This window comes from Bacillus sp. FSL K6-0255 (assembly GCF_045040725.1).
Classification (GTDB): Bacteria; Bacillota; Bacilli; order Bacillales; family Bacillaceae; genus Bacillus; species Bacillus subtilis.
In genome coordinates this window covers 3,172,843-3,403,528 of the sequence record NZ_CP150278.1, presented here as the reverse complement: position 1 = coordinate 3,403,528, position 230,686 = coordinate 3,172,843, and the positions used below count along the sequence as shown (strand labels likewise).

Genomic DNA, 230,686 nt, shown 5'->3' with positions numbered 1-230,686 from the left:
TATTTCTCGGCATGACATTTTTATATCAAAAATTTATTTCTGTGTTTGTCGTTGTACTTGAAAACAGCTCATACAGCCATTATGAAAAATGGCTCATGACGAACACAAATGGAATGAATGTGATCAAAATCGCTGTTTTGGTTCTGCCGCTGTTCCTTGCATTTTGCTATAAAGAACGATTGCGGAGTCTGTGGCCGCAAATCGATATTGTCGTTAATTTGTGCCTGCTTGGTTTTTTGTTCGGCCTTTTGGCCACAAAGGACGTGATTTTTGCCAGATTCAATATTTATTTCGGTCTGTATCAAATGATCCTAGTCCCTTATTTCGTCAGGATATTTGATGAAAAATCGAACGCCCTTATCTATATCGCTATCGTTGTTTGTTATTTTCTTTACAGTTATTTGCTTATGCCGGTTGATTCATCGGTTCTGCCTTACAGAACGATTTTTTCCCGGTAATTTATGCACGAGGAGCCGGTCATTATGGAAACACCTGCGGTTAGTCTGTTAGTCGCTGTTTATAACACAGAAACATATATCAGAACGTGTCTCGAATCACTGCGGAACCAGACAGTGGACAATATTGAAATCATCATTGTCAATGACGGTTCAGCTGACGCCAGCCCGGATATCGCAGAAGAATACGCCAAAATGGACAACAGGTTCAAGGTGATTCATCAGGAAAACCAGGGACTCGGTGCGGTTCGGAATAAAGGCATTGAAGCGGCACGCGGCGAATTTATCGCGTTTATCGATTCAGACGATTGGATCGAACCTGATTATTGCGAGCAGATGCTCCGGGCAGCAGGCGATGAAACTGATCTGGTCATTTGCAATTACGCCGCAGAGTTTGAGGACACTGGCAAAACCATGGACTCAGACATTGCCCAAACCTATCAGGATCAGCCGAAGGAGCACTATATCAAGGCATTATTCGAAGGGAAGGTCAGAGGGTTTTCATGGAACAAACTGTACAGAAGAAGCATGATTGAAGCCCATCGGCTGTCGTTTCCGCTCCGAGGCGAGCTGGAGCATGTCGAGGATCAGTTTTTCAGCTTCAGGGCTCATTTTTTCGCCCGCTCAGTATCCTACGTAAAAACGCCGCTCTATCATTACCGAATTCACCTTTCCTCCATTGTGCAGCGCTATCAGAAAAAATTGTTTGAATCAGGACTTGCGCTGTATGAGGCGAATGCGGCGTTTTTACAGGAGAACAACAAACTGGAGGAGTATCGCAAGGAGCTTGATACCTTTATCGTTCTTCACAGCAGCATCTGCATGCTGAATGAATGGAAAACGAGCGGCAGCCGCCGACTGTTTGAAAAGCTTAGAAATGTTGGCGTGATATGCGCGGACCCGGTGTTTCAAGAAAGTCTTTCAAAAACGGGTACCGCTCCTTTTGACGCAAAACGGTCATGCCTGCTTCTGATGGCGAAATACAGAATGATTCCGTTCGTCGCTATGGCATCGGCTATGTATCAGCGGGTGATCGAGTACAAAATGAGAAACAGAGGGTGAGGACATGTCGTTACAATCGTTGAAAATCAATTTTGCAGAATGGCTGCTGCTAAAGGTCAAATACCCGTCCCAATATTGGCTGGGAGCGGCAGATCAACCGGTAAAGGCCGCAGCACATCAGAAAAAAATCATACTGACCCTGCTGCCGTCCCATGACAATTTGGGAGATCACGCAATTGCTTATGCCAGCAAGGCATTTCTTGAGCAAGAATACCCGGACTTTGACATCGTCGAGGTCGATATGAAGGACATTTACAAATCAGCAAAAAACCTGATCCGCTCGCGCCATCCGGAGGATATGGTCTTTATCATCGGCGGCGGAAATATGGGGGATTTATACCGTTATGAGGAGTGGACGCGCCGCTTCATCATTAAAACATTCCATGACTATCGGGTTGTCCAGCTTCCGGCAACGGCTCATTTTTCTGACACGAAAAAAGGGCGCAAAGAGCTGAAACGGGCACAGAAAATTTATAATGCGCACCCCGGCCTGTTGCTGATGGCGCGGGATGAAACAACGTATCAATTTATGAAACAGCATTTTCAAGAAAAAACAATTTTGAAGCAGCCGGACATGGTGCTGTATTTAGATAGAAGCAAGACCCCCGCAGAACGCGAAGGGGTTTATATGTGTTTGCGCGAGGATCAGGAAAGCGTGCTTCAGGAGGACCAGAGGAACCGGGTCAAGGCTGCGCTATGTGAGGAATTCGGCGAGATCAAATCCTTTACGACAACGATCGGCCGCCGGGTCAGCCGCGATACACGCGAACAAGAACTTGAAGCACTGTGGTCTAAGCTGCAAAGCGCAGAAGCCGTCGTCACTGACAGGCTTCATGGCATGATTTTTTGCGCGCTGACAGGAACGCCGTGTGTTGTCATTCGCTCCTTTGACCATAAGGTGATGGAGGGCTATCAATGGCTTAAAGACATCCCGTTCATGAAGCTGATAGAACATCCGGAGCCAGAGCGCGTAACAGCCGCAGTCAATGAGCTTTTAACAAAAGAAACATCCCGTGCAGGCTTTCCGAGAGATGTGTATTTTAAAGGTCTGCGTGACAAAATCAGCGGTGAAGCGCAATGACCCCGCTCGTCAGCATTATTGTCCCGATGTATAATGTTGAACCATTTATAGGGGAGTGCATTGATTCTTTGCTTCGTCAAACGCTTTCTGATATTGAAATCATCCTCGTGAATGACGGAACACCGGATCGTTCAGGCAAAATTGCAGAGGATTATGCAAAACGGGATGCGAGAATCCGGGTCATTCATCAGGCAAACGGCGGGCTTAGTTCAGCGCGAAATACGGGAATAAAGGCCGCGCGGGGCACTTACATCGGCTTTGTAGACGGAGACGATTATGTATTTTCCGCCATGTTCCAGAGGCTGGCTGAAGAAGCGGAGGAAAATCGGCTCGACATCGTCGGATGCGGTTTTTACAAACAGTCATCGGACAGGCGGACATATGTGCCGCCGCAGCTTGAGGCAAACCGCGTGCTGACAAAACGAGAAATGACTGAACAGCTTAAACATGCTCACGAAACGAGATTTATCTGGTATGTATGGCGTTATCTTTACCGCCGTGAGCTTTTTGATAGGGCGAATCTGCTGTTTGCTGAAGACATCCGTTTTGCTGAAGACTCTCCCTTCAATTTGTCCGCTTTTTGCGAAGCGGAGCGGGTGAAAATGCTTGATGAAGGATTGTACATTTATCGTGAAAACCCGAACAGCCTGACAGAAATCCCTTATAAGCCGGCGATGGATGAACATCTTCAAAAACAATATCAAGCTAAAATCGCATTCTACAATCACTATGGCTTAGCAGGCGCATGCCAAGAAGATTTGAATGTGTACATTTGCAGGCACCAGCTTCCGATGCTTTTGGCAAATGCCTGTGCTTCTCCGAATTCGCCGAAAGACATCAAAAAGAAGATCAGACAGATTTTATCCTATGACATGGTGCGGCAGGCTGTCAGACATACACCGTTTCAGCATGAGAAATTATTAAGAGGAGAGCGCTTGGTATTAGCACTGTGTAAATGGCGGCTCACTTTTCTCATCAAGCTGTTTTTCGAGCATCGGGGGATAATGAAAGGCAGTGCGAAGCAAGCATGAAATTCACAATAAACTTCAGCGCTAATCTCACGGCTTTTCTCTTGTCCGTTTTCCTATCGGTTTGGATGACGCCTTTTATTGTCAAAACGCTCGGTGTGGAAGCGTTTGGCTTTGTTCACTTGACACAAAATGTGATTAATTACTTTTCGATTATTACCGTGGCGCTCAGCTCGGTTGTCGTTCGATTCTTTTCTGTTGCTGCCCACAGGGGAGAGCGGGAGAAAGCAAATGCGTATATCAGCAATTATTTAGCGGCCTCTGTTTTGATTTCATTGCTGCTCTTGCTGCCGCTTGCGGGTTCGGCTTTTTTTATTGACCGCGTCATGAATGTGCCGCAAGCGCTTTTGGCTGATGTGCGTTTGTCGATTTTAATCGGCAGTTTGCTGTTTATTTTAACGTTTCTGATGGCGGGCTTCGGCGCTGCACCATTTTATGCCAACCGCCTTTATATCACCAGTTCCATTCAGGCGGTGCAAATGCTTATACGGGTGCTGTCTGTGCTGCTCCTGTTTGCATGCTTTGCGCCGAAAATCTGGCAGATCCAGCTTGCAGCTTTAGCTGGTGCTGTTATTGCGTCTGTGCTGTCTTTCTATTTCTTCAAAAAGCTGATTCCGTGGTTTTCGTTTCGTATGAAGGATCTTTCATTCCGTACAAGCAAGGAGCTGTTTCAAGCGGGCGCATGGAGCTCCGTCAATCAAATCGGCGTCCTGCTTTTTTTGCAGATTGATCTGTTAACCGCCAATTTGATGCTGGGGGCGTCTGCATCCGGGAAATACGCGGCGATTATCCAGTTTCCGCTGCTTTTGCGCAGCTTGGCCGGAACGGTCGCATCCCTGTTTGCGCCCATCATGACTTCATATTATTCAAAAGGCGATATGGAAGGATTGATGAATTACGCCAATAAGGCAGTAAGGCTCAATGGTCTTTTGCTTGCACTTCCTGCTGCCTTATTGGGCGGATTGGCGGGACCTTTTCTGACAATCTGGCTCGGACCGTCCTTTTCAACGATAGCACCGCTTTTATTTATTCATGCCGGATACTTGGTTGTCAGCCTCGCCTTTATGCCGCTGTTTTATATATGGACCGCTTTTAATCAACAAAAAACACCGGCGATTGTTACCCTGCTGTTAGGTGCGGTGAATGTGGTGCTGGCGGTCACGCTGAGCGGGCCGGCTCATCTCGGTCTGTACGGCATAACATTGGCAGGGGCCATTTCTCTTATTTTAAAAAATGCCATCTTTACGCCGCTTTACGTATCCCGCATTACAGGCTACAAAAAGCACGTGTTCTTTAAAGGCATAATCGGGCCTCTTTCAGCCGCTGTATTTGCCTGGACGGTCTGTAAGGCAATTCAGTTCATTGTGAAGATTGACAGCTGGCCGTCATTGATAGCGACGGGAGTGACAGTCAGCTTTTTCTACGCTGTTTTCGCTTTTATGCTCGTTTGTACAAAAGAGGAAAGACAGCTGGTATTAAAACGGTTTCGAAAAACGAAAGGAGCTGTGAATCTTTGATCCTGAAACGACTTTTTGATCTGACGGCCGCCATTTTTTTGTTGTGCTGTACGAGTGTGATCATTCTGTTCACCATCGCCGTTGTCAGGCTGAAAATAGGATCACCTGTCTTCTTTAAGCAAGTAAGGCCAGGCCTGCACGGCAAACCGTTCACCCTATATAAGTTCCGGACAATGACGGATGAACGGGACAGTGAGGGAAATCTGCTGCCAGATGAAGTCCGGCTGACGAAAACGGGCAGGCTGATCAGAAAGCTGAGCATTGATGAGCTTCCGCAGCTCCTGAATGTCCTGAAGGGCGATCTTAGCCTTGTCGGGCCACGGCCGCTTTTGATGGACTATCTGCCTCTTTATACAGAAAAACAGGCACGGCGCCATGAGGTGAAGCCGGGTATCACAGGCTGGGCGCAAATCAATGGCAGAAACGCGATTTCCTGGGAAAAGAAATTTGAATTAGATGTATGGTACGTTGACAACCGGTCATTTTTTCTCGATTTGAAAATTTTATGTTTGACGGTGCGAAAGGTCCTTGTTTCAGAAGGGATTCAGCAAACCAATCATGTGACCGCAGAACGGTTTACCGGAAGCGGAGATGTGTCCTCATGAAAAACGTGGCCATTGTGGGTGACGGCGGACACGGAAAGGTGATCAGAGAGCTGATAAACGCCCGCTCAGATACGCGCTTAGCCGCGGTGCTGGATGATAAATTCAAAACGTTCGAAGGCGGAAAAGAATGGTACACAGGACCGCCGGAAGCCGTTACTGAACTGCGCAGGCTCATTCCTGATGTGCTGTTTCTGATTGCTGTTGGGAAGAACAGTGTCAGAAAACAGCTGGCGGAGCGACTGGGACTGAGGAAAGATGATTTTATTACATTGATTCACCCGTCAGCCATCGTCAGCAAGTCGGCTGTCATCGGGGAAGGGACAGTGATTATGGCGGGCGCGATCATTCAGGCGGATGCGCGCATCGGCGCTCATTGCATCATCAATACGGGTGCAGTGGCAGAGCACGACAATCAAATCAGCGATTACGTTCATCTGTCCCCGCGTGCCACGCTGTCAGGAGCGGTTTCCGTTCAGGAAGGCGCTCACGTCGGAACTGGTGCATCCGTCATACCGCAGATCACAATCGGGGCTTGGAGCATTGTCGGCGCCGGCTCCGCGGTGATCCATCCCATACCGGACAGGGTAACGGCGGCCGGTGCTCCGGCACGCATCATTTCTTCCATTCAAACATCAAACAAAGGATGATTCTATGCATAAAAAAATCTACTTATCTCCCCCTCATATGAGCGGCAGGGAGCAGCACTATATTTCAGAAGCCTTTCGCTCAAACTGGATCGCGCCGCTTGGGCCGCTCGTGAATTCATTTGAAGAACAGCTGGCAGAACGAGTCGGTGTAAAAGCAGCAGCTGCGGTCGGCTCAGGAACGGCGGCGATTCATCTCGCCCTGCGTTTGCTTGAGGTAAAAGAAGGTGACAGCGTGTTTTGCCAGTCCTTCACATTTGTAGCAACCGCCAATCCGATTTTATATGAAAAAGCGGTGCCCGTTTTTATTGATTCTGAGCCTGATACGTGGAATATGTCGCCGACAGCCCTTGAAAGAGCATTGGAGGAAGCGAAAAGAAATGGAACACTGCCAAAAGCGGTTATTGCCGTCAATCTATATGGGCAGAGCGCGAAAATGGATGAAATCGTAAGCCTGTGCGATGCATACGGAGTTCCTGTCATTGAGGACGCAGCCGAATCTCTCGGAACAGTCTATAAAGGGAAGCAAAGCGGAACATTCGGGCGCTTCGGCATTTTTTCATTTAACGGGAACAAAATCATTACCACATCAGGGGGAGGGATGCTCGTTTCAAATGATGAAGCCGCAATTGAAAAAGCAAGATTTCTCGCTTCGCAGGCACGAGAGCCGGCTGTTCATTATCAGCACAGTCAAATTGGACATAATTACAGGCTGAGCAATATCTTAGCCGGCGTCGGCATTGCCCAGCTTGAGGTGCTGGATGAGCGAGTGGAGAAAAGAAGGACCATTTTCACGAGATACAAAAATGCGCTCGGTCACTTAGACGGCGTCCGCTTTATGCCAGAGTACGCAGCAGGCGTATCCAATCGCTGGCTCACCACGCTCACACTTGATAACGGGCTCAGCCCATATGACATAGTTCAACGTCTTGCTGAAGAAAACATTGAAGCCCGTCCGCTGTGGAAGCCGCTCCATACCCAGCCGCTGTTCAATCCGGCTTTATTTTATTCTCATGAAGATACAGGAAGCGTATGCGAAGATTTGTTCAAGCGAGGAATCTGTCTCCCATCGGGGTCCAATATGACAGAAGATGAGCAAGGCCGGGTCATTGAAGTGCTACTGCACTTATTCCAAACTGCCGAGGTGAAGAAATGGACAGCAAGCATTCGATGATCAGCCTGAAACAGAAACTGTCCGGGCTGCTCGACGTCATTCCGAAACAATCAGAGATTATATATGCTGACTATCCTCTATATGGGAATGTAGGGGATTTATTTATTATGAAAGGAACAGAAGCCTTCTTTAAAGAACACGGGATTCGGGTCAGAAAACGCTGGAATCCTGACAATTTCCCAATCGGGCGAAAGCTTGATCCGAATCTCATCATCGTCTGCCAGGGAGGCGGAAACTTCGGGGATCTGTATCCGTACTATCAAGGCTTTAGAGAGAAAATCGTTCAAACCTATCCGAACCACAAAATTGTGATCCTGCCGCAATCGATTTATTTTCAAAACAAAGACAACCTCAAACGGACGGCAGAGATATTTTCTAAGCATGCGAACCTTCACATCATGACAAGGGAAAAAGCCTCCTATGCTACGGCACAGGCCTATTTTACAACAAATCACATTCAGCTTCTGCCTGATATGGCTCATCAGCTGTTTCCCGTCATTCCCACGCAGCAGCCGTCCAATCAAAAGCTGAGATTTATCCGAACAGATCATGAAGCAAACCAGGCGCTTCAGGAACACACAGAAGCGGAAAGCTACGACTGGCGCACGGTGCTGTCAGCTTCAGACCGCCGGACGATTGCTTTTCTGCAAACGCTGAACTTCCTGAATAAAAAAGCAGGCAACCCTTTGCCCATTGCGTATATATGGGGAAAATACTCGGATTATATCGTCCAAAAAGCGATTCGGTTTTTCAGCCGTTACGAATCGGTGGAAACGTCAAGGCTGCACGGCCACATCCTGTCTTCTCTTCTTCAAAAAGAAAACACGGTCATTGATAATTCCTACGGGAAAAACGCCAATTACTTTCATACCTGGATGGAAGGCGTGCCAAGCACCCGTCTCATCCAGCACGCCTCAAAGAAGGAAAACCTTCCTGCTCACATGTGAGCGGAAGGTTTATTTTGATTCTCCACGTTTGACTTTGTTGTATGCTTCATCTAAATGCTGAATCCGTTTCAGGACAACTGCGTTTTTCGTCAGCTGGTCCTGCACTAGTGTTGAGACGACGGAACGGTAGTAGCTGTTCATCGCGTGGATTTTATCCTCAGACTGATTCATTTCAATATGCTGTTTTAAATTCTCAATAAAATAAGGGACGGAAAAAAGTTCAGACATTTCTTTGGCAGCTCCTTTTTCATAAATGTATACGGTGTGATCTCAATCATGTACAATGAAGAAAGGGGAGTGAGCAAGATGGATATGAAACTTCAGCAAGTACAAGTATTAAAGCCTCAACTGACACAGGAGCTCAGGCAGGCCATCACACTGCTTGGCTATCATTCGGCAGAACTCGCCGAGTACATTGATGAGCTCTCACTGGAAAACCCTCTTATTGAACGAAAGGAAACAGACACACCGCCACTATCTTACCATAAAACAAACAAAAACAGGATGAATGCACAGGAAGCGGGCCTTCAATTAAGTGATCCGCAAAAAACATTGCAGGATGCGTTAAAACAGCAGTCACTCGATATGAATCTGACCAACACTGAAAAAAAGATTTTTAATTATCTGATTCATTCGCTTGATTCAAACGGGTACTTGGAAGAAGATGTGGAGGAGGCAGCACGGCGCCTATCTGTATCGGCTAAGGAAACGGAGGCTGTTTTGGCAAAACTCCAGTCATTAGAACCGGCTGGAATCGGTGCGAGATCTTTGCAGGAATGCATCCTTCTTCAATTACAGCGGCTGCCGAACAGAAATGAACAAGCGGAAATGCTGATTTCAGCTCATTTTGATGCTTTTGCGCAAAAAAAATGGAAAGCGCTTTCAGTAGAGACGGGAATTCCGCTTCATACCATTCAAGATATCTCAGATGATATCGCGGCTCTTCATCCTAGACCTGGCCTTCTGTTTGCCCGGCCAGAGCAAGATGTGTATATTGAGCCTGACATTTTTATCACCGTAAAAAACGGGCACATTGCAGCGGAACTGAATACCCGCTCGTTTCCCGAGATCGATCTGCATCCGCAGTACAGAACGCTTTTATCATCCGGCTCCTGTCAGGATACTGTCTCCTATTTATCTGCGAAATATCAGGAGTGGCGCTGGCTGAGCCGCGCGCTGCGGCAGCGAAAACAGACAATCACGAGAATTATCAATGAACTGATCACACGCCAAAAGGATTTCTTTCTGAAAGGGCGAAGCGCAATGAAGCCGCTGACTCTCAGAGAGGTGGCGGACTGTCTAAGCCTTCATGAATCAACTGTGAGCCGGGCCATTAAAGGGAAAACAATACAAACGCCTTACGGGCTGTTTGAGATGAAACTCTTTTTCTCAGCAAAAGCCGAGGCTTCAGGAGAGGGAGATGCGTCGAATTATGCAGTCAAAATGCATCTTGAAGACCTGATCAATCAAGAGGACAAAACAAAACCGCTTTCAGATCAAAAGCTTGTCGATTTGCTGTATGAACAACACGGCATCCAAATCTCGAGACGCACCGTGGCAAAATATCGCGATCAAATGAATATTCCTTCATCGGCAGCGAGAAAGCGATATAAATAAAATCCTCCCTAGACGGGAGGATTTTTTTAAGGAATCATCCAGCTGAATACGTGATGCTGCAAAAAGGTGATGATACAAACGAGCAGCAGCAAAAACAGACTGTGTTTAATGGTAAAGCGGAAAAGATCTGACTCCTTTCCGGCGAGTCCTACCGCGGCGCACGCCACCGCTATCGACTGCGGCGAAATCATTTTTCCTGTGACACCGCCTGAAGAGTTGGCGGCGACAGACAGAACAGGGTCCATACCGACCGATAACGCGGTGACTTTCTGCAGGTTGCCGAACAGCAGGTTGGCGGAAGTATCCGAGCCGGTAATGAAGACGCCGAGCCAGCCGAGGACGGGCGAAAAGAAGGTAAACATCGAACCTGTCAGCGCGAGTGTCATCCCGAGTGTCGTGCTCATTCCCGAGGAGTTGGTGACATAGGCAAAACCAACGACAGAAGCAATGGTCAAAATCGGAAGCTTCAATTCTTGGACTGTTTCTTTAAAAACGGTTCCCCAGTCTTTCCACGAAATCGCCGTGATGAACTTTGACAGCACTGCGGCAATCAATATCGCGGTGCCGGCTGAACCAAGCACCTCAAGCTTGTAAACCGCCTCAATCGGCGTACCGTCAGCATTGACAATCTGATTGTTCAAAAAAGGCACCCCGGGGGCAAAAGTCAGTTTTTCTCCAACTGCATTGAGCCACTTCAAGAACACCGCAGAGCCTTCATAATGCCCGGTCAGTGCAGATTTGACAGATGGAATGCCCCATACGGAAATCATCGCTGTCAGCAGCAGAAATGGCGACCAAGCCTTAAAAATCTGTCCGCCACTGTATGCAGGCGCCGCCGGATTTGTGCGCGCCGTTTCAATTGAGGCGGCCGACTCTTGTTCACCGGCAAACCGGAATGTTGTTTTCGGCTTCCACCATTTCAAAAACACAGCAAGTGCAGCCATTGAAACAAGAGCTGACAAAACATCGGGCAGCTCAGGTCCTAAAAAATTGGAACTGAGATATTGAACAACGGCAAAGGAAACACCGGATACGAGAATCGCCGGCCAGACCTCCAAGGCTTTCCTGAAACCGCTCATGATGATGATTAAATAAAGAGGAATAAATACGGATAAAAACGGCAGCTGCCGCCCGACCATTTGCGAAATCTCCATCGCCGGAATCCCTGTCGGCCCTTCTACGGCTGTAATTGGAATCCCAATCGCCCCAAAGGCAACCGGCGCCGTATTGGCGATCAAACAGATCCCCGCAGCATAAAGAGGATTAAAGCCGAGACCGACCAGCAGCGCGGCAGAAATGGCGACCGGCGCTCCGAAGCCTGCTGCCCCTTCTAAAAAAGCCCCGAATGAAAAAGCGATCAAGAGAGCTTGAAGCCGTCGGTCATCAGTAATCGAGAGAACAGAGCTGCGAATGATATCAAACTGTCCCGTTTTCACAGTGATTTTATACAAAAAAACAGACGTCACAATGATCCAGCCGATCGGCAACAATCCGTATACGGCTCCTTGTGTCGCGGACATCAGCGCTTTTTCCGCCGGCATACGATAAACCAATACAGCAATGATAAGGGCGATCCCCAATGTGGCCAAGCCTGCTGTATACCCCTTCATCCGTTTAATCGCGAGTGCCCAAAAAAAGAAAATAATCGGTACAAGTGCGGCAAGCGCTGATAATAGCAAATTTCCCCCTATAGGCGTATATGCCTGTGTCCATTGCATCCCAAACCCCTCCTTGAAACATAAACTGGCGCTATATGTAAGCGGTTTCTATAGATGATATGATCATCTGATGACTGGGTAATAAGACCAGTTACCTAGCATTATATTTTGAAAAAAATCAAAGTACAAGACTTTTTGACAAAATAGTCAAAATCTTTTGGCGGCCCACAAAACAGAGTATAATAGATCGTAAACAGCCAGACCTACAAGTTACGGGGTGAATTGCATTGAAATATAAACAGATTAAAACAAAAAAAATATATGAAGAAGTAGCGGATGCCCTATTAGATATGATCAAAAACGGCGAATTGAAGCCGGGGGATAAACTGGACTCTGTTCAGGCGCTTGCTGAGAGCTTTCAAGTCAGCCGTTCAGCGGTTCGCGAAGCACTTTCTGCGCTAAAAGCGATGGGGCTTGTCGAAATGAAACAGGGAGAAGGCACGTATCTGAAGGAATTTGAGCTCAATCAAATTTCTCAGCCGCTCTCAGCCGCCCTTCTGATGAAAAAAGAGGACGTCAAGCAGCTGCTCGAGGTCAGAAAACTGCTTGAAATCGGCGTAGCTTCACTAGCGGCTGAAAAAAGGACAGAAGCAGATCTCGAAAGAATTCATGATGCACTAAAGGAAATGGGCAGCATTGAAGCGGACGGGGAGCTGGGAGAGAAAGCAGACTTTGCATTTCATCTTGCGCTTGCGGACGCTTCTCAAAATGAACTTCTTAAACACTTGATGAATCACGTGTCATCATTGCTGCTGGAAACAATGAGGGAAACGAGGAAAATCTGGCTGTTTTCCAAGAAGACCTCCGTTCAGCGGCTGTATGAGGAGCACGAACGGATTTACAATGCTGTGGCTGCCGGGAACGGTGCAGAGGCGGAAGCCGCCATGCTGGCGCATTTGACGAATGTGGAAGATGTGCTTTCGGGATATTTCGAGGAAAATGTGCAATAACCAACTCATTTCCCGGGCAATTCCGCGGTTCCGAATGATACGAACAACTGAGACTGAGCCGCAAATGGTTCAGTCTTTTTACATGAGGCAGCCAGAGGGCTTTGTGCACTTGACATTTGCGAAAAAGAAAGTAAAATATTTTACTAAAACAATGCGAGCTGAATAATGGAGGCAGATGCAATGGCGACAATTAAAGATATCGCGCAGGAAGCGGGATTTTCAATCTCAACCGTTTCCCGCGTTTTAAATAACGATGAAAGCCTTTCTGTTCCTGATGAAACACGGGAGAAAATCTATGAAGCGGCGGAAAAGCTTAATTACCGCAAAAAAACAGTAAGGCCGCTGGTGAAACATATTGCGTTTTTATATTGGCTGACAGATAAAGAAGAATTAGAAGATGTCTATTTTAAAACGATGAGATTAGAAGTAGAGAAACTGGCGAAAGCATTCAATGTCGATATGACCACTTATAAAATAGCGGATGGAATCGAGAGCATTCCTGAACATACGGAAGGATTTATTGCCGTCGGCACATTTTCAGATGAAGAGCTGGCTTTCCTCAGAAATCTCACTGAAAACGGCGTGTTCATCGATTCAACTCCTGATCCCGATCATTTTGACTCGGTAAGGCCCGATTTGGCACAAATGACAAGGAAGACGGTAAACATCCTGACTGAGAAGGGGCATAAGAGCATCGGTTTTATCGGCGGCACATACAAAAATCCGAATACCAATCAGGATGAAATGGACATCCGTGAACAAACCTTCAGATCCTATATGAGGGAAAAAGCCATGCTGGACGAGCGCTATATTTTCTGTCATCGCGGATTCTCTGTAGAAAACGGCTACCGCCTGATGTCAGCAGCGATCGATACATTAGGCGATCAGCTTCCGACTGCTTTTATGATTGCAGCGGACCCGATTGCAGTGGGCTGTCTGCAAGCCCTGAACGAAAAAGGAATTGCCATACCAAACAGGGTAAGCATTGTAAGTATCAACAACATCAGCTTCGCGAAGTATGTCTCGCCTCCTCTGACGACGTTTCATATTGATATACATGAATTATGTAAAAATGCTGTTCAATTACTGCTTGAACAAGTGCAGGACAAGAGAAGAACGGTAAAAACATTATATGTGGGCGCAGAATTAATCGTCAGGAAGAGTATGAATTAAGGATGACTTAGGACACTAAGTCATTTTTTATTTAGGTAAAAAAATTTACTCTATGAAGTAAATAGTTTGTTTACACATTTTCTCAGGCATGCTATATTATCTTTAAAGCGCTTTCATTCCTACCGAAAGGGTGACAATCAATGAAAATGGCAAAAAAGTGTTCCGTATTCATGCTCTGCGCAGCTGTCAGTTTATCCTTGGCGGCTTGCGGCCCAAAGGAAAGCAGCAGCGCCAAATCGAGTTCAAAAGGGTCAGAGCTTGTTGTATGGGAGGATAAAGAAAAGAGCAACGGCATTAAAGACGCTGTGGCTGCATTTGAAAAAGAGCATGATGTGAAGGTCAAAGTCGTTGAAAAACCGTATGCCAAGCAGATTGAAGATTTGCGAATGGATGGACCGGCCGGCACAGGCCCTGACGTGTTAACAATGCCAGGGGACCAAATCGGAACCGCTGTCACGGAAGGATTACTCAAGGAATTACATGTCAAAAAAGACGTTCAATCACTTTATACTGACGCTTCCATTCAGTCTCAAATGGTAGATCAAAAGCTTTATGGACTGCCAAAAGCGGTCGAAACGACTGTGCTTTTTTACAACAAAGATCTCATCACAGAAAAGGAATTGCCCAAAACGCTGGAAGAGTGGTACGACTATTCCAAAAAGACTGCTGACGGCAGCAAATTTGGCTTTTTAGCCCTATTCGATCAAATTTATTATGCAGAAAGTGTGATGAGCGGATATGGCGGATACATTTTTGGAAAGGCCAAAGATGGGAGCTATAACCCGTCAGACATTGGAATCAATAATGAAGGAGCTGTCAAAGGTGCGGCGCTGATTCAGAAGTTTTACAAAGATGGCCTGTTCCCGGCTGGCATTATTGGAGAACAAGGGATTAACGTGTTGGAATCGCTGTTCACAGAAGGAAAAGCCGCCGCAATTATTTCTGGTCCATGGAATGTAGAAGCCTTTTCGAATGCAGGAATCAATTATGGCATTACGAAACTGCCGAAGCTGGAAAATGGGAAAAACATGAGCTCCTTTATCGGCGTCAAAAGCTACAACGTCAGTGCATTTTCAAAGAATGCAGAGCTGGCGCAAGAATTAGCCGTTTTCCTGGCAAATGAAAAAAATTCTAAAACACGATATGAAGAGACGAAAGAAGTTCCTGCTGTGAAATCCCTAGCCAATGACCCGGCTATTATGAAAAGCGAGGCGGCACGGGCAGTTACTGAACAATCCCGTTTCTCAGAGCCAACACCAAATATTCCGGAAATGAATGAAATATGGACGCCGGCTGATTCAGCATTACAGACGGTTGCCACAGGGAAGGCGGATCCGAAACAAGCATTGGATCAAGCCGCTGAAACCGCCAAAGGACAAATTAAGGCAAAGCACAGCGGAAAATAAAGAGAAAGCTAGATTTGTATTGTAAGAGAGGTGAAAACGGTGCAGCATCGTCAAGTCGCTTTGTTGCTTTCTATCATTCCGGGACTCGGGCAATTTTATAACAAGCAATGGATAAAAGGTATTGTCTTTCTTTTCTTAGGCGCATCGTTTTTTGCGGTCTTTGGGAATTTGCTCAATATGGGGTTTTGGGGAATCTTTACACTGGGAACAGAAGTGCCGCGGGATAATTCCGTTTTTCTGCTGGCGGAAGGAATTATTGCTGTCATCGTGACCTGCTTTGGCCTTGCGGTGTATTATGTGAATCTTCGCGATGCGTTCCAAAGCGGAAAACAGCGTGATGAAAATAAGCCATTAAGTTCCTTAAAGGAACAATACCAACATATCATTTCTGAGGGCTATCCTTATGTCGTCAGCGGCCCATCTTTGTTTATTTTAATTTTCGCCGTGATCTTTCCTATCTTATTCAGCTTTGCATTAGCGTTTACAAACTATGATTTGTATCATTCTCCTCCTGCAAAATTAATTGATTGGGTCGGTTTTCAAACGTTCGCAAATATTTTCACAGTTGATATTTGGAGGTCGACTTTTTTTGATGTACTGGCTTGGACGGTGGTTTGGACACTTGCTGCATCCACACTGCAAGTCAGCTTGGGGATTTTTCTCGCGATCATTGTTAACCAGAAAGACCTTCGGTTTAAACGTTTTTTTCGGACCATTCTGATTTTGCCATGGGCCGTTCCCGGTTTTGTGACGATTTTAATTTTTGCGGGACTGTTTAATGATAGCTTCGGTGCGATGAATCACGATATCTTGGCTTTCTTCGGGATAGATCCGCTTCCGTGGATGACAGATGCCAATTGGTCGAGGCTTGCGTTGATTCTCATGCAGGGCTGGCTTGGATTTCCGTACATCTTTCTCGTCTCAACAGGCGTATTGCAATCCATCCCGGACGATCTGTATGAAGCAGCTACGATTGATGGCGCTTCTGTCTTTTCAAAGTTGAGATACATCACGCTTCCAATGGTGTTCATTGCAATGGCTCCGATTATCATTACCCAGTTTACGTTTAATTTTAATAACTTTAATATTATCTATCTATTCAATGGCGGAGGTCCGGCTGTAACCGGATCAACAGCCGGCGGGACAGATATCCTCGTTTCATGGATTTATAAATTGACAATGCAGTCCAGTCAATATTCTCTTGCTGCGGCTTTAACCATTTTATTATCTGTATTTGTTATCTCCATCGCATTGTGGCAATTCAGACAGACAAAGTCTTTTAAAGAGGGGGCATAAGGTATGCTGGCAGATATGAAAGTCAGAAAATATATCCGTCTCCTTTTCTCTTACTTGTTGCTAGCCTTTATGGCGGTCATCATTGTTTATCCTCTCCTTTGGACGGCAGGCGCAAGCTTTAATCCCGGCAACAGCTTAATCAGTACATCCATCATTCCGAAGCATCCGACATTCGACCATTACAAGGAATTATTTGCGGGCAAAGAAAGCCTTCAATATGTGCAGTGGTATGTCAACTCAATGAAGATCAGCCTGTTTACAATGGCAGGGTCTTTGCTCTGTGTGACATTTACAGCCTATGCGTTTTCGCGTTTTCGCTTCAAAGGCAGGAAATACGCTTTAACGCTCTTTTTATTGCTGCAGATGATTCCTCAGTTTTCAGCTTTAATTGCCTTGTTTGTGCTGGCGCAAATCTTGGGAATGATCAATAGCCATTGGCTGCTAATCTTGCTTTATATCGGCGGCCTGATCCCGATGAATACGTATTTGATGAAAGGGTACATGGATTCCATTCCGATGGATTTAGACGAAAGCGCCAAGATTGACGGAGCCAGCAGCACCAGAATTTTCTTCCAGATCATTCTGCCATTATCAAAACCGATGGCGGCAGTCGTGGCCATGAACGGCTTTACCGGTCCGCTCGGAGATTTTGTGCTGTCCTCAACCATATTGAGAACGCCTGAATCATATACATTGCCCGTCGGTCTATTCAATTTAGTGAATGATGTCATGGGGGCCAGCTATACGACATTTGCGGCCGGAGCCCTGCTTATCAGCATACCGGTGGCCATCATCTTTATCATGCTGCAAAAGAATTTTGTGTCCGGACTAACCGCAGGCGGAACGAAGGGCTAAGAGAAAAAGGAGGAGAATGTGATGTCAAAGCTTGAAAAAACGCACGTAACAAAAGCGAAATTTATGCTCCATGGGGGAGACTACAACCCCGATCAGTGGCTGGATCGGCCCGATATTTTAGCTGACGATATCAAACTGATGAAGCTTTCTCATACGAATACGTTTTCTGTCGGTATTTTTGCATGGAGCGCACTTGAGCCGGAGGAGGGCGTATATCAATTTGAATGGCTGGATGATATTTTTGAGCGGATTCACAGTATAGGCGGCCGGGTCATATTAGCAACGCCGAGCGGAGCCCGTCCGGCCTGGCTGTCGCAAACCTATCCGGAAGTTTTGCGCGTCAATGCCTCCCGCGTCAAACAGCTGCACGGCGGAAGGCACAACCACTGCCTCACATCTAAAGTCTACCGAGAAAAGACACGGCACATCAACCGCTTATTAGCAGAACGATACGGAAATCACCCGGGGCTGTTAATGTGGCACATTTCAAACGAATACGGGGGAGATTGCCACTGTGATCTATGCCAGCATGCTTTTCGGGAGTGGCTGAAATCGAAATATGACAACAGCCTCAAGGCATTGAACCAGGCGTGGTGGACCCCTTTTTGGAGCCATACGTTCAATGACTGGTCACAAATTGAAAGCCCTTCGCCGATCGGTGAAAATGGCTTGCATGGCCTGAATTTAGATTGGCGCCGGTTCGTCACCGATCAAACGATTTCGTTTTATAAAAATGAAATCATTCCGCTGAAAGAATTGACGCCTGATATCCCTATCACAACGAATTTTATGGCTGACACACCGGATTTGATCCCGTATCAGGGCCTCGACTACAGCAAATTTGCAAAGCATGTCGATGTCATCAGCTGGGACGCTTATCCTGTCTGGCACAATGACTGGGAAAGCACAGCTGATTTGGCGATGAAGGTCGGTTTTATCAACGATCTGTACCGAAGCTTGAAGCAGCAGTCTTTCTTATTAATGGAGTGTACGCCAAGCGCGGTCAATTGGCATAACGTCAACAAGGCAAAGCGCCCGGGCATGAATCTGCTGTCATCCATGCAAATGATTGCCCACGGCTCGGACAGCGTACTCTATTTCCAATACCGCAAATCACGGGGGTCATCAGAAAAATTACACGGAGCGGTTGTGGATCATGACAATAGCCCAAAGAACCGCGTCTTTCAAGAAGTGGCCAAGGTAGGCGAGACATTGGAACGGCTGTCCGAAGTTGTCGGAACGAAGAGGCCGGCTCAAACCGCGATTTTATATGACTGGGAAAATCATTGGGCGTTCGAGGATGCTCAGGGGTTTGCGAAGGCGACAAAACGTTATCCGCAAACGCTTCAGCAGCATTACCGCACATTCTGGGAACACGATATCCCTGTCGACGTCATTACGAAAGAACAAGACTTTTCACCATATAAACTGCTGATCGTCCCGATGCTGTATTTAATCAGCGAGGACACCATTTCCCGTTTAAAAGCGTTTACGGCTGACGGCGGCACCTTAGTCATGACGTATATCAGCGGGGTTGTGAATGAGCATGACTTAACATACACAGGCGGATGGCATCCGGACCTTCAAGCTATATTTGGAGTTGAGCCTCTTGAAACGGACACCCTGTATCCGAAGGATCGAAACGCTGTCAGCTATCGCAGCCAAATATATGAAATGAAGGATTATGCAACCGTGATTGATGTAAAGACAGCTTCAGTGGAAGCAGTGTATCAAGAAGATTTTTATGCGCGCACGCCAGCGGTCACAAGCCATGAGTATCAGCAGGGCAAGGCGTATTTTATCGGCGCGCGTTTGGAGGATCAATTTCAGCGTGATTTCTATGAGGGTCTGATCACAGACCTGTCTCTTTCTCCAGTTTTTCCGGTTCGGCACGGAAAAGGCGTCTCCGTACAAGCGAGGCAGGATCAGGACAATGATTATATTTTTGTCATGAATTTCACGGAAGAAAAACAGCTGGTCACGTTTGACCAGAGTGTGAAGGACATGATGACAGGAGACATATTGTCAGGCGACCTGACGATGGAAAAGTATGAAGTGAGAATTATCGTAAACACACATTAGGCTGATGCTCCGCTCGATATGGGCGGATTCTTTTTTCTATAGAATGAAACCGCTTACTAAGTCTTTGGGGGATGAAATCATGAAAAGCAAAGTGAAAATGTTCTTTGCGGCTGCCATCGTGTGGATTGCATGTAGTTCAACAGGATATGCCGCTGCCATTGAGAAGGAGAAGCACGTGTCAGAGCTTCGGGCAGAGGATCTTTTTGTTAAAAAAGTAGAGGGGATGAACAAGGATTTTATCAAAGGGGCAGATGTATCCAGCGTTATTGCTTTGGAAAACAGCGGTGTCATCTTTTATAATACAAGCGGAAAACGCCAGGACATCTTTACAACCTTAAAACAGGCTGGCGTCAACTATGTTCGCGTCCGCATCTGGAATCACCCGTATGATTCAAATGGCAATGGGTATGGCGGGGGAAACAATGATGTTCAAAAAGCCATCGAAATCGGAAAAAGAGCGACAGCGAACGGAATGAAGGTGCTGGCCGACTTTCACTACTCTGATTTCTGGGCCGATCCAGCGAAACAAAAGGTGCCCAAAGCCTGGGTGAATCTCAGCTTTGAAGCAAAAAAAGCAAAGCTCTATGAGTATACGAAACAAAGCCTGCAAAAGATGATCAAGGAAGGCGTTGACATCGGCATGGTCCAGGTCGGAAATGAAACAACAGGAGGATTTGCCGGTGAGACTGATTGGACGAAGATGTGCCAATTATTTAATGAAGGAAGCCGAGCGGTCAGGGAGACAAATTCAAATATTTTGGTCGCCCTGCATTTTACCAATCCTGAAACGGCTGGAAGGTATTCATTTATTGCGGAAACACTCAGCAAAAACAAAGTGGATTATGATGTGTTTGCGAGCTCCTATTATCCTTTCTGGCATGGCACATTACAAAATTTGACCTCCGTGCTGAAGGCTGTTGCCAATACGTACGGTAAAAAAGTCATGGTGGCGGAGACATCGTACACCTATACCGCTGAGGATGGAGATGGGCATGGAAATACAGCACCAAAAAGCGGGCAGACGCTGCCATATCCAATTTCTGTTCAAGGCCAGGCAACTGCAGTAAGAGATGTAATGGAGGCAGTGGCGAATACGGGCAAAGCAGGACTTGGTGTTTTCTACTGGGAGCCGGCGTGGATTCCAGTCGGACCGAAGACACAGATAGAGAAAAACAAAGTGTTATGGGAAACATACGGGTCAGGGTGGGCGTCCAGCTATGCTGCTGAATACGACCCTGAAGACGCCGGGAAGTGGTATGGGGGAAGTGCTGTAGATAATCAAGCTTTATTTGATTTTAATGGACACCCGCTGCCTTCTTTGCAGGTGTTTCAATATGCGGAGTCAGGACATATTCCAAAGAAACGCTGAAACAAAAAAATCCATGAGATGTAACAAATCATTGTTATGTCTCATGGATCATTTTATTTTACATCAACTAATATAAAACATTCGTCATCACTCTTATGATGAGCTTCCTTTTGATGCTGCAGTGATGTAAGGATTTTCTCCTTCAGGTCAGCGATTGGCGAATCAGGATGATCCTTTAGTAAATCAAATAAAAAACATGAAGCCGTAGGATCCATCACGCCATCCGTATACAGAAGCAATCTTCCATCCTCCGTGTATGAAAGGCTGCTTGACTGAAACTCTAAGTCTTCAAACATCCCGATCGGAGGCGAGGTCGCGTGAAGCAGATGTTGAGTTCCGCTATCGTCCTGCCAAAGTGCCGGCGGATGCCCTGCGTTGACATAATCAATTCTTTGCCGTGCTATATCAATCTCGAGATAAATAGCAGTGCAATAATGTCTTGCTTCCTCATCATTTTGAAACAAGCTGTGAAGGTGCCGGTCCAATTCCTTCATAACTTTAACGGGGCTGAGACCTTGCGTGATCTGGCGCTGGAACAAAGGATGAAGAGACATCGTAATCAATGCAGATGAAATTCCGTGCCCCATCACATCAAGGATAATAATGCCGTAACGGTGTTCATCGATTTGATAATATCCGTAAAGATCACCTGACAATTCACTCGATGCGTTGTAATAAGAGTCAATCTGAACCTGATCGTTTACAATCGGTTCAGTCAACGAGTTTTTCTGGATCTTTCTGGCGAGTTCAAGCTCTCTTTTGGTGTTTAATTTAAATTGTTGATTTTGTTTATTGATCTCAAGAAGTTCTTCTTGTTTTGCTTTAAGCATTTCCAAGGCAATTTTTAACTCCGCATTGGCTTTCTGTTTGGCAAGCAAAGCTTCCTGAGCCTCATTTCTGGCTATCAGCAGCTCATTTTCATATTCATTTCGCTTTCGCATTGGAATAAGAACACAATCAAAGACAGAAGCCTCGCTATCGTGTCTCGCAATAGCATTGATAAGGACGGGAATTTCTTCTCCATCTCTTGCTTTCAAGGAAATGTATATTTCTTCGATGTGATGCTCCAATTTCAAAAGCGGAAAAAAATAAAGCTGGCAGAAAAGCTGTGCGGGAATGGTCAACATCATATTCATGTGCTGGCCGATAACCTGCTCCGGTTCATAATCCAGAATCTTGATAAGGGTGCGGTTGGCAGCTATGATCGACCCCTCTTCTGACAAAGCGAGGAAACCGCATGGTGCATCATTCAATTGTTTGTCCATCTAAGAGGGTCACCTCTATCCCTTTCGTTCCTATATCACACGTGTACTTTTAAATAATCGCCGATCAGCTGTATCGTCTCATCTGGATGGCTCATATGAGGGCAATGTCCGCGAGCCTCCATTTGTTTCAGACTGCTATAAGGAAGATGCTGATGCATATACTTACCTACTGTTGCAGGTGCGATGATATCATCTGCACATTGGAGAATAAGAGAGGGAACCGTTACCTTCGAAAGATCCTCTCGGTGATCAGAAAAAAACGCCGCTTTCGCGAATTGGCGGGCAATGACAGGATCAGTAGAACAAAAACGGCTTTCAAGCTCTTCCTTAATTTCAGGCCGATCTGGCTGATTCAGAACGGTTGCCGCAAATACAGTTGCCCAGCCGATATAATTTTTCTCCATCATCTCCAGCAAGCCAAGGAGCTGCTCCTCTTCAAATCCTCCGTAATACTCAGGCGGATCATTCAAATAGCAAGGAGAAGGCCCCACCATCACCAGATGGGAAAAAAGCTCCGGGCGGCGGATGGATGCAAGCATCCCAATCAAGGCCCCGACGGAGTGACCCACAAACACGGTTTCCTTCAGATCTAAAGCTTCACAAACATCAAGAACATCCTGGGCATAGCCGTCAAGTGTCTGGTAACGATTCAGGTCATATGCGCGCAAATCTGAATGTCCCGAACCGACGTAATCAAATAAAATCACCCGATGATCTTCTTCAAAGGCAGGTGCCACGGCATTCCACACGCTTTGATCGCATCCAAAACCAGGTGCGAACATGATAGATGCTTTGCCGCTGCCTTTCACCTTCACATGATTTCTAGACAAAATCGCTTCGTTCATGATTGGCTCCTTTCAGCCGGAAAGTAATATAAAGTTCAATATTTCTATCATAACACTCGGATGGTTTGAAGAGTGTATCTTTCTATGAATGTCACAGCAGTTTAAAAGAAAGAGGACATGGGAGATAGAAAAGATGGATGAATTGGAAGATGCAGGAGGAGGATTGCCTAGACACCGGGGTGAGAAAAAAATGACATTTGTCACTCCATCATCATGACACCCCATACTAACATCGTCTTCTCCGTCATTTTACAATCAATGTAAACGATCAGGAGGTGCTCATGTGATGAAAGAAGCAGTAACAGTAAGCAACGTGACAAAACATTTCCAGCGAAAAACCGCTGTAAACCACATCAGCTTCAGTATTGAAAAAGGAGAAATTGCAGCCATTCTCGGGCCAAATGGGGCAGGGAAGACGACCGTCGTCTCGATGATATTAGGATTGCTGAAACCGAGTGAGGGAGAAATCAAACTATTTAACCGGGTTCCCGATGATCAACAGGTTCGTGAAAAAATAGGTGTAATGCTTCAGGAAGTAAGTGTCATGCCGGGCCTTAAGGTGGATGAAATCCTTGAACTCTTCCGGAGCTATTATCCGAATCCGTTGTCCATGAAAGAACTCGTTTCGTTAACAGCACTCACCAAAGAAGATTTGAAAACAAGAGCAGAAAAATTATCCGGCGGACAAAAACGCCGTTTGAGCTTTGCTTTGGCTCTTGCCGGGAACCCGGAGCTGCTTATACTTGATGAACCGACAGTCGGCATGGACACTTCATCAAGACACCGATTCTGGCAGACCATTCACGGACTGTCGGACCAAGGAAAAACGATTATTTTTTCAACTCATTATTTACAGGAAGCAGATGATGCCGCACAGCGAATCCTATTTTTTACTGAAGGACAGCTTGTTGCAGACGGCTCACCAATGCAAATCCGCTCAAGAATTCAAAAACAGTCTGTTTCCTTTACGCTTCATTCAAGTGAATCATTGGAAAGGCTGTCTTGTCACCCGGAAGTCGAGAGAGTGATCCACGAGCATGAGAGAACCATCATCCAGACATCAAATACAGACAAAGTGTTGGCGCTGATCTTTCAAGAAAACATACATGCACGGGATATTCGAATTGAGCAAGCAACGCTCGATGAGGCATTTCGCCAGCTGGCTGACGGCAACAGGGAGGCGATGTGAGTGAACATGCTGCAAAAGCAAAGCATCGCTGAAATGAAAAGGGTGCTTAGGAACAAGTACTTTGTGCTTTGGTCTCTGATCATGCCGATTGCCTTTTATTATTTCTTTACAAATGTAGTGAATACCAACGTCCCTGATCAACGTGCATGGGAAGTCCATTACCTGATGTCGATGACAGTCTTCAGCGTGATGGGTTCCTCTATCATGACGCTTGGCATCCGAATGGTACAAGAACGGTCACAAGGCTGGGCCGCCTTTATCCGCCTAACGCCTCTTCAGGATCATATCTATTTATCAGCTCAGATGATCGGCCAGAGTGTCATTCACGTTTTATCGATTACCGTCATATTTCTGTTCGGCGCAATCATCAATGATATTGCCTTGTCACCGTTTGAATGGATGATGAGCGGACTGTGGATTTTGTTTGGCGCATTGCCTTTTTTAGCATTAGGCACACTAATCGGCCTCATGAGAAAAGTAGAAACAGCGGCCGGAATCAGTAATGTGCTTTATATGCTGCTGGCTTTAGGCGGAGGGATGTGGATGCCGTTTGAGGTCATGCCTGACATGATGCAGAGCATTGGCCAGTGGCTTCCGTCTTATCATTTCGGGAGCGGAGCGTGGGAACTTGTCCGGGGTGGGAGTCCGACTTGGAAAAATATTCTGATATTAATCGCTTATATGATGCTCTTCATGCTACTATCTAAATATATAAGAAGAAAACAAGAAGCGGTGTAATACATGAAAAAGGCAATATCTATTTTCCCGAAGGAATTCGGGTTTTTCCCTTATATCTTTCTGGTGTATACGATTATGCCGTTCCTCTCTTTATTAAAAGAATCAGGTGTCAAACAGGGGATCGGATATGGCATGCTGCTCCTTTTTGTAGCGGCATATCGCCAGTTATTCTGCAGCGTGGGCAAAGCTTCGTTTACATATTGGCTTATCGTGCAAATGGCGGTTATTTTGATATATAGTGTGTTTTACAATATCACCTATATATACTTAGGTTTTTTCCCGGCAAACTTTGTTGGTTATTACAAAGAGAAAACGAATTTTAACCGTGCGTTCTGCGCTTTAATCTTTATACTGCTTTTTCCATGCCTATACCAATTTAGCGCGAATTCGGTCTCGCTCCGGGAGCTTTTTTCTGTTCTCCCGTTTCTCGTCATTATGCTCATTTCTCCATTCGGCATTCGTTCTATGTTTCGGAGGATTGAGCTTGAAAATAAGCTTGCACAAGCCAACGAACAGATAAAAGAACTCTCTAAAAGAGAGGAGCGTGTTCGAATCGCCCGTGATCTTCACGATACTCTTGGCCACACCCTGTCGCTGCTTACATTAAAAAGCCAGCTCATTCAGCGGCTGGCTGCATCTGATCCAGAACGGACCAAGCTTGAGGCAAAAGAAATGGAAACCAGTTCACGCTCCGCACTCAAGCAAGTTCGAGAGCTGGTTTCTGATATGAGAACGGTCACGATAACAGAGGAGCTCGTAAACATGCAGCACATATTAAGAGCGGGGAACATTACCTTTCAATACGAAGGAGCCGACGACTTTTCAGCGATATCTCCCGTCACTCAAAATATTATCAGTATGTGTATGCGGGAAGCCGTGACTAACATTATCAAGCACAGCAAAGCAACCCACTGTGCCATCACCATTTCTCAATTTGCTGACAAAATGAGGATCGTAATACGGGATGACGGAAAGGGAGCGCCGAAGGAGAAAATGTTTGGGAATGGCCTGTGGGGAATGGAAGAACGGCTCATGCTCATTGAAGGGGGATTAACGGTTTCAGACCATAACGGAACGGTTGTGGCACTGACGATTCCGCTTATTAAAAAAGCAGAATGATTGGAGGACGAAAAGAATGATTCGTCTGTTTATTGCTGAGGACCAGCGAATGCTTTTAGGCGCTTTGGGATCTTTGCTTGATTTAGAAGAGGATATGACAGTCATCGGACAAGCATTAAACGGGGAAGAGGCGCTACATGCTATTTTGAAGCTGGAGCCGGATGTATGCATTATGGACATTGAAATGCCGGTTCGAAGCGGGCTGAATGTGGCAGAGGAATTAATGAAAAAAGGCTGCGTCAGCAAGGTCATTATTTTAACCACCTTTGCCCGCCCCGGATATTTTGAACGCGCCGTAAAGGCCGGTGCACATGGCTATCTGCTGAAAGACGGTGAAATTGACGATCTGGCCGATGCCATTCGAAAATGTGTAAAGGGAAAACGTGTCTTCAGCCCTGAGCTGACGTTTAATATGATGCGAGACGAAAATCCGCTAACCGTTAGAGAGCAAGAAATTCTGAGGCTTGCGGCTTTAGGCAAGACAACAAAAGACATTACGCTGGAGCTCTATTTATCTCAAGGCACAGTTCGAAACTATATCTCAGAAATCATCCAAAAGCTTAATGCGAAAAATCGGACAGAAGCCGCCAGCATCGCTGAGGAAAAGGGCTGGATCTAACCATATACTGCACTCCTGGGAGATCGGGAGTGTTTTTGATATGCCACAAATGAAAATATCCCTAGAAAACTCTTTCCTTCCATTGTCAGAATAGTGTACGATATTCATATAGTTATTTTAACTCAGGTCATCAGATGACCTGATCATATATTGGGGATGAGAGAGGGGTTCATCATGAAAGTCTCACTTTTTGTCACTTGTCTTGTTGATATGTTTCAAACAAATGTCGGAAAAGCAACGGTTGAGCTGCTGGAGCGGCTTGGGTGCGAGGTTGATTTTCCAGAAGGGCAGATTTGCTGCGGACAGCCGGCTTACAACAGCGGCTATGTACATGACGCCAAAAAAGCAATGAAACGGATGATCGAAACGTTTCAGGATTCCGAATATGTTGTCAGTCCTTCGGGTTCCTGCACAACGATGTTCCGGGAGTATCCGCACCTGTTTCAGGATGATCCGAAATGGGCCGATAAAGCGAAAAAGCTGGCGGATAAAACGTATGAACTGACAGATTTTATTGTGAACGTCCTTGGGGTAGAGGATGTCGGCGCGACCCTTCATACAAAAGCGACCTTACATACGTCGTGCCATATGACTAGGCTGCTGGGTGTTCGGAAGGAGCCGATGAAGCTGTTGAGCCATGTGAAGGGCCTGCAGTTTACAGAGCTTCCGGGCAAACATAACTGCTGCGGATTCGGAGGAACGTTCTCAGTCAAGATGGCGCAGATTTCTGAGCAGATGGTCGATGAAAAAGTCGAATGTGTGGAGGAAACGGGAGCAGAGGTGCTGATCGGTGCTGACTGCGGCTGTTTGATGAATATCGGGGGACGGCTTGGCCGAAAAGATAAGAATGTCAAAGTGATGCACATCGCCGAAGTGCTCAACAGCAGATAAAACTGGATTCAGAGGGGGAAAGGATCATGGCGATGAAAATCGGTACTGACGCTTTTAAAGAGCGGGTATCACAGGGGATTGATAATGAATTTATGAGAGGCGCTGTTTCAGGTGCACAGGAGCGTCTGCGGACGCGGCGCCTAGAGGCAGCAGAAGAACTGGGAAACTGGGAGGAGTGGCGCTCATTATCAGAGGAAATCAGGCAGCATGTCCTTGAAAACCTTGATTTCTATCTCGGACAGCTTGCCGAAAATGTGGCGAAAAGAGGCGGACATGTCTATTTCGCGAAAACAGCGGAAGAGGCGTCTTCCTATATTCGGGATGTCATTCAAAAGAAGAACGGGAAGAAAATTGTGAAATCTAAATCAATGGTCACAGAGGAAATCAATCTGAATGAGGTGCTGGAGAAGGAAGGCTGTGAAGTCGTAGAAACCGATCTCGGCGAGTATATTTTGCAGATTGATGATCACGATCCGCCGTCACATATCGTAGCGCCCGCTCTTCATAAAAATAAAGAGCAGATACGCGATGTGTTTAAAGAAAGACTGGACTATCAACATACAGAAAAACCGGAAGAGCTGGTGATGCATGCGCGCGCCATTCTCCGGAAAAAGTTTCTGGAAGCGGATATCGGCATTACCGGCTGTAACTTCGCCATCGCTGACACGGGTTCCGTCAGCCTTGTGACCAATGAAGGAAATGGACGGCTTGTGAGCACCTTGCCGAAAACACAAATTACCGTCATGGGAATGGAGCGGATTGTCCCGTCATTTTCTGAATTTGAAGTGCTAGTCAGCATGCTGACTAGAAGTGCTGTCGGACAGCGGCTGACAAGCTATATTACAGCTTTGACGGGTCCGAAGCTGGAAGGTGAAGTGGACGGTCCGGAAGAATTCCATCTTGTCATCGTTGATAATGGACGATCCAATATCCTTGGAACGGAATTCCAGTCTGTGCTGCAATGTATCCGCTGTGCCGCCTGTATCAATGTCTGTCCTGTGTACCGCCATGTCGGCGGACATTCATACGGCTCAATCTACTCGGGGCCGATCGGAGCTGTTTTATCACCGTTGCTCGGCGGTTATGACGATTATAAGGAGCTGCCGTACGCATCTTCACTGTGCGCTGCTTGTTCAGAAGCCTGCCCGGTCAAAATCCCGCTTCATGAGCTGCTACTCAAGCATCGTCAGAATATCGTCGAAAAAGAAGGCAGGGCGCCGATCAGTGAAAAGCTTGCAATGAAAGCATTCGGACTTGGCGCATCCTCCTTATCGCTTTACAAAATGGGCTCAAAATGGGCGCCGGCCGCCATGACGCCTTTTACAGAGGACGAAAAAATTTCGAAAGGGCCCGGCCCGCTTAAAAATTGGACCCAGATTCGCGACTTCCCGGCACCGCATAAATCGAGATTCAGAGACTGGTTTGCGGACAGAGAAACAAGTGAACGCACGAAGGAGGAGCAGTGATGACGAAGGGAACCATTCAGAATCAAGAGAGCTTTTTAAACCGAATCGCATCCAGCCTGGGCCGTGAACGAAGAACAGGAGGCGTGGCAGTCCCTGAATGGGCGCATCAGCCGCAATATAAAACACTTGAAGGTTATTCAGCGGATGACTTAGTCACAGTGCTCAAAAACCATTGTGTCAAAATCCATACAGAGCTGATTGAAACGGATTCAACCGGCCTTTACGATGCCCTGCGCGAGCAAGTCAGCCGCTTTTCTGGAGGCCCTGTCATCATTCCGAAGGACCCCCGCTTTGAAGAATACGGACTGAAAAGCCTGCTCACCAAGGACTGGCCGAGTGAAGGAACGCCGGTCTGGGAGTGGGATGCTGACAAAGGCGAGGAAAATATTAAAAAAGCGGAGCAAGCCAATGTAGGGATTACATTCAGCGAAATTACATTGGCTGAGTCGGGGACGGTTGTCCTCTTCTCCTCAAAAGACATCGGCCGCTCTGTCAGCCTTTTGCCAACGACTTATATTGCGATCGTGCCGAAATCAAGCATTGTACCGAGAATGACACAAGCCAGTGATATCATCCGCCAAAACATTGCGAACGGTGTCACTGTTCCTTCATGTATCAACTACATTACCGGACCGAGTAACTCAGCCGACATTGAAATGGATTTAGTTGTGGGGGTGCATGGACCAGTAAAGGCAGCATATATTCTCGTCTCTGACCGCTGAACTCAGGAAGCCCGGCAGGCATATGCCGGGCTTTTTGCTTGAAAAAACTTCAACTTCCAATTTTTTGGCCGATGAGAAGAGTATGACTTGAAATAGGAGGAAATGCGATGAAAAAATGGCTGATCATAGCGGTTTCACTGGCGATTGCGATTGTTCTGTTTATGTATACAAAAACAGAAGCGAAGGCAGCCGGTATGACAGTAGGCTACACGACTGGGGATACGGCTTCATACAATTCTCTTACGAAATATCATACATACATGAATGCCATCGCAACCGATACATTTGCGTTTGAAAAAAACGGACAAATCATTGGCGATGCCCCAACTAAGCAGCTGACATATGCGAAAAAGAAAAAAATCAAGACATGGGCTGTCATTTCAAACTATAATGATGCCATTTATGATTTTGACGGAGATTTAGCGAGTCGAGTCATGAGCAATAAAACAGCGAAAAAACGATTCACAGATCAGTTAATTACACTGGCCAAAAAGCACTCATATTACGGAATCAATATCGATTTTGAAGCAGTAAATCCAGAAGACCGCGCTGCGTACTCGAACTTCATTCAATATGTATCACAGGCTTTGAATAAGAAACATATTAAAACAATGGTATCCGTTCCGGCCAAAAGCGCCGATGATAAAAATGATGACTGGAGCTGGCCGTATGATTATGTGAAAATCGGCAAATATGCCGACTTCGTACAAGTCATGACCTACGATGAACACGGCATTTGGGGTGAGCCGGGGTCAGTGGCAAGCACAAACTGGATTAAAAGCTCTCTGCAGTTTTCAGTCAAAAAGATCAAAGCCAATAAAGTCATCATGGGAATCCCTGCGTACGGCTATGACTGGGATGTAAAAGACGGAAGTGCCAGCACAATAAGGGAATGGAATGAGCTCAAATCCCTCATCAAAAAACAAAAAGCAAAGCCGGCATTCAACAAAAAATCAGGCTCGATGACGTTTTCTTATGTTGACAAAAAGAAGCATAAACATGTCGTGTGGTATGAAAACGAAAAAACCGTTCAAACGAAAAGCCATCTGGCAAAGCAATATAAAATAGCAGGTGTTTCAGTTTACGCATTAGGAAACGAGTCAGAATCCTTTTGGAAAGCCATTCGAAAAGGGACAAAATAACAGTTTCTTTTTTCTCTGAAGTTATTGACAGTTAAAAGAGAAGCACGTATATTATGTTAATATATTCAGATCATAAAATTTGAGTTTTTCAGAAAACTAAAACACATAGATTGGGAGCAGTAAAAGAAAGTGATCAGAACAGAGAGCTGCGGGGTGGTGCGACGCAGCCTGATTCTTCTTTGAACTCGCCCGGGAGTGGTAAGACGGAACGGAATAGATTGAATATTCCCTATGTTTTAACGGCTAACCTTCGTTACAGGTCAAAAGCAGGATTCTTCATGAAGAATCAACAAGAGTGGTACCGCGGTCAGCCGAAGGCTCGTCGTCTCTTTATCTATTAGATTAGGTAGGAGACGGCGGGCTTTTTTGTTTTTGAAAACGAGAAGGAGAGGTAGAAGAGGATGAAAAACGACAATCAAACGTTAAAACGCACGATGACGTCCCGCCATATTATGATGATGGCGCTGGGCGGAGCAATCGGCGCAGGTTTATTTAAGGGGAGCAGCTCAGCGATCGATGTGGCAGGGCCATCTGTCATTATCGCATATCTGCTCGGCGGGATTATTTTGCTGTTTATTATGCAGGGGCTGGCGGAAATGGCTGTTCGAAACCGTAACGCCAGAACCTTCCGTGATCTTGTCCAGCAGGTATTGGGAAATTACGCCGCTTACTTTTTGGACTGGATCTACTGGAAAATGTGGGTGCTTAACATTGCGGCTGAAGCTGTTGTAGCTGCGATTTTCATTCAATATTGGCTGCCGGGCTGCCCGATCTGGGTGTTGGCATTAGGAATTTCTCTTATCGTCACGATTGTAAACTTGCTTTCTGTTAAAATCTTCGCCGAAACTGAATATTGGCTGGCAATGATCAAGATTACCGTTATTATTATCTTTATTATTCTGGGATTGCTGCTCTTATTTGTATCATTCGGTGATCATACAGCATCCGGATTTTCCAACCTGACAGACCACGGCGGATTTTTCCCGCACGGCGGCACAGGGCTGATCACGGCGATGCTTGTCGTCATCTACTCTTACGGCGGTACAGAAATTATCGGTGTAACGCTTGCAGAGACAAAAAATCCGGAAAAGGTTGTCCCGAAAGCTGTCCGCAGCACACTGACACGGATTGTCGCGTTTTACCTGCTGCCGTTTTTCATCATCGTCAGCCTGATTCCATGGAACCAAGTCAATTCCGTTCCGGAAAGTCCTTTCGTGATGGTCTTTAAAATGGTAGGCATTCCGGGCGCGGATCATATCATGAATGCAGTCATCCTGCTGGCGATCATTTCTTCTATGAATTCAGGTTTATACGGATCATCACGCATTTTGTATACACAGGCAAGTGACGGAAGGCTTCCAAAGGTCTTCTCGAAGCTTTCATCGAAAAACGTACCGATGTTTGCGATTCTGATGTGCACTTCTTCTCTCTATATTGGCGTATTGATTTCTCTGTTCGCAGGAAGCCAAACATTTAATTATTTAATGGGATCATTGGGATATACCGTTTTATTCATTTGGCTGATCATCGGATTCGCTCATTTAAAATCGAGAAAACAGCAAACGGAAGCACCGGCCTATTATGTAAAATGGTTCCCGTACACGACATGGTTTGCGATTGTGGCATTACTCGCCATTCTGATCGGGGTCATCATGACAACGTCAATTGTCATTACTGGCATTACTGCGGCGATCTACCTTTTGATTACAGTTGCATATTTGGTCAAAGAACGCAAGCATCAGTAAATAAGAAACCCTCTTGCCGCATCCGGCAAGAGGGTTTTTATTATTGTGCAGCTTTCTCGTTTATACCAATCGCCGCAGCTTTCTGCGCTTTTGATTTTGTATTCACGAGACAGATGCTCGTGACAATCAGCAGCAGCCCTGCCAAGAGGCTAAGGGTGAGCGGTTCATGCAGGAAAATGGAGCTGGCCACGATTGATATGAGCGGAATCAAAAAAGTATAAGATGCGACCTTGCTTGCTTCTCCTGAACCGACAAGCGTAAAAAAGACAAGCCAGCCGAGCGCGATAACGAATACGGAGATGAACAGCAGGCTCGTGATAAACGGAGCTGTCCATTGGATCGCCGAAAAGCTTTCTGTCCAAAAGCCGGATATAAGCAGAAACACGCTTCCGATCGTCAGCTGCAGAGCGACCATCCAGATGGAATCGACGCGGCTGCCTGTTTTTTTCATATATACCGTCCCGAGCGCCCAGCTGACTGCGGAGCCGAGAGCCAGCAGAACCCCAATGACAGAAATATGCCGGCCAAAGCCCGCAGCACTAATGACGGCTACTCCCGCAAAACCGAGGATGAGGCCGATCACTTTCATTACAAACATGGATTCGCCGAGCCACAGCCAAGAAAATACACCCATCAGAACAGGCTGGAAGAAGACGATTGCAGAAAACAGGCCGGCCGGAAGATAATTCAGCCCGATCGTTTGCAGGCCGTAGAATAACGTAATATTTAAAAGAGCAGAAACAAGATAAATCGGCCACGTTTCTTTTAAGCGTAATTTATGAATACGCGGCAGTGCGACAATGACTAATAAAAGCCCGCCGATCAGCGTTCGGATGCCCGCAAACAATAATGGCGGAGAATAGGCGAGCGCGGCTTTGGACAGCGGCCAATTGACGCCCCACATGATGACGAGAAATGCGAGCAGGAGAGCTGTCCGCGTTTTTGAGAGCTGCTTCATTGTTCATTCACTCCTTGTAGAACTTTTCCATCATATGATACGGTAGAACATAAGATAAATAAAATGAATCTTTTTTATAAGGAGCATAAGTAAATTGTTATGACCATTACACAATTAAAGGTTTTTGTAAAAATAGCTGAAACGGGAAGCTTTACAAAAGCAGGTCAGGCGCTAAACATGACACAGCCGGCTGTCAGCCATGCGATTTCTGCGATCGAAGCTGAGCTTGATGTAAAGCTGATCATTCGTGACCGCCGCAATGGCCTGATGCTGACGGATACGGGAAAACAGATCTTAGTACACATTAGAGAAGTCTTAAAAGGCATTGAAAAAGTTGAGCAGGTAGCAGCAGCGGAAAAAGGGCTTGAACTGGGAACGATTCATATCGGCACATTCTCAACTGCCTCGGCTTATTTTATGCCGAAGCTGATCAGTGAATTTAAACAAAAATATCCGAAACTTGAGCTCGTGCTGCACGAGGGAACTGTAAATGAAGTCAAGGAGTGGCTTCATACGCGGATGATAGATGTCGGCATTCTTCTGTATCCAACAGAGGAGATGGAGTACATTCATTTGAAAAAAGACAAAATGGCTGTCGTGCTCAGGGACGATCACCCGCTTGCCAGTCATTCGGCCATTACGCTGAAAGATCTTGACCATGAACCGATGATCGTCTGTGACGGAGGCTATGAATCACCATTTGTCGATATGTTCAGGCAGGCGGGCGCTACGCTGCACCCAGCTTTCACGGTCTATAACATCAACACCTCGATCAGTATGATCAGAGAAGGCCTGGGTCTCGCGATTTTATCAGAAATGTCCATGTCGGGGATGCCGCTGCCGGAGCATGTGGTGACCCGGGAATTGGACCCGCAGGTATACCGTGATGTGCAGCTTGCTGTTCCGTCGCTAAAGGAGGCTTCTCTGGCGGCTAAGCTCTTTATTGAGATGGCTAAGGAGCTGTTTGGAGCAGAATAATGTTCCAAGCCGTTCGTTTTTTATTGTTCGAATTTCATCGAATCAAATTCTTTTATTCCTGAATGCAGTTGTGTTATGGTGTGATAGAAGTTCTTTCAATCATGACCTGACAGCTTTGGGCTGTTTACTGATAACACATTTGCAAAGGAGAACAATATGTCTAACAACCAACGCAAAGATACCTTGCTTTCTGTCTTGAATTTATCTCCGGTTGTTCAGGGAGGAACGATTGCAGAATCATTCCGAAACAGCATGGACTTGGCGCGCCGGGCAGAGGAATGGGGCTATCACCGTTACTGGCTTGCTGAACATCATAATATAGAAGGTGTTGCAAGCTCTGCCACCGCAGTTTTGATTGGCCATATTGCCGGAGGCACGAAGAAAATCCGCGTCGGTTCCGGCGGCATTATGCTCCCGAACCACTCTTCATTAGTCATTGCTGAACAATTCGGCACACTGGAAACACTGTATCCCGGGCGGATTGATCTGGGGCTTGGACGTGCGCCGGGAACAGACCAGTTGACAGCCAGAGCACTCCGCAGAAACATCAACAGCGGGGAGGATTTTCCAGAACAATTAGAGGAACTGCGCAATTATTTTAAACCGTCAGGAAATGTGCGCAATCAAGTTCGCGCCATTCCCGGAGAGGGCATAGACGTGCCGATTTGGCTGCTGGGCTCAAGCGGCTTCAGCGCCCGTCTGGCTGGCGAACTTGGTCTTCCGTTTGCGTTCGCGGCTCATTTCTCACCGGCGAATACGGTTCCCGCTTTGGAGCTGTACCGCAATTCCTTCACGCCGTCAGACGTGCTCGACGAACCGTATGCGATGGTCGGTGTCACCATTATCGCGGCAGATACAAACGAGAAAGCGCAGCACCTTGCGACTTCGCATTATCAAAGGTTTCTTGATCTTGTCCGCGGTACGCCGAACCAGCTTAAACCGCCTGTTGAGGATATGGACCAAATCTGGAGCCCGTATGAAAAAGCGATGGTCAATGAGCAGCTGAGCTCCACGATTGTCGGAGGTCCGGAAGAAGTGAAGGCGAAGCTTGAAGATTTCGTCAAAACGACACAGGCTGACGAAATTATGGTTAACTCAGAAACCTTTGAACACGCAGACAGAATGCGTTCGTTTGAAATCATCGCTGACGTTTGGAAAAACAGATAACAACTATAAAAAAAGCAATGTAGCGGGGAGACCCATACATTGCTTTTTTTATTCATTCAGTTTTCGTGCGGACTGGCGAATGATCAACTCAGGCTCAAATATGACATCCTCTTGCTTCGGCTTTTTATGCTCTAAGCAGTCAATGACATATTTGGCGGCTGCTTTTCCAAGCACTGATTTCGGATGTTTGACAGAGGTTAGTTTCACTTCTGAGATTTGGGCGAAATGTGAATCATCGTACCCGACGATAGACATATCTTCCGGCACTTTAAGATCCATCTCCCTCAGCATATCAATCACCTTCAGCGCAATTTCATCGTTATAACAAAGAATGGCTGTCGGCATGTGCTTGCTGTTTTTCTCCAGTGTGGCTTTTACTTTCTCCAGAAGTTTTGATTCTTTTTCTTCCGTTGTAAATGTCACGATCATATCCGGAGAAGGAAACAACTCACGCTCCCGGTGCGCCTGTATAAATCCGTTCATCCGTTTCACGCCTTGTGTGTCATCAGCTTTAAAAATACCCATCATATGCGTGTGGCCGAGAGAAAGCAAATGCTCCGCCGCCATCATCCCGCCTTTCACATCATCCAAGGTAAAACTCGGCGCGGCAAGCTCGGCATATGACGCGTTAATCATCGCAAAAGGAATGCCGTTTTTCTCCAAGTTCAGATAATAGCCGATGTTTGGGGTTTGAAGGGCGCTTTTTGTCGGTTCTACGATGAGTCCGTCAATATGCTGGGACAGCAGGTTTTCTAAGCCTCTTCTTTCGTTGTCCGGGTTGTTGTTTGTGCTTGTCAAAAGCATAGAATACCCCTGCTCGCTTAAATAGGACTCGATTCCTCTGATGATGCTCGGGAAAATATAGTCTGATATGTAGGTTGTCAAAACACCGATCGTTTTATTGGAATGCAGCGCTGACTTAGCAGAGCGTGAAGCGACAAAGGTGCCTCCGCCTTGCACGCTGTACAGCAGACCTTGTGATACGAGGTCTCCGATCGCTTTGCGGATGGTATGCCGGCTGACGCCGAATTGCTGCATTAATTCGTTTTCGGTAGGGATTTTTTGATCGGGCAGTATTTTGCCTTGATTAATCCAAGAACTGATTTCTTCTTTTACTTGCGCGTATTTTGGTAACATATCCATTCCTCCAAAATGTATACGGACAAATTTCAGTATATCACAGCGTTCTTTGTAAGAAAACATTGACAGAAAATGCAAACAAGATTATTCTATATTTGTACGTACTAATTAAATGTAATTTTCGTTAAATTTTAATATAAGTACGTACAATTGAAAAGTATAATGTAAACGCTTTACTCAACATTCGGGAGGGCAGGGAAATGAAGAATACTCCAACTCAATTAGAACCAAATGTTCCTGTAACACGAAGCCATTCTATGGGATTTGTCATTTTGATCTCATGTGCGGCGGGGCTTGGCGGCTTATTGTATGGCTATGACACGGCAGTGATTTCTGGCGCCATCGGTTTTCTGAAAGATTTATACAGCCTGAGTCCGTTTATGGAGGGACTTGTCATTTCAAGCATTATGATTGGAGGAGTTGTGGGCGTCGGGATATCCGGATTTTTAAGTGACAGATTCGGCCGGAGAAAAATTTTAATGACAGCCGCTTTGTTATTTGCGATATCAGCAATCGTTTCAGCGCTTTCTCAAGATGTGTCCACCTTAATCATTGCAAGGATTATCGGGGGGCTGGGAATCGGGATGGGCTCATCGCTCTCTGTTACGTATATTACAGAAGCGGCACCGCCCGCCATACGCGGAAGTTTATCTTCGTTATATCAGCTCTTTACGATACTGGGTATTTCCGCTACCTACTTTATTAATCTAGCTGTGCAGCGTTCTGGAACATATGAATGGGGCGTGCACACCGGCTGGAGATGGATGCTTGCTTACGGAATGGTGCCGTCCGTCATCTTTTTCCTTGTCCTGCTCGTCGTCCCGGAAAGCCCGAGATGGCTGGCGAAAGCGGGCAAAACAAATGAAGCTTTAAAGATCCTGACACGTATTAATGGAGAAACTGTTGCAAAAGAAGAATTAAAGAACATTGAGAACTCTTTAAAAATAGAACAAATGGGGTCGCTCTCCCAGCTGTTTAAGCCGGGTCTCAGAAAGGCGCTTGTCATTGGAATCCTGCTGGCGCTGTTTAACCAAGTCATCGGCATGAACGCGATTACTTACTACGGGCCGGAAATCTTTAAAATGATGGGATTCGGGCAAAACGCCGGATTTGTGACGACTTGTATCGTCGGGGTTGTAGAAGTTATTTTTACCGTTATTGCGGTGTTGCTGATTGATAAAGTCGGACGAAAAAAACTGATGTCCATCGGTTCTGCTTTTATGGCTATTTTTATGATTTTAATCGGGACGTCGTTTTATTTTGAGTTAACAAGCGGGATCATGATGATCGTCCTTATATTAGGTTTTGTCGCTGCTTTCTGTGTCTCGGTCGGACCGATCACATGGATTATGATTTCTGAAATCTTCCCGAACCATCTGCGTGCGCGGGCCGCGGGCATTGCGACCATCTTTTTATGGGGAGCAAACTGGGCGATCGGACAGTTTGTGCCAATGATGATCGATTCTTTCGGGCTCGCCTATACATTTTGGATCTTTGCGGTGATTAACATCCTTTGTTTCCTGTTTGTCGTTACGATCTGTCCGGAAACGAAGAACAAATCGCTCGAGGAAATTGAAAAGCTTTGGATAAAATGAAAACGCTTTAATGAAACAGCTCTTTCTACGGGAAGGGCTGTTTATATTGGGATGCACCATTTGGCGCTTTCTGTATAAGATAAAGATATATAGGATAAAATATTGCTGGATAAAACGACGCGGCATGAAAACTCTGCGAATATTGTCGATGAATTGGCTCTTAACAGTTGAATAAACAATTCCACCCTGTTAAAATAATTAAAGAAAGCAGAAATGATTTTTTTTGGCTATGACGGGACGTTTTTTGTCATAGCGGGACATATGATGTCCAGCAAAAAAGGAAGGAACGTTTGAGTCATGAACCAGTTAATACAAGCTCAAAAAAAATTATTGCCTGATCTTCTGCTCGTTATGCAAAAGAGGTTTGAAATCTTGCAGTATATCAGGCTGACAGAACCCATCGGGCGAAGAAGCCTGTCTGCCAGTCTCGGAATCAGCGAGCGTGTGCTGAGGGGCGAGGTTCAGTTTTTAAAGGAACAGAACCTGGTCGATATTAAGACAAACGGCATGACATTGACAGAAGAGGGCTATGAACTGCTTTCTGTTTTGGAAGATACGATGAAAGATGTTTTAGGTTTGACTCTTTTGGAAAAGACATTAAAAGAACGTTTAAATCTAAAGGATGCCATTATCGTATCCGGAGACAGCGATCAATCCCCATGGGTCAAAAAAGAAATGGGAAGAGCGGCTGTCGCATGTATGAAAAAAAGATTTTCAGGCCAAAATATCGTCGCTGTAACTGGCGGTACGACAATTGAAGCTGTCGCCGAAATGATGACGCCGGATTCTAAAAACCGCGAGCTTTTGTTTGTGCCTGCAAGAGGCGGTTTAGGCGAAGACGTGAAAAACCAGGCGAACACCATATGCGCGCATATGGCGGAGAAGGCTTCAGGCACTTACCGGCTTTTGTTTGTTCCGGGGCAGCTGTCACAAGGCGCCTATTCATCTATTATTGAAGAGCCTTCAGTCAAAGAGGTGCTGAACACCATTAAATCAGCGAGTATGCTGGTTCACGGAATCGGCGAAGCTAAAACTATGGCTCAGCGCAGAAACACGCCTTTAGAAGACTTAAAGAAAATAGATGATAACGACGCGGTGACAGAAGCGTTCGGCTACTATTTTAACGCGGACGGCGAAGTGGTTCACAAAGTGCATTCTGTCGGAATGCAGCTGGATGACATAGACGCCATTCCCGATATTATTGCGGTAGCGGGCGGATCATCAAAAGCCGAAGCGATCGAGGCTTACTTTAAAAAGCCACGCAACACGGTTCTCGTCACAGACGAAGGAGCCGCAAAGAAGTTATTAAGGGATGAATAATCCCTCAATATAAATATCTCTCACTTATTTAAAGGAGGAAACAATCATGGCAGTAAAAGTCGGTATTAACGGTTTTGGTCGTATTGGACGTAACGTATTCCGCGCAGCATTAAACAATCCTGAAGTTGAGGTAGTAGCGGTTAACGATTTAACAGATGCTAACATGCTGGCTCACCTTTTACAATATGATTCTGTACACGGAAAATTAGACGCTGAAGTTTCAGTTGACGGTAACAACCTTGTTGTTAACGGCAAAACAATTGAAGTTTCTGCAGAACGCGATCCTGCTAAACTTAGCTGGGGCAAACAAGGCGTTGAAATCGTAGTTGAATCTACTGGTTTCTTCACAAAACGCGCAGACGCTGCGAAACACTTAGAAGCTGGCGCGAAAAAAGTAATCATCTCTGCTCCTGCTAACGAAGAAGATATCACAATCGTTATGGGTGTTAACGAAGATAAATACGATGCGGCTAACCACGATGTTATCTCTAACGCATCTTGCACAACAAACTGCCTTGCGCCGTTTGCAAAAGTACTTAACGATAAATTCGGCATCAAACGCGGTATGATGACAACTGTTCACTCTTACACAAACGATCAGCAAATCCTTGATCTTCCGCACAAAGACTACCGTCGTGCGCGTGCAGCAGCTGAAAACATCATCCCAACATCAACTGGTGCTGCTAAAGCAGTTTCTCTAGTTCTTCCTGAACTAAAAGGCAAACTGAACGGTGGAGCAATGCGTGTTCCAACTCCAAACGTTTCTCTAGTTGACTTGGTTGCTGAACTGAACCAAGAAGTAACAGCTGAAGAAGTAAACGCAGCTCTTAAAGAAGCGGCTGAAGGCGACCTTAAAGGAATCCTTGGCTACAGCGAAGAGCCATTAGTTTCTGGCGACTACAACGGAAACAAAAACTCTTCTACAATCGATGCTCTTTCTACAATGGTTATGGAAGGCAGCATGGTAAAAGTAATCTCTTGGTACGATAACGAAAGCGGCTACTCTAACCGCGTTGTTGACCTTGCAGCTTACATCGCAAAAAAAGGTCTTTAATTTATAGCTGAAAAAGGACCTGACTTGGTTCTTTCGAATAGAAGCGCTATAATGAAAGCGGACAAGGGAAGGGGACGGACTCCCTTTCCCTTTTTCCATGAAGACCGGCTTTCAGAAAACGCTCTGTGATAGAGAAACGACCGCGTTTTAAGCAGCCTTGCCGGCGCTTTCGCCTAAGGCCGCTGCCCTGGCTTTTAGACGAACTGCCCTGTGCCGAAAAAGACTGCGATCTGCCCTAGCGGCGTTATCGCTTGAACAGACGGTTTCACGTTTTTCGTGCTGTATGCAAACCATTTTGAAGGAGGATCTCCTAGGCATGAATAAGAAAACTCTCAAAGACATCGACGTAAAAGGCAAAGTTGTATTCTGCCGCGTCGACTTTAACGTTCCAATGAAAGACGGGGAAGTAACAGACGATACACGTATCCGTGCTGCGCTTCCAACAATCAAACACCTTGCAGACCAAGGCGCGAAAGTCCTTCTTGCGAGCCACTTAGGCCGCCCGAAAGGCGAAGTGGTTGAGGAGCTTCGTTTAACTCCTGTCGCTGCACATCTCGGCGAACTGCTTGGAAAAGAAGTGAAAAAATCGGATGAAGCATACGGCGATGCTGTAAAAGCACAAATTTCCGAGATGAAGGACGGAGACGTTCTTGTATTGGAAAACGTACGTTTCTATCCTGGTGAAGAGAAAAATGACCCTGAGCTTGCAAAAGCATTTGCTGAGCTTGCAGATGTATATGTAAATGACGCATTCGGTGCTGCCCACCGTGCTCACGCATCTACAGCTGGAATTGCCGAGCATCTGCCAGCAGTTGCAGGTTTCTTAATGGAAAAAGAGCTTGATGTACTTGGAAAAGCGGTTTCCAATCCTGACCGCCCGTTCACAGCGATCATCGGCGGAGCGAAAGTAAAAGACAAAATCGGTGTAATCGAAAGTCTTCTTGATAAAGTAGACAACCTGATCATCGGCGGAGGTCTTGCTTATACTTTCGTAAAAGCGCTTGGCTATGAAGTCGGTAAATCTCTTCTTGAAGAGGATAAAATCGAGCTTGCGAAATCATTTATGGACCGCGCTAAAGAAAAAGGCGTTAACTTCTACATGCCTGAAGATGTACTCGTTGCAGATGATTTCTCTAACGATGCAAACGTGAAAATTGTGCCGATCTCTGAAATCCCTAGTGATTTAGAAGCAATCGACATTGGTACGAAAACACGCGAAACGTATGCTGACGTCATCAAAAACAGCAAACTTGTCGTGTGGAACGGACCAATGGGCGTATTCGAAATCGACTTGTTCGCTCAAGGAACAAAAGCGGTTGCGGAAGCATTGGCAGAGGCGAAAGATACATACTCTGTCATCGGCGGAGGAGACTCTGCGGCAGCGGTTGAAAAATTCGGCCTTGCTGACAAAATGAGCCACATCTCAACAGGCGGCGGCGCATCCCTTGAGTTTATGGAAGGCAAAGAGCTTCCAGGGGTAGCTGCACTGAACGATAAATAATCTCAAAACTGCTATAAGGAAGTGGAACAGATGAGAAAACCAATTATCGCCGGTAACTGGAAAATGAACAAAACACTCGGCGAAGCTGTCAGCTTCGTTGAAGAAGTGAAATCTTCCATTCCAGCAGCAGACAAAGCTGAAGCTGTTGTTTGCGCGCCAGCGCTTTTCTTAGAAAAGCTTGCTTCTGCTGTTAAAGGCACTGACCTAAAAGTCGGCGCTCAAAACATGCACTTCGAAGAAAGCGGCGCGTTCACAGGTGAAATCAGCCCGGTTGCTCTGAAAGACCTTGGCGTTGACTACTGCGTCATCGGCCACTCTGAGCGCCGTGAAATGTTCGCTGAAACTGATGAAACAGTTAACAAAAAAGCACACGCAGCTTTCAAACACGGCATTGTGCCGATCATCTGTGTAGGTGAAACGCTTGAAGAGCGTGAAGCCGGCAAAACAAATGATCTTGTTGCTGACCAAGTGAAAAAAGGCCTTGCTGGTCTTTCTGAAGAACAAGTTGCTGCTTCTGTTATTGCGTATGAGCCAATCTGGGCAATCGGAACAGGCAAATCTTCTACAGCGAAAGATGCGAATGACGTGTGTGCGCATATCCGTAAAACCGTCGCTGAAAGCTTCAGCCAAGAAGCTGCAGACAAGCTTCGCATCCAATATGGCGGAAGCGTAAAGCCTGCAAACATTAAAGAATATATGGCAGAGTCCGATATTGACGGTGCTTTGGTCGGCGGCGCGAGCCTTGAGCCACAGTCATTCGTTCAATTATTGGAGGAAGGTCAATATGAGTAAAAAACCAGCTGCACTCATCATTCTTGATGGGTTCGGATTACGTAACGAAACAGTAGGGAACGCAGTCGCTTTAGCGAAAAAACCGAATTTTGACCGCTATTGGAACCAGTATCCTCATCAAACATTGACTGCTTCAGGCGAGGCTGTAGGTCTTCCTGAAGGGCAAATGGGGAACTCCGAAGTAGGTCACTTAAATATCGGTGCGGGACGAATTGTGTACCAAAGCTTAACACGCGTAAATGTTGCCATTCGCGAAGGAGAGTTCGAACGCAATCAAACATTCCTTGACGCGATCAGCAACGCGAAAGAAAACAACAAAGCCTTGCACCTGTTCGGTCTTTTATCTGACGGAGGCGTGCACAGCCATATCAACCATTTATTCGCACTGTTAAAGCTTGCGAAAAAAGAAGGGCTGACAAAGGTTTATATCCATGGCTTCCTTGACGGCCGTGATGTAGGTCCGCAGACAGCGAAAACGTACATCAACCAGTTGAACGATCAAATCAAGGAAATCGGTGTAGGTGAAATCGCCAGCATTTCCGGACGTTACTACTCTATGGACCGCGACAAACGCTGGGACCGTGTAGAAAAAGCGTACCGCGCAATGGCGTACGGCGAAGGCCCATCTTACCGCAGCGCCCTGGATGTTGTTGATGATTCATATGCAAATGGTATCTACGATGAATTCGTGATTCCATCTGTCATCACAAAAGAAAACGGTGAGCCTGTTGCGAAAATCCAAGACGGCGATTCTGTGATTTTCTATAATTTCAGACCGGACCGCGCCATCCAGATTTCCAACACGTTCACAAACAAAGACTTCCGTGACTTCGACCGCGGCGAGAATTATCCAAAGAACCTGTATTTCGTCTGCCTGACTCACTTCAGTGAAACAGTTGACGGCTATGTAGCGTTTAAACCGATAAATCTTGATAACACAGTCGGAGAAGTATTATCTCAGCACGGGTTAAAACAGCTTCGAATTGCAGAAACTGAAAAGTATCCGCACGTCACGTTCTTTATGAGCGGCGGCCGTGAAGCTGAATTCCCGGGTGAAGAGCGTATTCTCATCAACTCGCCTAAAGTTGCAACGTATGACTTGAAGCCTGAGATGAGTGCGTATGAAGTGAAGGACGCGCTTGTCAAAGAAATTGAAGCTGACAAGCATGACGCGATCATTCTTAACTTCGCAAACCCTGATATGGTCGGCCACTCCGGAATGGTTGAACCAACAATTAAAGCAATTGAAGCAGTGGACGAATGCTTGGGCGAAGTCGTTGACGCGATCCTTGCTAAAGGCGGACACGCTATCATTACCGCTGATCACGGTAATGCTGACATTCTGATTACAGAATCAGGCGAACCGCACACTGCGCATACAACAAACCCAGTCCCTGTGATTGTAACGAAAGAAGGCATTACGCTGCGTGAAGGCGGAATCCTAGGCGACCTTGCACCAACGTTATTAGACCTTCTTGGTGTTGAAAAACCGAAAGAAATGACAGGAACATCTTTAATTCAAAAATAATTTGAAAATCAAAAGGAGAGACAAAACTCATGCCATACATTGTTGATGTTTATGCACGCGAAGTATTAGACTCCCGCGGCAACCCAACAGTTGAAGTTGAAGTATATACAGAAACAGGAGCTTTCGGCCGCGCATTAGTGCCAAGCGGAGCTTCTACAGGTGAATACGAAGCGGTTGAGCTTCGTGACGGCGACAAAGACCGTTACCTTGGAAAAGGCGTGTTAACAGCTGTTAACAACGTAAACGAAATCATTGCTCCAGAGCTTCTTGGCTTTGATGTAACTGAACAAAACGCAATCGATCAGCTTTTAATCGAGCTTGACGGTACTGAAAACAAAGGCAAACTTGGTGCGAACGCAATCCTTGGCGTATCTATGGCTTGTGCGCGTGCTGCTGCTGATTTCTTACAGATTCCTCTTTACCAATACCTTGGAGGATTCAACTCAAAAACGCTTCCTGTACCGATGATGAACATCGTAAACGGCGGAGAGCATGCTGATAACAACGTGGATATTCAAGAATTCATGATCATGCCTGTAGGTGCTCCTAACTTCCGTGAAGCACTTCGCATGGGCGCTCAAATCTTCCACAGCCTGAAATCAGTATTAAGCGCAAAAGGCTTAAACACTGCTGTAGGTGACGAAGGCGGATTCGCTCCAAACCTTGGTTCTAACGAAGAAGCGCTTCAAACAATCGTTGAAGCAATCGAAAAAGCCGGTTTCAAACCTGGCGAAGAAGTTAAACTTGCTATGGATGCTGCATCTTCTGAGTTCTACAACAAAGAAGACGGCAAATACCATCTGTCTGGCGAAGGCGTTGTGAAAACATCTGCTGAAATGGTTGACTGGTATGAAGAGCTTGTTTCTAAATACCCAATCATCTCTATCGAAGACGGACTTGACGAAAACGACTGGGAAGGCCACAAGCTTCTTACTGAGCGTCTTGGCAAAAAAGTTCAGCTTGTTGGTGACGACCTCTTCGTTACAAACACGAAAAAACTTTCTGAAGGTATTAAAAACGGCGTAGGCAACTCTATCCTGATCAAAGTAAACCAAATCGGTACATTGACTGAAACATTCGATGCGATCGAAATGGCGAAACGCGCAGGCTACACAGCTGTTATCTCTCACCGTTCTGGTGAAACTGAAGACAGCACAATCGCTGACATCGCTGTGGCAACAAACGCAGGACAAATCAAAACAGGTGCTCCGTCTCGTACGGACCGTGTTGCGAAATACAACCAGCTTCTTCGCATCGAAGATCAGTTGGCTGAAACTGCTCAATACCACGGTATCAACTCTTTCTACAACTTAAACAAGTAATAAAAAGACCGCCGGGATTTTCTCTCGGCGGCTTTTTTATGCTTTCAGAGATCCAAATAAAGCCTTACCATATCGCGGCATTGAATCCCGTTTTCAAAAATGTCCTCATCATAATGTCTGAGAAAGAAATCGTGGTCGATCGCCTGAATGCGGAATCCGCATTTTTGATAGAGGGAAAGCTGATGAATGCTCGAATTCCCCGTTCCGATTTCAATCGTGTCCGCCCCCAGCTTCTTCGCTTTTTCGATGGCGTCAAGTACAAGCTGTTTGCCAAAGCCTTTCTTCTGAAGAGATTCTTTTACCGCAATATTTACAATTTCAACTGTTTGCGGCCTTGTTTTTAGCAATACATAAACCCCTGCAAGCTCATCACCGGCCCAAGCTGTGTAACATTCTCCCCTCTCAAGATATTCATCTACAATGTCTTTCGATGGATCGGCGAGCAGCAATAGATCATATAATTCGTCATTTGTTTCTTCTCCTAATTCAATCCTGAGCTTTTGCATATTCATTCCACCTTTTTAGTCTGATAGACATTTAATTTTTTCATTCGTTCCCAATTTCATTCTGTTTTATTATAAAATATGAAAAGCAGTAAATGTTATCAAATTAGTAGAATAGGAGGAAAGTCATGTTATTTTGTAAGAATTGCGGCTCCCAGAATAATGAAGGAGCCAAGTTTTGTAAACAATGCGGCACCCCGATCGGAGGGGGCAGCAAACAGGCAAATCAAGAAACAGCTAGCACTGCAGAAACGAGGCAGGCTCCGCGAAAACCGATCCCTAAGAAAACCATCATTTTATGGAGCAGCATTGCCGCGGCGTGCGTTATATTATTCGCCGCATATAAAACCGGAGCGTATTTTACTTCAAAGGATAGGTTAGTAGACAAGTTTGAACAGGCCGTAAATGATGGGGATCAGGACCAAATCGCGACTCTGCTTACACCGGTAAATGACAATCTTAAACTCACTAAAAATAATGTAAAACCGTTTCTTACATATTTGAAGGATCATCCAGACAAAAAAGATGAACTTTTTGCATCGCTGCGTGATGAAACAGCCCAGAAGGATATCGTATATGCGGAAAAAGACGGGAAAAGCCTGCTGGTATTTGACCATTATGACTTAAAGGTAGCACCTGTTTATTTTGAAGTGAGCAGCAATTATAAAAATACCGATCTATATGTCAATAAAGAGGAAGCCGGATCTGTAAAGAAAGCAGATCAAGCACAAACCCTTGGTCCGTACATTCCCGGCGAATATACAGTCTCAGCCAAACTGAAAAACGATGTCGTTGACCTTGTGAAAAAGGAAGACATTCAGGCGATTGGCGATAGCAGCTTTCGTGTTGATCTCTCATTGGAAGCAGACGATGTGACATTCAGCTTAGCGAATGACATCAAGAGCGGGAAGGGAGATTTGCTGATTAACGGTAAATCAATTCATAAAGATCCGTTCAAATCCGTAACATATGGTCCGCTGCTGACAGATGGATCAATGACAGCTTCAGTCGAGGCAGAATTTCCGTGGGGAAAAACAAAAACTGCCGGCGTTCCGATCGATGATAAAGAAATGGAGTTAACGTTAATTCCTGATCAAGATACACAGGAACAGATTATGAACACAATTGTCAAAACAACAAAACAATACTCCAAAGCTCTATCTGATGGGAATACAGCCCAGATGACAGAGGCAAGTGCCAATTGGAAGGCGGAGACGAAGGACACCGTCGATTCTATGAAAAGCGCGGATTCATACTTAAAAGATAGATACTTGGAAACTGATTTTGACCTGGACACATTTGCCCTCTCTCAGAAAAACGACGGAACGTGGCAGGTATCGGTAACAGGAAAAGAACTTCACCAGTCTTCTTCGTATAACGACTATACAAAGTCTGAAATGACTGACGACAGTCCGAGTTATGAATATCTTCTTTCATATGATAAAAAACAGAAAAAGTGGATTTTCGAAGATGCAGAATCAACATTCGAATCTGCAGGCACAAATATAAAGAAAATCAAAAATGATAAACCAGAGACATACACTTCCGCCTGGGCTGGCTCGAAAAACAAAGGCAGTGAAAGCTCTGCAAGCGGCGATGTTACAGATGAACAAGTGACATTATTTATGGGCAGTTATCTGCAAAGTCAGGCAGATGCCGTGAATCAAAATAATTTCTCACTGATGGAAGACAGCCTTGAAAAAGGCAGTTCCCTTTATTCCGACCAGCAGCATCTCGTGTCGAAATTAAATAAAGAGGGGACAACAGAAGACTTTAATAACTATGAAGTGAAAAGCTGGAGCCAAAATGGGTCGGCTATCACGATTAAGACGTATGAAGAATTCTATATCACAAAATCAGGCGGCAGTCCAAAGCTCAGAACATATAACTGGACCTACACCGGCGTAGTGAAGAACGGAAGAATTTACTTAACGTCTATTCAATAAAACAACCCCATCACCAGCAGGTGATGGGGTTGTTTTTAAAAGAGCATATAACGGAAAATTTCTTTGACATAGTGTTCGATAATAAGCTGACATGTAACGCAGATGATCAGATAAATCACAATCGTTGAGTAAATGAAATCAACCTTCCCTTTATATGAATGCTGGTAACTGCTCAGCATCGCAGGAGGAATGGCGAAGAATGCACCGATTAAACCAACGGCTAATATGGTAAAGCAAATGTCTGTATGTAATAAAAAGAAGAAAAGGGCAAGAATCAAAATAGCCGTAAAAGGAATAAGAAATGCTCCGAATCTTGAGAATGAATCCTTGAAAGACACTTGGTTTCCCGCGATTTTCAGGGCGAAAAAGATGCATGCATGCAGGCCAAATAGAAATAAAATAAAATAAATGGTTGGCTCTAAGAAGATTGCTGTAAAGCTTACGCTTCCGGGACCGTCTGAAAAAAGAATATAAAACATCAAAGGGGTCAGCAAACTGAAAAGAACCATCGTAATGATTGCGCTGATCAGCTGTTCTCCGCCTGTTGCTTTACATTCCTGATAAGGGCGTTTCAGGACGGATAAGACAAATGAACCGAACTGTTTTGCTGCTTGCTTTGCAGCGGCTCCAGTTTGAGCTGCATGCTGGTGGCCTGATTGACCGGGGAGCGGTGATCCGCATTTCTCACAAAAATTTCCGCCATCTGTTTGATGGCCGCATTGAGGACAATACATAAAATAACTCCTTTATCTGTAATATAGGGAAAATAGACTAATAGTTTTATTATAAAAGAAAAAAGTTGTAAAGTAATCAATATTCATACAAAAAAAGACACGAGCACGATAGCAGCTGTGTCTTTTTTTATCTAGTTATTAATATATTTCTCAAATACATCCCCAAAATCCTTAATATGATACTGCGAGCGAACGGATGTCAGCCAAGTGAATCCGAATTCGGTCAGCTCTTTGTATTGCGTTTCAATATTGACGTGCTCAGGGCGGGTATGGTGAAGAATCGTCACTGCTTTATCTAAGCTTTGCTCCGCTTGATTGATTAAAATGTCATTTTCATAGGTTGTTTCAGCGATGCGAAGCAGTGCTTTATAAAGGTCTTTTAACTTTTCAATCTGGTCTTTGTGGACATCAATGTCGAATTGTTCACCGCCCAGCTTGAACTTAATTTCAACATCCAAATCCACTTTTCCGGCAGTTTCAAGAAAAACGTCAGAGATTTTATATTGCGAATAAGGATAGCGTTTCAACGTTCGTTTTGAGGAAGTGGCGCGTTCGCCGTCCACATGGATCAGGGCCAGGTTCGTAAAGCAATACTCGTCTGCTTTTGTTTTAATCAAGAAATAAATTTTCTCATTATCTTCATGCATGACATAGTCATCTGCGTCTGTTTTGTCATAGTCCTGAGGTTCGATAATTTTTCCGATATCAGATAAGCCCAAGGCATCTGCCGCAATTTTTTTGAACATCTGTATACGTCCTTCCTATTCAATTTGTCACTTCATTGTAGCATGGCGCGTTTCTGACAGGCTATAAAGGTTTACCGGGAAATCGCCTCCGGGTAAAAGGGTGGAGAATCATTCTATTTCCTGTGCAGAGACTATCAACAAGGAGGTATATGATGTTCTCATTTATCGTTCACGTCTTCATTTCTTTATTCGCAGTATCGAATCCGATCGGAAACGTACCGATATTTCTGACGCTGACAGAAGGCTATACTGCAGCGGAAAGAAAAGCGATTGCCCGGAAGGCAGCTATTTTATCCTTTTTTATTCTCGCAGCTTTTTTGGTTTTCGGTCATCTTATCTTTAAACTGTTTGATATCAACATTCACGCGCTCCGAGTGGCGGGCGGCATATTCATTTTCGGCATTGCCTATAATCTATTGAATGCGAAAGAATCGCACGTGCAATCTCTTCACCATGATGAACATAAGGAAAGCAAGGAAAAAGCGGATATATCAGTCACACCTTTATCCATTCCGATCATTGCTGGGCCCGGAACGATTGCAACAGTGATGAGCCTTTCCGCCGGACATAGCGGCATTGGTCATTATGCGGCTGTCATGATCGGCATAGCCGCCGTTATTGCCCTGACCTTTCTCTTTTTCCACTATTCTGCTTTTATCAGCAGCAAACTCGGAAAAACCGAGATGAATGTGATTACCAGACTGATGGGATTAATCTTAGCCGTGGTTGCGGTCGGGATGATTGGTGCCGGGCTGAAAGGCATGTTTCCGGTCTTAACTTCATGATGCAAAAAGCAGCTCTCTTATTTTAGAGAGCTGCATTCTTTTGTTTTCGGCACATACCGAAAGACTTCCTCACTCTCAAAAAATTCAATCAACCTGCTCAGCCAATCATAGTAATGAAGCCATTCTTTTAATTCATTCAGCAGCTGATTGACTTTCTCTTCCGCTTCCGGGGTAAGCCCGTCCCTTTGTAAAAGATCACTCAGCTCCCGGTTTAATTTTTTATACAGCACTTTGTTTTTGCTCACGACCTTTGTCCAATTCGCCGCAAATAAAGAAATGAAGGTTTGATAATAATCCTGCTCGACGTCATAAAGGTCTTTTCGTACGCCTTTTTCAAACACCTTTTCGGCGATATTGGCATCGATCATTTCCCGGACAACCTGGCTCATCCGTGTTTTGCTCATGCCCGTTGCCTCAGAGAGCTCGCTTAAGGTCATTGGTTTTCGATTCATATAAATAATTCCGAGCACACGTCCGACAGTTGAAGGCATTCCAAACGTATGCATATTTTCGGCAATCTTCTCAATGAGATGCTCTTCAGCATGTTCAATGATGTCGAGAGCGGTTTTTTTCACAGCTGATCATCCCTTCAAATGGCAATTGATGGTGTCAATATATCATATTTCTTCCTGGTGTTGAAAATAGCTGAATGCAGAGGAAGTGGGAGGTATCCGGAGTAATTGTAAGAACACCCTTTCCGTCTCGGTCATAACAATAAATAATCTATAAATAACATATAATTTCAACACATTGTAAACTTTTTATTTTACAAAGTTCAAACTATAATAAGGATTATACTTTTCAGAAAATTTAAAGGAAACCTGCGGAGGTGCACGGATTGCTGAAATTGGAACAAGTGTCAAAAGTATATAAAGGCGGCAAAAAAGCTGTGAACAGCATTGATTTAGATATTGCAAAAGGTGAATTTATCTGTTTTATCGGCCCGAGCGGCTGCGGAAAAACGACGACGATGAAGATGATCAACAGACTGATAGAACCATCGTCTGGAAGGATCTTTATCGACGGAGAAAATATTATGGAACAGGACCCGGTTGAGCTGAGGAGAAAAATCGGCTATGTGATACAGCAGATTGGTTTGTTCCCCCATATGACCATCCAGCAGAACATCTCACTCGTACCAAAGCTGCTGAAATGGCCTGAGGAAAAACGGAAAGAACGGGCGCGCGAGCTGTTAAAGCTTGTGGATATGGGCCCAGAGTATTTAGACCGTTATCCGCATGAGCTCAGCGGCGGACAGCAGCAGAGAATCGGCGTGCTGCGCGCCCTGGCAGCGGAACCCCCTCTCATTTTAATGGATGAACCGTTCGGAGCGCTTGATCCGATTACGCGTGATTCCCTTCAGGAAGAATTCAAAAAACTGCAGAGAACCTTAAACAAAACGATTGTGTTTGTAACCCACGATATGGATGAAGCGATTAAGCTTGCTGACAGGATTGTGATATTAAAAGCGGGAGAAATCGTTCAAGTCGGCACACCTGATGAGATTCTTCGAAACCCGGCAAATGAGTTTGTTGAAGAATTTATCGGGAAAGAGCGCCTGATTCAGTCAAGACCGGATATCGAGCGGGTAGAGCAAATGATGAACAGAACGCCGGTGACGGTATCTGCGGACAAAACGCTTTCTCAGGCGATTCAGCTGATGAGAGAAAAACGTGTTGACTCGCTGCTCGTTGTGGACCGGCAAAACGTGCTGAAGGGCTATGTTGATGTGGAAATGATTGATCAAAACCGCAAAAAAGCGAGCATCGTTGGCGATGTATACCGTTCAGATATATATACCGTTCAAAAAGGGGCGCTTCTTCGCGATACAGTCCGAAAAATTTTGAAGCAGGGGATCAAGTATGTTCCGGTGGTCGATGAACAGAACCATTTAGCAGGGATTGTGACAAGAGCGAGCCTCGTTGATATCGTATACGATTCCATTTGGGGCGACGAGGAAAACCAGCTCATGACGATCTGACCAGGGGAGGAGCTCTTTTAAGATGAATCAAATGATGACTTTTTTGCAAACGAACGGCGGAGAGCTGCTGTATAAAACAGGAGAGCATTTATATATTTCACTCATAGCCGTTGTATTGGGCATTATCGTTGCAGTGCCGCTCGGCGTTGCTCTTACCAGAATGAAAAAAGGCGCAGGTGCGGTTATCGGTTTCGTAAACATTGTGCAAACCCTGCCGAGTCTGGCGATTTTAGCCTTTTTTATTCCGCTTCTCGGCGTAGGAAAAGTGCCTGCGATTGTCGCTTTATTTTTCTATTCGGTACTGCCGATCCTGCGCAATACGTATACCGGCATTAAAGGTGTAAATAAAAACCTCCTGGAATCGGGGAAAGGAATTGGCATGACCGGCTGGGAGCAGATTCGGCTCGTTGAAATCCCGCTGGCGATTCCCATCATCATGGCGGGGATCCGCACATCAACGATCTACCTAATTGGCTGGGCGACACTTGCGTCGTTTATCGGGGGAGGCGGCCTCGGGGACTATATTTTTATCGGACTGAACCTATACCAGCCTGAATATATCATTGGCGGTGCCGTGCCTGTCACAATTCTGGCAATTATTATTGATTATGTTCTGGCTGTGACAGAACGAAAGGTGACGCCGAAAGGCTTGCAAGGGATGAAGGAAGTATCGTAAGGAGTTGGCACTGTTGAAAATGACAAAAATCAAATGGCTTGGCGCGTTTGCTCTCGTCTTTGTCATGCTGCTAGGCGGCTGCTCTCTGCCGGGTCTAGGCGGCGCTTCTGACGATACGATCAAAATCGGGGCGCAGAGCATGACAGAATCAGAAATTGTAGCGAATATGATCGCGCAGCTTATTGAACATGATACAGATTTGAATACTGCTTTAGTGAAAAACCTCGGCTCAAACTATGTTCAGCACCAAGCGATGCTGGGCGGTGACATTGATATTTCAGCCACGCGCTATTCCGGAACAGATTTAACAAGCACCCTCGGCAAGGAAGCGGAGAAAGATCCGAAAAAAGCGCTGAACATTGTGCAGAACGAGTTTCAAAAGCGCTTTTCTTATAAATGGTTTGATTCCTACGGCTTTGATAACACATATGCCTTCACCGTAACAAAAAAGTTTGCGGAAAAGGAGCATATTAACACCGTGTCTGACCTGAAGAAAAATGCTTCCCAATATAAATTAGGCGTCGACAATGCTTGGCTGAAACGAAAAGGCGACGGGTATAAAGGCTTTGTCAGCACATATGGCTTTGAGTTCGGCACAACTTATCCAATGCAGATCGGGCTAGTCTATGACGCAGTCAAAAACGGGAAAATGGATGCGGTTTTGGCTTATTCAACGGATGGACGGATTAAAGCATATGATCTGAAAATCTTAAAAGACGATAAGCGTTTCTTTCCGCCGTATGACTGTTCACCGGTGATTCCGGAAAAGGTGCTTAAGGAGCATCCGGAACTTGAAGGTGTGATCAATAAGCTGATTGGGCAAATCGACACGGAAACGATGCAGGAACTTAATTATGAGGTGGATGGCAAGCTGAAGGAGCCGTCTGTCGTAGCAAAGGAATTTTTAGAGAAACATCATTATTTTGACTAAGAAAAGAGGTGGATCATATGGAAGTACTACAGCAGCTTGGCACATACTATTCGCAAAACGGCGGTTACGTGCTGCAGGAATTTTACCGCCATTTTCTGATGTCGGTGTATGGCGTTTTATTTGCCGCCATTGTTGGAATTCCGCTCGGCATCCTGATAGCCAGATACAGAAGATTAAGCGGATGGGTTTTTGCGGTCACGAATGTCATTCAGACCATCCCGGCTCTCGCCATGCTCGCCGTGCTGATGCTTGTCATGGGGCTGGGCGCTAATACGGTGATATTGTCATTATTTCTGTATTCTCTTCTGCCGATTATCAGAAATACGTATACAGGGATTATCAGTATTGAGCACGCCTATCTTGAATCGGGAAAAGCAATGGGGATGACAAAATTTCAAGTGCTGCGGATGGTCGAGCTTCCGCTTGCGCTTTCTGTCATAATGGCCGGCCTGCGCACCGCGCTTGTCATTGCGATCGGCATTACGGCCATCGGGACATTTGTCGGTGCTGGCGGTCTCGGGGACATCATCGTCAGAGGATCAAACGCCACAAACGGAACCGCGATTATATTAGCGGGAGCGATCCCCACAGCTCTGATGGCGGTGATTGCCGATTTGGTCATGGGCTGGCTTGAACGAGCATTAAGCCCGATTAAAAAGAAAAAAGGAAATTTTATTATAGCTGATAGAAAAACCACCTCTATTTAAATACAACAGAGGTGGTTTTTTTAAATAAACAACATGTGTTAGTATCTGTTAAACATATTTTCCAGCGTTGGGATTATCCGAGTATTTGAAAAAATACAAAAATCAGATATTATAACCAATTTGAGGGTTGTTTTTAAAAAAATTCAAGTTATAATGAAAATAATACATTTATACAAATATCTAAATGTCTAAATGTTTTTTTGTAAAGGAGAAAACGCTATGAATAATGTTTTCAAAGCTATATCAGATCCAACAAGGAGAAAAATTTTGGATTTGTTAAAAGGAGGGGATATGACTGCGGGAGATATTGCTGAGCATTTTAATATCAGCAAACCGAGTATTTCGCACCACTTGAATATTTTAAAGCAAGCGGAAGTCATAAGTGACCATCGCAAAGGACAATTTATTTATTACTCTCTAAATACAACAGTACTTCAAGACTCAATAAATTGGATGCTTAACTTTATAAATAAAGGGGATAACGATTTATGAAGAAAAATATAATTTCCATAATTATTGTATGTTTGAGTTTCTTGACTTCAATTATATTATATCAATACCTTCCAGAAGAAATACCGATACAATGGTCAGGAAATAAACCGGCTGCAATTGTATCTAAACCTTTAACAATATTTATTATACCTGTTGTTATGCTTATTTATTATCTTACTTTTTATATGTTAACTATTAAGTCTACACAAAAAAATAAAGCATTGCTTTTCCTAGCTTCTAATAATATGTTAATCCTTTTATATATTTTACAACTCTCAACTCTATTGATAAGTTTAGGATACGAAGTGAATATTGATTTAATAATAGGGCTTGGTGTTGGTATCTTTTTAATTATTGGTGGAAATTCTATGCAGCTAGCAGAACAAAACCATCTTATTGGATTGAGGACACCTTGGACATTAAAAGATGAGACTGTTTGGAAACTGGGAAATCGCTTTGCCTCTAAAGTACTTGTAGTGTGTGGTTTTATAATAGCTGTTCTTTCATTTTTTACAGGAGAATATATAATTCTTATTATGATTGTGCTAGTTCTTCTAGCATTAGTTATTTCAACACTAGCTTCATATCATTATTACAAAAAATTAAACGGTTCACGTTGAAAAAGTGTCTTGCGGAGCAATCCGCAAGACACTCAATTATAATGGATTATTGATGAATCAATTTTAGGGTTTTTGCAGCAGCCGCTTCTAAATCAGAATTATTAGAAGCTGAAGAGGAATATTTGGCAACGTATTTCCACACTGCAGTTGTTACTGCGGCAGCCGTTTGTAATGCAACTGCGTTAACGCCCACAACATATAAATATCCAGCTGCTACACAGACGGCATAAAGCCCACAAGATGGAGTAACTTTATTAGAAGAGTATTTTACGTTTTCATTTTTCTTAGCATATTTTTGGATAAGTTGGTCTGCTTTGGTCATATTTTCAATGAGTTTTTTAGGGTCTTTGCTGTCAATCGATTGTTTCAATTCATCCATATATTGTGGTTGATCTTTTTTTATAAATTTGACTACATCATTTACTAACTTTTTACCTTCTGTACTATTTGCCTCTTTTACGAGTTTAGGGTCCAAATCGTTTGAAATTAATTTACCAACTTCCCCTTGTCCAAATAAAAGTCCTCTAAAGTAATCTTCTCCAGAAAATGTATGGTTTTCTTTAGCAGATGTACTTGACTCCTTAGAGAGTCCTACTAATGAAAAAACCAATATCGTTACCATGGAAACAATCAATAGCCTAAGTAATTTACTTTTCAAATTATTATACCTCCATTAAGTTATTTCTCCATTATCTAAATGTTAGCTATGAAACAATTTTGTAAGAAACTTGACTGATTCACCTCCTATTCTTTTGAAATTTCTCTTTCCTTTTACATATATATATTTAAATAAAGGAGAACACCAATTCATAGTGATATTTTGTTGTACAGGATGCAGATATATAATTAATGCTGATATCATGATCAAGCCAAAACTTACAATACCAATGCTGAATATTATCCCAATATGAAATAATATTCCCAAAACAAGGGCAATTCTCTTTATTCTGATATTTGAAATTATGCTTGCTGCTAAGAACAACTCAAAAATAGTTACTAACCAAGTGATGACAACAATAAAATTGCTTTCAAGTAGTGGATTCATTAAGTTAAGTTGATATTCAGGTAATCCAAACACCGGATCAGAAAAGAAATAGTAAATTGCTGTTCCTTCTGCCCACTCTTTATTTTTCAATCGCTCTAAAGCTGCGTTTAAATAAATGATAAAAACTTGAATTTTAATTATTGTCATTATATAAAACAATACTGTCTTCTTTGTGAAAGATTCATTATTGTTTTTCTTTATATTCCAATGATTTCGCCTTGAATCTAATAATGTAACAGGTAATATAAGAAAAGAAAGAACAGTTGCAATTTGCTCTCCACCATCGATAGTTAAAGCTGAAGTTTGAATACTATAGCAAATATACCAGTGAAATAAACCGGTAAATCTAGGTCTCCACCCTATAACCACTAAGGTTAATATAAAAATCATTAAGTATCTTATAATCTCAAAATTGATACTATATTCTTTAGCAAAACAAAAAGCGGTAGGGATATAGACATTTTCACATGTGACATTATTTGCACTATAACTAAATAAAATATCAGTACTATTGAATAATAGTACTAGTAATGTTGAGAAACCAAGTAAACTTCTAAAAAGTGCATATGTATTTTTCCATGGATTATAGGTGTCAATATAACCTTCTAAACTATTTAATATCTTCATACTATTTTTATTTTTAGCACCTTTCTTTCAAAAGAGGTAGTTTGCTTAAAGTCTATCCAATACCATGAGAGTGGTTTTTGGCGATATATTAGGTATTCTCCTTTGCTAAGATGTATATAATCTTCATTTTTTATAACCTTAATAGGCTTTATTTGTTTCTCTAAATTTGTGCAGGAGTTGTTGTTTTCACAAGTTTTCCAATTCTTTGGATCGATATTCTCTACAATTTTGCCTAATTCTATTGCCTGAACTCTTCCTTCTCTTTTTATCCCAAAAAAATTATTGGGAAGTGCATTAGGTAACTTTAAATTTTCTTTTGTGTGAAATGAAATGTTTTCTTCTGTAGGGCTTTTACTATAAAAGCCAAAGCCTTGGGGAGACAATTGTTGCAAAAAATTTTTTTTGAACAGTGGATTCTGAGGTGAAATATTGCTAAAGTAATAAGAAGAAAATAATAGGAAACATATAGTCATTACAGTAATAATTCCCTTTTTTTTGATGTAGATTACCTCCTCTAAGCTAATATAATCATTTCAAAAAGATTATATAATAGCTAGTCAGAATAATCAACAAAAAATGGATAATTAATAAATTAATGTAAATTATGCATTATTTTGTTTGTTTTCTTGAAGTTTGATATTCAACCATTTGGATTGGACTTAAAAAAGTTCCCAGAATTGAATTTGGGAACTTTTTACGGCTTCGGCACATATTTAAAAATGTCTTCGCTCTCAAAAAACTCAATCAAACGGCTGAGCCAATTATAATAATCGAGCCATTCCTTTAATTCCTTCAGCAGCTCATTCACTTTTTCTTCCGCTTCAGGAGTAAGCTCTTCATCCAACACGCTAAGCAGCTCCCGATTGAGTTTTTTATGCATCATTTTGTTTTTGCTGACGACTTTGCTCCAGGTGGCTGAAAACAGCGTGATAAATGTTTGATAGTAGTCCTGCTCAACCTCATATAAATCTTTTCGCACGCCTTTTTCGAATACCTTCTCGGCAATGTTGGCATCAAGCATTTCCCGCACTACCTGGCTCATACGTGTTTTACTCATGCCGGTGGCCTCAGATAATTCCGTAAGCGTCATCGGTTTTCGATTCATATAAATAATGCCCAGCACTCGTCCGACGGTAGAGGGCATTCCAAATGCATGCATGTTTTCCGCGATTCTTTCTATAAAATGGTCCTCGGCTTGTTCAATGATCGTTAACGGATCTTTCTCCAACGGTTTCATCCTTTCAGCTAACAATTCCGATGTCAATATACCACATTTTTGATACGGCGAAAATGCTGTCAAAAGAGAATTTGGCAGGAAATTGGAGCAATAAGGAGATCAACACACGTCAATGCGGGTAAATCAGCGTTTACACATACTTTATAAATAATATGAACAAATTGTAAACTTTTTATTTTATAAACTTTATTCTATAATGGGAAGCATTCAATTGTCTGAAAAATTAAATTTAAACTGAACAAATTGAATAAACTTAATTTTGGAGGTGCGATGTTTGCTGACATTAGAAAATGTCTCGAAAACATACAAGGGCGGCAAAAAAGCCGTGAACAACGTAAATCTTAAGATTGCAAAAGGCGAATTTATCTGCTTTATCGGGCCGAGCGGCTGCGGAAAAACGACAACAATGAAAATGATTAACCGATTAATTGAGCCTTCCGCCGGGAAGATTTTCATTGACGGCGAAAACATCATGGACCAGGATCCTGTAGAGCTCAGGCGCAAAATTGGCTATGTGATTCAGCAGATCGGCCTGTTTCCCCATATGACCATTCAGCAGAATATCTCACTCGTCCCAAAACTGCTGAAATGGCCGGAGCAGCAGCGGAAAGAGCGGGCGCGTGAGCTTTTAAAATTGGTCGATATGGGGCCAGAATATGTAGACCGTTACCCTCATGAATTAAGCGGGGGGCAGCAGCAGCGAATTGGTGTATTACGGGCACTTGCCGCGGAGCCGCCGCTTATCTTAATGGATGAACCGTTTGGGGCACTCGACCCGATTACGAGGGATTCCCTCCAGGAAGAATTTAAAAAACTGCAAAAAACCTTACATAAAACCATCGTATTTGTTACCCACGATATGGATGAAGCGATTAAGCTGGCAGACCGGATTGTGATTTTAAAAGCGGGAGAAATCGTTCAAGTTGGAACGCCCGATGACATTTTAAGAAATCCGGCAGACGAATTTGTTGAGGAATTTATCGGCAAGGAGCGGCTGATTCAGTCATCCAGCCCGGATGTTGAACGGGTTGACCAGATTATGAACACACAGCCTGTAACGATCACCGCGGATAAAACGCTTTCTGAGGCCATTCAGCTGATGAGGCAGGAACGGGTCGATTCATTGCTGGTCGTCAATGACGAGCGCGTTCTGCAAGGCTATGTCGATGTTGAAATCATTGATCAATGCCGGAAAAAGGCCAATCTCGTCAGTGAAGTTTTACATGAAGATATATACACAGTACTGGGCGGCACACTGCTGCGCGACACGGTCCGCAAAATTTTAAAACGGGGTGTCAAATATGTTCCCGTTGTGGATGAAGACCGACGCCTGATCGGAATTGTGACGAGGGCAAGTCTGGTCGACATCGTGTATGACTCCCTCTGGGGAGAAGAAAAGCAGCTCGCAGCATTGTCATAGGGAGGGGCGATAAGTCATGCATCATATTGTTCAATTTTTGCAAACCAATGGGGGAGAGCTTCTTTATAAAACATACGAGCATATTACGATATCGCTCATTGCTGTGATCTTAGGTGTGCTGGTTGCCGTCCCCCTCGGGGTTGTGCTTACCAGAATGAAAAAAGGAGCCGGCACCATTATCGGCATTGTCAATATCATTCAGACGCTGCCGAGTCTGGCCATCCTCGCTTTTTTTATCCCGCTCCTTGGTGTAGGGAAGGTTCCGGCCATTGTGGCTTTGTTTTTCTATTCCGTATTGCCGATTCTTCGCAACACGTATACCGGCATTCGCGGCGTCAACAAAAATCTGCTCGAGTCTGGTAAAGGAATAGGAATGACGCCGGCTGAACAAGTCCGCTTGGTGGAGCTGCCGCTTGCCGCACCAGTGATCATGGCGGGAATCAGAACATCGACGATTTACTTAATCGGCTGGGCCACGCTTGCTTCCTTTATCGGAGGCGGCGGATTGGGTGATTACATTTTTATCGGACTGAATTTATATCAGCCGGAATATATCATCGGGGGCGCGGTACCTGTCACGATATTGGCAATTGTGATTGATTATGTGCTGGCAGTTGCTGAACGAAAACTGACACCTGCCGGCATGCAGAGATTGAAGGAATTGTCATAAGGAGGCGGCTCATGAAAAGAAAATATCTCAAATTAATGATAGGTTTAGCACTTGCGGCAACGCTGACGCTGAGCGGCTGTTCGCTTCCTGGTCTCAGCGCTGCTGCAGACCAGACCATTAAAATCGGCGCGCAAAGCATGAGCGAATCAGAAATCATCGCCAGCATGCTTGGCCAGTTGATCGAACACCATACTGATCTCAAAACAACAACGATTAAAAATCTTGGCTCCAACGCGGTGCAGCAGCAGGCTTTAATGAACGGGGAAATTGACATTGCGGCCACAAGATATACGGGAGACGCGCTGACAGGCACGCTGAGAATGCAACCGGAAAAAGACCCGGACAAAGCGCTGGCGCTTACTCAGCGGGAGTTTAAAAAAAGATATGATTTAAAGTGGTATGACTCCTACGGGTTTGATAATACATATGCCTTTACAGTCAGCAAGGAGCTGGCCGACCAATACCATTTAGAGACCGTATCAGACGTTAAAAAATGGGCGCCGCAATTAAAGCTGGGCGTTGATAACTATTGGATGAAGCTCAAAGGAAACGGCTATCAGGATTTTACGAAAACCTACGGCATGACATTCGGCGGCACGTATCCGATGCAGATCGGCCTTGTGTACGACGCGGTGAAAAGCGGAAAAATGGACATTGTGCTTGCGTATTCAACCGATGGAAGAATCAAGTCCTATGGTCTCAAAATGCTAAAGGATGACAAACAATTTTTCCCGCCGTACGACTGTTCTCCGGTTGTTCCGGAAAAGGTGCTCAAAGAACATCCTGAGCTTGAAGGCATCATCAAGAAAATGCTCGGAAAAATCGACACAGCCATGATGCAGGAGCTTAACTATGAAGTCGACGGCAATCTCAAAGAACCGTCTGTCGTTGCCAAGGAATATTTAGAAAAACATCACTACTTCGAATCGTGAAAGGGGGAAGAGGTCAATGAACGTGCTTGAACAGTTAATGACGTATTACGCGCAGAATGGCAGTTACGTCATGGATGAATTCAGCCGCCACTTTCTCATGTCGGCTTACGGCGTATTGTTTGCCGCTGTCGTCGGGGTTCCGGTCGGAATCCTCATCGCGCATTTTCGCCGTTTGTCAGCCTGGGTGTTTGCCGTAACAAACGTTATTCAAACAATCCCGGCGCTCGCTATGCTGGCCGTCTTAATGCTTGTTATGGGGCTCGGCGCAAATACCGTGATTCTATCATTATTTCTGTATTCCCTGCTGCCGATTATTCGAAACACGTACTCAGGCATTATCAGTATTGAGCATGCCTACTTAGAATCGGGAAAAGCAATGGGCATGACGAAATTCCAAGTGCTCAGAATGGTTGAGCTCCCGCTCGCACTTTCTGTCATTATGGCGGGCCTTCGCACGGCTCTCGTCATTGCCATCGGAATTACAGCGATCGGCACATTTGTCGGTGCCGGAGGCCTTGGGGACATGATCGTACGCGGCTCAAACGCAACAAACGGAACTGCAATTATTCTAGCCGGAGCGATACCAACTGCGGTGATGGCGGTAGGGGCGGATTTGCTCATGGCTTGGCTGGAGCGGGCATTAAGTCCGGTGAAGAAAAAAAGAACCGGGGCGAAACATGTTCAATCAGCTGCATAGAATAGAAAAAGAGGCTGGAGTCCAGCCTCTTTTTTCTATTTAAATCGTAAACTGACCCATCTTCTCATTAAGCTCCTTCGCAAGCTGCTCAAGCTCTTCAGCATTTTGAAGCACTTGATCCATCGAATGGGCGGATTGCTCGGTTATTGAAAATGTTTCTTCAATGCCGGCGGCCGACTCTTCGGATACAGAAGCGATATTTTCAATCGATTGATTGATGGTAATCGATTGGTTTGTTAACTGTTTCAGGCCATCCGTTACTTCCTTAATGCTGTCTGCAACATGGGTGACGGATTGCTTGATATGCCGCATAGCCTGTCCGGTGTCTGTCAGGTTTTCCGTTCCTTTTTCGACTTCTGTAAAGCTGCTTTCCAAGTACGTAATGACAGTGTGGATCTCTTGCTGTGTCCCGCCTACAATCCGGGTAATATCCTGCACGGAATCAGAAACGCCGTCAGCCAGCTTTCTGACCTCCTCTGCCACAACGGCGAAGCCTTTGCCGCTTTCTCCTGCGCGGGCAGCTTCAATTGCGGCGTTAAGGGACAGCAAATTCGTTTGCTCGGCAATTCCGTTGATGACTTGAACGAGCTTGTTAATATCCTGAGAATGCTGTTCAAGTGATCTCACTTTATGCACGGCTTCTTCAACAATATGATGGATGGTTTTCATTTGCTGTAATGACGTATCCATATTTTCGTTTCCGCTTACCGCGAGTTCGAGAACGTTTTGAGACGTATCGCTGATGGTGATGCCGTGATTATAGGCTTTATCAATGCTTTCGGTAAACTCATTCATCGATTCGGCAATCGTCACCGCGTCTTGGGCCTGCTGTTCAGAGCCCTCAGCCATTTCGTTCATCGTCTCGGTAATATGTTTGCTGCCGGATCTTGTTTCATTCGTTGCGGTTGCAAGCACCTGTGAAGAAGAAAGAACCCGGCTTGATATGTCTTTAGAATATCCGACAATATCTCTCAGATTCCCTACCATTTTTTGCAGCGCTTCATTCAGATCACCCAGCTCGTCTTTTGAGTTGAGCGGCTCCATATCGTTCGACAAATCGCCTTCGGCAATATGATTGGCAGATTCCTTCATGCGAATGATAGGCTTTACAATGTTTCGCGTGATATAAAGCCAGATGAAAATGCTGATGAGGATCGAAGCTGCCACAAGCAAAGCAGTGTAAATGAGCCCTTTATGATAGACGGCCTTCGTTTCTTTTACCGCTGTGTTGCTGCCTTCTTGATTTAAGTCAACAAGCTGAGTGATTGTTTTTTTCATATCCTCAAAGCTGGCCTCAGTCTGAACCAATAAACCTCTTGCTTTGTCCATGTCATTCGTGCGGCCGCTTTCGATAATTTGCGCATGAATATCCATATAGGTATTCACTTCAGTTTGAAGCTGCTCGAACAGTTTCTGCTCTTTATCAGTAGAGATCGTTTTTTCGTAGTTATCGAGCTTTTGGTTAATGTCTTCCATGATTTGATTCATTTCTTGATCAAGTGTATCCATTTTGCTTTTGTCTGTATAAATCAGAAAGTCCTTTTCTTTAGAAGACAGGTGCTCGGTTACATAATTAATTGAAGTGATTCCTTTGATGCCGTCAATCCATTTTGTGTTGATTTCATCTGTTTTTTGAATGATATGCTGCATATTAAGAACGCCTATTCCGCCTACAAGTAAATTGATCAGGATCAGTGTCAAAAATACCAGGCTGAATTTGCGGGAAATCGTCAGTCGCATATAGTGGTCTCCTTTAAAAACGTAATGTGTGGATGTACTATATATCGGCTGAGAAATCGTTTTTTTACCTGGGAAAAAATAAAAAACGGCTCTTTTCTCGTCTTTGAGATCAGAACCGTTTTAGCAATTAGTCAAGAAAGGAAGGGTCAATCCATTCAGTCGCCCATTTAGAAATCTCACCTAATATGGGTGCTAGTGCCTTTCCTTTATCAGTCAATGAATATTCGATGCGAACCGGAGTTTCAGGGATGACATCCCGCTTCACTACTCCTTCAAGCTCAAGTTCTTTCAGCCGTTCTGACAGAACTCTGCCGCTTAGATTTGGAAGTGCTGCTTCAATTTCGCTAAATCGCTGAGACCCGTTCAAGAGCTGAAATACGATTAAAGCGACCCAGCGTTTACTTAAGATGTCGACTGCTTTTTCAAATCTAGGACACATTTCTGATTGGTTCATACTTTTCACCTCGTCTGTCACTATTATAACGCAAATAACGAGGGAAGGCATGCAAGCGTGATTGATAAAATATAGAAAGAGAACCAGGAGATTATGAGGAAGAGGCGCGTTTTTTTGCTTCTGAAGACAAAAAATCGAAGTATTTGCTGAGATTTTCAATATCCTGCTTTGAGAGATGTTCCCATTTTTGACTATTGAAAATCGGGAGGTGCTCCGCTCCGCGAGTGACAGCCGTCTGGTAAATTTCATAAACGGATTGATAGCTTTCAGATGCTTCGCGGATTTCTTCAGGAAAGGCTTGAATATGGCCTGCGGCGGCCATTAGGTTTTCGTACGGCACTTTCAGGACGGCTGCCAGTTTTTTAATCGTGGCTGGTTTTGGCGTCCCGCGTTTGCCGTTTTCAATTTTTGAAATGGTGGCCGAGCTGATGCCTGAGTACACCGCAAGCTGATTCACTGTCAGTTTGCGGGCGCGGCGCAGCTCCCGTAATTGCTGTCCGAACGGTGACATGGTCTATCGCCTCACATTTCTATCAAGAGTCAGTCATCAGCAGACCGTTTTTTGGCTTCGTCTGAAATAAACGAAAAATAATGATCCAGCATGAGCAAATCTTCTTTATTGAGATATTGCCACTTTTCGTTCTCAAGAAGCGCAAGGTTTTTCAGGTCATAGGCCTCCGCTTTTTCAAGCAGCTTGCACTTCGTTTCATAAGGGGCCCTGGCTTCATGCACTTCTTCGATGTAACCAGCCTTGTACATAAGCCCCTCATAAGGAATTTTTAAGGCCTCTGCCAGTTTTTTGATGGTGGCAGGTTTGGGAACGCCCCGTTTTCCGTTTTCGATTCTGGAGATGCCGGCCGCGCTTACGCCTGAATAAGTCGCCAGCTGGTTGACTGTTAACTTTCTCTCTTCACGCAATGCCCGTAATTGTTCGCCAAAGCTTTCCATATATCTCACCCCGTCCCTCACTGTTACTCATATTTTAGTATGTTTATTGACTAAAGGGAATAGGTAGACTGGAAATGTATTGACAAAAGTTAACATAAGCCGTAATGTAAAAGTATAGAAAAAAGTTTTTCAGGAATGGAAGGTGAGGAAAGTGCCAGTAGAAAAGATACAGATTAGACGTGATTATGTCTTGCAGTATATGGTTAATAACGATTATTCCCTTAATCAGCTTGCGCTGGAAATCGGAGTCTCACCCGCCACACTGAGCCGCGTGCTGAATGGAGAAAGACGGCCGGGGCAGCTTGTGATCGGTAAAATGCTTCACTATTTTAATTTGAAATTTGAGGATCTTTTTTACTATGATTTTGTTGACAAAAGTCAATAAAATATAGAAAACGCAAGGAGATCCAAGCGTTTTCTATATTGAATGATGTGTCAGCACAAACCCTGTCACCAGCTCATGGCACGTTTTCCATTGTTTTGTCGGCAATTGATGTCCCTGATATTCCAATCTGAAAAATTCGGCATGTCTGCACGATCTTCGGTAATAGCCTGCGTTTGTAAAGGTCCAGTCCCGCAGGCCGCCATACATAAACAGCATTGGCATTTCTAGGCGGGGCAGCTGTTCAATGCAGTTGTAGCCAAGCGAATCCAGATAATACTGATGCCAATGGGCCAGGTCTGCTTTTTTCATATGGTCTGTTAATATGCTGCGAAGCTGTCTGTCTTTTGTGTGGCTGCCAGCGAGTATTTTCATGAGCAAACCGGGGTTTTTTTCAAGCAGATACATTCCCAGTTTGTGCAGCTTCTGGCCGATTACGTTATGAACAGCGGGGTAGGCGCCGGACAGAATAAGGTGTGACACTTTGTCGGGGCGAGTGAAGCCGGTATGCTGCGCGATTAAGCCTCCGGCAGAATACCCGAATAACACAGCTTTATCAATGTGCAAAGCGTCCATGAATTGCGCGATCTCGTTTGCGTAATAGGAAATAGACGCTGGCTGATCGATGTGATCACTATCACCGTGGACTTAAATCCGGAAAAATCACCCTGAAATGCTTGGATAGAAGGCGCTGATAATAAAAAACCTTTCGTCCCATGCCCGGCGGGTGGATAAAAATGATAGGGATTCCCTGTCCATATTCTTCATAAAAAAGATGTTTCCTGCTGTCTATGCTGATAAGCGGCATCGCTTTTCTCCTTTGACCTTTTCATATGAATAGGGTAACCAAGATAAAACGTCTTATCCGGCCTTTTGGCGTCTGATACAGCGTGACATGCCAACCCTTTTCATGTAAAATAGAAGTAATGTAGCCAGTGAGTCTGGAGGTGTATGGGATGCACGCAGTTTTGATTACCTTATTGGTTATCGTCAGCATTGCACTTATTATTGTCGTTTTGCTTCAATCCAGTAAAAGTGCCGGATTATCTGGTGCGATTTCAGGCGGAGCGGAGCAGCTCTTCGGGAAACAAAAAGCAAGAGGTCTTGATTTAATTTTGCACCGCATTACGGTAGTGCTGGCAGTCTTGTTTTTCGTGTTAACGATTGCGCTTGCTTATATCCTATAGGGCAATGTTTGTATAAGGTCTGATGTGAAGTCAGGCCTTTTTCACGTTTCTGGATGATATTCAAAACGTTTTTTTCTGATTAAACTGTGGAAAACTAAAATGATCGTGCAGATAGAAAGGGAGACATGAGCATGAAAGTTGTGACACCAAAACCATTTACATTTAAAGGCGGAGACAAAGCGGTGCTTTTGCTGCATGGCTTTACAGGAAATACAGCGGATGTAAGGATGCTGGGACGATATTTGAATGAACGCGGCTATACGTGCCACGCGCCTCAATATGAAGGACATGGCGTCCCGCCTGAAGAACTTGTACATACGGGGCCCGAAGACTGGTGGAAAAACGTAATGGATGGCTATGAATATTTAAAATCTGAAGGTTATGAGAGCATTGCTGCCTGCGGACTGTCGCTTGGCGGGGTTTTTTCGCTGAAATTGGGTTACACTGTACCCATAAAGGGAATTGTCCCAATGTGCGCACCGATGCATATTAAGAGTGAAGAGGTCATGTATCAAGGCGTTCTTTCATACGCTCGCAATTACAAAAAGTTTGAGGGGAAAAGCCCGGAGCAAATTGAAGAGGAAATGAAAGAATTCGAAAAAACGCCGATGAATACCCTCAAGGCGCTGCAAGACTTAATTGCTGATGTGCGGAATAATGTCGATATGATTTATTCACCGACATTTGTGGTGCAGGCCCGTCATGACCACATGATTAATACCGAAAGCGCCAATATTATTTACAACGAAGTGGAAACTGATGATAAACAGCTGAAATGGTACGAGGAATCAGGGCATGTCATTACACTCGACAAAGAACGTGACCTCGTCCATCAGGATGTGTATGAATTTTTAGAGAAGCTCGATTGGTAATCAACAGGAGGTCGGATAATGGAAAAAGAAGCATTTATGGAAAAGCTTCTCTCGTTTATGAAGGAAGAGGCGTACAAACCTCTGACCGTTCAGGAACTTGAGGAGATGTTAAATATTACGGAAGCCGAGGAGTTTAAAGAGCTCGTCAAAGCGTTAGTCGCCTTGGAAGAAAAAGGGCTTATCGTACGGACGAGAAGCGACCGCTACGGCATTCCGGAGAAGATGAATTTAATAAAAGGAAAGATTTCAGCCCATGCGAAAGGATTCGCCTTTTTGCTGCCTGAGGATACGTCGTTAAGTGATGTGTTTATTCCGCCTAATGAGCTAAATACGGCAATGAACGGCGATATCGTCATGGTGCGTCTGAACTCACAATCAAGCGGCTCCAGGCAGGAAGGAACCGTCATACGGATTTTAGAAAGAGCGATTCAGCGGGTTGTCGGCACGTATACAGAAACGAGAAACTTCGGCTTTGTCATTCCGGACGACAAAAAAATCACGAGTGACATCTTCATTCCGAAAAATGGGAAAAATGGAGCTGCGGAAGGGCATAAGGTTGTTGTCAAGCTGACGAGCTATCCTGAAGGCCGCATGAACGCAGAGGGTGAGGTTGAAACCATTCTCGGCCACAAAAACGACCCGGGCATTGATATTTTATCGGTCATTCATAAGCACGGCCTGCCGGGAGAATTTCCAGCTGACGCGATGGAACAGGCATCAAGTACGCCTGACACGATTGATGAAAAAGATCTGAAAGACCGCCGTGATCTCCGTGACCAGGTGATTGTCACCATTGATGGTGCGGATGCGAAGGATTTGGATGATGCAGTTACCGTGACGAAGCTTGATGATGGAAGCTACAAGCTTGGCGTTCACATAGCTGATGTCAGCCATTACGTAACCGAAAACTCGCCGATTGACAAAGAAGCGCTTGAAAGAGGGACAAGTGTGTATCTGGTTGACCGTGTCATCCCGATGATTCCGCACAGATTGTCAAACGGCATCTGCTCCTTAAATCCAAAGGTTGACCGCCTGACGCTTTCTTGTGAAATGACAATTAACAGTCAGGGACAGGTGACAGAGCACGAGATCTTCCAAAGTGTCATCAAAACAACGGAAAGAATGACATATTCAGATGTGAATAAAATTCTTGTTGATGATGATGAAGAGCTGAAACAAAAATACGAGCCTCTTGTTCCGATGTTCAAAGACATGGAGCGTCTGGCTCAAATTCTGCGCGATAAGCGGATGGACCGCGGCGCCGTTGACTTTGATTTCAAAGAAGCAAAGGTGCTTGTTGATGACGAAGGAGCGGTTAAAGACGTTGTGATCAGAGAACGCTCTGTCGCCGAGAAGCTGATTGAAGAATTTATGCTTGTAGCAAACGAAACAGTTGCGGAGCATTTCCATTGGATGAATGTCCCGTTTATATACCGGATTCACGAAGAGCCGAATGCTGAAAAGCTGCAAAAGTTTTTAGAATTTGTGACGACATTTGGCTATGTGGTGAAAGGAACGGCGGGGAATATTCATCCGCGCGCGCTGCAAAGCATTCTGGACGCTGTGCGTGACAGACCAGAGGAAACGGTTATATCTACTGTTATGCTCCGTTCGATGAAACAGGCGAAATACGACCCGCAAAGCTTGGGGCACTTCGGTCTGTCAACGGAATTCTATACGCATTTCACATCACCGATCCGCCGTTACCCGGACTTAATCGTTCACCGTCTGATCCGAACGTATTTGATCAACGGCAAGGTCGATGAAGCGACACAGGAAAAGTGGGCTGAACGCCTGCCGGATATCGCCGAACATACATCATCTATGGAGCGCCGTGCAGTTGACGCCGAGCGTGAGACGGATGATCTGAAAAAAGCGGAATACATGCTTGATAAAATCGGTGAAGAGTTTGACGGCATGATCAGCTCTGTGACAAACTTCGGAATGTTCGTCGAGCTGCCGAATACAATCGAAGGGCTCGTCCACGTCAGCTTTATGACAGATGACTACTACCGCTTTGACGAACAGCATTTCGCAATGATCGGCGAGCGGACAGGCAACGTCTTCCGCATCGGGGATGAAATCACAGTCAAGGTTGTCGATGTCAATAAAGATGAGCGCAATATCGACTTTGAAATCGTCGGCATGAAGGGCACTCCGCGGCGTCCGAGAGAATTGGACAGCAGCCGGAGCAGAAAACGCGGAAAGCCTGCCAGAAAACGTGTTCAAAGCACCAATACACCTGTTTCTCCAGCCCCGTCTGAGGAAAAAGGGGAATGGTTCACTAAGCCGAAGAAGAAAAAGAAAAAACGCGGCTTCCAGAACGCGCCGAAACAGAAACGGAAAAAGAAGAAATAGCAGCTCAACCAGCAAATAGGGCCGCAGCGCTCTATTTGCTTTCTTTCGGAAACAGCTTTTCATTGTAGCGGTACGTGACATTTGGTAAAATAGAGCGTATCGCAAAAGGTGGACAGTTTTTCCTTAGAGAGAGGAGGTTCTGGCATGCCAAAAGGGTCAGGAAAAGTATTATCTCAAAATAAGAAAGCCAACCACGATTATTTTATAGAAGAAACCTATGAAACAGGCATCGTTCTGCAAGGAACCGAAATCAAATCGATTCGCGCCGGCCGCGTAAACCTTAAGGATTCCTTCGCCAAAATCGAACGGGGAGAAGTGTTTCTCCACAATATGCACGTCAGCCCATATGAGCAGGGAAACCGCTATAACCACGATCCGCTCCGGACAAGAAAGCTGTTAATGCACCGCAAGGAGATTAATAAGCTGATCGGGTTAACAAAGGAAAAAGGCTATTCTCTCGTTCCGCTGAAGCTGTATTTAAAAAACGGCTTTGCCAAAGTGCTTCTAGGCCTTGGAAAAGGGAAGAAGAACTATGACAAACGGGAAGACCTGAAGCGTAAGGACGCGAAGCGGGAAATCGAAAGAGCGTTCAGAGACAGTCAAAAAGGCTTCTAAAGGCATAGTGCTTGATTCGAAAATCAGGCCTGTGCTATACTGTGTTCACGATCAGATCACGTCGCCATTCATTTGAAGGATTTGACAATTGAAAAGAGCCGTGATCATGTTATAATAAGACTATAGCCAGTTTGAGTGAGAGCTTGATATTTTCTCCCGTATTTCCCTTATACCAAGGGGACGTTACGGATTCGACAGGGATGGATCGAGCTTGAGCTGCGAGCCGAGAGGCGATCTCGTAAACACGCACTTAAATATAACTGGCAAAACTAACAGTTTTAACCAAAACGTAGCATTAGCTGCCTAATAAGCGCAGCGAGCTCTTCCTGACATTGCCTATGTGTCTGTGAAGAGCACATCTAAGTAGGCTACGCTTGCGTTCCCGTCTGAGAACGTAAGAAGAGATGAACAGACTAGCTCTCGGAAGGCCAGCCCGCAGGCAAGAAGATGAGTGAAATCCTAAATATGCAGGCTACGCTCGTAGACGCTTAAGTAATCGATGTTTCTGGACGTGGGTTCGACTCCCACCGTCTCCATACATACTGACAATAAAGCAGAACCTCTTAAGAGGTTCTGCTTTATTTTTTCTCCAAACCACAGGCACCAAAAAGTGCGTACTTCCATTTCAATCCCAGCTGTTTCATACTGATTGCAGAGCAGATGTTTCACCAATCAGATTTCTGTCAATAAATAAGAGGAATCAAAAACGGAGGGATGAATAATGAAGCTGAATTTACAAGGAAAAACCGCACTGGTGACCGGTTCGACATCAGGGATCGGAAAAGCTATTGCCTCTTCGTTAGCTGAAGAAGGTGCGGCAGTGATCATTAACGGACGCCGGGAAGAGAAAGTGAATCAAACGATAGATGAACTGAAAACACAACATGCTGAAGCGGTTCTTTATCCGGCTGCATTTGATTTGGGAACAGAAGAAGGCTGCAATGAGCTGTTTCAGGCATATCCAGAGGTTGATATTTTGGTCAACAATTTAGGGATTTTTGAACCGGCGGAGTACTTTGATATTCCCGACGATGAATGGTTTCGTTTTTTTGAAGTGAATATTATGAGCGGTGTAAGGCTGACACGCAGGTATTTGCATAACATGATAGAGAAAAAAGAAGGGCGTGTGATTTTCATTGCCAGTGAAGCAGCGATTATGCCATCACAGGAAATGGCCCATTACAGTGCGACAAAAACGATGCAGCTGTCCATTTCCCGCAGTTTGGCGGAGCTGGCAACCGGCACGAATGTCACAGTCAACACCGTCATGCCGGGCTCTACCTTAACAGAGGGTGTGGAAACCATGCTGAACTCGCTGTATCCTGGTGAAAACCTGACTGTTCAAGAAGCTGAGGCACGTTTTATGAAAGAAAACCGGCCGACATCTATTATTCAAAGACTGATCCGTCCGGAAGAAATCGCCCACTTCGTTACATTTTTAAGCAGCCCGCTTTCCTCTGCGATCAATGGTGCGGCACTTCGGGCGGACGGCGGTTTGGTCCGCAGTGTCTTTTAAACCTCTCCCAACAGGAGAGGTTTTTTATATATTGTTGATTTCCATAAATTTCTGCCGTATAATATTGGTACCGAAATAGTTTTCTTGGTACCGAAAGCGGGGGATTAATATGGATAAAAGAATTCTGGCGGAAACTTTCCGGCTGATCAAGCAAAAAGGATTTTCATTTACGATGAATGATTTGGCTGCAGCGCTGGGAACGAGCAAACGGACGCTCTATGCATATTATTCATCTAAAGATCAGCTTGTTGAGGCGGTTGTCGAACAATTTTTAGCCGAAATGAAGCAAATGGAAAGAGACATCTATGAAAATGAAAGTTTAAATGTGCTTGAAAAGGTGAAAAAAATGCTGATCAGCCTTCCGCAGGGGATGGAACTGCTGAACATGGGATTATTAAATGAACTAAAGAAATACCATTACGATGCGTGGCTTACATTAGACACGTTTATTAAGGCAGAATGGGCCATTGTCCTAGAATTATTAAACGAGTGCAAGCAGCAAAAGAGAATCAGAAACATCAATCCGGACCTGTTTATTCACATGTATATAGGGAGCATCAATCAAGTGTATGACCCTGAATATCCGCTGAAACATCAGTTCACGACAGGAGAGGTGCTTGAATCAATTGTAGATGTTTTGTTTAACGGTATAACAGCTGATGAGGAGGCTGATGCGACGTGAATTGGGTGTTTCTATGCTTGGCGATTTTGTTTGAGGTTGCGGGAACTGTCAGCATGAAGCTATCGTCTGGTTTTACAAAGCTTATTCCCAGTTTGCTGTTGATTTTCTTTTATGGAGGGAGTCTTTTCTTTCTGACGCTTACGCTTAAATCCATTGATGTATCAGTTGCTTATGCTGTATGGTCAGGGATGGGAATTGTCCTGATTACAGTCGTTGGTTTTTTGTTTTTTCAAGAACATTTTAGTGTCATGAAAGTCATTTCAATTGGATTGATTATTGCCGGTGTTGTGTCTTTAAACCTGATCGAGCATGCTGCGGTGTCTGAGCCGGTACATAAAAGCGGGCAGTACAAATGAGATATATGAAGCTGTTTTTTCTCGTGACTGATATCGGTTTTATCTTGTACTGGCTGTCAGCCGGGTTTTCGCTCATACCGGAAAGCTGGGCTTTTAAACATCATGACCATCCGTTTATGATCGCTTGGAACTGGTCTTTTTTTCCGCTGGATATCCTGATTTCTGTCACAGGGTTGTACAGCTTGTACCTACAGCGGGTGAATCGTGCTGACTGGAAGCTGATGGCGCTGATTTCTCTTGTGCTGACCTGTTGTTCAGGTCTGCAGGCGCTATCATTCTGGACATTCAGCAGTGACTTTGATCTTGTGTGGTGGCTGTTTAATGGGTATCTATTGATTTATCCTTTATTTTTTATTCACCTGCTCTTAAAGGAAGGCAGAAGGACAAAACAGTCCTGACAGGTGCCGCTTTTATGATAATAAACTGATGTAATAAAGCAGAGACGGTATAAGTCTCTGTTTTTTTATCGGGCGCACCAATTGAGAAGCTAACCGCGTTTTTGGGCATACTAAAGCGAAGAAACGGGAAAAGTTCTACACATTCATTGAAAAGGATTTTGTCAAATGAACAAAACTGCTGCGAACAATCAAAGAATCATGCCTATCGTGAAGGATGCCTTTCGCATTCATGCAAATCCATTTCCTTGGAAAAAGGCTATCGGATCAGGTTTCGCTTCAGGGTTTCCTGTGCTGGTCGGAGCATTGGCAGGTCACACGGATTACGGATTAACTGCAAGTATCGGAGGCTTTGTTTATTTATATGCGGGCGGTGAATCATACAAAAAGCGCGCCTTGAAGCTGCTCTTGGTTTCCATTGGGATCGCCCTCTCATTTGGCTTAGGGACGCTTTTGTCCGGGATGCTTTGGATGATGGCGGCTGTTTTGGGGCTGATCGGTGCAGCGGCGATGTTTATTTTTAGCGCGCTCGGCATTCAAGGCCCTGCGCCGATGTTTTTTGTCCTTGCCTTTTTAGTCAGTTCCGGGCTGCCGGCCGATCCTTCACAAGCGCTGTTCAGAGCGGGACTGACGTTTCTCGGCGGCATCTTCGCCATGGGTATCGCTTTAATCGGCTGGTTATCGAACAAACATGGACCGGAGGGAGCGGTGCTGCAAAAAACATATCATCAGCTGGCTGCATGTCTTTCAGCCGTCGGAACGCCAGGTTTTCATAACGCACAGCATCAGACGGTGCTCATGCTTAGAACAGCCCGCCAAACGGTTCTTGGGAAAGGGAACAGACGGAAAAAATCGCGGCATGATGAACGATTTTTTCGCCTCCTTGAGAAAGCTGACGACATATTTATTGCCATTATTCATTTTTCAGCTGAAACGCCGGACAGAGAGACCGCGCAGATTGAAAAGGCACTTCGCCAAACCGGAGATATGCTTGCGAATGCACGGGTTTTCAATACGTTTCAGATTAATGAAAATGAATCTGAGCCTAGGCGGAAGCTGTTTGAAGAAATCAATGAGGTTTTGAATATCGCTTCAGGACGTTTTGATAAGCAGCTTGACGGGGAACCAAGCCGCCTGCCATCCTCTTTTTACTTTTTGAGAAATGCTTTTGACTGGAAGTCTCCAGTTTTAATTAGAGCGTTAAAGTACGGAATTGTTCTGTTTGCCGCCGATATGTTTGCCCTCGTATTCGGCTTTGCACGTTCCTATTGGATTCCGCTTTCGGCAGCAGCGGTCATGCTTGGCACTACTGTTGTTTTTACGCTTCACAGGGCTATTCAGCGTTCGGCCGGAACGGTGATCGGTGTTATACTGGCAGGCGCAATCCTGTTTTTTAAGCCGGGCGGTGTTTATATTGCGTTTTGTATTGCAGCGCTGCAATGTCTTCTTGAGATGCTGATCGTCCGCAATTATGCGCTGGCTGTTCCCTTTTTAACCGCAAATGCGCTTGTTATCACAGAAAGTATGCATGGCGGCGCGGGCGCCGGTTATTTTATGATAGCGAGGCTGACTGATGTAGCTGTCGGCAGCGTGATCGGGCTGTTGGGGACAATACTTTTGTGGCGGCGGTTTTCAACGAAGCGACTGCCTGAACTGATGGGGAACGTCATCCGGCTGGAAGGGCAGTTTATGGAGAAACTGTTAACCGGGCAGAATGCCGACGAACACAAGTTAAGGGTGAGTCTTGTCAGGCTTCGGGATGCGTATGACAAGGCCCTTGGAGAGTTTCCTCATGCGAATGCGGAGGCGCTCTGGCCTGCCATTTCCGGTGCTCAGCACTTAGGGTACTATTTGCTCTCGGCGCAAGCTCACCGCCGTCCGCCTGCTCCGTTTTCTGATGAAGAGATCAACCAGCTGCGGGCGTTTTTTGAACAGGCTGAGCAATCCTTTATCATGAAAAGGATGCCTGCGGATATTCAAGTGCCGCATGTTCCTCATTATCCTCGGATCAGTAAAGAATTGTCCGCGCTGTATTCCGGCTTGAGAACAGCTTTTGAAAAGTAAGCTGTTTGGGAAAGTTAAATAATCTTTAATTCGAGATGTTTTACTTGAAAGTAAATTTCTTTGTCTCTATAATAAAGTCTAAGAGAGACAGAATAATCATTATGCATCTGTATGATAATAATTGATGTGTGATTTTTAAAAACGAAAGGGCTGGTAAAAATGGCAAAAGTATTATATATCACTGCTCATCCGCATGACGAAGCAACTTCGTACAGTATGGCAACAGGTAAAGCATTTATCGAATCTTACAAAGAAGCGAATCCAAATGATGAAGTTGTACATATCGATTTGTACAAAGAAAACATTCCGCACATTGACGCAGATGTATTTAGCGGATGGGGAAAGCTTCAGTCAGGTACAGGCTTTGAAGAGCTTTCTGAAAGCGAAAAAGCGAAAGTAGGCCGTTTGGGAGAGCTTAGCGATCAATTTGCATCAGCTGATAAGTACGTATTTGTTACTCCTTTATGGAACTTCTCATTCCCGCCAGTGATGAAAGCGTATCTCGATTCTGTTGCTGTTGCAGGAAAATCATTCAAATACACAGAACAAGGCCCTATTGGCTTGTTGACTGATAAAAAAGCAATTCATATCCAAGCGCGCGGCGGCTACTATTCAGAAGGCCCTGCGGCTGAGATGGAAATGGGGCACCGCTACATCGGCATCATGATGAACTTCTTCGGCGTACCATCATTCGATGGCATTTTCGTAGAGGGACATAATGCGGAGCCTGATAAAGCACAGCAAATCAAAGAAGACGCGATTGCGCGTGCGAAAGAAGCAGGAAAAACATTCTAATGAAAAAGCCTCCCCTTACTTGGGGAGGCTTTTGTTTTATTGCTCCAGCATAATGGTTCGTTTCTCTTTACTGCTTTTCATCGCGGCTTCAATGATGCGGATGACATTAATACCTTCCTCAGCAGTGACTGGCAGCGCAGCACCTTCCCGTATGCTTTCCGCTATTTTGCGGTAATAAGTAAGGTAGGAGCCATTTACTGATGGGATCGTTTCTGTTTTTTTGTCGGAGCCACGAATGGTTGTAAGCTGTCCGTAAAACTCCGGATCATCCGCACCCCAGCTGTCATCCTCTGGTTTTCTTCCCGCTCTGAGTGCGTCTTCCTGTCCGTCAATTCCATATTTGATAAAGCTGGAATCTTTTCCATGGATTTGATAACGAGGTCCGTTTGCCGGAACGATTGATCCTCCGTATAGAATGGCTTGAAGCTTGCCATAGTCCAGGGTTAAATGAAAATAGTCAACCGTTTCAGCATTTTCCCGCTGGGCCATCACGTTTGCAGTCACGGCTTTAGGCATCCCAAACAAATGCAGGGTTTGGTCTATGATGTGGGAGCCGAGATCATACAGCGTACCAGTGGCAGTGCCTTCTTTTTCCCGCCACCGCGCTTGAACTTCAGGTCTGTAGCGGTCATAGGAAACTTGATATGTATTGATATCTTCAAGGGATCCTTCAGAGATCAGCTTTTTAATCGTTAAAAAATCGTTATCCCAGCGTCGGTTATGATATACGCTTAATAATACGCCTTTTTCATCGGCAGCCCTTTTTAATGTTTCCCCCTCTTCGGCCGTTGCTGTCATTGGTTTTTCCATCACAACATGTTTTCCGGCCTGTATGCATGCCATAGCATGCTCGTAATGAAGGCCGCTCGGGGTGGTGACAATGACAAGCTCAATGGCAGGGTCATTTGTGATTTCCTCAAGCTCATGTACAACCTCAGCATCTGGAAAATCCCGTTTCACTTCTTCTGTCCGAGATGTCATGATTTTGCTGATTTGATATTCATCCAGAACATCCAGCAGCGGCCCGTGAAAAACAGAACCGGACAATCCGTATCCTAATATCCCAACCTTGATCGTATCCACTTTTCTTCTCCCCTTTAAAAGCGTTATCAACAGAAGTATATACCCTCCTGATCAAATGGTAAAACCAAACTGATTCATTTTTTGCGTCGGCATGCTTAGACAACCGTTTGGACAATCAGTATAATGGGAATTAATATCATTAAACAGAGGTGTGCGCATGGAAAAGCATAACGAACATAAAACATTAAACCATAAAAGCTCGAAAGAAAAAGATCAGATTACAAACCGGCTTAAGCGGATTGAGGGTCAAGTCAGAGGCATTCAAAACATGGTGGAAAACGACAGATATTGTGTAGATATTCTTGTGCAAATTTCAGCTGTTCAGGCGGCAATGAAAAATGTGGCGCTTCATTTGCTTGAGGATCATGCCCATCATTGTGTAGCAGATGCCATCAAAAGCGGAGACGGGGAACAGGCCATTTCTGAGCTTTTGGACGTATTTAAAAAGTTCACAAAATCATAAAGCGTTTTTTTATTGTAATACCCTACGGGGGTATGGTAGGATAAAAATACAAAGAATAAACAGGAGGAATTAATATGGAACAAAAAACATTGCAAGTTGAAGGAATGTCCTGTCAGCACTGCGTCAAAGCAGTAGAAACGAGCGTAGGAGAACTGGACGGCGTCAGTGCCGTTCATGTCAATCTGGAAGCGGGTAAAGTCGATGTTTCGTTTGATGCTGACAAAGTATCAGTCAAAGATATTGCGGATGCGATAGAAGATCAGGGCTATGACGTAGCTGAGTGATTCAAGGTATCGCGCCTTTAGGGAGGCGCGATATTTCTTTCATTTTTATATACCCCCCAGGTGTATATAAAGGAGTGAGTATGTTGAGTGAACAAAAGGAAATCGCGATGCAGGTCTCTGGTATGACCTGTGCGGCATGTGCTGCCAGAATTGAAAAAGGCCTGAAGCGGATGCCCGGTGTCACGGATGCAAATGTTAATCTGGCAACGGAAACATCAAATGTAATCTACGATCCTGCTGAAACAGGGACTGCAGCGATTCAGGAAAAAATAGAGAAGCTGGGCTATCACGTCGTTACAGAAAAAGCTGAATTCGATATTGAGGGCATGACCTGTGCGGCTTGCGCCAATCGGATTGAAAAACGGCTTAACAAAATAGAAGGCGTCGCAAATGCTCCAGTAAACTTCGCTTTAGAAACAGTTACGGTCGAATACAATCCGAAAGAAGCGTCTGTCAGCGATTTGAAAGAAGCGGTAAATAAGCTTGGATATAAGCTAAAGTTGAAGGGTGAACAGGACAGTGAGGCTGCTGCTGCTAAAAAGAAAGAAGAACTGAAGCAAACGGCGAGACTGATTTTTTCAGCTGTCCTGTCGTTTCCATTGCTTTGGGCGATGGTGAGCCATTTTACATTTACATCATTCATTTGGGTACCGGATATATTTCTCAATCCGTGGATGCAATTTGCGCTGGCGACACCAGTCCAGTTTCTGATCGGCTGGCCGTTTTATGTGGGTGCCTATAAGGCGCTCAGAAATAAAAGCGCCAATATGGATGTATTGGTCGCCCTCGGTACGACGGCTGCTTACGCTTATAGTCTTTATCTTACTTTTCAAAGCCTTGGCTCTCACGGGCATACAGACGGCCTTTACTATGAAACAAGCGCGATTTTGCTGACGCTGATTTTATTAGGCAAGTTGTTTGAAACAAAAGCAAAAGGCCGTTCCTCGGATGCGATTAAAAAGCTGATGAAGCTTCAAGCGAAAACAGCGACTGTTGTAAGAGACGGACAGGAGCAAATTATCCCGATCGACGAAGTGCTTGTTAATGACATTGTTTACGTCAAACCTGGCGAACGAATTCCTGTCGACGGAGAAGTGGTTGAAGGCCGCTCAGCAGTTGACGAATCGATGATTACAGGAGAAAGTCTTCCTGTTGACAAAAATCCTGGTGACAGCGTGACAGGTTCAACCGTTAACGCAAACGGTTTCCTGAAAATTAAAGCTGTCAACGTCGGAAAGGATACTGCGCTTTCTCATATCATCAAAATTGTTGAGGAAGCACAAGGGTCAAAAGCGCCGATCCAGCGTCTCGCTGACCAGATTTCAGGCATTTTTGTACCCATTGTATTGGGGATTGCGGTTCTCACTTTTCTCATTTGGTATCTTTGGGCGGCTCCTGGCGATTTTGCCGAAGCGATCAGCAAGTTCATTGCGGTTCTTGTCATTGCCTGTCCTTGCGCCCTCGGTCTTGCCACTCCGACGAGCATAATGGCTGGATCTGGACGCGCTGCTGAATTCGGGATTTTATTTAAAGGCGGCGAGCATTTAGAAAAAACACATCGTCTCGATACAATTGTTCTTGATAAAACCGGAACCGTGACAAACGGGAAGCCGCGTCTGACGGATGCCATTCCATTCGGCCGTTTTGAAGAAAAAGATTTGCTTCAATTTGCAGCGGCAGCGGAAACGGGATCAGAGCATCCGCTTGGCGAAGCGATTATTGCTGGCGTGAAAGATAAAGGGCTTGAGATACCGAAACTTACCCGCTTTGAAGCAAAAGTCGGCGCAGGCATTTTGGCTGAAGCCGGAGGAAAAAGCATTCTCGTCGGCACAAGAAAATTAATGGAAAGCGAACAGGTTGAGCATGGGACTCTTCTCGCCAAAATGGAAGAGCTAGAGGCAGAAGGAAAAACCGTTATGCTTGTTTCCATTGATGGAGAAGCAGCTGGGCTAGTAGCGGTTGCAGATACGATTAAGGACACGTCACGGAAGGCTGTTGCCCGTCTGAAAGAGTTGGGCCTTGATGTCATCATGATGACAGGAGACAATCGCAGAACTGCAGAAGCCATTGCGAAGGAAGCGGGAATTACGAATATCATTGCGGAAGTCCTTCCTGAACAAAAGGCAGCAGAAATCGCCCGCCTACAAAAAGAAGGCCGCCAGACGGCAATGGTAGGCGACGGAATTAACGATGCGCCGGCGCTTGCCACAGCTGACATCGGCATGGCGATTGGAACTGGAACGGACATTGCCATGGAAACAGCAGACATTACACTGATTCGCGGCGATCTGAACAGCATTGCCGACGCAATCCGCATGAGCAGATTGACAATGAAAAACATTAAACAAAACTTATTCTGGGCGCTTGGCTATAACAGCCTCGGCATCCCAATCGCAGCACTTGGATTTTTAGCACCGTGGATAGCAGGAGCAGCAATGGCATTCAGCTCCGTTTCCGTTGTTCTGAATGCTCTTCGTCTGCAAAAAGTAAAATGAAAAACCGGCTATATGCCGGTTTTTGTTTTTCATTGACACTTTCTTGGAAAACAACATATAATAGGTGTAACTTATATATGAGTATATGCTCATATATATAAAATAAATACAATACTCATTGATACACTTTGAAGAGGGAACCCTAAATCGGAAGGTAAGGTGAGACTAGTGAAACAGGAATACGTTCTGGACGGTTTGGATTGCAGCAATTGTGCCCAAAAAATCGAAAATGGAGTCAAAGGCATAAAAGGCATTGACGGATGCGCGGTAAATTTTGCGGCAAGCACCTTAACTGTCTCAGCCGATGGGAAAGAAGAGCAATGGGTCACGAATAAAGTAGAGAAAAAAGTGAAATCAATTGATCCGCATGTAACGGTTCGCCAAAAGCATATAAAGAAATCAGCTGATGATGGCTATCGTAATCGAATGGTCAATATGCTGATGAGAATGGCGGCGGCTGTCATTCTCGGCGCAGCGGCATATTTGGTTCATTCGGGAACCATTGAACTTTTCCTTTTTCTCGCTGCTTATTTGATCATCGGCGGTGATATTATGATCCGTGCAGTCAAAAACATCATCCGAGGTCAGGTGTTTGATGAGCATTTCTTAATGGCTCTTGCTACAATCGGCGCCTTTCTGATTCAGCAATACCCTGAGGGCGTCGCCGTTATGCTGTTTTATCAAATCGGTGAGCTTTTTCAAGGTGCCGCGGTCAGCCGTTCCAGAAAATCAATTAGTGCGTTAATGGACATACGGCCTGATTACGCCAATCTCAAAACAAAGAACGGCATCGAACAGGTTTCCCCGGAGGACGTTCAGACAGGAGACATCATTGTGGTTAATCCGGGAGAAAGCATACCCCTGGACGGTAAGGTCGTGCAAGGGTCAGCGATGGTTGATACATCTGCTTTAACAGGTGAGTCCGTTCCGAGAAAAGCTGCGGAAGGACAAGATGTAATGTCAGGCTTTATCAATCAAAACGGCGTTCTGCATATTGAAGTCACAAAGGGCTATCAGGAATCAGCAGTATCAAAAATATTAGACTTGGTTCAGAATGCGAGCAGCCGTAAAGCCCGGACAGAAAACTTTATCACGAAGTTTGCCAAGTATTATACACCTGCTGTTGTGATCATCGCGGTATTGCTGGCCTTTGTTCCGCCGCTTGTTCTTTCTGGCGCCGCGCTTTCCGATTGGGTGTACCGCGCGCTTATCTTTTTAGTGATTTCTTGTCCTTGTGCGCTTGTTGTCTCCATTCCGCTCGGTTTCTTCGGCGGAATCGGAGCGGCCTCAAAGGCCGGAGTGCTTGTAAAGGGAAGCAATTATTTAGAAGCTTTGAATCAAGTCAAATACGCGGTGTTTGATAAAACGGGAACACTAACAAAAGGAAGCTTTGAAGTGACAGAAATCAAACCCGCGGAAGGTTTTACAAAGGATAGATTACTTGAAGCGGCGGCATACGCTGAGCTTCATTCACAGCATCCGATTGCTGAATCTGTGCGTAAAGCTTACGGGAAAATGCTTTCCTCCGATGAGATTGAGTCATACGAAGAAATCTCCGGTCACGGCATTTTTGCAAAGGTAAATGGAACTGAGATCCTTGCTGGGAATAAAAAGCTCATGGAAAGAGAACAAATTGAGGATGTCCCGGATGAAAATGCTGGAACAATCGTACACGTTGCTGTTGATCAACGCTATGCCGGAGCAATCATCATAGCGGATGAGATAAAGGAAGACGCAGCACAAGCGGTTGCTGATCTGAAGTCGCTTGGGATCAAACAGACAGCTATGCTGACGGGTGATTCGAAACAAACGGGAGAAGCCGTCGGAAAACAGCTTGGGATTGGTGAGGTATATGCAGAGCTGCTGCCGCAAGATAAAGTCGCGCAGGTCGAAGCATTGGAAGCTAAGCTTTCACCTAATGAAAAACTCATTTTTGTCGGTGACGGCATCAATGATACGCCGGTGCTTGCCCGCGCAGATATAGGGATCGCGATGGGAGGCCTTGGCTCAGACGCCGCAGTAGAAGCCGCAGACATCGTGCTGATGACAGATCAGCCGTCAAAAATAGCGGAAGCGATTCGGATTGCGAAACGGACACGGCGAATCGTGTGGCAAAACATCGGCTTTGCTTTAGGTGTGAAAGCGATCTTTCTCATTCTTGGTGCATTTGGAATTGCGACCATGTGGGAAGCGGTTTTCTCAGATGTCGGCGTTACACTGCTTGCTGTGGCGAACGCCATGCGCGTCATGCGTCTCAAAAACAAATAAATTGTCGGAGAGAATTCATTTTTTCGGGGTTTTCTTATCAGCGCTTGTCTTGTTAAAATAAAGAAGTGGGTCAATTGCGATCCGCTTCTTTTTTAATTTTAAAACGATGAGGTGTCGGAGTGAAAAAGAAACAGCAGTCTTCTGCGAAATTCGCGGTCATCCTTACGGTTGTGGTTGTTGTATTGCTAGCAGCCATTGTCATCATTAATAACAAAACGGAACAAGGTAATGATGCGGTGTCCGGGCAGCCGTCTATCAAAGGGCAGCCTGTGCTTGGCAAGGACGATGCACCGGTAACTGTAGTAGAATTCGGAGATTACAAATGTCCGTCTTGCAAGGTGTTTAACAGTGACATCTTTCCAAAAATACAAAAAGACTTTATTGATAAGGGCGATGTGAAATTTTCTTTCGTGAACGTCATGTTCCATGGAAAAGGTTCAAGGTTAGCGGCTCTTGCATCTGAAGAAGTATGGAAGGAAGACCCTGACTCTTTCTGGGATTTCCATGAAAAGCTGTTCGAAAAACAGCCGGATACGGAACAGGAATGGGTAACCCCAGGCCTCCTTGGTGATCTTGCAAAAAGCACCACAAAGATAAAACCTGAGACGCTCAAGGAAAATCTTGATAAGGAAACATTCGCTTCTCAAGTGGAAAAGGATTCTGACCTTAATCAAAAAATGAACATACAGGCAACACCGACGATTTACGTCAATGATAAAGTGATCAAAAATTTTGCGGATTATGATGAAATCAAAGAGACAATAGAAAAAGAGCTGAAAGGGAAGTAACGATATGAAAAATAGAATCGTATTTTTATATGCTTCTTGGGTTGTGGCTCTTATCGCTATGCTGGGCAGCCTGTATTTCAGTGAAATCAGAAAGTTTATTCCATGTGAACTGTGCTGGTACCAGCGTATCCTCATGTATCCGCTCGTCCTGATTTTAGGCATCGCCACCTTTCAAGGGGACACACGAGTGAAAAAATATGTGCTCCCGATGGCGATTATAGGGGCATTCATTTCGATCATGCATTACTTAGAGCAAAAAGTGCCCGGCTTTAGCGGCATTAAGCCATGTGTCAGCGGCGTGCCGTGCTCGGGCCAATATATTAACTGGTTTGGTTTTATTACGATTCCATTCCTGGCCCTGATTGCTTTTATCCTGATTATCATTTTTATGTGCCTGCTGAAAGGCGAAAAATCTGAATAACAAAAAAAGCGCCCGCGTATGCCGGGCGCTTTTTTAATTTCGCAAACTCATGCCATTCATCAATGCGGCATTCCCTCTAAATTTATCTTTTTTTCTCATAAAAATGTTATTGATTTTACGCTTGAGCGATTATAAAATCTAGAGGTCGTCAGAAAATTTAACAAACATAAAAGGGAGTCATCAGAATGGCTTGGGAGCTGCTCAGTGTGATTGGCATCATTGCGTTTGCAGTCAGCGGCGCAATTGTTGCGATGGAAGAGGAATATGATATTTTAGGAGTTTATATATTAGGGATTGTCACCGCTTTTGGAGGAGGAGCGATCCGCAATTTGCTGATCGGTGTTCCGGTGTCAGCGCTATGGGAGCAGGGAGCGTACTTTCAAATCGCGCTTTTATCTATTACAATTGTGTTTCTGTTTCCGAAGCTGCTGCTGAAGCATTGGAATAAGTGGGGCAATTTATCAGATGCGATCGGCCTCGCTGCCTTTGCTATCCAAGGCGCACTGTATGCTGTCAAAATGGGCCATCCGCTTAGTGCCGTGATCGTGGCTGCGGTGCTGACGGGAAGCGGGGGCGGAATCATCCGCGACCTTCTTGCCGGGCGCAAACCGCTTGTGCTGAAGGCAGAAATTTATGCAGTCTGGGCGGCTCTCGGCGGTTTAATCGTCGGCTTGGGCTGGCTGGGAAACTCGTTCGGCTTATACGTTCTGTTTTTCGTGCTCGTTGTTTGCCGGATTTGTTCCTATATGTTTAATTGGAAGCTGCCAAACCGTTCTTTTCGCTTAGATAGTCAGTAAAATAAAAGAAACCTCTCCGTCATGGAGAGGTTTCTTTTATGGTAGCCTGCCGGGATCAAATAAAAAGTCCTTTTCGAATGCTGACCGCGCAGAGCAAAGCTATTTGAAATTAATAGGTAGCCCAAAAGGTATAGCTGATGGTTTTTTTAGTTCCTGTGTTAGTGAATTTGAATCTGTATTTTGTTTTGTAGCTTTTAGAAGCTTGTTTGTAACTTAAATTTGTAGAGCCTTTTTTCGTTGCATAAAAAGTTTTAACATTTTTCCAGCCTTTATTTGTCTTTTGTTGCAGAGTTGCTGTGATTTTCCCGCTGCCTGATCCGTTTGCTGTCATGTTGGCCCAAGTTCCTCGTCCCGGATAATAAATCTGAAATGTTGGCGAGTAAGTATAGTTTTTAAATGAGCCCGAATGGTAATGAGTACTCCATATTTGCCCTTTTTTAACCCAATCTTTAGCTTCCGCTTTGTTGTTTACTAGGTCAATAGCAGTAAAACTTGTTACGGCTACGACGAATGCCAGCAACATCATAGATAGCTTTTTCTTCACTGAGTATTTCCTCCTAACTAATTCTGATTCTTTCTTCATGTTTATATCATAAACTGAGAGAAATAATGTAACATCGTCCTATTCTCCCAAATGAAAAACTTCAATTTGTTGAAATATGTCGAAATTGGATGAAAAATGACTATTTTACTGCGACTATAGATACGATAGCAAGGATGTAGTTGCTTTATGGAAGATGACAATAACAGCCAGTTTAGTCATTCTTCACGTTAGATGAACAGACAAACACGGTAAAGCTCTGCGGTGTTTTTAAAATGAAAAAGAAATATTATATCGAAGATTGAATGGAATAAGGAATCGATACTGATGAAAGAGAAGATTCGCAACCTAAGAAAAGCACCTCCAACAGTGATCAATGTGAAATCATAAGAGAAAAAACCGATTTCGAGTTGAAATCGGTTTTTTCTGCATATAAATAACCCAAACCTTGATTGGTATTGGGTGAATGTGCTAAGATAAATTGTATTTGCCAGTTTCGTCATACATTCGATATATGTATCCAATTATATTTTACAGTATTTCATCTATGTTTGTCAACTATTTTCTGGAGGTGCCGTTCATGAATCAGCAGGATAAGGAATGGAAGGAAGAGCAGTCGAGAATAGATGAGGTGCTGCAGGAGCTCGAAAAAAAAGAGCGGTTTCTGGAAACGTCTGCGGGCGGGTTGAAGCATGATATCATCGGATTAAGAAAAAGCTTTTGGGAGGATGTTAAGGTTAATTTTGATGATGCCCATGAAGCGATTGAAACGATGGCAAGCATTAAGCAGCAGGCAGAGCTGCTGTCTGATCGGGAACAGAATCATCGGCGCATGGATCAGCAGCTCAAACGAATTCATCGATTGAAAAAATCGCCTTATTTCGGCCGGATTGATTTTATTGAAAACGGCGAGGCGGAGGCAGAGCGAATTTATATCGGTTTAGCTTCCTGTTTGGATGAGAAGGAGGAACACTTTCTAATCTATGACTGGAGGGCGCCGATATCAAGTTTGTACTACAATTATTCCCCAGGAAAAGCGGAGTACGAGGTGCCCGGTGAAACGATAGAAGGGGAAATGGTGCTGAAACGCCAGTTTATGATCAAAAACGGCGATCTCAAGGCGATGTTTAATACCGATATGACGATTGGTGATGAAATGCTGCAAGAGGTATTAAGCCATCACTCCGATACCCAAATGAAAAACATCGTGTCTACGATTCAGAAAGAACAAAATCAGATTATCCGTAATGAAAAAAGCAAGGTCCTGATCGTGCAGGGAGCGGCTGGCAGCGGGAAAACATCGGCTGCGCTTCAGCGTGTCGCTTATTTGTTATACAGGCACCGCGGTGTCATTGATGCCGGACAAATCGTTTTGTTTTCTCCTAACTTCTTATTTAACAGCTATGTCTCCTCTGTTTTGCCGGAGTTAGGAGAAGAGAATATGGAGCAGGCGACGTTTCAGGAATATATCGAGCATCGTCTTGGCCGCAAGTTCAAATGTGAAAGCCCCTTTGATCAGCTCGAATATTGCCTGACCGAAACAAAGGGAGGCGATTTTCCAACAAGGCTTGCGGGAATCACATGGAAGGCGGGTTTATCCTTTCAGCAATTCATTAATGAATACGTCACACGGCTTTCCTCTGAAGGGATGATTTTTAAAAATATTATATTCCGCGGACAAAAGCTGATCACAAAGGAGCAAATTCAATCCTATTTTTACTCATTGGATCAAAATCACTCCATTCCGAATCGGATGGAGCAAACCGCGAAGTGGCTGCTGAGTGAGCTTAACAAGCTTGAGAAAAAGGAACGGCGAAAGGATTGGGTTGTTCATGAAGCTGAGCTGCTTGACAAAGAGGACTACCTGGACGTGTACAAAAAACTGCAGGAAAGGAAACGGTTCAGCGAGAGTACGTTTAACGATTATCAAAGAGAGCAGCAGCTGCTTGCCGCCATCATTGTGAAAAAAGCTTTCAAACCGCTCAAGCAGGCAGTCAGGCTCCTTGCATTTCTTGATGTTTCACAGCTGTATTTGCAATTGTTTTCTGGCTGGGGAGGGAAATTTCAGCATGAGAAGATGGCCGTGATAGGTGAGCTGACCCGTTCGGCATTTACGGATAATAAATTGCTCTATGAGGACGCGGCACCGTTTCTTTATATGCAGGATCTGATTGAGGGCAGAAAGAAAAATACGAAGATCAAACATCTATTTATTGACGAAGCCCAGGACTATTCACCGTTTCAGATGGCTTACATGAGAAGTATTTTTCCGGCTGCCAGCATGACAGTGCTCGGTGATATCAATCAGTCCATCTACGCGCATACCATACACGGGGATCAGCGTATGGATGCGTGCTTTGAGGATGATCCTGCTGAGTATGTTCGTTTAAAGAGAACATACAGATCAACAAGGCAGATTGTCGAGTTTACCAAAGCGATGCTTCAAGATGGAGCGGATATTGAGCCGTTTAATAGAAGCGGGGAAATGCCGCTCGTTGTCAAAACTGAAGGACATGAGAGCCTTTGCCAAAAGCTCGCGCAAGAAATTGGCCGGCTCAAGAAAAAAGGGCGCGAAACAATAGCCGTCATCTGCAAGACTGCGCAGCAATGCATACAGGCGCACGCCCACATGAGTGAATATACAGATGTTCGCCTGATTCATAAAGAAAATCAACCATTTCAAAAGGGTGTTTGCGTGATTCCGGTGTATTTAGCGAAGGGAATTGAATTTGACGCAGTGCTTGTCTATGATGCATCTGAAGAACACTATCATACAGAGCACGACCGCAGGCTTTTATATACTGCGTGCACCCGTGCGATGCACATGCTGGCAGTATTTTATACAGGTGAAGCCAGTCCGTTTGTAACCGCTGTGCCGCCTCACTTATATCAGATGGCTGAATGAAGAGAAGGGAGTCCTTCTCTTTTTTCTATTTACATGAAGCATAGCCGTTTTATCATTAGGATTCTTAATAGTTATCATCATGTAAATATATTTTACTTAAGCCTAGTATTCCGGTAAAGTTCAATTAGATGCAATTTTCGATCAGTTTATAACTTTGTGAGGTGGATACGTTGCAACTTCAGGTAATGAACAGTCCGTTTAATCAGGAGCAGGCAGAGCTCCTTAACCGCCTTCTGCCGACCTTGACCGAATCCCAGAAAATATGGCTGAGCGGATATTTATCCGCTCAATCTGTTTCCGCCCAAGAATCTGCGGGTGCGCCGGCGGCAGCTGTGTCTGCGGAAGCGGCGGCATCAGCCGTTTCAAAAGAAGTGACCGTTCTTTATGGTTCACAGACGGGAAACGCACAGGGGCTTGCAGAAAATGCCGGCAAGCAGCTTGAACAGAGCGGTTTTCAAGTGACCGTCTCATCCATGAGCGATTTTAAGCCGAATCAGCTGAAGAAGGTAACCAATCTTTTAATCGTCGTCAGTACGCATGGAGAAGGTGAGCCGCCTGATAACGCGCTGTCGTTTCATGAATTTCTGCACGGAAGACGGGCGCCTAAGCTTGAAGACCTGCGCTTTTCCGTTTTGGCGCTTGGTGACAGTTCGTACGAATTTTTCTGCCAGACAGGGAAAGAATTTGATCAGCGCTTAGAAGAACTCGGCGGAAAACGGATTTCTCCGCGCGTTGATTGCGATCTTGACTATGATGAACCGGCAGCCGAATGGCTTGAGGGTGTATTGAAAGGATTAAATGAAGCTGGGGGCGGAAACGCCGCGCCTGCGTCGGCGGCTGCGTCACAAACCGGTGAGTCTTCGTATTCCAGAACAAACCCGTTTCGGGCTGAAGTGTTAGAAAATTTAAATTTAAACGGCAGAGGATCAAATAAAGAAACACGTCATGTGGAGCTGTCTCTTGAAGGATCTGGCCTGACTTACGAGCCTGGTGACAGCCTCGGCGTCTATCCGGAAAACGATCCGGAACTTGTCGAGCTGCTCCTTAAGGAAATGAATTGGGACCCGGAAGAAATTGTGACGCTTAATAAGCAAGGTGATGTCCGTCCGCTGAAAGAAGCGCTGATTTCTCACTATGAGATTACCGTTCTCACAAAACCGCTTCTTGAACAGGCAGCCCAGCTGACAGGGAACGATGAGCTTAGAGAGCTTTTAGCCCCGGGAAATGAGGAGAATGTAAAAGCCTATATTGAAGGGCGCGATTTGCTTGATCTCGTCCGTGACTATGGCCCATTTAGTGTATCTGCGCAGGAGTTTGTCTCGATTTTGCGAAAAATGCCTGCCCGCCTTTATTCGATTGCAAGCAGTTTATCCGCAAATCCGGATGAAGTGCATTTAACAATCGGCGCAGTCCGCTACGATGCGCACGGCCGTGAACGAAAAGGCGTCTGCTCGATTTTGTGCGCGGAACGTCTGCAGCCGGGTGACACACTGCCGGTTTATGTACAGCACAATCAAAACTTTAAGCTTCCGAAAGACCCTGAAACACCGATTATCATGGTGGGCCCTGGGACAGGCGTCGCACCTTTCCGTTCCTTTATGCAGGAGCGTGAGGAGACGGGAGCGGAAGGAAAGGCATGGATGTTCTTTGGCGATCAGCACTTTGTCACGGATTTCCTTTACCAGACAGAGTGGCAGAATTGGCTCAAAGACGGTGTGCTGACAAAAATGGATGTGGCGTTCTCACGTGATACGGAAGAAAAAGTATATGTGCAGCACCGCATGCTCGAACACAGCGCAGAATTGTTTGAATGGCTTCAAGAAGGAGCGGCTGTTTACATTTGCGGAGATGAAAAGCACATGGCGCATGACGTCCATCACACATTACTTGAAATTATCGAAAAAGAAGGCAATATGAGCCGCGAAGAAGCGGAGGCTTATCTTGCCGATATGCAGCAGCAAAAACGCTATCAGCGTGATGTATATTGATTTGACTTGAAAGGAGTTTTTCAACATGGTGACCAAAATTCTAAAAGCACCGGACGGCTCTCCTAGTGATGTTGAACGCATTAAAAAAGAAAGTGATTATTTGCGCGGCACGCTGAAAGAAGTGATGCTCGATCGAATCAGTGCCGGAATTCCGGATGATGACAACCGCCTGATGAAACACCACGGCAGTTATTTGCAGGATGACCGTGACCTCCGAAATGAACGCCAAAAGCAGAAGCTTGAGCCCGCATATCAGTTCATGCTGCGCGTGCGTATGCCAGGGGGCGTCTCGACGCCTGAACAATGGCTTGTCATGGATGACCTGTCCCAGAAATACGGGAACGGCACATTAAAATTGACGACACGTGAAACATTCCAAATGCACGGAATTCTGAAATGGAACATGAAGAAAACCATTCAGACGATCCACTCAGCACTTTTGGATACGATCGCAGCCTGCGGAGACGTAAACCGTAACGTCATGTGTGCATCAAACCCTTATCAATCTGAAATCCACTCAGAGGTATACGAGTGGTCTAAAAAGTTAAGTGATGATCTGCTGCCGCGGACGAGAGCCTATCATGAAATTTGGCTTGATGAGGAAAGAGTTGCCGGCACGCCGGAGGAAGAAGTCGAGCCAATGTACGGACCGCTCTATCTGCCGCGGAAGTTTAAAATCGGTATTGCCGTTCCGCCGTCTAATGATATTGACGTCTTTTCTCAAGATCTAGGATTCATTGCGATTGTCGAGGATGGCAAGCTGATCGGTTTTAACGTGGCGATCGGCGGCGGTATGGGAATGACGCATGGCGATACTGCGACATATCCGCAATTAGCCAAGGTGATCGGATTCTGCCGGCCTGAGCAAATGTATGACGTTGCTGAAAAAACGATTACGATTCAGCGTGATTACGGCAACCGTTCTGTCCGTAAAAATGCGCGGTTCAAATACACAGTTGACCGCCTCGGTTTAGAAAACGTAAAAGAAGAATTGGAAAACCGTCTCGGCTGGAGCCTGGAAGAAGCGAAGCCGTATCATTTCGATCATAACGGCGACCGTTACGGCTGGGTGGAAGGCATTGAGGATAAATGGCATTTTACGCTGTTTGTCGAAGGCGGCCGTGTAACAGATTACGATGACTATAAACTGATGACAGGCTTGCGGGAAATCGCCAAAGTTCATACAGGCGAGTTCCGGCTGACGGCCAATCAGAACTTAATGATTGCGAACGTTTCAAGCGATAAAAAAGAAGAAATCAGTGCTTTAATTGAACAATACGGATTAACTGACGGCAAGCATTATTCAGCGCTTCGCCGCAGCTCGATGGCATGCGTCGCTCTTCCGACCTGCGGATTGGCAATGGCCGAAGCAGAACGTTATTTGCCGACCCTGTTAGATAAGATTGAAGAGATTATTGACGAAAACGGCCTTCGTGATCAGGAAATCACCATTCGTATGACAGGGTGTCCGAACGGCTGTGCACGTCATGCACTCGGTGAGATCGGATTTATCGGAAAGGCGCCGGGCAAATATAATATGTATCTTGGCGCTGCGTTTGACGGAAGCCGTTTAAGCAAAATGTACCGTGAAAACATCGGTGAAGCAGACATTTTAAGCGAGCTGCGTGTCCTTCTTTCCCGCTATGCGAAAGAACGCGAGGAAGGCGAGCATTTCGGTGACTTTGTCATCCGTGCGGGCATTATTAAAGCAACAACTGACGGTACGAATTTTCATGATTGAGAAAACTAAGAAGAGAGACAGGGAATAGCTTCCTGTCTCTTTTTTCTGTAATTTGCTCTGCTGCAAAAAAGTTCACTGTGAGCATATCATGAGAAAAAATACCCTAAAAAGGGTACTATAAAAGAAGACAAGTGTGGAGAGAACTCCTGCGAAACCACATAGCGTATGCAAGGCCACCCTAGCTCAAGGGCTTTTAGACAAACAGATTTTTTGGCTCATCATGCCGACACACAACAGACGAAGGAGGTCATGCATTTGGACATATTTTTAGTTGTGCTCGTATTATTAACGATTATTGCGATTTCTAATATCATGAACCGGTTTATTCCGTTTATTCCGGTGCCGCTGATTCAAGTGGCTCTTGGGATTCTTGCCGCCTCATTTCCACAGGGTCTTCATTTTGAATTAAACACCGAATTGTTTTTTGTTCTTTTTATCGCGCCTCTGCTATTTAATGATGGAAAGAGGACACCGCGGGCAGAGCTTTGGAATTTAAGGGCTCCGATTTTATTGCTTGCACTCGGCCTTGTATTTGCGACTGTGATTGTAGGCGGCTACACGATTCACTGGATGATTCCTGCTATTCCGCTGGCAGCGGCCTTTGGACTTGCGGCCATTCTTTCACCGACTGATGTCGTCGCTGTCAGCGCATTATCAGGAAGAGTGAAAATGCCAAAAGGGATTCTTCGCCTGCTGGAAGGTGAGGGGCTGATGAATGACGCATCAGGTCTGGTGGCCTTTAAGTTTGCGATTGCAGCGGCAGTGACTGGCGCATTTTCATTAGCACAAGCGGCTGTCAGCTTTGTCTTTATTTCTCTCGGAGGCTTGCTGTGCGGGGTTGTCATTTCATTTTTGATTATTCGTTTTCGCCTATTTCTGCGCCGCCTTGGCATGCAGGATGTCACGATGCATATGCTGATTCAAATTCTGACGCCGTTTGTGATTTATTTGGCAGCTGAAGAAATCGGCGTTTCCGGCATTTTAGCTGTTGTGGCTGGCGGTATTACCCATGCGGTTGAACAGGATCGTCTGGAATCTACGATGATCAAGCTGCAAATCGTCTCCTCAAGTACGTGGAACATTATTTTATTTATTTTGAACGGCCTGGTCTTCGTTATTCTCGGCACGCAAATCCCTGATGTTATTTCTGTTATCTTTAACGACACTGCCATCAGCAACATGAAGGTGATCGGCTATATCCTAGTCATCACATTTACGTTAATGCTCCTGAGATTCCTGTGGGTGCTGTTCTTCTGGAACGGCAAATGGTTCTTTAATAAAGATCAGAACATCTATAAACCGGGTCTTCGTTCGACGCTGTTAATTTCGATTTCTGGTGTGCGTGGAGCAGTAACGCTTGCAGGTTCTTTTTCCATTCCGTATTTCCTGGAGGACGGCACGCCGTTTCCGGAAAGAAATCTGATTCTCTTTTTAGCAGCCGGCGTCATTTTATGCACGCTTGTCATTGCTACCGTTGTGCTGCCGATTCTGACTGAAAAAGAAGAAGAGGACGAGGAACGAAACAAGAAGCTCCTGACGGCGAGACGCAAATTGATCAAAACAGCCCTTCAAACGATTAAAGAGGACATGAATGAGACAAACAAAACGGCCTCTCTTGCGGTGATAGCTGAATACAATGAGAAAATGAAAAATCTTCGTTTTCAGCAATATACATCGTCTAATCGCATCAAAAAGCACGAGCGTAAAGTCCGTGCCCAAGGGGTTAAGGCAGAGCAAGAGGCGCTGATGAAGATGCTGGAGCGGGGAGACATCCCGGAAGAAACAGCAAATGTGCTGCAAGAACGATTTAACGAGTTGGAAATTTTGTATGCGAACCCGTTTAAAGTCGGATTATCAAAAACAAGGCTCAAGAGGCTGATGTATTGGATTTTCTTCGGTGAACATAAAAAGCCGGAGATGTCGATTTTAAATGAAGCGGGATTGATACGGGCAACAAGAGTGAAAACGGCAAAAGCAGCGATAGAATATCTGGAAAAACACAAGACGGAAGAGCATAAAGAAGTGTTTTTATCTGTCATTACATTCTATAAACAGTTAATTTTCAGGCTGGAGCACAGCCATCATGAGCTGAAATCAAGCGCCCATTTTGAAAATCAGAAGCTGGAAGTGAAGCTGAAGGCTGTACAGGCGATCAGAAATGAAATTCAAACACTTTTCGAGGAAAGAGAAATTTCCCGGGACATCTCCCATGAGCTTCGCCAATACATTAATGATGTCGAAGCCGCCATGCTTGAAGGCGGCGAATAAATGCAGCAAAAAAGCTGGCGTTAGAGCGCCAGCTTTTTTTATATTAAGGGCGATGAAATGCGACAGTGCTGCCATCCCGGTCGAACCAGCCTCTGAAGGCCCAGTTGATCCAGCCGCCATCGCCTTTGTTTGTAAAGGTTCCGTCTTCAAATACCCAAATGCCATACGTAATGCCGTCGTAAACGGCTGAGCCGTAAAATTGCACACCGTTCAAATGATCTTCATATTCCTGGCTTAAATTAAAGACCATGACATTATATTTTTGGCCGGACGCGTAGAAGGAAGACTCCATGAGGTTTTTCACAAAGCCATCCCTATTCTGTGCGGATTTGATGGCATCAGCGATCTGGTTGGCAATTCCAAGTACATCCAGGTTGACGTTTAAACCTACATCAGCGGCAGTTGTTCCAGCAGTAGTTGTCTGCGACATCTTCGGAGCAGGATTTTCTTCAGCGGAAGCAAAGGACAAAGGGGCAATTGTCAAAGCGGCACCAAGAGCAAGTGTCATTGGGATACGAATACGTTTCAAGTTGTTTCCTCCTTTGTTTTCATTTGGTTACACTACACGCATACCCTGCTCAATGTATTTGTAATCTCAATATTGTTAAAATAGGAAAAAAATAGCGTTTGAATTTGCCTGTGCTGTGAAAAAAGAAGCAAAAAGAGGGTCTTAAGCGTATTATTGGTATCGGCTGAGAGGAATGTGAGATAATATAGACGCTTACATTTCAGTGAAAGGGTGGATGTTCAAGTGCCAACAAGTTTAAAAGATACTGTAAAGTTACATAACGGAGTTGAAATGCCTTGGTTCGGTCTGGGTGTTTTTAAAGTAGAAAATGGTAATGAAGCGACTGAATCAGTGAAAGCGGCAATTAAAAATGGTTATCGCAGTATTGATACAGCAGCGATCTACAAAAATGAAGAAGGCGTTGGCATCGGGATTAAAGAATCCGGTGTGGCAAGAGAAGAGCTCTTCATCACATCAAAAGTGTGGAATGAAGATCAAGGCTACGAAACAACGCTTGCTGCCTTTGAAAAAAGCCTGGAAAGATTACAGCTTGATTACTTAGATTTATATTTGATCCATTGGCCTGGCAAAGATAAATATAAAGATACATGGCGCGCGCTTGAAAAGCTGTACAAAGATGGCAAAATTCGCGCGATCGGCGTCAGCAACTTCCAAGTTCATCATTTAGAAGAGCTGTTGAAAGATGCTGAAATCAAACCGATGGTGAACCAAGTTGAATTTCACCCTCGTTTGACGCAAAAAGAATTAAGAGATTACTGCAAAGCGCAAGGCATTCAGCTGGAAGCGTGGTCTCCGCTCATGCAGGGACAGCTTTTGGATAACGAAGTGCTGACACAGATTGCTGAAAAACACAATAAATCTGTGGCTCAAGTGATTTTGCGCTGGGATCTGCAGCATGAAGTTGTAACCATTCCAAAATCCATTAAAGAACACCGTATCATCGAAAACGCTGATATTTTTGATTTCGAATTGTCTCAAGAAGACATGGACAAAATTGACGCATTAAATAAAGATGAGCGTGTCGGCCCAAATCCTGATGAGCTTCTGTTTTAATCAAAAAACTCCCCGTTATGGGGAGTTTTTTTAGTGCGTTTTTTTCTGTTGAATGAAAAACAGCATCAAAAAGGAAATGACAACAATACAGACGACCCACGCCCAAGCAAGGGTATTGTTGCCGGAATCCAATGCGACATATATCGCCGTCGGCAGTGTTTGCGTAACACCGGGGATGTTTCCTGCAAACATGAGTGTTGCGCCAAATTCTCCGAGCGCCCGTGCAAGGCTGAGGATGCTTCCGGTCAGTAACGAAGGATAGGCAAGCGGGACGGAGATATGGATAAACACTTTCCATCTGCTAGCGCCGTCTACCATTGCCGCACCTTGTATATCGGGATCAATGTCAGCAAATCCGGTTTTGGCTGATTGATACATAAGCGGAAAGGCTACAACAGCCGAGGCGATCACAGCGGCCCACCAGGTGAAAATGACAGGCTGCTGGAAAATCCACTCGATGGCTTGTCCGATGAAGCTGTGCTTTCCGAAAATGACGATCAAAATAAAACCGACAACAGTAGGCGGAAGAACGAGCGGAAGCATAAAACATGTTTCGAGTGCCGTTTTTCCGAAAAATGATGCCCGTGACATCCATGCTCCAGCAAGTGTTCCGAGAATAATGACAACAATTCCGGCAACTGCCGCCACCTGAAAGGAAAGCGCAACGGGTGTGAAAAATTCTGAAGCGCTTATGCTAATCGGCAGTAAAGCCATATTTCTCAAATACTTTCATTGCTTCATCAGATTGCAGGTATTCGTAAAATTCCTTCGCTTCCTTACGGTGTTTTGTATCTTTTACGATTCCTAACGGATAGACAATTGGGCTGTGTGTATCTGCTTTTGCCTCGTCAATAATGTTGACCTTTTTCGAGACCAGGGCATCTGTTTTATAAACAATACCTGCGTCTACATTGCCGGTTTCAACATAAGAAAGAACTTGGCGAACGTCTTTTCCATACACAATTTTATCCTTCACTTTGTCCCATAAAGACAGCTTTGTCAGTGATTCTTTCCCATAAGCTCCTGCCGGTACGGATTCCGGAGTGCCAAGGGCGATTTTTTCTGATTCAGCCAGATTGCTGAAGCTTGTCACAGGTGAATCTCCGTTTTTCGGTACGACCAGCACAATTTCATTACCGACCAAATCAGTGCTGTCTTTTTTTGCGATATCTCCATCATCCACCAGCTTTTTAAATTTATCCTCAGCAGCTGAGAAGAACAGATCTGCTCCTGCTCCTTGAGAAATCTGTTTTTGCAAGGCGCCGGATGAGCCATAGTTATCTTGGATGGTAATATTTTGATGCTCTTTTTCATAATTTTTTTGGATTTCCTCAAGTGCATCCTGCGCGCTGGCGGCAGCTGAGATGGTTAACGTTACTTTTTTCTCGCTGTCCGTTGAAGACTGGTTTGAAGAACAGCCTGCTGCAAGGAGAAAGGCAGTTAAGGCTGCGATGAAAATAGAATACTTCTTAAACATGATTGCACCCCTTATCATTAGATATAACTAATTATAACTGATTATGTTTGGTTTATGTGGGTTTTTTACATTCGGCGAAAAGGTATAATAAAATAGGAGAGTGATGATGATGAATGAAACCTCTTCCTATACGATAGAAGAAGTTGCAGGTCTGCTGAAGGTATCAAAGCTGACCGTTTATGATTTGATTAAAAAAGGCGTGCTGCCTGCTTATCGTGTCGGAAGGCAGATGCGTGTGGATGAAGAAGATTTAAAGCAATATAAAACGAATATGAGAATGTCTCAGCCCATCGCTGCAACAGAAGCGCCGAAACAGGTGCAGGAGGCTGAGCCGGACGGCAGACCAAATGTCATGATCAGCGGACAGGACATTTCGATGGATCTTCTCAGCAAGCATTTGGAGAATGCCATTCAGGAGACGCCGCTCCGTAAATACAAAGGAAGCTTAAACAGCCTGATTGATATGTATCAAGGCAAGTGTGACATTGTCAGCCTCCATTTGTACGATGCTGAAACGGGCCAGTATAACGCTCCTTATGTAAAACGGATTTTGACAGGTGAACCGTTTTGTCTCATCAATGTCGTTCTCCGCAAAGCAGGACTGTATGTGAAAAAAGGGAATCCGAAAAACATTCAAGGCTGGAAAGACTTGAAAAGAGCCGATATCCGGATCATCAACAGGGAAAAGGGTTCTGGCGCAAGGGTGCTCCTTGATGAACAGCTTGGCTTGCTTGGTGTGAATCCAGCTGATGTAGTGGGATATAGCGATATCGTGACTGATCATTACGCTGCCGCTTCACAAGTTTCAAGCGGACAGGCTGACGCGGGAATCGGGGCGCAGCACGCGGCACATATGGGCAGTGTTGATTTTATCCCGCTCATCGACGAACAATATGATATCGTTGTTTTGAAAAAACATGAGCAGCTGCTGAAAGCCGTGAAGGAGATTTTGAATTCTGAGGAATACAAGGCGAATTTGTCTCATTTAAACGGCTATGAAACGAAGCTGACTGGCAAGGTGATGTTGGAAACGTAAAAAATCCCTCTTGATAGAGGGATTTTTTTATTCGGAAAACCTGAGCAGGTCACCATTTAAAATTTTATCAGAGAGAGAAAGTTCTTCGTTTGCTTTCTCCTTGTAATGGAGGCACGCATCCTGATCTTCCAGCACTTTACCTGTTTTTTGGCTATAGCACGTGTTCTTTGTGTATATATAATCGTTCGTAATAAAGCTGCCGTTTCGCAGAACGGCGAATGGGGTGCGGTCGCTGGACAGCAAATCATTGCCGAATTGGATATCGCCTTTTGTCTCAACGCCGAGCAAATGCATCAGCGTCGGCCTGACGTCGACCTGTCCCCCGGCATCAGGGATGGTTTCCGGCTTTTGATCGGTGATTCCCGGGATATGTATGATAAACGGCACCCGCTGGAGCTGAACGTTGTCATACGGTGTGATTTCGTCTTTCCCTAAAAACTCAGCCATTGCCTCGTTATGGGCTTCAGAAATGCCGTAATGATCTCCCATAAATACGATCATCGAATTTTCGTATAAGCCTTCGTCCTTCAGTTTTTTGATAAAATGCTTCAATGCCTCATCCTCATAGCGAACCGTGGTCACATAGCGGTTTAACAGATCACTGCTTGAATCGAATTCATCTATCAGCTGATCCTTTTCATCAATCTCAAACGGAAAATGATTCGTTAACGTGATAAAACTGCTGTAGAACGGCTGCGGCAGGCTTTTCAGCTTTTCGGCGGACTGCTCTAAAAATTCTTTGTCTTTTAAACCCCAGCTTGTCGATGTCCCGGGAGTGACATGAAAATCATCAACATCAAAAAAGCGGTCAATGCCAAATGTATCGTACATGACATCTCTGTTCCAAAATGTTTTATGGTTAGCATGAAAGACGGCTGAATAATAATCGTGCTGCTTCAGCGATTTATACATCGTATGAAATTGATGGTCGCTTTTCGTGAAAAAGACGGCGCCGCTAAGGGAAGGATACAGTGAGTTAGCGACGATAAATTCTGAATCTGATGTTTTGCCTTGTTCTGTTTGCTGATAGAAATGATCAAAGGAATAGCTTTTTTTAATGAGATCATTCATAAATGGGGTAATTTCTTTTCCATTTACTTTTTCATTCAGAACAAAGCTTTGGGTCGATTCAAGTGTTACAAAGATGACATTGCGCCCCTTTGCAAGACCGAATTTGCTTTGATCAGGCTTGCTGTAATCAGCCTCTGTGTAGTTTTTAATGGCAGTTATACTGTCTTCATCGGCAAAAGCTTTCGCGCTGATATTAACAGTCTGAGAAATTGTATCGTAAATATGGAACTGAAACAGACCGATGCTTTTGACTAGCATTTCCCGGTCAAAAGAATGTGCCAAAAGCTTCGGCTGCTGTACTTCTGCAAGTGCCAGTGTGCATAAAAGCATGCCGCAGGAAGCTGCATAGTACCGTTTGATCGTGCGGGGAGCGGCTTTTGTCTGCGGCTGTTTCGTTTTTCTGGCGAGCAGCAGCAGACAAACCAAATCCGCAAACAGGGCGATAAACAGAGGATGGAACAGTTCTTTTACACTGCTGCCCATATCGCTCATGTTGCTGGCCTGAAATAAAACCGGGATGGTAATAAAATCGATATAAAAGCCGTAAAAAATCGTATTAGAGATCAAGATAACAGTCAGAACCAAATTGGCAATCAGCAAAAAAGCCCGCTGCTTGTTTCCTTTTAGAAGCAGGCCGATCCCGAATAAAGGAAGAATAAAGCTGAGCGGGTTGACCAGCAGCATTAGCTCCTCCAACAGAGTATCGATTTGCAAATCAAAGCCGAGTTTATATATCACATACGTTTTGATCCACATAAATAAGATCGAAAAACATAAAAACCGCTGATTGTGAAAAAAGGTTCCTTTCATCAATATGACTCCTCACGTTTTCTTGATCATCTGCATGAAATGCTTCTTAAGTAAAACCTACTAAAAACAGCCGGTTCAGACAAGTCTCAGCACTCACGTTTAAAACATGCGCCCATGAAACAGCATATAAAAGTAGTAACATGAAGCAAGGGTCAGGCCGGCTAGCACGAGCTGCTCAGAAAAACTGCCTGTCTTCATATATAATGGAAGCCGAACGCGGATCGTTGAAGGGAATAATAATTTGATTCCGTTCACCGTCCAAGCGTCAAGAATCAAGTGGCTCGCCATTCCGATCATCAGGCCGGCTGATATGTTTTTATCTGGAATGTATGTAGAAGTGATAAAAAACATGATGAGCATAAACAGCAAGCTGTGTGTAAATGTACGATGGCCAAAAACGGAGCTGACCACTTTCGATAAAATAGGAAATTTTCTCCCGATTTTGCTTTGTGTGTGGCAGATATCGGGTATTAATGCTCCAACCGCGCCTGATGCAGCCATAAGCACTGGATCAAATCCATAATAATAAGCCGCTGCCGTACAAGAAGCGATGCCTCCCATGATGTGTGTTTTTCCTGTCATTTGCCGCTTCTCCTTTTATCTTTTGCAAAAAATCTCTGAATTACAAATATATCAAGAGAATGTATGTTTGATCAACAGGACTTTGGACGATAAAAAATATCCCGCATAATTTTTCAGGAAAGAGGTATCTTAAACATGTACCTATTTTTTAAAAGAGGTGATACGAATGGGTTTCTTTAATAAAGATAAAGGAAAACGTTCCGAAAAAGAAAAAAACGTAATCCAAGGAGCTCTTGAAGATGCTGGTTCAGCTCTAAAAGATGATCCGCTTCAAGAAGCTGTGCAAAAAAAGAAAAATAATCGATAACCACATGCGGATAGAGCTTGGCTCTATCCGTATTTTCCATCTGTTCCCTTTGACAGATCATCCTTTCTTTGATAACCTTCTGGGAGTAACTGAATAATTAAATCCTCACTCTTTCTCAGTGAGGTAGAGGTTGCGCGGATGATAAGTCACACATGCCAGGCTGACAGGGGCTGTTAAACATGTGTAAAAGGCATCAGCGCCGAAGTGTGGAGAAAGCCGATCCTTCTCTATGCTGGGACTGTATCTGAATAAGTGCAGGACTGCCGCGTGCTTTTTCGCGGAGGGCTATCCGGAGATCAAGGGTGTGTGTTTCTTTAAGCATGGACTTTTGTTCAGGCTTTTTTTGCGTTTATATGATCTCGGGGTCTGGTCCGTACAAAGAATCATGGAGGTACTGGAATGGAACAGACAAAAAAATGGGGTTTTTGGTTATTAACGGCGTTTGTCGTTGGAAATATGGTTGGATCAGGAATTTTCTCCTTGCCGAGCTCGCTTGCTTCAATTGCGAGTCCGTTTGGAGCTACGTCCGCCTGGCTTTTGACAGGTGCCGGCGTGCTGATGATTGCACTTGTGTTCGGACACTTGTCCATTCGCAAGCCTGAACTGACAGCGGGACCGCAAAGTTATGCAAGAGCGCTGTTTTCTGACCCGAAAAAAGGCAACGCTGCCGGTTTCACAATGGTGTGGGGCTACTGGGTGGCGAGCTGGATCAGTAACGTGGCGATCATCACAAGTCTCGCCGGTTACTTGACTTCGTTCTTCCCGATCTTGGTTGATAAACGTGAGATGTTTTCGATCGGCGGGCAAGAGGTGACACTCGGCCAATTACTGACGTTTGCCGTATGTACGATCTTGTTATGGGGAACGCACGCGATTCTTGTTGCCAGCATTAACGGCGCAAGTAAATTAAACTTTGTCACAACGCTTTCTAAAGTATTAGGTTTTGTCTTCTTTATCGTTGCCGGTTTATTTGTGTTTCAAACGGCATTATTCGGTCATTTTTATTTCCCGGTTCAAGGGGAAAACGGCACAAGCATTGGAATTGGCGGCCAGGTTCATAACGCCGCGATTTCTACACTATGGGCGTTTGTCGGGATTGAATCCGCGGTGATCCTGTCCGGCCGTGCGCGCTCTCAGCGTGATGTGAAACGTGCGACAATTACCGGCTTGTTGATTGCCTTGAGCATATATATTATTGTGACTTTAATTACGATGGGTGTTCTGCCGCATGATAAGCTTGTCGGCTCTGAAAAACCATTTGTTGATGTACTCTATGCGATTGTTGGAAACGCGGGAAGCGTGATTATGGCGCTTTTGGCTATCCTTTGTTTATTCGGAACGATGCTCGGCTGGATTTTGCTCGGCTCTGAGGTGCCATACCAAGCCGCTAAAGCAGGAGATTTTCCGGCATTTTTTGCAAAAACAAATAAAAAGGGAAGTCCGGTCATTGCACTCATTATTACAAACGTCATGTCACAGGTCTTCATTTTCTCGGTTATTTCCCGGACAATAAGTGACGCATTTACATTTTTAACGACAGCGGCTACACTCGCATATTTAATTCCGTATCTGGTATCTGCAATCTACAGCTTGAAGGTAGTCATCAAAGGTGAAACGTATGACCAGCTGAAAGGCTCCCGTGTAAGAGACGGATTGATCGCGATACTGGCGTGTGCATACTCCGTGTTTGTTATCGTAACAGGCACAGCAGATTTAACGACATTTATCCTCGGCATCGGTTTATTCTTTGTCGGCTTAATCGTTTATCCATTTGTGAGTAAAAAGTTCCAGAAAGAAAAACAAGCATAATGAAAAGACACCTGATTTGCTCAGGTGTCTTTTTTATAAAATCACAATTTCTCCTGTTAGGAATCCGTTCGTTAAATATGCAAAAAACGTTTTTCAGTCTCTCCAGCATAAAAAAACTGATCGTGATGAGGATGCAGCTTAATATGAATGGCTCAAAGAAAATATCCGATATGATTCAAATTGAGCCGTTCCTTATAAATAAGCAAAAGAGCCGCGGGCGGCTCTTTTGTTTATTTAGTCAAGCTTTCCGTAATATACTCCAGTTGTCCTTCTAATGAAATCGGGTCTGTGAAATAGAAGCCAATCGGATCAATCTTGTATACATGGCCATTTTTAACGGCATTCAGGTTCTTCCAAATGGAGCTGTCAAATACGCCGCCATCATCACCGCCTGATTGCCATGGGCCCGCGAAAATGTAATCTCCGGCGAAATCAGGGAGCTTCTCTAATGAAATACTTGTATAACCTGGCCCCTGGTCAATGGCTTTTTCTTTTGTCAGCTTTGTAGCCTGCAGGCCGAGGTCTTTGTAAATGATGCTTCCGCCTCTTCCAAAGTCTTTACCGAATACGTAAATGTCTTTTCCGTTCGTTTGCATAATGGAAATGGTTTTGTCACCGACCGCTTTTTTGATTTTTGTTTTAGCGGCCGCAACTTTTTTATCCCACTTGGCCAGCCATTTTTCAGCTTTATCTTCAGTTCCCGTCATTTTTGCAAATTCTTTCAGTTGTTCAATGTTGTCGAGCTTATCGTATTTTACTGCGACAGTTGGCGCAATTTTTTCAAGCTTTTTAATATCAGCGCCCTGTGTTGTCCAGACGATAATCAGGTCAGGGTTCAAATCAATTACCTTTTCAACCGAAGTGCCGTCTCCGATGTTTTCAACGCCGTCGGTTTTTCCTTTGTAGTAAGGGTTTTTAAATACATTCTCAGGCGCACCGACAACGTTGATGCCGAGTGTTTTGAAGTAGCCGTAATAGCCGTCTGCCATGACAACCACCCGTTTAGGATGCTTCGGGATTTTTACATTTCCGTTTTCAGCCTTGTATGTAAAGGTTTCTGCGCCTTTTGAATCAGAGGCAGAACCTTTGCTTTCTGAGTTATTCCCGCAGGCTGCCAGCGCTGCAATCAATAACAGGGCAAAAAACGCGGCTCCGAGTTTCTTGTATATATGGGTCATATCTCATACCTTCTTTCTAAAAAAATAGATGAAAAAGAGAATCATTATCATCTGTGATTATACCACTGCAAGTGCCGGTTGACACGATATTTTTGCAAATGCATTTTCATTTTTGTTCAAAACACTCTATTAAATCAGCTGAAAAAAGTGATATACTGAAACAGCAATTGATAATCATTATCAGTAACAGAAAGGAAGTACGGCAGTTGAGTCAACATAAAAATATACGGACTGCATCAGAAAAAATCCAATGGACGTCAAGGACATATGGCGCGATTATCGTCCTTATTGCAGGTCTATGCCTGCTTTGCCTTGGCGCATTTTTATCCATATCCCTCGGTGCAGCGGATATTCATTTGCGCACTGTATGGGACGCCATTTTTCATTATCAGCCGACAAAGACATCTCACCAAATTATACATGATCTTCGGCTTCCGAGAACGGCGGCTGCCGCGCTTGTAGGCGCATTGTTGGCAGTGTCGGGAGCAATCATGCAGGGGATGACGAGAAACCCTTTGGCAGAGCCTTCGATTATGGGTGTGACATCAGGCTCTGCGTTTGCGGTTTCGATTGCGTTTGCCTTTTTTCCCGGGCTTTCTGCAATGGGGCTTGTGCTATGGTCCTTTGCGGGAGCGGGGCTGGGGGCATCGACGGTAATGGGCATAGGCATGTTTTCAAGGGGCGGACTTACGCCTGTAAAGCTTGCTCTGGCGGGTACGGCAGTTACTTATTTCTTTACCGGCATTTCAACTGCCATTGCAATCCGCTTTGATGTCGCTCAGGATATCAGCTTTTGGTACGCTGGCGGGGTAGCGGGTGTGAAATGGTCGGGGGTCCAGCTTTTGCTTATTGCAGGGGCTGTCGGTTTAACGCTCGCGTTTTTTATCGCCCGGTCTGTGACAGTGTTAAGTCTCGGTGACGATCTGGCAAAAGGGCTTGGACAATATACATCAGCAGTGAAACTGGTTGGCATGCTTATTGTAGTAATTCTGACCGGAGCTGCGGTTTCCATTGCCGGCACCATTGCATTTATCGGGCTGATCATTCCGCATATTACCCGTTTTTTGGTCGGTGTGGATTATCGGTGGATCATTCCTTGCTCGGCGGTGCTCGGTGCTGTTTTGCTTGTTTTTGCTGACATAGCGGCCAGACTCGTAAATGCGCCCTTTGAAACGCCTGTCGGCGCGCTGACTTCTTTGATCGGCGTTCCCTTTTTCTTTTATTTGGCACGTCGTGAAAGGAGAGGGCTGTAATGAAAACAAAAACAAACAAACCGCTCGTTGTAATGGCTGTGACCTTTTTGCTTATCGTGGTGGTCTTTTTTATCAGTCTCAATTTGGGCGTTATCAAAATTGCACCGCTTAAAACGCTTCAGGTCTTTTTCGGCCAAGGAACGGCGCGTGATGAACTTGTCTTATTTGAGTTCAGGCTGCCCCGGATCATCCTTTCTTTGCTTGTTGGAGCAGGGATCTCCGTAGCTGGAGCCATTTTGCAAAGCGTGTCTCAAAATGAACTTGCCGAGCCTGGTATTCTCGGAATTAACGCCGGCGGTTCACTTGCTGTAGTGCTTTTTATATACTTTTTTCAAGGGTCAGCTTCAGATCTCAGCTTTTTCGGAACATTTATGCTGCCGTTCAGTGCTTTGGCAGGAGCAATCCTCGCTGCGTTTCTCATTTATATTCTGGCATGGAAAAAAGGCGTGACACCGATTCGGCTGATTTTAGTCGGCATAGGGGTGAATGCCGGATTCAATGCCCTGTTGCTGATTTTTCAGCTTAAGATGGACCCTCATGATTTTATGCAAGCCGCGGTTTGGATATCCGGCTCAATATGGGGGGCGAACTGGAATATGATCTGGGCGATTCTCCCTTGGATTGTGATCTTGCTTCTGTTTACTTTATATAAGGCACGCTATTTGAACATTATGCAGCTCGGAGACCAATTGGCGACCGGGCTGGGCACCGCTGTTGAAAAGGAAAGACGGATTCTTCTTCTGGCAGCGGTCACTCTTGCCGCTTCATGCGTGGCAGCTGCGGGGGGCATTGCGTTTCTCGGATTGATCGCGCCGCATGTGGCTAGAAGGCTGACCGGTCCACGTCACCAGACGCTGATACCGGTCTCCGCCTTCATCGGCTCATTCCTGTTTTTGCTTGCTGATACGCTGGCGAGAAATGTATTGGCACCATCAGAAATTCCGGTCGGACTTGTCATTTCCGTGCTAGGTGCGCCTTACTTTATTTATTTATTGATGAAAGCGAATTAGAGGAGGGGGCCGAATATGAATTCATTATCAACGGAACAGCTTGGTATCGGTTATGGCGACAGGGTGATTGTAGAGGATTTAAATATATCGATTCCTAAAGGGAAAATTACCACCTTAATTGGCCCGAACGGCTGCGGGAAATCAACGATTTTAAAAACAATGTCCAGAATTATGCGTTCACATGCAGGTGCCGTCTATTTAAACGGCAAAGCGATTCATAAAATGTCTACAAAGGACATTGCAAAAGATATGGCGATTCTTCCACAGACACCTGAAGCGCCGAGCGGCCTAACAGTGCACGAATTGGTGTCGTACGGCAGGTTTCCGCATCAATCAGGATTCGGCAGATTAAATGACGAAGACCGCCGGATTATCAAATGGGCGCTTAAAGAAACAGGCATGGCTGAATATGCTGAACGGCCGATTGAGGCATTGTCAGGCGGACAGCGTCAACGCGTGTGGATTGCCATGGCGCTTGCGCAAGGGACGGAACTGCTTCTGCTGGATGAACCTACAACGTATCTTGATCTTGCACATCAGCTTGAAATTCTGCAGCTGCTTGACAGACTCAACAAAGAGCAAGGGCGGACGATTTTAATGGTCATTCATGATCTTAACCATGCAGCTCGTTTTTCTCATTATATGATCGCGCTCAAAAAAGGCACGGTCATCAAGGAAGGAACTGCTCTGGAGGTCATGACACCAGACATTTTGAAGCAGGTATTTCAGATTGATGCAGAAATCGTGACTGATCCCCGTACAAATAAACCTGTATGCTTGACATATGACTTGATTAAAAGTGAAAAAGAGCTAGTTACTGTATGAAAAAATCCCGGTTTGAAGCCGGGATTTTTTTTATTCGGCTTTGAAAATACAATTTTTCTATTTGATTCCGTCATTTCAATAAAAGGATTGCAAGTCTTTTTGAATTAATAGATAATATTGGTTAGAATGTTTCGAAAATATTACATAGTTTACAGAAAGAGGAGATCGTTGTGTCCAAGAAGAAAAAATGGCTTATTGGCGGTGCGATATGTGCCGGTGTGCTTGTATTGGCTGGGATCAGCGCTGGCGGTTTTTACTTTTTTACCCACATGAACCAAGTTGCCGTATCATCAGAGCCCTATGCTGAATCGGTCGCGGTATACATGGGAGGAGATTCAGAATCAGGCCAAACGTTTTCTGGAAAGGTTGAACCTGAGAAACAGCAGAAAGTATACATAGATTCAGAAAAAGGCAGCATTAAAAAAACATACGTCAAAGAAGGCGATCAGGTTAAAAAGGGCGATAAACTTTTTGAGTATGAGGGCGAGGATCATTCTGATGAAGTGGAGCAAGCCAATTTGCAAATTGAAATGACAAATCTGCAAATCAACCGTTTGCAAAAATCAATAACGGAAACGGAAAAAAAGCTGAAAGTTGCAGGAAAAGAAGAGAAAAACCAGCTTCAAGATGAACTTGATCAAGCCAATTTCGATTTGAAAACAAGCCAGCTTGAACTGAAGCAGCATCAAAAAGAACTGGCTGGCCTGACGAAAAACAAAGGTTCCAATGTCATTACAAGCAAGCATGACGGAATCGTTCAAAGCGTCAATCAGGATATCGCTGACGGTGCAACAGGTGACCAGGCAACGGGCCCGTATATCCAGATTGTTTCGACGGGCAAATATCTGGTCAAAAGCCAAATCAATGAGCTGTTAATGGACACGATCAAAAAAGGCAGCAAAGTCAGGGTCACGCTGAAAACAGGCGGTGAGGGCGAGTGGAAAGGAAAGGTCACCTCGATCGGCAAGCTTCCAGCGGGAGCAGGCGAGGGTGAAGAATCAGAAAGCTTTGCTGATGAAGAAATGAATCCCCAGTCCTCTAACTATCCTTTCACCATTTTATTAGACAGCCATAAAGGTCTTGAAGTCGGCTATCATGTCAATATCGAAGTGATGAGTGATAATGCTGATGCGGATACGATCAAGCTGCCGTCCGACATGGTCATTCAGGATGACGGCGAACCGTATGTGTGGAAAGCTGATGAGAATCAGAAAGCGGTTAAGCAGCCTGTTGAAATCGGAGAGACTGATGAAAATGACATGGTGGAAATTAAGAGCGGCCTGACGCCGGAAGATTATGTGATCTATCCTGATCCCGCGGTCAAGGAAGGAAAGCAGGTTACAGTCAATGCTGACACTGAATAATATTTCGAAGTCGTACAAGCTGGGAAAAGAAGAAGTTCCAATCTTGAAACATATCAATCTGACTGTTCAGGCGGGGGAGTTTTTAGCTATTATGGGGCCTTCCGGTTCTGGAAAGTCAACGCTAATGAATATTATCGGCTGTTTGGACAGGCCAACCTCAGGAACCTATACGCTTGACCAGATCGATATATTGAAAGGGAAAGACGGGGCTTTAGCCGAAATTCGCAATGAATCAATCGGGTTTGTGTTTCAAACTTTCCATTTGCTGCCGCGTCTCACCGCGCTGCAAAATGTCGAGCTGCCGATGATCTACAATAAAGTGAAGAAAAAAGAGAGAAGGCAACGGGCATATGAAGCGCTGGAAAAGGTCGGATTAAAAGACAGGGTCTCCTACAAACCGCCTAAGCTGTCCGGCGGCCAAAAGCAGCGGGTGGCGATAGCGAGGGCCCTTGTCAATCAGCCGAGGTTTATTTTAGCTGATGAACCGACCGGGGCGCTTGATACCAAATCAAGTGAACAAATTTTGTCACTGTTTTCTGAACTGCATCGGGAAGGCAAGACCATTATTATGATAACCCACGACCCGGACGTCGCCAAAAAAGCTGACAGAACCGTTTTTATCAGAGACGGAGAGCTGGTATTAGATGAGAGAGGGGATATCAGCCATGCTTGAACATATTCGAATCTCCTTTCAATCCATTTTTTCTCATAAATTAAGATCGATTCTGACAATGCTCGGCGTGATTATCGGCATAGCGGCAATCATCGCGATTGTTTCAATGCTGAAGGGCCAAAGTGAGCAATTAAAGCAAAGTATGATCGGCATGGGAAACAACGCGATCAACGTTGTCTACCAGCCGTCTGGCGGAGAAGAGGAGAGCGGCGGCCCTCAGGTGTCGTATGCGTCCGCGCCGCCTGTAGCGGAAGAAACAGTAAAGGCGATCAAATCAGATCCGATGGTCAAAGGATTATCCTTATATTACTTGTCAGAAGGCGCGAGCGTTTTTCATTTAACAAACGTTTCGTATCCCCAAGTGTATGGAGTGGACGATGATTACTTCGACATGTTTCCAATCCGAATAACCGAAGGGAGAAAGCTGACGGAAAACGATTTAAACAGCACACACCAAGTAGTGATGATCAATGAAGCTGTCAGAGATGAACTGTTTCCAGACGGAGAAGCTCTGCATAAAAACATTGAGATGAATGGTGTGCCGTTTAAGGTCGTCGGTGTTTTTAAAGAAAAAAATCAACAGGAAAGCATGTTTGAAGGCGACTACGCGAACCCGGTTTTGTACGTGCCGAAAAAAGTGTGGCCGCTTATTGAAGGGTTTGACGCGCCAACGCAGATTGCCGTGCAGGCTGATTCTTCTGAGCATATCCAAGAAGCGGGTGTAATGGCTGCAGATCTTTTAAATCAGGGACTGTCAGAAGCTGAGCTGGAAAAAGCAGAGTACAGTGTAATGGATCTTCAGGAGATCGCGCAGGAAGTGGAGTCCTTTAATCAGTCATTTGCTTTGCTGCTTGGCGGAATCGCCAGTATTTCACTTTTGGTGGGCGGTATCGGCGTCATGAACATTATGCTCGTTTCCGTAACGGAGCGCACGAGGGAAATCGGGATTAAGAAAGCGCTCGGTGCTAAGCGGCGTGTGATTTTATTTCAATTTTTAACCGAGGCTGTCGTGCTGACAAGCATTGGCGGAATACTCGGTGTGCTGGCGGGCTTCGGCATCGCCAAGCTGCTGACGGTCATTTTTCCTATGCCTTTTATCGTCTCCATTCCAGCTGTTGTCGGAGCACTCATCTTTTCAATGGCAGTCGGCATTATCTTCGGCTTGCTTCCGTCTATCAAGGCTTCGAAGCTTCAGCCTGTAGACGCGCTTCGCTATGAATAAAAAGAACGCATCCAATTGGAATGCGTTCTTTTTTTTAGCTGGGAAGAGCCGAGTTGCATTTGTCTAAAATCAAAAAAACGGCTGCGACAACCATTTCTTCTGTGGTGGACAGCCAGATGTCGCTGATCAATTGGTCTGTTGTATGAGCAGTCATCCACAAAAACAGCAGCTGTACGATGCCGGCAAGGAGAATGAATAAACGTTTTCCTGTCTTGAAAAATGTAAAGCTATGTATCATCAGCCGTTCAAATGGTTCAAAGCATAATCCGAGAACAAGGAATACCACGGCAAAAAGCAGGACATGAGCTGCTGAGCGGTAGCTCGTTCCCGCTAAAGAAAACAATATATAGATGACAGCAAAATAGGTCAACACCACTGCTGCTGCGGCCAGCAAGTACTTTATGGAGAGCCACAATAAGCGTTTTGAAGGGTTTTGATGTTTCACTGGTTCAGCTCCTTATGAAGGCTTGCAGAGAACAAGTGCTCTCTGCAAGCCGCAAGTCTTTTATTTACTGCATTTCTTTTTCACTACTGGGTGCTTTTCTTTTGAAAGCACATCAGTAAAGTCTTTGCCCAAGTCAAGGTGCGCTTGAACAAATGTTTCAGGAAGCATGGCAAGCCATTGGTTTAAAGATACATCAGCATAATGGTCGTCTTTGAAGATTTCTAAAAAGACAAGCGGTTCATCCCCGATGTTTTCAACGTAATGACCCATTGCAAATGGTACATACCCGACATCACCAGCTTGGTAATTAAATGTTCTGGCATGGCCGTCAGATGCAAAAACGGTCATTCTAGCTTTACCGGAGATGTAGTATTGCCATTCGTGGGTATTCGGATGCCAGTGCAGTTCTCTCATGGCGCCGGGTTCTACTGTTACGAGCGCTGATGCGATGGTTTTAGACACTTTGAAGTTTGTCGAATCTGCAATGTATACTTTTCCTCCCTCAGATTCGATCGGCTCTTGTTCAAGAAGGCGGTAAGTAAATGGATAAGGCACTTCGCCATTTGGCCCTTCCTCAATATCATCTTTTAAACTGCCAGGAAGTTGGTTTTCAAATATATATTTTTCTTTGCCAGGTAAATTGGCAATCTCTTCTTTTGTCACGCCGAAGTTCGCAGCAATGACTTCTTTTGGAGTGTGGGCAAGCCAATCTGTCAGCTGGAACGTGCTGTTTTCAGAGAATGATCCATCGTCAAACACGAGCAGGAACTCAGCTCCCTCATCCAGAGCTTGGATGGAGTGCGGCAGGCCTGACGGGAAGTACCAAAGGTCTCCTTCACCTACATCGTCAATAAAGCTGCGCCCTTTTTCATCTACAATTGTGACTCTTGCACTTCCGTAAATCATATAAGCCCATTCAGCTTCTTTATGCCAGTGAAGCTCGCGAATCGCGCCTGGCTTCAGCCGCATATTTACGGATGCAAGGTTTTCTGAAATCGGCAATTCACGTACTGTCACTTCCCGGGCATATCCGCCTTTTTCTAATCGGTTATGAGTATCAGAGAATGAAAACTTCATATTGCTGACGGTGCCATGATCGGTTTCAGGCGGAACGAGCATATCAGGGTTTTGCCGGTCTCTTTCAATATTGCGCGGGATTTTTACCGTTGCTCCTTTGTCTCCTCTAATTGGCTGCGGAATGTCATTTTGTTTTTTCATGAAATGTTTCCTCCTTACATTTAAATGTGATAGCAGAAAGAGAAGGTGAAAGGCCTTTCGTTTTCCCTTCTGTTTTGTTAAGTGAAAAAAACCAGTGAAAAGTCAACTTCGATTGAAAAATTATTTTTTTGCATGATCTTTCAGTTCTGTCATTAGTTCTATTAGTTGATCAAACTTCTTTTCGAATCGGGTCAGCAGATACATTGCAATCAGCGCGGGAAACCCCAAATTGCCGATCTGTTTTACGACTTCCTCTATAAAAACCTGATCCATAGGAAAATACCTCCCTTCTTTTTCTGCAGTCATGTATGTAAGTGAGGAAAACCGATAAAACGTAAACTGCTGCAAAGTATTTTGGAAGACACTAGGCGGAAAGTAGTAGTTTACTTTTTTTTGCTTTCCTTCATTTAATTTAGTAGGGAGGCGGTTTGATGGACTATCAAAGTCTTTTACGGTCAAAATGTAAGGAGATAATGAAGCATCCCATCGTGAAGCATTTTTTGAGCAATCCTCAGCATTACCGTTTGTTCAAAAACGTAATGGAAAGCCCTAACGAAAAAGATGCAAGATCATTGGACGAGCTATTTAAGCAATTTTATAAAGAAATCCGCATCGTCAAGTATATGAATTCAATGATTCGCATCTTTTCTATTGATTTTGATAAGCGGGTTCGCAAAAACCAAAAACGGTATCCACTGACGGTTGATCATCCGGAGGCGGGAGACCGGCTTCCTTCCGAAACAGGTAGCGATGCATTTGAAGAATTTTTAGACAGGCAGGATGATTTGAGCCAGCATGTACAGGATTACCAGCTCTACCAAGCGATCCAGAAGCTGACTGACAAACAAAAAAGTGTGCTGACGAAAGTCTATCTTCACGGTGCCACGATGCAGGAGATTGCAGATTCATTAGGGGAGTCCCGACAAAACATCTCCAACATTCATAAAAAGGGGCTGGAGAATATCAGAAAGCAGTTAGCGGCGCAAAAAAAGGGGGAAAAGTAAGCTGTGGACGGCCAGTTTGAACAAAAAAAGAAACAAAAAGACGAGACTTATGACATTGAGCACCTGATTGCATGCTTTTCACCGATGATCAGAAAAAAACTCAGCAATACGTCCTATCAAGAAAGAGAAGATTTAGAGCAAGAGCTGAAGATCAAAATGTTTGAAAAGGCTGATATGCTTTTATGTCAGGATGTACCGGGGTTTTGGGAGTTTATTTTGTACATGGTAGATGAGAACTCATAATATTTTCATATGAAAAAACATCAAAAGGGAGCGCTTGTTTGCTCCTTTTTTGCTGTTTTGATTTGCCAAGGCTCCAATGTATTCAAAAATGTACCATAAATAAACGATATAATGATAAGATGAAAAAAACAGTGACAGAAAGGAACATAAAAGTGGAAAATGCGTCAATTTTAATCGTAGACGATGAGAAAGCGATTGTGGACATGATCAAACGCGTTCTCGAAAAAGAAGGTTATCGAAATATACTGGATGCGGCAAGCGCAGAAGAAGCGATTCCCGTTGTGAAGGCCAATAAGGTTGACTTGATTGTGCTGGATGTCATGATGGGCGGAATGTCCGGTTTTGAAGCCTGCACATTGATCAGAGAGTATTCAGACGCTCCGATTTTTTTCCTGACGGCAAGATCATCCGACGCGGACAAATTATCGGGCTTTGCGGTTGGAGCTGATGACTATATCACAAAACCATTTAATCCGCTGGAATTAGCGGCGCGGATCAGAGCGCATCTCAAGCGTACATATCAATCGAAAGAAACGAGTTCAAATCAAACCTACACATATGATTACTTTACTTTTTCTCCGCAAAATGCCGAGTTGATCGTAGGCGGGGAAGCCGTTGCCTGTTCAGCCCAGCTTCTGCAGCTTTTGCAGTATTTTTGTGAACACCCTAACGTGGTGCTTTCCAAAGATCAAATATATGAAAAAGTATGGGGCTATCCTTCCTACGGTGACAACAACACCGTCATGGTTCATATTCGCAAGCTTAGGGAGAAGATTGAGCGCGATCCGAGCAATCCGGAGTATATTGTAACCGTTCGAGGTCTCGGCTATCGTTTTATCCCAAATCCTGAAGGCAAGCGGTCATGAGGTTAAGATGGAAGTTTTTGTTTCACTTTTTCGGCCAGATGCTGATTGTGATCCTGCTGCTTACGGTTATGCTTGTTGCATCGTTTTTCTATTTAGACGCCCGTTTTAGCGATGCGGAATCCAATTCAGGGCTGACGAAAGCAACGACCGACACACTTGAGGCATATCTCGATGTAAACGAAGACGGGACATGGGAAGTGGATAATTTCCTGAAGAAATCTGTTGATAAACAGCACGGCTGGATGCAAATCATTGATTCGGAAGGAAACACTGATTATTCCTACGGCGTGCCAAAAGACGTGCCGGGCACCTATACCAAGAAAGAGCTTTTGTCTATTTATAAAACCAAAAAGCTTCATAACTATAAACTGAATTATTGGGCCATCAATATTGAAGATAAGTCGTATCTTCTATTGTCCGGCTGGAAATCAAAAAGTGAACAGCTCCTGACTTCCGTTGAAAAGCGTGAACAAAAGATAGACTCGCTAGCGCACTATAAGTCTAGTACCATCGACTATATTAAACGGAAAAAAGGCGCCATTTACCTGTTAGACAGCAATGGAAAGATTCTCGACAGCATCAACAGCACAAAAAGCGAGAGAAAAACGATGAACCAGCTGGAGCTGCTTAAATACAGCTCTAAGCCTTGGAACTATAAGCGGGAAATTTCCGTTAAGATCCTCAATAAAGACAGATGGATGGTCGCTACGGTGCCGAACCCAGTCTATGTAACCGATCAGGAGTTTAACAAATCATTCCTGAAGGTTGTATTAAAAGCGATGTTTCTCGTGATGGCCGTTTTGTTCATGTATATCATTTGGATGACCGTTTGGTATATGTTCCGATTCGGGCTGCCGATTTTTCACACGATTAGATGGCTGGTCAATCTGTCAAAAGGGAAGCTTGAGGAGCCCAGAAACCGGGAAGGCCGTCCTGTCAGCAAAAATAAAAAGGGAAAAATCAAACAGCCGTACCGTTTCTTCGGTGAGATATTTGAATCAATGGATCAGCTGACTGAAACGCTGAGAAGGGATAAAAGAAACAGAGAAAAAATCCAGGCGACAAGGGAAGAATGGATTGCCGGTTTGTCACATGACTTAAAAACACCGCTCAGCAGTATTTACGGCTACAGCATGATGCTCGAGTCGAAGCAGTATGACTGGTCGCCGGAAGAAGTGAAAGAAATGGGGCAGGTTGTCAGAGAAAAATCTGAATACATGTCCAAGCTGATTGAAGACTTAAATTTAACGTATCGGCTGAAAAATGATGCTCTTCCTATTGAGAGAAAGCTCACTAGCCTTATCCCGTTTTTTAAAAATGTCATTGAGGATTTTAAGAAAAATCCGTTTTCTGAAGGCTATGATATCTCGTTTGTATCCAAAGAAGAGCATATTGAATTTGCCCTTGATGAAGCGTGGTTCAGGCGCATATTAGAAAACCTCCTTGGGAATGCCGTGAAACACAACGGCAAAGGAACAGAGATTCAAGTCATTCTGGAACAAACAAAAAATCATATTTCTTTAAAGGTGAAGGACAATGGGAAAGGAATGGATGAAGAAACGATCACCCATTTGTTTAACCGTTACTACAGAGGGACGAACACAAAAGATTCAACTGCCGGAACGGGTCTCGGGCTCGCGATTGCCAAGGAGCTTGTCCATCTGCATAACGGAACGATACATGTGAACAGCAGAATGGACATTGGGACGGTCATTACCATCCTTTTTAAAAAACAATAAACATCATGTGGTTTGGACACCTCTTTGCCGGGAATAACAATATATAGACTGAAGCTAAAGAGGTGTAACACATGGATGCAGTATTGGAAGCAGACACTCGGGCAGTGATTGGAGAAGGCCCGTTATGGGATGAAGAAAACGGCCGCTTATATTGGGTTGATATCCTGGGAAGCGAGCTTCACATCTTTGACCCTGAAGAAAAAATCAACCGATCAATCAAATTCAAATCCTTTGTGACGGCGCTTGCGAAATATTCAAAGGATGAACTGATTATGACGATGAAGGACGGGTTTTACCTGTATCATCTTCGGGATGACAGCTTGGAAAAAATTAAACAGCCGAAGGACATGCATGAGAGCCTGAGATTTAATGATGCTAAATGTGACCCTTACGGAAGGCTTTGGGCGGGGACGACGAGCATGGAAGGCGAGCAAAAACAGGCGTCGCTGTACCGTTTGAATCTAGACGGCAGTCTTGTCAAAATCAAGGATCAAGTCTCCACCTCAAACGGTTTGGATTGGGACCGCGAGCGGAATTTGATGTATTACATCGACACGCCGACGCAGGAGATTGTGCGTTACAGCTATGATCCTCAAAGCGGAGATGTTTCGAATCCAGAACCTGTCTATCGTTTTGATCAGTCAGACGGATTGCCGGACGGCATGACAATTGACCAAAATGGCATGCTGTGGGTGGCGCTGTTTGGCGGCAGCCGCGTTGTTCACATTGACCCGTTTCAGAAAAAAGAAATCAATTCAATCAGCGTGCCGGCTAAATATGTCACGTGCTGCGCGTTCGGCGGCAGAGACTTAAAAACCCTTTACATTACAACGGCAACAGAACAAATGACAGAAAAAGAGAGATACGAGCAGCCTCACGCTGGAGGGTTGTTTTCAGCACAACTGGAAACAGGCGGATATCAGCCGGTACCATTTGCTGGAGACGTATAAAAAAACGCATCCGAAACACGGATGCGTTTTTTTATACTACAGAGAACGGATAATGCCGCCTTCCACACGCTGTGCCGTGCCGTTAATGGCGGATGCGGCGTCAGACGCGAGGAATACGATTGTGTTAGCGACTTCTTCTGCTGTCGCGTAACGCTGAATAAGTGAGGTTGGCTCATTGACCTTGAAATAGTCTTTGATAAATGTATCTGTATCCTGGCCGGCTGCTTGTGCGGCGCCTTCCATATAGGATGCCACGCCCTCTGTCCAAGTAGGTCCCGGGAGCACTGAGTTGACCGTCACATTTGTGCCTTTTGTCATTTCAGCCATTCCTCTTGAAAGGCTGATCAGCGCCGTTTTTGTCATTGAGTATGGAATCATCGTTGGCAGCGGTTTGACGCCTGCTTCACTTGCAATATTTAAAATGCGGCCGCTGTTTTTGGCAAGCATTTTTGGAAGGAAGTGACGGCTTGTCCGAACGGCGCTCATCACGTTCACTTCGAAATATTGATTCCACTCTTCATCTGTCACATCGGCGAAGTCTTTTACCTCGAAGAAACCAAGGTTGTTGACAAGGATATCGATATCACCGATTTCATTTACTTTTTCGATAAAAGCCGCTGCTTCATCTGTTTTTGACAAATCGGCAGCAGCACCGTGCACTGTTCCATAGCCAGAAAGCTCTTCAATGGTGCGATCGACAGTCTCCTGTTTGCGTCCGTTGACAATGACTGCCGCACCCTCTTGCAGAAAGCTTTTTGCGGCGGCTTTCCCGATACCGGACGTCGAGCCGGTGATTAAGACGAGTTTGTCTTTTAGCTGTAAATCCATAAGAATCATTCCTTTTGATTGATGATGGTATTAAGTATACAAGATCAAATTTAGTGTTTACGAGGATTTTGCTCCCATACACAATATGGGGAAAAGTCATTCAGGACACATATACAAGCCTGTCAGTCATATAGTATAATTACTCCGAAAAAAGGATACGAATGTCAAATAGGTGCCGGTCCGTTAACAACAGTCGGCTTAAAAGGGAAACCGGTAAAAGCCGGTGCGGTCCCGCCACTGTAATTGGCCAAGCGCCAAGAGCCAGGATACCTGCCTGTTTGATCAGCACGAATTCTGCGAGGACAGATGATGTGTAAACAATAGGCTTTTTTGTGTTGTTTACAGCATCTTTACCGTCGTAGAGATGCTTTTTTAGTTCGTTTAGGAGGAAAAGATTATGAAAAAACGAGCCGGGATATGGACTGCGCTCCTGTTGGCTGTTGTTATGCTGGCAGGCTGCGGCAATCCTGCGGATCAGAAGGATTCAAAGGCAAAACCAAAAACAGAAGCGTTTCCTGTCACCATTGATGATGCGTCAAATCAAGATGTAACCATCAAAAAAGAGCCAAAAAAGATTGTTTCATTAATGCCGAGCAACACAGAAATTACATACGCACTCGGCCTTGGTGACAAAGTGGTCGGTGTCACCACAAACGATACCTATCCAAAGGAAGTCAAAAAGGTTGAGAAAGTCGGAGATATGAATGTAAACGTTGAAAAAGTCATTTCTCTAAAACCAGATCTCGTTCTGGCCCATGAGTCTTCCATGTCAGCATCAGCAGATGCCATCAAACAGCTGAAGGACGCGGGCATTACAGTGCTGACTGTCAATGATGCACAATCATTCTCCGAGGTGTACAAATCAATCGAAATGATCGGAGAAGCTGGCGGGGCGGAGAAAAAAGCCGATCAGCTAGTGAAAAGCATGAAATCAGATCTAAAGGATATTCAAGAAAAAGCGAAAACCATTTCAAAAGACGAGGAGAAAAGCGTATTTATCGAGGTTTCTCCTGATCCTGACATTTATACAACCGGAAAAGATACGTTTATGAATGAAATGCTGAATGTCATCCATGCTAAAAACGCAGCTGCGGATCAGACAGGATGGGTGCAAATGACAGACGAGGCGATCGTAAAACTCAATCCTGATGCAATTGTTACAACGGACGGTGTGAAAGCGAAAGCTGTGGAAAAACGCGATGGCTGGAGCGAAATCAATGCTGTGAAACATCATCGTGTATATGATGTGGACCCTGATCTTGTGACACGTTCCGGTCCCCGTCTGATCGAAGGGGTCGAAGAACTTGCGGAAAGCATTTACCCGGATACGTTTAAGGAATAATCGTTATGCCGCATATATCATTGGTTTCTCATTTTTAGCCGTGAGCATCATCTTAGGAATTTCTTGCGGCAGCCTGCATATTCCTATTCCCGCTGTTTTTCGTGTCTTTTGGCATCAAGGTTTCGGCGGCTCTATCGGTTCTGATGATCCGATGTACACTAATATTATGATGAATATCAGACTGCCGAGAGTTGTGCTGGCCGCCCTTGTGGGGGCGGCTCTTTCTATTGCAGGGGCCGCTTTTCAAGGATTGTTGAAAAATCCACTTGCTGATCCCTATACGCTAGGTGTGTCATCCGGTGCTTCAGTCGGAGCTGTTGTGACTCTGTTCTTAGGTCTGCACCTTCCTGTCATCGGAGAGTTTACACTCCCGGTTGTGAGTGTAGCCGCGGCACTTGCCACGATGGCGGCAGTCCTTTTCTTCAGCCGCCTCGTTCATGCTTCGATGTCTGTTTCCACCCTCATTTTGACCGGTGTCATCACCAACTCTTTTTTGGGCGCATTTATTTCTCTTATCATCGCCTTGACAGGAGACAACCTGCTTCCGATTGTGCATTGGCTGCTTGGCAGCGTCTCAATGAGGGGCTGGAGCTATGTTATTTTGTTTCTCCCGTTTTTTCTTTTGGGAACCATTTTATTGATTATAAACGGAAGGGAACTGAACGTGATGACATATGGAGAAGATAAAGCAAAGCTTCTTGGAGTCAGCGTTCAGCAGAGGAAGATGCTGATTCTAATAGCCGGATCTCTTTTGACGGGAAGCGCTGTGGCAGTATCGGGTACGATTGGCTTTGTCGGCCTTGTGATTCCGCATATCACAAGGCTTTTGTGGGGAACGGACCATCGGCATTTACTGCCGCTGTCCGCCTTGCTCGGGGCAGGATTTCTCGTTTTAGCCGACCTGCTTTCCAGAACCATCATTGAGCCGATTGAACTGCCGATCGGGATCATTACGTCCTTGGCGGGAGCGCCTGTGTTCGCTCTTATTTTAATTCGGCAGCACCGCGGGGGGAGAAGCTTATGATGAAGGCAGAAGGGCTGTCGGGAGGATACGGCGACAGCCGCCTAATTAACAATATCAGCTTAACCGTGGAGAAGGGAGAATTTCTCGGAATTCTTGGCCCTAATGGAAGCGGAAAAACCACGCTTTTGCACTTGCTGACAGGTACGCTGCCGGCCAAGGAAGGCAGCGTTTATCTGGCCGGAAAACTGCTGGCGGACTATAAACCGAAGGAACTGGCGCAAATCATGGCCGTCCTGCCGCAAAAAACGGATCAAGCCTTCACCTTTACCGTCGAAGAAACTGTAGCCTTTGGCAGATATCCATTCCAAACGGGACTGTTCAGACAGCAGACTGAAAAGGATGAAGCCATTGTACAGGAAGCAATGGAGCAAACAGGAGTGGCCAATTTTGCGCAAAGGCCGATTCGCGAACTAAGCGGAGGGGAACAGCAGCGGGTGTATTTGGCACAAGCTTTGGCGCAGCAGCCGCGTATTTTATTTTTGGACGAGCCGACTAATTTTCTCGATCTGGCTTATCAAAAAGACCTGCTTGATATGATCAAATGCCTGACGAGAGAAAGCGGATTGGCAGCTGTCAGCGTTTTTCATGATCTGAACACCGCAAGCCTGTACTGTGATGAGCTCATGTTTATGAAAAACGGTGCCGCTGGTTCTAAGCAAAAACCGGAATATGCTGTCACAGAACAAAGCATAAAGGCGGTGTACGATACAGATGTCACCGCCTTGGTACATCAAAGCTCACCTAAACCGATGATTGTGATTCAGCCTGAAAAAGATAGCGCGAAGCGGCAGTCTATCCCATTTGAAGCATTGCTCCAAGCGGGGCGTGATAACATTCTTCTGCAAACGGAAATCCCGCTTCGAACATTGTCCTCGACGCCTATCGGTGCAGGGTTTTCGTGGAGCAGGACGCTGATCCATAAACGGCTGCCAGATCAGCCAGATCCGATAGAAGGACTTACGGCCTGTCTTTCAGAAAGCGGTTTTCAACTGCAGGAGACGTGTGCGATGGCTTCTTCAGAAAGACTTGACCGTTTCGTGTATCGAACGTATGAAGACAGAGAGTTATCCGTTTTCATATGCGTTCAGACCGGCTTTTCGATTTGGATTTTGATAAACGGCTATGCGGCAGATCAATTCTTCATCAAAGCTCTTATGGCTGCCGAAGCAGAACGGACGAAAGTGCTGGGAGACGGAGGAGGCACAGGTGATATTCTCATCGCCGCGACTCAAACTCAGCAATCCGAAAACATAGAACAGCGGCTGAATCAATTGATAAAGAAAGGGACAGCTGAATGTATAAAAGAGGCTGCTGAGTTGTTTGAATAAGTCTGTAAAGGAGATTCAGGGTATGAAACTATACACAAAAACAGGCGATAAGGGACAAACGGGCTTAGTCGGGGGCAGAACGGACAAGGACAGCCTACGCGTCGAAAGCTACGGCACGATTGACGAGCTTAACAGCTTTATCGGGCTTGCTTTGGCAGAGCTTTCCGGGCAGCCCGGCTTTGAAGATCTGACAGCCGAGCTGCTGACCATCCAGCATGAGCTGTTTGACTGCGGAGGCGATCTGGCAATCGTCACAGAAAGAAAAGACTACAAACTAACGGAAGAATCTGTTTCCTTTTTAGAAACGCGCATTGATGCCTATACAGCAGAAGCGCCGGAACTGAAGAAATTTATTCTTCCAGGCGGATCAAAGTGTGCTTCGCTTCTCCATATCGCACGCACCATTACAAGGCGGGCAGAACGAAGAGTGGTGGCGCTGATGAAATCGGAGGGGATTCATGAAACAGTGCTGCGTTATCTCAATCGTCTGTCCGATTATTTCTTTGCCGCCGCACGGGTTGTGAATGCAAGAAACGGTATTGGCGATGTAGAATATGAAAGAAGTGCCATTGTGTTTCGGGACCGAGACAGCAGTGAATCATAAAAAGTGAAAACGAAAGCCGGCGTGTTCAAATACATGCCGGCTTTTTTTGTTTTTCACTCTGTCAATTTCCCATTTTACGACAAAAAATGAACCTTATGAATTATTGACTGAAAAATGGAAAAATGAGATATTGTAATAAATAGATGTAAAAAATAGGCAGTGGGGGGCTCTGATGGATGGTGAATTTAATTGAAAGTGATAGCATCTGGAAGAGAAATTTCAATTATCTGTTTTTCTCAAGAATAGTCAAGATATCCGGCGATATGTTCGCATTTAATTCAATATTATGGTTTTTAATTTATGACGGCAAAGGTGCGATCGGCACTGCTTTATTGATTGCTGTCACGTTTTTGCCGGAAGCCGTTCTGGCGCCTGTGACGGGGCCTTTTATGAAACAGACCACGCTGAAATTTTGGATGTACTTTTCAGATCTGACAAGGGCGGCGATTGTTTTGATTATCCCTCTATGTCATTTTGCGGGCTTCTCTCCGCTGTGGTTTGTCATGACGCTTATGATTGTGCATTCAGCTACTGGAGCTGCCTACAATCCCGCCTCTATCGCTTTGATTCCTCAAATCGTCAATGAACAGGGCATTCAAAAAGCAAACGCTGTGCTGCAATCCTCCGCTCAAATTGTCCGGCTTGGGGCTGTCACATTATGCGGCGCTTTTCTTACATTTATCAGTCCTTCTTATACCATGCTTATCGCACTTGTGCTCTATTTGGTGTCAGGTTTTCTCGTTCTTTTTATTAAGTACACTGCGGTTGAATCTCAATCAGAGTCTGCGGTTGTTACACAGAGAGGCACATATATCGGAAGACTGAAACGCGGCTTTAGGCTCGTCAGAAAACACCAGATTTTATATCCGCTCGCCATTTACTGTATCTTTATGAATTTCGCGGCTGCCCCATGGGAAGCGCTCTCTGCCGTATACGTTGCGGAAGATTTAAATGGCCAGCCGATCGTATACTCGCTTTTAAAGGCCACCACCGCCGCGGGCGCGTTTTTATTAGGGTTTGTGCTGGCGAAAGTCAAGGTAAACAGGTACGGCTTGTTATTCGTCACTGCCGGTATTATTGAAGGATTTGCTTTCTTTATTACCGGGATGAATACCTTTTTGCCGCTCGTCTTTTTCGCTGCTTTTACCTTTGGCGCCGCAGTCAGTGCTGTTAATGTTCCTGAGTACACGATTATCCAGACGTCTGTGGATAGTGAGGATCAGCCGCAGGTTTACGCCGTTATACATATGATCTCCAATATTTCGATCCCTGCCGGAGCTGTCATTTGCGGGTATGCCGCTAATGCTTTCGGCTCAGGAACAGTGATTGCTGCCGGCGGGATTGTCGAAATTATTGCGGGTATCGGAATTTTGCTGTTTACAAAACTGGCCAAAGCAGAAAGGTCCGACCTGATTAAAGAAAGGGAAGCAAGTGTTCATCTGTAAAGGGTTTTAAAACGCCATGCCTCGTGCATGGCGTTTTTTTGTGCCGATGGGTCCGGTGCGAGATACGACTCCGGTCTTATATAAAAATCAATCTCTGATTCGTTTTGCATATCTTCCAACTTGTATAAGATGAAGACAAGGAAAACGAAAGGAGGATCTGCATGAAGATAAACAAGAAAACAATAGGCGGATTCTTATTAATTGTATTTGGGATCTCTGTCTTTTTTGGAGGAGGAAGCTTCGGCTTTATCATCCCGCTCGCCATCGGGAGCTTGATGACATACGCAGGAATCAAAAGGTTTGCCGCGGGAAAAACCATCACGGGAATCATCGTGGGCGGTATCGGGGCCATTATGCTCATCTGCTCACTTCCGTTTGTCGTCGGAATCGCATTGGCGGCCGCTATGGTGTATTACGGCTGGAAGCTGATGAAAAACGGATCAGCTGATAGCGGTGTATCATCTTTTGATCCTGAACCGGCTTCTGCTGCCTACCAATCTCACTTTGATGACGAATGGGAAGAATTTTTGAAGAAAAAATAATATCAATATATTAGGAGGAATTAGGTATGGTATTAAAAAGAATCAGAGATATGTTTGTTGCGTCAGTTCATGAAGGACTTGATAAAATGGAGAATCCAAAGGTGATGCTGAATCAATATGTACGCGATATGGAAAGCGACATCGCAAAAGCAAAGCAAACAATTGTGAAACAGGACACGATTGCCTATCAATTTAAGAAAAAATATGAAGAAGCCGCTGAAGTGGCTGGCAAACGGAAAAATCAGGCACAGCTCGCATTTGACGCAGGTGAAGAAGAACTGGCGAAAAAGGCGCTGACTGAAATGAAGTATTTAGAAGGGAAGGCGGCTGAGCATAAAGCTTCCTATGAACAGGCAAACAGTCAGCTGGCTGATCTGAAAGAGCAGCTGGCTGCACTTGAAACAAAGCTTCAGGACGTAAAGGATAAAAAACAGGCGCTGATTGCGCGGGCAAATGCGGCGAAAGCTAAAGAGCATATGAATACGACATTTGACAAAATTGACAGTGAAAGCGCGTATCGTGAATTTTTGCGTATTGAAAATCGTATTGAAGAAATGGAAATCCGCGCGAATTATTCAAAGTCAGCGGAAGCCGGCGCAGAACTTACACGTAAAGAATTCGCAGACGATGTAGAAGCAGAGATTGAAAAAATGCGGACACTTTCACTGCAAAAATCAGACCAGACACAAGCGGCAAATGAATAAGCGGAACGGGGAAGGATTTGCGGTCAAGTCCTTCCCTTCCGCACGTATCAATTCGCAAACTTTTCCTTTATAATAGAATGAATGAGAAGGATGAAACCGAATGAAAAAAATGCTTGGCAAACTGTTGATTACTGCCGGTATTCTTGTCTTTTTCGCCGTCGTCGTAAAAGATGTGTTTGCTGCAGGCCTGGGTTTCATAAATGGCACAGAAGCCGATTCAGCCAGCGCATCGCCGCGGGACATTGACAGCATGGTCATTGAGTCGGATAGCAAGGATGTCCGGATTATAGCGGAAGAACGAAGTGACATATCGGCAGGCATTTCAGGAGACTCAGGAAAGTTATTTGTTACTGAAAACAATAGAAAACTGGAGCTGACCGTAAAGGAAAAAGAATTTCAATTTTTGAATGGGTTTAACCGTTCAACTCTTATCGTCAGGCTTCCGTATGATTATAAAGGTGATCTGGCAGTACGAACCTCAAGCGGGGACGTGTCTGTGGCCGGAAATGACCATCTTGCGCTTTCCGGGCTGAACACAGTATCTGCGAGCGGAAATGCGAGCGTGACGGACGTCCGCATTCAAGATCTGAAAGTGAAGGCATCATCGGGGGATGTTTCCATTTCAAATACCATCTCCAAAACAGCCGGCATTGATTTAGCTTCAGGGGACGCAAATCTGGTTCATGTATCAGGCTCTCTTGATGTGAAAATGACTTCAGGAGATTTTAATGCTGTATTGAAAAAGGTAACCGGCCCCGTATCTGTCACGCTGACAAGCGGTGATGCTAATGTAAGCCTTCCCCAAAACGGCAGCTTTGCAGTCAATGCTTTATCAGCAAGCGGTGACGTCAGTTCGCCGTATTCATTTGCTGATAAAGCACATAAAGAACAGCATCACATCACAGGCACGCAAGGAAGCGGCCAGCATCCAATCGACATCAAAACGGACAGCGGGGATCTAGCGATACGGTAGCACTAGGCAGAAGAAAGGAGGCGGACACCAGGAATGACAAAAAAACAGCTTCTCGGATTGATCATTGCTTTATTCGGCATCAGCATGTTTTTGCAAATTATCGGAATAGGCGATCTGCTGTTTTGGCCGCTCTTTTTTCTGATTGCCGGCTATTTCCTTAAAAAATATTCCCGTGATTGGCTTGGCTCCGTCATGTATATCTTTGCCGCGTTTCTATTTTTGAAAAACCTCTTCAGCATCACCTTTAATTTATTCGGCTATGCGTTTGCCGCATTTCTAATTTACGCCGGCTACAGGCTTGTCAAAGGGAAGCCGATATTTGAACCGAATGAGAAACAGGTCAATCTCAATAAAAAAGAACATCATGAGACGCCAAAAGATGTAAAACATCCCGACATGCGCAGCTTTTTTATCGGTGAGCTGCAAATGATGAAGCAGCCGTTTGACCTGAATGATTTAAATGTCTCTGGTTTTATCGGTGATATCAAAATCGATTTATCTAAAGCGATGATTCCCGAGGGAGAAAGTACAATCGTCATTAGCGGAGTCATTGGTAACGTTGATATTTATGTACCATCGGACCTTGAAGTGGCTGTCAGCTCGGCTGTTTTTATAGGAGACATTAATCTGATCGGCTCGAAGAAAAGCGGATTAAGCACGAAGGTATATGCCGCGTCAACTGATTTTAGCGAGTCAAAGCGCCGGGTAAAAGTGTCCGTTTCCTTATTTATCGGTGATGTGGATGTGAAGTACGTATGAGAAAAAAAATGCTTGCCAGCCTCCAATGGCGCGCCATCCGCATGACAACGGGAATCAGCCTGCTCCTTTTTGTTTGCCTGATTTCCTTTATGATGTTTTACTATCGGCTCGATCCGCTTGTTTTGCTGTCATCAAGCTGGTTCGGAATTCCGTTTATCCTGATTTTGCTTCTGATCAGCGTGACCGTCGGTTTCGCCTCAGGGTATATGTACGGCAACCGGTTGAAGACAAGGATTGATACATTAATTGAATCCATTTTAACCTTTGAAAACGGCAATTTCGCTTATCGGATACCGCCGCTCGGTGATGATGAAATCGGCCTGGCTGCTGATCAGCTGAACGAAATGGCGAAGCGCGTGGAGCTTCAAGTCGCATCCCTCCAGAAACTTTCCAATGAACGTGCGGAATGGCAGGCTCAAATGAAGAAGTCGGTTATCTCAGAAGAACGCCAGCGATTGGCCAGAGATCTTCATGATGCGGTCAGCCAGCAGCTCTTTGCCATATCGATGATGACATCAGCCGTGCTGGAACATGTCAAGGATGCTGATGACAAAACAGTCAAGCGGATCAGGATGGTCGAGCATATGGCAGGCGAAGCCCAAAATGAGATGAGGGCGCTGCTGCTCCATTTACGGCCTGTTACCCTTGAAGGAAAAGGGCTGAAGGAGGGCCTTACGGAGCTTTTGGACGAGTTCCGAAAAAAGCAGCCGATTGATATTGAGTGGGATATACAGGACACAGCGATATCCAAGGGTGTTGAAGACCACTTGTTCAGAATCGTGCAGGAGGCCCTTTCAAACGTATTTAGACATTCAAAAGCGTCAAAAGTAACCGTGATTCTGGGCATAAAGAACAGCCAGCTCCGTCTGAAGGTGATTGATAATGGAAAAGGCTTTAAAATGGACCAGGTGAAAGCCTCCTCATACGGCTTGAATTCTATGAAAGAACGTGCAAGTGAAATCGGCGGTGTCGCCGAAGTGATTTCAGTAGAAGGAAAAGGCACTCAAATCGAAGTGAAGGTCCCGATTTTTCCGGAAGAAAAAGGAGAGAACGAACGTGATTCGAGTATTATTGATTGATGATCATGAAATGGTCAGAATGGGGCTCGCGGCTTTTTTGGAGGCGCAGCCCGATATTGAAGTCATCGGCGAAGCATCGGACGGCAGCGAAGGTGTTCGGCTTGCTGTGGAACTGTCGCCTGATGTCATTTTAATGGACCTTGTCATGGAGGGCATGGATGGCATTGAAGCTACAAAGCAAATTTGCCGGGAGCTTTCCGACCCGAAAATTATTGTGCTCACTAGCTTCATTGATGATGACAAAGTGTACCCGGTTATTGAAGCTGGCGCGCTCAGCTATCTGTTGAAAACCTCAAAAGCGGCAGAAATCGCCGATGCCATCCGCGCCGCAAGCAAGGGAGAGCCGAAGCTGGAGTCAAAAGTGGCGGGAAAAGTATTATCCAGGCTGCGCCACTCAGGTGAAAACGCGCTCCCGCATGAATCGCTTACAAAACGGGAGCTCGAAATACTCTGCCTGATCGCAGAAGGAAAGACAAACAAAGAAATAGGCGAGGAACTGTTTATTACGATTAAAACAGTCAAAACACATATTACGAATATTTTATCAAAGCTGGATGTCAGTGACCGGACGCAGGCGGCGGTGTACGCACACCGAAATCATCTCGTGAATTAGGCGGCTGCTATTTGTTTGCGCCTTTCGTTCCGAAGTCTCTGACAATCACATTGACCCGGTAGTCTATTTCCGCATTGCTGAAATAATCATCATCCCATTTTCTTGAAATCTTTTTCCACTTTTGAGGATAATGAATTCTGACCTCGTTTCCCAGCCCGGTTACGTCCGCTTTGATCTCTTTCTGCAGCTTCTCTGTAATAAATGACGTTACTGTTTCGTGTACTCGTTTTTCGACTGTCTTTTCAATACTTTTAATATATGAATCCTTAAACGAGTCTTCATTGGGATTCCAGTCCTCAGATAGACGACCTTCAATATTGCGGGTAACGGTGAATTTGAACTTTCCGTCCTTGTATGCCGTCTTGATCTTCCGATTGCTTGAATATACTTCATAAGAAAAGAGATGGCCATCGCGCTTCAAGTCAATGACGCCTCCCTCGACAGTGCCTGAAAATAAGCTGATATTTTGAACCTCAATCGGGGTGAGGTCCCGGTGCCATAATTTATTTTTTATGATAGAGGCTCCGTTTATCGCGAGCTTGCCGTTTTCCTTACCGACATGAGGGATGAGGAATGAATCGTCAGAGGTTAAGTGTTCTGAGATCTCCCCCAATGTAACTGGCTCCATCGTTCTGATCGTCACCTTATTATTCTCTGTCAGATCATATATCACGTTGGATGCGGGTTCGCCTTCATCATTCATGTTAAATATATCCTTAGTTCGGCCGTTGGTGATAAAGACGTAGGAACTCCTCCTTGTTCCGTTGTCTCTGACAAACTGGTTAATAATGGCGTCCATTCCAATTTGATCCGCAATCACGCTTTTGGAAAGCAGAATGAGACGCAAATGCTGTGAAAACGTAGGCTTATGCTTTAATGCAGAGGTTCTCATCATTTGATGGACAGTTTTACCCTTTGTGATAGAAAGCTGTGTCGGATCAGATGAAGAGCCCTCCTTGGCGCTGATTATTTTCGGCACGAGAATTTGCTGTGTCAGCTCTAAATTTTCATCGTCAGGCTTGTCTAGCCCTACTCCGATCACTAAGCTTAATTCCTCGATATTCTCACTGTCCCAGCATCCGGACAGCAATAGGGTGCATATAAACATACATAAAATCCGGATTTTCATTTTGTTGTAATCCTCCTCTTGAGAGCTACAATGAAAAAGAGAATGAACGGAAGCAGAAACAGGGAGACAAAAATATAGCCAAGATAATCGCTATACATCATGACTTGATTGGCGTCATCCGGCCAGAGAGAAAAATAAAAGACCGTTATGCCGATAATCACCATGCTTGTTTTAGTCGATAATCCAAATGTCTTCTTTAGCCCGTTAGCGGCAAAGTATCCGTAAATGACAAATGTGGTGAAAAACTGGATAATCCAGACCACCAGTAAAAAGGATTCAAACCGTTCAATAAATATGCCTTTAAGCTCAAAGGACTGAAAGAGAGAAATAGTCGGCCAAATCAGCGTTTTCACCTCGGGAGCGGTCAAAGCTCCGACAACGATAATATACGTAAGGATATATAAGATAATCGGAATCAGAAATCCTAGAGACGCATATCTGAACGTGTATTTCTTTTTCTTCATATGTTCAGGAAGAAACAGCATCACTTCCATTCCTAAAAAAGAGATGGAAACGACGGTAAGGGAGTTTGCAATGGGTCCAAGGCCTTCGCCTAAAACAGGACGCAAATTATTGATATCAAAAATTTTAAAACTGATCCCGAACACAATCAGCAAAATAATAATGGTTACCGTTAAATAAAAGGGAAACAGCCGCGACACATCGCTTAAGCCCCCAACCATTAAATAAATGCCGCAGCAAATAAACGTTAAAATAATGACTTGAATTGGGGTTCTCTCCAGCAGGAAAAACTTCACCATTTCAGCCATTGCCCGTGTCTCGAAGCTGGCTACGCCGAGGAAATAGCCGCAGATCAAAAGGCCGATGATGCTGCCGATCCATTTCCCAAGCCCTTCCTTCAAATATTCAAAGAGTGAAGGGTATTGATGTTTTTTCTGAATGAGCGTGTTTAAATAAATGAAGAAAATAAAAATGAAACCTTCTAATATCAGCGTGATCCAGCCGTCAGGCGTATTAGCCTTAGTGGTCAGCGCTCGCGGCAATGTTAAAAGTCCGGCCCCAAGCATTGTATTTGCAACAATAGAAATACCTTGAAAGGTATTAAGTTTCAGTGGAGTCTGTTTTTGGCTCATTTGGATTATTCACCTCTTTTGGTTTGTTTTTAATTGGGAGACGGATAATGGAGTCATCCGTATTTTTCAGGCTAAAGAATCCGTTTGGCGAAAAATACGGAGACCCAAAGCTCGTTTGTCTCGTTAAGTGCGTATAAACGACAAGCATAAATAAAATAATGCCGTACAGCCCTAAAATAGCGGCGGAAAACATCGAAATAAAACGCAGCACCCGGAAAGACAGACCCATTCCGTATTGAGGAACGGTAAAGGATGCCAGGGCAATGACACTGACGACAATGACCATAATCGAACTGACGAGATTCGCTTCTACAGCAGCCTGTCCGATGACTACGCCCCCAACGAGGCCGATCGTCTGTCCGAGCGGATTGGGGAGTCGCAGTCCGGCTTCCCTTAGCAGCTCGATGGTTACTTCCATCAGCAGGGCTTCAAATATCGGAGGGAACGGCACGTTTTCCCTGTTCGCCGAAATCGTGACGGCGAGTGCGGTCGGCAGCAGCCCCTGATGGAAGGAAACAAGTGCTATATAAATCGATGACAAAAACAAGGTGATAAAGATAGAAGCAAAGCGCAGCGACCGGATAAGAGATGCTGAAATCCAGCGTTCATAGTAGTCATCCGGGGATTGCATCAGGATGCCGAGAGAAACCGGCACCAGCAGCACAAATGGTGAACTGTCGACCAAAATTGCCACACGGCCGTTAAACAGGGCTGAAGATACTTTGTCAGGTCTTTCCGTATTTTGAATCTGCGGAAATGGTGAATATTTATTATCTTCAATGAGCTCCTCGAGCGTTCCGCTGTCCTGGATATCTTCCAGCTGGATATTTTTAAGCCGCGCCTTCACTTCTTTTATGACGGACTTTTTTGCTTTGCCTTCAATGTACATAATGGCTGCAGGCTTCAGCTTGTTTTCGCCGATCATGATTTTTTTGGTGATCAATTTCGGATGAGAGGTTCTTTGTCTGATCAGAGCGAGATTTGTATCAATATCCTCTACAAACGCTACTTTTGGGCCGCGAACCACTTTTTCAGTTGTCGGCTCTGTCAGGCTTCTTGTTTTTTTCTTTCCTGTGGTCAGAATATAGGCTTTATCCAATCCGTTGATAAACACAGCACAATTGCCGTTGAGAATCGATTCAATCGTTTTTTTTGCAGTTTCAACAGGTCTTGCGTCAAGCTGGTCAAGGCGTTTTTTGACCTGGTCAAGCGTTAAGGTCTCCTCATCTTTAATCAAAGTTTTAATGGCTTCTGACACCTTATTCTCATCAGTCATTTCACTGAAATAGAGATAGTAAAAAACCAGTCCGTTCGCAAGCATTTTTTTGTTTTTCACCAGATCATCGTTTTCTTTTAATTTTGGCAGCACCAATGCTAAATTATCGTGTATATATTCCTTAAACTCTGTTTGTTCCAATGAGGTCACCTCTTATCCAAAACCTTAGTAGAGGTTATCTTTTCCTGTTAAAAAAATGATATACTGTGTTAGAGTATTTCATGGAGTAAGTTTTTTTATGAAAGCGGAGGATACGAAGTGGCACAGGTAAGGCTAGCTGGAAAACAAGAAGAAATTGAACAGCTCATTAGATCATTTGAAAAGCATTATGATGTCTCTTATACATCAAAGGAGTACGGAAAGACGAATCCAAAATACAAATATTCAAAGGATTCCCGCGTATATCTTGAATTAAAATTAAAATCTGCCAAGATCGAAAAATAAAAAGGATTTTTTGTGTCATTGGCGAATTATGATCTATTGAAGCAACCGTTATGGAGGGATACATAAATGGAATACAGAATTGAACGAGACACCATGGGAGAAGTAAAAGTTCCTGCTGATAAATTTTGGGGCGCCCAAACACAGCGAAGCAAGGAGAACTTTAAGATCGGTTCTGAAAAAATGCCGATGCGTGTTGTGAAGGCGTTTGCAATATTAAAACGAAGCACAGCTCTAGCTAATAAACGCCTCGGCAATCTGGATGCTGAAAAAGCAGAAGCGATTGCAGCGGTTTGTGATGATGTGCTCAAAGGCAAGTACGATGACAACTTCCCGCTTGTCGTATGGCAGACCGGAAGCGGCACACAAAGCAATATGAACATGAACGAAGTGGTAGCCAACCGTGCGACTGCTTTATTAAATGAGAAGAACTCTGATCAAACGATTCATCCAAATGATGACGTGAACCGAAGCCAAAGCTCAAACGACACATTCCCGACGGCGATGCATGTTGCCGCTGTTTTGGCTGTTTACGAGCAGCTTGTGCCGGCGCTTGATCAGCTTCGCAATACACTGGATGAAAAAGCAAAAGCATACAATGATATTGTCAAAATCGGACGCACGCATCTTCAGGATGCTACGCCACTGACCCTCGGACAGGAAATCAGCGGATGGGTTCACATGCTGGACCGTTCGAAGGAAATGATTTTGGAAGCGACAGATAAAATGCGTGCGCTTGCAATTGGTGGAACGGCTGTCGGAACGGGTATCAACGCCCACCCAGAGTTTGGAGAGCTTGTCTCAGAAGAGATCACTAAGCTGACCGGCCAAACGTTTAGCAGTTCACCGAATAAATTTCACGCGCTGACAAGCCATGACGAAATCACTTATGCGCATGGCGCATTAAAAGCGCTTGCGGCTGACTTAATGAAAATCGCGAACGATGTCAGATGGCTCGCAAGCGGACCTCGCTGCGGCATCGGGGAGATCGTCATTCCTGAAAATGAGCCGGGAAGCTCCATTATGCCTGGTAAAGTCAACCCGACACAAAGCGAAGCGTTAACAATGATCGCAGCGCAAATCATGGGGAACGATGCGACAATCGGCTTTGCTGCGAGTCAGGGAAACTTTGAACTGAACGTGTTTAAGCCTGTTATTATTTACAACTTCCTGCAATCTGTGCAGCTGCTCAGTGACGGCATGAATTCATTCCATGATAAATGTGCTGTCGGTATTGAGCCTAATAAAGAAACCATTCAGGAAAACCTGTCAAATTCATTAATGCTTGTTACGGCGCTGAACCCGCATATCGGTTATGAAAACGCGGCGAAAATCGCCAAGCTTGCACATAAAGAGGGATTGACGCTCAAAGAAGCAGCTTTGAAGCTTGAATTGCTGACAGAGGAGCAATTTAACGAAATGGTTAAGCCGGAAGACATGGTAAAACCAAAGGCGTAATAGTAAGAAAGAACGGCTGCTTTTTAAGCAGCCGTTCTTCTAAATATGTTGCTGTTTTAATAAATATTTAAGCTGTTCCGCATCTTTGGCGAGAGCTTCAGACTCCGTCAGATTATGAATCATTCCTTTTATGATCGCCAGCTTCGGTGTTTTTTTCTTCATTTCTGCTTCAAGTATGTCCAAGCTCTCCGATAATTCAAGAGAGGAGTTTGTGTTTAAGCTGTTAATTTTGTCACGTAGGCTTTTCACAATCGATTCAGTCAGCGGGTCAGGCCGTCCGTGCGTAAGAGGCCCGAATAAAGAGCTCGCCTCTTCCAATGTGATGAAAGGCTTATCGTTTCGTTCAGACATGCCTTTTACCATATCATCAATTCGATTCATAATGATATCAGCTAATTGAGACGGCTTCACAGTGTACCCGAGCAAAATCATGCATTCCAGGTAAATCTGGCTGATGCCCTCTATTAAAAAACAAAGCTCAGCAGTGTACGGTTCCGCTTTTTTTCCATAGATGTTCAGCAGGCTGTCGATATGAAATTGAAGTGAGGACTGGCGGATTTTTTTTGCGCATTGCTCCACTTCTTCTGTGTAAGGCAGAGAACCCTCCTTCAACTGCATGCTGATAAAATCTTTGTGTTCAAGAATGTTTTCATAGAGGACGGTCAGCTGTTTACGGTAAGCCGTTCTGGGGCTGTCGCCCTTCGTTTTAATATTTAAAATTCGGGTAAACGTTTTATCATAATAGTAGTTCAGCATAGAGAGAAGAAGCGCTTCTTTCGAAGGAAAATAAATATAAAAAGCGCCTTTAGATATTTTGCACTCTTTTGCGATTTCCTGGACTGATGTTGAGTTGTATCCTTTTTGGGCAAATAGTTTTAAGGCTGTTTCAATAATCAGTTTTTCTTTTTCCTTCAATGGTTCCACCCTTTCGGAGCCCGGAGGCCTGCTAGGATATGACCATGTAGTCACACCGTCTGTTATAAAATTAACCTTATTGTAACTTGTTTTTTTATCATGTATTATTTATATTATAAATTGAGATGACCGAATGGTCAAAGCTCAAGCGAAAGGGTGAATCTAGAATGAGAGAATTGGACGAAATGATCAGCCGCTTGCGAAACAGAGGAATCAAAGTGGAGAAAGTCAAATATCCGAAGCAGACCTTGTCAGAGAAAAAATGGGTTCATCAATGCAAACAGCCGCTCAAAACAAATTACAGAGATTTTAACGGCTATTCTTTCACATAAAAAAATAGACTGCAAAACATCTACAGTCTATTTTGGCACTGCTATGCGGTATGTTACACCCGTTTTGTCATTTTCAATTGAGATAGATGCCTTATGAAGAGTTAAAATTCGTTTTACGATGCTTAGACCAATGCCGAATTCGCCTTTCTTCCCTTTATTAAAAGGCTCATAGAGGCTGGAGAGCATCTCATCTTCAATATGCGGACCGTCATTTTTAATGGTGATCACGATATTTCGATCATCTTGTTTCATGCTGATTTCTATTTTTGTCTCAGCATAGCGGATTTGATTTTCCAAAATGTTTTCGAGGAGTTTGTTCCATTGCTCCGGATCGCCCGGCATCAAAATATCCTCTTCTACATCAATTTCCCACGATAGTTCTTTCCGCGCCCACTTCAATCGTTCGATGACTTCTTCTGTCACTTCCACAATACTGAACATGTCGTGCTGCACTTTTTGCTTCGCTAAATAATCCAGCTTCGTTAAATATAATAAATCCTTTATTTTTTTCTCCAGCTTAAGAGCTTCGCATTCAATAACATCTACAGTGTTTTCAAGGTCTCCTTTAGGAAAAATCCCGTCTTTAATTGATTGTGTATAGCCTCTGATGACCATGACCGGCGTTTTTAAATCATGAGAGATATTTTGCAATAGAGTTCTTTCTGTTTCATCCTTTTGCACAAGCTTTTGGCGCATCTCTTCGATGGTATGGCCCAATTTGCCGATTTCATCTTTCCGGTCCACTTTTACTGGGTCATCCCAATCCTGTTCAGAAATCCGTTTGACGTGTTTTTCAAATGATACAAGAGGCCTTGATAAATACTTTGCAAGCCAAATAGCCGGAATCCAGCTTAATAAAATGACGACAGCTATAATAAACAGAAGCTGTTTGAACAAGGTATAGGCCAAATCGTCCCGATAAGAATCAAGCGCGTAAGAGAGCATCATCGCTGATTGTCCATTGACGGAAAGTCCCTTTTTAATGACAAAAAACACTTTCTCTCCATTGACGTCGGCGCTGTAACGTTTCTTTTTAGCTTCCTGCTTATCAGCCAGCTTGTACACCTTGTGGATAAATGAAGATGACAGAATGCTTAAATCCTTGTCTGAAGAAGCCTCTTCATTTTCAGGAAGGAGCACGTGCTGTACGGAGCGGACAGTTGTCGGCGCCGTCGCTTCCTCGCTGTAATAGCGCCTTTCAATCGAACCTGGCAGGCGGTACTCTGTCAGAACATGCTGCTCATTTTCAATCGTCGTATACGTTTCATTAGTGAAAAAATCTCGCAGCGTGTTTGAAAATAACACAAGCAGTAAAATCGATATCGCTAACAGGATGCCGGATATGACAACCCATATCTGAAACGCGAGCGGCTTGTTTTTCATGATGACATCATCCTGTAGCCGAAACCGTAAATCGTCTCCACCTTCAATTCAGGCATCTTTCTGCGCAGTCTCCGGACGAGATCATCAACGACCCGGTCTGTTCCGAAGTAGTCATGTCCCCACACTTTTAGGAGGATATCCTCACGAGAGTATGGATGCCCTTTATGATGGATAAATAATAGCAGCAGATCAAATTCCTTTGACGTCAAATTGATGATATTCCCGTTTTCGTCATAGACCTCGCGGGCGTCTTCAGCGACCCGATACGAGGAGACGGCAATTTCATTTTTTTGGACAGGAGGAGCTTCCTTATATACGAGCTGCAGCAGCTTTTGCACACGGATAATCAGCTCCCGCGGCAAAAACGGCTTTGAAATGTAGTCATTGCTGCCAAGCTCTAAGCCAAGCACTCTGTCAATATCCGCATCTCGGGCGGAAATAAAAATGACCGGCACGTCAGGATCTTTCGCCTTGATTTCTTTTATTAATGTATAGCCGTCGGTATCCGGCAGCATGATATCGAGAATCCATAGGTGGGGAGACGGTGTCATTTTCTTTCTGGCGTCTTCACCTTTCGTAAAAGATGTAATGTTCCAGCCCTCATTCTCTAAATACTTCGTCAGCAGTTCATTCAGGTTATCCTCATCTTCAACTAGATAAATGGTGTATGACAAGGCTCTTCACATCCTTTCAACGTCATTATAAACTAGTTTTAACATACGGCAGGCAATTTTCATAATTTCACATATTCTTTTCATTTTTATCCCACAATGTTTGTTTATGATATGGTTAAGGGAAGAAAGGAAGAGAAAAAGAGCGAGGAAGATGTAGGATGATCAAACATATTCTATTTTGGTGCTTTGCTTTTCTCCTCATTATTGGGACAATTGAACTTGTACATGCGATGAATATGTAACGATAAATGAATAACCGTTAAAGGAGTGTAAGAACATGGATTATCGACGTGATGGCCAAAACGATCAACATCAAACTGAACCTTCACATACAGAACAGCAGAATACAGAAAACCAGAAGCTGATTGGACATTCTGAACAAGAATTGCTTGACGCGCCTGTGTCGTATGAAGCGGGACGGCAGGAAACGGCTTCTGCTTTAGAAATGGAAAAGCAAGAAACGGCTGTGAAAAAAGAAAAGAAACGGAGAGCCGCATGGCTGAGCCCGATTTTAGGCGGTATTATCGGCGGGGGCCTCATGCTTGGCATCGCGCCTTATCTGCCGTCAGACCAAAATCAGGCGACCGAAACCGCTTCCGCAAATAAACAGGTGCAGTCTGATAATTTTACAACGGCGCCGATAACGAACGCATCAAACATCGCTGATATGGTAGAGGATTTAGAGCCTACGATTGTCGGAATCTCAAATATCCAAACCTCTCAAAATAACACATTCGGCACGGGAGGAGGCTCCAGCTCAGAAAGTGAAAGCGGAACCGGGTCAGGTGTTATTTTCAAAAAAGACAGCGATAAAGCGTATATCATTACAAACAACCATGTCGTTGAAGGCGCGAACAAGCTGACTGTTACGCTATACAACGGAGAAACGGAAACTGCCAAGCTTGTCGGCAGCGATACCATTACTGATTTGGCAGTTTTGGAAATCAGCGGCAAGAATGTAAAAAAAGTGGCGAGCTTTGGTGACTCTTCACAGCTGCGCACTGGCGAAAAGGTAATCGCTATCGGTAACCCGCTCGGACAGCAGTTTTCCGGTACAGTGACACAAGGTATCATTAGCGGACTGAACCGGACAATTGATGTGGATACAACACAGGGGACGGTGGAAATGAACGTGCTGCAAACCGATGCAGCGATCAATCCGGGGAACAGCGGAGGCCCATTAATCAATGCAAGCGGCCAGGTCATCGGCATCAACAGCTTGAAGGTGAGCGAAAGCGGCGTGGAATCACTTGGATTTGCGATCCCAAGCAATGATGTCGAGCCGATTGTTGACCAGCTGCTGCAAAACGGGAAGGTGGACCGTCCGTTTTTAGGCGTGCAGATGATTGACATGTCACAAGTTCCTGAAACCTATCAGGAAAATACGCTCGGCCTGTTTGGAGATCAATTGGGCAAAGGTGTTTATGTAAAAGAAGTTCAAGCAAATTCGCCGGCAGAAAAAGCAGGTATTAAATCTGAGGATGTCATTGTCAAACTAAACGGTAAAGACGTGGAAAGCAGTGCGGATATCCGTCAGATCCTTTACAAAGACTTAAAAGTCGGAGATAAAACAACAATCCAAGTGCTGCGAAAGGGAAAAACGAAAACGTTGAACGCAACACTGACCAAGCAGACAGAAAGCAGTTCAAGCTAAGAAAAAACAAAAAGCTGAACCCGATTAAGGTTCAGCTTTTTTGTTACCCTAAATAAGAGGAAAGCATCCACACTTGTTTTTCAACTTCTTCAATTAATCCGACAAACAAGTCCGCTGTCGCATTGTCTTGATTTTCTTCAGCCAGGCCGATCACGAATTTAGATTCGCTGCTGATTTGTTTGTAGTCGTTTACCAATGCTTGTACCATTTCTGATGCTGATGTTTCGTTTCCGCCGTCTGTGATAGATGCATGCTCAGTGTATTCTTTCACTGTGGCAACAGGCTGTCCGCCAATCGCCAGCAGGCGCTCAGCGATGGTATCCACTGTTTCAGCCGCATGGTCATAAAGTTCTTCAAATTTCTCGTGCAATGTAAAGAAATGAGGCCCTTTCACATACCAATGGAAACGGTGGAGCTTAGAGTATAAAAGAAACCAGTTTGATAATTGTGTGTTCAGTGAATTCTCAACTAATGTTTGATTTGTTTTTGCGTTTTCAGTTTTCATAAGATAACGTCCTCCTTGTGATCTGTTGACTTAATTATATCATATACTAAATAAAAATCAATACTAAATTATAATAATTATAATTTAGATCAGCTGAATAGCTTTTTCTTCAGGATAGACTCCCACGCAGACCAAGGAAAAAGCGATCGGAACAGCAGGGTGAGCTTGATGCCCTTTCCGATCGGGTATCGCAAATTCTTTATGTGCTGTTTTGTTGCCAATTGATAAATGAGGTCGGCAACCTCTTGGGGATCTCCGCTTTCTTCTCCGTTTTTTTGAACATAGGAAAGGATCTTTTTATAGTATTGATGATAGGCTGAATCGTCAGCAGGCACCGACATAAAATTTGATAATGACGTTGACCAGATCGATGTCTTGTATGAGCCCGGCTCGATCAAAGCGGTTTCGATACCGAACGGAAGCAGCTCGATACGCAGGCTTTCAGAAAAACCTTCCAATGCATGCTTGGAAGAAACATATGGCGACAGCGCTGGGAATCCTGTCAGTCCGCTGATGCTGCTCACGTTTATAATCTTTGCGCCGCCATGCTTTCTTATGTAAGGCAGCACGGTTTTTGTCACATGGATCACACCGAAGACATTCGTTTCAAATTGTTGTCTGAAATGTTCCATCGGCACATCCTCGATAAATCCTCCATAAGCCGTTCCGGCGTTGTTAACGAGTAAATCGATCGGGGTGTAAGCACTAACAGCTTTTCCGAATGAGACTATAGATTGTTCATCGGTGACATCGAGAGCTGTAATGTGAATAGAATCAGACACATTGTGTGCTGCAGCCAATTCTCGAAGCTGTTCCGCTTTTTCAGGCTGTCTTGATGTGGCTATCACGAAAAATGATCGGGCAAGCTTTACAGCTGCCAGCAGACCGAAGCCGCTGGACGCTCCTGTCACGATGGCTATTTTTTTATTCATCCTAACCCTCCTATTAAACTGCTACAGCTATTGTACTATCCTGAACACGAAATGACGCCTGTAATAGAAATTTTTATACAATAATTCAGAATTGTTCTATAATAGAACGAAAGAAGGAAAGGGGTTTTGTGATATGGCGCTGCAAGGGGTAGGCCAAAGATGGGATCTTGATTCATTTTTTAAGGGCGGGAGCCAATCGGAAGAATTCAAAGGTTATATTGAGAAGCTGTCACAAAGTCTGCGTGCATTTCAAGACAGGACTGATGCGTTTCAGGTGCCTGAATCGCCTGAAGAGGCTGAAGGGCTGACCGCGTTGCTTGATTTATTCGAACAGACATCCGTCAAGCTTCAGCAGGCCGGCGCTTTTGTTGCTTGCCTCCAGGCCCAGAATATCAATGATCAAAAGGCTATAGAGCATCAGGCACTCATGAATCGGCTTTCCGCAGATTTTCAATCGTCGCTCGTTACATTAGATCATAAACTTGTGGACATTAATCAAGACGTGTGGAATGAATTGTTAACAAAACCGGGATTGCGCGATGTTTCTTACATATTAAATGAAAGAAGACAGAGGGTTGCCGAAAAGCTTAGCCCCGGTAAGGAAAAACTGATCGGAAACCTTGCGGTGGACGGATATCACGCTTGGAGTGACTTATACAATATGGTTGTCGGGAAAATGACGATCCCGTATGAGGAAAACGGTGAAAACAAGCAATTGTCTGTCGGTCAGGCGGAGAATATGATGGATCATCAAGACCGTACTGTCAGAAAAACAGTATATGAACGTTTCCGCCAAGCTTGGGAGAGCAAGCAAGATATTTTCAGCAGCACGCTGAATCATTTGGCGGGATTCCGGCTTGAAACCTATAAAGCGCGCGGCTGGGAGAATGTCCTGAAGGAACCGCTGCAAATTAACAGGATGAAAAAAGAAACACTTGATACGATGTGGCAGGTCATCACTGAAAACAAGAAGCCGTTCGTTCAGTTTTTGAACCGGAAAGCATCCATGCTCGGCCTTGAAAAACTCAGCTGGTACGATGTCGAGGCACCGATCGGTTCTGACGGAAAGGTCTATTCGTATGATGAAGCCGCAAATATCATTACCAGCCAGTTTTCAACGTTTGGCAAAAAGCTGTCCTCATTCACTGAAAAAGCGTTTCGGGACGGCTGGATTGAGGCGGAAGACAGGAGCGGAAAAAGAGTCGGCGGCTTTTGCACCAGTTTTCCGGACAGCGGGGAATCCCGGATTTTCATGACATTTTCGGGAAGCGCCTCAAATGTCTCTACCCTTGCGCATGAACTCGGGCACGCGTTCCATCAGGAAGCAATGCTCAACGTCAGGCCGTTAAACCGTTCCTACGCCATGAACGTTGCAGAAACAGTTTCAACGTTTGCAGAGATGATAGTGGCGGACGCGACTGTCCAGCAGGCCGAGACGAGGGAAGAAAAGCTTGTTCTTCTGGAGGATAAAGTGCAAAGAAGCGTTGCGTTCTTCATGAACATTCACGCAAGATTTCTATTTGAAACGAGATTCTACGAGGAACGAAAGCGGGGAGTGGTACCGACCAGCCGCTTGAATGAGCTGATGGAAGAGGCGCAAAGAGAGGCATACTGCAATGCGTTAGAAGAATATCATCCGCTTTTTTGGGCATCAAAGCTTCATTTTCACATCACGAGGGTGCCGTTTTACAATTTCCCTTATACATTCGGCTACCTGTTTTCTCTTGGCATTTACGCGCTGGCGCTTGAAGAAAAAAACGCATTCGAAGAGAAGTATATGGCGCTATTGCGCGATACGGCTTCTATGACAGTGGAGGATTTGGCGATGAAGCATTTGGGTGCTGACATTACGAAGCGCGATTTCTGGGAGAATGCCATCAAGCTGGCTGTGCGTGACGCCCAAACCTTTTTACAAATGACCGAATCTTAAAGAAAAAGCCGTGGCGTTAAATGCCCCGGCTTTTTCAATTCTTCTCTGAATGAGGATTTCATTCTCTGGATATACCTAAAATAAATGGAATCCTACAGGGGGGAAACATATGCATTTGATCAGAGCAGCCGGGGCTGTATGTCTCGCAGTGGTTCTGATTGCGGGCTGCCGTTTCAATGAAGACCAGCAGCAGGCAGAAGGAGAAAATACAGCCGTCACCCAGCTGAAGTCCGTTCCCTACAGTAATTTTTCGCTTCGTGTGAGCTACGGGGATGGTGAGCATAACCGTTATGAAGGAATCTATACAAAGAACGGAACTCAGGAAAAAGCGGAAATACAGGATAAGCTCTCCGGTGTCAATCAGGAGGGAGAAGAAGCATTGGATGAGATGAAAATGATTTTGAGCGAGCTTTCCGTAACAGACCAAATGGCTGAAACAGAAGTGATACACAGTGTGCTGGCAGCATTTAATCTGGACAGTCATTATGATCATATCGATTTAAAATTGAAGCTGAAGGACGGCTCCATCAGAGAAATCAAGAAGTAATCTTGTGATAAAAAACCCATAAACGTCAATTATGTCCATAAAACTAATTGAAAATGATTTTCAAAGTCAGTGTTTTCTGCTACAATGAGGGATATATGACCATATCAAATGGCTGAATATCGGAATCACTTGCATTGATGATAATTGACTTAAAAGCATGTATATAGAAAACGTGCAATACATAGTGCTGCTAAAAAGCCAGCAAAAAGGAGCGGTTATGGGTATGAGTGCAATTTCTACAGAAACGCTGAGCTTAGGATACGGGGATGCCGTTATTATTGATGAGTTGAATTTAACAATTCCCAAAGGTGAAATTACCGTATTTATTGGCAGCAATGGCTGCGGAAAATCGACACTTTTACGTTCATTAGCGCGCCTGATGAAGCCGAGAGGCGGTTCAGTGCTGCTGGAAGGAAGAGCGATTGCCAAGCTTCCGACGAAGGAAGTCGCAAAAGAGCTCGCAATCCTGCCTCAAGGTCCTTCGGCTCCTGAGGGGCTGACGGTGCATCAGCTGGTGAAGCAAGGAAGATATCCTTACCAAAACTGGCTGAAGCAGTGGTCAAAAGAGGATGAGGCAGCAGTTGAAAGAGCGCTTAAAGCAACAAAGCTTGAGGACATGGCTGACCGCGCCGTTGATTCTTTGTCAGGCGGACAGCGCCAGCGGGCTTGGATCGCGATGACGCTTGCCCAGGAAACGGATATCATCCTTCTTGACGAGCCGACGACGTATTTAGACATGACGCATCAAATTGAAATTCTTGATTTGCTGTTTGAGCTGAATGAAAAGGAAGACCGGACGATTGTTATGGTTCTCCATGACTTAAACTTGGCGTGCCGCTATGCACATCATCTTGTGGCCATAAAAGACAAACGGATTTATGCAGAAGGCCGTCCGGAAGAGGTCATCACTTGTGATCTTGTGCAAAATGTGTTTTCTATGAACTGTCAGGTTACACAGGACCCGCTCTTCGGAACGCCTCTTTGCATTCCTCATGGCAGGGGCAGATGCATTGTCCAGGAAGCGGCTTTCACATCACATGGATAAATAACGCAGCGAAGGAGCTTTCAATTGAGAAAGCTCCTTGCTGTTTTTTTTGAAAGGAAGATGGAAAATGGAACAAAAACTTCAGGAGCAGCTGGATGGATTGCTGGAGAAGTATACTGAGCTTCTGCTTGGTGAGACAAACGATGAGCTAAAAGAAGAAGTGAAGCAATGGATTTTGTACACGCATATAGCCAAGAGCATGCCTCCGCTCGCTAAGCATTGGAATGCGACATACCCCGACGCAAAGCAGGGCATTAAAGAGATCATTCAGCATATTAAGGAATTAAATGAAGCGCATCGAAACAAACAATAGCCAAAAAGCAGTCTGTACATTATAGCAGACTGCTTTTTTGTGATTCAGCCGTTTTATCTGGGGTAAAGGAATCCATAAAGGTTCTCAGCGCGCTGCTGATAAACGAATCTTTTCGAACAATAAACTCTGTTTTCATCTGGCTGAGCGCTTCAGGCAGCGGGTACAATCGAATTGATCCTTCTGCTTCATGTTTCTGCACAACCGTTCTTGGCAGCAACGAGATGCCAAGACCTGCTGTAACCCCGCCGATAATTGCTTCAAGCGTCCCAAATTCCATAATGACCGGCTGTGTGACACCGACGGAACGCAGCCATTTTTCAAGTGTTTCTCGATACGAACAGCCTGTGCTGTAAACGAGAATCGGCTTTGTGATGGCTTCCTCAACATCGGGCACGGAGGCAGCCGAAACAACTACTGGTTCTTCCTCAAACGCAGGATAGGATTCGAGCTCAGGATGATGGCATTCGCATCCGATAAACGCGCCATCCAATTCATAACGAAGAACTTTATCAAGGAGAAATTGCGTATGTCCTGTTGTTAAAGATAGCTGGACGTTTGGATGTTCTTCATAATAAGATGCCAGGAGCTTTGGAAGCCTTACCGCGGCGGTTGTCTGAGTGGAGCCGATCATAAGCGGCCCGCTTGGTTCTGCGGAGGATGAGAGCGCTTTAGACGCTTCATCAAGCAGGCCGATAATTTTATTTGCGTAGTCCAGCAGCAATTTTCCGCTTGCAGAAAGTGTCATGCCCCGATTATGGCGCAAAAACAGTGTGGTACCCAGCTCAGCTTCCAATTGTTGAATTCTGGCCGTGACATTCGATTGTACATAGCCAAGCTGCAGGGCTGCTTTCGTAATGCTCCCTTCACGAGCTACCATTTGAAACACACGTAAATCTCCGCTTTCCATTTTGAACTCCTCCGTTCGTTTACTATCAATCTGAGTGATATCTAGTATCTTTAACAATCATTATACGTAACATCAAAGCTGGATTACAATGGAATCAGAAATATACTTTAGTCAACAGCAAGGAGTGGCGGCAATGAATGTCTTGAACAAAATAGCTCTCGTAACGGGGGGCGGCACAGGAATCGGAAAAGCAGCCAGTATGGAATTGGCAAAGCGCGGGGCGATTGTGGCGGTGAATTATTCACGCTCGCAATCAGAAGCGGAGGAAACAGTGGAAATGATTCAAAAAGCTGGCGGGCAAGCCTTCGCCATCCAAGCAGATGTATCCAAAAACAGCGACGTGCAGGATATGATTCAAGCAATCGTGAACACACACGGCACGGTTGATATTTTAGTCAACAATGCCAGCATTACACGGCATATTCCAATGGATGATCTTGAGGCTGCGACAGAAGACGTCTGGGATGAGCTGTATGCCGTCAATGTGAAAGGGATGTTTTTCTGCGCGCGGGCAGTGGTTCCGTTCATGAAGAAAAGCAAGGACGGGGCGATCGTAAACGTCGGCAGCATCGCAGGGATAACTGGTGCCGGCTCATCTATGCCTTACGCAGTATCAAAATCAGCGGTGCACGGTTTAACGAAATCATTGGCCCACGCCTTAGCGCCTGAAATCAGAGTGAGCGGTGTAGCACCAGGAGCTGTGGCAACGAGATGGTGGGCCGGACGGGAAGAAAAAATGAAAAGCATGATCGGCTCTTTGCTGCTGCAGTGTATTGCTGAACCAGATGATGTTGCCAAATTGATTTGTTCACTAATTGAACAGGAATCACTCACAGGCCAAATTATCACAATTGACAGCGGACAGACGCTGTAAAGAAAGGGATGCAGGGAGATGCCATTTGTACAGATTCATTTACGGTCGGGAAGAAGCGAAGCGTGGCTTCAAAAACTGAGCAGGACTGTCCACCAATCGATGATTGAAGAAATCAATGTGCCGGAAGATGACTATTTCCAAGTCATCAGACAATATGAAAAAAGCGAATTTTTTTATGATCCATTTTATCTCCAAGTCGAGCGAACTGATGAACTGATATACATTCATTTTACACTGAAACAGTCAAGAACAACTGAACAGAAAAAAGCACTTTACCGCTCAATCGCGAGCCGGATTCATTCCGAGCTTGGTGTCAGAAAAGAAGATGTGTTTATCATGCTGGCCGGAAATCAGGCTGAGGATTGGTCTTTCGGAAATGGAAGAGCCCAGATGATTGAATAAAAAACCCCGCGGATTGATACCCGCGGGGTGCTCTATTAATGGGAAGGTGATTCAACGGCTTTTGCCGCCTTCTCTTTTTCTTGTTGGTCTTCCGCTTTCTTATTTGATAGCTTGATAGGTTTTAAGAACAAGGTGAATACGGCTCCGACTGCGATAAAGATCAGGCCTGTATAAAACACGCTGTGGAGCGAATCCATCAACGATGTTTTTAAAATCGGCACAATATGGGATGAGAAAGCCGCAGGGATTTGTTTGACCGCGTCCGGACTGAACAGTGATTGCAGCAGCCCTTGCGGATTTGTATCAATCATACCCTTTAGCTGGGCGGCAAACGAGCTTGCCTGTGCCGGAAGAGAGTCTAAATATGGCACCAATTTATCTGTTAATAGATTTCCTGATCTCGCATTCATTACGGCTCCCAGCATGGTAATGCCGAATGTTCCGCCGATAGAACGGAAGAATTGGCTGGATGAAGTGACAACTCCAAGCTCCTCCTTCGAAAAGCTTTCCTGTAAAGCCAATGTCAGAATCGGCATAACAAGACCCATTCCCAGACCAATAATCGCCATAAAAGATGTAGCGACAAGCTTGCTCGTGTCGAGATCCAATGTCGTTAACAGCAGGAATCCGCCGGCCATAACCAGCATGCCTGTAATGATTTGCGGTTTAATCCCAATTTTATAAACAAGCTGTCCGCCGATGATACTTGTGATAATCATAGAAATCATCATCGGTGTCATAATTGTACCCGATTCAGACGCACTTACACCGACAATTCCCTGCATAAAGAAAGGAACAAACGTAATGGCGCCAAACATACCGATACTCATAAAGAAGCCGATCAAGTTTAGAAATGTAAATGTTCTGTTTTTAAATAAATACATTGGCAGGATTGGCTCTTTTGCTTTTGATTCTACGATGATAAAGCTGACAATGCCGATCAGTGCGAGAGCGAACAACCCAAGAATCTGCCATGAATCCCATGCATAATCTTTTCCGCCAAAGCTTAAGGCGAGCAGGAGGCTGACCACACCGACAATCATTGTGAAAATACCAGCGATATCGAAGTTGATCGGGCCAGTCTGCTGGCGTCCCTGTAATCCTCTGGCAATAAAAATAACCGCAATAATTCCGACTGGCAGGTTAATATAGAAAACCCATTTCCAGTTTAACGAGTCTACAATCCAGCCGCCGATTTGCGGCCCAATCACTGAAGCCAGCCCGTAAATCGCGCCAAAGACACCTTGGAATTTAGCACGCTGTTTTCCTGTGAACAAGTCACCGATAACAATCATCGCCATCGGCATCATGATGCCTCCGCCGATTCCCTGCAGTCCACGGAAGATAATCAATTCCGTCATGTTGTTGGCCATTCCGCACAAAGCAGAAGCGGCCATAAAAATAATCAAACCTGATACATAGACAATGCGGCGTCCCAATAAATCAGCCAGTTTACCGGCAATTGGAACAATGGTTGTTGATGTTAACAAATATGCAGTTGTCAGCCAGGTCATCATGCTCAAACCGCCCAGATCACCGACAATTTTCGGCATGGCCGTTCCGACAATGGTACCGTCAAGGGCTGAAAAAAACATGGCAATAATTAAGCCTGTTATTAATAACGTTCGTTTTGATTGTTTGCCTTCTTTACTCATTTTCATACGTTTCCTCTTTTCATGTTTTGCTTTTCATCCGTTTCTGCTGCTTGTGCGAGCTTTGCTGTAATATGCGCCGCCTGCAGCATCTCCTCCTCCGTCAAAAAGGAAAGATAGCGCGCCATAATGGCCTTTCTGCCTGCCAGAATCTCCTCGAACTTTCTGTCTCCTTCGTCAGTAAGACTGAGATCAATCACTCGCCTGTCTTTTGTGTTGTGTGTTCTGGCGATAAGATTTTTTTGTTCAAGGCGATCTGCCATCAGCGTCACCGCGCTTGGCTTCACCTCCATACGCTCGGCAATTTCAGAAACTTTGAGGCTGCCGTGTTTCTTTAGGCTGGCCAGCACAAACAGCTGCGCTGGGGTGACACCTTGTTTCTCCATGCTTTCCAGCATTTCAGGCTGTATCTTTTGAAAGAGCGCCTGAAGCGATAATTGAATATCGGACATTAACTGATCCGCACTCTTCATATTCATTTCCCCTCTGTTACATACACTGTATATATATTTTAATGACAAAATAGTTAATGCTTATTAAATATAAATAAGCGTAAATGAAAAGTCAACTGATTTTAAACAAAAAAAGGATAGATGCCCTAAAGAACATCGTATCCTTTTTACTAATGTTGTTATTGCTGATAAGGAGACTGCTGCTGAATGGTCTGCTGGAATTTTTGATAGGACTGCTGCAGCTTTTGTGCATCCTCCGCTTCAACAGAATACCATCCATATTGGAACATGAGATCATATAGTTTTCTTTGCGCTTTTTGTGACTCATCAAAAATGGATTGAATATCCTGATAAAGAGACTCGTGGCTGAATTCGTGCAAAGCAGTGCAATAAGCTGTTGTCATGTATTTTTCGGTTGTCAGCAATTCGTTGACGAAATCTCTGTCATTCATTTCCGATGTTGTCGGTACAGGTGTCTGCGGGTTGCTGATTTTTTGATTTTGCTGATTCATTCTGGCGCCTCCTTATTGGATGTAGCCGGACTGCTGCTGGCCTGGCTGCAGGTGCTTTAATATTCTTTGATAGTGATCATGATGCATGTGTCCGACGCGGTCGAGTTCTTGCTTTAACGTTTGATCCTGGCACTGCTGCGCCATGAAATGCGCTTTTTTCATCGCGAGCAAATTCCAGTTCAGCATGTCATTGAGATACAAATGATCCTTTGTCGAAATAACGGAAGGCGGCATTTGAAATTGCTGCTGATTATCCATTGTGATCCTCCTTTGGTTTCTGTTCATTTTATAGTTTCCTTCAGACTGGGAGTTATATACAGGTGTTTTGAAGATGACGGCGGGAGGGAGTCGGATGTTGAGACATGTGTTTTTATTCTTATCTCAAAATAAAACACTTACCAAGTTCGCAAAAGCATACGGAACGCGGCTTGGAGCACGAAGGTTTGTCGCAGGGGATACGATTGAATCGGCGGTTAAGACCGTCAAAAGGCTAAACAGATCCGGTTTGTGTGCAACAATTGATTATTTAGGCGAGTATGCAGCTTCGGAAAAAGAAGCAAACCAAGTCGCAGAGGAATGCAAGAAAGCCATTCAAGCCATTGCCGAACATCAATTGGACTCAGAGCTTTCACTTAAGCTGACCTCAATCGGGCTCGATCTTTCAGAAGAACTTGCTCTTACTCATTTGCGCGCCATTCTTTCCGTTGCGAAGCAATATGATGTTGCTGTGACCATTGATATGGAAGACTATTCCCATTATGAACAGACACTTTCTATTTACAGGCAATGCAAACAGGAATTTGAGAAGCTCGGCACGGTCATTCAGGCGTATCTGTACCGGGCGGCAGAAGATATCAGAAAGATGCGGGACTTAAAGCCGAATCTCAGACTTGTAAAAGGCGCTTATAAAGAATCTGCGGCCGTAGCGTTTCCCGACAAAAGAGGAACGGACCTTCATTTTCAGAGCTTAATAAAGCTGCAGTTGTTAAGCGGGAACTACACGGCTGTCGCCACACATGACGATGACATCATTGCATTTACGAAACAGCTCGTCGCCGAACATCAAATCCCCGCATCGCAATTTGAGTTTCAAATGCTATACGGCATCAGGCCGGAGCGTCAGAAGGAACTCGCCAAGGAAGGCTACAGAATGCGTGTGTATGTCCCATATGGAACGGACTGGTTCAGCTACTTTATGAGAAGAATTGCCGAACGGCCTGCCAATGCAGCGTTTGTGTTAAAAGGAATTTTGAAAAAGTGAAAGCAGCCGCGGGAAGCAGCTGCATTATGATTGTTCCATGTTATGTTTTTTATACTGCTGATTTTGACTTGTCCGTTTTCCGCCGCCGTAATGCTGAGTCGGACCGGCATCTCCCTTTACGCTCGCCGCGCTGACTGCCGCTGAAGACGGATTTTTTTTCTCTCGTACCATTCCCTTCACCTCCGGGCTTAAGTTGCCCGACTTTTATAGGCTTCATACAAAAAAAATAACAAATTAGCTATTGAAGTCGAACCGGAAATCTTTTAAGATGAAAGAAGAAACGGGTTTCATTTTTTTTAGTCAAAAAATGAATGACTATTCATTCAATGTTCAAGGGGGATATCTCATGCACAAACACATTCGGAAGGCAGCCGTTTTAGGATCGGGGGTAATGGGTTCCGGGATAGCGGCGCATTTGGCTAACATCGGAATTCCTGTCCTGCTGCTAGATATTGTGCCGAACGATTTGACAAAGGAAGAGGAAAAAAGGGGGCTGATGAAGGACAGTCCGGAGGTGCGCAGCAGGCTGAGCCGGCAGGCGATGAAAAAACTGCTGAAACAAAAGCCCGCTCCCCTCACATCAGCGAAAAATACCTCCTATATTACACCTGGCAATCTGGAGGATGATGCAGAAAAACTGAAAGAAGCAGATTGGATTATTGAGGTCGTTGTCGAAAACCTTGAAGTCAAAAAGAAAATTTTCGCTCTTGTGGATGAACATCGAAAGACTGGAAGCATCGTCTCAAGCAACACATCCGGCATATCAGTGCAGGAAATGGCTGAAGGCCGGTCGGATGATTTTAAAGCCCATTTTCTCGGAACGCATTTTTTTAATCCCGCACGCTATTTAAAGCTGCTGGAGATCATTCCGATTAAGGAAACGGATCCTGATATTTTAAAGTTTATGACAGCTTTCGGAGAAAATGTCCTCGGGAAAGGCGTTGTTACAGCAAAGGACACACCGAACTTTATCGCAAACCGCATCGGGACTTACGGGCTTCTCGTGACAGTCCAAGAGATGCTGAAAGGCGGTTATCAGGTCGGGGAGGTTGATTCGATCACAGGACCGCTGATCGGCAGGCCGAAAAGCGCCACCTTTAGAACGCTTGATGTGGTCGGTCTCGATACATTCGCCCATGTTGCCCGAAATGTGTATGACAAAGCTGATGGCGATGAAAAAGAAGTGTTTCGCCTTCCAAGCTTCATGAACGATATGCTGGAAAAAGGGTGGATCGGAAGTAAGGGCGGCCAAGGCTTTTATAAAAAAGAAGGAAAAACGATTTATGAGCTTGACCCAGTGACGCTTACTTACGGCGAGCGGACAAAAATGAAAACACCGGCACTTGAAGCGGCAAAACAGGCAAAAGGGACAAAAGCCAAAATGAAAGCGCTTATTTATTCGGATGACAGGGCCGGCCGATTGCTGTGGAATATCACATCTCAAACCCTGCTTTACTCAGCCGAGCTGCTTGGCGAGATTGCCGATGATATTCATGCGATTGACCAAGCCATGAAGTGGGGATTCGGCTGGGAACTGGGCCCTTTTGAAATGTGGGATGCCATCGGCCTCAAGCAGTCAGTGGAAAAGCTTGAGCAGCTTGGAGCAGATATGCCTGGCTGGATAAAAGAGATGCTGGATAAAGGAAATGAAACCTTCTACATCAAAGAGAACGGAACGGTATTTTATTATGACCGCGGCGAATACAGAGCCGTGAAAGAAAACAAAAAACGAATTCATTTACAAGCACTTAAAGAAACAAAAGACGTGATTGCGAAAAACAGCGGAGCAAGCTTAATTGACCTTGGAGATGATGTGGCCCTTCTTGAATTTCATTCGAAAAGCAATGCGATCGGCCTTGATATCATTCAAATAATCCACAAAGGATTAGAGGAAACAGAACGGAATTACAAGGGGCTTGTCATCGGCAATCAAGGGAAAAATTTCTGCGTCGGCGCGAATCTAGCCATGATCTTAATGGAAGTCCAAGATGACAACTTTTTGGAAGTTGATTTTGTGATCCGCCGTTTTCAGGAGACGATGATGAAGATCAAATACAGTGCGAAACCGGTCGTCGCCGCGCCATTTGGCATGACGCTCGGCGGAGGAACGGAAGTATGCCTGCCTGCGGCGCGTACTCAAGCGGCAAGCGAAGCCTATATGGGCCTTGTTGAATCAGGTGTCGGCCTCATCCCTGGCGGAGGGGGAAACAAAGAGCTGTACATCAATCATCTTCGCTGCGGCCTTGATCCGATGAATGCGGCAATGAAAACATTTGAAACGATTGCAATGGCGAAAGTGTCCGCTTCCGCTCAAGAGGCTCGTGAGATGAACATCTTAAAAGAAACGGATCAGATCAGCGTGAATCAAGACCACCTGTTATACGATGCGAAGCAGCTAGCCGCATCTTTATACGATACCGGCTGGCGGCCGCCTGTAAAAGAAAAGGTCAAGGTGCCGGGAGAAACCGGTTATGCGGCACTCTTGCTTGGCGCTGAGCAGATGAAGCTGTCCGGCTATATATCTGAGCATGATTTCAAGATCGCGAAAAAACTCGCTTATGTCATTGCGGGCGGAAAAGTGCCGTTTGGTACAGAGGTTGATGAAGAGTATTTATTGGAGATCGAAAGAGAAGCGTTTTTGAGTTTGGCAGGAGAAGCAAAATCTCAAGCGAGAATGCAGCATATGCTTGTGAAAGGTAAACCTTTACGGAATTAGGAGGGAGCTTATGAAAGAGGCAGTCATTGTGTCAGGTGCAAGAACACCGGTTGGAAAAGCAAAAAAAGGATCGTTGGCCACCGTTCGCCCGGATGATTTGGGAGCGATTTGTGTAAAAGAGACACTGAAACGGGCAGGCGGTTACGAAGGCAATATTGACGATTTGATTATTGGCTGTGCAACGCCTGAAGCGGAGCAGGGGCTTAATATGGCGAGAAATATCGGTGCGCTCGCGGGCCTGCCGTACACGGTTCCGGCGATTACAGTTAACCGTTATTGCTCTTCAGGCCTTCAGTCTATTGCATATGCAGCAGAAAAAATTATGCTGGGCGCCTACGATACAGCGATCGCCGGCGGAGCAGAATCCATGTCGCAAGTTCCGATGATGGGGCATGTTACCCGTCCGAACCTTGCTTTGGCAGAAAAGGCACCGGAATATTATATGAGCATGGGCCACACAGCCGAGCAAGTCGCGAAAAAATACGGCGTCTCCCGTGAGGATCAAGACGCGTTTGCCGTTCGCAGCCACCAAAACGCTGCTAAAGCCCTTGCAGAAGGAAAATTTAAAGATGAAATTGTACCCGTAGAAGTGACGGTGACAGAAATCGGAGAAGACCATAAGCCTATGGAAAAACAGTTTGTGTTTTCTCAGGATGAAGGTGTTCGCCCGCAAACGACTGCAGACATCTTATCGACATTGCGCCCGGCCTTTTCCGTTGACGGGACGGTGACTGCGGGCAATTCCTCGCAGACGAGTGACGGAGCGGCGGCTGTCATGCTGATGGACCGGGAAAAAGCCGATGCTCTTGGCCTGGCCCCGCTTGTGAAATTCCGCTCCTTTGCAGTAGGCGGCGTGCCGCCGGAAGTGATGGGAATCGGACCGGTGGAAGCGATTCCGCGCGCTTTGAAGCTTGCCGGACTTCAGCTGCAGGACATCGGCTTGTTTGAACTGAATGAAGCTTTTGCCTCACAGGCCATTCAAGTAATCAGGGAATTGGGAATTGATGAAGAAAAAGTGAATGTCAACGGGGGCGCAATCGCGCTTGGACACCCGCTTGGCTGTACGGGCACAAAGCTTACACTCTCACTCATCCATGAAATGAAACGGAGAAACGAGCAATTTGGAGTCGTGACCATGTGTATCGGCGGCGGAATGGGAGCGGCCGGTGTATTTGAATTATGCTAAAGGGGGAAAAACAAATGGCAAAAAAAGCGGCTGACGTACAAAAAGGCGGCGGATTTTTAATCGAGGATGTCACATACGATCAAATGTATACACCGGAGGATTTCACTGACGAGCATAAAATGATTGCGAAAACAACAGAGGATTACATCGAGCAAGATGTTCTCCCTCATATAGATGATATCGAAAACCATCAATTCGAGCATTCTGTCAGACTGTTGAAGAAAGCGGGCGAACTAGGGCTGCTTGGCGCCGATGTGCCGGAAGAATACGGCGGGCTCGGCCTAGATAAAATCAGCTCGGCACTCATCACTGAGAAATTTTCGCGTGCAGGAAGCTTTTCTCTTTCTTATGGCGCGCATGTCGGTATCGGTTCCTTGCCGATCGTCTTTTTCGGGTCAGAAGAACAAAAGAAAAAATATTTGCCTGGACTCGCTTCAGGCGAAAAGATCGCCGCTTATGCTCTGACTGAGCCTGGCTCTGGGTCTGATGCACTTGGAGCAAAAACAACAGCTGTGCTGAATGAAGCAGGAACCCATTATGTATTAACAGGGGAAAAACAGTGGATTACCAACTCTGCTTTTGCCGATGTATTTGTGGTTTACGCTAAGGTAGACGGCGACAAGTTTTCAGCCTTTATTGTAGAAAAAGAGTTCCCGGGTGTCTCCACGGGACCGGAAGAAAAGAAAATGGGAATCAAGGGATCATCGACAAGAACCCTCATTCTGGATCAAGCTGAAGTGCCAAAGGAAAACCTGCTCGGAGAAATCGGCAAAGGGCATGTCATCGCCTTTAATATTTTAAACATCGGCCGTTACAAACTGGCGGTTGGCACAATCGGCGCATCTAAACGCGTCATCGAGCTGTCTGCGGCATACGCAAATCAGCGCCGCCAATTTAAAACGCCGATTGCTGGTTTTTCATTGACACAGGAAAAAATCGGGACAATGGCCTCAAGGCTGTATGCGATGGAAAGCTCTGTATACAGAACCGTCGGGCTGTTTGAAGACAATATGAGCCAGTTCACGGCCGAAGATCTCAAGGACGGCCGGCAAATCGCCAAATCGATTGCGGAATACGCCATCGAATGCTCTCTGAATAAGGTATTCGGCTCTGAAACGCTTGATTATATCGTTGATGAAGGCGTGCAGATTCATGGAGGCTACGGCTTTATGCAGGAATACGAAGTAGAAAGGGCCTATAGGGATTCAAGGATCAATCGGATTTTTGAAGGCACAAACGAAATCAACCGGTTAATCGTGCCAAGCACCTTCCTGAAAAAAGCGCTTAAAGGCGAGCTGCCTTTATTCGAAAAAGCGCAGTCGCTGCAGGAAGAACTCATGATGCTTATGCCTGAAGAGCCTGGAAGCGGCGTCTTAGAGCAGGAGAAATATATCGTCAAGCAAGCCAAAAAAATTGCGTTGTTTGCTGCCGGCCTAGCCGCGCAAAAATACGGAAAAGCGATCGATCGTGAGCAAGAAATTCTCGTGAACGTAGCGGATATCGTCAGCAATGTATACGCAATGGAATCAGCCGTGCTCAGAACGGAAAAGGCCATTGCCGCACAAGGCGCTGAAAAAGCAGCGCAAAAGGTGCTGTACACAGAAATTTTCGTTCAAGAGGCCTTTAACGAAATCGAAGCGCATGCAAAGGAATCCCTTATCGCAATGGAAGAAGGAGATTCACTCCGCATGATGCTTTCCGCTCTGCGCAAGCTGACACGCGTAACGCCTAAAAACGTGATTCAGAAAAAACGCGAGGCGGCGGCAGGCATTTTTGAGGCTGAGAAATATACTGTCTGATTGGCCATGAGCTCCGCATGCGCGGAGCTCTTTTTTAAGAAGCACTGTTTTAGGTTTTTAAAACAAACTGTGTTAAAATAACCTCGATTATTTTATTGAGGGGGAAGAAGATGTCGTTAACTTTTTACTGGTACCCTAAATGCGGAACGTGCCGCAAAGCAAAGAAGTGGCTTGAAGAGCATGGGAAAGAAATAAACGAAATACATATTGCTGAGCAGCCGCCAAGCAAAGAAGAATTAAAAGCGCTTTATGAAAAAAGCGGGCTGGATCTCAAGAAATTTTTCAACACGAGCGGCATGAAATACCGCGAGCTCAATCTCAAGGAAAAGCTGTATCATATGTCAGAGGACGAACAGCTCGAACTGCTGGCTTCAGATGGTATGCTAATTAAACGCCCGCTTACAACAGACGGCGAAAAAGTGACTGTCGGATTTAAAGAAGACCAATTTGAAGAAAACTGGGCTTAATGTAAATTTTTTTTGAAAAGTGTGGTATCTTCTTATTGTAGTGCTGTAAAAAATGGAGGGATTCAATTGAGCATACCAAAAGATTTGCGTTACTCAGGAGAACACGAGTGGGTAAAAGTTGAAGGAGAAAAAGCCAGAATCGGAATTACGCATTTTGCCCAGTCCGAACTAGGCGACATCGTGTTTGTCGAACTTCCTGAAGTGGGCGCTGAAATCAAAGCGGACGAGCCATTCGGCAGTGTTGAATCCGTTAAAACGGTATCTGAGCTTTATGCACCGATTAACGGAACGGTTGTGGAAGTAAACGAAGATCTTGATGACAGTCCGGAATTCGTCAACGAATCTCCGTACGAAAAAGCATGGATGATCGTCGTTGAGCCATCTGACGCTTCTGAAATTGAAAAACTGATGACAGCAGAGCAATACGAAGAGATGACACAAGAAGACTAAAACAGGATAGCCGTAAAAGCAATTGGACACGCTAACGTTATGGGAGGTGTCCAATATGGCTTTCGACAAACAAAAGCTCGATGTCACCAATGACGTGACAGGCCGCTTTCAAAATGGCCGGCTCTCGTTATATCATGATAATGAGATGATCGGCCAAATGACAAGCATGAATGAATATGAGCTTAAGTCCGGTTATTCCTTTGAAAATGAGAAATTTTATAAGACAGCCGATGTGGTCTCTGGAGACGACGCAAAATATGTAGATTGTGACTACGAAAACGGCTGGTGTTAATGTTGGCGGTGAATTTCACTGCCTTCTTTTACAATCTGAACATTTCAAATTTGACGCGGCAGGTGAACAAGATGAAGATGGATGAGCTGGAAAAGGTTATGATTGTCGAGGGGAAATCAGATAAAGAGAAAATCGAAAGCGTCCTGAATGAACCGATGCGCATTATCTGCACAAACGGAACAATCAGCCAGCTGAGGCTCGAGGAATTGGCTGACGAGCTTTATGATAAAGACGTCTATATATTAGTTGATGCTGATGAATCAGGTGAGAAATTGAGAAAACAGCTGAAGCGTGAATTTAATGAAGCCTGCCATCTCCATGTCGACAGAGCCTATAAGGAAGTAGCGGCTGCGCCCAGGCACCATATCGCTTCTGTATTGCTGCGTGCGAATCTGAATGTCCATACTATTTTTCTTGAAAGAAAGTCCCGAGGTGTATAGCATGAAAGAACTCCAAGAACACGAACTTGATCACATTGAAGATGATGTGTACCTTCTATATTTATATACTCCGTTTTGCGGCACCTGCCAGCTTGCAAGCAAAATGCTGACAGTGGTGAAAGAAATGCTGCCGGATGTCGCCTTCTATCAAAACAATGTCAATTACTCTCCGACATTCGCAAAAGCGTATCAAATTGAAAGCGTCCCTTGTTTTCTGCTGTTTAAAGGCGGAAAGATGGTCGAAAGAGGATATGCATTTCATTCCGTTTCTTATTTATATGAGCTGATCAAACAAAAATCATCTTCCGCATCCCATTTATGACATATTTCTCAGCATATCCAATGAAATTGTCGTTCGTTTTATAAAGGGGTTCTTGCGACAAAGAGAGAAATGTGTATGTATGACCAACAAATAGGAGGTTGTACATATGGAGAAAGCGGAAGTTTTAGAAGATGAGTATCAGCATCTGTTTTTAAAACCCCTTTTGAATGCCTCAACATTGCTCATTACCTTCCAAGGAGAAGCAGAAGCCTTAACCGTCTCAATAAACGAACAGGGAGAAATGAAAAAAGTTTCTCCGCCCCAAACGTCCAACCTGACCTTTTACGGAAACCAAACGGAAATTATTGATTTATTGCACGGAGACATTTCCCTTCAGCACCTTATTCAGAGCGGAAGCCTCAAAGTAAAGGGGTCATTCAGGGCCCTGTTAAAGCTGGAAGCCATTCTCTGGCTGACAAATGGATTTTTTCAGAGGATTTTAAAAAATTAAAAAATAATAAATTATTATAATAGTAAAAGTTGACATCATTTATTTTATTGACATTTAATCATTCGCCGTGCTATTCTACATTAAGAATTTCCGGACGAAAAAGACTATATATTTCTCTTATCAAGAGAGGTGGAGGGAAGTGCCCTATGAAGCCCGGCAACCATCAACACTGTTGAAATGGTGCCAATTCACACGAAGCGTTCAGCTTTGAAAGATGAGAGAAAGGCATTTTATATAAGCCTTTCTGCTCAAGTGTGCAGAAAGGCTTTTCTTTTGCAGAAAAAACCGGAAGATTTCTTAGAATAGTGTTAAGGCAGGTGATTGCTTTGATCAATCTTCAGGATGTTTCAAAAGTTTACAAGTCGAAACATGGAGATGTCAATGCTGTCCAAAACGTCTCGCTTTCCATTAAAAAAGGTGAGATTTTTGGAATTATAGGATATAGCGGAGCTGGTAAGAGTTCCTTAATCCGTCTGCTGAACGGCCTTGAGAAACCAACCTCAGGAACCGTGGAAGTGGCGGGAACCAAGATTAATGAAGTAAATGGACGCGGTTTAAGAAAAGCACGCCATGAGATCAGTATGATTTTCCAGCATTTCAATTTGCTTTGGTCGCGGACTGTCAGAGATAATATCATGTTTCCTTTAGAAATTGCCGGGGTGAAAAAGAGCGAGCGGATCAAGCGCGCCAATGAACTGATTAAACTGGTAGGTTTAGAAGGAAAAGAAAAATCTTATCCGTCCCAGCTGAGCGGCGGTCAGAAGCAGCGTGTCGGAATTGCCAGAGCGCTTGCAAACAATCCGAAGGTTCTTCTTTGTGACGAAGCGACATCAGCATTAGATCCGCAAACGACAGATTCAATTCTGGATCTATTGTCCGATATTAATGAAAGACTCGGTTTGACGATTGTGCTGATTACGCACGAAATGCATGTCATCCGCAAAATCTGCAACAGAGTCGCCGTCATGGAAAACGGCAAGGTGGTCGAAGAAGGCGAGGTTCTCGATGTCTTTAAAAATCCAAAGGAACAAATGACAAAACGATTTGTTCAACAGGTGACAGAGCCGGAAGAAACGAAAGAGACGCTTCAGCACCTTCTTGATGATACAGCATCAGGAAAAATGGTTCAGCTCACATTTGTCGGTGAGTCAGCTGAACAGCCTCTGATTACAGAAATGATCAGAAACTTCAATGTCAGCGTCAATATTCTGCAAGGGAAAATTTCGCAGACGAAGGATGGGGCTTACGGTTCACTGTTCATCCACATTGACGGAGACGAGGAAGAAGTGCAAAACGTGATCCGATTCATTAATGACAAACAGGTGAAAGCAGAGGTGATCACGAATGTTTGAAAAATACTTCCCGAACGTTGATTTAACTGAATTATGGAACGCGACATATGAAACACTTTATATGACGCTGATTTCTTTACTGTTTGCTTTTGTCATCGGGGTCATCCTCGGCTTGCTGCTCTTTCTGACGAGCAAAGGAAGCCTCTGGCAGAATAAAGCGGTCAACTCAGTGATTGCGGCCGTTGTTAACATATTCAGATCGATTCCGTTCCTTATTTTAATTATTTTACTATTAGGTTTTACGAAATTTTTAGTCGGCACGATCTTAGGGCCAAACGCCGCATTGCCGGCGCTGGTAATCGGCTCGGCACCATTTTACGCGCGCCTTGTTGAAATCGCGCTGCGTGAGGTGGATAAAGGTGTGATTGAAGCAGCTAAATCAATGGGCGCGAAAACGTCTACGATTATTTTCAAAGTGCTGATTCCGGAATCAATGCCTGCTCTTATTTCTGGCATTACGGTTACAGCCATTGCTTTGATCGGCTCAACGGCAATTGCCGGAGCCATTGGTTCAGGAGGCCTTGGAAACCTTGCGTACGTAGAAGGATATCAGTCTAATAACGCTGATGTTACCTTCGTTGCTACTGTGTTTATTTTAATCATCGTGTTTATTATTCAAATCATCGGTGATCTAATAACAAATATTATAGACAAAAGATAAGGGAGGATTTACATTGAAAAAGCTATTTTTGGGTGCATTACTGCTTGTATTTGCAGGAGTTATGGCTGCCTGCGGTTCGAATAACGGCGCTGAATCCGGCAAGAAAGAAATTGTCGTTGCGGCAACGAAAACACCGCATGCGGAAATTTTAAAAGAAGCTGAACCATTGCTGAAAGAAAAAGGCTATACGCTGAAAGTGAAAGTGCTTAGTGATTACAAAATGTACAACAAAGCTTTAGCTGATAAAGAAGTGGACGCGAACTACTTCCAGCACATTCCTTACCTTGAGCAAGAAATGAAAGAAAACACAGATTACAAACTTGTGAATGCCGGTGCTGTTCACTTAGAGCCATTCGGTATTTACTCTAAAACATACAAATCACTGAAAGACCTTCCAGACGGTGCGACAATCATTCTGACAAACAACGTTGCTGAACAAGGCCGTATGCTTGCAATGCTTGAAAACGCTGGATTAATCACTCTTGATTCTAAGGTAGAAACAGTTGACGCAACATTGAAAGACATTAAGAAAAACCCGAAAAACCTTGAATTCAAAAAAGTAGCGCCTGAATTAACGGCAAAAGCATATGAAAACAAAGAAGGAGACGCGGCCTTCATCAATGTAAACTATGCGATCCAAAATAAATTAAATCCTAAAAAAGATGCAATTGAAGTAGAATCAACGAAAAACAACCCATACGCTAACATCATCGCAGTAAGAAAAGGCGAAGAAGATTCTGCAAAAATCAAAGCACTGATGGAAGTTCTTCACTCTAAAAAGATCAAAGACTTCATCGAGAAAAAATACGACGGAGCTGTGCTTCCTGTATCTGAATAAGACTGAAACCCCGGATGAGAATTCCGGGGTTCAATTATTGACAAAGCCCTAAAACGATATTCGTTTTAGGGCTTTGTCATCTTTTCAGCGTGATTGAAAACCCTTGAAGTCTAGGAAGGCCGAGCATTGGAGCGGAGCGAATGTTGCAATTCGTGAGCACCAACGCGCAGGTCTGACAACGAATGCGAGGGTTTGCTGACACGGTGAAACCCGGGATGAGAATTCCGGGGTTTTTTTCGCGTATTTTCCTAAAAGCTGTTCATAATAAAAAGGAATGTTAAACAGATGGAGGGATTTTCTTTGAATCAAGACAGAGGAAGCATGCAGGACGCGTTAAAACAATATAAACATGGTTTAGGCACATTTGAACAAAAGATGCCGCTGATGGGAAGGAAATTTAACGAATTTACTGAACAGTGCTTTGCCGGGAATTCTCTGACTGAAAGAGAAAAACAGCTGATCGCCCTCGGAATTGCCATCAATGCTCAGGACGAATATTGCATGATCTATCATACAAAAGGCTGTCTCGATCAGGGAGCGACAGAAGAAAACATTCTCGAAGCCGTCAGTGTGGCAGCGGCATTTGGAGGCGGCGCAGCTTTCAGCCAAGGCGTGACAGTCGTTCAACAGTGCATTGAGGAATTCGGAAACACCACGCATTAAGAGAAGGAATATTCCGAAAAACCATTCTCATTTGTTCTGAAAGGATGCTTTCGTCTCATCTGCCGCTATTTCACGCCAAATCGTTTTTGCGTCATCCAACGCAGCACTGGTACAATAAAAAGCAAATATATGAAGGGATTGATTCATTATTTGCAGCAGCCAGGACAGACTGAACCTCGATTATACGTCAGAAATGGAAAAAGCGATGCAGCTGTCACACGGAATTGGATACGAGGAATATGGACGCCGGCTGGAAACAAGAATGAAAGTAGAGCGGCAGAGAGAGCTTGATTACGAAAAAAGCAAGCGGATTTCTGCGGGAGCTTATTGAGAAAATCAATCTTTTAAAAAAGGGTGGGAATCCACTCTTTTTCTTTTTCAATCGCTTTAATAAAGTGCTGATCTTTGTTAAACTTGAGGAATGTGCTAGGCACGATAAAAAGTTGTATTTACTTTTCATTTGTTATAAAATTAGAATGAGAATAAAATGAGAATAATGATTATATATTTTTGGAGGTATAGATATGGCTGCTTCAACATTAACGATCAAAGATCTTCACGTTGAAATCGAAGGGAAAGAGATCTTAAAGGGTGTAAACCTTGAAATAAAAGGTGGAGAATTCCACGCAGTAATGGGCCCGAACGGAACTGGTAAATCCACTTTATCAGCTGCTATTATGGGGCATCCTAAATATGAAGTAACAAAAGGCAGCATCACGCTTGACGGCAAAGATGTACTGGAGATGGAAGTGGACGAGCGTGCGCAGGCAGGCTTATTCCTTGCGATGCAGTACCCAAGTGAAATCAGCGGTGTGACAAATGCCGACTTCCTTCGCTCAGCAATCAACGCGCGCAGAGAAGAAGGCGATGAAATTTCTCTCATGAAATTCATCCGCAAAATGGACGAAAACATGGAGTTCCTTGAAATGGACCCTGAAATGGCTCAGCGCTATCTTAACGAAGGCTTCTCAGGCGGGGAGAAAAAACGCAACGAAATCCTTCAATTAATGATGATTGAACCGAAAATCGCCATCCTTGATGAAATTGACTCAGGTCTTGATATTGACGCTTTGAAAGTTGTATCAAAAGGGATCAACAAAATGCGCAGCGAAAGCTTCGGCTGCCTGATGATCACTCACTATCAGCGCCTGTTAAACTACATCACTCCGGATGTTGTTCACGTTATGATGCAAGGCCGCGTTGTAAAATCCGGCGGTGCAGAGCTTGCTCAGCGTCTTGAAGCAGAAGGTTATGACTGGATCAAACAAGAACTTGGCATTGAAGACGAAACTGTTGGCCAAGAAGCGTAAGCGTTAGGGGGATTAATATGACACTAGGTACAAAACTATCCGTAGATCAGGAGTATCTCAAAAGCTTTTCCGAAAAGCACCAAGAACCTGCCTGGCTGAAGAACCTGCGCTTACAGGCTCTTGAACAAGCTGAGGATCTGCCGATGCCGAAACCTGACAAAACAAAAATCACAAACTGGAACTTCACGAATTTCGCGAAGCATACAGTGGATAACGAACCGCTTTCTTCATTAGAAGATTTGACTGATGAAGTAAAAGCGCTGATCGACATTGAAAACGAAGATAAAACATTATACGTACAGCGTGACCAGACGCCGGCACATCTTTCTCTTTCTCAAGAATTGAAAGACAAAGGCGTCATCTTCACTGATATTCTGACTGCTGCACGCGAGCACAGCGACTTGGTGGAGAAATACTTTATGAAGGACGGCGTGAAGGTTGACGAACATAAGTTAACTGCACTTCACGCGGCTCTTGTTAACGGAGGAGCATTCCTTTATGTTCCGAAAAATGTTCAGGTGGAGACGCCGGTTCAGGCTGTTTATGTCCACGAAAGCAATGATACAGCTCTATTCAACCACGTGCTGATTGTGGCTGAAGACCACAGCTCTGTAACATATGTAGAAAACTACATCAGCACTGTAAACCCGAAAGACGCTGTCTTCAATATTATCAGTGAGGTCATCACAGGTGATAATACCAGCGTGACATACGGTGCGGTGGATAATCTGTCAAGCGGTGTGACAACTTATGTGAACCGCCGCGGTGCTGCGCGCGGACGCGACAGCAAAATCGAGTGGGCTCTTGGCCTGATGAACGACGGCGACACGATTTCCGAAAATACAACAAACCTTTACGGTGACGGCACATACGGCGATACGAAAACGGTTGTTGTCGGAAGAGGAGAGCAAACAGAAAACTTCACAACACAAATCATCCATTTCGGTAAAGCTTCTGAAGGCTATATCTTGAAGCACGGTGTGATGAAGGATTCCGCTTCTTCTATCTTTAACGGAATCGGCAAAATCGAACATGGCGCTTCTAAAGCGAATGCGGAGCAAGAATCACGCGTGCTGATGCTCAGCGAAAAAGCACGAGGAGACGCAAACCCTATTCTTTTAATTGACGAAGACGATGTAACTGCAGGACATGCGGCATCTGTCGGCCGTGTGGACCCTATTCAGCTTTACTACCTGATGAGCCGCGGAATTCCGAAAGAAGAAGCAGAACGCTTAGTCATTTACGGATTCCTTGCACCGGTAGTAAATGAACTTCCGATTGAAGGCGTTAAGAAACAATTAGTTTCTGTTATCGAAAGGAAAGTGAAGTAATGAATATCACAGATATTCGTGAACAGTTCCCGATCCTTCATCAGCAAGTGAACGGACATGATCTCGTTTATCTCGACAGCGCGGCGACTTCCCAGAAGCCGCGTGCTGTCATTGAAACACTGGATAAGTATTATAACCAATACAATTCCAATGTTCACCGGGGCGTCCATACACTTGGAACCAGAGCGACAGATGGTTATGAAGGAGCGCGTGAAAAAGTCCGCAAGTTTATTAACGCGAAGTCAATGGCTGAGATTATTTTCACAAAAGGCACGACCACATCACTGAATATGGTGGCGTTAAGCTATGCGCGCGCCAACCTGAAACCTGGTGATGAAGTGGTCATCACCTACATGGAGCATCATGCGAATATCATTCCGTGGCAGCAGGCTGTAAAAGCAACTGGCGCCACATTAAAATATATTCCGTTGCAGGAAGACGGAACGATTTCTTTAGAAGACGTCAGAGAAACGGTCACAAGCAACACAAAAATTGTTGCGGTGTCTCATGTATCTAATGTTCTCGGCACGGTCAACCCGATTAAAGAAATGGCGAAAATCGCTCATGACAATGGGGCTGTCATTGTGGTGGACGGTGCACAAAGCACGCCTCACATGAAAATTGACGTGCAGGATCTCGATTGCGACTTCTTTGCGCTTTCTTCCCATAAAATGTGCGGACCTACCGGTGTTGGTGTGCTGTACGGAAAGAAAGCCCTGCTGGAAAACATGGAGCCTGCCGAATTCGGCGGTGAAATGATTGACTTTGTCGGGCTTTATGAATCAACTTGGAAAGAGCTTCCGTGGAAATTCGAAGCGGGTACGCCGATTATTGCAGGAGCAATCGGCCTCGGTGCCGCCATTGATTTTCTCGAAGAAATCGGTCTTGATGAGATTTCCCGCCATGAGCACAAGCTTGCAGCTTATGCGCTTGAACGCTTCCGCCAGCTTGACGGCGTAACGGTTTACGGGCCGGAAGAGCGTGCCGGGCTTGTCACATTTAACCTTGATGATGTTCATCCGCACGATGTGGCGACTGTGCTTGATGCGGAGGGAATTGCAGTCAGAGCCGGCCACCATTGTGCGCAGCCGCTGATGAAATGGCTGGATGTAACTGCTACTGCAAGAGCAAGCTTTTATCTGTATAATACAGAGGAAGAGATTGATAAGCTTGTGGAAGCTCTTCAAAAGACAAAGGAGTATTTTACAAATGTCTTTTAATGCAAACTTAGATACATTGTACAGACAGGTGATTATGGATCATTACAAAAACCCGCGCAATAAAGGGGTTTTGAATGACAGCATCGTCGTGGATATGAACAATCCGACATGCGGCGACCGCATCAGACTGACAATGAAGCTTGACGGAGACATCGTGGAAGATGCGAAGTTTGAAGGGGAAGGCTGTTCCATTTCAATGGCTTCCGCTTCGATGATGACTCAGGCGATTAAAGGGAAAGATATTGAAACTGCCCTTTCCATGTCTAAGATTTTCTCGGATATGATGCAAGGGAAAGAGTATGATGATTCTATAGATCTCGGGGATATTGAAGCCCTTCAAGGCGTTTCAAAATTCCCGGCCCGTATCAAATGTGCAACCCTCTCATGGAAAGCACTTGAAAAAGGAGTCGCGAAAGAAGAAGGCGGCAATTAAAAGGATTGGAGTGAAAATGGATGGCTAAAAAAATGCCTGATATTGGTGAATACAAGTATGGTTTTCACGACAAGGACGTTTCCATTTTCCGTTCAGAGCGCGGATTGACAAAAGAAATCGTAGAAGAAATTTCTCGCATGAAAGAAGAGCCTCAATGGATGCTTGACTTCCGCTTGAAATCACTTGAGCATTTCTACAATATGCCGATGCCTCAATGGGGCGGAGATTTAAACTCACTGAACTTTGACGAAATTACGTACTACGTAAAACCGTCTGAGCGTTCAGAGCGTTCTTGGGATGAAGTTCCTGAAGAAATTAAGCAAACATTCGACAAGCTCGGTATTCCTGAAGCTGAACAAAAATACCTTGCGGGTGTTTCTGCTCAGTACGAATCTGAGGTTGTATACCACAACATGAAAGAAGATCTTGAAGCGCAAGGCATCGTCTTTAAAGACACTGACAGCGCGCTGAAAGAGAATGAAGATATTTTCCGTGAGCACTGGGCAAAAGTAATCCCGCCGACTGATAACAAGTTTGCGGCGCTTAACTCAGCTGTTTGGTCCGGCGGATCTTTCATCTACGTGCCTAAAGGCGTGAAGGTTGAAACACCGCTACAAGCTTACTTCCGTATCAACTCTGAGAACATGGGTCAGTTCGAACGTACACTGATCATTGTTGACGAAGAAGCAAGCGTTCATTATGTTGAAGGCTGTACTGCGCCTGTTTACACAACAAACTCACTTCACAGTGCGGTCGTTGAGATCATCGTGAAAAAAGGCGGCTACTGCCGTTATACAACGATCCAAAACTGGGCGAACAACGTTTACAACCTTGTAACAAAGCGTACAGTCTGTGAAGAAAACGCAACAATGGAATGGATCGACGGCAACATCGGTTCTAAGCTGACAATGAAATATCCGGCTTGTATCCTAAAAGGCGAAGGCGCGCGCGGTATGACGCTTTCTATCGCTCTTGCGGGTAAAGGCCAGCATCAGGATGCAGGTGCGAAAATGATTCACCTTGCACCAAACACATCATCTACAATCGTATCAAAATCGATTTCAAAACAGGGCGGAAAAGTAACGTACCGCGGAATCGTCCACTTCGGACGCAAAGCGGAAGGCGCCCGCTCTAACATCGAGTGTGATACGCTCATTATGGATAACAAATCAACTTCTGACACAATTCCTTACAATGAAATCTTAAATGATAACATTTCATTGGAGCACGAAGCGAAAGTGTCTAAAGTATCTGAAGAGCAGCTCTTCTACTTGATGAGCCGCGGTATTTCTGAAGAAGAAGCAACTGAAATGATCGTAATGGGCTTTATCGAGCCATTCACAAAAGAGCTTCCGATGGAATACGCAGTTGAAATGAACCGTTTGATTAAGTTCGAAATGGAAGGTTCTATCGGTTAATGATGAAAACTCCTTTGTTTATCAAGGGGTTTAGAGATAGTTATCAACTTTAAAATGGCCGGCGTGCCGAATTTGATTGTAGAAGACGAACTTTTGAAGTTCGTCTTCTTTTATTTTTCAGAGACATATCCACTGTTATTTTAATGGTTTTAATTCCTTATCGATTAGAATATTTCAGACCTGCGCCGGATAGGTTCAGTTTCTATATCACGCAACCATACAGTTGCTTATACTTGACATGCAACTAATGGGTTGCTTATACTCAATATATGAATGGGAACAAAGACGCTATATTCAAAGCACTCGGCGATTCGACTCGGCGGCTTATATTAGACGAATTATCTGAACGCAACGAGCTGACGTTGTATGAACTTACGATACGTCTTATTACAAAGTACGACCTTTCTATTACGCGACAGGCGATAGCTAAACACCTTTCTGTACTGGAGGATGCAGGACTCGTAACATCAAAACGAAAGGGAAAATATCGAGTACTTATATTCAACAACGAACCGCTTAAAAATTTGCTGAAAGGATGGATAGAATAATTTTATAAAATCAGAACAGGGCCTCTGATAAATGTGTGGGTTGTTTTGCTTGTAGCCAGATTGTTAGCATAGTACCATGCTTCATTCATATCGAAGGAGGGAAAAACAGTATGAAAATCGTTGTTACCAGTATATTTGTACAAGATCAAGACATGGCACTGGAGTTTTATACAGAAAAACTTGGGTTTATAAAAAAGGAAGACGTTCCCATGGGGAAATTCAGGTGGATAACGCTTGTTTCTCCAGATGATCAAGACGGAACCGAGCTTTTACTCGAACCGAATGAACATCCTGCCGCCAAGGAGTATCAAAAGAAGATATTCTCCGAAGGCCTCCCGGCCACAATGTTTGGCGTTGCAGATATTCAAAAAGAGTACAACCGATTAAAGGAAAAAGGCGTGACGTTTACGACGGAACCGACAAAAATGGGCGAAGTCACAATAGCTGTCTTCGACGATACATGCGGTAACCTTATTCAAATTGTACAGAAGTAACCGATTCAGTCGCGTCCTTTTTGTATGCAGAAGAAAAACCGCTGGCCGAGGGGCCGCGGTTTTTTACTCTTCTTCTGTCTCTTGATTGATAATTTGCTTTACAGATGATCTGCTGTTATTTTCTCTGTTCATCTCTCGCAATTGAGTATAAGCCATATCGAATTCCTCTTTTGTCATCTGCTTTGCGGCTAATGCAGAGCATAATATAGCAAAAGCAATTGGCATTGTATCAATGTGAATGTCGATATGGACCTCTGAGTTGCCGCTGTTTTTGATAACAGATTCAGTAGTGGGTATCTCTTGAGTATGTCTGTTAAGAGGAATGATGTTTTCGTTCATTAGTCTTCTCCGTCTTGTGACTGCGCCTGTGCCTGATCCTGATCTGTGTTCACGCTGACCACGACTTTTGCATTACCGCTGTTTTGGACTTTTGCCACTGCCGCATCGCGTCTGTTTTCTTCATTTTCATGACGATTTTCGCTCATGGTATCATCCTTTCTCTATTGATAGTGACAGGATATTCGATAGGAGAGTAAAGAGATTGGACGAACTTCGCGGTTTTTCCACATTAGGGCAAAAGGTCGAAGGAAAGCATTTGATTTGGTAAAATGAATAGACATTATAATAGAAAAGGTGTTTGCATATGAAATCGTACATCATCGTCGGCGCAGGGATTCTGGGCGCGTCGACGGCTTATCATCTCGCAAAAACAGGCGCTCGCGTTACTGTCATTGATCGGAAAGAGCCGGGACAAGCGACTGATGCGGCGGCGGGGATCGTCTGTCCTTGGCTCTCGCAGCGCCGTAATCAGGATTGGTACCAGCTTGTTAAGGGGGGAGCGCGGTACTATAAGGATTTAATCCATCAATTGGAAAAAGACGGTGAATCGGATACAGGATACAAACGTGTCGGTGCCATCAGCATTCATACTGACGCGTCTAAACTCGATAAAATGGAGGAAAGGGCGTATAAGAGACGGGAGGATGCGCCGGAAATCGGCGACATTACCCGCTTGTCTGCAAGTGAAACGAAAAAGCTGTTTCCGATTTTAGCTGACGGCTATGAATCGGTTCATATCAGCGGTGCCGCCCGTGTGAACGGAAGAGCGCTGTGCCGGTCGCTTTTAAGCGCTGCAGAGAAACGCGGCGCAACGGTCATCAAAGGAAATGCGTCCTTGCTTTTTGAAAACGGAACAGTCACCGGCGTGCAAACAGATACAAAGCAGTTTGCGGCTGACGCGGTCATTGTGACGGCGGGAGCATGGGCCAATGAGATATTGAAGCCTCTTGGCATTCATTTTCAAGTGTCATTTCAAAAAGCGCAGATTATGCATTTTGAAATGACAGATGCAGATACAGGATCGTGGCCGGTTGTAATGCCGCCGAGTGATCAGTACATTCTGTCGTTTGATAACGGCAGAATTGTAGCCGGCGCCACACACGAAAACGATGCCGGTCTTGATGATCTTCGTGTGACAGCCGGAGGCCAGCACGAAGTATTGAGCAAAGCGTTAGCCGTTGCACCGGGTCTTGCTGATGCGGCTGCTGTTGAAACAAGAGTGGGCTTCAGGCCGTTTACACCGGGATTTCTGCCGGTCGTAGGGGCCGTGCCGAATGTTCAAGGCCTGTACGCTGCAAACGGTTTGGGTGCTTCTGGACTGACGATGGGGCCGTTTTTGGGTGCAGAGCTCGCAAAGCTAGTTCTCGGAAAGCAGACAGAATTAGACCTTAGTCCTTATGATCCAGCCGGAGCACTTGCATAATAAGTAAGAGCATGACAAACAAATATAATAAAGCTGTTCTAGCTTTTCTTTTCTGTATGTGTTAGCATTTATCTTTAATGAAAAAGAGGACGTGAACTGATTTTGATAAAAATTGATATACCCGCACCGAATGTCACCATCACTGAACGACAGCAGTCAGCTAATGATAACGAGCCGAAGATAAAACCGATTCACGGATTCATCGACTTTCACCAGATCCCAAGGGACAAAGGCGGCATTTTTATGTTTTACAACATTCATGACGAGCTGCTGTTTGTCGGTAAAGCCAGAAAGTTAAGACAGAGAATTAAGAAGCATTTCGAAGACACTGTTTCACCGATCAAACATCACAGAGATGAAGTTTATAAAATTGAGGTATGTGTAGTTGATGATCCAATGGAAAGAGAGATTTACGAAACATATATCATCAATACACAGCACTCGAAGTACAATATAGACAAGGTATTTTTTAAATAAGACGTCAGTCTGCGGATTGAACAGCGAAGCCAGAGCTTAAGTCAAGTTCTGGCTTTTGATTTGGGCATTTTTTCGCATATAGACCCTTTGTCTGTCATCCGAATAAATTATTGAGAAATTTCAGAAAATAATATTGACAATCCTACCCGCGGACTTTAATATAACAATATATAATGTTATATAACGTTATATAATAAAAACGAGGAGTGAAGGATTTGAGTCAGGCCACAGCAAAAGTAAATCGTGAGGTTCAAGCTTTCTTGCAGGATTTGAAAGGGAAAACCATTGATCATGTATTCTTTGTCGCATGCGGAGGGTCTTCTGCCATTATGTATCCGAGTAAGTATGTGTTTGACAGAGAGTCAAAATCAATAAACTCCGATCTCTACAGCGCCAACGAATTTATTCAGCGCAACCCTGTTCAGCTTGGTGAAAAGTCTCTTGTTATTTTGTGCTCGCATTCGGGAAATACCCCGGAGACAGTCAAAGCTGCTGCGTTTGCAAGGGGCAAGGGCGCACTTACGATTGCGATGACGTTTAAACCGGAGTCTCCTTTAGCGCAGGAAGCGCAATATGTTGCCCAGTACGATTGGGGTGATGAGGCGCTTGCGATCAATACAAACTATGGCGTTTTGTATCAAATCGTTTTTGGAACCCTGCAAGTATTAGAAAACAATACGAAATTTGAGCAAGCAATTGAAGGCTTAGATCAATTGCAGGCTGTATATGAAAAAGCCCTTAAGCAGGAAGCTGACAACGCCAAGCAATTTGCAAAAGCCCATGAAAAAGAAAGCATTATTTATACCATGGCAAGCGGTGCAAACTACGGTGTCGCTTACTCCTACAGCATCTGCATTCTCATGGAAATGCAATGGATTCATTCCCACGCCATTCATGCCGGAGAATATTTTCACGGACCGTTTGAAATTATTGATGAATCCGTGCCGTTTATCATCCTGCTCGGTTTAGATGAAACAAGACCTCTTGAAGAGCGGGCGCTTACCTTCTCGAAAAAGTATGGCAAAAAGCTCACTGTGCTTGATGCTGCATCTTACGACTTCACTGCAATTGACGATTCAGTTAAAGGCTATCTTGCTCCGCTCGTTCTCAATCGTGTGCTGAGAAGCTATGCAGACGAGCTGGCAGAGGAGAGAAATCATCCTTTATCTCATAGAAGATACATGTGGAAAGTTGAGTATTGATCTGAAAATGAAGAACCATTATGCATTAGACTATAATGTTATATAACATTATAGTCTAATGTCCAGAGGAGGCCAACCCTTTGAAGAAAATGTTGTTGTTCTTGATCATTGCAGCTGTCAGTATGCTCACCATCGCAGGCTGTTCGAGCCAAAGCAGTTCAGCGGACGGAAAGGTGACATTGAAATTTTTCCACAGATGGCCAAAGGAGCCGGAAAAAAGTTATTTTGAAGAGGTTGTTAAGGAATTTGAAAAAGATCACCCAGATATCGACATTCAAATTGAAGCCGTTTTAAATGACTCCTATAAAGATAAAATTAAGGTCATGCTGGGAACCACCAGCCCTCCTGACATTTACTTCTCTTGGAGCGATGAGTTTGCTTTTAAATTTATCAGAGGCAATAAAGCACTTGATCTCTCGTCCTACTACAAAAATGACACCGATTGGTCATCACAGCTCGTTCAATCGCAAATTACACCATTTACTTATGAAAACAAGCAATATGGCGTACCGTGGCAAATGGACGCTAAATCATTCTTCTATAATAAAGACATTTTCCAAAAGCTGAATCTTGATCCCCCGAAGACGTGGGATGAATTAATCGATGTGTCAAAAAAGCTGAAAGAACATGGCTACACACCGATCAGCTTTGGAACAAAGGCGACTTGGACAATCTCGCACTATATCGGCACGCTTAATCAGCGGATGGTCGATGAAAAAACACGGGAAAAGGACTATAACGCCAAAACGGGTGAATTTACTGATGAAGGCTACGTAAAAGCACTTGAAAAGCTTCAAGAGCTGATGCCTTACTTTAATAAACATGTAAACTCCGTCGACCACGAATATGTGAGACAGCAATTTAAGAGCGGAAAGTCGGCGATGATATATGCGGAAACAGCGGAAATCAAGCTGGTTGAACCGGTTAATCTCGGGATGTTCCCATTTCCTGAAATCAGCGGGCAGAAAGGATCTTCAGAAGCGTTAACGGGAGCGCCGGAAGGATTCATGATCTCCTCAAGAACAAAACATCCGAAGGAAGCGATGGAATTTTTGCAGTTCTTGACGTCGAAAAGAATGGGCGAAAAGCTCGTGAAAGATGTCGGGAAATACAGTGCAGTGCAAGGTACGGCTACTGAAGAAAATGCAACAGCCATTCAGCGTGAAGCCGTTCAGCATATTGTTGATGCCAAATCAATGGTTCCATGGTTTGATATGGATGTCGATGTTGAAGTCGCAGATGCGTACCTAACGGGCGTCCAGCAAATGCTTGGCGGCGACATGACACCGCAGCAGGTGATGAAAGCCGTTCAAAAGGCAGCAAAGCAGGTGAGGGCGTCAGCTGAATAAATCAAAGAAAAGGTGAAGCTTCGCACCTTTTCTTTTTATAAAGGAGATGAGATACCCTTGGTCAATCAGAATAAAATAATCCCCTATTTGTTTTTGGTGCCCGCTCTCGTTTTTTTACTTTTCGTTTATATCCCGATTTTTGAGAATGTATTCCTCAGCCTGTTTCAGTGGAGCTCATTTTCTCCGGAAAAAACGTTTATCGGCTTAAAAAACTATGTTGAATTATTTCATGATCCTGTCTTCTATCAGGCACTTACCAATAATGTGCTTTATGCAGTGATCTCAATTGTATGCCAGGTATTTGGCGGTTTGATTTTGGCGGCGGTGCTTGAGGATAAGCTGGTCAGAAAATGGTCGCCGTTTTTTCGTACCGTTTTCTTTTTGCCGGTTGTCATCTCAATGACGGTGATCGCGCTTTTGTTTGATTTTATTTACAATCCGGAGACAGGGCTTTTGAATCAGCTGCTTCAGGCCATCGGTCTTGATCAGCTGACGAGGGCCTGGCTCGGGGATGACAGCACAGCTATGCTTTCTGTCATTTTTGTGTCCCAGTGGCAATCTGTCGGTTATATTGCGATGCTGTACATCGTGTCGATTCAAAAAATACCGGATGAACTGTATGAAGCGGCCCGGCTTGACGGCGCGGGTAAAATTCAGCAGTTTTTTCATATTACTGTTCCCCAGACGAAAGAGATGTCTTTTGTTGCGGTGGTCATGACGCTGACCGGGGCCTTTACGGTCTTTAATGAGCCGTACATTTTGACAGGCGGCGGGCCGGGAAACGCGTCAGAAGTCTTGAGCACGTTTTTATATAAAAGCGCCTTTACAAAGGATATGATGGGCTACGCCTCAGCGATTGCCACTGTCGTGTTAATCATTACGCTTGCATTATCGCTCATGCAAATGAAGTTCTTTAAAACCGGAAAGGAGGAGTAACTGATGCTGCCTCAGAAGAAGACAGATTCGTTCAGATTGGAGCCGGTGCCTGACCAGCACATTGAGGTGAAAAGAAAGCCTAGACGAAAATGGTATATCGGAGAAACGTCTGTGTGGGTTTTTCTGTTTCTTTATCTGATTGCGATTGCCTATCCGCTTCTCTGGATGGTGATGAGCGCCTTTAAAAACTCTGACGATATTTTTGAGCACAGCTGGTCGCTGCCGTCTTCGTGGCATCCGGAAAATTTTGTTTCCGCCTGGAACCAGGGGATTTCTTCTTATTTTATGAACAGTGTCATCGTTACGGCGCTGACGTGTGTGATCACTGTCTTTATCAGTGCATGGGCAGCGTATGGCCTTTCCCGGTTTGAGTTTAAAGGAAAAGGATTCTTTTTGGTGCTATGTCTTGGCGGATTGATGCTGACGCCGCAGGTCAGTCTTGTGCCGCTTTATTCTATTATTCAGTCGCTTGGCCTGTACAATACGTATTGGGCGTTAATCCTGCCGTATGCGGCTTATCGGATCCCATTCACCATCATTTTGATCCGCTCTTATTTTCTTTCTATTTCCAAAGAATTGGAGGAGGCGGCCTATTTGGATGGGTGTACAAGTTTTGGAGTATTTTTCAGAATTTTCTTACCAATGAGCGTGCCGATTTTGGTGACATCCGGCATTTTGACAGCTTACCATACATGGAATGAGTTTATGTTTGCGATTATTTTCATAGATGATGAGAATTTGCGGACCATTCCAGCCGGGCTGATGCAGTTCAGAGACGCGCTGCAGACAGACTGGGGCGTCCTGCTGGCAGGGTTAACGATTTCAGCCGCGCCGATTATTATTCTATTTTTATTGATGCAGAAATATTTTGTCCGCGGAATTGCAAGCGGCAGTGTAAAAGGATAAAGGAGGAAGCGCTATGAAATTGATTGCGGTTGGAGATAATGTTGTAGATTATTACCAGGATCAAGAAACATTCTACCCGGGAGGAAATGCCTTAAACGTTGCTGTGCTTGCCAAGCGGCTCGGGCATGAGTCTTCCTATATCGGAATCGTCGGCAATGACGAAGCCGCGGCGCATCTGTTGAACGTTCTCAAGCTGGAGCAGGTCAATGCAGATTATATCCGCCAGGCGCACGGAGAAAACGGGATGGCGATTGTCACCCTTGATGAACAGGGGGACCGCATTTTTGTCAGATCAAATAAAGGCGGCATTCAGTCCCGGCTTCGCCTCGCGTTTCAGGAGAAAGATGTATCTTTTATCAGCGGGCATGATCTGCTGCATACGAGCGTGTACAGCAGGCTTGAGAACGATCTTCCGCAGCTGTGCGGGCTGGTCCCTGTCTCATTTGATTTTTCAACCAATCGGGAGGATGATTATTTGAGGAGGGTCTGTCCTTATGTGACGTATGCGTTTTTTTCAGGAAGCGATTTGAGTGAGTCGGAATGCGGTGAGCTTGCCAAAACAGCTCATGGGTACGGAACCAAAATGGTTTGTATGACCCGAGGGGGCCAAGGAGCAATCCTGTCTGCGGGTGATCGAGTCTATCATCAGCCGATTGTGGAAGCTGATATAATAGATACACTTGGAGCGGGAGATTCTTTTATAGCAGGCTTTTTGACTGCCTTTTGCGTGAAGCAGGATATAACGTATGCTTTGCGCCAGGCTGCTGAAACGGCTGCGAAAACTTGCGGTGTGTACGGAGCTTTCGGCTATGGCTATCCTTATCGCTTGGAGGACGGGGGAAGCAGTGAAAAAACGAGAATACTATAAGCAGTGTCTCGTTTTTTATGCCTGTTATGTGTAGGGGCTGTTGATGGTAAAAGTGACACGGTTTGTGTGCATCAAAAACAATGAGCAATAGATTGGCTGGTCGTTTGATGTAAAAGCCGTTTTATCAATTTCAAACAGCGCATCCCCGATATCACAATCCAGGTATTTGCTTTCCTCCTGTTGGGCATATACAACGTTTAATAGCTTCGTATTGTGCGTGGGTACAACTTTGTATTGCTGTTTCAAAATATCATGCATGGATACGCCGTCAGCAATAAAGGTATCAATGCCGGGAAACAAATCAAGCGGATAATGCGTCACTTCAAAGGTGAGAGGCTGATCATCATTATATAAAATCCGTTTTAATTCAACCACAGGGCTCTCGGGTTGGATTTGAAGCTTTTCGGCGATGGGTTTTGACGCTGGAATGATGTCATGGGACAGCACATGATGCTTCGGTTTTTTGCCGGTTGATTCCATAAATTCCGAGTAGCCGTTTACAGCGATCAGCTCTCGTTTTAATTTAGGGCTTTTAACGAACGTTCCCTTTCCCTGCTGCCTGATCAGATAGCCTTCTTCGACTAAATCGAGAATGGCTTTCCTGACGGTGATGCGGCTGACGTTATACTTGGTGCAAAGCTCGTTTTCGGTAGGCAGCTTGGCAGTTGGGGAATACACGCCCTTTTTGATGTCATCAGTGATGATTTGTTTTAGCTGAATGTATAAAGGTGTAGAACTTCCGTTGTTTAACAAAGGGTAGCCTCCTTTTAACCTATTATTTATATTATAATGTATTATGACGTTATAATACAAATTTACATTTTTTATTTTAGAAATATAGCAAAAATGGGAATCGATTACTCTAAAAATAACAGAAAGACCAAGTTGTTTCCAGTGACGAAATAACGGGTCAAAAGATAGGGGGACTTTTCTGATGGCTTCATTAACATTTGAACACGTCAAAAAATCATATCACTCACAATTAACCGTGAAGGACTTTGATTTAGATGTAAAGGATAAGGAGCTTTTGGTGCTGGTGGGGCCGTCAGGATGCGGAAAATCAACAACGCTGCGGATGGTGGCTGGATTAGAAAGCATTTCTGAAGGAAATCTTCTTATTGATGGGGAGCGGGTCAATGATCTTCCGCCGAAAGAACGTGATATTGCGATGGTATTCCAGAACTATGCGCTTTATCCGCATATGACGGTTTTTGATAATATGGCGTTTGGATTAAAGCTCAGAAAGATGGCGAAACAGGAAATTGCCGAGCGGGTTCATGCGGCAGCTAGAATTTTAGAAATTGAACATTTGCTGAAGAGAAAACCGAAGGCGCTCTCCGGCGGGCAGCGGCAAAGGGTGGCGCTTGGCAGGTCGATTGTGAGGGAGCCGAAGGTCTTTTTAATGGACGAGCCGCTTTCTAATCTGGATGCAAAACTAAGAGTGACGATGCGGACAGAAATCAGCAAGCTGCACCAGCGATTAGAGGCAACGATCATTTATGTCACGCATGACCAGACCGAAGCAATGACAATGGGAGATCGGATTGTCGTCATGAATGAAGGGGAAATTCAGCAAGTGGCGAAACCTCATGACATTTATCATTACCCGGCCAATTTGTTTGTCGCAGGCTTCATTGGCTCTCCTGGGATGAACTTTTTGAAAGGCATCATAGAACAGCAGCATGGCGAGCTGTTTTTCACAAATTCTTCGATCCGGCTTCATATTCCTGAAGAAAAAGCAAAGCGGCTGAAGGAAAAGGGATATGCCGGAGAACAGATGATTGCCGGTGTACGGCCGGAGCACATCACACAAATGACAGGAAATGACCAGTTGTTTGATTCAGTGTTTCAAGCGAAGGTGGAAGTGAATGAAAATCTGGGCTCGGAGCTCATAGTGCATGTCATGGCTGGGGACGAGCGGCTCAAGGTCCGCCTGGACGGAAACACGCGAATCGATGCAGGCGATTCAATCCAGCTCTCAGTGAAAATGGGCCACGTCGTCTTTTTCGATGCGGAAACGGAAGAGGCTGTGTATTAGAAAAAGGTGCTCCTCAAAAGGAGCACCTTTTTCTTACGGCCAAATCTCATCCGCCCATTCAGGGTGGTCGATAAATGGATTGCGGTTGTGCTGATATTTTTCATAAATGATTTCATTTCTTTTCCGCTCGCGGTCGTCAACCGGATCCTGCTTATTCCATTCGAGCAGGACAGATTGTTTGCCATGATAAGGAGCTGAGCCGTTGCCTGTCTTATCATTAAGCTCAAGATCAGGATAGCCGTCATCACCCTCGTAACGGACAGCCATGTAAAACAGCATGCGGGCAACATCGCCTTTCACATCATCGCGGGGCTCCCATGAATCGCCGTCATAATAATTTCCGGGTGCCTTCGCATATTCAGTGCCGCCATTGTCAAAATCCATATTTCCTCTTGCGCTGTTAACTTGAACATCAGCCGGGCGCAAATGATGAATATCAGTACCAGGTCCCTTGCTCGTACCAAAATCGCCATGGGATTTCGCCCAGACATGCTCGCGGTTCCAATCGCCGACATTGCCGCCGTTCAGGTTTTTGGAACGCGATTCATTCGTATAGAGCAGGATGACGTTATTCGGATTTCTTGGGTCTTCATCCGTTTCTTTCAGCGCGTTCCACACTTCGCTGTAGGACAGCATCGTGTGTCCGCTGATAATACGGTGCAGGGTGCTTTTTAGCGAGTCTCCTGTTTTACCTTCAGCCCCTTCATAATAGGTATCTGTGTCAGCATAGGGTGCAGCGGGGGCGGCTAATGAGAGAAGGCCTGTTCCTGAAGGGGAAGACGCCAATCGGTCATTAAGGCTTAATGCGGTTTGCGCGCTTGCTGAAGCTGCCGGCGCAAGCCATCCCGAAATCAGTAATACACAGACGAGCGGCAGAAACCATGCTTTTTTTGTCATCACTTGCCCTCCTTTTATCAGATCATGTCTATTATCTAAAATCGAAATAAAGGATAGAAGTGTCATTTTGTATATTTTTCATTAAAATTGTAAATTAGTCCCTTTGGAGGAGGCGGAAATCTCCTGTTCCCATATCTTTAGGTCCTGTTTTTGCGGGCTGCCGGCATTTCTGTTTTCATCCGTTCCGCGAACATCGCCTCTCCAGCTTAGCTTGTTCATATGAAAGGCATTTTGACCCTCTCTTTCGCTCTTGCTGGCTCTCTTCCTTACCGTGTTTTCTTTTGACCTTTACATCAAAATAGTTGTGACATGTAGGGTGAATCTGGTTGCTGGATGGATACTGTGACTAAAAAATAAACGTTTTTTTGGTTAATCTGTCAATGAACTATCATGTTGCTCCTTCTATAATGAAGTCACCATAGCGGCCAGAGGGGGGAGTACATGGAAAAGCAGAAGCTTTCAGTAAAAAACAGCATCACAGATTATATTGAATGGCTCGCCCAATACGGTGCGTCTGCGGATGGCGGCGTAACGAGGCTTTTATACACAAAAGAGTGGATGGACGCACAGCTTGCTGTGAAAACGGAAATGTCTTCTTTCGGGCTTGAAACAAGATTCGACGATGTCGGCAATGTGTTTGGAAGGCTTTCGGGCACCCAGTCTCCGGATGAAGTCATTGTAACCGGTTCACATATCGATACTGTCATCAATGGAGGAAAATACGACGGCGCCTATGGCGTTCTGGCGGCAATGCTCGCGTTAAAGCAGCTCAAGGAAACATACGGAGCGCCAAAAAAAACGCTCGAGGCGGTCTCCTTATGTGAGGAGGAAGGCAGCCGTTTTCCAATGACCTATTGGGGGTCGGGGAATATGACGGGTGTTTTTTCAGAACAAGATGCAAAAGAGCCAAGAGACGAGTCGGGAGTCTCCCTCCAAACAGCGATGCATGAGAGCGGTTTTGGCAAAGGTGTGTTTCAGTCAGCATATAGGACAGATATCAGCGCGTTTGTTGAGCTGCATATTGAACAGGGGAAGACGTTGGAAATGTCAGGCCGGGATCTCGGCATCGTGACAAGTATTGCGGGGCAGAGACGATATCTCGTCACGCTCGAAGGAGAATGCAATCACGCAGGAACCACCTCCATGAAATGGCGCAAGGACCCGCTCGCAGCCAGCAGCCGTATCATTCATGAGCTGCTGCTGCGGTCGGAGGAGCTGCCGGATGAGCTCCGTCTGACATGCGGAAAAATAACGGCAGAGCCCAATGTAGCCAATGTCATACCGGGCCGCGTCCAGTTTTCAATCGATATTCGCCATCAGCATCAGCATGTGCTGGAACAGTTTCATCAAGACATGGTTGCTTTGATCAACGGCATTTGCCTACAAAAAGGAATTCGCGCTGTGATTGATGAATATATGCGGATAGAGCCTGTGCCGATGGACGAAAGGCTGAAGGCTGCGGCTTTTGAAACAGCATTAGAAAACGGCTTCAGCTGTGAGGAAATGGTGAGCGGAGCAGGGCATGACGCGCAAATGATCGGAAGGCGCTATCCTGCTTGTATGCTGTTTGTGCCGAGCCGAGGCGGCGTCAGCCACTCACCGAAGGAATATACGTCAGCCAGACAGCTTGAGATCGGCGTCCGCGCACTGACTGATTTATTATACAAACTGGCTTACTGATAAAGGAGGAATGGCTGTGTCAGGCAGAAGAGAATTATGCACCCCGTTAAGAACGATTATGACGCCGGGGCCTGTTGAGGTTGATCCGCGTGTATTAAGAGTAATGAGCACCCCGGTTGTCGGCCAATTTGATCCGGCGTTTACAGGTATTATGAATGAAACGATGGAGATGCTTCGGGAGCTGTTCCAAACAAAAAACCGCTGGGCATACCCGATTGACGGCACTTCACGGGCGGGAATTGAAGCAGTGCTGGCTAGTGTGATAGAGCCGGAAGATGATGTGCTCATTCCCATTTACGGCCGTTTCGGTTATTTGCTGACTGAAATCGCCGAGCGATATGGGGCAAATGTTCATATGCTTGAGTGCGAATGGGGAACGGTTTTTGACCCGGAGGACATCATACGGGAGATAAAAAAAGTGAAGCCGAAAATTGTGGCCATGGTGCATGGAGAAACATCGACAGGACGGATTCACCCGCTGAAAGCCATCGGCGAAGCCTGCCGCACCGAGGATGCATTGTTTATCGTCGATGCAGTCGCAACGATTGGGGGCTGCGAGGTTAAAGTCGATGAATGGAAGATTGACGCTGCCATCGGCGGAACGCAAAAATGTTTGTCTGTGCCTTCAGGAATGGCGCCGATTACATATAATGAGCGGGTGGCGGACGTGATTGCAGCTCGCAAAAAGGTGGAACGCGGGATTGCGACACAAGCTGACAGGGCAGCACTTTCGGGAAATCGGCCAATTACAAGCAACTACTTTGATTTGAGCCAGCTTGAGGATTATTGGAGCGAAAGACGGCTCAATCATCATACAGAAGCGACGACGATGCTGTACGCCTTACGTGAGGGAGTCAGACTGGTGCTTGAAGAAGGTCTTGAGACGCGTTTCGAGCGGCATCGGCACCATGAAGCCGCATTAGCAGCAGGGATAAAGGCAATGGGGCTAAGATTGTTTGGAGATGACAGCTGCAAAATGCCTGTTGTCACCTGTGTCGAAATTCCCGGCGGCATTGACGGCGAGTCTGTCCGTGACATGCTGCTGGCACAATTCGGCATTGAAATCGCCAGCTCATTCGGCCCGCTTGCAGGGAAGATCTGGAGGATCGGCACGATGGGGTACAGCTGCAGAAAAGAAAACGTGCTATTCGTGCTTGCCGGGTTAGAGGCTGTGCTTCTCAGACATAACGCAGGAATCGAAGCAGGAAAAGCGCTCCAAGCAGCGCTGGATGTGTATGAAAACGCTGGCCGCCAGGCAGCGGTGTAAAGAAAAGCTTGCGGAACTCCGCAAGCTTTTTAACGATATGATTTCGTGTTTTCTCCAATCTGATTTTCTTCGTTTGACTCTTTTTACAAATCCTCTTTCTATGTGTTTCATTTTCTAACAAATCATGAGTCATTTTTTCTTCCATCGTCTATTCTTTATACAAGTTACCTATAAAATCACGCTGAACTAGTTGTTTCTCACGGCAATTTTCGAGAGGAGGATGCGGCATTGGGGAATTTTCACACGATGTTAGATGCGCTCCTGGAAGACCAGGAGGAGGCTGTACTGGCGACAATTGTTCAAGTTGAAGGCTCCGCGTATCGAAAAGCAGGCGCCTCTATGCTCTTTAAGAAAAATGGCAGACGGATTGGCTTGCTGAGCGGCGGGTGTGTGGAAGAAGATGTATTCCAAAGAATCAGTGCGCTGGGCGATCAGCTCACACCAACGCTGATTCCCTACGACATGAGGTCAGAGGACGATCTTTCTTGGGGCATGGGAGCCGGGTGCAATGGCATTATTCATGTTCATGTGGAGCGAATCACTCAGGAAAAAAGGCGGCACTATGAGAAAGTGAGGGATTGCCTTCATTCAGGCAAAGCTGTCACTTCTGTTATAAAGATTGGATCCTCACATTATTTATTTCTGACGGAGAACGGGCATTTTGGCAACTGGCCGGACGCGCCTCTGCAAGCTATTCAACGTACTGTTTCAACGCTTCATTTACCGCATTTCGATCCACCCACTAACATGTTTATTCAGCGAATTGAACCGAAGCCGCGTCTCATTCTGTTTGGGGCGGGACCGGATACTGTACCGCTGGCCAATTTGGCGGCTGACACAGGGTTTTCTGTTATCGTGACGGATTGGCGGCCCGCTTATTGTACATCCTCTCTTTTTCCAAAAGCGGATCAGCTGATCACCGCTTTTCCGGAACAAATGCTTAGCGAATTTCAATTTTTTCCACATGATGCAGCTGTTGTGGCAACCCATCATTATCAGCACGATCAAACGATCATCAACTTCTTATTTTCTCAAAACCTCCATTATATTGGACTGTTGGGTTCGGCAAACCGCACGAAACGGCTGCTGAGCGGAAAACATCCTCCGTCTCACTTTTACAGTCCGGTCGGGCTGAAAATCGGTGCGGAAGGTCCCGAGGAAATTGCGGTAAGTGTAGTTGCAGAGATCATTCAAACAAGAAAACGGGTGGCGGTTGTATGAGAAGCCCCTATCTGATCGGCGTGTTTCTCGCTGCCGGCAAAAGCAGAAGAATGGGACAAAACAAGCTGGCTTTGCCGCTAAAAGGAGAAAACATAGGCTCACTTTCCTTGAAAACTGCTCTGTCGTCCCGCCTTGATCACGTGCTGGTCGTCGAGCGGACAGAACATGCCTCCCTTGAGTGGATAGGAGCGCCGTATCACGCTCCGCCTTTTCAAAAACGCTGGAGCCTGCACGTTTGCCAAGACGCAGAAAAGGGTCAGGGGCATTCAGTCAGCAGCGGGGTGAGAAAAGCAGAAAGCATGGGGGCGGACGGCGTTGTCATTTTGTTAGCCGACCAGCCTCAGCTTTCCGTCGATCATCTCAATGCCCTTGTGGCTCTGGCTCCTGAGTCATTTGCCGTGTCATCGTTTTTAGGGGCGTTCACCCCGCCAATCTACTTCTCGTCGACATGTTTTCCTTATGTAAAGGGATTAACGGGAGATGAAGGGGCTCGCAGGCTCCTGAAAAGCGGACAGCTTGGAGCAGGAGCGGTTTTGGAGGCAAAGGATAGCGGTGAGTTGGACGATATTGATACACCCGAGGAATATGACATGGTAAGGAGGGCGATGTCTTGAACGGCCAAGTGACAAAAGCAAGGATGAATATTCAATTATGGAGACCGGCAGCGCTTGATGAGGCCTATTCGCTTTTAGAGAAGCTTGCTCCGGATGTGTGTGCCGCATCGGGAAGCACGCTCCTTCAGCTTCAGTGGGACAAAGGAACTCTACCGAAACAGCACCTTGTCAGCCTTGAAGGGATTGACGAAATGCGAGGGATCAGCACCAGTGACACCCACGTGTCGATCGGGGGGCTCACATCACTGAATGAATGCAGAAAGAACCCTTTGATTAAGAGAGCGCTTAGCTGTTTCAGTGACGCTGCTTCCGCTGTCGCTGCACCGGGGATTCGCAGCCGTGCCACGATTGGCGGCAACATAGCGAGTAAAATCGGTGATTTCATTCCGCTTCTGCTTGTGCTTGGTGCTGAGCTTATCGTATATCAAAAGGAGCTAATCAGGCTGCCGCTTGGCGCTTGGCTCAGTGAGGAAGACTTTAGAACGGCTATCGTCACGCGTGTCATCATCCCGCGGGCGGAGGGAGAGCGTGTATTTTATCACAAGCTTGGAAGGCGCCAGGCTTTTACCGGAGCGGCTGCTGTTGCAGCTGGACGTTTTTTGAAAGACGGCAGCATTCGCCTCGCCGCTGGCCATGCCGATATCACTCCTAGGAGATTATTGGACAGCGAAGCGAAATGGATGGCACCAGGGTGGGACTCGCATGAGCTGTACAAAACACTTATCCATGAGCTGCCGTTTTCCTCAGATGTTTTTATGTCAGCGGCATACAGAAAAAAAGCCGCTGCCAACGTCATCATGGCAGAGCTGATGGCTGAGGGAGGGGAATAAATGATCATCAACAAACCGTCAAGAGTCAGGCCGGATGGAAGGGGTAAGGTCACAGGGGAATTGAAATATATGACCGATCTCAGCTTTCCAGGAATGCTGTATGGCAAGGTGCTGAGAAGTGCTTATCCTCATGCAGAGATTGTGTCGGTTTGCACCATAAAAGCTGAGAAAATGGAAGGCGTGCAGGCCGTCGTCACACATAAAGACGTTCCCGGCTTAAACCGATTTGGCATTGTCATCCCTGATCAGCCGGTTTTATGTGAGGACAGGGTGCGGTATGTCGGGGATGCGATCGCCGCAGTTGCTGCGGAAACGGAAGAAATCGCGGAAGCGGCGCTGGAGCTGATTCGAGTTGAGTATAAAGAGCTGGAAGTCATGGATTCACCAGAAAAAGCGCTTCGGCCGAATGCGCAAAGACTGCATGAGGACGGGAATATCCTGCACCGCGCATTTTTTTCAAACGGTGATGTGGAAGAAGGGTTTCAAGCATCTGACACAGTCTTTGAAGAAACCTATGAGCTGCCGCGGCAGATGCATACGTATATGGAAACGGAGGGAGGTGTAGCCGTTCCGGAAGACGACGGGGGTTTTACGATGTATGCAGGAACCCAGCACGGCTATAAAGACCGTTTCCAGCTTGCCCGTATTTTTGATATTCCTGAAGAGAAGATCAGAATTGTGTCAAGTCCGATGGGCGGCTCGTTCGGAGGGAAGGATGAGCTGAATATTCAGCCGTATGCTGCGCTTTTGGCCCTGAAAAGCGGACGCCCTGTCAAAATTCATCAGACACGAAAGGAATCTGTACGTTCTGGCATTAAGCGCCATCCGATGAAGATTACGATAAAAACGGGTGCAGATCATTCGGGAAATCTATTGGCGCACGACGTGAAAATTGTGGCGGACACAGGCGCTTACGCTACGCTCGGACCGGCTGTTCTTGATTTTTCTGTCGAGCATGCCGCGGGGCCGTACCGTATTCCGAATATCCGGACTGAAGGAATATCAGTATTTACGAACAACGGGGTGGCGGGGGAATTTCGGGGCTTTGGCGGCAACCAAATCACATTTGCACTCGAAACCCATCTCGATCGTCTCAGCGGCATGCTTGGCATCGACCCGCTCGAGCTGAGAAGAAAAAATATCAGAAAACCGCATGACTTGGGGCCGCTTGAGCATCGAATTGCACCAACTGACGGAGCGGCACAGGTGTTGAATGCCATATCTAAATCTCCCATTCTTAAAAAAACAAGCCGGAACTGCGGGTATCTGCAAAGAGGCACGGGAGCGGCAATTACAATGCACGGCGGCGGGCTGGGGTTTGGCCGAATGGATGCGGCAGGAGGCCGTTTGTCCCTTTCGAGTGAAGGCAAAATCACTGCTTCGTTTGGATTTGAAGAATGCGGACAGGGGATTCTAGCAGCGATTGAACAGATTGTCATGGAGGAGTTAGGTTGTGCCGCAGAGGATATTTCCATTGTTATTGGGGATACCGCAAAAGTGCCGAAGTCAGGCTCCTCCACAGCATCCCGCGGCACAAGCATGGTGTGGCACGCGATCCAGCGTTTGAAGAAGCCGTTTCTAGCTCAGTTGAAAAAACGGGCGGCAGAATGGAGCGGCTGTTCAGCGGAAAATCTTATTCCCGGCGCTGCAGGCTTGCGTGACAAAAACACAAAGGCGCTCGTGGTGACGTATAAGGAGCTGGCTGAAAAAGGCCCTTTGGCAGAGGAAACGGCATTTGACTTTCCAACAACGCCTGATCCTGTGGTGGGCGGCCATTTCCTCTACTCATTTGGAGCGGCTGCCGTTGAGGTGGAGGTAGATCTGTTAACAGGCGATGTCAAATTGATAGATTGTGAGCACGCTATTGCGGCAGGTCCGGTTATCAGTCCGCAGGGATATCGAGGTCAAATTGAAGGCGGCGCTGCCATGGCACTCGGCTACACACTGATGGAGGAAGCGAAAATGACGGATGGCCGTTATGCTGCGGAAAATCTCGATCACTATTTGATTCCCGGAATCAAAGATGTTCCTGACATGAAGGTGATTGCAATAGAAGACTTAATGAAGGGAGACGTATATGGACCGCGCGGTGTTGGCGAAATCGGAACAATCGCCATCACTCCGGCGATTGTAAAGGCAGTACATGATGCGGTCGGATGCTGGATAAACAAGCTGCCAATTTCAAGAGAAGAGCTGCTTGAAGCGATAGACAGAAAGGGGCTGAAGCAATGGACGTAAAAGAGGCCGGGCCATTTCCTGTAAAAAAGGAACAGTTCCGGATGACCGTGAATGGGCAGGAGTGGGAGGTTGCTGCCGTTCCTACGACACATCTGAGTGACCTGCTTAGAAAGGAATTTCAGCTGACCGGGACAAAGGTGTCCTGCGGAATCGGCCGCTGCGGAGCCTGCTCTATTTTAATCGACGGAAAACTGGCCAATGCGTGTATGACCATGGCTTACCAAGTGGACGGCCATTCCATTACAACAATCGAGGGCGTACAAAAAGAGGAACTGGATATCTGCCAAACCGCTTTTCTGGAAGAAGGAGGCTTCCAATGCGGCTACTGTACCCCAGGAATGATAATTGCGCTTAAAGCACTGTTTCGGGAAACCCCTCAACCTTCTGACGAAGATATAGAAGAAGGGCTGGCGGGGAATTTGTGCCGGTGCACCGGGTATGGCGGGATTATGCGGTCAGCTTGCAGGATTAGAAGAGAGTTGAACGGGGGTAGACGGGAGTCCGGCTTTTAAAAGCCGGACTTTTTTAGCCTCAGTCAGACAGCGCGATCAAGACGCAGAAGCGTTGTGGGAAAACACACGATAAATCTCGTAGAATTTGACAGCTTCTGGATTACAAAAAGATTAGTGAACACATAGCAAAGACGCCATAAAAACTTCTTATGGCGTCTGTCGGACAGGGAGGTGTTGGATACGGCGGAGGCAAGGAAAGTTAAACTTAATAATTAAAGATAGCTGCTCCAACAATGATCAACAAAATGAATAGCACCACGATCAAAGCGAAGGAGCTCCCGAAACCGTTTGAGTAACCAGAGTTTCCACTGTATCCACCAGAATTGTAGAATCCCATAATGTCACCTCCTTTAGTGGAGATAGTATAAGATATGCCAACGATTATTTTCGACATAGATTTAAGTCTAAAAAAGAAAAAATGAATATTTTGTCTAAAGGTGTAAGAGAGAACGCGTTATCAAAACTATTAAAAACGCAGCGATTGTCTTCAAAGTATTTTTTTGAGAAAAAATGCGGTCTGTTTATAGGATTGGAGAAGGGAGCTCGGCTGCTAAGAGCTGACTTATTAGTTTGAAACCTCGATTTATAAATGAAAGGACTACAGGATATTTTTCTCGTAGGCAATTATCCTGAAAAATATAGGTGAATGTTTATTCTAGCTGTTGTTTCACTAAGTGTGGGGATCACTTCAAGTACTGACCTAGGATCAAAAGTTTATTGAAGAGCAAATAGAAGCCCGCCGGTGAGGCGGGCTTCCTTCTTAACTCCCCCTATACACCTGATAACCAAACGGCGACAGCAAGAGCGGGATATGATAATGTGCATCTGGATCTGCTAGCTGAAAACGGACGGTGACTATGGTTAAAAACGGCTGGTCGACCGTATTCACGTTTTTATTCGCAAAATAGTCTCCTGCATGAAATTCCATCACATACTCTCCGGAAACCAGCTCTTCACCAGCCAGCAGAGGGACATTGGCTCTGCCGTCATTGTTAGTGTAAACCTCTTTCATAATACTTTCGCCCAGCCGCTTCAATTCAATTTTTACGTTCGCCGCTGGTTTGCCGCTGGTTAAATCTAAAATATGGGTTGTCAGTTTTCCCATCAGGCTTTCAGGCTCCGACATTTTTCAGCGGCTTTCTGTTTTTCTTTCTCGGCGTCTTCTCTTGTCACGGTAAAATGTTGGAAACCGTATGGCGGGCGCGGTTCGGTGTAGACTTTTCCTTTTGAGCCCGGGATTTCTTCGACAACCGTATCCCACGTGTGATTTTGAGATTGGAAGCTGACATCAGTGAGCTGCGGGAACCTCGCTAATATTCTGCAGCCGATATGATAGATTAAGTTTTGGATTGAAGGGGTTTCGAGCTCGTGAAAAACGGTGCTCGCCAAGTCGCGGACTTGTTCAGCCGCGACGTAGCGGGCTGGATCAAAAGCGTATGCGTCATTGGTATTTTCATATTGCCAGCTGATGTTTAAATAGACAAACAGCGGGCGGTTGCCGTCTTCGGGGAGAGTCGTATATTCGTCCCGGATGAAGCCGACGAAGGAGTTGCCGCTCACCTTGACGAGCTGAAGATCCATGATTTCGCTGTATTGCTCTGTAATCGTTATGGTATTCCCGCTTCGTTCTGCTTTCAGCACAGAGCGGCTTCGTTCATTACGCGATCTTCTGAAGACGAGGCGGCTTGTGCTGAGCTCTTTCTCCTCGTATGCAGGCATTGCTTCAAACGGAATGTCTTCGCCAGTCAGAGTGATCTTGTCCATATGAGAATAGGTATCTAAAAATCGGTGGGCTACATAGTGTAGGAACCCCTCGGTTGTCGTTCCTTCATAGGATGCGAGATGGCGCTGGATAAAGTTTTTCATTGAATCCGTTGCCACGACGAGAGTGTTGTCTCCGTCTGTAAATGATGGCAGGAAGGCTTCTCCGCCAATTTCGCATGTCACATCAACGCCGACAACGGTATTGCTTCTCCCGGCAAAAGATGATTCTGGGATTTGCTTCACTCCAGTGAGCGGTTTTAAAAACGTTCGGTATGCAAATACATTTCCTTTGCCATAAGACATGGTTCTTTTCATTTGCGTCTCTCCTTTTTCAGTGATGATGTCAGCCAGACGAAAGCGGGCGATTCGGTAAATTTCTATAAGGGCCTGCTGGAACTCCGTTTCTCGTTCGCTCTCAAGCCTTGCCAGAAGGGCTTGGTGAATGTCCTGTTTCGTCTTTCCCTTCACCGCTAAAATAAAAGGAAAGCCGAAGCGATCATAATAGTGTTCATTCAGCATGAGAAACTCCTCGTATTCCTGCTGTTCTAATTTGCCGAGCCCTGCGTTCTGCTGCTCTCGTACCGAGTCATCGCTCATTGTTTTCTTTGTTCCGAGCCGGGGATGCTTTTTGATTAAATCAAGCTGTGTCTCGCGATCCGCAGCTTTTACAATGCCAGTCATTTTGCGGTGAAGATCAGAAAGGGACGAAAACGGCCGTAGTGCTGCGGATCTCTCCGCAATCCATGAAGAGTGTTCAAAAATAGAGCCAAGTGTGTCTGTCAGTGTTTGTGTGTCCATTTGGTTCAGGTCATCCATTGTGAACATTGGCATCTGCCTTTACGTTTTTATGTCTGCGCTATTCGGCTGTTTGGTTTGAAAAAAAGCGTGCAGTGCAATGGCCGTCAAACTGCCGATCACAATTCCGCTTCCTGCCAAGACAGAGGCCGCGCCCGAAAGAGATGAAAACAACGCGGGAACTGTTGTAGCGCCAAGCCCCAAGCTGACGGAAGAGGCGATAATCAGCAGGTTGCCTTGCGAATCAAGGTCAACGCTGGATAGCATTTTGATCCCGTAAGAAATAACCATGCCGAACATGACGATCATTGCGCCGCCGAGAACTGGGGTGGGGATCACTGTTGTCAGGGCCGCTGCTTTTGGAACCAGCCCGATCGCGACCAGTATGATTCCTGTGATGGCGATGACGTTGACACTTTTCATCTTTGAGAGCTGAACGATGCCGACATTCTGCGAGAAAGCTGTATAGGGAAACGCGTTAAATAAGCCGCCCAGCAAAATCGCAAGGCCTTCTGCCCGGTAGCCCTTTTCCAGATCCTTCTCCGACAGTCTGCGGTTTGTGATATCCGCAAGCGCAAAGTAAACACCTGTCGATTCAACGAGGCTGACAATCGCAACGAGAAGCATCGTGACAACAGCCGGCAGCTCAAAGGTTGGCGGTCCGAAATAAAACAGAGACGGGACATGAAGCCAAGACGCCTCCAAGACCTCAGAAAAATCGACCTTTCCCGTGAAATATGCAGCCGCTGTTCCTGCGATAAGACCGAGTAAAATCGCTATGGAGCGGATAAAGCCTTTAAAGAAATAAAACAGCAATAAGATAAAAGCTATGACGCCAAACCCGAGGAGCACGTTGTCCAGTGAGCCGAATTCTTTGCTTCCTTCACCTCCGGCCAGGTTATTCATTGCTGTTGGAATCAGGCTGATGCCGATGATCATGACGACTGATCCGGTTACGACAGGCGGAAAAAAACGGACAAGCTTTCCGAAGAAGCCCGCGGCTAAGACGACAATCAGTCCTGCGGCGATAATGGCACCATATATCGCTGGGACACCGTAAGTGCTGCCGATGGAAATCATCGGGCCGACTGCGGTAAACGTACATCCGAGCACAACGGGAAGGCCGATGCCGAAATATCGGTTTCTCCAGAGCTGCAAAAGAGTTGCCGCCCCGCACATAAACAAATCAATCGCGATTAAATACGTCAGCTGCCCCGCATTCAGCCCGATCGCCGCTCCGACGATCAACGGAACGAGAATGGCTCCCGCATACATGGCAAGCATGTGCTGAAGCCCCAGCATCATTAGTTGTAAGGCATTGTGCTGTTCCTTCATCTTTTTTACACCTCTTTTTCTAATACGAGTGTATGTTCTAATACCGGAAGTTCTGTTTGCTGTGCTGTTAATTCTTTTTTGTCGCGCAAGCTGAAAAATAGATTCAAAAAGATGGCGGTCAGGCTTCCAGTGATGATGCCGTCACTGACCAGAATTCTAATCGGAGCGGGGAATTCAGCAAAAATCCCGGGGGCCGTGCTGGCGCCGATGCCGAGTGCGATTGAGCATGCGATGGTCAGGAGGTGGTATTGATTTTTGAGATCCGCTGTGCTGAGCATTTTGACGCCGGAGGCAATCACCATGCCGAACATGACGACGGTCGCGCCGCCAAGTACAGCAGCAGGAACGGCAGATGCAAGGGCGGCAATCTTCGGAATCAGTCCGAGACAGACAAGGATACAGCCTGCGGTAACGACGATGTTTCTTGTTTTCACTTTGGTCAGCTGCAATAAGCCGGCGTTTTGCGCAAAGGTATTATAAGGAAAGGCATTGAACAGCCCGCCGATGAGAATGGCGATTCCTTCAGCTCGATAGCCTTTGACGAGATCTTTTTCAGTTAAAGGTCTGCCGCATATCTTTCCGATTGCGTAAAAAACGCCGGTTGATTCCACAATAATGACGATTCCGACGATCAGCATCGTTAAGATCGGACCGATTTCAAACGTGGGGGCTCCGAAGTAAAAAGGCTTCGGGATTTGGAAGGACGGTGCTTCTGTAACAGAAGAAAAGCTGACTTTGCCCATGATCGCTGCTGCCGCTGTTCCGGCGGCGATGCCGATCAGAACGGACAGTGTTCGGGCAAATCCTTTGAGAAAGCGGTTGAGGACTAAGATCAGAACAAGGACACCGACAGAGAGAAGAAGGTTTTCGAGCGAACCGTATTCGGGGTTGGCGCTGCCGTTTATTTTTTCGCCGCCAGCCATATTTTTCACACCTGTCGGAACAAGTGAAAGGCCGATCAAGGTCACAACGGTACCTGTTACGACAGGAGGAAATAACACAGTCAGCTTGCCGAAAAAACGCGCAAACAAAAAGATGAACACACCGGCCGAGATGATGGAACCGTAAATCGCGTGAATGCCGTAATTGCTGCCGATTGCGATCATCGGGGTGACGGCCACAAATGAACTGCCAAGCATGACGGGAAGCCCGATGCCGATGTATGCTCCGCGCAAGGTTTGCAAAAGCGTCGCGACGCCGCACGTTAACAGGTCAATCGCCAATAGGTAGGACAGCTGTACAGTTGTTACATTCAGCGCCCTGCCGACAAGCAGGGGCACCAAAATCGCACCTGCATACATGGCGAGCACATGCTGCAGGCCAAGCGTAAACACCTTAAACGATCTTTTTTTCACCATAGTCCCTCCCTGTATGTGAACTTTAGTAACATTGTATCGTGCCGGCCGAGGGGTGTCATTGGATACAGTAGCTGAAAAAGGCAGGTGTGATTGCTGAAAGTGACGAAAAATGATTCATTTTGTAAGAAAATGTGACAAACTTTAGCTGATCAGCCGCTGCATACGTAAGGCAAGCCGCAAACGCATCGTTGTTTCAGGATCTTTTAAGCTTTTACCCAGAAGCTCTTCGCATTTTTCAAGGCGGTATATGACCGTATTGCGATGAACGTACAGACGCTTTGCCGTCTCTGAAATTTGGCAGTGTGTCTCTAAATAGACGGAAAGCGTATGAAGCAGGCTTTGATCCTCCTGCTGTTTTTCAGCGAGGCTCTGAAGCGTGGAGTTGTAAAATTTCTTCAAATCCTCAACCGGGAGCAAGCGCAGAAGCTCAGGCACATCTTTGGCGTGATACACCTGGATAAATGCGGTGCTTCTTGACAAATGCCCCGATTGCAGAGCATCAGAAGCTTCTGTGAAAGCGTCGGGAACATCAATGAGCTTTTGGCAGATATTGCTGATGCCAAAGGACACGGTTCGTTTAAATTGAGCGCTGACCTGTGTTTGAAACTGTTCTAAAAAGCTGATCACCGAGGCGTGCATTTCACTCCAGCTGTCTGTCGCCTCGATTAGAATAATGCCGACATTTCCTTTCATAAAGAAGTGAGGCGGAAACGGGAAGGCGGATAATTCACCTTCAAGAAATTCGAATACGCTGTCGGAAGCGAGCTGATTTTCTGTAAAACTGATTGATTCATCATTCCGATCGAGTTTGCCGGCAATGCACATGTATTTTTGATCCCAGCGCAGCTTGAATTCTTTCGCCCGGTTTTTGATTTCGTCATCTGAAGAAAAGGACCGCTCAATAAAATTGTTGAAAAACTCATTGCGGGCCCTTCGGCTGAACTGCTTCAGCGCATTTTCCTTCAGCAGTTCAAAGGAAATGACGTTGGCCGCTTGTTCAATCGTGAGGATCAATCCTTTGTCGCCGGCCTGCACCATGTCCGGTATCAGCAGGTAGCCGCAGTTTTTTTCGTGATTATAAATAGGCAGGACAGAATATGTTTTCTGATCTGAGATTGTAGAGAAACAAGTGAAAAATGGCCCGGATACGGTATTCAGGGTGCCTTTCAGCTTTTCGGTCTCAACTGAAATCTGATGAGACGCAGACAGCATTTTGGCATGCTGGTCAAGCAGCAGCACGGGAAGCTGAAGGAGGTCTGACACCTTTTTGAGGAGGGATTGCAGCCCCTTGCCGCTCATAATGTGGTTTGTGAATTTTTTGTGCGCGTAAATGGCTTGCTGCAGCTCGTTAGAACGCATATCGAGAATATGGCTGAGTGTGGCATTCACAATATCGCCGAGTCGGATATGTTCCGGAAGCTCAATGATCGGAAACGCATATGAATCGGCCAGTTCGATGATTTCCTTCGGGATATCTTCCAGATAGCGCTTTGTTTTAATGCCGAGGCCCGCGCAGCCGCGTTTTGCCATTTGCCGAATCAGTTCGGATAATTGATGCGGGTGATCCTTCAGGTGATAGGCGGTGGTGACGAGCAATTCATTCTTATGCAAAAAGTCTGCGATATCCGGAGCGTCCATCATATTGACATGCTGAACCTCTCTTTCCCCTCCTGCTTTTCCAGCGATTAAATTGGCGTTTTCAAAAGCCGGTATTTTCATCACATCAAAAATATTCATAGCGCATTCTCCTTTTCTATAAAAACATTGGTTAAGGTGAATAATTTTCAATAGGAATTCTAGCGGTTTTGCTGATGTAATACGATCATAGTAGCAGTAAACTGTTGAAAATAGAACTGGTTGTGTTACATAAACTGACATGAAAAATCGTCATCCTGACATGGGGGGATCAATATGGCTTACGATATGGTGATAAAAGGTGCGAAGGCAGTTACGCCAGATGGCGTTATAGAAGCTGAGATTGCAGTTCAAAACGGTGTCATTGCCGAGATAGGTTCTGACATTGAAGCAAGCGGGACGGAAATCATCCAGGCAGACGGGAAATACGTGTTTCCTGGTGTGATAGACTGCCATGTTCATTTTAATGAACCGGGCAGGGAGGATTGGGAGGGGTTTGAAACAGGTTCTCAAATGATGGCCGCAGGCGGCTGCACCACCTATTTTGATATGCCGCTGAACTGTATTCCATCAACCGTGACGGCAGAGCATCTTCTCGCAAAAGCTGAGCTAGGCAGGCAAAAATCTGCCGTGGATTTTGCGCTATGGGGCGGCCTTGTGCCAGGCCATATCGAGGACATCCGTCCGATGGCTGAAGCGGGAGCGATCGGGTTTAAAGCGTTTTTATCAAAGTCAGGTACTGATGAGTTCCGCTCTGTTGATGAACGGACATTGCTCAAAGGCATGGCAGAAATCGCGGCTGCAGGAAAAATCCTCGCTCTCCACGCGGAAAGCGACGCGATCACAAGCTACTTGCAAATGGTTTTGGCCAATAAAGGAAAGGTGGATGCGGATGCGTACGCCGCCTCCCGCCCGGAGGAAGCAGAAGTTGAAGCGGTGTATCGCACGATTCAGTATGCGAAGGTGACAGGCTGTCCGGTTCATTTTGTCCATATCAGCACGGCGAAAGCGGTCCGGCTGATCAGAGAGGCGAAACAGGAAGGTCTTGATGTTTCGGTCGAGACATGCCCGCATTATGTCTTGTTCAGCCATGACGATTTACGGCAAAGGGGCTCTGTCGCAAAATGCGCGCCTCCGCTCCGGTCGCTGCAATCAAAAGAGACGCTGATCGAAACGCTCATTGCCGGGGACATTGACATGGTTTCCTCAGACCATTCCCCCTGCCGTCCATCCTTGAAGCGGGAGGATAACATGTTTTTATCATGGGGCGGAATCAGCGGCGGGCAGTTCACTTTATTAGGAATGCTGGAACTGGCGCTTGAGCATCAGATTCCGTTTGAAACCATCGCAGAATGGACAGCGGCGGCCCCTGCAAAACGATTCGGCCTTCAGAAAAAAGGGCGGCTTGAGGCGGGGTGTGATGCAGATTTCGTGCTCGTCAGCATGGAGCCGTACACTGTTACAAGAGAATCGATGTTTGCAAAGCATAAAAAAAGCATTTACGAAGGACATACATTTCCCTGCAGCATTTCGGCCACTTACAGCAAAGGCCGGTGCGTGTACAATGATGGGGAAAAAATCACTGAAATTGACGGAGCTCTGGTCGTTCCTTCGTAAGCCCGGCGGATTTTACCGCCGGGTTTTTTGATTTCCTCCGTTCTAGTTTTTAAAATCTCATCAACGTGGTATCTTTTTTTAAAGGAGGCGGAGGCAATGGAGCATGTCAAATACATACTTAAGCAATCCTGGTCGCGCCATTCGAGCTCTAAATGGACGGAAGAATGCCCGTCATGCGGCCAATGCGGCGTGACGGCATTGGTGATTCAAGACCATTTCGGCGGCACGATTTTCAAAACAAAAGTCGGTGAGAGCTGGCATTTTTACAACAGCATCAATGGTGTGATGTACGATTTTACGAGTGAGCAGTTTCAGGCGCCTATTGAATATCAGCATATTCCTTCCTCAAGAGAAGAGGCGTTTTTAGATACGAATGAGGAACAATATCAGCATCTTCGTTCTGCATTTTCCCGTCATATGAACAGCATTTCCGAGGAAACCTGAAAACACGTGTGATAAACTGGAAGAGAGGTGAATGAGTGTGATTTATATCGGACTGACGGGGTGGGGGGATCATGACAGCATCTATCCGCCGAAAACGGCCAGCCAGAAAAAATTGCAGGCCTATTCCTCCCATTTTCCGATCGTGGAATTAGACGCGAGCTTTTACGCGATTCAGCCGGCGCGCAATAATGAAAAGTGGGTGAAGGAAACGCCCGAAACCTTCCAATTTATCGTGAAAGCATATCAGGGCATGACAGGGCATCAGCGCGGCGAAATTCCCTTTGACTCAAAAGAGGAGATGTTTGATGCGTTTAAGGTGTCTTTAACGCCATATTTACATAGCAATAAGCTCGCCATGGTGCTGTTTCAATTTCCGCCGTGGTTTGACTGCAAGAAGGAGAATGTCGCCTATTTGAGATGGTGTAAGCACCAAATGGGAGATATTCCTTGCGCGCTTGAATTCAGAAACCGTTCCTGGTTCTCGCCGCCATTTTATGAGCAGACGCTTTCATTTATGAAAGCGGAAGGCTGGATTCACAGTGTCTGTGATGAACCGCAAATCGGAGAAGGCAGCGTTCCTACTGTGCTGCGCGCGACCGATGAAAACAAAACGCTCGTCAGGTTTCACGGACGCAACAAGCAGGGCTGGATGAAGCCTGATGGCGGGAAAAACTGGCGGGAGGTCAGGTACTTATACCGCTACAACCAACAGGAGCTGGAGGATTGGAAAAAGCACCTGAATGAATTGCAGCAGCAATGTAAGGATGTTTTTGTTCTGTTCAACAACAATTCCGGCGGTGACGCTGCGGATAATGGCAAGCAGATGCTTGAACTGCTTGATATCGAGTACAGCGGACTTGCTCCGAGACAGCTCGATTTATTTTAGAAAAGAGGTTTTGATTGATGTCGTTTGTGATTTTGGTCGTACTGGGATTAATCGCAGGTACGGTAGGAAGTCTGATCGGGCTTGGCGGCGGAATTGTCATTGTGCCGTCTCTGATGTTTTTAAGCACAGTGACGCAGCTGTTTCAGGATGTGACGCCGCAGGTTGCGATTGGAACTTCGCTTTTGGTCATTATTTTTACGGGCCTTTCTTCAACTTTGGCTTATATTAAATATAAAACAGTTGATTATAAGAGCGGACTCATTTTCTTTATCGGTTCGGGTCCCGGCAGCATGATCGGGGCTTACGTGTCAAAGCTGTTCAATTCAAACTCGTTTTCCGTTTGGTTTGGCATTTTTATGATTCTGATTTCATTATCCTTAATGCTGAAAGCGAAAGCCCGGCCAATCAACAAAGCGCACAAAGGAATTATCCGGACATTTCAGGATGATGCCGGTGAGCCTTATACGTACTCATATCAGGCCTCTGTCGGTATTGCCATTGCCTTTGTTGTCGGTTTTTTAGGCGGACTTTTCGGTATAGGCGGCGGATCACTGATGGTTCCGGCGATGATGCTGTTATTTCTGTTTCCGCCGAAGGTTGCGGTGGCAACGTCCATGTTTATTATTTTCCTGTCTTCTATGACAGGGTCTGTTTCACATATGATTTCCGGGCACGTCAATTGGCTGTACGCCCTCGCGCTTGTGCCCGGCGCTTGGTTCGGCGGAAAGCTTGGCGCCGCCATCAACAGAAAAATGCAGACGAAAACGATCGTTATGATCATGCGGATCGTATTGATTTTGATCGGCTGCCAGCTCATTTATGAAGGCATTTTCAGCTGAACGATTAGGGAGAGATATTATGAAGGAGAAGCTCCGCTTATATCATACAAATGATTTGCACAGCCATTTTGAAAACTGGCCGAAAATTGTAGATTATATCGAGCAGAAAAGAAAAGAGCATCAGTCAGACGGCGAAGAGACGCTCGTTTTTGATATTGGCGATCATCTTGATCGTTTTCAATTCGTGACAGAGGCAACATTCGGAAAAGCGAATGTCGATCTCTTAAACCGCCTTCACATTGATGGAGCGGCGATCGGAAATAACGAAGGGATTACGCTTCCGCATGAAGAGCTTGCTGCCTTATATGATCATGCTGAATTTCCTGTCATCGTCTCTAATCTGTTTGATAAAAATGGAAACCGTCCGTCCTGGGCGGTGCCTTACCATATCAAATCATTGAAAAACGGTATGTCCATCGCTTTCTTAGGTGTAACTGTGCCGTATTATCCTGTATATGACAAGCTGGGATGGACAGTAACGGATGCCCTTGAAAGCATAAAGGAAACCATTCTGGAAGTGAAAGGGCAGGCTGATATTATCGTTCTGCTGTCACATTTAGGCATTCTTGATGATCAGGCAGTGGCTGAAGCGGTGCCTGAGATTGATGTAATCCTCGAATCACATACCCATCATTTGCTTGAAGATGGACAAGTGGTGAATGGGGTACTGCTGGCCAGCGCCGAGAAATACGGGCATTATGTCGGCTGTGTAGAAATCACGGTGGACAGCGTACAGCGAAGCATCATCAGCAAAACGGCTTCTGTGCAGAACATGGCGGAATGGACAGGAGAATCCGCAGAAACAAAAGCGTTTCTCAATGAAAAAGAACGTGAAGCCGAGGAGAAGCTGTCCGATGCCGTTGCAGAGCTTGCACAAGATGCTGAGGTGAAGTGGTTTGAAGAATCAGAGCTGCCTTTGCTTTTGGCATACGCCTTAAAGGAATGGTGCGAGACGGACATCAGTATGGTCAATTCAGGTGTCATTCTCGGTCCGCTTAAAGCAGGTCCTGTGACAAAGCTGGATCTGCACCGAATCTGTCCGCATCCGATCAACCCGGTGGCTGTCCGCCTGACGGGAGAAGAACTGAAGGAAACCATTGTCCATGCCGCTTCCGAACAAATGGAGCAGCTCCGGATCAAAGGACTCGGCTTCCGCGGAGAAGTGATGGGGAAAATGGTGTATGCCGGCGTTGAGGTAGAAACGAAACGGCTCGATGACGGGATCACCCATGTCACCCGCATCACGCTGAACGGGGAAGATATTGAAAAACATAAACAATACTCTGTTGCGGTGCTTGATATGTTCACGCTCGGCAAACTGTTTCCGTTGATTCGCGACGCTGCAGAAAAAGAATATTTTATGCCGGAATTTTTGCGGGATCTGCTTGCTTGGAAGCTTGCGCAATAAGGCAGTCAGCCCACAACAAGCTGTGCCCTTCATCATAAAGTGATGAATGAAGGGAGTGGTTGACGTGGTAAACCTGACACCGATCATGATAGAAGGACAGCCTTTTACAGCTGTGACAGTGAAACTTCCAAAAACGAATTTTATGGCCGTCGCCAATGATCACGGATATATTATGTGCGGTGCGCTGGATGTGGCGCTGCTGAATGAAAAATTAAAGGAGCGCGGCATTGTGGCGGGACGCGCAGTTGGTGTCCGCACCATTGACCAGCTGTTAGACGCACCTTTAGAATCCGTCACGTACGCTGCGGAAGATCTTGGCATCAAAGTCGGCATGAGCGGCAGAGAAGCGCTTTTAAAAATGGTGAAATAAAATAAATTGGCCCCGGCTATTACTATGTCCCCTCTTACAAGCATACATTGTGATATGTAAGGGGGGATTTTCTTGCCAAGATATCGCGGCCCTTTTCGCAAGAGAGGACCTTTGCCTTTCCGTTACGTGATGCTCCTGTCCGTTGTCTTTTTTATCCTGTCAACAACGGTCAGCCTTTGGATGATCAATGGCTCGATCAAACCTGTTTTAATGGACATCGGCGAGATGGAAACGAAGCGTATAGCGACAGAGGTGATCCAGGATTCGATTGAGGACTATATGTCTGACAGTGAAAATATGAAAGATATGTTTCAAATGAATTCTGATGAAAACGGAAACTTAACGACAATCGATTTTAATACACAGGTTGTAAACAGTGTGAAAACAAAAGTGACAAAGCAGCTTCAGGCTCATTTGAAAGAGATGGAAACCCATACCGGACACAGCGGCGCCAGTGAAAACATTATGATCAACATTCCGCTGGGACAGGTAACCGGCAACAGCCTTCTTGGAAACCTCGGGCCGAAAATCCCGGTCCGGTTCAATTTAATCGGTGACGCTTTTACAGATGTCAAAACCAAAATCAAGCCGTATGGCATAAATAACGCACTTATTGATATCAGCATCTTTGTCGAAATTAAAGTGAAGGTCATCATTCCATTTGCCAGCAAAACCGCTGTCGTCACAAATAATGTTCCTGTATCGATTAAAGCAGTGCAGGGCGAAGTGCCGCAGTTTTATAATGGAAGCGGCGGCTCGGGTGTCACGCCTTCTGTCCAGCTTCCGAGCAGCAAAGAAAACGGTGCCGATTCAAAAAAAGAAAAAAGCAGCAAATAAGCCGCCTGTTGAAGAGGCGGCTTTTTGTTACTTCTTTTTTTGGTATTCATATCGCTCCCACGCCCTCAAATGAGGGTATGGATCAAATGACCATTCGGTTCTTCCGTTATCTTTGTACATGCCATAGTGCAGATGCGGCGGGAATTTCCCGGCGGTTCCCGGCGGGCCGTATCCGGAGCTGCCGACTGATCCGATCACTTGGCCAGGCTCAACGATTTGTCCTGTTTTAATTCCTTTGGCAAACCCATTGAGATGGGCAAAATAATGATACGTATTGTTAATGTCCCTGATGCCGATTCTCCATCCTCCGAAGCGGTTCCAGCCCTTCATTTCAACTACGCCGTAACATGTGGATTTGACAGGAAGGCCGTAATGGGCAAAGATATCCGTACCTTCATGAATCCGCCTTCCACCGAAGCCGCGGGCATCTCCCCACGTGCTTCGGTAGCTGTAATCGGTTCTGATCGGAAGCGGGAATGCATGCTCGCCCAGATCAATATGGCCGTAGGCTTTAAACAGCTTCATGAATTCAGATATAATCCCCACTGTCTGATCACGCCGGTAATAATTCCAAAGCCCGATCCGGATGTTGTCTTCATCTGTGCCATACGACAGTAAGTATTGGCTGAACGTATACAAGATATCTTCATCGTTGCTGACCTCGGCTTTCCCGTCTCCATCGCCATCCATTCCGATTCCGTCAAACACTTTAATGCTTAACGGCGCATCGTCTTTCGGATTCGGGTTTTCAGGCCCGCTCCAGATGTCATCGGGTATATAGATGCTGATGATTCCCGCCTTTTCAGGCAGATCTTTCCGGTTGCTCCGCACGTTTTCTTCGTATTGATCAACAGCGGCGAGCGCATACCAAGGGATCTGCGTCACAGCTTCGATTTTATGATATAATTCCATCCGTTTCGACAGCACTGGATCTGAAAGCTTTTTTCCAGACGCAGAAGGCTCAAATGCAAACAAAAGGAGAAGAAGAGCGGATAACAAAACTTTCACAAAATAATCTCCTTTCATATTGAATACACATAGTTTGCGGCAACCCGGCTTAAAAATGTCAGTAATCATCTTCCCTTGTCGAGAAATTTTTCCTATGTTAAAGTGTCTAAAGAAAAGACTTTCTTTAGTTAGAAAAACATTATTTTTGTTGCAGAACTAAAATCTGCACCTTTCTCGTTTTCAGAATGTTTCGTGTCAGAAATTGAGTATATTGGATATTGGAGATGATGGGAATTGGCAAAGAAAGACGAACACCTCAGAAAGCCCGAATGGCTTAAAATTAAATTAAATACAAATGAAAACTATACAGGGCTCAAAAAACTCATGCGGGAAAACAACCTTCATACCGTATGCGAAGAAGCAAAATGTCCGAATATTCATGAATGCTGGGCTGTCAGACGTACAGCGACATTTATGATTTTAGGTTCTGTTTGTACAAGAGCATGCCGTTTCTGTGCTGTCAAAACAGGCCTTCCAACTGAGCTTGACCTGCAAGAGCCGGAACGCGTAGCGGATTCAGTCGCGCTTATGAATCTGAAGCACGCGGTTATTACGGCTGTTGCGCGTGACGATCAGAAAGATGGAGGGGCAGGCATTTTCGCGGAAACTGTCCGTGCGATCCGCAGAAAAAGCCCGTTCACAACAATTGAGGTGCTGCCGTCTGATATGGGCGGAAACTACGATAACCTAAAAACCTTAATGGATACACGCCCAGACATCCTGAATCACAATATCGAAACGGTTCGCCGCCTGACGCCAAGAGTCCGTGCGCGTGCGACGTACGACCGTTCATTGGAATTTTTGCGCCGTGCGAAGGAAATGCAGCCTGACATTCCGACAAAATCAAGTATCATGATCGGGCTCGGCGAAACAAAAGAAGAGATTATTGAAGTAATGGACGACCTCTTGGCGAACAACGTGGATATTATGGCAATCGGCCAATATCTGCAGCCGACGAAGAAACACTTGAAAGTCCAAAAATACTACCATCCTGATGAATTTGCAGAATTAAAAGAAATCGCGATGCAAAAAGGCTTCAGCCATTGTGAAGCCGGTCCGCTTGTCCGTTCCTCTTACCATGCGGATGAACAAGTAAACGAAGCATCTAAAAAGCGTCAAGCCCAAGCATAATGCCAAAACGCCAGATCATCTGGCGTTTTTGTCATTCCTATCGATTTTCATGTCCTGACGCGTTTCTCCATTGGCATTTTCATTCTCTGAGACAGGGCTTCCTTGCGGGGAGGTTTTCATTTCTTGAATCGTCCCCGACATGATCTCTCTGATATCCCTTGAACCAGAGCCGAGATTGCTGTAATTTTCGACGGACTGCATATGGTTTGGATTATCGGAAATATACACGTGATAGTATCGCGGTATCACGGAGGCCGCTGTTTTTTTCACCTGATCGGCGGTCAGCTCCCGGTTTTTAGAATCGGTTTTGTATACGACAAGCGCTTCTCGGTCAGTCACCAATGTCGCAGCATCTTGAATATGGGGGAGCTGAACCGTTAAACTTGATATCATGTGAGCGGTTTCTTCCCGGTTCATCACCGGCGTTTTCTGCTGGTCTCCGTCAAATTGTTCTCTTTGATAGCGGACATAGCCAAATTGTTCGTTCTCATTATGCCTGTTAAAAGCCTCGTTGCGGTCCGACACATGAATGGGTTTGGTTTGATTCTGCGTCTGATTCCGGACATTTTGTGCATTATCCAATCCTGCGCCTCCGCACCCGGATAATAGTCCGGTCAGCAGGCAGAGGCTGACAGCGGTTCGTTTCATTTATCAATCCCTCCTCATGTGTAGGGTAGCCAAATCGCATGATTTATTCTTTAGCAATTGATGGGGACGGGGCAATGAATTATGATAGGAATGAGTGAAAAAAGAGGTGAGATCATGATTCTTATTCAAAATGCCGAATTTGAATTGGTGCACAATTTCAAAGACGGCTTCAACGAAGAAGCTTTTAAAGCCCGCTACTCCGATATATTAAATAAATACGATTATATTGTGGGAGACTGGGGATACGGTCAGTTAAGGCTCAAGGGCTTCTTTGACGACCAGAATCAAAAAGCAACCTTCGAAACGAAAATCAGCACATTAGATGAATATATTTACGAATACTGCAATTTCGGCTGTGCGTATTTTGTCTTGAAACGGATCAGAAAATAAATATACACAAAGGGGATGCTGTCATGTATTTTGTTGACAGAAGCAAAATCGAGAAAACACTAGGGTTCTTCGAGCACCAGCTGGCGCTATTTGACTCACAAACAGACTGGCAGTCTGAAATCGGGGAATTGGCACTTCAGCGTATAGGCCATCTGTTAATCGAATGCATTTTGGATACAGGCAATGACATGATTGACGGCTTTATTATGCGGGACCCGGGCAGCTATGACGACATTATGGATATACTTGTTGATGAGAAAGTTGTCACGGAAAAAGAGGGTGATGAGCTCAAAAAATTGATCGCCTACCGCAAAACGTTGGTTCAACAGTATCTGCTCGCTGACAGCGGCGAGCTTTACAGGCTGATCAAGGCGCATCAAACAGCTCTTCAGGACTTCCCGAAACGGATCAGAAGCTATTTGGAAACAGAGCTAGGACCTGTTTCTGCGTTTAAATAACAACTGGAAAGCCACAGGAGTGTTGGATATGAAAACATATAAAGGGTATTTAATTGATTTAGACGGAACAATGTACAATGGCACGGAAAAAATCGAGGAGGCGTGTGAATTTGTCAGAACGCTGAAAGATCGCGGCGTTCCTTATCTTTTCGTGACAAACAACTCTTCGCGCACACCGAAGCAGGTAGCGGACAAGCTCGTGTCTTTTGATATTCCGGCAACAGAAGAGCAGGTCTTCACGACCAGCATGGCAACTGCCCAGCACATTGCACAGCAGAAAAAAGACGCGTCTGTGTATGTGATTGGGGAGGAAGGAATCCGCCAGGCGATTGAAGAAAACGGCCTGACATTTGGCGGAGAAAACGCGGACTTTGTCGTTGTTGGCATCGACCGTTCCATTACATACGAAAAATTTGCTGTCGGCTGCCTGGCAATCAGAAATGGCGCCCGCTTTATTTCCACTAACGGAGATATTGCGATTCCGACTGAAAGAGGGCTTCTGCCGGGAAACGGCTCACTGACATCGGTGTTAACCGTATCTACAGGTGTACAGCCTGTATTTATCGGCAAGCCGGAATCAATTATTATGGAGCAGGCGATGCGCGTTCTCGGCACAGATGTGTCTGAAACACTCATGGTCGGCGACAACTACGCCACTGATATTATGGCCGGCATTAACGCGGGTATGGATACGCTGCTCGTTCACACAGGCGTAACGAAAAGAGAACATATGACAGACGATATGGAAAAACCGACTCACGCCATTGACTCTCTGACTGAATGGATTCCATACATTTGAAAAAAGGGCGCCCTAAAAGGGTGCCCTTATTCTGTATGCCGCGCGCGGTGAGCAAGTCTGCTTGAAGCCGCGGCGGAAATCGCTCCGACGATGTCATCTAAAAAGGTATGGCATTCACCGGTTGATTTATCATTCAATCGTTTAAGGATTCCGGGTTTTTCTTTGTCGATGTAACCGTAGTTCGTAAACCCGATCGATCCGTAAATGTTCACAATGGAAAATGCCAGAACTTCATCTACTCCATATAGGCTTTCATCTATTTCCAGCATCGTTTGCAGCGGTTCAGACAGTTTTTTCTGCTCAGCAAGAACATCCAATTCAATGCCCGTTAAAATCGCGTTTTGCACCTCGCGTTTTGCGAGAACACGATTGACGTTCAGCGTGCATTCATCAATGGTTAAATCCGGATGATATTTTTTCTGCAGAAAAAAGACAAGCTCGGCAATGTCTGATACCTCAACGCCGCGCTCCTTCATCCGTGCTCTTGCTTTAGCTTCCATCTGACTGAATTGTTCGTTTTCTGACATCAGCTTCACCCAATCTTTTTTACTAGTTTATACAAAATGCTTGAGAAGTTTACGACTTTTTCTTGCGCCTTCTTCGGATTAAAATATGTATTCATAATTCCGGCTGTGTATGACTACGATGTGATGAGCCCTAATTCAACAGGCAGGTGATCATGGTGAAAGGTACAATAAAAGAAAAATACGGCATTCACATCAGGCAGCTTTCCATGTACCAGCACACATATCAATGCTTTCAGACGCCTAATTCATACTTTCTGATTGTCCCCGTTTCCCAATTCTCAGAAACAGAGCTGGCGGAGCTTTATTACATGAGTCAGTATTTACAAGAACAAAGTGACCCATACGTTTCGGTTTTTATCTTTACAAAAGAAGGTGAACTGACATTTGAACATGAGGGAAGAACGTACGCTCTGCTGAAGGCGGCCCCCCCTTATTCAAACAGGGCGTTCTCCATTGGAGCGGAGCTTGCGGAATTTCACCGAAAAGGCCGAGGATATCCATATGAGGTGAAGGCGGCCGGAAGAATCGGCCAGTGGAAGGATCTGTGGGGAAAACGAATTGATCAGCTGGAAGCATTTTGGCAGAGAAAGGTTCAGACCCCTCCGCATGAGCCATTCGATAAAAAAATGATCGAATCATTTCCATATTATTTAGGACTGTCAGAAAACGCGATACAATATTTAGTGGACACTGAGCTGGATGACAAGCCCCAAGCCGCTGATTCAGGAACGATATGCCATCAGCGGATGGAAAGGCATACATGGTCACCGGAATCATTGATCAGGATTCCGGCGGATTGGGTGTTTGACCACGCTTCCCGTGATTTGGCTGAATATATGAGGCATACGTTTTTGCATCACAGACAAGATTTTAATCAGCAGGGCTTTCTCTTTTTACAGGAATACGAGCAAGTCACACCGCTGTCTTCATTTTCGAAACGCCTTTTATACAGCCGTCTGCTTTTCCCGCTTCATTATTTTGAAATCGTAGAAAGCTATTACATGTCATCAGAATCAGAAAAGCATTATTTTGAAGAACAGCTTAACTTCATTCTTAATGACTGTGGGCGTTATGAACAATTTCTCAATACAGCGCAGGAATTCATGAATATGCGGGCGCAGAAGCTGTTTGTTCCACGCGTCAGCTGGCTCGGCAAAGGCAGCTCAGGGTGAGGAGAAAATCTGACAAAAATAATTAGAAAATAAAGAATCTTGTCATATCAATGCGTTAAGCGTTTACATTCGCAAAATTCAGCCTAATGCTGTCTTGTCAAAACAGGAGCGGGCTTATATAATGTTTGTAACTTATATGTCTGTGTTGAGTTAACAATTGTCTTTTTCAAGAGGACAATCAAAAGAAAGGTGGAGTTTTTTTGAAAGCGATTCGTGTAGGGCTTTTAGGTTTAGGTACCGTCGGAAGCGGTGTCGTTAAAATTATTCAAGACCATCAGGATAAGCTTATGCATCAGGTCGGCTGTCCGGTTACGATAAAAAAAGTGCTTGTAAAAGATTTAGAGAAAAAGAGAGAAGTAGATTTGCCGAAGGAAGTGCTCACGACAGAAGTGTATGATGTCATTGATGATCCAGATGTTGATGTCGTCATCGAGGTGATCGGCGGCGTTGAACAGACAAAACAATATTTGGTCGACGCGCTGAGATCGAAAAAGCATGTTGTCACAGCAAACAAGGACTTAATGGCTGTGTACGGCTCCGAGCTGCTTGCCGAAGCGAAGGAAAATGGATGCGATATCTACTTTGAAGCCAGTGTTGCCGGCGGGATTCCGATTCTGCGCACGTTAGAGGAAGGCCTCTCATCAGATCGAATTACAAAAATGATGGGAATTGTGAACGGCACAACAAACTTTATCTTAACCAAAATGATCAAAGAGAAAAGCCCATACGAGGAAGTGCTCAAGGAAGCGCAGGATCTCGGTTTTGCCGAAGCTGATCCGACTTCTGACGTGGAAGGGCTTGACGCCGCACGGAAAATGGCGATATTGGCGCGCCTCGGCTTCTCGATGAACGTGGATCTGGAAGACGTCAAAGTAAAGGGGATCTCCCAAATTACAGACGAGGACATCAGCTTCAGCAAACGCCTCGGCTATACAATGAAGCTGATCGGGATTGCTCAGCGTGACGGCAGCAAAATCGAGGTCAGCGTACAGCCGACACTGCTTCCTGACCATCATCCGCTTTCTGCTGTTCATAATGAGTTTAACGCTGTTTATGTATACGGCGAGGCTGTCGGTGAGACGATGTTCTACGGGCCGGGAGCCGGAAGCATGCCGACAGCGACATCCGTTGTTTCTGACCTCGTCGCTGTCATGAAAAATATGCGCCTCGGTGTAACCGGCAACAGCTTTGTCGGACCGCAATATGAGAAAAACATGAAATCGCCGTCTGACATTTATGCACAGCAGTTTTTAAGAATTCATGTAAAAGATGAGGTTGGTTCATTCTCGAAAATTACATCTGTGTTCTCAGAGCGGGGCGTGAGCTTTGAAAAAATCCTTCAGCTGCCAATTAAAGGCCATGATGAGTTAGCTGAAATCGTAATTGTCACACATCATACATCAGAAGCTGATTTCAGTGATATCCTGCAAAACCTAAATGATTTGGAAGTCGTTCAAGAAGTCAAAAGCACATATCGTGTAGAAGGGAACGGTTGGAGCTAATGTGGAAAGGACTTATCCATCAATATAAAGAATTTTTACCTGTAACAGATCAAACACCGGCGCTAACTTTACATGAAGGAAACACACCTCTTATTCACCTGCCGAAGCTGTCTGAGCAGCTCGGAATTGAGCTTCATGTCAAAACGGAAGGCGTCAATCCTACGGGATCATTTAAAGATCGCGGAATGGTTATGGCTGTGGCAAAGGCAAAAGAAGAAGGCAATGACACGATTATGTGCGCGTCAACAGGTAACACTTCCGCTGCTGCGGCAGCATATGCAGCCCGTGCTAACATGAAATGCATTGTCATCATCCCGAACGGAAAAATTGCATTTGGAAAACTCGCTCAAGCTGTCATGTACGGAGCCGAGATTATCGCAATTGACGGAAACTTTGACGATGCGCTTAAAATTGTCCGTTCCATCTGTGAGAAATCACCGATTGCCCTTGTCAACTCAGTCAACCCTTACCGCATTGAAGGCCAAAAAACTGCTGCCTTCGAAGTGTGCGAACAGCTGGGGGAAGCGCCTGATGTTTTAGCGATCCCGGTCGGAAACGCGGGAAACATCACTGCGTACTGGAAGGGCTTCAAGGAATATCATGAGAAAAACGGCACAGGCCTTCCGAAAATGCGTGGCTTTGAAGCTGAGGGTGCGGCGGCAATCGTGCGCAATGAAGTGATTGAAAATCCTGAAACAATAGCGACAGCCATTCGTATCGGAAACCCGGCAAGCTGGGACAAAGCTGTAAAGGCAGCCGAGGAATCCAATGGGAAAATTGACGAAGTCACTGATGATGAAATCCTTCACGCATATCAGCTGATCGCCCGTGTAGAAGGCGTGTTTGCAGAACCGGGTTCTTGCGCGTCTATCGCAGGAGTGCTGAAACAGGTGAAATCCGGAGAAATTCCGAAAGGCAGCAAGGTCGTAGCTGTGTTAACAGGAAACGGACTGAAAGATCCGAACACAGCGGTCGACATTTCAGAAATCAAGCCTGTCACATTGCCGACTGATGAAGACAGCATCCTTGAATATGTAAAAGGAGCGGCCCGTGTATGAACGAAGCCGACATGCTGTTCTCTGTCACTGTTCCCGGAAGCACAGCTAACCTAGGCCCCGGCTTTGATTCAGTCGGAATGGCGCTCAGCAGATATTTGAAGCTGACCGTCTTTGAAAGCGACAAATGGTCTTTTGAGGCTGAAACAGAAACAGTCGCCGGAATTCCGGCGGGTACAGATAACCTGATCTATCAAGTGGCTAAACGGACCGCAGATTTGTACGGAAAAGAAATACCTCCTGTCCATGTGAAGGTGTGGAGCGACATCCCGCTTGCACGCGGCCTTGGCAGCAGCGCCGCGGCGATTGTAGCGGCCATTGAACTGGCTGATGAATTATGCGGCTTAAAGCTGTCTGAAGCGGACAAGCTGCATTTAGCCAGTCTAGAAGAAGGACACCCGGACAATGCTGGCGCTTCTCTCGTCGGCGGACTTGTGATCGGCCTGCATGAGGATGACGAGACCCAAATGATCCGCGTCCCGAATGCTGACATTGACGTAGTCGTTGTCATTCCTTTTTACGAAGTGCTGACAAGAGACGCGAGAGACGTGCTTCCGAAGGAGTTTCCATATGCCGACGCCGTAAAAGCAAGTGCTGTCAGCAATATACTCATTGCTGCGATCATGTCCAAGGATTGGCCGCTTGTCGGGAAAATCATGAAGAAGGATATGTTCCATCAGCCGTACCGGGCGATGCTTGTGCCTGAGCTGTCAAAAGTAGAGCACGTCGCCGAGATGAAGGGCGCATATGGAACGGCTCTCAGCGGAGCAGGCCCGACGATTCTCGTCATGACCGAAAAAGGAAAGGGAGAAGAGCTAAAAGAACAGCTCGCGCTTCATTTCCCTCATTGTGAAGTAGACGCTTTGACCGTCCCGAAAGAGGGAAGTATAATAGAGCGAAATCCTTTATATCAAGTAAAAAGTGTATAGATCATGCCAAGCGTTCCTCAGCGTCAGCAGAGGGCGCTTTTTTTGCTGGAGATAAAGGAGTTTTTATTTAGAAAAACGAAATACATGTAAAAAGGAGGAGATGAATATGAAAAAGCTGATAACCGCAGACGACATCACAGCGATTGTCTCTGTGACCGATCCTCAATACGCCCCAGACGGCACCCGTGCCGCATATGTAAAATCACAAGTGAATCAAGAGAAAGATTCGTATACATCAAATATATGGATCTATGAAACGAAAACGGGTGGATCTGTTCCTTGGACACATGGAGAAAAGCGAAGCACCGACCCAAGATGGTCTCCGGACGGGCGTACGCTAGCCTTTATTTCTGATCGAGAAGGCGATGCGGCACAGCTTTATATCATGAGCACTGAAGGCGGAGAAGCAAGAAAACTGACTGATATCCCATATGGCGTGTCAAAGCCGCTATGGTCCCCGGACGGTGAATCGATTCTGGTCACTGTCAGTTTGGGAGAGGGGGAAAGCATTGATGACCGAGAAAAAACGGAGCAGGACAGCTATGAACCTGTTGAAGTGCAAAGCCTCTCCTACAAACGGGACGGCAAAGGGCTGACGAGAGGCGCGTATGCCCAGCTTGTGCTTGTCAGCGTAAAGTCGGGTGAGATGAAGGAGCTGACAAGTCACAAAGCTGATCATGGTGATCCTGCTTTTTCTCCTGACGGCAAATGGCTTGTTTTCTCAGCTAATTTAACTGAAACAGATGATGCCAGCAAGCCTCATGATGTTTACATAATGTCATTGGAGTCTGGAGATCTTAAGCAGGTTACACCTCATCGCGGCTCATTCGGATCTAGTTCATTTTCACCAGACGGAAGGTATCTTGCTTTGCTTGGAAATGAAAAGGAATATAAGAATGCAACGCTCTCAAAGGCGTGGCTCTATGATATCGAACAAGGCCGCCTCACATGTCTGACTGAGATGCTGGACGTTCATTTAGCAGATGCGCTGATTGGAGATTCATTGATCGGTGGTGCTGAACAGCGCCCGATTTGGACAAAGGACAGCCAAGGGTTTTATGTCATCGGCACAGATCAAGGCAGTACGGGCATCTATTATATTTCGATTGAAGGCCTTGTATATCCGGTTCGTCTGGAAAAAGAGTACATCAATAGCTTTTCTCTTTCACCTGATGAACAGCACTTTATTGCCAGTGTGACAAAGCCGGACAGACCGAGTGAGCTTTACAGTATCCCGCTTGGACAGGAAGAGAAACAGCTGACTGGCGCGAATGACAAGTTTGTCAGTGAGCATACGATATCAATACCTGAAGAGATTCAATATGCTACAGAAGACGGCGTGATGGTGAACGGCTGGCTGATGAAGCCTGCACAAATGGAAGGTGAGACAACATATCCACTTATTCTCAACATACACGGCGGTCCGCATATGATGTACGGACATACATATTTTCATGAGTTTCAGGTGCTGGCGGCGAAAGGATACGCGGTCGTTTATATCAATCCGAGAGGAAGCCACGGCTACGGGCAGGAATTTGTGAATGCGGTCAGAGGGGATTATGGAGGAAAAGATTATGACGATGTGATGCAAGCTGTGGATGAGGCTATCAAGCGAGATCCGCATATTGATCCTAAGCGGCTCGGTGTCACGGGCGGAAGCTACGGAGGTTTTATGACCAACTGGATCGTCGGGCAGACGAACCGCTTTAAAGCTGCCGTTACCCAGCGCTCGATATCAAATTGGATCAGCTTTCACGGCGTCAGTGATATCGGCTATTTCTTTACAGACTGGCAGCTTGAGCATGACATGTTTGAGGACACAGAAAAGCTCTGGGACCGGTCTCCTTTAAAATACGCAGCAAACGTGGAGACACCGCTTTTGATACTGCATGGCGAGCGGGATGACCGATGTCCGATCGAGCAGGCGGAGCAGCTGTTTATCGCTCTGAAAAAAATGGGCAAGGAAACCAAGCTTGTCCGTTTTCCGAATGCATCGCACAATTTGTCACGCACCGGACACCCAAGACAGCGGATCAAGCGCCTGAATTATATCAGCTCATGGTTTGACCAATATCTCTAATAAAAAAAGCCAGGCTGATCAAATATCAGACTGGCTGCTTTATTAAAAGACTTGTTCTACTTCAACGACACCCGGCACTTCTTCTAGAAGAGCGCGCTCAATTCCGGCTTTCAGCGTAATTGTTGAACTTGGGCAGCTGCCGCATGCGCCTAGAAGACGAAGCTTAACGATACCTTCATCTACGTCTACAAGCTCACAGTCACCGCCGTCACGAAGTAAAAACGGACGAAGTTTGTCCAGTACTTCCTGCACCTGTTCTTTCATTTCAACTTCAGTCATGACATTCGCTCCTTTCGTCGTCATAAAACCATTATATTCAGTGTAACAATAAAAATCTATTGTTTGGTTTGCAAAGTTGCTTTCCCTATTATAGCACATTCAGACTTCAACACAAAAACGGTTTTTTTCTATAAAAACGCCCTTTGGCTCTGTATACTTAAAAGAAAGGACTTACATAGGAGAAGGGGGCGTCTACAAGTGATGAAACCAGTCATTCTAAGCGTGTACGGGGCAGAAACCGTTTGTGCGAGCTGTGTCAATATGCCGACAGCCAAGGATACATACGAGTGGCTTGAGGCTGCGCTGAAAAGAAAATATCCAAATCAGCCTTTTGAGATGCAGTACATCGATATTCATGAGCCGCCTGACAATGAACATGCGAAAGAGCTTGCGGAAAAAATCAGAAATGACGAGTATTTTTATCCGCTTGTGCTCGTAGAAGACAAAATTGTCGGTGAAGGCAATCCAAAATTAAAAGACGTTTATGAGGAAATGGAGAAGCATGGGTATACAGAAAACCGCTGACTTGATCAGCGGTTCTTCTCTATCATTAACCGTTATGGTGTTTATACATCCACAGCAAGCCGGATTTCAGCATACGCGGAACACGGCCGATCAGCGGACGGTCAGCAACAAGCCCGAAGCCGGCTTTTTTTCCGAGTGAACCGAGGACGCCTTTCAGCTTAAACTGAGGCATTGATTCAGGCAGGGCTTCTCCATTCCAGCGTTTTTGCAAGATTTGGACAATCTGCTCTGCTTGAGCCTCTGCCAGCTGGGCGCTCGGTGCATGAGGAAGGCTGGCGCAATCGCCGACAACGTACAGATGTTCATCACCTGGAAGATTATGATGAGGCGTTAATACAATACGCCCTTGTGCGTCCTTCTCCACATCTAAGTCTCTGACGACTTTGTTTGGCTGGATGCCGGCTGTCCACACGATGGCGTCTGCAGAAATCGGATCATCGTGGTTATACACAACGCCTTCTTCTACTTTTGTGATATTTGCCCTGTTAATAATGCGGACACCGTGCTCTTCGAACCATTTTTGCACATATTTGCTTAAACGCTCGGGAAAGCTTGATAAAATGAGATTACCGCGGTCGAACAAAATAATGTTCAGGTCATCACGGCTTTCTCTCAATTCACTTGCAAGCTCAACGCCGCTTAAGCCCGCTCCGACAATGGCGACGGTGGCATTAGCGCTCAGATTATTCAGCTTTTGGTAGGTTTCGCGGGACTGATCGATGGTTTGAATACTGTAGGTGAATTCAGGCGCTCCCGGCACGTTGTGATATTTATCCTCACAGCCGAGCCCGATTACGGCGTCATCGTAAGAAATCGGTTCACGATCTTGGAACAGCACTTGTTTTTGTACAATATCAATTGATGTGATATCACCGTATTGGACATCCAGGCGAGGGTGCTCTGGGAATGACACTCTGATATGATGGTCAGAAATTGTGCCTGCGGCAAGGGCATAATATTCTGTTTTCAAGCAGTGATAAGGATTTCTGTCAATTAACGTGATTGAAACATCATCAGGCAGCTGGTTTGGCAATAAGCGATGAAGAACACGCATGTTCCCGTAACCTCCGCCGATCAAGACCAATTTTTTCATTTGAATTCCCCTTTAATCCGAAGAGTATGATAGACACATTGAAGAAAATACGAACTATGTAAAATAACATCTAGAATTATATCGAATTTGATCTAAAATCACAATAATAGTTTCAAAATAACCTACAATTTAGCCTGAAAACACAAATTAGTAAAACGTTATTTGAGAAATAATATGTTACAATAATAAATTTTGAATCATCCGTTGTCTTTGACGAATAGTGAAAAATTCGCGATAATGGACATATGTGAGGTGAAACCGCATGAATCCAATGATTGAATTTTGTGTCAGCAATCTGGCTCACGGCTCTCAGGAAGCCCGGGCGATTTTGGAGAAGGATCCCAACCTTGATGTCCTTGAATATGGCTGCTTAAGCTACTGCGGGACATGCATGGAATCGCTTTTCGCTCTGGTAAACGGAGAAGTCGTCATGGGTGAAACGCCTGCTGAGCTTGTTGAGAATATATATACCTTTATTGAAGAAAATCCAATGTTTTAAAGAAAAGGGCCTGGACAGGCCCTTTTTTATTTTGCCGTACAAAAGAACTAAAAAAATGTGTAGACATCAAAAAATATTATTGTTATCGTATAAAAGATATTTTTTAAATAAAATTTAAGAGGTGTACGAGTATTCATGAATGTTCTGTGGGGGCTGCTGGGAGCAGTTGCGATCATTGCTATCGCGTTTTTATTTTCAGAAAAGAAAAGCAATATTAAGATAAGAACCGTCATCGTTGGTTTATGCACACAGGTGGCGTTTGGATACATCGTGTTGAAATGGGAAGCGGGACGCGCTGTTTTTTTATGGTTTTCAAGCCGTGTACAGCTTCTGATTGACTATGCGAATGAAGGCATCAGTTTTATTTTTGGACCGCTTCTAAAGGTCGGAGACAGTCCGGCATTTGCATTAAGTGTACTGCCCGTTATCATTTTCTTCTCAGCACTGATTGCAGTTTTATATCATTTGAAAATCATGCAGCTCGTTTTCCGTGTCATTGGCGGCGGATTGTCGAAGCTCCTTGGAACAAGCAAAACGGAATCTCTGGCGGCTGCTGCCAATATTTTTGTAGGACAATCAGAATCTCCGTTAGTGATCAAACCCCTGATTGCCGGGCTGACGCGCTCTGAGTTGTTTACGATTATGACGAGCGGTCTATCGGCAGTTGCGGGATCTACCTTGTTTGGGTACGCGCTTCTTGGTATTCCGATTGAATATTTGCTGGCGGCCAGCTTTATGGCTGCTCCAGCTGGACTAGTCTTTGGTAAATTGATTATACCCGAAACGGAAAAAACGCAAACCGTAAAAAGCGATTTCAAAATGGATGAAGGCGAAGGCGCAGCCAATGTCATTGACGCAGCTGCAAAGGGAGCGTCAACAGGACTGCAAATTGCGTTAAACGTTGGGGCGATGCTGCTTGCGTTTGTTGCGTTAATCGCTGTAGTAAACGGTATTCTCGGCGGGGCTTTCGGCTTGTTCGGTTTAAAAGGCGTAACATTAGAATCCATTCTCGGCTATGTGTTTTCTCCTATCGCCTTTTTGATTGGCGTGCCTTGGCATGAAGCATTGCAGGCGGGAAGCTATATCGGCCAGAAATTGGTGCTGAATGAGTTTGTCGCTTATTCTAACTTCGGTCCGCACATCGGCGAGTTTTCTAAGAAAACTGCTACCATTATCAGTTTCGCGTTATGCGGATTCGCCAATTTTTCATCAATTGCGATTATGCTTGGTACGCTGGGCGGATTAGCACCCAGCCGCCGTTCAGATATCGCGCGTCTCGGCCTGAAGGCTGTTCTTGCAGGAACATTAGCCAATCTGCTCAGCGCAGCCATTGCCGGCATGTTTATATAAACGATAAAAGCTCCTTGCGTCAGTGCAAGGAGCTTTTATGTATGAAAAACGGGGGATAATTGTATTGTGTCCGCTTATAATAGCTTTTATACTAAGAAAAAGAAAAAAAGTTGGAGGCACCTATGAACTCATTTCGATTTACCAAAATGCACGGCCTGGGAAACAGTTATATTTATGTGAATCAATTTGAAGAACAGCTTCCAGAAGAAAAACTGTCAGAGATTGCAATTCAGGTTTCTTCTGTTTATACAGGGATCGGATCCGACGGAATGATCCTGATATGCCCATCAGACCAAGCGCCTGTTAAAATGCGGATTTTTAATAATGACGGATCTGAAGGGAAAAACTGCGGCAACGGCCTGCGCTGCGTCGCAAAATACGCATATGAGCATAAGCTAGTTGAGGAAACATCTTTTCTGATTGAAACTCTCTCCGGGCTTGTGAAAGCGGAGGTTCAAGTCGAAAACGGAAAAGTGAATGTGGTCACTGTCGATATGGGCGAACCGCGCTTGACAAAATCCGAGCTTCCGATGCTTGACGGCGGGGAAGAGCACACAATCAATGAAACGATGGCATTTGGTGAAGTAGAACTAACAGGCACTGCCGTTTCAATGGGAAATCCGCATATCGTTTTTCCGATCGCAGACATTGAACAGGCACCCTTAACGACACTGGGGCCGGTGATTGAGAAAGATCCGAGATTTCCGGAAGGCATCAATGTGGAATTCGTTGAAACCGTGAATGAACAAGAATTGCATTTCCGCGTCTGGGAACGGGGATCAGGGATTACTCAGGCATGCGGGACAGGAGCATGTGCAGCGGCAGTCGCATCTGTATTAAACGGCGTATCAAAGCGAAATCAAGACATCACGGTGCATTTAGCAGGCGGGGATTTGGTGATAAACTGGAAAGATAACGGCCATGTAATGATGACAGGGCCGGCTGAAACCGTTTGTGAGGGTGTCTATTTCTTGTAAAACACCTTGTTTGAGAATTGGAACGATCATGTTTATAATAAAAGACAGCAACCGGTTTTTAAAAGGAGGTTCACAATGATGAGCAACCCGGTAACAATTACAGAAGCAGCAGCTTTGCATATAAAAGATATGATGAAAGAGCATGAAGAAGAAAACGCGTTTCTGCGTGTAGGCGTCAAAGGCGGCGGCTGCAGCGGACTTTCTTACGGCATGGGCTTTGAGCATGAAAAGAGTGAATCAGACAGTGTGTTTGATCAGCACGGCATCACTGTTCTAGTTGACAAAGAAAGCCTTGACATCATGAACGGCACCGTGATTGATTATAAACAATCCATGCTCGGCGGCGGCTTCACCATCGACAATCCAAACGCCATCGCTTCATGCGGCTGCGGTTCTTCGTTCAGAACAGCAACGAATGCAGGCAAGCCTGAAGAGTGCTAAGCACTAAAAACGGATAGCAACTATTACTGACGCTTTTCTTAGCGATAAATCATCGTTAAGGGAGGCGTTTTTATTATGGGGAAATGATGCAGAGAGTTCCGGGGACTTCGGCAAGAGAAACGCTGCTTTGTTGTTTGATTTTTGTTGTAAATACAGCAAAGTTACGCTATATTTAATGTGGGTATATTTTATTGCATTTGCAACAAAATCACGATAGGGAGTTGATGATGAAGAAGATTTTTGGAATGGTAACAAGGTCAGTATCTGTTCCGTGTTTAAATATATTAAAAAAGGGACACAAGACAATTGAATTTTAAATAAAGGGGCTGAATCCGAACAATGAGTGTAAAAATGAAAAAATGCAGCCGGGAAGATTTACAAACACTTCAACAATTGAGTATTGAAACATTCAATGACACTTTTAAAGAACAGAACTCACCTGAAAATATGAAAGCCTATTTAGAAAGCGCATTTAACACTGAGCAGCTGGAAAAAGAGTTATCCAATATGTCTTCGCAATTCTTTTTTGTTTACTTTGATCATGAAATCGCTGGATATGTAAAGGTCAATATCGATGATGCTCAGTCTGAAGAAATGGGTGCTGAATCACTTGAAATCGAGAGAATTTATATAAAGAACAGCTTTCAAAAACATGGGCTTGGCAAACATCTGCTGAATAAAGCGATAGAAATTGCGCTGGAACGTAATAAAAAGAACATTTGGCTAGGTGTGTGGGAAAAAAATGAAAATGCCATTGCCTTTTATAAGAAAATGGGGTTTGTTCAGACCGGCGCCCACTCTTTTTATATGGGTGATGAAGAGCAAACGGATTTAATCATGGCTAAAACACTCATATAATATTTTTCGAAGGGTGGATGATGATGTATATTCCAAAATATTTTAAAGTCACAAATGCTGAAGAAATTTGGAATTTTGTACAAGAAAACTCCTTTGGTACGATTGTCACAACAGAACAAGGAAAACCAATTGCCACACATTTGCCGTTAGGATTCAATAAAAAAGACGATCATTACTATATTACGGGGCATTTCGCTTATGGAAATCCTCAGTGGAGAACGTTTGAAGCCTGTGAAGATGTGCTTGTGATGTTTCAGGGACCGCACGCTTATATTTCTTCTTCCTGGTATTCGCGCGAAAATGTTTCGACGTGGAATTATCAGGCTGTCCACATGTATGGAAAAGCAAGTATGTTAGAGAAAGATGAATTAGCAGAAGAATTAACAATCATGCTGGAGAAATACGAAAAACATCGTGACAATCCTGTTTTATGGGATAAGCTTTCTCCAAAACTCTTAGAACGTGAATTGAAAGGTATCGTTGGATTTAAGATTAAGGTGGAAGACATTCAAGCGGCATATAAATTAAGCCAGAACCGAAATGAAACGGATTATATGAACATCATTGAACAGTTGCAAAATGAAGAAAATCCAAATGCAAAACAAATGGCAGAACTGATGGAAAATAAATTCAAAAAGCAAATATAAGCTTACTTTGCTGAAGAAGTAGCAGAAAACGCCAAGTCAAGCGGAGAACCGCTGACTTGGCGTTTTTTTATGATTAATATTTATCCCCATTAAAAATGGAATTTTTCACAATCACATAATCCACATTGCGGATGGCTTCAAGCTTTGTTCCGCCTGCATAAGAAATAGAAGATTGAAGATCCTGCTCCATTTCAATCAGTGTATCCTTGATTGAGCCTTTATGCGCCACGTGCATTTTTTTGCCTTCGACATTTTTCTTTTCGCCTTTTTGGAATTCAGAGGCTGAGCCGAAGTACTCCTTGTAAAGCTTTCCGTCTTTTTCGATCGTTTGGCCTGGCGATTCTTCGTGTCCGGCAAATAGTGAACCGATCATGACCATCGTTGCGCCGAATCTGATTGATTTTGCAATGTCGCCATGGGTGCGGATGCCGCCATCCGCGATAATCGGTTTGCTGGCAGCCTTGGCACACCAGCGCAGCGCTGCTAATTGCCAGCCGCCTGTGCCGAAGCCGGTTTTGATTTTCGTAATACATACTTTTCCCGGTCCGATGCCGACTTTAGTGGCATCCGCTCCCGCATTTTCAAGCTCTCTGACTGCTTCTGGCGTTCCGACGTTGCCAGCAATAACAAAGCTGTCCGGCAAATGTTTTTTAAGGTGCTGGATCATTTCAATGACAGCATTTGAGTGCCCGTGAGCAATGTCAATTGTCACGTATTCAGGAGTCAGGTTTTCTTCTGCCAGCTGGCGGACAAATTCATACTCCTCATCTTTGACGCCCACGCTGATAGAAGAGAATAGCCCGCGTGCGTTCATATCTTTAATAAAATCAATTCGTGTCTCAGGCTCAAATCGGTGCATGACATAAAAGTAGCCATTTTCGGCTAATTGAATCGCTAGCTTCTCATCTATAATCGTCTGCATATTGGCAGGGACGACGGGTAATTTAAATGTACGTCCGCCTAAACGTACGGATGTATCACATTCTGAACGGCTATTTACAATGCATTTTGCAGGAATTAGCTGAATATCTTCGTAATCAAATACGTTTTCCATGGTTTTCACTCCTAAAAACGAATATTTAAAAGTATAATATATGAAATGTTCGCCTTCTATAATGTACTCTGTTTTATTTAGGATGTCAAACATTATGATTTGCTGGCAGGTGTGGTGCAAGTGCCGAAGCTTGTCATGCAGGGTGAGTTTAGGTATCATAGTTTTAACGAATGGTCTTAGAGAGCGGATCAAAACGCGAATGATATACGTTCAGCAAAGCTTGGTCGTTCAGCACCAGGCTTTCTTTATGGCATGGACATGGGAAAGGAGCGAATAAGATGGCCCAAAACGAAGAAAAAACACCGAAGTCCCAAAAGATTCAGGACCGCATTATTATGGCAATGATCTGGGTAGTCGCAGCCCTTGTGATTGCGCTGGTTGTAGGAACTGCATTGAATTATATAAATATCTTCAAATAAAAAAGGAGCTGTGTCGCAGACACAAGCTCCTTTTTTTATTATTTATTTTCAAAAAGACTTGTTGAGTGAAGAGGCTGTACGCGGGCTTTCGGGTCCATGTAAGCCTTGGCGTTGTTCACTGCTGTCGGTGCCTCACCGAAGCCGCTGGCAATCAGGTTGACTTTTCCTTCGTATGTACAAATGTCACCTGCTGCAAAGAAGCCTTCGATATTTGTTTCCATTGTTGATTTCACGACAATGGAATTTTTCTCGATGTCCAGGCCCCAGTTTTTGATCGGTCCAAGAGATGAAACGAAACCGTAGTTGACGATTAAGTCATCAATTTCTAAAATCTCTTTGCGGTCGCCTTTCACTTCTTCAAGCACTAGCTGTTCGATTTTGCCTTCGCCGATCAGCTCCGCAGGGACGAATGGTGTCAGGACATTAACCTTCGACGCATGAAGGTTTTCCACACTGTGCTCGTGCGCACGGAACTTGTCGCGGCGGTGAATGATCGATACTTCTTTTGCGATTGGCTCAAGCATAAGCGCCCAGTCAACCGCGGAATCTCCACCGCCAAGGATCGCAACGCGTCTGCCGGCAAATTTTTGCAGATCATCAACGAAGTAATGGAGGTTTTTGCCTTCATACTGCTCGGCATTTTCAAGTTCCAGCTTTCTCGGTTTGAATGCGCCGTTTCCTGCAGTGATGATGACTGTTTTAGAGTAGTGGGTTTCTTCATTTGTTACAAGCTTAAACACGCCGTCCGCTTGTTTCTCAACAGATTCAACCGCTTGCTCCAGACAAATGGTTTGGTCGAATTTCGCCATTTGCTCTTTTAGGTTATTGATAAGCTCTTGCGCACGGATTTTCGGGAATCCCGCTACATCATATATATACTTCTCAGGGTATAGGGCGCTAAGCTGTCCGCCGAGCTGAGGCAGGCTTTCGATAATTTTGACGCTTGCCTGTCTCATCCCGCCGTAAAAAGCGGTGAATAAGCCGACCGGTCCCCCGCCTATAATTGTAATATCATAAACCTTTGTATCCTCTCGCATACGAAAATTGCCTCCTAAATGAAAATTGTTATTAATTATACCATATTGCCGTTCAAATTGACGAGTCAGCAGAAAAAATCGTAAGGATCTAACGTGCCCATCCGTTCTTGAAAATATTTCCGCAGGCCGCTACGATAATAACCAAATGAAATGATCTTTTTCTGAATGTTTCTTGGGCCAGCCGGATAAACATGATAATAGTGCTATGGGTAAGGACTTCACAAAAAACTTTTCAATATATTTCATAAAATCCCGCCAATAAGCTGAAGCTAACACAAATGATGATTTTATTATGGGTCTAACAAAAGCAAAAAAAGAGAAGGTGGATGTGATGGCATTGAATAAGCCCAAAATCGTGATTTTAGGTGCAGGATATGGCGGATTGATGACGGTGACAAGGCTGACGAAGTATGTCGGGCCGAATGATGCTGACATTACGCTTGTAAATAAACACAATTATCATTATGAAACAACATGGATGCATGAAGCGAGCGCGGGTACGCTCCATCATGACCGCTGCCGTTATCAGATAAAAGATGTAATCAACCAGTCACGGGTTAATTTTGTACAGGATACCGTAAAGGCAATCAAAATTGATGATAAAAAAGTTGTGCTTGCGAATGGAGAACTGCAGTACGATTATTTAGTCATCGGGCTCGGCGCCGTGCCTGAAACGTTCGGCATTAAAGGCTTAAAAGAATATGCGTTTCCGATTGCCAACATCAACACGTCGCGCCTGCTGCGGGAACATATTGAGCTGCAGTTTGCGACTTACAATACGGAAGCGGAAAAACGGCCGGACAGGTTAACGATCGTTGTTGGCGGTGCCGGATTTACGGGAATTGAATTTCTTGGCGAACTGGCTGCTCGCGTGCCGGAGCTCTGTAAGGAATATGACGTTGACAGAAGTCTTGTCCGCATCGTTTGTGTGGAAGCAGCGCCGACCGTTTTGCCGGGCTTTGATCCGGAACTTGTTGACTATGCCGTACATTATCTTGAGGAAAACGGAGTTGAGTTCAAGATCGGCACGGCTGTACAAGAATGTACACCAGAAGGAGTCAGAGTCGGCAAAAAAGATGAGGAACCAGAGCAGATCAAATCGCAAACCGTTGTATGGGCGGCAGGTGTCCGCGGCCATCCGATTGTGGAGGAAGCTGGTTTTGAAAATATGCGCGGCCGGGTGAAAGTCAACCCTGATCTTCGCGCCCCAGGACATGACAATGTCTTTATTCTCGGTGACAGCTCGCTGTTTATGAATGAAGATACAGAGCGTCCGTATCCGCCAACTGCGCAAATTGCCATGCAGCAGGGCGTAACAGTCGCTAAAAACCTTGGCAGGCTTATTAAAGGCGGAGAGCTTGAGGAATTCAAGCCGGACATTAAGGGAACAGTGGCTTCTCTTGGCGAGCATAACGCGGTTGGGGTTGTTTATGGCAGAAAGCTGAAAGGCACGCCGGCTTCGTTTATGAAAAAAGTCATTGATAACCGCTCGTTGTTTATGATTGGCGGACTCGGACTGACACTGAAAAAAGGCAAGTTCAAGTTTTTCTAAAAACCCGCGGAAGCGGGTTTTCTTTATTAAAAAACGCCAAAATAAAAAGAGAACGAGAGGAAAATAAGTATGTTTCCGCTTACATGAAAAAATTTGTCACATGATCTGACTTTATTGTTGACAGCCTGATATGTTATATTATCAGAAAATTAAGAAAAAGGGTGATGATCAGATGAAAACTGCAACGACAACCGCTTCACATGCATGCCCATTTTGCTCAGGAAAAGGATATTTTCAATTGATTCTCGGCGGTTCAGAGACTTGTCCGTCTTGCCAGGGGACAGGAAAAGACAGTCATTCTTTTTCCAGACGTTGACTTTATTTCCACCCCCGCGTTACACTAAAAGCAACGCAGAGGGGGTGGAATAGGTTGATTAGTCTGCCAGTCGTAATCATCTCAATTGTTTTGTTTTTTGTTTTGTTTTTTGGAATCGGTTTTTTATTAAACATGCTGCTGAGAATGTCTTGGATTATGGCTGTGATTTATCCGGTTGTATGCCTTTTCATTATCAGCAAAGAAAAGCTGGTCAGCTATGTCCAGTCGCCGGGAGAATCCTTTGCCAGCCTGTTTCATCGTGTCTTATCATTAGCGGCTGCCGATGTGCTGATTTTAGCCAGCGGTTTGGCCGGCGCCATTGTGTCAGGGATAGCGATCAATATGCTCAGAAAAAGAGGATATCAAATGTTTTAACTGCCGCTTTCTTCTATAGAAAGCTTTTTTTGTATGTTCGCTCATTCATCATTTTGAATAATGCTCTCTCCGCTTGGGAACAATGATTCGGAGGAGAGGTGAATGATGTTGAATATGATCAGACGTTTGCTGATGACCTGTTTATTTCTGCTTGCATTTGGCACGACATTTTTATCAGTGTCAGGAATCGAAGCGAAGGACTTGTCAAAATGGGTGCAGGAACATCAGGAAAAGCACTTGAAGCATGCAGGACTGACATTAAAAGCATTGCAGCAGAAACAAACACAAACCACGTCCGCGGCTGAGGATAAAACAAAACCGTTAGAAGAGGCATTTGATTGGGATGAATATCCAGTCCAAAGAGTAACAGCAACAGGCTACACAGCAGGAGCTGAGTCGACGGGCAAAAATCCCGGTGATCCATTATACGGGCTTACATATTCAGGTGTGAAAGTGAAACGGGATTTATATTCCACGGTTGCTGCTGACCCGTCCGTTTTCCCGATCGGAACAATTTTATTCATTCCGAACTACGGTCTCGGAGTTGTGGCCGACACAGGATCAGCTATTAAGGGAAACCGCCTTGATCTGTACTTTGAGACAGTCAAAGATGTATACAATGAATGGGGCAAAAAAACCCTTGATGTATATGTGATTAAAAAGGGAACGGGAAAGATTACCGAGGATGAGCTTGAGAAGCTCAATGAAACAAAATCTTTGCAAGTGTTCAGAAATCAATATAAAACTGTGAAAGAATAAAACGCTCCAGCGAAAGCAGGAGCGTTTTTTTACATGAAAAAGTAAGCGAGTGCCAATGTCAGTAAAATACCTGTTAGTCCTCCGAAAAAGACTTCGATCGGCTGATGTCCGAGAAGCTCTTTCAGCTTTTTTTGCTTTTCTTTCTCTGCAGCCTTAGGGAAGTCCTTCGCTTCATTTACGAAACGGTTAAAATCAATAACAAGCTTATTAATGACTGTTGCCTGCTCACCGGCGTGACGTCTGACGCCAGTTGCGTCAAACATGGTTATGACGGCGAAAATGGCGGAAACCGCAAAGAGTGAGGAGTCTAATCCATGCTCCAAGGCTACGCCTGTTGAAAGTGCAGTGACCGCTGCGGAGTGAGAGCTGGGCATGCCGCCTGTGCTTGTGACCAGCGACCAGTCCAGTTTTCTGGACACGATAAACTGTATGGGCACTTTGATGACCTGAGCAAAAATAATTGCGGCCAGGCTTGATAATAAAGGAAAATTCGTTAAAAGTTCCATCGGCGACATCCTTTCTATTTGAAAAATCCTTCGTGTTTCAAAAGAAAAAAGCAAGTCTTAGACTGTTGTTTGTTAAAATAAGTATAGTGGAAAGAATGTTTTTCCTATTATACCATTGTTCATTTCAAATACCCATTACGTTAGGAGTGTAAGCCTCATGTTTTATGCGGTTCAACAATCAGAGCATACAGAAACCCTTGTGGTCGGGCTTTTTCAAAAAAGCCAGCTGACAGGAAAAGCGCTGGAAATTGATGAAATGCTCGAAGGCCATCTGACACAGCTTTTAAAAGAGGGTGATGTCTCTGCGAAACCGAATCAAGTATCAAAAGTATTCCCTCCATCTTCTGCGGGTATGAAACGGATTTATTTCGTTGGCCTGGGGAGAGAAGCAAATTATTCGTTTGAACAGGCGAAGGAACGTTTTGCTCATGTTTTTCAAGCCATTCATAAAGATCGAAAACAAGAAACTGCTGTCCTGCTTGATACGTTTATTTCGGAAGACGTGCCTCCAGCCGATGCCGCTCATGCTTTAGCTGAGAGCTGCCTGCTTGCTTCCTATGAGGTGCAGGATTATAAGCACAAATCAAATGAGCCTGACAAACAAATTGAAGCCGTGTATGTTGTAACAGATGAAGATACACAGGAAGTGCAGGCAGGGCTTCGCGTCGGCCAGGCATACGGACAAGGGACAAATTCGGCTAGAACGCTTGTGAATATGCCGGGAAACATGCTGACAGCGACTGACCTCGCTTCGTATGCTGAAGAGCTTGCGGCGAAATATGATTTTGAGTGTGAGATATTGGAGAAATCAGAGATGGAAGAGCTCGGTATGGGCGGAATACTTGCGGTAAACCAAGGCTCCACCGAACCGCCGAAAATGATTGTGTTGAAATATCAGGGCAAAAAGGAATGGGAAGACGTCGTCGGACTAGTCGGGAAAGGAATTACCTTTGACACAGGCGGCTACTCCATTAAAACGAAATCTGGAATTGTCGGCATGAAATCAGATATGGGAGGAGCAGCTGCGGTTCTCGGGGCTATGGAAACGATCGGAGAGCTTCGTCCTGAGCAAAACGTGCTGTGCGTTATTCCATCAACCGATAATATGATCTCCGGCGGGGCCATGAAGCCGGATGACGTGATCGTATCTTTAAGCGGAAAAACAATAGAAATCCTTAATACGGATGCTGAAGGAAGGCTAGTGCTTGCAGATGGCATTACATACGCGAAACAGCATGGCGCGTCAGTTCTTGTCGATGTAGCTACGCTTACCGGCGGCGTCGTTGTGGCATTAGGAACTGAAACAACCGGTGCAATGACAAATGATCAAAGCTTTTACCAGCAGGTAGCTGATGCTGCACAGGAGTGCGGCGAGGCAATCTGGCAGCTGCCGATAACAGAGAAGGATAAAAAACGCGTGAAAAGCAGCCAAATGGCGGATCTCAACAATTCACCGGGACGCGAGGGACATGCGATTATGGCAGGAACGTTTCTTGGTGAATTCGCTGAGTCAACACCTTGGGTTCACCTTGATATTGCAGGAACAGCGACTGCCAATAAAGCAACCTGCTTCGGGCCGGCCGGGGCTACTGGCGTTATGGCAAGAACACTGGCTACACTTGCGGAGCGATTTACATTGGAAGAAGATAAAAACGAGTAATGAAAAATCCCTGCTGTATGATGCGGCAGGAATTTTTTCTTCCGAAATCTTTAGTTGACTAAAGTGGATCGGTTATGATACGATACGTTCGTGCTTTATTTATCTACTACATTAGCAAACTAAAGGATTTTTGGAGGGGTATCATCATGAATGCAGTCGTCATCGCAGTCCTGCTTATGCTTGTATTAAGCCTGCTGCGTGTCAATATTGTTATCGCATTAATTATAGGCGCCTTGGCCGGCGGGTTAACAGGCGGGCTCGGTCTTGGCGAAACGGTTAAAGCTTTCACAGACGGTCTCGGCGGAAATGCCACCGTTGCAGTTAGCTATGCCATGCTTGGCGCGTTTGCCGCCGCTTTGACGAAAACGGGTCTTCCGGACGCAATGGTGGAAGCCTCCGTTAAATTAATCGGAAATAAAGAAGATTCTCGAAAAAAAGCACTGTCTAAGGTGCTGATTGTGCTGATTATTTTAATTGTATCTTGTTTTTCGCAAAACGTCGTTCCGGTTCACATCGCGTTTATCCCGGTGCTGATTCCGCCGCTTTTGAAAATCTTTAATGAACTTGAAATGGACCGCCGTCTGATCGCGTGTGTAATTACATTTGGCTTAACGGCTCCTTATATTTTGCTTCCGGTGGGTTTCGGCCAAATCTTCCAAGGCATGCTGAAGGACAATATGGCGGATGCCGGGTTAAACGTTCCGCTTGCTGACATTCCGTACGCACTGATTATTCCAGTTGCAGGTATGGTTGTCGGCCTTATTTTATCAGTGATCGTATACCGTAAACCGAAACAATATGAAACAAAAGACATTTCAGGTGCAGAAGCATCGCCATATACGAGAAAAAGCATTGGTATCGCGGTTCTAGCCATTGTTGTGTCACTCGGCGTCCAGCTTTACTTATCTCAGACTTTGGGAGTAGAAGGAATGATTATGGGGGCGCTCGCTGGTCTGATTGTTCTGTTTGTCAGCGGTGTGATGAAGCGTGATGAAGCGGACTCACTGATTACTGATGGAATGGTTTTAATGGCCTTTATCGGCTTTGTCATGCTTGTTGCAGCCGGATTTTCAAACGTATTGACGAAAACCGGAGATGTCGAGTCACTGGTCAAAACGTCAGCTGGTTTTATCGGACACAGTCAGTCCTTGGGCGCATTGCTGATGCTCATTGTCGGCTTATTAATTACAATGGGGATCGGATCTTCTTTTGCGACCATTCCTGTTATCACAACCATTTTCGTGCCTCTATGCATGCAGCTTGGATTCAGCCCGATGGCAACGATTGCGATTATCGGAGCTGCTGCTGCCCTCGGCGATGCCGGTTCGCCTGCCAGTGACAGTACGCTTGGACCGACTTCAGGTTTGAGTGCGGACGGCCAGCATCACCACATTTGGGATACTTGTGTGCCGACATTTATATATTATAATATTCCGCTTGTCATCTTTGGCTGGATTGCAGCGCTTGTTTTATAGGAAAAAGGCTCCCCTTTACTGGGGAGCCTTTTCTCGTTATGATAAAAAAACCGTCCAATAGAACGGTTTTTACGTAGATGATATGTGATTTCTGTTAAAGCCGGTTGCTTTATGAATAGAGCGGTAGATTGCTGGTGCGATAAACGACAGTATCACAGCCAGCGCTGTATCTTTTACCATAAACCAAATCATAAAGCCCCAAGCCGTGCCGTAGCTCACTGGCGTATGAATCCACAGCTTCAGTGCAAGATACATATAGGTAGTGCCGATGAGATACATGATCGCCGTTCCGATAAGTGAAGCAATGAGAAATTGAATTTTACTTGGCTGAATGTTTCGTTCTAAAAACCATCCCGCTGCAAATGCTGCCGGAATGTATGAGATAATAAACCCGCCGCTTTTCCCTGCAAACGGTGCGAAGCCTGCTGAAAATTGAGCAAACACAGGCGCTCCGGCCAATCCGACAAGTGCATATACAATCATGGCAATCGCTGCCCGTTTGCTGCCAAGAAGCAAAGCTGCCAAGAGACAGAAAAACGGCTGCATCGAAAGCGGAATGCCGGCTACTTGTAAAAAGGGTGCTACTGATGTAATGTTGGCCCCGACAGCCATAAGTGCGGTGAACATGCCAATCAGCGCCATATCTCCCGCACGAAGTTTACGTTGTTTCATCATTGTTCCCCCTTAGGTTGACATACACAATCATAGAGTAATAAAGAACAAAAAGATTGTCAACATGATTTTAATTTAGGTTAACAAAAAGGAGGCCCATATGTATTTCGGAAAAACAAGACAGTCCGATCAATCTGGAAGAGTGCCGCCAAATCAAAACGTCACCACTTCATTTCCTGTGCTTCATACCGGAGATGTCCCATATTACGAAGATATGACGAAATGGAATCTTCAAGTATACGGTTTGGTTGACCATCCGATGCTGCTAAGCTTTGAAGATGTCAAAGCCTTTCCACGGTATGAATCGAAAAACGACATTCATTGCGTCACGGGATGGTCAAGGCTTGATAATGTGTGGCAAGGCGTGCGGGCTTGTGATATAGCGGAAAAAGCGGGTGTAAAAGAAGAAGCGGGCTACGTCATTTTACATGCTGAAGAGGGCTGGACGACCAATCTGCCGCTTGATGATTTCTTAGCGGAAACTTCCCTTCTGGCTTATGCGCATAATGGCGAACCTTTAACCCCTGAACACGGCTTTCCGCTGCGGGGTGTATTTCCGCATCTGTATTTTTGGAAAAGCGCCAAGTGGCTGCGCGGCATCCAATTTACGAAAGAAAATCACCCTGGCTTTTGGGAGCGGAATGGCTATCACATGAGAGGCGACCCTTGGCAAAATCAAAGGTTTACATGGGATTAAGGTTCTATTTCAAATAGGACAATACGCATCTTTATTAGGTTTTTACTTCCATATTGATAGTCTGCAGGTACCTTATTTGATCAAGGTGCCTTTTTTATTCGGGAAAAAGTTGACTTTCTTTGGAAGAAAACCTATTATTTGAGGTGTCTAGTTGATAGTGAAAATCATTATCATACATTGCGGTTTAGTTTAAGGAGAGGAATGTCGTACTGCATGAAAGAACAAACAACAGACCGGACAAATGGCGGGACATCAAACGCATTTACGATTCCTGGTACGGAAGTGCGTATGATGTCTTCACGCAATGAAAACCGTACCTATCACATTTTTATCTCGAAACCTAGTACGCCGCCGCCACCCGCTGGTTATCCTGTGATTTATCTGCTGGATGCCAATTCTGTCTTCGGAACGATGACGGAAGCCGTTCGAATACAGGGACGCCGACCCGAAAAAACCGGGGTGATCCCTGCAGTGATCGTCGGCATTGGCTATGAGAC

The 230,686-nt window shown here is 45.2% G+C and carries 237 protein-coding genes, 1 other RNA gene, 2 pseudogenes, 3 riboswitches and 1 other annotated feature (2 of these 244 running past the window's edge); of the genes and pseudogenes, 175 read left to right on the top strand and 65 right to left on the bottom strand.

Features of this window, described 5'->3' with window-relative positions; genetic code table 11:
- The 9 genes in view from epsG to MHB62_RS17730 are tightly spaced (at most 24 nt apart) and all read left to right on the top strand, a layout consistent with a single transcriptional unit that may run on beyond the window.
- Window positions 1-458, top strand: partial view of a biofilm exopolysaccharide biosynthesis protein EpsG gene (gene epsG, locus MHB62_RS17770; protein ID WP_015714749.1) — the 3' portion only. The gene continues 646 nt to the left of window position 1, outside the view; 458 of the gene's 1,104 nt are visible here — the last part of the coding sequence; the start codon falls outside the window, past its left edge; its stop codon occupies window positions 456-458.
- Window positions 459-482: 24 nt separating this feature from the next.
- On the top strand, window positions 483-1,517 hold the full coding sequence (locus MHB62_RS17765) for a glycosyltransferase family 2 protein (protein ID WP_015714748.1): 1,035 nt from the start codon (window positions 483-485) through the stop codon (window positions 1,515-1,517).
- Between the two features lie 4 nt (window positions 1,518-1,521).
- Window positions 1,522-2,598, top strand: coding sequence for a polysaccharide pyruvyl transferase family protein (locus MHB62_RS17760; RefSeq protein WP_015714747.1), 1,077 nt, complete (start codon window positions 1,522-1,524; stop codon window positions 2,596-2,598).
- Window positions 2,595-3,629, top strand: a complete 1,035-nt coding sequence (locus tag MHB62_RS17755) for a glycosyltransferase (protein WP_015714746.1) — start codon at window positions 2,595-2,597, stop codon at window positions 3,627-3,629. The genes MHB62_RS17760 and MHB62_RS17755 overlap by 4 nt, the downstream gene beginning before the upstream one ends.
- Window positions 3,626-5,143 carry an MATE family efflux transporter gene (locus tag MHB62_RS17750; protein ID WP_029725955.1) on the top strand — a complete coding sequence of 506 codons (1,518 nt, stop codon included), beginning with the start codon at window positions 3,626-3,628 and terminating at the stop codon, window positions 5,141-5,143. Before MHB62_RS17755 ends, MHB62_RS17750 begins: the two co-directional genes overlap by 4 nt.
- Window positions 5,140-5,748: a sugar transferase gene (locus tag MHB62_RS17745; protein WP_014480945.1), complete on the top strand. Its 609-nt coding sequence runs from the start codon at window positions 5,140-5,142 to the stop codon at window positions 5,746-5,748. The genes MHB62_RS17750 and MHB62_RS17745 overlap by 4 nt, the downstream gene beginning before the upstream one ends.
- The gene (locus MHB62_RS17740; protein ID WP_032722557.1) at window positions 5,745-6,395 is read left to right on the top strand and encodes an acetyltransferase; all 651 of its coding nucleotides are present in this window, start codon (window positions 5,745-5,747) and stop codon (window positions 6,393-6,395) included. The genes MHB62_RS17745 and MHB62_RS17740 overlap by 4 nt, the downstream gene beginning before the upstream one ends.
- Before the next feature lie 4 nt (window positions 6,396-6,399).
- Window positions 6,400-7,566 carry a DegT/DnrJ/EryC1/StrS aminotransferase family protein gene (locus MHB62_RS17735; RefSeq protein ID WP_029725953.1) on the top strand — a complete coding sequence of 389 codons (1,167 nt, stop codon included), beginning with the start codon at window positions 6,400-6,402 and terminating at the stop codon, window positions 7,564-7,566.
- Complete coding sequence (locus tag MHB62_RS17730) at window positions 7,545-8,513, top strand: polysaccharide pyruvyl transferase family protein (protein WP_032722556.1); 969 nt, start codon at window positions 7,545-7,547, stop codon at window positions 8,511-8,513. The genes MHB62_RS17735 and MHB62_RS17730 overlap by 22 nt, the downstream gene beginning before the upstream one ends.
- Before the next feature lie 9 nt (window positions 8,514-8,522).
- Here the strand turns inward: MHB62_RS17730 and yvfG are convergent, their stop codons facing one another.
- Window positions 8,523-8,741, bottom strand: a complete 219-nt coding sequence (gene yvfG / locus MHB62_RS17725; protein ID WP_003219905.1) for a protein YvfG — start codon at window positions 8,739-8,741, stop codon at window positions 8,523-8,525.
- A 78-nt stretch (window positions 8,742-8,819) separates the two neighbouring features.
- Here yvfG and rpoN point away from each other — a divergent pair, with 78 nt between their 5' ends.
- Window positions 8,820-10,130 carry an RNA polymerase factor sigma-54 gene (gene rpoN / locus MHB62_RS17720; RefSeq protein WP_029725951.1) on the top strand — a complete coding sequence of 437 codons (1,311 nt, stop codon included), beginning with the start codon at window positions 8,820-8,822 and terminating at the stop codon, window positions 10,128-10,130.
- A 26-nt stretch (window positions 10,131-10,156) separates the two neighbouring features.
- On the opposite strand, the gene lutP is transcribed toward rpoN, so the two are convergent.
- On the bottom strand, window positions 10,157-11,848 hold the full coding sequence (gene lutP, locus MHB62_RS17715; RefSeq protein WP_015714740.1) for an L-lactate permease LutP: 1,692 nt from the start codon (window positions 11,846-11,848) through the stop codon (window positions 10,157-10,159).
- A 227-nt stretch (window positions 11,849-12,075) separates the two neighbouring features.
- On the opposite strand from lutP, the gene lutR reads away from it, so the two are divergent.
- From lutR to ganB, 7 genes are all read left to right on the top strand, one after another.
- Window positions 12,076-12,798 carry an L-lactate utilization/bacilysin biosynthesis transcriptional regulator LutR gene (gene lutR, locus MHB62_RS17710; protein ID WP_015714739.1) on the top strand — a complete coding sequence of 241 codons (723 nt, stop codon included), beginning with the start codon at window positions 12,076-12,078 and terminating at the stop codon, window positions 12,796-12,798.
- A 180-nt stretch (window positions 12,799-12,978) separates the two neighbouring features.
- A complete protein-coding gene (gene ganR, locus MHB62_RS17705; protein WP_003244199.1) occupies window positions 12,979-13,971 on the top strand; it encodes a galactan degradation operon transcriptional regulator GanR in 993 nt (330 codons plus the stop codon).
- A 140-nt stretch (window positions 13,972-14,111) separates the two neighbouring features.
- Window positions 14,112-15,377 carry an arabinogalactan oligomer ABC transporter substrate-binding protein GanS gene (gene ganS, locus MHB62_RS17700; RefSeq protein ID WP_032722554.1) on the top strand — a complete coding sequence of 422 codons (1,266 nt, stop codon included), beginning with the start codon at window positions 14,112-14,114 and terminating at the stop codon, window positions 15,375-15,377.
- Window positions 15,378-15,416: 39 nt separating this feature from the next.
- On the top strand, window positions 15,417-16,673 hold the full coding sequence (gene ganP / locus MHB62_RS17695) for an arabinogalactan oligomer ABC transporter permease GanP (protein ID WP_029318377.1): 1,257 nt from the start codon (window positions 15,417-15,419) through the stop codon (window positions 16,671-16,673).
- 3 nt (window positions 16,674-16,676) lie between these two features.
- On the top strand, window positions 16,677-17,528 hold the full coding sequence (gene ganQ, locus MHB62_RS17690) for an arabinogalactan oligomer ABC transporter permease GanQ (RefSeq protein ID WP_015714737.1): 852 nt from the start codon (window positions 16,677-16,679) through the stop codon (window positions 17,526-17,528).
- 18 nt (window positions 17,529-17,546) lie between these two features.
- Entirely contained in the window at window positions 17,547-19,610 is a 2,064-nt protein-coding gene (ganA, locus tag MHB62_RS17685; protein WP_080287631.1) for a beta-galactosidase GanA, read from the top strand.
- A gap of 79 nt (window positions 19,611-19,689) precedes the next feature.
- The gene (gene ganB / locus MHB62_RS17680; protein WP_032722550.1) at window positions 19,690-20,979 is read left to right on the top strand and encodes an arabinogalactan endo-beta-1,4-galactanase; all 1,290 of its coding nucleotides are present in this window, start codon (window positions 19,690-19,692) and stop codon (window positions 20,977-20,979) included.
- 53 nt (window positions 20,980-21,032) lie between these two features.
- On the opposite strand, the gene rsbP is transcribed toward ganB, so the two are convergent.
- Entirely contained in the window at window positions 21,033-22,244 is a 1,212-nt protein-coding gene (gene rsbP / locus MHB62_RS17675; RefSeq protein ID WP_029318380.1) for a phosphoserine phosphatase RsbP, read from the bottom strand.
- 35 nt (window positions 22,245-22,279) lie between these two features.
- Window positions 22,280-23,089 (bottom strand): sigma factor SigB/phosphatase RsbP regulator RsbQ, encoded by an 810-nt coding sequence (gene rsbQ / locus MHB62_RS17670; protein ID WP_029318381.1) that lies wholly within the window; start codon window positions 23,087-23,089, stop codon window positions 22,280-22,282.
- A 283-nt stretch (window positions 23,090-23,372) separates the two neighbouring features.
- Between rsbQ and MHB62_RS17665 the strand changes: the two genes are divergently transcribed.
- The 9 genes from MHB62_RS17665 to MHB62_RS17625 all read left to right on the top strand — a co-directional run bounded on the left by MHB62_RS17665 (window position 23,373) and on the right by MHB62_RS17625 (window position 32,720).
- A complete protein-coding gene (locus MHB62_RS17665) occupies window positions 23,373-24,278 on the top strand; it encodes an ABC transporter ATP-binding protein (RefSeq protein ID WP_072692770.1) in 906 nt (301 codons plus the stop codon).
- On the top strand, window positions 24,279-25,016 hold the full coding sequence (locus tag MHB62_RS17660; RefSeq protein ID WP_015714732.1) for an ABC transporter permease: 738 nt from the start codon (window positions 24,279-24,281) through the stop codon (window positions 25,014-25,016).
- Between the two features lie 3 nt (window positions 25,017-25,019).
- Window positions 25,020-26,135: a two-component system sensor histidine kinase YvfT gene (gene yvfT, locus MHB62_RS17655; protein ID WP_015714731.1), complete on the top strand. Its 1,116-nt coding sequence runs from the start codon at window positions 25,020-25,022 to the stop codon at window positions 26,133-26,135.
- 16 nt (window positions 26,136-26,151) lie between these two features.
- A complete protein-coding gene (yvfU, locus tag MHB62_RS17650; protein ID WP_003228302.1) occupies window positions 26,152-26,754 on the top strand; it encodes a two-component system response regulator YvfU in 603 nt (200 codons plus the stop codon).
- A 174-nt stretch (window positions 26,755-26,928) separates the two neighbouring features.
- Window positions 26,929-27,645: a lactate utilization iron-sulfur protein LutA gene (gene lutA, locus MHB62_RS17645; RefSeq protein WP_003244353.1), complete on the top strand. Its 717-nt coding sequence runs from the start codon at window positions 26,929-26,931 to the stop codon at window positions 27,643-27,645.
- 26 nt (window positions 27,646-27,671) lie between these two features.
- Window positions 27,672-29,111 carry a lactate utilization iron-sulfur protein LutB gene (lutB, locus tag MHB62_RS17640; RefSeq protein ID WP_003228307.1) on the top strand — a complete coding sequence of 480 codons (1,440 nt, stop codon included), beginning with the start codon at window positions 27,672-27,674 and terminating at the stop codon, window positions 29,109-29,111.
- Window positions 29,111-29,833 (top strand): lactate utilization protein LutC, encoded by a 723-nt coding sequence (lutC, locus tag MHB62_RS17635; protein ID WP_003228309.1) that lies wholly within the window; start codon window positions 29,111-29,113, stop codon window positions 29,831-29,833. The genes lutB and lutC overlap by 1 nt, the downstream gene beginning before the upstream one ends.
- Window positions 29,834-29,940: 107 nt before the next feature.
- The gene (locus tag MHB62_RS17630; RefSeq protein WP_032722545.1) at window positions 29,941-30,975 is read left to right on the top strand and encodes a glycosyl hydrolase family 18 protein; all 1,035 of its coding nucleotides are present in this window, start codon (window positions 29,941-29,943) and stop codon (window positions 30,973-30,975) included.
- Window positions 30,976-31,072: 97 nt separating this feature from the next.
- Window positions 31,073-31,308: a binding site (T-box leader), on the top strand.
- A 68-nt stretch (window positions 31,309-31,376) separates the two neighbouring features.
- On the top strand, window positions 31,377-32,720 hold the full coding sequence (locus MHB62_RS17625) for an amino acid permease (protein WP_032722543.1): 1,344 nt from the start codon (window positions 31,377-31,379) through the stop codon (window positions 32,718-32,720).
- Between the two features lie 40 nt (window positions 32,721-32,760).
- Here MHB62_RS17625 and MHB62_RS17620 read toward each other — a convergent pair whose 3' ends face one another.
- Window positions 32,761-33,678 carry a DMT family transporter gene (locus MHB62_RS17620; protein ID WP_032722541.1) on the bottom strand — a complete coding sequence of 306 codons (918 nt, stop codon included), beginning with the start codon at window positions 33,676-33,678 and terminating at the stop codon, window positions 32,761-32,763.
- A 99-nt stretch (window positions 33,679-33,777) separates the two neighbouring features.
- Between MHB62_RS17620 and MHB62_RS17615 the strand changes: the two genes are divergently transcribed.
- Both MHB62_RS17615 and MHB62_RS17610 read left to right on the top strand, forming a co-directional pair.
- Window positions 33,778-34,656, top strand: coding sequence for a LysR family transcriptional regulator (locus tag MHB62_RS17615; RefSeq protein WP_003228316.1), 879 nt, complete (start codon window positions 33,778-33,780; stop codon window positions 34,654-34,656).
- A 156-nt stretch (window positions 34,657-34,812) separates the two neighbouring features.
- Window positions 34,813-35,823, top strand: a complete 1,011-nt coding sequence (locus MHB62_RS17610; RefSeq protein WP_003228318.1) for an LLM class flavin-dependent oxidoreductase — start codon at window positions 34,813-34,815, stop codon at window positions 35,821-35,823.
- 48 nt (window positions 35,824-35,871) lie between these two features.
- Here MHB62_RS17610 and araR read toward each other — a convergent pair whose 3' ends face one another.
- Window positions 35,872-36,960, bottom strand: coding sequence for an arabinose utilization transcriptional regulator AraR (araR, locus tag MHB62_RS17605; RefSeq protein ID WP_003243070.1), 1,089 nt, complete (start codon window positions 36,958-36,960; stop codon window positions 35,872-35,874).
- 203 nt (window positions 36,961-37,163) lie between these two features.
- Here araR and araE point away from each other — a divergent pair, with 203 nt between their 5' ends.
- The 7 genes from araE to eno all read left to right on the top strand — a co-directional run bounded on the left by araE (window position 37,164) and on the right by eno (window position 46,075).
- Window positions 37,164-38,558 carry an arabinose-proton symporter AraE gene (araE, locus tag MHB62_RS17600; protein ID WP_003243899.1) on the top strand — a complete coding sequence of 465 codons (1,395 nt, stop codon included), beginning with the start codon at window positions 37,164-37,166 and terminating at the stop codon, window positions 38,556-38,558.
- A 297-nt stretch (window positions 38,559-38,855) separates the two neighbouring features.
- Complete coding sequence (gene cggR / locus MHB62_RS17595; protein ID WP_003228324.1) at window positions 38,856-39,878, top strand: gapA transcriptional regulator CggR; 1,023 nt, start codon at window positions 38,856-38,858, stop codon at window positions 39,876-39,878.
- Between the two features lie 46 nt (window positions 39,879-39,924).
- Entirely contained in the window at window positions 39,925-40,932 is a 1,008-nt protein-coding gene (gene gap / locus MHB62_RS17590; RefSeq protein ID WP_003219957.1) for a type I glyceraldehyde-3-phosphate dehydrogenase, read from the top strand.
- Between the two features lie 316 nt (window positions 40,933-41,248).
- Window positions 41,249-42,433 (top strand): phosphoglycerate kinase, encoded by a 1,185-nt coding sequence (locus tag MHB62_RS17585; RefSeq protein ID WP_015714728.1) that lies wholly within the window; start codon window positions 41,249-41,251, stop codon window positions 42,431-42,433.
- A 30-nt stretch (window positions 42,434-42,463) separates the two neighbouring features.
- Window positions 42,464-43,225, top strand: coding sequence for a triose-phosphate isomerase (tpiA, locus tag MHB62_RS17580; RefSeq protein WP_003243394.1), 762 nt, complete (start codon window positions 42,464-42,466; stop codon window positions 43,223-43,225).
- The gene (gene gpmI / locus MHB62_RS17575) at window positions 43,218-44,753 is read left to right on the top strand and encodes a 2,3-bisphosphoglycerate-independent phosphoglycerate mutase (RefSeq protein ID WP_003228330.1); all 1,536 of its coding nucleotides are present in this window, start codon (window positions 43,218-43,220) and stop codon (window positions 44,751-44,753) included. The genes tpiA and gpmI overlap by 8 nt, the downstream gene beginning before the upstream one ends.
- A 29-nt stretch (window positions 44,754-44,782) precedes the next feature.
- A complete protein-coding gene (gene eno, locus MHB62_RS17570) occupies window positions 44,783-46,075 on the top strand; it encodes a phosphopyruvate hydratase (protein ID WP_003228333.1) in 1,293 nt (430 codons plus the stop codon).
- Window positions 46,076-46,119: 44 nt separating this feature from the next.
- Here the strand turns inward: eno and MHB62_RS17565 are convergent, their stop codons facing one another.
- The gene (locus MHB62_RS17565) at window positions 46,120-46,587 is read right to left on the bottom strand and encodes a GNAT family N-acetyltransferase (protein WP_003228335.1); all 468 of its coding nucleotides are present in this window, start codon (window positions 46,585-46,587) and stop codon (window positions 46,120-46,122) included.
- Between the two features lie 119 nt (window positions 46,588-46,706).
- Here MHB62_RS17565 and MHB62_RS17560 point away from each other — a divergent pair, with 119 nt between their 5' ends.
- The gene (locus tag MHB62_RS17560; RefSeq protein ID WP_003228338.1) at window positions 46,707-48,524 is read left to right on the top strand and encodes a zinc ribbon domain-containing protein; all 1,818 of its coding nucleotides are present in this window, start codon (window positions 46,707-46,709) and stop codon (window positions 48,522-48,524) included.
- Between the two features lie 35 nt (window positions 48,525-48,559).
- On the opposite strand, the gene MHB62_RS17555 is transcribed toward MHB62_RS17560, so the two are convergent.
- Together MHB62_RS17555 and MHB62_RS17550 are read right to left on the bottom strand one after the other, a co-directional pair.
- Window positions 48,560-49,258, bottom strand: a complete 699-nt coding sequence (locus MHB62_RS17555; RefSeq protein WP_019712408.1) for a zinc ribbon domain-containing protein — start codon at window positions 49,256-49,258, stop codon at window positions 48,560-48,562.
- A gap of 131 nt (window positions 49,259-49,389) precedes the next feature.
- On the bottom strand, window positions 49,390-50,004 hold the full coding sequence (locus MHB62_RS17550; RefSeq protein ID WP_003243118.1) for a PH domain-containing protein: 615 nt from the start codon (window positions 50,002-50,004) through the stop codon (window positions 49,390-49,392).
- A 149-nt stretch (window positions 50,005-50,153) separates the two neighbouring features.
- Here MHB62_RS17550 and MHB62_RS17545 point away from each other — a divergent pair, with 149 nt between their 5' ends.
- Window positions 50,154-50,789, top strand: coding sequence for an NAAT family transporter (locus MHB62_RS17545; protein WP_010886614.1), 636 nt, complete (start codon window positions 50,154-50,156; stop codon window positions 50,787-50,789).
- Window positions 50,790-50,806: 17 nt separating this feature from the next.
- On the opposite strand, the gene opcR is transcribed toward MHB62_RS17545, so the two are convergent.
- Window positions 50,807-51,364 carry an opuC operon transcriptional regulator OpcR gene (opcR, locus tag MHB62_RS17540; RefSeq protein WP_003244093.1) on the bottom strand — a complete coding sequence of 186 codons (558 nt, stop codon included), beginning with the start codon at window positions 51,362-51,364 and terminating at the stop codon, window positions 50,807-50,809.
- 263 nt (window positions 51,365-51,627) lie between these two features.
- Here opcR and opuCA point away from each other — a divergent pair, with 263 nt between their 5' ends.
- The 6 genes from opuCA to sdpI all read left to right on the top strand — a co-directional run bounded on the left by opuCA (window position 51,628) and on the right by sdpI (window position 56,196).
- Window positions 51,628-52,770 (top strand): osmoprotectant ABC transporter ATP-binding protein OpuCA, encoded by a 1,143-nt coding sequence (opuCA, locus tag MHB62_RS17535; RefSeq protein ID WP_003243370.1) that lies wholly within the window; start codon window positions 51,628-51,630, stop codon window positions 52,768-52,770.
- A gap of 22 nt (window positions 52,771-52,792) precedes the next feature.
- Window positions 52,793-53,446, top strand: a complete 654-nt coding sequence (gene opuCB / locus MHB62_RS17530; protein ID WP_003228349.1) for a glycine betaine/carnitine/choline/choline sulfate ABC transporter permease OpuCB — start codon at window positions 52,793-52,795, stop codon at window positions 53,444-53,446.
- A gap of 19 nt (window positions 53,447-53,465) precedes the next feature.
- A complete protein-coding gene (gene opuCC / locus MHB62_RS17525; protein ID WP_003228350.1) occupies window positions 53,466-54,377 on the top strand; it encodes an osmoprotectant ABC transporter substrate-binding lipoprotein OpuCC in 912 nt (303 codons plus the stop codon).
- A gap of 17 nt (window positions 54,378-54,394) precedes the next feature.
- Window positions 54,395-55,084, top strand: a complete 690-nt coding sequence (gene opuCD / locus MHB62_RS17520) for a glycine betaine/carnitine/choline/choline sulfate ABC transporter permease OpuCD (RefSeq protein ID WP_003244403.1) — start codon at window positions 54,395-54,397, stop codon at window positions 55,082-55,084.
- A gap of 219 nt (window positions 55,085-55,303) precedes the next feature.
- The gene (gene sdpR, locus MHB62_RS17515; RefSeq protein ID WP_003243541.1) at window positions 55,304-55,576 is read left to right on the top strand and encodes a sporulation delaying system autorepressor SdpR; all 273 of its coding nucleotides are present in this window, start codon (window positions 55,304-55,306) and stop codon (window positions 55,574-55,576) included.
- Window positions 55,573-56,196 carry an immunity protein SdpI gene (sdpI, locus tag MHB62_RS17510; protein WP_003228357.1) on the top strand — a complete coding sequence of 208 codons (624 nt, stop codon included), beginning with the start codon at window positions 55,573-55,575 and terminating at the stop codon, window positions 56,194-56,196. Before sdpR ends, sdpI begins: the two co-directional genes overlap by 4 nt.
- A gap of 46 nt (window positions 56,197-56,242) precedes the next feature.
- On the opposite strand, the gene sdpC is transcribed toward sdpI, so the two are convergent.
- The 4 genes from sdpC to MHB62_RS17490 all read right to left on the bottom strand — a co-directional run bounded on the left by sdpC (window position 56,243) and on the right by MHB62_RS17490 (window position 59,096).
- Window positions 56,243-56,854 (bottom strand): sporulation delaying protein SdpC, encoded by a 612-nt coding sequence (gene sdpC / locus MHB62_RS17505; RefSeq protein WP_003243360.1) that lies wholly within the window; start codon window positions 56,852-56,854, stop codon window positions 56,243-56,245.
- Between the two features lie 42 nt (window positions 56,855-56,896).
- A complete protein-coding gene (sdpB, locus tag MHB62_RS17500) occupies window positions 56,897-57,868 on the bottom strand; it encodes a sporulation-delaying protein SdpB (RefSeq protein WP_003228363.1) in 972 nt (323 codons plus the stop codon).
- Window positions 57,865-58,341, bottom strand: coding sequence for a sporulation-delaying system protein SdpA (gene sdpA / locus MHB62_RS17495; RefSeq protein WP_009968174.1), 477 nt, complete (start codon window positions 58,339-58,341; stop codon window positions 57,865-57,867). Before sdpA ends, sdpB begins: the two co-directional genes overlap by 4 nt.
- Window positions 58,342-58,562: 221 nt before the next feature.
- Window positions 58,563-59,096, bottom strand: a complete 534-nt coding sequence (locus tag MHB62_RS17490) for a GbsR/MarR family transcriptional regulator (RefSeq protein WP_003243347.1) — start codon at window positions 59,094-59,096, stop codon at window positions 58,563-58,565.
- 283 nt (window positions 59,097-59,379) lie between these two features.
- Here MHB62_RS17490 and opuBA point away from each other — a divergent pair, with 283 nt between their 5' ends.
- Genes opuBA through opuBD form a run of 4 tightly spaced genes read left to right on the top strand, consistent with a single transcriptional unit; the run spans window position 59,380 to window position 62,824 of the window.
- Window positions 59,380-60,525, top strand: a complete 1,146-nt coding sequence (gene opuBA / locus MHB62_RS17485) for a choline ABC transporter ATP-binding protein OpuBA (protein ID WP_003242811.1) — start codon at window positions 59,380-59,382, stop codon at window positions 60,523-60,525.
- Between the two features lie 16 nt (window positions 60,526-60,541).
- Window positions 60,542-61,195, top strand: coding sequence for a choline ABC transporter permease OpuBB (opuBB, locus tag MHB62_RS17480; RefSeq protein WP_003228370.1), 654 nt, complete (start codon window positions 60,542-60,544; stop codon window positions 61,193-61,195).
- An 11-nt stretch (window positions 61,196-61,206) separates the two neighbouring features.
- Complete coding sequence (opuBC, locus tag MHB62_RS17475; RefSeq protein WP_032722530.1) at window positions 61,207-62,127, top strand: choline ABC transporter substrate-binding lipoprotein OpuBC; 921 nt, start codon at window positions 61,207-61,209, stop codon at window positions 62,125-62,127.
- Between the two features lie 16 nt (window positions 62,128-62,143).
- Window positions 62,144-62,824: a choline ABC transporter permease OpuBD gene (opuBD, locus tag MHB62_RS17470; RefSeq protein WP_032722528.1), complete on the top strand. Its 681-nt coding sequence runs from the start codon at window positions 62,144-62,146 to the stop codon at window positions 62,822-62,824.
- Window positions 62,825-62,863: 39 nt separating this feature from the next.
- Here the strand turns inward: opuBD and MHB62_RS17465 are convergent, their stop codons facing one another.
- From MHB62_RS17465 to rghR, 4 genes are all read right to left on the bottom strand, one after another.
- Window positions 62,864-64,564: a methyl-accepting chemotaxis protein gene (locus tag MHB62_RS17465; RefSeq protein ID WP_032722526.1), complete on the bottom strand. Its 1,701-nt coding sequence runs from the start codon at window positions 64,562-64,564 to the stop codon at window positions 62,864-62,866.
- Window positions 64,565-64,691: 127 nt separating this feature from the next.
- Window positions 64,692-65,018, bottom strand: coding sequence for a catDE operon transcriptional regulator CatR (gene catR, locus MHB62_RS17460; RefSeq protein ID WP_003242888.1), 327 nt, complete (start codon window positions 65,016-65,018; stop codon window positions 64,692-64,694).
- A gap of 91 nt (window positions 65,019-65,109) precedes the next feature.
- Window positions 65,110-65,529, bottom strand: coding sequence for a helix-turn-helix domain-containing protein (locus MHB62_RS17455; RefSeq protein ID WP_014480905.1), 420 nt, complete (start codon window positions 65,527-65,529; stop codon window positions 65,110-65,112).
- Window positions 65,530-65,558: 29 nt separating this feature from the next.
- Window positions 65,559-65,966 (bottom strand): transcriptional repressor RghR, encoded by a 408-nt coding sequence (rghR, locus tag MHB62_RS17450; RefSeq protein ID WP_003220034.1) that lies wholly within the window; start codon window positions 65,964-65,966, stop codon window positions 65,559-65,561.
- Between the two features lie 151 nt (window positions 65,967-66,117).
- Here rghR and MHB62_RS17445 point away from each other — a divergent pair, with 151 nt between their 5' ends.
- A complete protein-coding gene (locus tag MHB62_RS17445; RefSeq protein WP_009968172.1) occupies window positions 66,118-66,351 on the top strand; it encodes a helix-turn-helix transcriptional regulator in 234 nt (77 codons plus the stop codon).
- A 33-nt stretch (window positions 66,352-66,384) separates the two neighbouring features.
- On the opposite strand, the pseudogene MHB62_RS17440 reads toward MHB62_RS17445, so the two are convergent.
- Window positions 66,385-67,156: pseudogene (locus MHB62_RS17440) on the bottom strand (alpha/beta fold hydrolase).
- A 148-nt stretch (window positions 67,157-67,304) separates the two neighbouring features.
- Between MHB62_RS17440 and secG the strand changes: the two are divergent.
- The 11 genes from secG to azoRB all read left to right on the top strand — a co-directional run bounded on the left by secG (window position 67,305) and on the right by azoRB (window position 77,188).
- Window positions 67,305-67,535 (top strand): preprotein translocase subunit SecG, encoded by a 231-nt coding sequence (gene secG, locus MHB62_RS17435; RefSeq protein ID WP_003220028.1) that lies wholly within the window; start codon window positions 67,305-67,307, stop codon window positions 67,533-67,535.
- A 131-nt stretch (window positions 67,536-67,666) separates the two neighbouring features.
- Window positions 67,667-68,407 (top strand): carboxylesterase, encoded by a 741-nt coding sequence (locus tag MHB62_RS17430; RefSeq protein ID WP_003242610.1) that lies wholly within the window; start codon window positions 67,667-67,669, stop codon window positions 68,405-68,407.
- A gap of 18 nt (window positions 68,408-68,425) precedes the next feature.
- Window positions 68,426-70,765: a ribonuclease R gene (rnr, locus tag MHB62_RS17425; RefSeq protein ID WP_003228386.1), complete on the top strand. Its 2,340-nt coding sequence runs from the start codon at window positions 68,426-68,428 to the stop codon at window positions 70,763-70,765.
- A 144-nt stretch (window positions 70,766-70,909) separates the two neighbouring features.
- Window positions 70,910-71,380 (top strand): SsrA-binding protein, encoded by a 471-nt coding sequence (gene smpB, locus MHB62_RS17420; RefSeq protein WP_003220025.1) that lies wholly within the window; start codon window positions 70,910-70,912, stop codon window positions 71,378-71,380.
- Window positions 71,381-71,556: 176 nt separating this feature from the next.
- Window positions 71,557-71,919: a transfer-messenger RNA gene (ssrA, locus tag MHB62_RS17415) on the top strand.
- 182 nt (window positions 71,920-72,101) lie between these two features.
- Window positions 72,102-72,896 (top strand): SDR family NAD(P)-dependent oxidoreductase, encoded by a 795-nt coding sequence (locus MHB62_RS17410; RefSeq protein ID WP_003228388.1) that lies wholly within the window; start codon window positions 72,102-72,104, stop codon window positions 72,894-72,896.
- A gap of 109 nt (window positions 72,897-73,005) precedes the next feature.
- Window positions 73,006-73,578, top strand: coding sequence for a TetR/AcrR family transcriptional regulator (locus MHB62_RS17405; RefSeq protein ID WP_032722523.1), 573 nt, complete (start codon window positions 73,006-73,008; stop codon window positions 73,576-73,578).
- Complete coding sequence (locus MHB62_RS17400) at window positions 73,575-73,934, top strand: multidrug efflux SMR transporter (RefSeq protein ID WP_032722522.1); 360 nt, start codon at window positions 73,575-73,577, stop codon at window positions 73,932-73,934. Before MHB62_RS17405 ends, MHB62_RS17400 begins: the two co-directional genes overlap by 4 nt.
- Complete coding sequence (locus MHB62_RS17395) at window positions 73,931-74,332, top strand: YvaD family protein (protein WP_003242541.1); 402 nt, start codon at window positions 73,931-73,933, stop codon at window positions 74,330-74,332. Before MHB62_RS17400 ends, MHB62_RS17395 begins: the two co-directional genes overlap by 4 nt.
- Before the next feature lie 165 nt (window positions 74,333-74,497).
- Window positions 74,498-76,393, top strand: a complete 1,896-nt coding sequence (locus MHB62_RS17390; RefSeq protein ID WP_032722520.1) for an FUSC family protein — start codon at window positions 74,498-74,500, stop codon at window positions 76,391-76,393.
- Between the two features lie 159 nt (window positions 76,394-76,552).
- The gene (gene azoRB / locus MHB62_RS17385; RefSeq protein ID WP_003235159.1) at window positions 76,553-77,188 is read left to right on the top strand and encodes an FMN-dependent NADH-azoreductase AzoRB; all 636 of its coding nucleotides are present in this window, start codon (window positions 76,553-76,555) and stop codon (window positions 77,186-77,188) included.
- 36 nt (window positions 77,189-77,224) lie between these two features.
- Here the strand turns inward: azoRB and iolW are convergent, their stop codons facing one another.
- Window positions 77,225-78,301, bottom strand: coding sequence for a scyllo-inositol 2-dehydrogenase (iolW, locus tag MHB62_RS17380; RefSeq protein WP_015714706.1), 1,077 nt, complete (start codon window positions 78,299-78,301; stop codon window positions 77,225-77,227).
- A 127-nt stretch (window positions 78,302-78,428) separates the two neighbouring features.
- Between iolW and csoR the strand changes: the two genes are divergently transcribed.
- The 7 genes from csoR (at window position 78,429) to MHB62_RS17345 (ending at window position 85,787) form a co-directional block, all read left to right on the top strand.
- Window positions 78,429-78,734: a copper-sensing transcriptional repressor CsoR gene (csoR, locus tag MHB62_RS17375; RefSeq protein WP_003228404.1), complete on the top strand. Its 306-nt coding sequence runs from the start codon at window positions 78,429-78,431 to the stop codon at window positions 78,732-78,734.
- 74 nt (window positions 78,735-78,808) lie between these two features.
- Window positions 78,809-79,018, top strand: a complete 210-nt coding sequence (gene copZ, locus MHB62_RS17370; RefSeq protein WP_003228406.1) for a copper chaperone CopZ — start codon at window positions 78,809-78,811, stop codon at window positions 79,016-79,018.
- An 83-nt stretch (window positions 79,019-79,101) separates the two neighbouring features.
- Window positions 79,102-81,513, top strand: a complete 2,412-nt coding sequence (copA, locus tag MHB62_RS17365) for a copper-exporting P-type ATPase CopA (RefSeq protein WP_015714705.1) — start codon at window positions 79,102-79,104, stop codon at window positions 81,511-81,513.
- Between the two features lie 159 nt (window positions 81,514-81,672).
- Window positions 81,673-83,781 (top strand): heavy metal translocating P-type ATPase, encoded by a 2,109-nt coding sequence (locus tag MHB62_RS17360; protein WP_142374218.1) that lies wholly within the window; start codon window positions 81,673-81,675, stop codon window positions 83,779-83,781.
- Window positions 83,782-83,900: 119 nt separating this feature from the next.
- Entirely contained in the window at window positions 83,901-84,569 is a 669-nt protein-coding gene (gene bdbD / locus MHB62_RS17355; protein ID WP_003228414.1) for a disulfide bond formation protein BdbD, read from the top strand.
- Between the two features lie 4 nt (window positions 84,570-84,573).
- A complete protein-coding gene (locus tag MHB62_RS17350) occupies window positions 84,574-84,990 on the top strand; it encodes a disulfide oxidoreductase (protein WP_003228417.1) in 417 nt (138 codons plus the stop codon).
- A 185-nt stretch (window positions 84,991-85,175) separates the two neighbouring features.
- A complete protein-coding gene (locus MHB62_RS17345) occupies window positions 85,176-85,787 on the top strand; it encodes a trimeric intracellular cation channel family protein (protein ID WP_032722513.1) in 612 nt (203 codons plus the stop codon).
- A gap of 109 nt (window positions 85,788-85,896) precedes the next feature.
- On the opposite strand, the gene MHB62_RS17340 is transcribed toward MHB62_RS17345, so the two are convergent.
- Window positions 85,897-86,331, bottom strand: a complete 435-nt coding sequence (locus tag MHB62_RS17340) for a hypothetical protein (protein WP_014477979.1) — start codon at window positions 86,329-86,331, stop codon at window positions 85,897-85,899.
- A gap of 577 nt (window positions 86,332-86,908) precedes the next feature.
- On the opposite strand from MHB62_RS17340, the gene helD reads away from it, so the two are divergent.
- The 4 genes from helD (at window position 86,909) to MHB62_RS17320 (ending at window position 95,230) form a co-directional block, all read left to right on the top strand.
- Window positions 86,909-89,233 (top strand): DNA helicase IV, encoded by a 2,325-nt coding sequence (gene helD / locus MHB62_RS17335; protein WP_032677046.1) that lies wholly within the window; start codon window positions 86,909-86,911, stop codon window positions 89,231-89,233.
- 170 nt (window positions 89,234-89,403) lie between these two features.
- Window positions 89,404-91,221, top strand: a complete 1,818-nt coding sequence (locus MHB62_RS17330; protein WP_032722511.1) for an assimilatory sulfite reductase (NADPH) flavoprotein subunit — start codon at window positions 89,404-89,406, stop codon at window positions 91,219-91,221.
- A gap of 25 nt (window positions 91,222-91,246) precedes the next feature.
- Entirely contained in the window at window positions 91,247-92,962 is a 1,716-nt protein-coding gene (gene cysI / locus MHB62_RS17325; protein ID WP_021480597.1) for an assimilatory sulfite reductase (NADPH) hemoprotein subunit, read from the top strand.
- A gap of 255 nt (window positions 92,963-93,217) precedes the next feature.
- The gene (locus MHB62_RS17320; RefSeq protein WP_032722508.1) at window positions 93,218-95,230 is read left to right on the top strand and encodes a Na+/H+ antiporter; all 2,013 of its coding nucleotides are present in this window, start codon (window positions 93,218-93,220) and stop codon (window positions 95,228-95,230) included.
- A gap of 43 nt (window positions 95,231-95,273) precedes the next feature.
- Here MHB62_RS17320 and yvgO read toward each other — a convergent pair whose 3' ends face one another.
- Complete coding sequence (gene yvgO / locus MHB62_RS17315) at window positions 95,274-95,759, bottom strand: stress response protein YvgO (protein ID WP_003243913.1); 486 nt, start codon at window positions 95,757-95,759, stop codon at window positions 95,274-95,276.
- 222 nt (window positions 95,760-95,981) lie between these two features.
- Here yvgO and pgoN point away from each other — a divergent pair, with 222 nt between their 5' ends.
- A complete protein-coding gene (pgoN, locus tag MHB62_RS17310; protein ID WP_015483687.1) occupies window positions 95,982-96,812 on the top strand; it encodes a glyoxal/methylglyoxal reductase in 831 nt (276 codons plus the stop codon).
- Between the two features lie 30 nt (window positions 96,813-96,842).
- Here the strand turns inward: pgoN and modB are convergent, their stop codons facing one another.
- Together modB and modA are read right to left on the bottom strand one after the other, a co-directional pair.
- Complete coding sequence (modB, locus tag MHB62_RS17305; protein ID WP_142402756.1) at window positions 96,843-97,535, bottom strand: molybdate ABC transporter permease subunit; 693 nt, start codon at window positions 97,533-97,535, stop codon at window positions 96,843-96,845.
- The gene (modA, locus tag MHB62_RS17300) at window positions 97,507-98,289 is read right to left on the bottom strand and encodes a molybdate ABC transporter substrate-binding protein (RefSeq protein WP_032722504.1); all 783 of its coding nucleotides are present in this window, start codon (window positions 98,287-98,289) and stop codon (window positions 97,507-97,509) included. Before modA ends, modB begins: the two co-directional genes overlap by 29 nt.
- A 109-nt stretch (window positions 98,290-98,398) precedes the next feature.
- Between modA and MHB62_RS17295 the strand changes: the two genes are divergently transcribed.
- Window positions 98,399-99,325 carry a substrate-binding domain-containing protein gene (locus MHB62_RS17295; protein ID WP_032722838.1) on the top strand — a complete coding sequence of 309 codons (927 nt, stop codon included), beginning with the start codon at window positions 98,399-98,401 and terminating at the stop codon, window positions 99,323-99,325.
- 27 nt (window positions 99,326-99,352) lie between these two features.
- Here the strand turns inward: MHB62_RS17295 and MHB62_RS17290 are convergent, their stop codons facing one another.
- Window positions 99,353-101,206, bottom strand: a complete 1,854-nt coding sequence (locus MHB62_RS17290) for an LTA synthase family protein (protein WP_032722503.1) — start codon at window positions 101,204-101,206, stop codon at window positions 99,353-99,355.
- Between the two features lie 99 nt (window positions 101,207-101,305).
- Window positions 101,306-101,788 carry a metal-dependent hydrolase gene (locus MHB62_RS17285; RefSeq protein ID WP_003228444.1) on the bottom strand — a complete coding sequence of 161 codons (483 nt, stop codon included), beginning with the start codon at window positions 101,786-101,788 and terminating at the stop codon, window positions 101,306-101,308.
- Window positions 101,789-101,954: 166 nt separating this feature from the next.
- Between MHB62_RS17285 and sspJ the strand changes: the two genes are divergently transcribed.
- Window positions 101,955-102,095 (top strand): small acid-soluble spore protein SspJ, encoded by a 141-nt coding sequence (gene sspJ / locus MHB62_RS17280; protein WP_003221612.1) that lies wholly within the window; start codon window positions 101,955-101,957, stop codon window positions 102,093-102,095.
- A 116-nt stretch (window positions 102,096-102,211) separates the two neighbouring features.
- A riboswitch (Lysine riboswitch) is annotated at window positions 102,212-102,391 on the top strand.
- Window positions 102,392-102,494: 103 nt separating this feature from the next.
- Complete coding sequence (locus tag MHB62_RS17275) at window positions 102,495-103,904, top strand: amino acid permease (protein ID WP_003228445.1); 1,410 nt, start codon at window positions 102,495-102,497, stop codon at window positions 103,902-103,904.
- 230 nt (window positions 103,905-104,134) lie between these two features.
- Here MHB62_RS17275 and MHB62_RS17270 read toward each other — a convergent pair whose 3' ends face one another.
- Entirely contained in the window at window positions 104,135-105,082 is a 948-nt protein-coding gene (locus MHB62_RS17270; RefSeq protein ID WP_015714697.1) for an iron-hydroxamate ABC transporter substrate-binding protein, read from the bottom strand.
- Between the two features lie 206 nt (window positions 105,083-105,288).
- Here MHB62_RS17270 and MHB62_RS17265 point away from each other — a divergent pair, with 206 nt between their 5' ends.
- The 6 genes from MHB62_RS17265 (at window position 105,289) to MHB62_RS17240 (ending at window position 111,429) form a co-directional block, all read left to right on the top strand.
- Window positions 105,289-106,335, top strand: a complete 1,047-nt coding sequence (locus MHB62_RS17265; RefSeq protein WP_032722836.1) for an iron ABC transporter permease — start codon at window positions 105,289-105,291, stop codon at window positions 106,333-106,335.
- Window positions 106,335-107,345 (top strand): iron ABC transporter permease, encoded by a 1,011-nt coding sequence (locus tag MHB62_RS17260; RefSeq protein ID WP_003228452.1) that lies wholly within the window; start codon window positions 106,335-106,337, stop codon window positions 107,343-107,345. Before MHB62_RS17265 ends, MHB62_RS17260 begins: the two co-directional genes overlap by 1 nt.
- A gap of 15 nt (window positions 107,346-107,360) precedes the next feature.
- Window positions 107,361-108,170 carry an ABC transporter ATP-binding protein gene (locus tag MHB62_RS17255; protein WP_015714695.1) on the top strand — a complete coding sequence of 270 codons (810 nt, stop codon included), beginning with the start codon at window positions 107,361-107,363 and terminating at the stop codon, window positions 108,168-108,170.
- 170 nt (window positions 108,171-108,340) lie between these two features.
- Window positions 108,341-109,534: an efflux RND transporter periplasmic adaptor subunit gene (locus tag MHB62_RS17250; protein ID WP_015714694.1), complete on the top strand. Its 1,194-nt coding sequence runs from the start codon at window positions 108,341-108,343 to the stop codon at window positions 109,532-109,534.
- Entirely contained in the window at window positions 109,518-110,207 is a 690-nt protein-coding gene (locus MHB62_RS17245) for an ABC transporter ATP-binding protein (RefSeq protein WP_014480848.1), read from the top strand. Before MHB62_RS17250 ends, MHB62_RS17245 begins: the two co-directional genes overlap by 17 nt.
- Window positions 110,200-111,429: an ABC transporter permease gene (locus MHB62_RS17240; RefSeq protein ID WP_014480847.1), complete on the top strand. Its 1,230-nt coding sequence runs from the start codon at window positions 110,200-110,202 to the stop codon at window positions 111,427-111,429. The genes MHB62_RS17245 and MHB62_RS17240 overlap by 8 nt, the downstream gene beginning before the upstream one ends.
- 34 nt (window positions 111,430-111,463) lie before the next feature.
- Here MHB62_RS17240 and rsiO read toward each other — a convergent pair whose 3' ends face one another.
- From rsiO to MHB62_RS17225, 3 genes are all read right to left on the bottom strand, one after another.
- Window positions 111,464-111,874 (bottom strand): acid stress-sensitive anti sigma factor RsiO, encoded by a 411-nt coding sequence (gene rsiO, locus MHB62_RS17235; protein ID WP_015714693.1) that lies wholly within the window; start codon window positions 111,872-111,874, stop codon window positions 111,464-111,466.
- A gap of 60 nt (window positions 111,875-111,934) precedes the next feature.
- Complete coding sequence (gene oxdC / locus MHB62_RS17230; RefSeq protein ID WP_015714692.1) at window positions 111,935-113,092, bottom strand: oxalate decarboxylase; 1,158 nt, start codon at window positions 113,090-113,092, stop codon at window positions 111,935-111,937.
- 120 nt (window positions 113,093-113,212) lie between these two features.
- Entirely contained in the window at window positions 113,213-113,365 is a 153-nt protein-coding gene (locus MHB62_RS17225) for a YvrJ family protein (RefSeq protein WP_003244090.1), read from the bottom strand.
- Window positions 113,366-113,565: 200 nt separating this feature from the next.
- On the opposite strand from MHB62_RS17225, the gene sigO reads away from it, so the two are divergent.
- The 5 genes from sigO to MHB62_RS17200 all read left to right on the top strand — a co-directional run bounded on the left by sigO (window position 113,566) and on the right by MHB62_RS17200 (window position 117,894).
- Window positions 113,566-114,096 carry an RNA polymerase sigma factor SigO gene (gene sigO / locus MHB62_RS17220; protein ID WP_072692766.1) on the top strand — a complete coding sequence of 177 codons (531 nt, stop codon included), beginning with the start codon at window positions 113,566-113,568 and terminating at the stop codon, window positions 114,094-114,096.
- Between the two features lie 3 nt (window positions 114,097-114,099).
- A complete protein-coding gene (gene rsoA, locus MHB62_RS17215) occupies window positions 114,100-114,339 on the top strand; it encodes a sigma-O factor regulator RsoA (protein WP_003228484.1) in 240 nt (79 codons plus the stop codon).
- A gap of 152 nt (window positions 114,340-114,491) precedes the next feature.
- Window positions 114,492-115,205 (top strand): two-component system response regulator YvrH, encoded by a 714-nt coding sequence (gene yvrH, locus MHB62_RS17210; protein WP_003243545.1) that lies wholly within the window; start codon window positions 114,492-114,494, stop codon window positions 115,203-115,205.
- Entirely contained in the window at window positions 115,202-116,944 is a 1,743-nt protein-coding gene (yvrG, locus tag MHB62_RS17205) for a two-component system sensor histidine kinase YvrG (protein WP_015714690.1), read from the top strand. The genes yvrH and yvrG overlap by 4 nt, the downstream gene beginning before the upstream one ends.
- A 71-nt stretch (window positions 116,945-117,015) precedes the next feature.
- Window positions 117,016-117,894: an SMP-30/gluconolactonase/LRE family protein gene (locus tag MHB62_RS17200; protein WP_003228493.1), complete on the top strand. Its 879-nt coding sequence runs from the start codon at window positions 117,016-117,018 to the stop codon at window positions 117,892-117,894.
- 36 nt (window positions 117,895-117,930) lie between these two features.
- Here MHB62_RS17200 and MHB62_RS17195 read toward each other — a convergent pair whose 3' ends face one another.
- The gene (locus tag MHB62_RS17195) at window positions 117,931-118,722 is read right to left on the bottom strand and encodes an SDR family NAD(P)-dependent oxidoreductase (RefSeq protein ID WP_015384617.1); all 792 of its coding nucleotides are present in this window, start codon (window positions 118,720-118,722) and stop codon (window positions 117,931-117,933) included.
- A 153-nt stretch (window positions 118,723-118,875) separates the two neighbouring features.
- Window positions 118,876-119,015: riboswitch (cobalamin riboswitch) on the top strand.
- A gap of 104 nt (window positions 119,016-119,119) precedes the next feature.
- On the opposite strand from MHB62_RS17195, the gene MHB62_RS17190 reads away from it, so the two are divergent.
- The 11 genes from MHB62_RS17190 (at window position 119,120) to liaR (ending at window position 129,135) form a co-directional block, all read left to right on the top strand.
- Window positions 119,120-120,064 (top strand): ABC transporter substrate-binding protein, encoded by a 945-nt coding sequence (locus tag MHB62_RS17190; protein WP_015714689.1) that lies wholly within the window; start codon window positions 119,120-119,122, stop codon window positions 120,062-120,064.
- Window positions 120,027-121,088 (top strand): iron ABC transporter permease, encoded by a 1,062-nt coding sequence (locus MHB62_RS17185; RefSeq protein WP_015714688.1) that lies wholly within the window; start codon window positions 120,027-120,029, stop codon window positions 121,086-121,088. The genes MHB62_RS17190 and MHB62_RS17185 overlap by 38 nt, the downstream gene beginning before the upstream one ends.
- Complete coding sequence (locus tag MHB62_RS17180; RefSeq protein WP_080287642.1) at window positions 121,088-122,416, top strand: ATP-binding cassette domain-containing protein; 1,329 nt, start codon at window positions 121,088-121,090, stop codon at window positions 122,414-122,416. Before MHB62_RS17185 ends, MHB62_RS17180 begins: the two co-directional genes overlap by 1 nt.
- A gap of 22 nt (window positions 122,417-122,438) precedes the next feature.
- Window positions 122,439-123,020: a cob(I)yrinic acid a,c-diamide adenosyltransferase gene (locus MHB62_RS17175; protein ID WP_015714686.1), complete on the top strand. Its 582-nt coding sequence runs from the start codon at window positions 122,439-122,441 to the stop codon at window positions 123,018-123,020.
- A gap of 176 nt (window positions 123,021-123,196) precedes the next feature.
- Window positions 123,197-124,465 carry an MFS transporter gene (locus MHB62_RS17170; RefSeq protein WP_003228502.1) on the top strand — a complete coding sequence of 423 codons (1,269 nt, stop codon included), beginning with the start codon at window positions 123,197-123,199 and terminating at the stop codon, window positions 124,463-124,465.
- Window positions 124,466-124,626: 161 nt separating this feature from the next.
- Window positions 124,627-125,007, top strand: a complete 381-nt coding sequence (gene liaI, locus MHB62_RS17165; protein WP_003228504.1) for a cell envelope stress-induced membrane anchor protein LiaI — start codon at window positions 124,627-124,629, stop codon at window positions 125,005-125,007.
- Between the two features lie 26 nt (window positions 125,008-125,033).
- Window positions 125,034-125,711: a stress responsive protein LiaH gene (gene liaH, locus MHB62_RS17160; RefSeq protein ID WP_032722497.1), complete on the top strand. Its 678-nt coding sequence runs from the start codon at window positions 125,034-125,036 to the stop codon at window positions 125,709-125,711.
- A 100-nt stretch (window positions 125,712-125,811) separates the two neighbouring features.
- Window positions 125,812-126,684, top strand: a complete 873-nt coding sequence (locus MHB62_RS17155; protein WP_015714683.1) for a DUF4097 domain-containing protein — start codon at window positions 125,812-125,814, stop codon at window positions 126,682-126,684.
- Window positions 126,685-126,717: 33 nt separating this feature from the next.
- Entirely contained in the window at window positions 126,718-127,443 is a 726-nt protein-coding gene (gene liaF / locus MHB62_RS17150; RefSeq protein ID WP_015714682.1) for a LiaRS two-component regulatory system accessory protein LiaF, read from the top strand.
- Window positions 127,440-128,522, top strand: coding sequence for a two-component system sensor histidine kinase LiaS (liaS, locus tag MHB62_RS17145; protein WP_003244464.1), 1,083 nt, complete (start codon window positions 127,440-127,442; stop codon window positions 128,520-128,522). Before liaF ends, liaS begins: the two co-directional genes overlap by 4 nt.
- Window positions 128,500-129,135, top strand: a complete 636-nt coding sequence (gene liaR / locus MHB62_RS17140; protein WP_003243201.1) for a two-component system response regulator LiaR — start codon at window positions 128,500-128,502, stop codon at window positions 129,133-129,135. The genes liaS and liaR overlap by 23 nt, the downstream gene beginning before the upstream one ends.
- 7 nt (window positions 129,136-129,142) lie before the next feature.
- Here liaR and gerAC read toward each other — a convergent pair whose 3' ends face one another.
- From gerAC to gerAA, 3 genes are read right to left on the bottom strand one after another with little or no spacing between them, the layout of a single operon-like run.
- Entirely contained in the window at window positions 129,143-130,264 is a 1,122-nt protein-coding gene (gene gerAC, locus MHB62_RS17135; RefSeq protein ID WP_003243203.1) for a spore germination receptor protein GerAC, read from the bottom strand.
- Window positions 130,261-131,358, bottom strand: coding sequence for a spore germination receptor protein GerAB (gerAB, locus tag MHB62_RS17130; RefSeq protein WP_009968145.1), 1,098 nt, complete (start codon window positions 131,356-131,358; stop codon window positions 130,261-130,263). Before gerAB ends, gerAC begins: the two co-directional genes overlap by 4 nt.
- A complete protein-coding gene (gerAA, locus tag MHB62_RS17125) occupies window positions 131,327-132,775 on the bottom strand; it encodes a spore germination receptor protein GerAA (protein ID WP_003243555.1) in 1,449 nt (482 codons plus the stop codon). Before gerAA ends, gerAB begins: the two co-directional genes overlap by 32 nt.
- A 117-nt stretch (window positions 132,776-132,892) precedes the next feature.
- On the opposite strand from gerAA, the gene MHB62_RS17120 reads away from it, so the two are divergent.
- Entirely contained in the window at window positions 132,893-133,078 is a 186-nt protein-coding gene (locus MHB62_RS17120; RefSeq protein ID WP_003228521.1) for a YvzF family protein, read from the top strand.
- Between the two features lie 66 nt (window positions 133,079-133,144).
- Complete coding sequence (fumC, locus tag MHB62_RS17115) at window positions 133,145-134,533, top strand: class II fumarate hydratase (RefSeq protein WP_019712953.1); 1,389 nt, start codon at window positions 133,145-133,147, stop codon at window positions 134,531-134,533.
- 39 nt (window positions 134,534-134,572) lie between these two features.
- On the opposite strand, the gene MHB62_RS17110 is transcribed toward fumC, so the two are convergent.
- Entirely contained in the window at window positions 134,573-135,448 is an 876-nt protein-coding gene (locus tag MHB62_RS17110) for a TetR/AcrR family transcriptional regulator (RefSeq protein WP_003243192.1), read from the bottom strand.
- A gap of 167 nt (window positions 135,449-135,615) precedes the next feature.
- On the opposite strand from MHB62_RS17110, the gene spxO reads away from it, so the two are divergent.
- Entirely contained in the window at window positions 135,616-135,780 is a 165-nt protein-coding gene (gene spxO / locus MHB62_RS17105) for an anti-adapter protein SpxO (RefSeq protein WP_003221681.1), read from the top strand.
- 27 nt (window positions 135,781-135,807) lie between these two features.
- On the opposite strand, the gene cssS is transcribed toward spxO, so the two are convergent.
- Together cssS and cssR are read right to left on the bottom strand one after the other, a co-directional pair.
- Window positions 135,808-137,163 (bottom strand): secretion stress-responsive two-component system sensor histidine kinase CssS, encoded by a 1,356-nt coding sequence (cssS, locus tag MHB62_RS17100; protein ID WP_003228527.1) that lies wholly within the window; start codon window positions 137,161-137,163, stop codon window positions 135,808-135,810.
- Complete coding sequence (gene cssR, locus MHB62_RS17095; protein ID WP_003228529.1) at window positions 137,160-137,837, bottom strand: secretion stress-responsive two-component system response regulator CssR; 678 nt, start codon at window positions 137,835-137,837, stop codon at window positions 137,160-137,162. The genes cssS and cssR overlap by 4 nt, the downstream gene beginning before the upstream one ends.
- A 277-nt stretch (window positions 137,838-138,114) precedes the next feature.
- Here cssR and htrB point away from each other — a divergent pair, with 277 nt between their 5' ends.
- Window positions 138,115-139,491 (top strand): serine protease Do-like protein HtrB, encoded by a 1,377-nt coding sequence (gene htrB / locus MHB62_RS17090; protein ID WP_003228534.1) that lies wholly within the window; start codon window positions 138,115-138,117, stop codon window positions 139,489-139,491.
- A 43-nt stretch (window positions 139,492-139,534) separates the two neighbouring features.
- On the opposite strand, the gene mrgA is transcribed toward htrB, so the two are convergent.
- Window positions 139,535-139,996 carry a metalloregulation DNA-binding stress protein MgrA gene (gene mrgA / locus MHB62_RS17085; protein ID WP_003228537.1) on the bottom strand — a complete coding sequence of 154 codons (462 nt, stop codon included), beginning with the start codon at window positions 139,994-139,996 and terminating at the stop codon, window positions 139,535-139,537.
- A gap of 89 nt (window positions 139,997-140,085) precedes the next feature.
- A complete protein-coding gene (locus MHB62_RS17080; RefSeq protein WP_019712952.1) occupies window positions 140,086-140,928 on the bottom strand; it encodes an oxidoreductase in 843 nt (280 codons plus the stop codon).
- Between the two features lie 133 nt (window positions 140,929-141,061).
- Between MHB62_RS17080 and MHB62_RS17075 the strand changes: the two genes are divergently transcribed.
- The 4 genes and pseudogenes from MHB62_RS17075 to MHB62_RS17060 all read left to right on the top strand — a co-directional run bounded on the left by MHB62_RS17075 (window position 141,062) and on the right by MHB62_RS17060 (window position 144,763).
- On the top strand, window positions 141,062-142,858 hold the full coding sequence (locus tag MHB62_RS17075) for a M3 family oligoendopeptidase (RefSeq protein ID WP_019712951.1): 1,797 nt from the start codon (window positions 141,062-141,064) through the stop codon (window positions 142,856-142,858).
- A gap of 109 nt (window positions 142,859-142,967) precedes the next feature.
- Window positions 142,968-143,405 (top strand): YusW family protein, encoded by a 438-nt coding sequence (locus MHB62_RS17070; RefSeq protein ID WP_014477935.1) that lies wholly within the window; start codon window positions 142,968-142,970, stop codon window positions 143,403-143,405.
- Window positions 143,406-143,622: 217 nt separating this feature from the next.
- Window positions 143,623-144,450 (top strand): ABC transporter ATP-binding protein, encoded by an 828-nt coding sequence (locus MHB62_RS17065; RefSeq protein WP_080015536.1) that lies wholly within the window; start codon window positions 143,623-143,625, stop codon window positions 144,448-144,450.
- Window positions 144,451-144,474: 24 nt separating this feature from the next.
- Window positions 144,475-144,763 (top strand): annotated as a pseudogene (locus MHB62_RS17060) (YusU family protein).
- Between the two features lie 19 nt (window positions 144,764-144,782).
- On the opposite strand, the gene MHB62_RS17055 reads toward MHB62_RS17060, so the two are convergent.
- Entirely contained in the window at window positions 144,783-145,670 is an 888-nt protein-coding gene (locus MHB62_RS17055) for a LysR family transcriptional regulator (protein ID WP_019712949.1), read from the bottom strand.
- A gap of 133 nt (window positions 145,671-145,803) precedes the next feature.
- Between MHB62_RS17055 and MHB62_RS17050 the strand changes: the two genes are divergently transcribed.
- Complete coding sequence (locus MHB62_RS17050) at window positions 145,804-146,544, top strand: SDR family NAD(P)-dependent oxidoreductase (RefSeq protein ID WP_019712948.1); 741 nt, start codon at window positions 145,804-145,806, stop codon at window positions 146,542-146,544.
- A gap of 18 nt (window positions 146,545-146,562) precedes the next feature.
- On the top strand, window positions 146,563-146,946 hold the full coding sequence (locus tag MHB62_RS17045) for a tautomerase family protein (protein ID WP_015251261.1): 384 nt from the start codon (window positions 146,563-146,565) through the stop codon (window positions 146,944-146,946).
- Between the two features lie 35 nt (window positions 146,947-146,981).
- Here MHB62_RS17045 and mdtP read toward each other — a convergent pair whose 3' ends face one another.
- The 4 genes from mdtP to MHB62_RS17025 form a co-directional block, all read right to left on the bottom strand.
- Complete coding sequence (mdtP, locus tag MHB62_RS17040; protein WP_003228559.1) at window positions 146,982-148,607, bottom strand: multidrug efflux MFS transporter MdtP; 1,626 nt, start codon at window positions 148,605-148,607, stop codon at window positions 146,982-146,984.
- The gene (mdtR, locus tag MHB62_RS17035; protein WP_032722493.1) at window positions 148,604-149,071 is read right to left on the bottom strand and encodes a MarR family transcriptional regulator MdtR; all 468 of its coding nucleotides are present in this window, start codon (window positions 149,069-149,071) and stop codon (window positions 148,604-148,606) included. The genes mdtP and mdtR overlap by 4 nt, the downstream gene beginning before the upstream one ends.
- A gap of 158 nt (window positions 149,072-149,229) precedes the next feature.
- A complete protein-coding gene (locus tag MHB62_RS17030; RefSeq protein ID WP_003222766.1) occupies window positions 149,230-149,562 on the bottom strand; it encodes a spore coat protein in 333 nt (110 codons plus the stop codon).
- 12 nt (window positions 149,563-149,574) lie between these two features.
- Window positions 149,575-149,820 carry a hypothetical protein gene (locus MHB62_RS17025; RefSeq protein WP_032722492.1) on the bottom strand — a complete coding sequence of 82 codons (246 nt, stop codon included), beginning with the start codon at window positions 149,818-149,820 and terminating at the stop codon, window positions 149,575-149,577.
- Window positions 149,821-149,914: 94 nt separating this feature from the next.
- Here MHB62_RS17025 and MHB62_RS17020 point away from each other — a divergent pair, with 94 nt between their 5' ends.
- Window positions 149,915-150,823 (top strand): proline dehydrogenase family protein, encoded by a 909-nt coding sequence (locus MHB62_RS17020; protein ID WP_032722491.1) that lies wholly within the window; start codon window positions 149,915-149,917, stop codon window positions 150,821-150,823.
- Between the two features lie 24 nt (window positions 150,824-150,847).
- On the opposite strand, the gene MHB62_RS17015 is transcribed toward MHB62_RS17020, so the two are convergent.
- A complete protein-coding gene (locus tag MHB62_RS17015; protein WP_003240817.1) occupies window positions 150,848-150,994 on the bottom strand; it encodes a YuzL family protein in 147 nt (48 codons plus the stop codon).
- Between the two features lie 175 nt (window positions 150,995-151,169).
- Here MHB62_RS17015 and MHB62_RS17010 point away from each other — a divergent pair, with 175 nt between their 5' ends.
- The 21 genes from MHB62_RS17010 to glxB all read left to right on the top strand — a co-directional run bounded on the left by MHB62_RS17010 (window position 151,170) and on the right by glxB (window position 169,214).
- Window positions 151,170-153,539 carry a 3-hydroxyacyl-CoA dehydrogenase/enoyl-CoA hydratase family protein gene (locus MHB62_RS17010; protein ID WP_220562295.1) on the top strand — a complete coding sequence of 790 codons (2,370 nt, stop codon included), beginning with the start codon at window positions 151,170-151,172 and terminating at the stop codon, window positions 153,537-153,539.
- A gap of 10 nt (window positions 153,540-153,549) precedes the next feature.
- Window positions 153,550-154,725 (top strand): acetyl-CoA C-acetyltransferase, encoded by a 1,176-nt coding sequence (locus MHB62_RS17005; RefSeq protein ID WP_003228574.1) that lies wholly within the window; start codon window positions 153,550-153,552, stop codon window positions 154,723-154,725.
- A 14-nt stretch (window positions 154,726-154,739) separates the two neighbouring features.
- On the top strand, window positions 154,740-156,524 hold the full coding sequence (gene fadE, locus MHB62_RS17000; RefSeq protein WP_003244094.1) for an acyl-CoA dehydrogenase FadE: 1,785 nt from the start codon (window positions 154,740-154,742) through the stop codon (window positions 156,522-156,524).
- Between the two features lie 110 nt (window positions 156,525-156,634).
- Entirely contained in the window at window positions 156,635-156,991 is a 357-nt protein-coding gene (locus MHB62_RS16995) for an arsenate reductase family protein (protein WP_003222779.1), read from the top strand.
- 66 nt (window positions 156,992-157,057) lie between these two features.
- Window positions 157,058-157,441, top strand: coding sequence for a glycine cleavage system protein GcvH (gcvH, locus tag MHB62_RS16990; RefSeq protein ID WP_003222781.1), 384 nt, complete (start codon window positions 157,058-157,060; stop codon window positions 157,439-157,441).
- A gap of 55 nt (window positions 157,442-157,496) precedes the next feature.
- Window positions 157,497-157,733: a YusG family protein gene (locus MHB62_RS16985; protein ID WP_003228581.1), complete on the top strand. Its 237-nt coding sequence runs from the start codon at window positions 157,497-157,499 to the stop codon at window positions 157,731-157,733.
- A 77-nt stretch (window positions 157,734-157,810) separates the two neighbouring features.
- The gene (locus MHB62_RS16980) at window positions 157,811-158,173 is read left to right on the top strand and encodes a toprim domain-containing protein (protein ID WP_003242679.1); all 363 of its coding nucleotides are present in this window, start codon (window positions 157,811-157,813) and stop codon (window positions 158,171-158,173) included.
- Window position 158,174: 1 nt separating this feature from the next.
- Entirely contained in the window at window positions 158,175-158,495 is a 321-nt protein-coding gene (locus MHB62_RS16975) for a thioredoxin family protein (RefSeq protein WP_003228585.1), read from the top strand.
- Between the two features lie 106 nt (window positions 158,496-158,601).
- Window positions 158,602-158,946: an SCP2 sterol-binding domain-containing protein gene (locus MHB62_RS16970; RefSeq protein ID WP_003228587.1), complete on the top strand. Its 345-nt coding sequence runs from the start codon at window positions 158,602-158,604 to the stop codon at window positions 158,944-158,946.
- Between the two features lie 114 nt (window positions 158,947-159,060).
- A riboswitch (SAM riboswitch) is annotated at window positions 159,061-159,167 on the top strand.
- 105 nt (window positions 159,168-159,272) lie between these two features.
- The gene (gene metN, locus MHB62_RS16965) at window positions 159,273-160,298 is read left to right on the top strand and encodes a methionine ABC transporter ATP-binding protein MetN (protein WP_003242531.1); all 1,026 of its coding nucleotides are present in this window, start codon (window positions 159,273-159,275) and stop codon (window positions 160,296-160,298) included.
- Window positions 160,291-160,959: a methionine ABC transporter permease MetP gene (metP, locus tag MHB62_RS16960; protein ID WP_003228593.1), complete on the top strand. Its 669-nt coding sequence runs from the start codon at window positions 160,291-160,293 to the stop codon at window positions 160,957-160,959. Before metN ends, metP begins: the two co-directional genes overlap by 8 nt.
- A 13-nt stretch (window positions 160,960-160,972) precedes the next feature.
- Complete coding sequence (metQ, locus tag MHB62_RS16955) at window positions 160,973-161,797, top strand: methionine ABC transporter substrate-binding lipoprotein MetQ (RefSeq protein WP_032722486.1); 825 nt, start codon at window positions 160,973-160,975, stop codon at window positions 161,795-161,797.
- Between the two features lie 285 nt (window positions 161,798-162,082).
- On the top strand, window positions 162,083-162,460 hold the full coding sequence (locus MHB62_RS16950; RefSeq protein WP_014477920.1) for a carboxymuconolactone decarboxylase family protein: 378 nt from the start codon (window positions 162,083-162,085) through the stop codon (window positions 162,458-162,460).
- Window positions 162,461-162,653: 193 nt separating this feature from the next.
- Complete coding sequence (locus MHB62_RS16945) at window positions 162,654-162,791, top strand: hypothetical protein (protein WP_003228600.1); 138 nt, start codon at window positions 162,654-162,656, stop codon at window positions 162,789-162,791.
- A 193-nt stretch (window positions 162,792-162,984) separates the two neighbouring features.
- A complete protein-coding gene (gene sufC, locus MHB62_RS16940; RefSeq protein ID WP_014477918.1) occupies window positions 162,985-163,770 on the top strand; it encodes a Fe-S cluster assembly ATPase SufC in 786 nt (261 codons plus the stop codon).
- Between the two features lie 17 nt (window positions 163,771-163,787).
- Complete coding sequence (sufD, locus tag MHB62_RS16935) at window positions 163,788-165,101, top strand: Fe-S cluster assembly protein SufD (protein WP_032722484.1); 1,314 nt, start codon at window positions 163,788-163,790, stop codon at window positions 165,099-165,101.
- Entirely contained in the window at window positions 165,101-166,321 is a 1,221-nt protein-coding gene (gene sufS, locus MHB62_RS16930) for a cysteine desulfurase SufS (RefSeq protein ID WP_003228604.1), read from the top strand. Before sufD ends, sufS begins: the two co-directional genes overlap by 1 nt.
- On the top strand, window positions 166,311-166,754 hold the full coding sequence (gene sufU / locus MHB62_RS16925; RefSeq protein WP_003222809.1) for a Fe-S cluster assembly sulfur transfer protein SufU: 444 nt from the start codon (window positions 166,311-166,313) through the stop codon (window positions 166,752-166,754). Before sufS ends, sufU begins: the two co-directional genes overlap by 11 nt.
- Before the next feature lie 20 nt (window positions 166,755-166,774).
- Complete coding sequence (sufB, locus tag MHB62_RS16920) at window positions 166,775-168,172, top strand: Fe-S cluster assembly protein SufB (RefSeq protein ID WP_003228608.1); 1,398 nt, start codon at window positions 166,775-166,777, stop codon at window positions 168,170-168,172.
- Between the two features lie 269 nt (window positions 168,173-168,441).
- Complete coding sequence (locus MHB62_RS16915; RefSeq protein WP_009968126.1) at window positions 168,442-168,720, top strand: helix-turn-helix transcriptional regulator; 279 nt, start codon at window positions 168,442-168,444, stop codon at window positions 168,718-168,720.
- Between the two features lie 110 nt (window positions 168,721-168,830).
- A complete protein-coding gene (glxB, locus tag MHB62_RS16910; protein WP_003243237.1) occupies window positions 168,831-169,214 on the top strand; it encodes a methylglyoxalase in 384 nt (127 codons plus the stop codon).
- A 63-nt stretch (window positions 169,215-169,277) separates the two neighbouring features.
- Here the strand turns inward: glxB and MHB62_RS16905 are convergent, their stop codons facing one another.
- Window positions 169,278-169,553 carry a hypothetical protein gene (locus tag MHB62_RS16905; RefSeq protein WP_003243521.1) on the bottom strand — a complete coding sequence of 92 codons (276 nt, stop codon included), beginning with the start codon at window positions 169,551-169,553 and terminating at the stop codon, window positions 169,278-169,280.
- Entirely contained in the window at window positions 169,553-169,699 is a 147-nt protein-coding gene (gene sspG / locus MHB62_RS16900) for an acid-soluble spore protein SspG (RefSeq protein ID WP_003228613.1), read from the bottom strand. Before sspG ends, MHB62_RS16905 begins: the two co-directional genes overlap by 1 nt.
- Before the next feature lie 158 nt (window positions 169,700-169,857).
- Here sspG and MHB62_RS16895 point away from each other — a divergent pair, with 158 nt between their 5' ends.
- The 7 genes from MHB62_RS16895 (at window position 169,858) to frlD (ending at window position 176,714) form a co-directional block, all read left to right on the top strand.
- The gene (locus MHB62_RS16895) at window positions 169,858-170,976 is read left to right on the top strand and encodes an NAD(P)/FAD-dependent oxidoreductase (RefSeq protein ID WP_404978339.1); all 1,119 of its coding nucleotides are present in this window, start codon (window positions 169,858-169,860) and stop codon (window positions 170,974-170,976) included.
- A 102-nt stretch (window positions 170,977-171,078) separates the two neighbouring features.
- Window positions 171,079-171,453: a nucleotide excision repair endonuclease gene (locus MHB62_RS16890; RefSeq protein ID WP_003228617.1), complete on the top strand. Its 375-nt coding sequence runs from the start codon at window positions 171,079-171,081 to the stop codon at window positions 171,451-171,453.
- 215 nt (window positions 171,454-171,668) lie between these two features.
- Entirely contained in the window at window positions 171,669-172,655 is a 987-nt protein-coding gene (frlB, locus tag MHB62_RS16885) for a fructosamine deglycase FrlB (RefSeq protein ID WP_003243688.1), read from the top strand.
- An 80-nt stretch (window positions 172,656-172,735) separates the two neighbouring features.
- Window positions 172,736-174,004 carry an ABC transporter substrate-binding protein gene (locus MHB62_RS16880; RefSeq protein ID WP_003243455.1) on the top strand — a complete coding sequence of 423 codons (1,269 nt, stop codon included), beginning with the start codon at window positions 172,736-172,738 and terminating at the stop codon, window positions 174,002-174,004.
- Window positions 174,005-174,061: 57 nt separating this feature from the next.
- Window positions 174,062-174,940, top strand: a complete 879-nt coding sequence (locus MHB62_RS16875) for a carbohydrate ABC transporter permease (protein ID WP_014477910.1) — start codon at window positions 174,062-174,064, stop codon at window positions 174,938-174,940.
- Between the two features lie 3 nt (window positions 174,941-174,943).
- Window positions 174,944-175,846 (top strand): carbohydrate ABC transporter permease, encoded by a 903-nt coding sequence (locus tag MHB62_RS16870; protein ID WP_014477909.1) that lies wholly within the window; start codon window positions 174,944-174,946, stop codon window positions 175,844-175,846.
- A 13-nt stretch (window positions 175,847-175,859) separates the two neighbouring features.
- Complete coding sequence (gene frlD / locus MHB62_RS16865) at window positions 175,860-176,714, top strand: fructosamine kinase FrlD (protein ID WP_032722478.1); 855 nt, start codon at window positions 175,860-175,862, stop codon at window positions 176,712-176,714.
- A gap of 24 nt (window positions 176,715-176,738) precedes the next feature.
- Here frlD and frlR read toward each other — a convergent pair whose 3' ends face one another.
- Complete coding sequence (frlR, locus tag MHB62_RS16860; protein ID WP_003228628.1) at window positions 176,739-177,467, bottom strand: transcriptional regulator FrlR; 729 nt, start codon at window positions 177,465-177,467, stop codon at window positions 176,739-176,741.
- A 181-nt stretch (window positions 177,468-177,648) separates the two neighbouring features.
- Between frlR and MHB62_RS16855 the strand changes: the two genes are divergently transcribed.
- Window positions 177,649-178,752 (top strand): ABC transporter ATP-binding protein, encoded by a 1,104-nt coding sequence (locus tag MHB62_RS16855; RefSeq protein WP_032722475.1) that lies wholly within the window; start codon window positions 177,649-177,651, stop codon window positions 178,750-178,752.
- 33 nt (window positions 178,753-178,785) lie between these two features.
- Here the strand turns inward: MHB62_RS16855 and MHB62_RS16850 are convergent, their stop codons facing one another.
- Together MHB62_RS16850 and MHB62_RS16845 are read right to left on the bottom strand one after the other, a co-directional pair.
- On the bottom strand, window positions 178,786-179,649 hold the full coding sequence (locus MHB62_RS16850) for an endonuclease I family protein (RefSeq protein WP_024572485.1): 864 nt from the start codon (window positions 179,647-179,649) through the stop codon (window positions 178,786-178,788).
- A gap of 81 nt (window positions 179,650-179,730) precedes the next feature.
- Entirely contained in the window at window positions 179,731-179,868 is a 138-nt protein-coding gene (locus tag MHB62_RS16845) for a hypothetical protein (RefSeq protein WP_032722473.1), read from the bottom strand.
- Window positions 179,869-180,090: 222 nt separating this feature from the next.
- Here MHB62_RS16845 and allC point away from each other — a divergent pair, with 222 nt between their 5' ends.
- The 7 genes from allC (at window position 180,091) to pucE (ending at window position 188,011) form a co-directional block, all read left to right on the top strand.
- Window positions 180,091-181,329, top strand: coding sequence for an allantoate deiminase (gene allC / locus MHB62_RS16840; protein WP_032722471.1), 1,239 nt, complete (start codon window positions 180,091-180,093; stop codon window positions 181,327-181,329).
- Between the two features lie 16 nt (window positions 181,330-181,345).
- Entirely contained in the window at window positions 181,346-182,596 is a 1,251-nt protein-coding gene (gene pucG / locus MHB62_RS16835; RefSeq protein ID WP_003244520.1) for a (S)-ureidoglycine--glyoxylate transaminase, read from the top strand.
- Between the two features lie 228 nt (window positions 182,597-182,824).
- Window positions 182,825-183,817: an XdhC family protein gene (locus MHB62_RS16830; RefSeq protein WP_015714663.1), complete on the top strand. Its 993-nt coding sequence runs from the start codon at window positions 182,825-182,827 to the stop codon at window positions 183,815-183,817.
- The gene (gene pucB, locus MHB62_RS16825; RefSeq protein WP_015714662.1) at window positions 183,814-184,431 is read left to right on the top strand and encodes a xanthine dehydrogenase accessory protein PucB; all 618 of its coding nucleotides are present in this window, start codon (window positions 183,814-183,816) and stop codon (window positions 184,429-184,431) included. Before MHB62_RS16830 ends, pucB begins: the two co-directional genes overlap by 4 nt.
- Window positions 184,428-185,261 (top strand): xanthine dehydrogenase subunit C, encoded by an 834-nt coding sequence (pucC, locus tag MHB62_RS16820; RefSeq protein WP_015714661.1) that lies wholly within the window; start codon window positions 184,428-184,430, stop codon window positions 185,259-185,261. The genes pucB and pucC overlap by 4 nt, the downstream gene beginning before the upstream one ends.
- Window positions 185,262-187,499: a xanthine dehydrogenase subunit D gene (gene pucD / locus MHB62_RS16815; RefSeq protein WP_089172645.1), complete on the top strand. Its 2,238-nt coding sequence runs from the start codon at window positions 185,262-185,264 to the stop codon at window positions 187,497-187,499. It begins immediately after the preceding gene.
- Window positions 187,490-188,011 carry a xanthine dehydrogenase subunit E gene (pucE, locus tag MHB62_RS16810; protein ID WP_032722466.1) on the top strand — a complete coding sequence of 174 codons (522 nt, stop codon included), beginning with the start codon at window positions 187,490-187,492 and terminating at the stop codon, window positions 188,009-188,011. Before pucD ends, pucE begins: the two co-directional genes overlap by 10 nt.
- 205 nt (window positions 188,012-188,216) lie before the next feature.
- On the opposite strand, the gene yuzJ is transcribed toward pucE, so the two are convergent.
- The 6 genes from yuzJ to pucR all read right to left on the bottom strand — a co-directional run bounded on the left by yuzJ (window position 188,217) and on the right by pucR (window position 195,000).
- A complete protein-coding gene (gene yuzJ, locus MHB62_RS16805; protein ID WP_009968115.1) occupies window positions 188,217-188,348 on the bottom strand; it encodes a YhzE/YjcZ family sporulation protein YuzJ in 132 nt (43 codons plus the stop codon).
- 423 nt (window positions 188,349-188,771) lie between these two features.
- Window positions 188,772-189,116, bottom strand: coding sequence for a hydroxyisourate hydrolase (uraH, locus tag MHB62_RS16800; protein WP_003228653.1), 345 nt, complete (start codon window positions 189,114-189,116; stop codon window positions 188,772-188,774).
- Window positions 189,116-190,600: a factor-independent urate hydroxylase gene (pucL, locus tag MHB62_RS16795; protein ID WP_003228655.1), complete on the bottom strand. Its 1,485-nt coding sequence runs from the start codon at window positions 190,598-190,600 to the stop codon at window positions 189,116-189,118. Before pucL ends, uraH begins: the two co-directional genes overlap by 1 nt.
- Before the next feature lie 12 nt (window positions 190,601-190,612).
- The gene (gene pucK, locus MHB62_RS16790; RefSeq protein WP_019712944.1) at window positions 190,613-191,905 is read right to left on the bottom strand and encodes a uric acid permease PucK; all 1,293 of its coding nucleotides are present in this window, start codon (window positions 191,903-191,905) and stop codon (window positions 190,613-190,615) included.
- Between the two features lie 5 nt (window positions 191,906-191,910).
- Window positions 191,911-193,260 (bottom strand): uric acid permease PucJ, encoded by a 1,350-nt coding sequence (gene pucJ / locus MHB62_RS16785; RefSeq protein WP_015714655.1) that lies wholly within the window; start codon window positions 193,258-193,260, stop codon window positions 191,911-191,913.
- Window positions 193,261-193,404: 144 nt separating this feature from the next.
- Window positions 193,405-195,000 carry a purine catabolism transcriptional regulator PucR gene (gene pucR, locus MHB62_RS16780; RefSeq protein WP_014477890.1) on the bottom strand — a complete coding sequence of 532 codons (1,596 nt, stop codon included), beginning with the start codon at window positions 194,998-195,000 and terminating at the stop codon, window positions 193,405-193,407.
- A gap of 174 nt (window positions 195,001-195,174) precedes the next feature.
- On the opposite strand from pucR, the gene MHB62_RS16775 reads away from it, so the two are divergent.
- From MHB62_RS16775 to yunB, 7 genes are all read left to right on the top strand, one after another.
- On the top strand, window positions 195,175-196,515 hold the full coding sequence (locus MHB62_RS16775) for an allantoinase (protein ID WP_015714654.1): 1,341 nt from the start codon (window positions 195,175-195,177) through the stop codon (window positions 196,513-196,515).
- 96 nt (window positions 196,516-196,611) lie between these two features.
- The gene (locus tag MHB62_RS16770; protein WP_015714653.1) at window positions 196,612-196,959 is read left to right on the top strand and encodes a hypothetical protein; all 348 of its coding nucleotides are present in this window, start codon (window positions 196,612-196,614) and stop codon (window positions 196,957-196,959) included.
- A gap of 37 nt (window positions 196,960-196,996) precedes the next feature.
- Entirely contained in the window at window positions 196,997-197,845 is an 849-nt protein-coding gene (locus MHB62_RS16765; protein ID WP_003243895.1) for a DUF72 domain-containing protein, read from the top strand.
- A 17-nt stretch (window positions 197,846-197,862) separates the two neighbouring features.
- Window positions 197,863-198,684, top strand: a complete 822-nt coding sequence (locus MHB62_RS16760) for a sulfite exporter TauE/SafE family protein (protein WP_003228670.1) — start codon at window positions 197,863-197,865, stop codon at window positions 198,682-198,684.
- Between the two features lie 19 nt (window positions 198,685-198,703).
- A complete protein-coding gene (locus tag MHB62_RS16755; protein WP_019712943.1) occupies window positions 198,704-200,092 on the top strand; it encodes a bifunctional UDP-sugar hydrolase/5'-nucleotidase in 1,389 nt (462 codons plus the stop codon).
- 64 nt (window positions 200,093-200,156) lie between these two features.
- Complete coding sequence (locus MHB62_RS16750) at window positions 200,157-200,462, top strand: YunC family protein (RefSeq protein ID WP_019712942.1); 306 nt, start codon at window positions 200,157-200,159, stop codon at window positions 200,460-200,462.
- A 72-nt stretch (window positions 200,463-200,534) separates the two neighbouring features.
- A complete protein-coding gene (gene yunB, locus MHB62_RS16745) occupies window positions 200,535-201,299 on the top strand; it encodes a sporulation protein YunB (RefSeq protein WP_009968113.1) in 765 nt (254 codons plus the stop codon).
- Between the two features lie 27 nt (window positions 201,300-201,326).
- Here yunB and lytH read toward each other — a convergent pair whose 3' ends face one another.
- Window positions 201,327-202,307, bottom strand: coding sequence for an L-Ala--D-Glu endopeptidase (lytH, locus tag MHB62_RS16740; RefSeq protein ID WP_003243462.1), 981 nt, complete (start codon window positions 202,305-202,307; stop codon window positions 201,327-201,329).
- Window positions 202,308-202,541: 234 nt separating this feature from the next.
- Between lytH and lipA the strand changes: the two genes are divergently transcribed.
- Window positions 202,542-203,438: a lipoyl synthase gene (lipA, locus tag MHB62_RS16735; protein WP_003222888.1), complete on the top strand. Its 897-nt coding sequence runs from the start codon at window positions 202,542-202,544 to the stop codon at window positions 203,436-203,438.
- A gap of 15 nt (window positions 203,439-203,453) precedes the next feature.
- Here lipA and MHB62_RS16730 read toward each other — a convergent pair whose 3' ends face one another.
- Entirely contained in the window at window positions 203,454-204,086 is a 633-nt protein-coding gene (locus MHB62_RS16730) for a YhcN/YlaJ family sporulation lipoprotein (RefSeq protein ID WP_014480752.1), read from the bottom strand.
- Between the two features lie 114 nt (window positions 204,087-204,200).
- Between MHB62_RS16730 and MHB62_RS16725 the strand changes: the two genes are divergently transcribed.
- Genes MHB62_RS16725 through nucF form a run of 3 tightly spaced genes read left to right on the top strand, consistent with a single transcriptional unit; the run spans window position 204,201 to window position 205,733 of the window.
- Window positions 204,201-204,476, top strand: coding sequence for a YutD family protein (locus MHB62_RS16725; RefSeq protein ID WP_003228682.1), 276 nt, complete (start codon window positions 204,201-204,203; stop codon window positions 204,474-204,476).
- A gap of 23 nt (window positions 204,477-204,499) precedes the next feature.
- Complete coding sequence (locus MHB62_RS16720; protein WP_003228684.1) at window positions 204,500-204,934, top strand: DUF86 domain-containing protein; 435 nt, start codon at window positions 204,500-204,502, stop codon at window positions 204,932-204,934.
- Window positions 204,935-204,962: 28 nt separating this feature from the next.
- Window positions 204,963-205,733 carry a 5' nucleotidase NucF gene (gene nucF, locus MHB62_RS16715; protein WP_003243196.1) on the top strand — a complete coding sequence of 257 codons (771 nt, stop codon included), beginning with the start codon at window positions 204,963-204,965 and terminating at the stop codon, window positions 205,731-205,733.
- Window positions 205,734-205,759: 26 nt separating this feature from the next.
- Here the strand turns inward: nucF and MHB62_RS16710 are convergent, their stop codons facing one another.
- Window positions 205,760-206,260, bottom strand: coding sequence for a phosphatidylglycerophosphatase A (locus MHB62_RS16710; protein ID WP_003243814.1), 501 nt, complete (start codon window positions 206,258-206,260; stop codon window positions 205,760-205,762).
- 152 nt (window positions 206,261-206,412) lie between these two features.
- Here MHB62_RS16710 and cotNH point away from each other — a divergent pair, with 152 nt between their 5' ends.
- The 5 genes from cotNH to MHB62_RS16685 all read left to right on the top strand — a co-directional run bounded on the left by cotNH (window position 206,413) and on the right by MHB62_RS16685 (window position 212,998).
- A complete protein-coding gene (cotNH, locus tag MHB62_RS16705; RefSeq protein ID WP_032722458.1) occupies window positions 206,413-207,432 on the top strand; it encodes a spore coat-associated protein CotNH in 1,020 nt (339 codons plus the stop codon).
- 200 nt (window positions 207,433-207,632) lie between these two features.
- Entirely contained in the window at window positions 207,633-208,934 is a 1,302-nt protein-coding gene (locus MHB62_RS16700) for a homoserine dehydrogenase (protein ID WP_003228694.1), read from the top strand.
- Window positions 208,934-209,992: a threonine synthase gene (thrC, locus tag MHB62_RS16695; protein ID WP_003228697.1), complete on the top strand. Its 1,059-nt coding sequence runs from the start codon at window positions 208,934-208,936 to the stop codon at window positions 209,990-209,992. Before MHB62_RS16700 ends, thrC begins: the two co-directional genes overlap by 1 nt.
- Entirely contained in the window at window positions 209,989-210,918 is a 930-nt protein-coding gene (gene thrB, locus MHB62_RS16690; protein WP_032730335.1) for a homoserine kinase, read from the top strand. Before thrC ends, thrB begins: the two co-directional genes overlap by 4 nt.
- Window positions 210,919-211,024: 106 nt before the next feature.
- Window positions 211,025-212,998 (top strand): S9 family peptidase, encoded by a 1,974-nt coding sequence (locus MHB62_RS16685; protein WP_015714647.1) that lies wholly within the window; start codon window positions 211,025-211,027, stop codon window positions 212,996-212,998.
- 42 nt (window positions 212,999-213,040) lie between these two features.
- Here the strand turns inward: MHB62_RS16685 and MHB62_RS16680 are convergent, their stop codons facing one another.
- A complete protein-coding gene (locus tag MHB62_RS16680; RefSeq protein ID WP_010886606.1) occupies window positions 213,041-213,376 on the bottom strand; it encodes a NifU family protein in 336 nt (111 codons plus the stop codon).
- Window positions 213,377-213,475: 99 nt separating this feature from the next.
- On the opposite strand from MHB62_RS16680, the gene MHB62_RS16675 reads away from it, so the two are divergent.
- Entirely contained in the window at window positions 213,476-213,802 is a 327-nt protein-coding gene (locus MHB62_RS16675) for a YuzD family protein (protein WP_015714646.1), read from the top strand.
- Between the two features lie 25 nt (window positions 213,803-213,827).
- Here the strand turns inward: MHB62_RS16675 and MHB62_RS16670 are convergent, their stop codons facing one another.
- Window positions 213,828-214,895 (bottom strand): NAD(P)/FAD-dependent oxidoreductase, encoded by a 1,068-nt coding sequence (locus MHB62_RS16670; protein ID WP_003228707.1) that lies wholly within the window; start codon window positions 214,893-214,895, stop codon window positions 213,828-213,830.
- A gap of 262 nt (window positions 214,896-215,157) precedes the next feature.
- On the opposite strand from MHB62_RS16670, the gene MHB62_RS16665 reads away from it, so the two are divergent.
- From MHB62_RS16665 to paiB, 6 genes are all read left to right on the top strand, one after another.
- Window positions 215,158-215,394 carry a YuzB family protein gene (locus MHB62_RS16665; protein ID WP_003222913.1) on the top strand — a complete coding sequence of 79 codons (237 nt, stop codon included), beginning with the start codon at window positions 215,158-215,160 and terminating at the stop codon, window positions 215,392-215,394.
- Between the two features lie 135 nt (window positions 215,395-215,529).
- A complete protein-coding gene (locus tag MHB62_RS16660) occupies window positions 215,530-216,744 on the top strand; it encodes a NupC/NupG family nucleoside CNT transporter (protein ID WP_003228710.1) in 1,215 nt (404 codons plus the stop codon).
- A 122-nt stretch (window positions 216,745-216,866) separates the two neighbouring features.
- Window positions 216,867-217,721, top strand: a complete 855-nt coding sequence (gene dapF, locus MHB62_RS16655; RefSeq protein WP_003243745.1) for a diaminopimelate epimerase — start codon at window positions 216,867-216,869, stop codon at window positions 217,719-217,721.
- Window positions 217,722-217,799: 78 nt separating this feature from the next.
- The gene (locus tag MHB62_RS16650; protein ID WP_003244166.1) at window positions 217,800-218,162 is read left to right on the top strand and encodes an iron-sulfur cluster assembly accessory protein; all 363 of its coding nucleotides are present in this window, start codon (window positions 217,800-217,802) and stop codon (window positions 218,160-218,162) included.
- Window positions 218,163-218,501: 339 nt separating this feature from the next.
- A complete protein-coding gene (paiA, locus tag MHB62_RS16645) occupies window positions 218,502-219,020 on the top strand; it encodes a spermidine/spermine N(1)-acetyltransferase (protein WP_014477872.1) in 519 nt (172 codons plus the stop codon).
- A gap of 23 nt (window positions 219,021-219,043) precedes the next feature.
- Entirely contained in the window at window positions 219,044-219,667 is a 624-nt protein-coding gene (paiB, locus tag MHB62_RS16640; protein ID WP_015714643.1) for a protease synthase/sporulation negative transcriptional regulator PaiB, read from the top strand.
- Window positions 219,668-219,740: 73 nt separating this feature from the next.
- Here paiB and guaC read toward each other — a convergent pair whose 3' ends face one another.
- Window positions 219,741-220,721 carry a GMP reductase gene (guaC, locus tag MHB62_RS16635; RefSeq protein WP_015714642.1) on the bottom strand — a complete coding sequence of 327 codons (981 nt, stop codon included), beginning with the start codon at window positions 220,719-220,721 and terminating at the stop codon, window positions 219,741-219,743.
- 278 nt (window positions 220,722-220,999) lie between these two features.
- Between guaC and MHB62_RS16630 the strand changes: the two genes are divergently transcribed.
- The gene (locus tag MHB62_RS16630; protein WP_003228723.1) at window positions 221,000-221,140 is read left to right on the top strand and encodes a hypothetical protein; all 141 of its coding nucleotides are present in this window, start codon (window positions 221,000-221,002) and stop codon (window positions 221,138-221,140) included.
- Between the two features lie 38 nt (window positions 221,141-221,178).
- On the opposite strand, the gene yumC is transcribed toward MHB62_RS16630, so the two are convergent.
- A complete protein-coding gene (gene yumC, locus MHB62_RS16625) occupies window positions 221,179-222,177 on the bottom strand; it encodes a ferredoxin--NADP reductase 2 (RefSeq protein WP_003228725.1) in 999 nt (332 codons plus the stop codon).
- A gap of 331 nt (window positions 222,178-222,508) precedes the next feature.
- Between yumC and MHB62_RS16620 the strand changes: the two genes are divergently transcribed.
- The 4 genes from MHB62_RS16620 to spsC all read left to right on the top strand — a co-directional run bounded on the left by MHB62_RS16620 (window position 222,509) and on the right by spsC (window position 225,179).
- Window positions 222,509-223,729: an NAD(P)/FAD-dependent oxidoreductase gene (locus MHB62_RS16620; RefSeq protein ID WP_032722833.1), complete on the top strand. Its 1,221-nt coding sequence runs from the start codon at window positions 222,509-222,511 to the stop codon at window positions 223,727-223,729.
- A 172-nt stretch (window positions 223,730-223,901) separates the two neighbouring features.
- The gene (locus MHB62_RS16615) at window positions 223,902-224,045 is read left to right on the top strand and encodes a YuiA family protein (RefSeq protein WP_015714640.1); all 144 of its coding nucleotides are present in this window, start codon (window positions 223,902-223,904) and stop codon (window positions 224,043-224,045) included.
- Window positions 224,046-224,099: 54 nt separating this feature from the next.
- On the top strand, window positions 224,100-224,420 hold the full coding sequence (locus MHB62_RS16610) for a YuiB family protein (protein ID WP_014665226.1): 321 nt from the start codon (window positions 224,100-224,102) through the stop codon (window positions 224,418-224,420).
- Window positions 224,421-224,522: 102 nt separating this feature from the next.
- Window positions 224,523-225,179 carry a stationary phase survival protein SpsC gene (gene spsC / locus MHB62_RS16605; protein WP_072175151.1) on the top strand — a complete coding sequence of 219 codons (657 nt, stop codon included), beginning with the start codon at window positions 224,523-224,525 and terminating at the stop codon, window positions 225,177-225,179.
- Window positions 225,180-225,208: 29 nt separating this feature from the next.
- Here the strand turns inward: spsC and MHB62_RS16600 are convergent, their stop codons facing one another.
- Window positions 225,209-225,685: a divergent PAP2 family protein gene (locus MHB62_RS16600; protein WP_003228732.1), complete on the bottom strand. Its 477-nt coding sequence runs from the start codon at window positions 225,683-225,685 to the stop codon at window positions 225,209-225,211.
- Window positions 225,686-225,842: 157 nt separating this feature from the next.
- On the opposite strand from MHB62_RS16600, the gene MHB62_RS16595 reads away from it, so the two are divergent.
- Together MHB62_RS16595 and MHB62_RS16590 are read left to right on the top strand one after the other, a co-directional pair.
- The gene (locus tag MHB62_RS16595; RefSeq protein ID WP_015251314.1) at window positions 225,843-227,345 is read left to right on the top strand and encodes a leucyl aminopeptidase; all 1,503 of its coding nucleotides are present in this window, start codon (window positions 225,843-225,845) and stop codon (window positions 227,343-227,345) included.
- Between the two features lie 146 nt (window positions 227,346-227,491).
- On the top strand, window positions 227,492-228,820 hold the full coding sequence (locus MHB62_RS16590) for a Na+/H+ antiporter family protein (protein ID WP_019712940.1): 1,329 nt from the start codon (window positions 227,492-227,494) through the stop codon (window positions 228,818-228,820).
- Window positions 228,821-228,889: 69 nt separating this feature from the next.
- Here the strand turns inward: MHB62_RS16590 and MHB62_RS16585 are convergent, their stop codons facing one another.
- On the bottom strand, window positions 228,890-229,492 hold the full coding sequence (locus MHB62_RS16585; RefSeq protein ID WP_019712939.1) for a biotin transporter BioY: 603 nt from the start codon (window positions 229,490-229,492) through the stop codon (window positions 228,890-228,892).
- 100 nt (window positions 229,493-229,592) lie between these two features.
- On the opposite strand from MHB62_RS16585, the gene MHB62_RS16580 reads away from it, so the two are divergent.
- Both MHB62_RS16580 and besA read left to right on the top strand, forming a co-directional pair.
- The gene (locus tag MHB62_RS16580; RefSeq protein ID WP_003228739.1) at window positions 229,593-230,189 is read left to right on the top strand and encodes a sulfite oxidase-like oxidoreductase; all 597 of its coding nucleotides are present in this window, start codon (window positions 229,593-229,595) and stop codon (window positions 230,187-230,189) included.
- A gap of 213 nt (window positions 230,190-230,402) precedes the next feature.
- A protein-coding gene (gene besA / locus MHB62_RS16575) for a ferri-bacillibactin esterase BesA (RefSeq protein ID WP_032722448.1) crosses the window boundary here: on the top strand, window positions 230,403-230,686 show its 5' end (the start). The gene runs 586 nt beyond the window's last position; 284 of the gene's 870 nt are visible here — the first part of the coding sequence; the start codon lies at window positions 230,403-230,405; its stop codon lies off the right edge, out of view.

Bases quoted from the DNA above. Each gene is read 5' to 3' on its own strand.
- cotNH (WP_032722458.1), top strand. From the start codon at position 206,413: ATGGTGAAAGGTACAATAAAAGAAAAATACGGCATTCACATCAGGCAG.
- rghR (WP_003220034.1), bottom strand. From the start codon at position 65,966: ATGGAAAGCTTTGGCGAACAATTACGGGCATTGCGTGAAGAGAGAAAG.
- gerAB (WP_009968145.1), bottom strand. From the start codon at position 131,358: ATGAGCCAAAAACAGACTCCACTGAAACTTAATACCTTTCAAGGTATT.
- rnr (WP_003228386.1), top strand. From the start codon at position 68,426: ATGGAAAAAGAAGCATTTATGGAAAAGCTTCTCTCGTTTATGAAGGAA.
- MHB62_RS17255 (WP_015714695.1), top strand. From the start codon at position 107,361: ATGAATTCATTATCAACGGAACAGCTTGGTATCGGTTATGGCGACAGG.
- pucD (WP_089172645.1), top strand. From the start codon at position 185,262: ATGATCATCAACAAACCGTCAAGAGTCAGGCCGGATGGAAGGGGTAAG.
- liaH (WP_032722497.1), top strand. From the start codon at position 125,034: ATGGTATTAAAAAGAATCAGAGATATGTTTGTTGCGTCAGTTCATGAA.
- cggR (WP_003228324.1), top strand. From the start codon at position 38,856: ATGAACCAGTTAATACAAGCTCAAAAAAAATTATTGCCTGATCTTCTG.
- pucL (WP_003228655.1), bottom strand. From the start codon at position 190,600: ATGTTCACAATGGATGACCTGAACCAAATGGACACACAAACACTGACA.
- thrC (WP_003228697.1), top strand. From the start codon at position 208,934: ATGTGGAAAGGACTTATCCATCAATATAAAGAATTTTTACCTGTAACA.
- glxB (WP_003243237.1), top strand. From the start codon at position 168,831: ATGAAAATCGTTGTTACCAGTATATTTGTACAAGATCAAGACATGGCA.
- gerAC (WP_003243203.1), bottom strand. From the start codon at position 130,264: ATGAAAATCCGGATTTTATGTATGTTTATATGCACCCTATTGCTGTCC.
- MHB62_RS17545 (WP_010886614.1), top strand. From the start codon at position 50,154: ATGATGTTCTCATTTATCGTTCACGTCTTCATTTCTTTATTCGCAGTA.
- MHB62_RS16650 (WP_003244166.1), top strand. From the start codon at position 217,800: ATGAGCAACCCGGTAACAATTACAGAAGCAGCAGCTTTGCATATAAAA.
- MHB62_RS17180 (WP_080287642.1), top strand. From the start codon at position 121,088: ATGAAGGCAGAAGGGCTGTCGGGAGGATACGGCGACAGCCGCCTAATT.
- mdtR (WP_032722493.1), bottom strand. From the start codon at position 149,071: ATGAAGAGTGCGGATCAGTTAATGTCCGATATTCAATTATCGCTTCAG.
- araR (WP_003243070.1), bottom strand. From the start codon at position 36,960: ATGTTACCAAAATACGCGCAAGTAAAAGAAGAAATCAGTTCTTGGATT.
- mdtP (WP_003228559.1), bottom strand. From the start codon at position 148,607: ATGAAAATGAGTAAAGAAGGCAAACAATCAAAACGAACGTTATTAATA.
- smpB (WP_003220025.1), top strand. From the start codon at position 70,910: ATGCCAAAAGGGTCAGGAAAAGTATTATCTCAAAATAAGAAAGCCAAC.
- MHB62_RS17050 (WP_019712948.1), top strand. From the start codon at position 145,804: ATGAATGTCTTGAACAAAATAGCTCTCGTAACGGGGGGCGGCACAGGA.
- sufC (WP_014477918.1), top strand. From the start codon at position 162,985: ATGGCTGCTTCAACATTAACGATCAAAGATCTTCACGTTGAAATCGAA.
- MHB62_RS17075 (WP_019712951.1), top strand. From the start codon at position 141,062: ATGGCGCTGCAAGGGGTAGGCCAAAGATGGGATCTTGATTCATTTTTT.
- MHB62_RS17270 (WP_015714697.1), bottom strand. From the start codon at position 105,082: ATGACCCATATATACAAGAAACTCGGAGCCGCGTTTTTTGCCCTGTTA.
- MHB62_RS17760 (WP_015714747.1), top strand. From the start codon at position 1,522: ATGTCGTTACAATCGTTGAAAATCAATTTTGCAGAATGGCTGCTGCTA.
- MHB62_RS16615 (WP_015714640.1), top strand. From the start codon at position 223,902: ATGAAAACTGCAACGACAACCGCTTCACATGCATGCCCATTTTGCTCA.
- opuBD (WP_032722528.1), top strand. From the start codon at position 62,144: ATGAACGTGCTTGAACAGTTAATGACGTATTACGCGCAGAATGGCAGT.
- MHB62_RS16590 (WP_019712940.1), top strand. From the start codon at position 227,492: ATGAATGCAGTCGTCATCGCAGTCCTGCTTATGCTTGTATTAAGCCTG.
- MHB62_RS17430 (WP_003242610.1), top strand. From the start codon at position 67,667: ATGAAAGTTGTGACACCAAAACCATTTACATTTAAAGGCGGAGACAAA.
- MHB62_RS17755 (WP_015714746.1), top strand. From the start codon at position 2,595: ATGACCCCGCTCGTCAGCATTATTGTCCCGATGTATAATGTTGAACCA.
- ganS (WP_032722554.1), top strand. From the start codon at position 14,112: ATGAAAATGGCAAAAAAGTGTTCCGTATTCATGCTCTGCGCAGCTGTC.
- liaF (WP_015714682.1), top strand. From the start codon at position 126,718: ATGACAAAAAAACAGCTTCTCGGATTGATCATTGCTTTATTCGGCATC.
- araE (WP_003243899.1), top strand. From the start codon at position 37,164: ATGAAGAATACTCCAACTCAATTAGAACCAAATGTTCCTGTAACACGA.
- MHB62_RS16580 (WP_003228739.1), top strand. From the start codon at position 229,593: ATGTATTTCGGAAAAACAAGACAGTCCGATCAATCTGGAAGAGTGCCG.
- sufS (WP_003228604.1), top strand. From the start codon at position 165,101: ATGAATATCACAGATATTCGTGAACAGTTCCCGATCCTTCATCAGCAA.
- MHB62_RS17015 (WP_003240817.1), bottom strand. From the start codon at position 150,994: ATGGTACGAGAGAAAAAAAATCCGTCTTCAGCGGCAGTCAGCGCGGCG.
- MHB62_RS16755 (WP_019712943.1), top strand. From the start codon at position 198,704: ATGAAGGAGAAGCTCCGCTTATATCATACAAATGATTTGCACAGCCAT.
- MHB62_RS17405 (WP_032722523.1), top strand. From the start codon at position 73,006: ATGGATAAAAGAATTCTGGCGGAAACTTTCCGGCTGATCAAGCAAAAA.
- opuBB (WP_003228370.1), top strand. From the start codon at position 60,542: ATGCATCATATTGTTCAATTTTTGCAAACCAATGGGGGAGAGCTTCTT.
- gpmI (WP_003228330.1), top strand. From the start codon at position 43,218: ATGAGTAAAAAACCAGCTGCACTCATCATTCTTGATGGGTTCGGATTA.
- catR (WP_003242888.1), bottom strand. From the start codon at position 65,018: ATGAACCAATCAGAAATGTGTCCTAGATTTGAAAAAGCAGTCGACATC.
- MHB62_RS17010 (WP_220562295.1), top strand. From the start codon at position 151,170: ATGCACAAACACATTCGGAAGGCAGCCGTTTTAGGATCGGGGGTAATG.
- MHB62_RS16895 (WP_404978339.1), top strand. From the start codon at position 169,858: ATGAAATCGTACATCATCGTCGGCGCAGGGATTCTGGGCGCGTCGACG.
- yuzJ (WP_009968115.1), bottom strand. From the start codon at position 188,348: ATGGGATTCTACAATTCTGGTGGATACAGTGGAAACTCTGGTTACTCA.
- paiA (WP_014477872.1), top strand. From the start codon at position 218,502: ATGAGTGTAAAAATGAAAAAATGCAGCCGGGAAGATTTACAAACACTT.
- rsbP (WP_029318380.1), bottom strand. From the start codon at position 22,244: ATGGACAAACAATTGAATGATGCACCATGCGGTTTCCTCGCTTTGTCA.
- MHB62_RS17070 (WP_014477935.1), top strand. From the start codon at position 142,968: ATGCATTTGATCAGAGCAGCCGGGGCTGTATGTCTCGCAGTGGTTCTG.
- MHB62_RS17390 (WP_032722520.1), top strand. From the start codon at position 74,498: ATGAACAAAACTGCTGCGAACAATCAAAGAATCATGCCTATCGTGAAG.
- MHB62_RS17260 (WP_003228452.1), top strand. From the start codon at position 106,335: ATGAAAACAAAAACAAACAAACCGCTCGTTGTAATGGCTGTGACCTTT.
- rpoN (WP_029725951.1), top strand. From the start codon at position 8,820: ATGGATATGAAACTTCAGCAAGTACAAGTATTAAAGCCTCAACTGACA.
- lutA (WP_003244353.1), top strand. From the start codon at position 26,929: ATGAAAGTCTCACTTTTTGTCACTTGTCTTGTTGATATGTTTCAAACA.
- MHB62_RS17025 (WP_032722492.1), bottom strand. From the start codon at position 149,820: ATGGATAATCAGCAGCAATTTCAAATGCCGCCTTCCGTTATTTCGACA.
- opuCD (WP_003244403.1), top strand. From the start codon at position 54,395: ATGGAAGTACTACAGCAGCTTGGCACATACTATTCGCAAAACGGCGGT.
- sdpA (WP_009968174.1), bottom strand. From the start codon at position 58,341: ATGACTATATGTTTCCTATTATTTTCTTCTTATTACTTTAGCAATATT.
- ganB (WP_032722550.1), top strand. From the start codon at position 19,690: ATGAAAAGCAAAGTGAAAATGTTCTTTGCGGCTGCCATCGTGTGGATT.
- MHB62_RS16870 (WP_014477909.1), top strand. From the start codon at position 174,944: ATGCTGCCTCAGAAGAAGACAGATTCGTTCAGATTGGAGCCGGTGCCT.
- yvfG (WP_003219905.1), bottom strand. From the start codon at position 8,741: ATGTCTGAACTTTTTTCCGTCCCTTATTTTATTGAGAATTTAAAACAG.
- MHB62_RS17740 (WP_032722557.1), top strand. From the start codon at position 5,745: ATGAAAAACGTGGCCATTGTGGGTGACGGCGGACACGGAAAGGTGATC.
- yvfT (WP_015714731.1), top strand. From the start codon at position 25,020: ATGAAAAAGGCAATATCTATTTTCCCGAAGGAATTCGGGTTTTTCCCT.
- MHB62_RS16985 (WP_003228581.1), top strand. From the start codon at position 157,497: ATGGCTTTCGACAAACAAAAGCTCGATGTCACCAATGACGTGACAGGC.
- MHB62_RS16950 (WP_014477920.1), top strand. From the start codon at position 162,083: ATGGAGGGATTTTCTTTGAATCAAGACAGAGGAAGCATGCAGGACGCG.
- MHB62_RS16710 (WP_003243814.1), bottom strand. From the start codon at position 206,260: ATGTCAGAAAACGAACAATTCAGTCAGATGGAAGCTAAAGCAAGAGCA.
- MHB62_RS16975 (WP_003228585.1), top strand. From the start codon at position 158,175: ATGAAAGAACTCCAAGAACACGAACTTGATCACATTGAAGATGATGTG.
- MHB62_RS17195 (WP_015384617.1), bottom strand. From the start codon at position 118,722: ATGGATTTACAGCTAAAAGACAAACTCGTCTTAATCACCGGCTCGACG.
- MHB62_RS17625 (WP_032722543.1), top strand. From the start codon at position 31,377: ATGAAAAACGACAATCAAACGTTAAAACGCACGATGACGTCCCGCCAT.
- lutP (WP_015714740.1), bottom strand. From the start codon at position 11,848: ATGCAATGGACACAGGCATATACGCCTATAGGGGGAAATTTGCTATTA.
- sdpR (WP_003243541.1), top strand. From the start codon at position 55,304: ATGAATAATGTTTTCAAAGCTATATCAGATCCAACAAGGAGAAAAATT.
- sdpI (WP_003228357.1), top strand. From the start codon at position 55,573: ATGAAGAAAAATATAATTTCCATAATTATTGTATGTTTGAGTTTCTTG.
- guaC (WP_015714642.1), bottom strand. From the start codon at position 220,721: ATGGAAAACGTATTTGATTACGAAGATATTCAGCTAATTCCTGCAAAA.
- MHB62_RS16720 (WP_003228684.1), top strand. From the start codon at position 204,500: ATGTATTTTGTTGACAGAAGCAAAATCGAGAAAACACTAGGGTTCTTC.
- MHB62_RS16620 (WP_032722833.1), top strand. From the start codon at position 222,509: ATGGCATTGAATAAGCCCAAAATCGTGATTTTAGGTGCAGGATATGGC.
- MHB62_RS17560 (WP_003228338.1), top strand. From the start codon at position 46,707: ATGTTATTTTGTAAGAATTGCGGCTCCCAGAATAATGAAGGAGCCAAG.
- MHB62_RS17045 (WP_015251261.1), top strand. From the start codon at position 146,563: ATGCCATTTGTACAGATTCATTTACGGTCGGGAAGAAGCGAAGCGTGG.
- MHB62_RS16665 (WP_003222913.1), top strand. From the start codon at position 215,158: ATGAATCCAATGATTGAATTTTGTGTCAGCAATCTGGCTCACGGCTCT.
- allC (WP_032722471.1), top strand. From the start codon at position 180,091: ATGGAAAAGCAGAAGCTTTCAGTAAAAAACAGCATCACAGATTATATT.
- sspJ (WP_003221612.1), top strand. From the start codon at position 101,955: ATGGGTTTCTTTAATAAAGATAAAGGAAAACGTTCCGAAAAAGAAAAA.
- MHB62_RS16670 (WP_003228707.1), bottom strand. From the start codon at position 214,895: ATGAAAAAATTGGTCTTGATCGGCGGAGGTTACGGGAACATGCGTGTT.
- helD (WP_032677046.1), top strand. From the start codon at position 86,909: ATGAATCAGCAGGATAAGGAATGGAAGGAAGAGCAGTCGAGAATAGAT.
- MHB62_RS17295 (WP_032722838.1), top strand. From the start codon at position 98,399: ATGAATGAAACCTCTTCCTATACGATAGAAGAAGTTGCAGGTCTGCTG.
- MHB62_RS17350 (WP_003228417.1), top strand. From the start codon at position 84,574: ATGAAAAATAGAATCGTATTTTTATATGCTTCTTGGGTTGTGGCTCTT.
- MHB62_RS16595 (WP_015251314.1), top strand. From the start codon at position 225,843: ATGTTTTATGCGGTTCAACAATCAGAGCATACAGAAACCCTTGTGGTC.
- MHB62_RS17615 (WP_003228316.1), top strand. From the start codon at position 33,778: ATGACCATTACACAATTAAAGGTTTTTGTAAAAATAGCTGAAACGGGA.
- sdpB (WP_003228363.1), bottom strand. From the start codon at position 57,868: ATGAAGATATTAAATAGTTTAGAAGGTTATATTGACACCTATAATCCA.
- MHB62_RS17225 (WP_003244090.1), bottom strand. From the start codon at position 113,365: ATGGATCAGGTTTTTATAGAGGAAGTCGTAAAACAGATCGGCAATTTG.
- copZ (WP_003228406.1), top strand. From the start codon at position 78,809: ATGGAACAAAAAACATTGCAAGTTGAAGGAATGTCCTGTCAGCACTGC.
- MHB62_RS17550 (WP_003243118.1), bottom strand. From the start codon at position 50,004: ATGTTCAAAAAAATTGCGGCAGATGCCTTGGGCTTATCTGATATCGGA.
- yvrG (WP_015714690.1), top strand. From the start codon at position 115,202: ATGAGGTTAAGATGGAAGTTTTTGTTTCACTTTTTCGGCCAGATGCTG.
- MHB62_RS17020 (WP_032722491.1), top strand. From the start codon at position 149,915: ATGTTGAGACATGTGTTTTTATTCTTATCTCAAAATAAAACACTTACC.
- MHB62_RS17065 (WP_080015536.1), top strand. From the start codon at position 143,623: ATGGGTATGAGTGCAATTTCTACAGAAACGCTGAGCTTAGGATACGGG.
- spsC (WP_072175151.1), top strand. From the start codon at position 224,523: ATGATGTTGAATATGATCAGACGTTTGCTGATGACCTGTTTATTTCTG.
- modA (WP_032722504.1), bottom strand. From the start codon at position 98,289: ATGTTTAAGAAGTATTCTATTTTCATCGCAGCCTTAACTGCCTTTCTC.
- MHB62_RS17005 (WP_003228574.1), top strand. From the start codon at position 153,550: ATGAAAGAGGCAGTCATTGTGTCAGGTGCAAGAACACCGGTTGGAAAA.
- MHB62_RS17175 (WP_015714686.1), top strand. From the start codon at position 122,439: ATGAAACTATACACAAAAACAGGCGATAAGGGACAAACGGGCTTAGTC.
- pucK (WP_019712944.1), bottom strand. From the start codon at position 191,905: ATGAAGGAACAGCACAATGCCTTACAACTAATGATGCTGGGGCTTCAG.
- MHB62_RS17730 (WP_032722556.1), top strand. From the start codon at position 7,545: ATGGACAGCAAGCATTCGATGATCAGCCTGAAACAGAAACTGTCCGGG.
- MHB62_RS17245 (WP_014480848.1), top strand. From the start codon at position 109,518: ATGCTGACACTGAATAATATTTCGAAGTCGTACAAGCTGGGAAAAGAA.
- MHB62_RS17030 (WP_003222766.1), bottom strand. From the start codon at position 149,562: ATGAATCAGCAAAATCAAAAAATCAGCAACCCGCAGACACCTGTACCG.
- csoR (WP_003228404.1), top strand. From the start codon at position 78,429: ATGGAAAAGCATAACGAACATAAAACATTAAACCATAAAAGCTCGAAA.
- MHB62_RS16660 (WP_003228710.1), top strand. From the start codon at position 215,530: ATGAATGTTCTGTGGGGGCTGCTGGGAGCAGTTGCGATCATTGCTATC.
- MHB62_RS16630 (WP_003228723.1), top strand. From the start codon at position 221,000: ATGGCCCAAAACGAAGAAAAAACACCGAAGTCCCAAAAGATTCAGGAC.
- sspG (WP_003228613.1), bottom strand. From the start codon at position 169,699: ATGAGCGAAAATCGTCATGAAAATGAAGAAAACAGACGCGATGCGGCA.
- pucE (WP_032722466.1), top strand. From the start codon at position 187,490: ATGGACGTAAAAGAGGCCGGGCCATTTCCTGTAAAAAAGGAACAGTTC.
- MHB62_RS16585 (WP_019712939.1), bottom strand. From the start codon at position 229,492: ATGAAACAACGTAAACTTCGTGCGGGAGATATGGCGCTGATTGGCATG.
- MHB62_RS17275 (WP_003228445.1), top strand. From the start codon at position 102,495: ATGGAACAGACAAAAAAATGGGGTTTTTGGTTATTAACGGCGTTTGTC.
- MHB62_RS17585 (WP_015714728.1), top strand. From the start codon at position 41,249: ATGAATAAGAAAACTCTCAAAGACATCGACGTAAAAGGCAAAGTTGTA.
- MHB62_RS17155 (WP_015714683.1), top strand. From the start codon at position 125,812: ATGAAAAAAATGCTTGGCAAACTGTTGATTACTGCCGGTATTCTTGTC.
- MHB62_RS16980 (WP_003242679.1), top strand. From the start codon at position 157,811: ATGGATGAGCTGGAAAAGGTTATGATTGTCGAGGGGAAATCAGATAAA.
- MHB62_RS17345 (WP_032722513.1), top strand. From the start codon at position 85,176: ATGGCTTGGGAGCTGCTCAGTGTGATTGGCATCATTGCGTTTGCAGTC.
- MHB62_RS17055 (WP_019712949.1), bottom strand. From the start codon at position 145,670: ATGGAAAGCGGAGATTTACGTGTGTTTCAAATGGTAGCTCGTGAAGGG.
- opuCC (WP_003228350.1), top strand. From the start codon at position 53,466: ATGACAAAAATCAAATGGCTTGGCGCGTTTGCTCTCGTCTTTGTCATG.
- liaS (WP_003244464.1), top strand. From the start codon at position 127,440: ATGAGAAAAAAAATGCTTGCCAGCCTCCAATGGCGCGCCATCCGCATG.
- MHB62_RS17750 (WP_029725955.1), top strand. From the start codon at position 3,626: ATGAAATTCACAATAAACTTCAGCGCTAATCTCACGGCTTTTCTCTTG.
- MHB62_RS16775 (WP_015714654.1), top strand. From the start codon at position 195,175: ATGGCTTACGATATGGTGATAAAAGGTGCGAAGGCAGTTACGCCAGAT.
- MHB62_RS17190 (WP_015714689.1), top strand. From the start codon at position 119,120: ATGAAAAAACGAGCCGGGATATGGACTGCGCTCCTGTTGGCTGTTGTT.
- MHB62_RS16730 (WP_014480752.1), bottom strand. From the start codon at position 204,086: ATGAAACGAACCGCTGTCAGCCTCTGCCTGCTGACCGGACTATTATCC.
- fumC (WP_019712953.1), top strand. From the start codon at position 133,145: ATGGAATACAGAATTGAACGAGACACCATGGGAGAAGTAAAAGTTCCT.
- lutC (WP_003228309.1), top strand. From the start codon at position 29,111: ATGACGAAGGGAACCATTCAGAATCAAGAGAGCTTTTTAAACCGAATC.
- spxO (WP_003221681.1), top strand. From the start codon at position 135,616: ATGAGAGAATTGGACGAAATGATCAGCCGCTTGCGAAACAGAGGAATC.
- MHB62_RS17465 (WP_032722526.1), bottom strand. From the start codon at position 64,564: ATGCGACTGACGATTTCCCGCAAATTCAGCCTGGTATTTTTGACACTG.
- MHB62_RS17555 (WP_019712408.1), bottom strand. From the start codon at position 49,258: ATGTATTGTCCTCAATGCGGCCATCAAACAGATGGCGGAAATTTTTGT.
- MHB62_RS17240 (WP_014480847.1), top strand. From the start codon at position 110,200: ATGCTTGAACATATTCGAATCTCCTTTCAATCCATTTTTTCTCATAAA.
- yumC (WP_003228725.1), bottom strand. From the start codon at position 222,177: ATGCGAGAGGATACAAAGGTTTATGATATTACAATTATAGGCGGGGGA.
- metP (WP_003228593.1), top strand. From the start codon at position 160,291: ATGTTTGAAAAATACTTCCCGAACGTTGATTTAACTGAATTATGGAAC.
- rsbQ (WP_029318381.1), bottom strand. From the start codon at position 23,089: ATGAACGAAGCGATTTTGTCTAGAAATCATGTGAAGGTGAAAGGCAGC.
- frlD (WP_032722478.1), top strand. From the start codon at position 175,860: ATGAAATTGATTGCGGTTGGAGATAATGTTGTAGATTATTACCAGGAT.
- MHB62_RS16760 (WP_003228670.1), top strand. From the start codon at position 197,863: ATGTCGTTTGTGATTTTGGTCGTACTGGGATTAATCGCAGGTACGGTA.
- sigO (WP_072692766.1), top strand. From the start codon at position 113,566: ATGAAGCATCCCATCGTGAAGCATTTTTTGAGCAATCCTCAGCATTAC.
- MHB62_RS17630 (WP_032722545.1), top strand. From the start codon at position 29,941: ATGAAAAAATGGCTGATCATAGCGGTTTCACTGGCGATTGCGATTGTT.
- MHB62_RS16770 (WP_015714653.1), top strand. From the start codon at position 196,612: ATGGAGCATGTCAAATACATACTTAAGCAATCCTGGTCGCGCCATTCG.
- ganR (WP_003244199.1), top strand. From the start codon at position 12,979: ATGGCGACAATTAAAGATATCGCGCAGGAAGCGGGATTTTCAATCTCA.
- liaI (WP_003228504.1), top strand. From the start codon at position 124,627: ATGAAGATAAACAAGAAAACAATAGGCGGATTCTTATTAATTGTATTT.
- ganQ (WP_015714737.1), top strand. From the start codon at position 16,677: ATGCTGGCAGATATGAAAGTCAGAAAATATATCCGTCTCCTTTTCTCT.
- gap (WP_003219957.1), top strand. From the start codon at position 39,925: ATGGCAGTAAAAGTCGGTATTAACGGTTTTGGTCGTATTGGACGTAAC.
- MHB62_RS17200 (WP_003228493.1), top strand. From the start codon at position 117,016: ATGGATGCAGTATTGGAAGCAGACACTCGGGCAGTGATTGGAGAAGGC.
- MHB62_RS17170 (WP_003228502.1), top strand. From the start codon at position 123,197: ATGGTGAATTTAATTGAAAGTGATAGCATCTGGAAGAGAAATTTCAAT.
- sufD (WP_032722484.1), top strand. From the start codon at position 163,788: ATGACACTAGGTACAAAACTATCCGTAGATCAGGAGTATCTCAAAAGC.
- eno (WP_003228333.1), top strand. From the start codon at position 44,783: ATGCCATACATTGTTGATGTTTATGCACGCGAAGTATTAGACTCCCGC.
- MHB62_RS17455 (WP_014480905.1), bottom strand. From the start codon at position 65,529: ATGTCACCGTTCGGACAGCAATTACGGGAGCTGCGCCGCGCCCGCAAA.
- cysI (WP_021480597.1), top strand. From the start codon at position 91,247: ATGGTGACCAAAATTCTAAAAGCACCGGACGGCTCTCCTAGTGATGTT.
- MHB62_RS17395 (WP_003242541.1), top strand. From the start codon at position 73,931: ATGAGATATATGAAGCTGTTTTTTCTCGTGACTGATATCGGTTTTATC.
- dapF (WP_003243745.1), top strand. From the start codon at position 216,867: ATGAACTCATTTCGATTTACCAAAATGCACGGCCTGGGAAACAGTTAT.
- MHB62_RS17565 (WP_003228335.1), bottom strand. From the start codon at position 46,587: ATGAATATGCAAAAGCTCAGGATTGAATTAGGAGAAGAAACAAATGAC.
- thrB (WP_032730335.1), top strand. From the start codon at position 209,989: ATGAACGAAGCCGACATGCTGTTCTCTGTCACTGTTCCCGGAAGCACA.
- nucF (WP_003243196.1), top strand. From the start codon at position 204,963: ATGAAAACATATAAAGGGTATTTAATTGATTTAGACGGAACAATGTAC.
- paiB (WP_015714643.1), top strand. From the start codon at position 219,044: ATGTATATTCCAAAATATTTTAAAGTCACAAATGCTGAAGAAATTTGG.
- MHB62_RS16945 (WP_003228600.1), top strand. From the start codon at position 162,654: ATGGAAAAAGCGATGCAGCTGTCACACGGAATTGGATACGAGGAATAT.
- oxdC (WP_015714692.1), bottom strand. From the start codon at position 113,092: ATGAAAAAACAAAATGACATTCCGCAGCCAATTAGAGGAGACAAAGGA.
- MHB62_RS16995 (WP_003222779.1), top strand. From the start codon at position 156,635: ATGTCGTTAACTTTTTACTGGTACCCTAAATGCGGAACGTGCCGCAAA.
- mrgA (WP_003228537.1), bottom strand. From the start codon at position 139,996: ATGAAAACTGAAAACGCAAAAACAAATCAAACATTAGTTGAGAATTCA.
- yvfU (WP_003228302.1), top strand. From the start codon at position 26,152: ATGATTCGTCTGTTTATTGCTGAGGACCAGCGAATGCTTTTAGGCGCT.
- fadE (WP_003244094.1), top strand. From the start codon at position 154,740: ATGGCAAAAAAAGCGGCTGACGTACAAAAAGGCGGCGGATTTTTAATC.
- MHB62_RS16685 (WP_015714647.1), top strand. From the start codon at position 211,025: ATGAAAAAGCTGATAACCGCAGACGACATCACAGCGATTGTCTCTGTG.
- MHB62_RS16680 (WP_010886606.1), bottom strand. From the start codon at position 213,376: ATGTGCTATAATAGGGAAAGCAACTTTGCAAACCAAACAATAGATTTT.
- MHB62_RS16905 (WP_003243521.1), bottom strand. From the start codon at position 169,553: ATGAACGAAAACATCATTCCTCTTAACAGACATACTCAAGAGATACCC.
- uraH (WP_003228653.1), bottom strand. From the start codon at position 189,116: ATGGGAAAACTGACAACCCATATTTTAGATTTAACCAGCGGCAAACCA.
- MHB62_RS17620 (WP_032722541.1), bottom strand. From the start codon at position 33,678: ATGAAGCAGCTCTCAAAAACGCGGACAGCTCTCCTGCTCGCATTTCTC.
- MHB62_RS17285 (WP_003228444.1), bottom strand. From the start codon at position 101,788: ATGACAGGAAAAACACACATCATGGGAGGCATCGCTTCTTGTACGGCA.
- pucR (WP_014477890.1), bottom strand. From the start codon at position 195,000: ATGAATATTTTTGATGTGATGAAAATACCGGCTTTTGAAAACGCCAAT.
- sufB (WP_003228608.1), top strand. From the start codon at position 166,775: ATGGCTAAAAAAATGCCTGATATTGGTGAATACAAGTATGGTTTTCAC.
- MHB62_RS16855 (WP_032722475.1), top strand. From the start codon at position 177,649: ATGGCTTCATTAACATTTGAACACGTCAAAAAATCATATCACTCACAA.
- MHB62_RS16845 (WP_032722473.1), bottom strand. From the start codon at position 179,868: ATGAACAAGCTAAGCTGGAGAGGCGATGTTCGCGGAACGGATGAAAAC.
- pucB (WP_015714662.1), top strand. From the start codon at position 183,814: ATGAGAAGCCCCTATCTGATCGGCGTGTTTCTCGCTGCCGGCAAAAGC.
- MHB62_RS17290 (WP_032722503.1), bottom strand. From the start codon at position 101,206: ATGAAAGGAACCTTTTTTCACAATCAGCGGTTTTTATGTTTTTCGATC.
- MHB62_RS16915 (WP_009968126.1), top strand. From the start codon at position 168,442: ATGAATGGGAACAAAGACGCTATATTCAAAGCACTCGGCGATTCGACT.
- MHB62_RS17610 (WP_003228318.1), top strand. From the start codon at position 34,813: ATGTCTAACAACCAACGCAAAGATACCTTGCTTTCTGTCTTGAATTTA.
- secG (WP_003220028.1), top strand. From the start codon at position 67,305: ATGCACGCAGTTTTGATTACCTTATTGGTTATCGTCAGCATTGCACTT.
- MHB62_RS16850 (WP_024572485.1), bottom strand. From the start codon at position 179,649: ATGACAAAAAAAGCATGGTTTCTGCCGCTCGTCTGTGTATTACTGATT.
- htrB (WP_003228534.1), top strand. From the start codon at position 138,115: ATGGATTATCGACGTGATGGCCAAAACGATCAACATCAAACTGAACCT.
- MHB62_RS16600 (WP_003228732.1), bottom strand. From the start codon at position 225,685: ATGGAACTTTTAACGAATTTTCCTTTATTATCAAGCCTGGCCGCAATT.
- MHB62_RS17735 (WP_029725953.1), top strand. From the start codon at position 6,400: ATGCATAAAAAAATCTACTTATCTCCCCCTCATATGAGCGGCAGGGAG.
- MHB62_RS17080 (WP_019712952.1), bottom strand. From the start codon at position 140,928: ATGAATAAAAAAATAGCCATCGTGACAGGAGCGTCCAGCGGCTTCGGT.
- lutB (WP_003228307.1), top strand. From the start codon at position 27,672: ATGGCGATGAAAATCGGTACTGACGCTTTTAAAGAGCGGGTATCACAG.
- azoRB (WP_003235159.1), top strand. From the start codon at position 76,553: ATGGCAAAAGTATTATATATCACTGCTCATCCGCATGACGAAGCAACT.
- MHB62_RS17410 (WP_003228388.1), top strand. From the start codon at position 72,102: ATGAAGCTGAATTTACAAGGAAAAACCGCACTGGTGACCGGTTCGACA.
- cssS (WP_003228527.1), bottom strand. From the start codon at position 137,163: ATGAAAAACAAGCCGCTCGCGTTTCAGATATGGGTTGTCATATCCGGC.
- tpiA (WP_003243394.1), top strand. From the start codon at position 42,464: ATGAGAAAACCAATTATCGCCGGTAACTGGAAAATGAACAAAACACTC.
- opuCB (WP_003228349.1), top strand. From the start codon at position 52,793: ATGAATCAAATGATGACTTTTTTGCAAACGAACGGCGGAGAGCTGCTG.
- MHB62_RS16725 (WP_003228682.1), top strand. From the start codon at position 204,201: ATGATTCTTATTCAAAATGCCGAATTTGAATTGGTGCACAATTTCAAA.
- MHB62_RS17765 (WP_015714748.1), top strand. From the start codon at position 483: ATGGAAACACCTGCGGTTAGTCTGTTAGTCGCTGTTTATAACACAGAA.
- MHB62_RS16970 (WP_003228587.1), top strand. From the start codon at position 158,602: ATGGAGAAAGCGGAAGTTTTAGAAGATGAGTATCAGCATCTGTTTTTA.
- opuBC (WP_032722530.1), top strand. From the start codon at position 61,207: ATGAAAAGAAAATATCTCAAATTAATGATAGGTTTAGCACTTGCGGCA.
- sufU (WP_003222809.1), top strand. From the start codon at position 166,311: ATGTCTTTTAATGCAAACTTAGATACATTGTACAGACAGGTGATTATG.